The 225,157-nt window shown below is 61.8% G+C and carries 210 protein-coding genes, 3 tRNA genes, 2 pseudogenes and 2 riboswitches (2 of these 217 running past the window's edge); of the genes and pseudogenes, 91 read left to right on the top strand and 124 right to left on the bottom strand.

The window, feature by feature from the left end:
- Positions 1-1,992 carry the 3' portion of an FAD-dependent oxidoreductase gene (locus AC58NV_RS15750; RefSeq protein ID WP_497227960.1) on the top strand. It extends 429 nt beyond the left edge of the window, so the window shows 1,992 of its 2,421 coding nt (coding positions 430-2,421); the start codon falls outside the window, past its left edge; its stop codon occupies positions 1,990-1,992.
- Between the two features lie 311 nt (positions 1,993-2,303).
- Here the strand turns inward: AC58NV_RS15750 and AC58NV_RS15745 are convergent, their stop codons facing one another.
- Both AC58NV_RS15745 and AC58NV_RS15740 read right to left on the bottom strand, forming a co-directional pair.
- On the bottom strand, positions 2,304-3,848 hold the full coding sequence (locus tag AC58NV_RS15745) for a trimethylamine methyltransferase family protein (RefSeq protein WP_497227959.1): 1,545 nt from the start codon (positions 3,846-3,848) through the stop codon (positions 2,304-2,306).
- A gap of 120 nt (positions 3,849-3,968) precedes the next feature.
- Complete coding sequence (locus AC58NV_RS15740) at positions 3,969-4,883, bottom strand: LysR substrate-binding domain-containing protein (protein WP_497227958.1); 915 nt, start codon at positions 4,881-4,883, stop codon at positions 3,969-3,971.
- Between the two features lie 181 nt (positions 4,884-5,064).
- Here AC58NV_RS15740 and AC58NV_RS15735 point away from each other — a divergent pair, with 181 nt between their 5' ends.
- Genes AC58NV_RS15735 through AC58NV_RS15720 form a run of 4 tightly spaced genes read left to right on the top strand, consistent with a single transcriptional unit; the run spans position 5,065 to position 10,135 of the window.
- Positions 5,065-6,318, top strand: a complete 1,254-nt coding sequence (locus tag AC58NV_RS15735) for a sarcosine oxidase subunit beta family protein (protein WP_497227957.1) — start codon at positions 5,065-5,067, stop codon at positions 6,316-6,318.
- Positions 6,319-6,334: 16 nt separating this feature from the next.
- Entirely contained in the window at positions 6,335-6,604 is a 270-nt protein-coding gene (locus tag AC58NV_RS15730; RefSeq protein ID WP_497227956.1) for a sarcosine oxidase subunit delta, read from the top strand.
- Entirely contained in the window at positions 6,601-9,504 is a 2,904-nt protein-coding gene (locus AC58NV_RS15725) for a sarcosine oxidase subunit alpha family protein (RefSeq protein ID WP_497227955.1), read from the top strand. Before AC58NV_RS15730 ends, AC58NV_RS15725 begins: the two co-directional genes overlap by 4 nt.
- Positions 9,491-10,135 carry a sarcosine oxidase subunit gamma gene (locus AC58NV_RS15720; RefSeq protein WP_497227954.1) on the top strand — a complete coding sequence of 215 codons (645 nt, stop codon included), beginning with the start codon at positions 9,491-9,493 and terminating at the stop codon, positions 10,133-10,135. Before AC58NV_RS15725 ends, AC58NV_RS15720 begins: the two co-directional genes overlap by 14 nt.
- 91 nt (positions 10,136-10,226) lie before the next feature.
- On the opposite strand, the gene AC58NV_RS15715 is transcribed toward AC58NV_RS15720, so the two are convergent.
- Together AC58NV_RS15715 and AC58NV_RS15710 are read right to left on the bottom strand one after the other, a co-directional pair.
- A complete protein-coding gene (locus tag AC58NV_RS15715) occupies positions 10,227-11,504 on the bottom strand; it encodes a M24 family metallopeptidase (protein ID WP_497227953.1) in 1,278 nt (425 codons plus the stop codon).
- Between the two features lie 109 nt (positions 11,505-11,613).
- Positions 11,614-12,732, bottom strand: coding sequence for a trimethyllysine dioxygenase (locus AC58NV_RS15710; RefSeq protein ID WP_497227952.1), 1,119 nt, complete (start codon positions 12,730-12,732; stop codon positions 11,614-11,616).
- A 188-nt stretch (positions 12,733-12,920) separates the two neighbouring features.
- On the opposite strand from AC58NV_RS15710, the gene AC58NV_RS15705 reads away from it, so the two are divergent.
- Positions 12,921-13,544, top strand: coding sequence for a TetR/AcrR family transcriptional regulator (locus AC58NV_RS15705; RefSeq protein WP_497227951.1), 624 nt, complete (start codon positions 12,921-12,923; stop codon positions 13,542-13,544).
- A 125-nt stretch (positions 13,545-13,669) separates the two neighbouring features.
- Here the strand turns inward: AC58NV_RS15705 and AC58NV_RS15700 are convergent.
- Positions 13,670-13,963, bottom strand: a pseudogene (locus AC58NV_RS15700) (recombinase family protein); the annotation flags it as partial.
- A 137-nt stretch (positions 13,964-14,100) separates the two neighbouring features.
- Positions 14,101-14,469 (bottom strand): hypothetical protein, encoded by a 369-nt coding sequence (locus tag AC58NV_RS15695; RefSeq protein ID WP_497227950.1) that lies wholly within the window; start codon positions 14,467-14,469, stop codon positions 14,101-14,103.
- Positions 14,470-14,805: 336 nt separating this feature from the next.
- On the opposite strand from AC58NV_RS15695, the gene AC58NV_RS15690 reads away from it, so the two are divergent.
- On the top strand, positions 14,806-16,035 hold the full coding sequence (locus AC58NV_RS15690; protein WP_497227949.1) for a hypothetical protein: 1,230 nt from the start codon (positions 14,806-14,808) through the stop codon (positions 16,033-16,035).
- A gap of 294 nt (positions 16,036-16,329) precedes the next feature.
- Positions 16,330-16,752 carry a hypothetical protein gene (locus tag AC58NV_RS15685; RefSeq protein ID WP_497227948.1) on the top strand — a complete coding sequence of 141 codons (423 nt, stop codon included), beginning with the start codon at positions 16,330-16,332 and terminating at the stop codon, positions 16,750-16,752.
- 136 nt (positions 16,753-16,888) lie between these two features.
- Here the strand turns inward: AC58NV_RS15685 and AC58NV_RS15680 are convergent, their stop codons facing one another.
- From AC58NV_RS15680 to AC58NV_RS15640, 9 genes are all read right to left on the bottom strand, one after another.
- Positions 16,889-18,631, bottom strand: coding sequence for an ATP-binding protein (locus AC58NV_RS15680; protein ID WP_497227947.1), 1,743 nt, complete (start codon positions 18,629-18,631; stop codon positions 16,889-16,891).
- 9 nt (positions 18,632-18,640) lie between these two features.
- On the bottom strand, positions 18,641-19,663 hold the full coding sequence (locus AC58NV_RS15675; protein ID WP_497227946.1) for an SIR2 family protein: 1,023 nt from the start codon (positions 19,661-19,663) through the stop codon (positions 18,641-18,643).
- Positions 19,664-20,278: 615 nt separating this feature from the next.
- Positions 20,279-20,506, bottom strand: coding sequence for a hypothetical protein (locus AC58NV_RS15670; RefSeq protein ID WP_497227945.1), 228 nt, complete (start codon positions 20,504-20,506; stop codon positions 20,279-20,281).
- Positions 20,507-20,621: 115 nt separating this feature from the next.
- Positions 20,622-20,987, bottom strand: coding sequence for a hypothetical protein (locus AC58NV_RS15665; protein WP_497227944.1), 366 nt, complete (start codon positions 20,985-20,987; stop codon positions 20,622-20,624).
- Between the two features lie 394 nt (positions 20,988-21,381).
- Positions 21,382-26,070: a hypothetical protein gene (locus AC58NV_RS15660; RefSeq protein WP_497227943.1), complete on the bottom strand. Its 4,689-nt coding sequence runs from the start codon at positions 26,068-26,070 to the stop codon at positions 21,382-21,384.
- 134 nt (positions 26,071-26,204) lie between these two features.
- Positions 26,205-26,513: a helix-turn-helix transcriptional regulator gene (locus tag AC58NV_RS15655; protein WP_282052135.1), complete on the bottom strand. Its 309-nt coding sequence runs from the start codon at positions 26,511-26,513 to the stop codon at positions 26,205-26,207.
- Positions 26,514-26,796: 283 nt separating this feature from the next.
- Positions 26,797-27,210 carry a hypothetical protein gene (locus tag AC58NV_RS15650; protein ID WP_497227942.1) on the bottom strand — a complete coding sequence of 138 codons (414 nt, stop codon included), beginning with the start codon at positions 27,208-27,210 and terminating at the stop codon, positions 26,797-26,799.
- A 93-nt stretch (positions 27,211-27,303) separates the two neighbouring features.
- The gene (locus AC58NV_RS15645) at positions 27,304-27,675 is read right to left on the bottom strand and encodes a hypothetical protein (protein WP_497227941.1); all 372 of its coding nucleotides are present in this window, start codon (positions 27,673-27,675) and stop codon (positions 27,304-27,306) included.
- A 512-nt stretch (positions 27,676-28,187) separates the two neighbouring features.
- A tRNA-Arg gene (locus AC58NV_RS15640) sits at positions 28,188-28,264 on the bottom strand.
- Positions 28,265-28,547: 283 nt separating this feature from the next.
- On the opposite strand from AC58NV_RS15640, the gene AC58NV_RS15635 reads away from it, so the two are divergent.
- Entirely contained in the window at positions 28,548-29,573 is a 1,026-nt protein-coding gene (locus AC58NV_RS15635; protein WP_497227940.1) for a LacI family DNA-binding transcriptional regulator, read from the top strand.
- Positions 29,573-30,775: a winged helix-turn-helix domain-containing protein gene (locus AC58NV_RS15630; RefSeq protein WP_497227939.1), complete on the top strand. Its 1,203-nt coding sequence runs from the start codon at positions 29,573-29,575 to the stop codon at positions 30,773-30,775. The genes AC58NV_RS15635 and AC58NV_RS15630 overlap by 1 nt, the downstream gene beginning before the upstream one ends.
- A 6-nt stretch (positions 30,776-30,781) precedes the next feature.
- Here the strand turns inward: AC58NV_RS15630 and AC58NV_RS15625 are convergent, their stop codons facing one another.
- From AC58NV_RS15625 to AC58NV_RS15595, 7 genes are all read right to left on the bottom strand, one after another.
- Positions 30,782-31,210, bottom strand: a complete 429-nt coding sequence (locus AC58NV_RS15625; RefSeq protein ID WP_497227938.1) for an acyl-CoA thioesterase — start codon at positions 31,208-31,210, stop codon at positions 30,782-30,784.
- An 87-nt stretch (positions 31,211-31,297) separates the two neighbouring features.
- A complete protein-coding gene (locus AC58NV_RS15620; protein WP_497227937.1) occupies positions 31,298-31,474 on the bottom strand; it encodes a hypothetical protein in 177 nt (58 codons plus the stop codon).
- A 153-nt stretch (positions 31,475-31,627) separates the two neighbouring features.
- Positions 31,628-33,133, bottom strand: a complete 1,506-nt coding sequence (locus tag AC58NV_RS15615) for a TRAP transporter large permease (RefSeq protein ID WP_366660504.1) — start codon at positions 33,131-33,133, stop codon at positions 31,628-31,630.
- Positions 33,130-33,711 (bottom strand): TRAP transporter small permease, encoded by a 582-nt coding sequence (locus tag AC58NV_RS15610; RefSeq protein ID WP_366660503.1) that lies wholly within the window; start codon positions 33,709-33,711, stop codon positions 33,130-33,132. The genes AC58NV_RS15615 and AC58NV_RS15610 overlap by 4 nt, the downstream gene beginning before the upstream one ends.
- A gap of 81 nt (positions 33,712-33,792) precedes the next feature.
- Positions 33,793-34,836, bottom strand: a complete 1,044-nt coding sequence (locus tag AC58NV_RS15605) for a TRAP transporter substrate-binding protein (protein ID WP_497227936.1) — start codon at positions 34,834-34,836, stop codon at positions 33,793-33,795.
- Positions 34,837-35,162: 326 nt separating this feature from the next.
- Positions 35,163-35,861, bottom strand: a complete 699-nt coding sequence (locus tag AC58NV_RS15600) for a fumarylacetoacetate hydrolase family protein (RefSeq protein WP_497227935.1) — start codon at positions 35,859-35,861, stop codon at positions 35,163-35,165.
- A gap of 223 nt (positions 35,862-36,084) precedes the next feature.
- A complete protein-coding gene (locus AC58NV_RS15595; RefSeq protein WP_497227934.1) occupies positions 36,085-37,125 on the bottom strand; it encodes a GDP-mannose 4,6-dehydratase in 1,041 nt (346 codons plus the stop codon).
- Between the two features lie 980 nt (positions 37,126-38,105).
- Between AC58NV_RS15595 and AC58NV_RS15590 the strand changes: the two are divergent.
- Positions 38,106-38,573: pseudogene (locus AC58NV_RS15590) on the top strand (D-lyxose/D-mannose family sugar isomerase); the annotation flags it as partial.
- 37 nt (positions 38,574-38,610) lie between these two features.
- Positions 38,611-39,018, top strand: a complete 408-nt coding sequence (locus AC58NV_RS15585) for a carbohydrate kinase family protein (RefSeq protein ID WP_497227933.1) — start codon at positions 38,611-38,613, stop codon at positions 39,016-39,018.
- A gap of 467 nt (positions 39,019-39,485) precedes the next feature.
- Here the strand turns inward: AC58NV_RS15585 and AC58NV_RS15580 are convergent, their stop codons facing one another.
- Positions 39,486-40,190, bottom strand: a complete 705-nt coding sequence (locus AC58NV_RS15580; RefSeq protein WP_497227932.1) for a CpXC domain-containing protein — start codon at positions 40,188-40,190, stop codon at positions 39,486-39,488.
- Positions 40,191-40,212: 22 nt separating this feature from the next.
- Positions 40,213-45,753 carry a hypothetical protein gene (locus tag AC58NV_RS15575; RefSeq protein ID WP_497227931.1) on the bottom strand — a complete coding sequence of 1,847 codons (5,541 nt, stop codon included), beginning with the start codon at positions 45,751-45,753 and terminating at the stop codon, positions 40,213-40,215.
- 307 nt (positions 45,754-46,060) lie between these two features.
- Between AC58NV_RS15575 and AC58NV_RS15570 the strand changes: the two genes are divergently transcribed.
- Entirely contained in the window at positions 46,061-46,411 is a 351-nt protein-coding gene (locus tag AC58NV_RS15570) for an META domain-containing protein (RefSeq protein WP_497227930.1), read from the top strand.
- Between the two features lie 117 nt (positions 46,412-46,528).
- Here AC58NV_RS15570 and AC58NV_RS15565 read toward each other — a convergent pair whose 3' ends face one another.
- From AC58NV_RS15565 to secA, 3 genes are all read right to left on the bottom strand, one after another.
- Positions 46,529-48,082, bottom strand: a complete 1,554-nt coding sequence (locus tag AC58NV_RS15565; protein ID WP_497227929.1) for a phosphate ABC transporter substrate-binding/OmpA family protein — start codon at positions 48,080-48,082, stop codon at positions 46,529-46,531.
- Between the two features lie 24 nt (positions 48,083-48,106).
- Positions 48,107-49,012: a hypothetical protein gene (locus AC58NV_RS15560; RefSeq protein ID WP_497227928.1), complete on the bottom strand. Its 906-nt coding sequence runs from the start codon at positions 49,010-49,012 to the stop codon at positions 48,107-48,109.
- Positions 49,013-49,301: 289 nt separating this feature from the next.
- On the bottom strand, positions 49,302-52,004 hold the full coding sequence (gene secA, locus AC58NV_RS15555; protein WP_497227927.1) for a preprotein translocase subunit SecA: 2,703 nt from the start codon (positions 52,002-52,004) through the stop codon (positions 49,302-49,304).
- A 177-nt stretch (positions 52,005-52,181) separates the two neighbouring features.
- Here secA and AC58NV_RS15550 point away from each other — a divergent pair, with 177 nt between their 5' ends.
- From AC58NV_RS15550 to mutT, 3 genes are read left to right on the top strand one after another with little or no spacing between them, the layout of a single operon-like run.
- On the top strand, positions 52,182-53,033 hold the full coding sequence (locus AC58NV_RS15550) for a peptidylprolyl isomerase (RefSeq protein WP_497227926.1): 852 nt from the start codon (positions 52,182-52,184) through the stop codon (positions 53,031-53,033).
- A gap of 2 nt (positions 53,034-53,035) precedes the next feature.
- On the top strand, positions 53,036-54,262 hold the full coding sequence (argJ, locus tag AC58NV_RS15545) for a bifunctional glutamate N-acetyltransferase/amino-acid acetyltransferase ArgJ (RefSeq protein ID WP_497227925.1): 1,227 nt from the start codon (positions 53,036-53,038) through the stop codon (positions 54,260-54,262).
- On the top strand, positions 54,259-54,657 hold the full coding sequence (gene mutT / locus AC58NV_RS15540; protein WP_497227924.1) for an 8-oxo-dGTP diphosphatase MutT: 399 nt from the start codon (positions 54,259-54,261) through the stop codon (positions 54,655-54,657). Before argJ ends, mutT begins: the two co-directional genes overlap by 4 nt.
- A gap of 166 nt (positions 54,658-54,823) precedes the next feature.
- On the opposite strand, the gene infB is transcribed toward mutT, so the two are convergent.
- The 6 genes from infB to pip all read right to left on the bottom strand — a co-directional run bounded on the left by infB (position 54,824) and on the right by pip (position 62,167).
- Positions 54,824-57,301, bottom strand: coding sequence for a translation initiation factor IF-2 (gene infB / locus AC58NV_RS15535; RefSeq protein WP_497227923.1), 2,478 nt, complete (start codon positions 57,299-57,301; stop codon positions 54,824-54,826).
- Between the two features lie 8 nt (positions 57,302-57,309).
- The gene (locus AC58NV_RS15530) at positions 57,310-57,930 is read right to left on the bottom strand and encodes an RNA-binding protein (protein WP_497227922.1); all 621 of its coding nucleotides are present in this window, start codon (positions 57,928-57,930) and stop codon (positions 57,310-57,312) included.
- Positions 57,931-57,956: 26 nt separating this feature from the next.
- Positions 57,957-59,573, bottom strand: coding sequence for a transcription termination factor NusA (gene nusA / locus AC58NV_RS15525; protein WP_497227921.1), 1,617 nt, complete (start codon positions 59,571-59,573; stop codon positions 57,957-57,959).
- On the bottom strand, positions 59,573-60,163 hold the full coding sequence (gene rimP, locus AC58NV_RS15520) for a ribosome maturation factor RimP (protein WP_497227920.1): 591 nt from the start codon (positions 60,161-60,163) through the stop codon (positions 59,573-59,575). Before rimP ends, nusA begins: the two co-directional genes overlap by 1 nt.
- A gap of 181 nt (positions 60,164-60,344) precedes the next feature.
- Positions 60,345-61,190 (bottom strand): ABC transporter substrate-binding protein, encoded by an 846-nt coding sequence (locus AC58NV_RS15515; RefSeq protein ID WP_497227919.1) that lies wholly within the window; start codon positions 61,188-61,190, stop codon positions 60,345-60,347.
- The gene (gene pip, locus AC58NV_RS15510) at positions 61,187-62,167 is read right to left on the bottom strand and encodes a prolyl aminopeptidase (RefSeq protein WP_497227918.1); all 981 of its coding nucleotides are present in this window, start codon (positions 62,165-62,167) and stop codon (positions 61,187-61,189) included. Before pip ends, AC58NV_RS15515 begins: the two co-directional genes overlap by 4 nt.
- 50 nt (positions 62,168-62,217) lie before the next feature.
- Here pip and ubiG point away from each other — a divergent pair, with 50 nt between their 5' ends.
- Entirely contained in the window at positions 62,218-62,964 is a 747-nt protein-coding gene (gene ubiG / locus AC58NV_RS15505; RefSeq protein WP_497227917.1) for a bifunctional 2-polyprenyl-6-hydroxyphenol methylase/3-demethylubiquinol 3-O-methyltransferase UbiG, read from the top strand.
- Positions 62,965-63,277: 313 nt separating this feature from the next.
- Here the strand turns inward: ubiG and AC58NV_RS15500 are convergent, their stop codons facing one another.
- The 4 genes from AC58NV_RS15500 to AC58NV_RS15485 form a co-directional block, all read right to left on the bottom strand.
- Positions 63,278-63,718, bottom strand: a complete 441-nt coding sequence (locus AC58NV_RS15500; RefSeq protein WP_024092104.1) for a MarR family winged helix-turn-helix transcriptional regulator — start codon at positions 63,716-63,718, stop codon at positions 63,278-63,280.
- A complete protein-coding gene (locus AC58NV_RS15495) occupies positions 63,718-64,548 on the bottom strand; it encodes a carbon-nitrogen hydrolase family protein (protein ID WP_497227916.1) in 831 nt (276 codons plus the stop codon). The genes AC58NV_RS15500 and AC58NV_RS15495 overlap by 1 nt, the downstream gene beginning before the upstream one ends.
- Positions 64,549-64,563: 15 nt before the next feature.
- Positions 64,564-64,821 carry a glutaredoxin 3 gene (grxC, locus tag AC58NV_RS15490; protein WP_497227915.1) on the bottom strand — a complete coding sequence of 86 codons (258 nt, stop codon included), beginning with the start codon at positions 64,819-64,821 and terminating at the stop codon, positions 64,564-64,566.
- Positions 64,822-64,903: 82 nt separating this feature from the next.
- A complete protein-coding gene (locus AC58NV_RS15485; protein ID WP_497227914.1) occupies positions 64,904-65,632 on the bottom strand; it encodes a double zinc ribbon domain-containing protein in 729 nt (242 codons plus the stop codon).
- 13 nt (positions 65,633-65,645) lie between these two features.
- Here AC58NV_RS15485 and AC58NV_RS15480 point away from each other — a divergent pair, with 13 nt between their 5' ends.
- The 3 genes from AC58NV_RS15480 (at position 65,646) to AC58NV_RS15470 (ending at position 70,713) form a co-directional block, all read left to right on the top strand.
- A complete protein-coding gene (locus tag AC58NV_RS15480) occupies positions 65,646-66,470 on the top strand; it encodes a methyltransferase domain-containing protein (RefSeq protein WP_497227913.1) in 825 nt (274 codons plus the stop codon).
- A 102-nt stretch (positions 66,471-66,572) separates the two neighbouring features.
- Positions 66,573-67,634 (top strand): ferrochelatase, encoded by a 1,062-nt coding sequence (gene hemH / locus AC58NV_RS15475; RefSeq protein ID WP_497227912.1) that lies wholly within the window; start codon positions 66,573-66,575, stop codon positions 67,632-67,634.
- 70 nt (positions 67,635-67,704) lie between these two features.
- Positions 67,705-70,713, top strand: coding sequence for an aminotransferase class III-fold pyridoxal phosphate-dependent enzyme (locus tag AC58NV_RS15470; protein WP_497227911.1), 3,009 nt, complete (start codon positions 67,705-67,707; stop codon positions 70,711-70,713).
- Positions 70,714-70,791: 78 nt separating this feature from the next.
- Here AC58NV_RS15470 and AC58NV_RS15465 read toward each other — a convergent pair whose 3' ends face one another.
- Together AC58NV_RS15465 and AC58NV_RS15460 are read right to left on the bottom strand one after the other, a co-directional pair.
- Positions 70,792-70,974, bottom strand: a complete 183-nt coding sequence (locus AC58NV_RS15465; protein WP_024092111.1) for a hypothetical protein — start codon at positions 70,972-70,974, stop codon at positions 70,792-70,794.
- Between the two features lie 138 nt (positions 70,975-71,112).
- On the bottom strand, positions 71,113-71,730 hold the full coding sequence (locus AC58NV_RS15460; protein WP_366660539.1) for a L,D-transpeptidase: 618 nt from the start codon (positions 71,728-71,730) through the stop codon (positions 71,113-71,115).
- Between the two features lie 170 nt (positions 71,731-71,900).
- On the opposite strand from AC58NV_RS15460, the gene dalA reads away from it, so the two are divergent.
- Positions 71,901-72,383 (top strand): divisome-associated lipoprotein DalA, encoded by a 483-nt coding sequence (dalA, locus tag AC58NV_RS15455; RefSeq protein ID WP_497227910.1) that lies wholly within the window; start codon positions 71,901-71,903, stop codon positions 72,381-72,383.
- Positions 72,384-72,488: 105 nt separating this feature from the next.
- Here the strand turns inward: dalA and AC58NV_RS15450 are convergent, their stop codons facing one another.
- The 8 genes from AC58NV_RS15450 to hslO form a co-directional block, all read right to left on the bottom strand.
- Complete coding sequence (locus AC58NV_RS15450) at positions 72,489-73,016, bottom strand: L,D-transpeptidase family protein (RefSeq protein ID WP_497227909.1); 528 nt, start codon at positions 73,014-73,016, stop codon at positions 72,489-72,491.
- 67 nt (positions 73,017-73,083) lie between these two features.
- The gene (locus AC58NV_RS15445) at positions 73,084-73,893 is read right to left on the bottom strand and encodes an ion transporter (RefSeq protein ID WP_366660472.1); all 810 of its coding nucleotides are present in this window, start codon (positions 73,891-73,893) and stop codon (positions 73,084-73,086) included.
- 1 nt (position 73,894) lies between these two features.
- A complete protein-coding gene (locus AC58NV_RS15440; RefSeq protein WP_497227908.1) occupies positions 73,895-75,142 on the bottom strand; it encodes a class I SAM-dependent RNA methyltransferase in 1,248 nt (415 codons plus the stop codon).
- Positions 75,143-75,196: 54 nt separating this feature from the next.
- The gene (locus AC58NV_RS15435; RefSeq protein WP_497227907.1) at positions 75,197-77,041 is read right to left on the bottom strand and encodes an ABC transporter ATP-binding protein; all 1,845 of its coding nucleotides are present in this window, start codon (positions 77,039-77,041) and stop codon (positions 75,197-75,199) included.
- Positions 77,038-78,876 carry an ABC transporter ATP-binding protein gene (locus tag AC58NV_RS15430; protein WP_497227906.1) on the bottom strand — a complete coding sequence of 613 codons (1,839 nt, stop codon included), beginning with the start codon at positions 78,874-78,876 and terminating at the stop codon, positions 77,038-77,040. The genes AC58NV_RS15435 and AC58NV_RS15430 overlap by 4 nt, the downstream gene beginning before the upstream one ends.
- 214 nt (positions 78,877-79,090) lie before the next feature.
- Positions 79,091-80,242, bottom strand: a complete 1,152-nt coding sequence (locus tag AC58NV_RS15425; RefSeq protein ID WP_497227905.1) for a CCA tRNA nucleotidyltransferase — start codon at positions 80,240-80,242, stop codon at positions 79,091-79,093.
- A complete protein-coding gene (locus AC58NV_RS15420) occupies positions 80,233-80,850 on the bottom strand; it encodes a CoA pyrophosphatase (RefSeq protein WP_497227904.1) in 618 nt (205 codons plus the stop codon). The genes AC58NV_RS15425 and AC58NV_RS15420 overlap by 10 nt, the downstream gene beginning before the upstream one ends.
- Positions 80,843-81,829, bottom strand: coding sequence for an Hsp33 family molecular chaperone HslO (gene hslO, locus AC58NV_RS15415; RefSeq protein ID WP_497227903.1), 987 nt, complete (start codon positions 81,827-81,829; stop codon positions 80,843-80,845). The genes AC58NV_RS15420 and hslO overlap by 8 nt, the downstream gene beginning before the upstream one ends.
- A 77-nt stretch (positions 81,830-81,906) precedes the next feature.
- Between hslO and AC58NV_RS15410 the strand changes: the two genes are divergently transcribed.
- Positions 81,907-82,350: an NUDIX hydrolase gene (locus AC58NV_RS15410; protein ID WP_497227902.1), complete on the top strand. Its 444-nt coding sequence runs from the start codon at positions 81,907-81,909 to the stop codon at positions 82,348-82,350.
- A 57-nt stretch (positions 82,351-82,407) separates the two neighbouring features.
- Here the strand turns inward: AC58NV_RS15410 and AC58NV_RS15405 are convergent, their stop codons facing one another.
- Positions 82,408-83,661: a PP2C family protein-serine/threonine phosphatase gene (locus tag AC58NV_RS15405; protein WP_497228154.1), complete on the bottom strand. Its 1,254-nt coding sequence runs from the start codon at positions 83,659-83,661 to the stop codon at positions 82,408-82,410.
- 186 nt (positions 83,662-83,847) lie between these two features.
- On the opposite strand from AC58NV_RS15405, the gene AC58NV_RS15400 reads away from it, so the two are divergent.
- Positions 83,848-84,171, top strand: a complete 324-nt coding sequence (locus AC58NV_RS15400; RefSeq protein WP_497227901.1) for an Hpt domain-containing protein — start codon at positions 83,848-83,850, stop codon at positions 84,169-84,171.
- Positions 84,172-84,182: 11 nt separating this feature from the next.
- Here AC58NV_RS15400 and ilvA read toward each other — a convergent pair whose 3' ends face one another.
- Positions 84,183-85,409, bottom strand: coding sequence for a threonine ammonia-lyase IlvA (gene ilvA, locus AC58NV_RS15395; RefSeq protein WP_497227900.1), 1,227 nt, complete (start codon positions 85,407-85,409; stop codon positions 84,183-84,185).
- 72 nt (positions 85,410-85,481) lie between these two features.
- Positions 85,482-86,243, bottom strand: a complete 762-nt coding sequence (locus AC58NV_RS15390; protein ID WP_497227899.1) for a hypothetical protein — start codon at positions 86,241-86,243, stop codon at positions 85,482-85,484.
- Between the two features lie 137 nt (positions 86,244-86,380).
- Between AC58NV_RS15390 and AC58NV_RS15385 the strand changes: the two genes are divergently transcribed.
- The 3 genes from AC58NV_RS15385 to AC58NV_RS15375 all read left to right on the top strand — a co-directional run bounded on the left by AC58NV_RS15385 (position 86,381) and on the right by AC58NV_RS15375 (position 88,432).
- Positions 86,381-87,607 carry an argininosuccinate synthase gene (locus tag AC58NV_RS15385; protein ID WP_497227898.1) on the top strand — a complete coding sequence of 409 codons (1,227 nt, stop codon included), beginning with the start codon at positions 86,381-86,383 and terminating at the stop codon, positions 87,605-87,607.
- Complete coding sequence (locus AC58NV_RS15380; RefSeq protein WP_497227897.1) at positions 87,604-88,068, top strand: DUF1810 domain-containing protein; 465 nt, start codon at positions 87,604-87,606, stop codon at positions 88,066-88,068. Before AC58NV_RS15385 ends, AC58NV_RS15380 begins: the two co-directional genes overlap by 4 nt.
- Before the next feature lie 79 nt (positions 88,069-88,147).
- Positions 88,148-88,432 (top strand): SCP2 sterol-binding domain-containing protein, encoded by a 285-nt coding sequence (locus AC58NV_RS15375; protein WP_497227896.1) that lies wholly within the window; start codon positions 88,148-88,150, stop codon positions 88,430-88,432.
- Between the two features lie 55 nt (positions 88,433-88,487).
- Here the strand turns inward: AC58NV_RS15375 and AC58NV_RS15370 are convergent, their stop codons facing one another.
- Positions 88,488-89,201 carry a sulfotransferase-like domain-containing protein gene (locus AC58NV_RS15370; RefSeq protein WP_497227895.1) on the bottom strand — a complete coding sequence of 238 codons (714 nt, stop codon included), beginning with the start codon at positions 89,199-89,201 and terminating at the stop codon, positions 88,488-88,490.
- Entirely contained in the window at positions 89,201-90,109 is a 909-nt protein-coding gene (locus AC58NV_RS15365) for a D-amino acid aminotransferase (RefSeq protein ID WP_497227894.1), read from the bottom strand. The genes AC58NV_RS15370 and AC58NV_RS15365 overlap by 1 nt, the downstream gene beginning before the upstream one ends.
- A gap of 148 nt (positions 90,110-90,257) precedes the next feature.
- Between AC58NV_RS15365 and msrA (AC58NV_RS15360) the strand changes: the two genes are divergently transcribed.
- Entirely contained in the window at positions 90,258-90,923 is a 666-nt protein-coding gene (gene msrA / locus AC58NV_RS15360; RefSeq protein ID WP_497227893.1) for a peptide-methionine (S)-S-oxide reductase MsrA, read from the top strand.
- Positions 90,924-90,939: 16 nt separating this feature from the next.
- Here msrA (AC58NV_RS15360) and AC58NV_RS15355 read toward each other — a convergent pair whose 3' ends face one another.
- Together AC58NV_RS15355 and AC58NV_RS15350 are read right to left on the bottom strand one after the other, a co-directional pair.
- Positions 90,940-91,812, bottom strand: coding sequence for a ribokinase (locus AC58NV_RS15355; protein ID WP_497227892.1), 873 nt, complete (start codon positions 91,810-91,812; stop codon positions 90,940-90,942).
- 6 nt (positions 91,813-91,818) lie between these two features.
- A complete protein-coding gene (locus AC58NV_RS15350) occupies positions 91,819-94,074 on the bottom strand; it encodes an NADP-dependent malic enzyme (RefSeq protein WP_497227891.1) in 2,256 nt (751 codons plus the stop codon).
- 298 nt (positions 94,075-94,372) lie between these two features.
- Between AC58NV_RS15350 and AC58NV_RS15345 the strand changes: the two genes are divergently transcribed.
- Positions 94,373-95,206 (top strand): flagellin, encoded by an 834-nt coding sequence (locus tag AC58NV_RS15345; RefSeq protein WP_497227890.1) that lies wholly within the window; start codon positions 94,373-94,375, stop codon positions 95,204-95,206.
- Positions 95,207-95,307: 101 nt separating this feature from the next.
- On the top strand, positions 95,308-97,938 hold the full coding sequence (mutS, locus tag AC58NV_RS15340) for a DNA mismatch repair protein MutS (RefSeq protein WP_497227889.1): 2,631 nt from the start codon (positions 95,308-95,310) through the stop codon (positions 97,936-97,938).
- Between the two features lie 84 nt (positions 97,939-98,022).
- Here mutS and AC58NV_RS15335 read toward each other — a convergent pair whose 3' ends face one another.
- Positions 98,023-98,583 carry a nucleotide exchange factor GrpE gene (locus tag AC58NV_RS15335; RefSeq protein WP_497227888.1) on the bottom strand — a complete coding sequence of 187 codons (561 nt, stop codon included), beginning with the start codon at positions 98,581-98,583 and terminating at the stop codon, positions 98,023-98,025.
- 9 nt (positions 98,584-98,592) lie between these two features.
- Complete coding sequence (hrcA, locus tag AC58NV_RS15330; protein ID WP_366660429.1) at positions 98,593-99,657, bottom strand: heat-inducible transcriptional repressor HrcA; 1,065 nt, start codon at positions 99,655-99,657, stop codon at positions 98,593-98,595.
- A gap of 142 nt (positions 99,658-99,799) precedes the next feature.
- On the opposite strand from hrcA, the gene rph reads away from it, so the two are divergent.
- From rph to AC58NV_RS15310, 4 genes are read left to right on the top strand one after another with little or no spacing between them, the layout of a single operon-like run.
- Entirely contained in the window at positions 99,800-100,513 is a 714-nt protein-coding gene (rph, locus tag AC58NV_RS15325) for a ribonuclease PH (RefSeq protein ID WP_174145232.1), read from the top strand.
- Complete coding sequence (rdgB, locus tag AC58NV_RS15320) at positions 100,510-101,124, top strand: RdgB/HAM1 family non-canonical purine NTP pyrophosphatase (protein WP_497227887.1); 615 nt, start codon at positions 100,510-100,512, stop codon at positions 101,122-101,124. The genes rph and rdgB overlap by 4 nt, the downstream gene beginning before the upstream one ends.
- Positions 101,117-102,271: a radical SAM family heme chaperone HemW gene (gene hemW, locus AC58NV_RS15315; protein WP_497227886.1), complete on the top strand. Its 1,155-nt coding sequence runs from the start codon at positions 101,117-101,119 to the stop codon at positions 102,269-102,271. Before rdgB ends, hemW begins: the two co-directional genes overlap by 8 nt.
- Before the next feature lie 4 nt (positions 102,272-102,275).
- Positions 102,276-102,629: a YbaN family protein gene (locus AC58NV_RS15310; protein ID WP_366660423.1), complete on the top strand. Its 354-nt coding sequence runs from the start codon at positions 102,276-102,278 to the stop codon at positions 102,627-102,629.
- On the opposite strand, the gene AC58NV_RS15305 is transcribed toward AC58NV_RS15310, so the two are convergent.
- The 7 genes from AC58NV_RS15305 to AC58NV_RS15275 all read right to left on the bottom strand — a co-directional run bounded on the left by AC58NV_RS15305 (position 102,619) and on the right by AC58NV_RS15275 (position 110,060).
- The gene (locus tag AC58NV_RS15305; RefSeq protein WP_497227885.1) at positions 102,619-103,512 is read right to left on the bottom strand and encodes a ParB/RepB/Spo0J family partition protein; all 894 of its coding nucleotides are present in this window, start codon (positions 103,510-103,512) and stop codon (positions 102,619-102,621) included. The two genes, AC58NV_RS15310 and AC58NV_RS15305, sit on opposite strands and share 11 nt — an antisense overlap.
- A 26-nt stretch (positions 103,513-103,538) precedes the next feature.
- Positions 103,539-104,348, bottom strand: coding sequence for a ParA family protein (locus tag AC58NV_RS15300; RefSeq protein WP_366660420.1), 810 nt, complete (start codon positions 104,346-104,348; stop codon positions 103,539-103,541).
- Positions 104,341-104,958, bottom strand: a complete 618-nt coding sequence (gene rsmG / locus AC58NV_RS15295) for a 16S rRNA (guanine(527)-N(7))-methyltransferase RsmG (RefSeq protein ID WP_497227884.1) — start codon at positions 104,956-104,958, stop codon at positions 104,341-104,343. The genes AC58NV_RS15300 and rsmG overlap by 8 nt, the downstream gene beginning before the upstream one ends.
- Positions 104,955-106,829 (bottom strand): tRNA uridine-5-carboxymethylaminomethyl(34) synthesis enzyme MnmG, encoded by a 1,875-nt coding sequence (mnmG, locus tag AC58NV_RS15290; protein ID WP_497227883.1) that lies wholly within the window; start codon positions 106,827-106,829, stop codon positions 104,955-104,957. Before mnmG ends, rsmG begins: the two co-directional genes overlap by 4 nt.
- Positions 106,830-106,842: 13 nt before the next feature.
- Entirely contained in the window at positions 106,843-108,129 is a 1,287-nt protein-coding gene (gene mnmE / locus AC58NV_RS15285; protein ID WP_497227882.1) for a tRNA uridine-5-carboxymethylaminomethyl(34) synthesis GTPase MnmE, read from the bottom strand.
- A gap of 30 nt (positions 108,130-108,159) precedes the next feature.
- Entirely contained in the window at positions 108,160-109,431 is a 1,272-nt protein-coding gene (rho, locus tag AC58NV_RS15280) for a transcription termination factor Rho (protein WP_174145217.1), read from the bottom strand.
- A 173-nt stretch (positions 109,432-109,604) separates the two neighbouring features.
- Positions 109,605-110,060, bottom strand: a complete 456-nt coding sequence (locus AC58NV_RS15275; RefSeq protein ID WP_497227881.1) for a CopD family protein — start codon at positions 110,058-110,060, stop codon at positions 109,605-109,607.
- A 410-nt stretch (positions 110,061-110,470) separates the two neighbouring features.
- On the opposite strand from AC58NV_RS15275, the gene AC58NV_RS15270 reads away from it, so the two are divergent.
- The 4 genes from AC58NV_RS15270 to dnaQ are packed head-to-tail and all read left to right on the top strand — an operon-like array spanning position 110,471 to position 113,211.
- On the top strand, positions 110,471-111,070 hold the full coding sequence (locus AC58NV_RS15270; RefSeq protein WP_497227880.1) for a Maf family protein: 600 nt from the start codon (positions 110,471-110,473) through the stop codon (positions 111,068-111,070).
- Positions 111,067-111,900, top strand: coding sequence for a shikimate dehydrogenase (locus AC58NV_RS15265; protein WP_497227879.1), 834 nt, complete (start codon positions 111,067-111,069; stop codon positions 111,898-111,900). Before AC58NV_RS15270 ends, AC58NV_RS15265 begins: the two co-directional genes overlap by 4 nt.
- The gene (gene coaE, locus AC58NV_RS15260) at positions 111,897-112,490 is read left to right on the top strand and encodes a dephospho-CoA kinase (RefSeq protein WP_497227878.1); all 594 of its coding nucleotides are present in this window, start codon (positions 111,897-111,899) and stop codon (positions 112,488-112,490) included. The genes AC58NV_RS15265 and coaE overlap by 4 nt, the downstream gene beginning before the upstream one ends.
- Complete coding sequence (gene dnaQ / locus AC58NV_RS15255; RefSeq protein WP_497227877.1) at positions 112,483-113,211, top strand: DNA polymerase III subunit epsilon; 729 nt, start codon at positions 112,483-112,485, stop codon at positions 113,209-113,211. The genes coaE and dnaQ overlap by 8 nt, the downstream gene beginning before the upstream one ends.
- A 72-nt stretch (positions 113,212-113,283) precedes the next feature.
- Here the strand turns inward: dnaQ and secB are convergent, their stop codons facing one another.
- Complete coding sequence (gene secB / locus AC58NV_RS15250; RefSeq protein WP_366660406.1) at positions 113,284-113,772, bottom strand: protein-export chaperone SecB; 489 nt, start codon at positions 113,770-113,772, stop codon at positions 113,284-113,286.
- Between the two features lie 56 nt (positions 113,773-113,828).
- Complete coding sequence (locus AC58NV_RS15245; protein WP_497227876.1) at positions 113,829-114,329, bottom strand: FxsA family protein; 501 nt, start codon at positions 114,327-114,329, stop codon at positions 113,829-113,831.
- 116 nt (positions 114,330-114,445) lie between these two features.
- On the opposite strand from AC58NV_RS15245, the gene AC58NV_RS15240 reads away from it, so the two are divergent.
- From AC58NV_RS15240 to AC58NV_RS15230, 3 genes are read left to right on the top strand one after another with little or no spacing between them, the layout of a single operon-like run.
- Entirely contained in the window at positions 114,446-115,102 is a 657-nt protein-coding gene (locus AC58NV_RS15240; protein WP_366660403.1) for a Tim44/TimA family putative adaptor protein, read from the top strand.
- The gene (mltA, locus tag AC58NV_RS15235) at positions 115,099-116,151 is read left to right on the top strand and encodes a murein transglycosylase A (protein ID WP_497227875.1); all 1,053 of its coding nucleotides are present in this window, start codon (positions 115,099-115,101) and stop codon (positions 116,149-116,151) included. Before AC58NV_RS15240 ends, mltA begins: the two co-directional genes overlap by 4 nt.
- Positions 116,152-116,739: a Smr/MutS family protein gene (locus AC58NV_RS15230; RefSeq protein WP_497227874.1), complete on the top strand. Its 588-nt coding sequence runs from the start codon at positions 116,152-116,154 to the stop codon at positions 116,737-116,739.
- Positions 116,740-116,750: 11 nt separating this feature from the next.
- Here the strand turns inward: AC58NV_RS15230 and AC58NV_RS15225 are convergent, their stop codons facing one another.
- The 3 genes from AC58NV_RS15225 to hslV all read right to left on the bottom strand — a co-directional run bounded on the left by AC58NV_RS15225 (position 116,751) and on the right by hslV (position 119,877).
- On the bottom strand, positions 116,751-117,866 hold the full coding sequence (locus AC58NV_RS15225; RefSeq protein WP_497227873.1) for an alpha/beta hydrolase: 1,116 nt from the start codon (positions 117,864-117,866) through the stop codon (positions 116,751-116,753).
- 79 nt (positions 117,867-117,945) lie between these two features.
- Positions 117,946-119,256, bottom strand: a complete 1,311-nt coding sequence (gene hslU / locus AC58NV_RS15220) for an ATP-dependent protease ATPase subunit HslU (RefSeq protein ID WP_497227872.1) — start codon at positions 119,254-119,256, stop codon at positions 117,946-117,948.
- A 63-nt stretch (positions 119,257-119,319) separates the two neighbouring features.
- On the bottom strand, positions 119,320-119,877 hold the full coding sequence (gene hslV, locus AC58NV_RS15215) for an ATP-dependent protease subunit HslV (protein WP_497227871.1): 558 nt from the start codon (positions 119,875-119,877) through the stop codon (positions 119,320-119,322).
- Between the two features lie 221 nt (positions 119,878-120,098).
- Here hslV and AC58NV_RS15210 point away from each other — a divergent pair, with 221 nt between their 5' ends.
- Positions 120,099-120,290, top strand: coding sequence for a DUF1127 domain-containing protein (locus AC58NV_RS15210; RefSeq protein ID WP_497227870.1), 192 nt, complete (start codon positions 120,099-120,101; stop codon positions 120,288-120,290).
- 54 nt (positions 120,291-120,344) lie between these two features.
- Here AC58NV_RS15210 and AC58NV_RS15205 read toward each other — a convergent pair whose 3' ends face one another.
- From AC58NV_RS15205 to regB, 10 genes are all read right to left on the bottom strand, one after another.
- Positions 120,345-120,716 carry a Lin0512 family protein gene (locus AC58NV_RS15205; RefSeq protein ID WP_497227869.1) on the bottom strand — a complete coding sequence of 124 codons (372 nt, stop codon included), beginning with the start codon at positions 120,714-120,716 and terminating at the stop codon, positions 120,345-120,347.
- Positions 120,713-121,060, bottom strand: a complete 348-nt coding sequence (locus AC58NV_RS15200) for a Lin0512 family protein (protein WP_497227868.1) — start codon at positions 121,058-121,060, stop codon at positions 120,713-120,715. Before AC58NV_RS15200 ends, AC58NV_RS15205 begins: the two co-directional genes overlap by 4 nt.
- 150 nt (positions 121,061-121,210) lie before the next feature.
- Positions 121,211-121,531: a thioredoxin gene (gene trxA, locus AC58NV_RS15195; protein ID WP_497227867.1), complete on the bottom strand. Its 321-nt coding sequence runs from the start codon at positions 121,529-121,531 to the stop codon at positions 121,211-121,213.
- 62 nt (positions 121,532-121,593) lie between these two features.
- Positions 121,594-124,947: a double-strand break repair helicase AddA gene (gene addA, locus AC58NV_RS15190; RefSeq protein WP_497227866.1), complete on the bottom strand. Its 3,354-nt coding sequence runs from the start codon at positions 124,945-124,947 to the stop codon at positions 121,594-121,596.
- A complete protein-coding gene (gene addB, locus AC58NV_RS15185; RefSeq protein ID WP_497227865.1) occupies positions 124,944-127,877 on the bottom strand; it encodes a double-strand break repair protein AddB in 2,934 nt (977 codons plus the stop codon). The genes addA and addB overlap by 4 nt, the downstream gene beginning before the upstream one ends.
- Positions 127,867-128,559 (bottom strand): nucleotidyltransferase family protein, encoded by a 693-nt coding sequence (locus AC58NV_RS15180; protein WP_497227864.1) that lies wholly within the window; start codon positions 128,557-128,559, stop codon positions 127,867-127,869. The genes addB and AC58NV_RS15180 overlap by 11 nt, the downstream gene beginning before the upstream one ends.
- Positions 128,559-129,557: an aminoglycoside phosphotransferase family protein gene (locus AC58NV_RS15175; protein ID WP_497228153.1), complete on the bottom strand. Its 999-nt coding sequence runs from the start codon at positions 129,555-129,557 to the stop codon at positions 128,559-128,561. Before AC58NV_RS15175 ends, AC58NV_RS15180 begins: the two co-directional genes overlap by 1 nt.
- A complete protein-coding gene (tsaE, locus tag AC58NV_RS15170) occupies positions 129,554-130,030 on the bottom strand; it encodes a tRNA (adenosine(37)-N6)-threonylcarbamoyltransferase complex ATPase subunit type 1 TsaE (protein ID WP_497227863.1) in 477 nt (158 codons plus the stop codon). The genes AC58NV_RS15175 and tsaE overlap by 4 nt, the downstream gene beginning before the upstream one ends.
- Positions 130,031-130,079: 49 nt before the next feature.
- Positions 130,080-131,627 (bottom strand): PAS-domain containing protein, encoded by a 1,548-nt coding sequence (locus tag AC58NV_RS15165; protein ID WP_497227862.1) that lies wholly within the window; start codon positions 131,625-131,627, stop codon positions 130,080-130,082.
- Between the two features lie 89 nt (positions 131,628-131,716).
- On the bottom strand, positions 131,717-133,111 hold the full coding sequence (regB, locus tag AC58NV_RS15160) for a sensor histidine kinase RegB (protein ID WP_366660380.1): 1,395 nt from the start codon (positions 133,109-133,111) through the stop codon (positions 131,717-131,719).
- Between the two features lie 117 nt (positions 133,112-133,228).
- Here regB and AC58NV_RS15155 point away from each other — a divergent pair, with 117 nt between their 5' ends.
- Together AC58NV_RS15155 and AC58NV_RS15150 are read left to right on the top strand one after the other, a co-directional pair.
- Positions 133,229-133,849, top strand: a complete 621-nt coding sequence (locus AC58NV_RS15155; RefSeq protein WP_497227861.1) for an SCO family protein — start codon at positions 133,229-133,231, stop codon at positions 133,847-133,849.
- 79 nt (positions 133,850-133,928) lie between these two features.
- Entirely contained in the window at positions 133,929-134,483 is a 555-nt protein-coding gene (locus AC58NV_RS15150; protein ID WP_222476806.1) for an ActR/PrrA/RegA family redox response regulator transcription factor, read from the top strand.
- A gap of 351 nt (positions 134,484-134,834) precedes the next feature.
- Here AC58NV_RS15150 and AC58NV_RS15145 read toward each other — a convergent pair whose 3' ends face one another.
- Entirely contained in the window at positions 134,835-135,431 is a 597-nt protein-coding gene (locus AC58NV_RS15145) for an HD domain-containing protein (protein ID WP_366660374.1), read from the bottom strand.
- A 231-nt stretch (positions 135,432-135,662) separates the two neighbouring features.
- Here AC58NV_RS15145 and AC58NV_RS15140 point away from each other — a divergent pair, with 231 nt between their 5' ends.
- Positions 135,663-135,977 (top strand): hypothetical protein, encoded by a 315-nt coding sequence (locus AC58NV_RS15140; protein ID WP_174145191.1) that lies wholly within the window; start codon positions 135,663-135,665, stop codon positions 135,975-135,977.
- Between the two features lie 151 nt (positions 135,978-136,128).
- The gene (gene ahcY, locus AC58NV_RS15135) at positions 136,129-137,517 is read left to right on the top strand and encodes an adenosylhomocysteinase (RefSeq protein ID WP_497227860.1); all 1,389 of its coding nucleotides are present in this window, start codon (positions 136,129-136,131) and stop codon (positions 137,515-137,517) included.
- Between the two features lie 67 nt (positions 137,518-137,584).
- Here ahcY and AC58NV_RS15130 read toward each other — a convergent pair whose 3' ends face one another.
- From AC58NV_RS15130 to tsaD, 6 genes are all read right to left on the bottom strand, one after another.
- The gene (locus tag AC58NV_RS15130; protein WP_497227859.1) at positions 137,585-137,857 is read right to left on the bottom strand and encodes a DUF4242 domain-containing protein; all 273 of its coding nucleotides are present in this window, start codon (positions 137,855-137,857) and stop codon (positions 137,585-137,587) included.
- Between the two features lie 398 nt (positions 137,858-138,255).
- On the bottom strand, positions 138,256-138,651 hold the full coding sequence (locus tag AC58NV_RS15125; RefSeq protein WP_497227858.1) for a DUF1761 domain-containing protein: 396 nt from the start codon (positions 138,649-138,651) through the stop codon (positions 138,256-138,258).
- Between the two features lie 46 nt (positions 138,652-138,697).
- Complete coding sequence (locus AC58NV_RS15120; protein WP_497227857.1) at positions 138,698-139,120, bottom strand: EVE domain-containing protein; 423 nt, start codon at positions 139,118-139,120, stop codon at positions 138,698-138,700.
- The gene (locus AC58NV_RS15115) at positions 139,120-139,392 is read right to left on the bottom strand and encodes a YciI family protein (protein WP_019295350.1); all 273 of its coding nucleotides are present in this window, start codon (positions 139,390-139,392) and stop codon (positions 139,120-139,122) included. The genes AC58NV_RS15120 and AC58NV_RS15115 overlap by 1 nt, the downstream gene beginning before the upstream one ends.
- 1 nt (position 139,393) lies before the next feature.
- Positions 139,394-140,356, bottom strand: a complete 963-nt coding sequence (locus tag AC58NV_RS15110) for an NAD(P)H-dependent glycerol-3-phosphate dehydrogenase (RefSeq protein ID WP_497227856.1) — start codon at positions 140,354-140,356, stop codon at positions 139,394-139,396.
- Positions 140,353-141,450 carry a tRNA (adenosine(37)-N6)-threonylcarbamoyltransferase complex transferase subunit TsaD gene (gene tsaD, locus AC58NV_RS15105; RefSeq protein ID WP_497227855.1) on the bottom strand — a complete coding sequence of 366 codons (1,098 nt, stop codon included), beginning with the start codon at positions 141,448-141,450 and terminating at the stop codon, positions 140,353-140,355. The genes AC58NV_RS15110 and tsaD overlap by 4 nt, the downstream gene beginning before the upstream one ends.
- Before the next feature lie 74 nt (positions 141,451-141,524).
- Here tsaD and AC58NV_RS15100 point away from each other — a divergent pair, with 74 nt between their 5' ends.
- The 3 genes from AC58NV_RS15100 to AC58NV_RS15090 are packed head-to-tail and all read left to right on the top strand — an operon-like array spanning position 141,525 to position 145,099.
- Complete coding sequence (locus AC58NV_RS15100; protein WP_497227854.1) at positions 141,525-142,250, top strand: uroporphyrinogen-III synthase; 726 nt, start codon at positions 141,525-141,527, stop codon at positions 142,248-142,250.
- 52 nt (positions 142,251-142,302) lie between these two features.
- On the top strand, positions 142,303-143,613 hold the full coding sequence (locus AC58NV_RS15095) for a COG4223 family protein (RefSeq protein ID WP_497227853.1): 1,311 nt from the start codon (positions 142,303-142,305) through the stop codon (positions 143,611-143,613).
- A gap of 10 nt (positions 143,614-143,623) precedes the next feature.
- Complete coding sequence (locus tag AC58NV_RS15090; RefSeq protein WP_497227852.1) at positions 143,624-145,099, top strand: heme biosynthesis protein HemY; 1,476 nt, start codon at positions 143,624-143,626, stop codon at positions 145,097-145,099.
- A 139-nt stretch (positions 145,100-145,238) separates the two neighbouring features.
- Here the strand turns inward: AC58NV_RS15090 and AC58NV_RS15085 are convergent.
- Positions 145,239-145,325 (bottom strand) — tRNA-Leu (locus AC58NV_RS15085).
- A gap of 211 nt (positions 145,326-145,536) precedes the next feature.
- Here AC58NV_RS15085 and AC58NV_RS15080 point away from each other — a divergent pair.
- On the top strand, positions 145,537-146,526 hold the full coding sequence (locus tag AC58NV_RS15080; RefSeq protein ID WP_497227851.1) for a complex I NDUFA9 subunit family protein: 990 nt from the start codon (positions 145,537-145,539) through the stop codon (positions 146,524-146,526).
- Between the two features lie 70 nt (positions 146,527-146,596).
- On the opposite strand, the gene AC58NV_RS15075 is transcribed toward AC58NV_RS15080, so the two are convergent.
- On the bottom strand, positions 146,597-147,403 hold the full coding sequence (locus tag AC58NV_RS15075; protein ID WP_497227850.1) for an undecaprenyl-diphosphate phosphatase: 807 nt from the start codon (positions 147,401-147,403) through the stop codon (positions 146,597-146,599).
- A gap of 242 nt (positions 147,404-147,645) precedes the next feature.
- On the opposite strand from AC58NV_RS15075, the gene AC58NV_RS15070 reads away from it, so the two are divergent.
- The 8 genes from AC58NV_RS15070 to AC58NV_RS15035 all read left to right on the top strand — a co-directional run bounded on the left by AC58NV_RS15070 (position 147,646) and on the right by AC58NV_RS15035 (position 159,768).
- Positions 147,646-149,085, top strand: coding sequence for an NAD(P)-dependent oxidoreductase (locus tag AC58NV_RS15070; protein WP_497227849.1), 1,440 nt, complete (start codon positions 147,646-147,648; stop codon positions 149,083-149,085).
- A 97-nt stretch (positions 149,086-149,182) separates the two neighbouring features.
- Entirely contained in the window at positions 149,183-149,617 is a 435-nt protein-coding gene (locus tag AC58NV_RS15065; protein ID WP_497227848.1) for a GFA family protein, read from the top strand.
- A 32-nt stretch (positions 149,618-149,649) separates the two neighbouring features.
- On the top strand, positions 149,650-150,462 hold the full coding sequence (locus AC58NV_RS15060; protein WP_497227847.1) for a hypothetical protein: 813 nt from the start codon (positions 149,650-149,652) through the stop codon (positions 150,460-150,462).
- Between the two features lie 12 nt (positions 150,463-150,474).
- The gene (gene gltB, locus AC58NV_RS15055) at positions 150,475-155,007 is read left to right on the top strand and encodes a glutamate synthase large subunit (RefSeq protein ID WP_497227846.1); all 4,533 of its coding nucleotides are present in this window, start codon (positions 150,475-150,477) and stop codon (positions 155,005-155,007) included.
- A gap of 99 nt (positions 155,008-155,106) precedes the next feature.
- Complete coding sequence (gene mtgA / locus AC58NV_RS15050) at positions 155,107-155,844, top strand: monofunctional biosynthetic peptidoglycan transglycosylase (protein WP_497227845.1); 738 nt, start codon at positions 155,107-155,109, stop codon at positions 155,842-155,844.
- A gap of 66 nt (positions 155,845-155,910) precedes the next feature.
- The gene (fzlA, locus tag AC58NV_RS15045) at positions 155,911-156,576 is read left to right on the top strand and encodes an FtsZ-binding protein FzlA (protein ID WP_366660345.1); all 666 of its coding nucleotides are present in this window, start codon (positions 155,911-155,913) and stop codon (positions 156,574-156,576) included.
- Between the two features lie 69 nt (positions 156,577-156,645).
- A complete protein-coding gene (queG, locus tag AC58NV_RS15040) occupies positions 156,646-157,689 on the top strand; it encodes a tRNA epoxyqueuosine(34) reductase QueG (protein WP_497227844.1) in 1,044 nt (347 codons plus the stop codon).
- 72 nt (positions 157,690-157,761) lie between these two features.
- A complete protein-coding gene (locus tag AC58NV_RS15035) occupies positions 157,762-159,768 on the top strand; it encodes a hydantoinase/oxoprolinase N-terminal domain-containing protein (RefSeq protein ID WP_497227843.1) in 2,007 nt (668 codons plus the stop codon).
- 73 nt (positions 159,769-159,841) lie between these two features.
- Here AC58NV_RS15035 and msrA (AC58NV_RS15030) read toward each other — a convergent pair whose 3' ends face one another.
- Positions 159,842-160,357 (bottom strand): peptide-methionine (S)-S-oxide reductase MsrA, encoded by a 516-nt coding sequence (gene msrA, locus AC58NV_RS15030; protein WP_497227842.1) that lies wholly within the window; start codon positions 160,355-160,357, stop codon positions 159,842-159,844.
- Entirely contained in the window at positions 160,354-160,803 is a 450-nt protein-coding gene (msrB, locus tag AC58NV_RS15025) for a peptide-methionine (R)-S-oxide reductase MsrB (RefSeq protein ID WP_366660339.1), read from the bottom strand. The genes msrA (AC58NV_RS15030) and msrB overlap by 4 nt, the downstream gene beginning before the upstream one ends.
- A 171-nt stretch (positions 160,804-160,974) precedes the next feature.
- Here msrB and AC58NV_RS15020 point away from each other — a divergent pair, with 171 nt between their 5' ends.
- Positions 160,975-161,496 carry a glutathione peroxidase gene (locus AC58NV_RS15020; RefSeq protein WP_497227841.1) on the top strand — a complete coding sequence of 174 codons (522 nt, stop codon included), beginning with the start codon at positions 160,975-160,977 and terminating at the stop codon, positions 161,494-161,496.
- On the opposite strand, the gene AC58NV_RS15015 is transcribed toward AC58NV_RS15020, so the two are convergent.
- The 6 genes from AC58NV_RS15015 to ade all read right to left on the bottom strand — a co-directional run bounded on the left by AC58NV_RS15015 (position 161,493) and on the right by ade (position 167,616).
- Positions 161,493-162,056, bottom strand: coding sequence for a DUF4202 domain-containing protein (locus AC58NV_RS15015; protein WP_497227840.1), 564 nt, complete (start codon positions 162,054-162,056; stop codon positions 161,493-161,495). The two genes, AC58NV_RS15020 and AC58NV_RS15015, sit on opposite strands and share 4 nt — an antisense overlap.
- 112 nt (positions 162,057-162,168) lie before the next feature.
- A complete protein-coding gene (locus AC58NV_RS15010; protein ID WP_497227839.1) occupies positions 162,169-163,074 on the bottom strand; it encodes a DMT family transporter in 906 nt (301 codons plus the stop codon).
- A 61-nt stretch (positions 163,075-163,135) separates the two neighbouring features.
- Complete coding sequence (locus AC58NV_RS15005; RefSeq protein ID WP_497227838.1) at positions 163,136-163,759, bottom strand: LysE family transporter; 624 nt, start codon at positions 163,757-163,759, stop codon at positions 163,136-163,138.
- A gap of 164 nt (positions 163,760-163,923) precedes the next feature.
- The gene (locus AC58NV_RS15000; RefSeq protein WP_019297532.1) at positions 163,924-164,211 is read right to left on the bottom strand and encodes an HU family DNA-binding protein; all 288 of its coding nucleotides are present in this window, start codon (positions 164,209-164,211) and stop codon (positions 163,924-163,926) included.
- Positions 164,212-164,350: 139 nt separating this feature from the next.
- Positions 164,351-165,817 carry an AMP nucleosidase gene (locus tag AC58NV_RS14995; RefSeq protein ID WP_497227837.1) on the bottom strand — a complete coding sequence of 489 codons (1,467 nt, stop codon included), beginning with the start codon at positions 165,815-165,817 and terminating at the stop codon, positions 164,351-164,353.
- A complete protein-coding gene (gene ade / locus AC58NV_RS14990) occupies positions 165,814-167,616 on the bottom strand; it encodes an adenine deaminase (protein ID WP_497227836.1) in 1,803 nt (600 codons plus the stop codon). Before ade ends, AC58NV_RS14995 begins: the two co-directional genes overlap by 4 nt.
- Before the next feature lie 141 nt (positions 167,617-167,757).
- Between ade and AC58NV_RS14985 the strand changes: the two genes are divergently transcribed.
- Complete coding sequence (locus AC58NV_RS14985) at positions 167,758-168,180, top strand: VOC family protein (RefSeq protein ID WP_497227835.1); 423 nt, start codon at positions 167,758-167,760, stop codon at positions 168,178-168,180.
- Positions 168,181-168,263: 83 nt separating this feature from the next.
- Positions 168,264-169,454, top strand: coding sequence for a hypothetical protein (locus AC58NV_RS14980; protein ID WP_497227834.1), 1,191 nt, complete (start codon positions 168,264-168,266; stop codon positions 169,452-169,454).
- Positions 169,455-169,485: 31 nt separating this feature from the next.
- On the opposite strand, the gene AC58NV_RS14975 is transcribed toward AC58NV_RS14980, so the two are convergent.
- Positions 169,486-170,445, bottom strand: coding sequence for a GlxA family transcriptional regulator (locus AC58NV_RS14975; protein ID WP_497227833.1), 960 nt, complete (start codon positions 170,443-170,445; stop codon positions 169,486-169,488).
- A gap of 79 nt (positions 170,446-170,524) precedes the next feature.
- Between AC58NV_RS14975 and AC58NV_RS14970 the strand changes: the two genes are divergently transcribed.
- From AC58NV_RS14970 to AC58NV_RS14955, 4 genes are read left to right on the top strand one after another with little or no spacing between them, the layout of a single operon-like run.
- Complete coding sequence (locus tag AC58NV_RS14970) at positions 170,525-171,688, top strand: acyl-CoA dehydrogenase family protein (RefSeq protein WP_497227832.1); 1,164 nt, start codon at positions 170,525-170,527, stop codon at positions 171,686-171,688.
- 3 nt (positions 171,689-171,691) lie between these two features.
- Positions 171,692-171,994, top strand: coding sequence for an Rdx family protein (locus AC58NV_RS14965; RefSeq protein WP_497227831.1), 303 nt, complete (start codon positions 171,692-171,694; stop codon positions 171,992-171,994).
- Positions 171,995-172,000: 6 nt separating this feature from the next.
- Positions 172,001-174,028, top strand: a complete 2,028-nt coding sequence (locus AC58NV_RS14960) for an acetate--CoA ligase family protein (RefSeq protein WP_497227830.1) — start codon at positions 172,001-172,003, stop codon at positions 174,026-174,028.
- Positions 174,029-174,078: 50 nt separating this feature from the next.
- The gene (locus AC58NV_RS14955; RefSeq protein ID WP_497227829.1) at positions 174,079-174,864 is read left to right on the top strand and encodes a carnitinyl-CoA dehydratase; all 786 of its coding nucleotides are present in this window, start codon (positions 174,079-174,081) and stop codon (positions 174,862-174,864) included.
- A 338-nt stretch (positions 174,865-175,202) separates the two neighbouring features.
- On the opposite strand, the gene AC58NV_RS14950 is transcribed toward AC58NV_RS14955, so the two are convergent.
- Positions 175,203-175,838, bottom strand: coding sequence for a class I SAM-dependent DNA methyltransferase (locus AC58NV_RS14950; RefSeq protein ID WP_497227828.1), 636 nt, complete (start codon positions 175,836-175,838; stop codon positions 175,203-175,205).
- 73 nt (positions 175,839-175,911) lie between these two features.
- On the opposite strand from AC58NV_RS14950, the gene AC58NV_RS14945 reads away from it, so the two are divergent.
- Positions 175,912-176,781: an SDR family oxidoreductase gene (locus AC58NV_RS14945; RefSeq protein ID WP_497227827.1), complete on the top strand. Its 870-nt coding sequence runs from the start codon at positions 175,912-175,914 to the stop codon at positions 176,779-176,781.
- 80 nt (positions 176,782-176,861) lie between these two features.
- Here the strand turns inward: AC58NV_RS14945 and dxs are convergent, their stop codons facing one another.
- The 6 genes from dxs to AC58NV_RS14915 all read right to left on the bottom strand — a co-directional run bounded on the left by dxs (position 176,862) and on the right by AC58NV_RS14915 (position 182,277).
- Positions 176,862-178,790, bottom strand: a complete 1,929-nt coding sequence (dxs, locus tag AC58NV_RS14940) for a 1-deoxy-D-xylulose-5-phosphate synthase (RefSeq protein WP_497227826.1) — start codon at positions 178,788-178,790, stop codon at positions 176,862-176,864.
- A 44-nt stretch (positions 178,791-178,834) separates the two neighbouring features.
- Positions 178,835-179,716 carry a polyprenyl synthetase family protein gene (locus tag AC58NV_RS14935; RefSeq protein WP_497227825.1) on the bottom strand — a complete coding sequence of 294 codons (882 nt, stop codon included), beginning with the start codon at positions 179,714-179,716 and terminating at the stop codon, positions 178,835-178,837.
- 3 nt (positions 179,717-179,719) lie between these two features.
- Positions 179,720-179,962, bottom strand: a complete 243-nt coding sequence (locus AC58NV_RS14930; protein ID WP_019297546.1) for an exodeoxyribonuclease VII small subunit — start codon at positions 179,960-179,962, stop codon at positions 179,720-179,722.
- On the bottom strand, positions 179,959-180,885 hold the full coding sequence (locus AC58NV_RS14925) for a histone deacetylase family protein (protein ID WP_497227824.1): 927 nt from the start codon (positions 180,883-180,885) through the stop codon (positions 179,959-179,961). Before AC58NV_RS14925 ends, AC58NV_RS14930 begins: the two co-directional genes overlap by 4 nt.
- Positions 180,886-181,065: 180 nt before the next feature.
- Entirely contained in the window at positions 181,066-181,767 is a 702-nt protein-coding gene (locus AC58NV_RS14920; RefSeq protein WP_497227823.1) for a response regulator, read from the bottom strand.
- A gap of 6 nt (positions 181,768-181,773) precedes the next feature.
- Complete coding sequence (locus tag AC58NV_RS14915) at positions 181,774-182,277, bottom strand: MarR family winged helix-turn-helix transcriptional regulator (RefSeq protein WP_497227822.1); 504 nt, start codon at positions 182,275-182,277, stop codon at positions 181,774-181,776.
- A 161-nt stretch (positions 182,278-182,438) separates the two neighbouring features.
- On the opposite strand from AC58NV_RS14915, the gene AC58NV_RS14910 reads away from it, so the two are divergent.
- The 4 genes from AC58NV_RS14910 to AC58NV_RS14895 all read left to right on the top strand — a co-directional run bounded on the left by AC58NV_RS14910 (position 182,439) and on the right by AC58NV_RS14895 (position 185,574).
- Entirely contained in the window at positions 182,439-183,305 is an 867-nt protein-coding gene (locus AC58NV_RS14910) for a branched-chain amino acid aminotransferase (protein ID WP_497227821.1), read from the top strand.
- Positions 183,306-183,517: 212 nt separating this feature from the next.
- Positions 183,518-183,988 carry an MgtC/SapB family protein gene (locus tag AC58NV_RS14905; protein WP_497227820.1) on the top strand — a complete coding sequence of 157 codons (471 nt, stop codon included), beginning with the start codon at positions 183,518-183,520 and terminating at the stop codon, positions 183,986-183,988.
- Positions 183,989-184,104: 116 nt separating this feature from the next.
- Positions 184,105-185,064 (top strand): AraC family transcriptional regulator, encoded by a 960-nt coding sequence (locus tag AC58NV_RS14900; protein ID WP_497227819.1) that lies wholly within the window; start codon positions 184,105-184,107, stop codon positions 185,062-185,064.
- Positions 185,065-185,202: 138 nt separating this feature from the next.
- Positions 185,203-185,574 (top strand): hypothetical protein, encoded by a 372-nt coding sequence (locus AC58NV_RS14895; protein ID WP_497227818.1) that lies wholly within the window; start codon positions 185,203-185,205, stop codon positions 185,572-185,574.
- A gap of 3 nt (positions 185,575-185,577) precedes the next feature.
- Here the strand turns inward: AC58NV_RS14895 and AC58NV_RS14890 are convergent, their stop codons facing one another.
- Positions 185,578-186,414, bottom strand: coding sequence for a LysR substrate-binding domain-containing protein (locus tag AC58NV_RS14890; protein ID WP_497227817.1), 837 nt, complete (start codon positions 186,412-186,414; stop codon positions 185,578-185,580).
- Between the two features lie 96 nt (positions 186,415-186,510).
- Here AC58NV_RS14890 and AC58NV_RS14885 point away from each other — a divergent pair, with 96 nt between their 5' ends.
- Positions 186,511-187,215, top strand: a complete 705-nt coding sequence (locus tag AC58NV_RS14885) for an SDR family oxidoreductase (RefSeq protein ID WP_497227816.1) — start codon at positions 186,511-186,513, stop codon at positions 187,213-187,215.
- A gap of 56 nt (positions 187,216-187,271) precedes the next feature.
- Here the strand turns inward: AC58NV_RS14885 and AC58NV_RS14880 are convergent, their stop codons facing one another.
- Complete coding sequence (locus tag AC58NV_RS14880; RefSeq protein WP_497227815.1) at positions 187,272-188,207, bottom strand: DMT family transporter; 936 nt, start codon at positions 188,205-188,207, stop codon at positions 187,272-187,274.
- Positions 188,208-188,301: 94 nt separating this feature from the next.
- On the opposite strand from AC58NV_RS14880, the gene AC58NV_RS14875 reads away from it, so the two are divergent.
- Positions 188,302-189,804, top strand: a complete 1,503-nt coding sequence (locus AC58NV_RS14875; RefSeq protein WP_497227814.1) for a malonate--CoA ligase — start codon at positions 188,302-188,304, stop codon at positions 189,802-189,804.
- A 47-nt stretch (positions 189,805-189,851) separates the two neighbouring features.
- On the opposite strand, the gene AC58NV_RS14870 is transcribed toward AC58NV_RS14875, so the two are convergent.
- The gene (locus AC58NV_RS14870) at positions 189,852-190,484 is read right to left on the bottom strand and encodes a cation efflux transmembrane domain-containing protein (RefSeq protein WP_497227813.1); all 633 of its coding nucleotides are present in this window, start codon (positions 190,482-190,484) and stop codon (positions 189,852-189,854) included.
- 73 nt (positions 190,485-190,557) lie between these two features.
- Between AC58NV_RS14870 and AC58NV_RS14865 the strand changes: the two genes are divergently transcribed.
- The gene (locus tag AC58NV_RS14865) at positions 190,558-190,974 is read left to right on the top strand and encodes a MerR family transcriptional regulator (RefSeq protein WP_366660291.1); all 417 of its coding nucleotides are present in this window, start codon (positions 190,558-190,560) and stop codon (positions 190,972-190,974) included.
- Between the two features lie 65 nt (positions 190,975-191,039).
- Here AC58NV_RS14865 and aroC read toward each other — a convergent pair whose 3' ends face one another.
- Positions 191,040-192,140 carry a chorismate synthase gene (gene aroC / locus AC58NV_RS14860; RefSeq protein WP_497227812.1) on the bottom strand — a complete coding sequence of 367 codons (1,101 nt, stop codon included), beginning with the start codon at positions 192,138-192,140 and terminating at the stop codon, positions 191,040-191,042.
- A 227-nt stretch (positions 192,141-192,367) separates the two neighbouring features.
- Positions 192,368-192,459, top strand: a riboswitch (TPP riboswitch).
- 32 nt (positions 192,460-192,491) lie between these two features.
- Between aroC and thiB the strand changes: the two genes are divergently transcribed.
- From thiB to AC58NV_RS14845, 3 genes are read left to right on the top strand one after another with little or no spacing between them, the layout of a single operon-like run.
- The gene (gene thiB / locus AC58NV_RS14855) at positions 192,492-193,469 is read left to right on the top strand and encodes a thiamine ABC transporter substrate binding subunit (RefSeq protein WP_497227811.1); all 978 of its coding nucleotides are present in this window, start codon (positions 192,492-192,494) and stop codon (positions 193,467-193,469) included.
- Positions 193,445-195,001, top strand: coding sequence for a thiamine/thiamine pyrophosphate ABC transporter permease ThiP (locus tag AC58NV_RS14850; protein WP_497227810.1), 1,557 nt, complete (start codon positions 193,445-193,447; stop codon positions 194,999-195,001). Before thiB ends, AC58NV_RS14850 begins: the two co-directional genes overlap by 25 nt.
- Positions 194,988-195,680, top strand: a complete 693-nt coding sequence (locus AC58NV_RS14845) for a thiamine ABC transporter ATP-binding protein (protein ID WP_497227809.1) — start codon at positions 194,988-194,990, stop codon at positions 195,678-195,680. Before AC58NV_RS14850 ends, AC58NV_RS14845 begins: the two co-directional genes overlap by 14 nt.
- On the opposite strand, the gene AC58NV_RS14840 is transcribed toward AC58NV_RS14845, so the two are convergent.
- Positions 195,677-196,114, bottom strand: a complete 438-nt coding sequence (locus AC58NV_RS14840) for a 6,7-dimethyl-8-ribityllumazine synthase (RefSeq protein WP_497227808.1) — start codon at positions 196,112-196,114, stop codon at positions 195,677-195,679. The two genes, AC58NV_RS14845 and AC58NV_RS14840, sit on opposite strands and share 4 nt — an antisense overlap.
- A gap of 79 nt (positions 196,115-196,193) precedes the next feature.
- Positions 196,194-196,342: riboswitch (FMN riboswitch) on the bottom strand.
- Between the two features lie 55 nt (positions 196,343-196,397).
- On the opposite strand from AC58NV_RS14840, the gene AC58NV_RS14835 reads away from it, so the two are divergent.
- Entirely contained in the window at positions 196,398-197,021 is a 624-nt protein-coding gene (locus AC58NV_RS14835) for an FMN-binding negative transcriptional regulator (RefSeq protein WP_497228152.1), read from the top strand.
- On the opposite strand, the gene AC58NV_RS14830 is transcribed toward AC58NV_RS14835, so the two are convergent.
- Positions 197,000-197,296, bottom strand: coding sequence for an antibiotic biosynthesis monooxygenase family protein (locus tag AC58NV_RS14830; RefSeq protein ID WP_497227807.1), 297 nt, complete (start codon positions 197,294-197,296; stop codon positions 197,000-197,002). The two genes, AC58NV_RS14835 and AC58NV_RS14830, sit on opposite strands and share 22 nt — an antisense overlap.
- Before the next feature lie 112 nt (positions 197,297-197,408).
- On the opposite strand from AC58NV_RS14830, the gene AC58NV_RS14825 reads away from it, so the two are divergent.
- The 4 genes from AC58NV_RS14825 to AC58NV_RS14810 all read left to right on the top strand — a co-directional run bounded on the left by AC58NV_RS14825 (position 197,409) and on the right by AC58NV_RS14810 (position 200,933).
- A complete protein-coding gene (locus AC58NV_RS14825; RefSeq protein ID WP_497227806.1) occupies positions 197,409-198,008 on the top strand; it encodes a glutathione S-transferase in 600 nt (199 codons plus the stop codon).
- A 212-nt stretch (positions 198,009-198,220) separates the two neighbouring features.
- Positions 198,221-198,781 carry a ubiquinol-cytochrome c reductase iron-sulfur subunit gene (gene petA / locus AC58NV_RS14820; RefSeq protein WP_366660279.1) on the top strand — a complete coding sequence of 187 codons (561 nt, stop codon included), beginning with the start codon at positions 198,221-198,223 and terminating at the stop codon, positions 198,779-198,781.
- A gap of 12 nt (positions 198,782-198,793) precedes the next feature.
- Positions 198,794-200,128, top strand: coding sequence for a cytochrome b (gene petB, locus AC58NV_RS14815; protein ID WP_497227805.1), 1,335 nt, complete (start codon positions 198,794-198,796; stop codon positions 200,126-200,128).
- A 19-nt stretch (positions 200,129-200,147) separates the two neighbouring features.
- Positions 200,148-200,933, top strand: coding sequence for a cytochrome c1 (locus AC58NV_RS14810; protein ID WP_174145134.1), 786 nt, complete (start codon positions 200,148-200,150; stop codon positions 200,931-200,933).
- Between the two features lie 90 nt (positions 200,934-201,023).
- Here the strand turns inward: AC58NV_RS14810 and AC58NV_RS14805 are convergent, their stop codons facing one another.
- Positions 201,024-201,461 (bottom strand): glyoxalase superfamily protein, encoded by a 438-nt coding sequence (locus AC58NV_RS14805; RefSeq protein WP_497227804.1) that lies wholly within the window; start codon positions 201,459-201,461, stop codon positions 201,024-201,026.
- A gap of 337 nt (positions 201,462-201,798) precedes the next feature.
- On the opposite strand from AC58NV_RS14805, the gene AC58NV_RS14800 reads away from it, so the two are divergent.
- A complete protein-coding gene (locus tag AC58NV_RS14800) occupies positions 201,799-202,212 on the top strand; it encodes a nuclear transport factor 2 family protein (protein ID WP_222503749.1) in 414 nt (137 codons plus the stop codon).
- A 17-nt stretch (positions 202,213-202,229) separates the two neighbouring features.
- Here AC58NV_RS14800 and mtaB read toward each other — a convergent pair whose 3' ends face one another.
- Together mtaB and dapF are read right to left on the bottom strand one after the other, a co-directional pair.
- Positions 202,230-203,492 carry a tRNA (N(6)-L-threonylcarbamoyladenosine(37)-C(2))-methylthiotransferase MtaB gene (gene mtaB / locus AC58NV_RS14795; protein WP_497227803.1) on the bottom strand — a complete coding sequence of 421 codons (1,263 nt, stop codon included), beginning with the start codon at positions 203,490-203,492 and terminating at the stop codon, positions 202,230-202,232.
- Entirely contained in the window at positions 203,489-204,331 is an 843-nt protein-coding gene (gene dapF / locus AC58NV_RS14790; RefSeq protein ID WP_497227802.1) for a diaminopimelate epimerase, read from the bottom strand. Before dapF ends, mtaB begins: the two co-directional genes overlap by 4 nt.
- Positions 204,332-204,518: 187 nt before the next feature.
- Between dapF and AC58NV_RS14785 the strand changes: the two genes are divergently transcribed.
- Positions 204,519-204,594 (top strand) — tRNA-Lys (locus tag AC58NV_RS14785).
- A 38-nt stretch (positions 204,595-204,632) separates the two neighbouring features.
- On the opposite strand, the gene radC is transcribed toward AC58NV_RS14785, so the two are convergent.
- The 3 genes from radC to dnaK all read right to left on the bottom strand — a co-directional run bounded on the left by radC (position 204,633) and on the right by dnaK (position 208,842).
- Entirely contained in the window at positions 204,633-205,397 is a 765-nt protein-coding gene (radC, locus tag AC58NV_RS14780) for a RadC family protein (protein WP_497227801.1), read from the bottom strand.
- A 284-nt stretch (positions 205,398-205,681) separates the two neighbouring features.
- Positions 205,682-206,842, bottom strand: a complete 1,161-nt coding sequence (gene dnaJ, locus AC58NV_RS14775; protein WP_497227800.1) for a molecular chaperone DnaJ — start codon at positions 206,840-206,842, stop codon at positions 205,682-205,684.
- A gap of 77 nt (positions 206,843-206,919) precedes the next feature.
- Positions 206,920-208,842: a molecular chaperone DnaK gene (dnaK, locus tag AC58NV_RS14770; protein ID WP_497227799.1), complete on the bottom strand. Its 1,923-nt coding sequence runs from the start codon at positions 208,840-208,842 to the stop codon at positions 206,920-206,922.
- 214 nt (positions 208,843-209,056) lie between these two features.
- Between dnaK and AC58NV_RS14765 the strand changes: the two genes are divergently transcribed.
- The gene (locus tag AC58NV_RS14765; protein WP_497227798.1) at positions 209,057-209,659 is read left to right on the top strand and encodes an alpha-ketoglutarate-dependent dioxygenase AlkB family protein; all 603 of its coding nucleotides are present in this window, start codon (positions 209,057-209,059) and stop codon (positions 209,657-209,659) included.
- A gap of 72 nt (positions 209,660-209,731) precedes the next feature.
- Here AC58NV_RS14765 and AC58NV_RS14760 read toward each other — a convergent pair whose 3' ends face one another.
- Both AC58NV_RS14760 and AC58NV_RS14755 read right to left on the bottom strand, forming a co-directional pair.
- Entirely contained in the window at positions 209,732-210,334 is a 603-nt protein-coding gene (locus AC58NV_RS14760; protein WP_497227797.1) for an SH3 domain-containing protein, read from the bottom strand.
- 38 nt (positions 210,335-210,372) lie between these two features.
- A complete protein-coding gene (locus tag AC58NV_RS14755) occupies positions 210,373-211,194 on the bottom strand; it encodes an ABC transporter permease (protein ID WP_497227796.1) in 822 nt (273 codons plus the stop codon).
- Positions 211,195-211,306: 112 nt separating this feature from the next.
- Between AC58NV_RS14755 and cysQ the strand changes: the two genes are divergently transcribed.
- The 8 genes from cysQ (at position 211,307) to AC58NV_RS14715 (ending at position 220,371) form a co-directional block, all read left to right on the top strand.
- Complete coding sequence (cysQ, locus tag AC58NV_RS14750) at positions 211,307-212,104, top strand: 3'(2'),5'-bisphosphate nucleotidase CysQ (protein WP_497227795.1); 798 nt, start codon at positions 211,307-211,309, stop codon at positions 212,102-212,104.
- Positions 212,104-212,904 carry a 3-deoxy-manno-octulosonate cytidylyltransferase gene (locus AC58NV_RS14745; RefSeq protein WP_497227794.1) on the top strand — a complete coding sequence of 267 codons (801 nt, stop codon included), beginning with the start codon at positions 212,104-212,106 and terminating at the stop codon, positions 212,902-212,904. The genes cysQ and AC58NV_RS14745 overlap by 1 nt, the downstream gene beginning before the upstream one ends.
- Before the next feature lie 178 nt (positions 212,905-213,082).
- Entirely contained in the window at positions 213,083-213,976 is an 894-nt protein-coding gene (galU, locus tag AC58NV_RS14740; RefSeq protein ID WP_497227793.1) for a UTP--glucose-1-phosphate uridylyltransferase GalU, read from the top strand.
- Positions 213,977-214,023: 47 nt separating this feature from the next.
- Entirely contained in the window at positions 214,024-215,007 is a 984-nt protein-coding gene (gene galE, locus AC58NV_RS14735) for a UDP-glucose 4-epimerase GalE (protein ID WP_497227792.1), read from the top strand.
- A 2-nt stretch (positions 215,008-215,009) separates the two neighbouring features.
- Complete coding sequence (locus tag AC58NV_RS14730) at positions 215,010-216,050, top strand: glycosyltransferase family 2 protein (protein WP_497227791.1); 1,041 nt, start codon at positions 215,010-215,012, stop codon at positions 216,048-216,050.
- 194 nt (positions 216,051-216,244) lie between these two features.
- Entirely contained in the window at positions 216,245-217,231 is a 987-nt protein-coding gene (locus AC58NV_RS14725; RefSeq protein WP_497228151.1) for a glycosyltransferase family 2 protein, read from the top strand.
- Positions 217,228-218,928 carry a DUF5927 domain-containing protein gene (locus AC58NV_RS14720; protein WP_497227790.1) on the top strand — a complete coding sequence of 567 codons (1,701 nt, stop codon included), beginning with the start codon at positions 217,228-217,230 and terminating at the stop codon, positions 218,926-218,928. Before AC58NV_RS14725 ends, AC58NV_RS14720 begins: the two co-directional genes overlap by 4 nt.
- Before the next feature lie 6 nt (positions 218,929-218,934).
- Positions 218,935-220,371 carry a sulfotransferase family 2 domain-containing protein gene (locus AC58NV_RS14715; protein ID WP_497227789.1) on the top strand — a complete coding sequence of 479 codons (1,437 nt, stop codon included), beginning with the start codon at positions 218,935-218,937 and terminating at the stop codon, positions 220,369-220,371.
- A 198-nt stretch (positions 220,372-220,569) separates the two neighbouring features.
- On the opposite strand, the gene AC58NV_RS14710 is transcribed toward AC58NV_RS14715, so the two are convergent.
- The 7 genes from AC58NV_RS14710 to AC58NV_RS14680 all read right to left on the bottom strand — a co-directional run.
- Positions 220,570-221,034 carry a PTS sugar transporter subunit IIA gene (locus tag AC58NV_RS14710; RefSeq protein ID WP_019297586.1) on the bottom strand — a complete coding sequence of 155 codons (465 nt, stop codon included), beginning with the start codon at positions 221,032-221,034 and terminating at the stop codon, positions 220,570-220,572.
- A 52-nt stretch (positions 221,035-221,086) separates the two neighbouring features.
- Positions 221,087-221,644, bottom strand: a complete 558-nt coding sequence (gene hpf, locus AC58NV_RS14705) for a ribosome hibernation-promoting factor, HPF/YfiA family (protein WP_366660251.1) — start codon at positions 221,642-221,644, stop codon at positions 221,087-221,089.
- 270 nt (positions 221,645-221,914) lie between these two features.
- Entirely contained in the window at positions 221,915-222,673 is a 759-nt protein-coding gene (gene lptB, locus AC58NV_RS14700; protein WP_497227788.1) for an LPS export ABC transporter ATP-binding protein, read from the bottom strand.
- Positions 222,673-223,125, bottom strand: coding sequence for an LptA/OstA family protein (locus tag AC58NV_RS14695; RefSeq protein WP_366660249.1), 453 nt, complete (start codon positions 223,123-223,125; stop codon positions 222,673-222,675). Before AC58NV_RS14695 ends, lptB begins: the two co-directional genes overlap by 1 nt.
- Positions 223,126-223,188: 63 nt before the next feature.
- Positions 223,189-223,788: an LPS export ABC transporter periplasmic protein LptC gene (lptC, locus tag AC58NV_RS14690; RefSeq protein ID WP_366660248.1), complete on the bottom strand. Its 600-nt coding sequence runs from the start codon at positions 223,786-223,788 to the stop codon at positions 223,189-223,191.
- Positions 223,789-223,810: 22 nt separating this feature from the next.
- Positions 223,811-224,779, bottom strand: coding sequence for a KpsF/GutQ family sugar-phosphate isomerase (locus tag AC58NV_RS14685; RefSeq protein WP_497227787.1), 969 nt, complete (start codon positions 224,777-224,779; stop codon positions 223,811-223,813).
- On the bottom strand, positions 224,776-225,157 hold the 3' portion of the coding sequence (locus AC58NV_RS14680; protein WP_497227786.1) for a ribonuclease D. Its footprint extends 233 nt past the window's final position; the window shows 382 of its 615 coding nt (coding positions 234-615); its start codon lies off the right edge, out of view; the stop codon is at positions 224,776-224,778. Before AC58NV_RS14680 ends, AC58NV_RS14685 begins: the two co-directional genes overlap by 4 nt.

Raw genomic sequence — 225,157 nt, 5'->3', positions numbered from 1 at the left:
ACAGCCGGTTACTGTGATCCAGCTAGCGTCACCCATGCCTTCGCCAAGGCCGCGCGCAACTATGGCGCCACCATCCACCGCCACACCCCGGTATTGGAAACCAACCAGCGCCGCGACGGCAAATGGGACGTGGTGACCGAAAACGGCACCATCACCGCCGATTACGTGGTCAATGCCGCCGGCCTCTGGGGCCGTGAAGTGGCGGCGCTGGCGGGCATCAAGCTGCCCCTGATGCCGGTTGAGCACCATTACCTGATCACCGAAGAGATCCTCGAGATGGCGGAAATCGGCAGTGATCATGCCCTGCTGTCCTATGCCGATGCGAACCTTTACATGCGCCCCGAGGGCAAGGGGCTTTTGATCGGCGCCTATGAAAGCAAATGCATCCACTGGTCCGAAGACGGCACCCCATTGGACTTCGGCCACGAGCTGCTGCCCGACGATCTGAGCCGGATGGAGGACGAGTTTCTGCAAGCGGTCGAGCTGATCCCCAGCCTCGCCAATGCCGGCATCAAAAGCGTGATCAACGGCCCCATGATCTTCTCCCCCGACCTCGGCCCGTTGATCGGCCCCTACCCTGGCAAGCCAGGCTACTTCTGCGCCAACGGCGTGATGACCGGCTTCAACCAGGGCGGCGGCATCGGCAAGGTGCTGGCGGAATGGATCATCGACGGCGAGCCCTCGCTGGACGTCAGCTTCTGGGACGTGGCCCGCTACGGCGACTATGCCGGCCCCCGCTATGCCAAGCAGATGACCAAATACTGGTACGAAAACCGCTCCAGCCGCATCTACCCCTACCAGACCTTCCCGGCAGCCCGCCCGATGAAGACCTCGCCGATCTACGACCGGCTGAAAGACGCAGGCGCGGTCTTTGGCGAGACCTGCGGCTGGGAGGACGCCTATTGGTATGCAACCAACGAGGCCGAGCGGCAGGAGAGCTATTCCTACGAGCGCCCCGCCTGGTTCGGAGCCGTGGCCCGGGAGGCGCACGCCGTGCGTGAAACCGCCGGCCTGTTCGAGCTGACCAGCTATGGCAAATACCGCTTCAGCGGCGCCGGTGCGGTGGCCTATCTGGACCGCATAATGGCCAACAAGATCCCGGCCGCGGGCAAAACCGCGCTCTGCCCGATGCTCAGCCATCAAGGCAAGGTGATCGGCGATTTCACCGTCACCCGCCTCAGCGAGGACAGCTGCCTGGTGCTGGGATCCGGGTCGATGGAGAAAATCCACGAGCGCTGGTTCCTGGAGACCCTGCCCGAAACCGGCGTCGCTTATGAAAACCTCACCAACCGCTATGCGGGCCTGCATGTGGCCGGCCCCAACGCCAAGGCCATCATGGCTGCCGTTGCCCCGGGCGTCAGCTTCAACAGTGCCGACTTCCCCTTCCTGTCGGGCCGCGAGATGGAGCTGGGCCCCTGCCCCGGCGCCTTTGTCATTCGGGTCTCCTACACTGGCGAATGCGGTTACGAGATCTACATGCCGATGGAATACCAGCGCACGCTGTTCGAGGAGATCCTGGCAGCGGGCGACCCCCATGGCCTGACCCTCGCAGGCGGCCACGCGCTGATGGCGCTGCGGCTGGAAAAGGGCTTTGCCGGCTGGAACATGGAACTCACCTCCGACTACTACGCCCATGAAACCGCGCTGGCGCGCTTTGTCCGCTACGGCAAGGGGGACTTCATCGGCCGCGAGGCCGCCCTGGCCGCCAAAGAGGCCGGGCCGCGGGAGTGCTTTGTGCAATTCGCTGTCGATGCGGGCGAGGCCGACGCCTATGGCGGCGAGCCAGTGTTCCTCAATGGCAAGCTGGCGGGCTACACCAGCTCCGGCGGCTACGGCTATTGCGCGGGCACCAGCCTGGCGCTCGGCTACCTCTACCCCAACGCCATCGACGCAAACGCCGAATATGAGATCGACATCGTGGGCAAACGGTGCAAGGCGCGACTGCTGACCGCCCCGCCGGTCGACCCCGAGGGCCTGCGGATGCGCAGCTGACACGCCGCCAAAACCAGAACGGGCTGGGGCACTATCCTCACCGCATCCAGCCCCGCGAACCGGAGCAGCGCCCATCGGGCCTGCTCCGGTTCTTTTCGTTTCCGGACTGCGCGCCTGCCGCCATTTGCACCGCAAAGCGGCGCAGCCGCAGCCTGCGGCTGAGGGCCAAGTCCGGAAGGAATGCGGAAAGGGGGTTCCAGGTACAGGCAGCCTGCAGCAGCCCATAATAAGCTGCCCGGCCATGGGGAAGCCGGGCAGTAAGACCTCATGCAGCTCCGCTGCCGCACAAGGCTGGGAGAGGTGTTCGCAGGTCAGGCCGCGCTGCCGTGGATCTCCTGCTTGCGGCGCGCCATGTAGTCCTTCAGCTGGTCCTCGATGGCCGCATCGATCGGCGGCTGCTCATACTGGGCCAGCATCTGCTTCCAGATCCCGTTGGCGCGCTGCGCGCTGTCCTTGCTGCCGCGGTCGCTCCAGTTCTCGTAATTGTCCCAGTCGGACACCAGCGGCGTGTAAAAGGCGCTCTCATAGCGGTCCAGCGTGTGCTGGGTGCCAAAGAAATGACCGCACGGGCCCACTTCGCGGATTGCATCCAGGCCGATTGCGGCATCGGACACCTCGAACGGCTGCTGCGCCGCCGCCATCATCTGCAGCATCTCGGCATCGATGATCAGCTTCTCGAAAGAGGCCACCAGCCCGCCGCCCAGCCAGCCCGCGCCCTGGTTCAGCAGATGCACATGGCCGCTCATCGCGCCCCACAAAGACATCTGGCTTTCATAGGCCGCCTGCGCATCGACCGCGTTGGAGGCGGTCACATTGCTGGAGCGGAATGGGATGCTGTAACGCCGCGCCAGCTGCCCGGTGGCCTGTGCCGCCAGCGTGTATTCCGGGGTGCCAAAGGCCGGTGAGCCGGTCTTCATGTCCACGTTGGACGTGAAGCCGCCATAGACAACCGGAGTGCCCGGGCGCACGCATTGCGCCAGCACGATGCCAGACAGCGCCTCGGCGTTCTGCTGGGTCAGCGCGCCCGCAATGGTCACTGGCGACATCGCCCCCGCCAGCGTGAAGGGTGTGATGATCACCGGCTGGCCGTGCTTGGCCATCTCGATCAGCCCCTCCCCCATCGGCCCGTCGATCTGCAACGGCGAGTTGGTGTTGATCACGGTTGTGAACACCGGCTTGCCGATCAGATCCTCGCGCGAGCACCCCAAGGAGATCGCCGCCATTTCTAGCCCGTCGCGGGCGCGGTCGGCGCCCAGCCCCCAGGGCTGCCAGTTCTTGTCGGTCAGGGTGATCTGCGCGAAATGCAGGTCAAGATGGCGGCTTTCCTGTGGCAGGTCCAGCGCCTCGAACGGGCCGCCGCCTTCTTGATGCAGGATATTCAGGCTCTGCACCAGCTTAATGAAATCGCACATCTCCGCATAGGTGCCCTGCCGCCGCCCCTTGTCGAGATCTGAGACAAAGGCCGGGCCGCCGACCGAGGCAAAGATCGCGCAGTCATCGCCAAGCTGCACATTACGCTCCGGGTTGCGCGCGTGCAGCGTGAACGACGACGGCGGCAGCTTCAGCTTCTCTTCCACCAGCCCGCGGTCGAGCCAGACCATCTCCTCGCCATGATCGACTTTGGCGCCGGCTTCCTGCAGAAAGCGCCGGGCCTCAGGGTCCAGCACCTTGACGCCGATTTCCTCCAGAACCGTCAGCGAGGCCTCGTGGATTGCCTCCACTTGATCAGCGCTCAGGACACTGGTGGGAGCAGTGCGGTAGCGGACCTGGGTCCAGGGTGACTGGGTTACAGCGCCGCTGCTGCGGTCCGGCCGGGCGCCGCCTCGGGCGCGTCTGCGTGCGGAGGTTCGGGTCATGGCTTCCTTCCTGCGGAGAGCTAACTACTGTTCAACTGTACAATAGATAAGCACGGAAATTCGCCCCGCGCAATCTTTATTGCTCAAACGTACAATAAAGTATCCGGCCGCCTGCCCGGATCAGCCAAGTGCCGCCCAGGCATTCCCGGACTCACCGCTCACCGCGATCATCCAATTCCGGAAACGCGGCCCATACGGCAGGCCAGCGCCGCGGGGGGTGGTCACCAGCGCTAGGCACCAGCCGGTGGAAACGACCGTCGGCAATGGCGCCACCAGGCGGCCCGCCGCCAGGTCATGGTCCAGATACGGCCTGCGGCCCATGGTGATTCCCAGTCCCTCCTTGGCCGCCTTCAAGCAACTGGAACACATATCCAGCTCCAGGTAGCGGGCCTTCCTGTGATCCGCGATTCCCTGCACCTCGAACCAGGACTTCCATTCCTCGTCCTCAGACAGGCTGGCGATCAGGGTGTGCTGCAGCAGGTCCCGCGGGCTTTCGACCGGTCCATGCGCCGCCAGATACTCCGGCGCCGCCACTGGCACGATATCATCGGAAAACAGCACCGCGGCATTCTCCGGCACTTCCTCCTTCGGCAGATAGACCAGGGCAAAATCCGCCTCCCGGTTCAAACCATCTCCTGCCAGCTCGGAGGTGCTCAGCCGGACCGCGATATCGGAGTGCTTCTGATGAAAATCCCCCAGCTGCGGAATCAGCCAAACATCGGCCAGCGATGGGAACAGGTTCAGCGTCAGCTGCGACCGCCCGGTTGAACGCGCCAGCACATCTGTCGCCATCTCGATCCCGTCCAGCGCAACACTTAGGCGTTCGAAATAGGCCTGGCCTTCTTCACGCAGGATCAGCCGGTTGTTGCGCCGGATGAACAGTGGCATCGCCACGAAATCCTCCAGCGCCTTGACCTGATGGCTGACGGCTGAGGCCGAGATGCCCAGTTCCTCGGCAGCCAGCTGAAAGTTGCAATGGCGCGCCGCCGCCTCAAAAGCCTTAACTGCAGCGAAAGGGGGAAGCCGTCTCTTCATGGTTCTATCCACCGATATTCCGGGTCCGTCCAATTTGACGGCAAGCGACTGATTTCTCAATTGAAGATTTATTTTGTGCCACCACTGAATTTTTTTACCCTGTCAGCGGCAGCCCCCGCCGCACCATCATCGTCCGGTAATATTCCCAACACAACGAAGCCTGTAACGGGCGCCGGAGACGATGCAGTATTCGATCACATCTTTGGTGAAACAGGCCCTCCGCGGCCACCAGGGCTGGCCCGAGGCCTTCCGCCATCCGGAACCAAAAAAGCAGTATGACGTGGTGATCATCGGCGGCGGCGGCCATGGCCTGGCGACCGCCTATTACCTAGCCAAGAACCATGGCATCACCAATGTGGCGGTGCTGGAGAAAGGCTGGATCGGCAGCGGCAACGTCGGACGTAACACCACCATCGTGCGCTCCAATTACCTCTTGAACAGCGAAATTCCCCTGCTGGAATGGTCGCTGAAGCTGTGGGAAGGCCTCAGCGAGGAGCTGAACTACAACGTGATGTTCTCCCAGCGCGGCGTTCTGGACATCTTCCACACCGACGGCCAGCGCGATGAGGCGGTGCGCCGCGGCAATGCGATGATCATGAACGGCGTCGACGCGGTGATGCTGGACCGCAAGCAGGCGCTGGAAATGATGCCCCTGGTTGACGAAAACAATGGCCGTTTCCCGGTTCTGGGCGGCCTCCTCCAGCCGCGCGCGGGCAACGCCCGCCACGATGCCGTGGTCTGGGGCTATGCCCGTGCTGCCGACCGGCTGGGTGTCGATATCATCCAGAACTGCGAGGTCACCGGGTTTGAGCGTGACGCAAATGGCCGCATGACCGGCCTGGAGACCACCCGCGGCCGCATCGGCGCGGGCAAGGTGGCGGTCGCGGTGGCGGGCCATACAAGCCAGGTGATGCAGATGGCCGGGATCAAGCTGCCAGTCGAAAGCCACAAGCTGCAGGCCTTCGTCTCCGAGGCGGTGAAACCCTGCGTCGACACTGTCGCGACCTTTGGCGTCGGTCACCTCTACATTAGCCAGTCCGACAAGGGCGGCCTGGTCTTCGGCGGTATGCTTGACGGCTACAACAGCTTTGCGCAGCGCGGCAACCTGCCGATTGTCGAGGACGTGGCCGAAGCGATGATGATGTTTCTGCCCTCGCTGGGCCGGGTGCGCCTGCTGCGCCACTGGGCCGGCGTTGTCGACATGACCATGGATGGCTCGCCCTACATCTGCAAGACGCCGGTCGAGGGTCTCTACCTCAACGGCGGCTGGAACTACACCGGCTTCAAGGCGATCCCCGGCGCCGCCTGGTGCTTTGCCCATACCGTCGCGAACGACGCGCCGCATAAATTCAACGCGCCATTCCACCTTGACCGTTTTGCCGAAGGCCGCCCAGTGGATGCCACCGGCGGCGGCCCCTTCCCCAACCACCACTGAGGAGGGCTGACACCCCATGCGCATCCCCTGCCCGCTTTGCGGCGACCGCCCGCTGGAAGAATTCACCTACCGCGGCGACGCCACCCTCACCCGCCCCGCCGCAGACGCCCCAATGGCGGCCTGGGTCGACTACGTCTACCTGCGCGACAACCCCAAGGGGCCCCACCGCGAACACTGGCGCCACGCCCAGGGCTGCGGCAGCTGGCTGGTTGTGGACCGCAACACCGTCACCCACGAGATCACTCAGGCCATTCAGGTCCGCCCCGGTGGGGAGGTGCAGCGATGACCGGCCAGACTCACCGGCTGAACGGCGCTGGAAGCCGCCTGAACCGCAGCAAGCCCATCAGCTTCACCTTCGACGGCAAGCGCTACAGCGGCTTTGAGGGCGACACGCTCGCCTCTGCCCTCTTGGCCAATGGCGTCCGCCTGGTCGCGCGCAGCTTCAAGTACCACCGCCCGCGCGGCATCTTCACCTGCGACCCGCATGAACCCAGCGCCCTGGTGCAGCTGCGCAGCGGCGACCGCCAGGAACCCAACATCCCCGCCACCATGGTGGAGCTCTATGACGGGCTGGAGGCCGCCAGCCAGAACCGCTGGCCCTCGCTGCGCTACGATCTCTTGTCGGTGAACCAGCTGTTTTCGCCGTTCTTTGCCGCAGGGTTCTACTACAAGACTTTCAAATGGCCCGCAAAATTCTGGACCAATCTCTATGAGCCGGTGATCCGCCGCGCCGCAGGCATGGGCCGCCTGTCCGGCAGCATCGACCCCGACACCTATGAGAAGATCCACCACCACTGCGATATCCTGGTGATCGGTGGCGGGGCCGCCGGCCTCAGCGCCGCCCGCGCCGCGGCCCAAAGCGGCGCCCGGGTGACCCTGGTGGAGGAGCACGCCCGCCTTGGCGGCTTTGACAGCTCCGGCCTGGAACAGAACATCGCCGAACTGGAGGCGCTGGACAACATCCGCATCCTGCCCCGCACCATGGTGTTCGGCTGGTATGACAACAACACCTTCGGCGCGGTTGAACAGGTCTCCGACCACCTGCCCGTCCCTGCCGCCCACCAGCCGCGCCAGCGGATGTGGAAAATCGTGGCCTCCCAGGTGATCCTGGCCACCGGCGCCCATGAACGCTCGCTGGTCTTCGGCAACAATGACCGCCCCGGCGTGATGCTCGCCTCCGCCGCCGATCGCTACTTGCGCCACTACGGCGTGCGCCCCGGCAGCCGCGCGGTGATCTTCACCACCAACAACAGCACCGCAGGCCTGGCCAAGGCGCTGGGGGCGGCCGGCGTGACCGTCGCCGCGGTGGCCGACGCCCGAAACGGCGATGAAATCGAAACCGTGCACGGCCGCACCTCGGTCACCGGCGTCACCCTGCGCCAAAAGAACGGCAGCCGCCGCAACGTGGATTGCGATACGGTCTGCGTCTCAGGCGGCTGGAACCCGGCGGTGCAGCTGCTGGCACAGCGCGGCCAAAAACCGCGCTGGAGCGACAATCTGCAAGCCTTCCTGCCGCAGGAGATGGCGGGCGCGGACTTCCTTTGCACCGGCAGCCTCGCCGGACTTGAGGCCCGCGAGGATTGCCAGACCCACGGCCGCTTGGCGGGCGAGGCCGCCGGCAAACGCTTTGCCGCCCCGGACAGCTCCAGCCTGGCGGACTACTACAGCTATCTGGAGGCCAGCGAACAGCGCACCGCCAACTTCGCCCACTTCGAGTCCAGAACAGGAAAGTCAAAGAAATTCATAGACTTGCAGAATGACGTGACTGCGGGCGACGTCTCTCTGGCCACCCGCGAGGGCTACCGCTCGGTCGAGCATGTCAAACGCTACACCACCCTTGGCATGGCCACCGACCAGGGCAAGACCTCCAACATCCACGGCATCGCCGCCATGTCCAAGGCGCTGGACAAGCCGATGGGCCAGGTCGGCACCACCGGCTTCCGCCCGCCTTACCGCCCGGTCGGCCTCGGCGCGCTGGCAGGCCGTTCCCGCGGCAAGCACTGGCGCCCGATCCTGCGCACCCCGCTGCATGGCTGGGTCGAGGACAAGGGCGGGGTGTTCATCGAATCCGGCCTCTGGCACCGCAGCCAGTATTTCCCCAAACCGGGCGAAACCATGCAGCAGGCGGTCAACCGTGAAGTTCAAGCCGTGCGCACCGCCGTCGGCTTCTGCGATGTCTCCACCCTGGGCAAGATCGACCTGCAAGGCCCCGATGCCGCGGCATTTCTCGACCGGGTCTACAGCAACGGCTTTGCCAAGCTGCCGGTGGGCAAGTCCCGCTACGGGCTGATGCTGCGCGAGGACGGTATCGTGATGGACGACGGCACCGTTTCGCGGCTGGCTGAGGATCACTACTTCATCACCACCACTTCGGCAGAATCCGATAGTGTTATCAGCCATCTGGAATACTGCCATCAGGTACTCTGGCCGGAGCTGGACGTTGTTTTTGCCGATGCGGGCGAGGATTGGGCGGGCATCGGCTTGGCAGGCCCCCGCGCCCGCGACGTGCTGGCCCGGATCGCCCCGGAGATGGATGTGAGCAACGCCGCTCTGCCCTTCCTGGCCGCGCGCGAATGCACCGTGTTGGACGGCGTGCCCACCCGGCTGTTCCGGATCTCTTTCTCGGGCGAGCTGGCCTATGAAATATATGTGCCCTCCCCCTATGGCCGCCCCCTAGCCGAGGCGCTGGAGCGCAAAGGCGCCGAGTTCGACATCACGCCTTATGGGGTCGAGGCGCTGGACGTGCTGCGCATCGAAAAGGGGCATGTCAGCTCGGAGCTGAACAAGTTCACCACCGCAGCGGACTTGGGCCTTGGCATGATGATGTCCAAGAAAGACGACTTCATCGGCCGCGCCCTCTGCGGCCGCCCGGGACTGACCGACCCCGACCGCGAGGTTGTGGTGGGGCTGAAACCTCTGGACCCTTCGCGCAGCTTCCGCCAGGGCGCCCATATCACGGCCAGGGGCGCCCCCCTCGCACCAGAGAATGACGACGGCTACATCACCTCCGCCGCCTGGAGCCCGACGCTGGAAAGCCATATCGCCATCGCTCTGGTGCGGCGCGGCCGCGAGCGGCTCGGCGAAGTGGTCGAGATCATCGACCCCCTTCACGGCGAGGATCCGGTTCCCGCCACCATCGTGTCCCACCATTTCTATGACCCGGAGAATGCCCGTGTGCGCAGCTGAAGCCCGCTCTCTTTTCTGCCTAGAAGGCCTGGAGCTGACCGGTATACCCGCCGCAGGCCCTGCCGGGGTGGAGGTCCGGATCGTGACCGGCTCCACTATGCTGCGGATCATGCCCTTCCGGGACCAGGCAGCAGCCGCAGGCGCCGCGCTGGCAGCTTTCGGTTTCACCGCCCTGCCCGCTCCGGGTCGATTTGCTGAAGCCCGCGAAAACCGGCTGGCCTGGGCGGCTGGCAACTGCTGGCATTTGATCAGCCCCCGCACCGCCCCGGCCCTGGAGCAGGAGCTGAAACAATCGCTAGCAGGGCTGGCCGCCGTCAGCAGCGCCGGCAGCGGGCTTCTGCGCCTGCAGATCAGCGGCACTGCCGCCTGCGCATTGATGGTCAAGGGCTGCGTACTGGATCTGAACCGCTTTGCGCCAGGCCACTGTGCCGTCAGCCTGATGGCGCACACGAGGCTTCAACTGCATCGCTGCGCGGACACAGAGTTTGACCTTCTGATCCCCGCCAGCCACGCCGCCAGTTTCTGGGAGTGGCTCACCATGTCCGCCGCCGAATTCGGACTGGCGGTGCAGACGACCGCGGCTGCCGTATTGGAAGACGGGGCCCCGCTGCCGGCAGCCCTCTCCGCCTGACGCGGCAGCAGCTATCCAGCAGTCCTACTGAAAGAAAAGGCCGCCAGGAGTGAACACGGCGGCCTTTTATGGTATCCGCGGCTTCCTTTGGCTATGCCTCGAACTCCTCCCACGGGTAATGGGAAAGCAGCTCCCAGCCGGTCTCGGTCACATGGATCATCTGCTCCAGCTTCACCCCTTCCATCGCGCCTTCCTCACCGATGTAGGATTCAACCGCCAGCACCATGCCCGGCTCCACCACCCCGTCATAGCCGTATTCCTCCAAGTCTTCGCGGTAGGGTATAGACGGGTACTCATCACACAGCCCGACCCCATGCGCCAGGCAACCATAGCGGTTCTTCTTGAACCGGTCCGGGATGGGCCAGGATTTCTCGGCAATCTCCCGGTAGGACATGCCGGGCCTGATCACCTCCATGTTGAACTCCACCTGCTCGCGCGCCAGCTGATACAGTTCCGCCTGCTCCCGCGACCAGACATCGCCGCATACCCAGGCACGGGAAATATCCGCGCAATAGCCGTAGGGCCCGACCAGGTCGGTGTCGAAGGACACCATGTCGCCAGCCTCGATCACCCGCATTGAGCTTTCGTGGAACCAGGGATTGGTGCGCGGACCAGAGGCCAGCAAGCGGGTTTCAATCCACTCGCCGCCTTCGGCAATATTGACCTCATGCAGCTTGGCCCACAGGGCATTTTCGGTTATGCCCGGCCGCAGCGCATCGCGCATCGCATGCATCCCCTTGTCGGCGACCGCAATCGCCGCCTTCATCAGTTCCAGTTCCCCCGGCGACTTGATCGAACGCGCCACCTCGGCCACGCTCTGGCCGTCTACGATCTTGAACCCCAGGCCCTGAATGGCGCTGCCGCCCAGATGCGACAGCCGGTCGATCGCCAGCCGCTTCTCACCTGGACAGTAGCGGGCCATCAGCCCGCCGATCTGGGTGCCAAAGGCCTCGGCCCATTCTTCCATCCGGTTGCCGGCGGCAAAGAAGTAATGCGCTTTCATCACCCCGTATTTGTCCACCGTCGGCAGACCTTCCGCCAGGAAGGGCATATCGGCGTAATCCAGCAAGGTCACCGGCCCGTCGGCGGGCACAAACACACAGCGGGTCTCGAAATGCATGCACCATATCTGCATGTTGGTGCAGTCGGTGGCGTATCGGGTATTGATCGGGTCCAGCAGCAGGAGCGCCGGCACGTCCTGCCGCTGCATTTCCGATTGCAGCCGCCCCAGCCGGTAACGGCGCACATCGTCCAGGTCGGCAGGCGCGTCGGAATGGTCCAGCGCACCGTGCTGCACAGGCCCTTCTTGCCGGTCCATCCGTACCGGCCATCTGCGATCGTGGTTGCTGATCACTTTATTCTTGGGCATCCCAGCCTCCTCACAGTTTGTTCCAGCCTGATTGCAATGGCGCCAGCCGGCCCGTTGGCCCGGCCGGCTGGCAGGTTTCACGGCCCGGCAGAGCCGTCACCGGAGTGGATCAGCCCCGTTTGCGCAAAAGCCGCAACTTGGACAGGAAATCCTCTTTGTTGTGATAAGCCCCGCACAGACGGCGGTGGCCCTCGTAGGCTTCCCGCGCGTGCAGCACCCGCCAGTTGTCGAACAACATCACCGTGCCGGGACGCAGGCCGAAGCGCAGTTGGTAAGCGCGGTCGTTGATGAGGCTGTTGAACAGCGTCAGGCTCCGGTAGAAGGCCGCCTGACGGCTGTCTTCCAGGCGGAACGGCGCACGGTCATAGTTGTTGTAGGTGATCTTGCGCAGGCCGCCGTCGCGGTCCAGTCCGATGACCGGGTTCTCCGCCTTCAGATGCACCCCGTCGCCCTTGTACTGAGCGGGTACCGGCACGCTGGCCAGCACCTCAAAGGCCTCGGGGTCCTGTTCCCGGATGTCCTTTGCCACCTTGAAGGCATCGACAAAGATGCTCTCGCCGCCGGTGCCGTCGAACTCTAGGCAGTGGAACGCCTGGTAACCGGGAGAGTCGATGGCATAGGTGCCATCGGTGTGCGGGCCGATTTCCACTGTCGAATAAGCGGTATCAGCAAAGGCCTTGTTGGCGGTGAAATCCCAGAACCCGCCAAAAATGGTCTGGCGGATATAGCCAACCCGCTTCAGCAGTTCCTCGGTGGCCTCCGGCGTGGCCGGGACGCCGGTCACCAGCGCAAACCCGTGGCGGTCGACGAGATCCAGCCACTCCGCCAAGCCGCTGCTGTCCTCCGCCATCACCGCAGCGTGGGGCACCTCCGGCAGCCCGCCCTGCAGATCTGCCGCCATCCACAGGCTCTTCGGGCGGTCCTCCTGCCACAGGCCCGGCTCTGCCATCGCCTCCAGGAAGGATACTGGGTACTCGCTTTCGTCAGCCTCCTGCGGCCAGGCAACGTAAACCGTCCCGGCCTCCAGCCGCGCGGAAACAGGCGCCAAATCAGCGGGAATTGCAAAGGTGTCAACTGACCGCTGCTGCGATTCCGGATTCATGCTGCGGGCACTATGGCAGTGGTCGCGCAGCCAAACCGCCGGATAGCGGGTGACCCGGCCGGTGCCGGTCCAGAAAATTTCCAGTTGCGTGCCAGACACCTGAAGAGATTCGATTTTGACAGACATCCCGTGCTCCTGTTTGCAATTCCAACTGTGCCGTTCCAAACTATTGTACACATGTACAACTAACGTCAAGACTTACTGTCCAATTGTACAATTGAGTATTTTTTCGGCAGCGGGCAAATGGTTTGCACTTCCCGCCGATTGCTGTACAAGTATTCAATTACCAGGAAGCAGGCAGGGATGTATCAATCTTGGCCAACCAGAAGAGACAGCGCCTCAACCCCGAGGACCGGCGTCGGCTGATGCTGCAAGGAGCCAGGGATTCGCTTGCAAAATACGGCGCCCAAGGCACTGGTGTCCGGGAAATCTGCAAGGACCTGGGGGTTTCCCCGGGCCTGCTTACCCATTACTTCGACGGCAAGGACAGCCTGTTTCTCGAGGCTTACCAGGACATGGCAAGGCAATACCTTGCCGAAGTCCACGCAATCACCGGCAACACAGAACTGAGCGCCGAAGAGCGGCTGAAACAACTGTTTCAGCTGTACTTTTCAAACGAATGGTCAAACGACGGCGTTATTGGAACCTACACAGGTTTCTGGAGTCTTTCACAGACAAACCCGGCTTTAAAATCTGCCTTCGAGGAAACGTTTCAGGAGCAGCGGGCAGCCTTCGAACTCCTCATTCAAGGCCTTATCGAAGAACGCAGTATTTTTGTAGATTCGCATACTTTCTCTACTTTCCTATTGGTATTCCTCGAAGGTGTCTGGTTTGAAAGCTGCTTGAACCCAAAGGCTGTCGACAAGGCAAGAATTCAGGTGTTCTGCTGGGATTGGCTGGAATGTTACTTGGCCGCTAAAAGCACAGCCCCTGCCTGACATGTTCCATCGTCTGGACCTGTGCTGGTGTCACGGTTGAGCAGCCTGCTTAATACTAATTGATGAAGGTTCGACGATCCCAATCGCTGCGACGTAGAGAATTACCAGACTTTACCTGCTTGCAATTAGTCTGGTCTTCCAATTGGCCGCTTGGTCCGCGTCTCGTTTGTCTGACATGGCTGCAGCGAAAGGCGGTTTACGCTCCGCCGATTCCCCTCGGCCGACAGCATCTTTGCCTCATCAGCCAACCGCTGGGCGGTAGGTGCCCTTCCCCGATATTTGCCTTCCTTCTTGGCCTTAGCAATGCCTTCCCTTTGACGTTCCAGCATCGTCTCCCTTTCGAAATGAGCAACTGCCCCAAGGACGTTAAGCATCAGCTTGCCGGCGGCAGTGGATGTGTCCAGGCCAAGGTCCAGGATGAGCTTCAATCCAAGTTGTCTACGGCCTCATGCTTCTTCAGGGTCTGGTAGTTGTCGTCTGCGGTGCTATGCAGACCGACCGTTGGATGCGCCCTTGTTGGTATTCTTGGCTTTCCAAGACGAGGCACCGGATAGGGTTAAGCAAGAGCATTTGCCTCGCAGCTTCTTAACTCCTGAGGAAGGGCGCCGGGTTTCAATCCTCTCAGGCTGTTCTTGCGAATCAGGATATGTGGGACCTGAGCATCCAAAAACACTTCCTCGGTCAGCAAGCCAGCTATCTCTGAAAGGCGAGCACCAGTATCTGACACAATAGCGAGAAGCCATCGGCGCTGATCGTCTACCTCGCGACATCGCTGCTGGATTGCCCAAATCTGTTCGAGAGAGAATGGATCACGACCCTCATCGTCCAAATCCTCCCGGGCCTTTGGCACCTTCAGGTTTGAAAGAGGATTGCGGCGGCGATAATATGCAGTGCCACCTCGCCACAGAACATTTTCGATCTTCATGCGGATCGTTCCGACTTTTTTCCAGTTTCCAGCCATGTGTCACATAATGTGTTACATCCGGCAGGGCAATGTGGCCTCAATCTCTTGAAATTATTTAATTTTTCACGATTGACTGGCGACCCCGGCAGGATTCGAACCTGCAACCTGCCCCTTAGGAGTTAGTAGGCTCCTCTTTGATATCACCCGATATCGCCATGCAACACCCTGAAATTAAACAATTTATTGGTTTCTGATTTCGGGTATTGGCCAATATCGTTTGCAGACCACAAAGTTCGGAAACAGTTCGCGCACTGCTCCTGACAGTTTGGCTGAAACGCAGAGACATGAGGAGGCCTAATGCCAAAGAAAGACACTAAAAAGTCCCTCAACCAAAAAGAGCGGCTTACCGAGACAAGTCTGAAAACAAAAAAATGGGAAGGACAATCCTTCCAAGTGCGCGACAGCACTTTGCCAGGTTTCTTCGCAGAGGTGAACAAACAGAGCATTTCACTGAAAATTCAGGCAGATCTTTGGGTGGGTGAACCAGGGAGGAGACAGAAAGTTCGAACCGTCCGTAGAACCATCGGAAGGGTGGGTATGATGTCTGTTGCTGAGGGACGCATGCTGGCTTCTGAGTATCTCAGCAAAATCAAGATAGGGATCGATCCCTTCGCTCCGAACACCAATCTACCTCATCAATGGTCTTACAAAGAGCTCATCGAAAATTACCTTCAAGACTGTGCAGACCGTGACCTCAGGGAAGCAACAATTTACGGCTATCTTCAAGCACACAGACTCTACCTTGCCGATTGGGATCATCGCCCGGCAAACTCAATAAAAAAATCGGATGCTCGTTCCAAGTTTAGAAGGTTGACCCAAGAAAACGGAAAAATCGCTGCGAACAAAGCTATGCGACTTATGTCAGCAGCGCACAACTGGGCCCGCAGCATCGATGATGACAACGAGCACTTTGCAATTAACCCAATAGGCGGAGTCACCTTGCATACAGAAAGGGGGCAAAAAAGATCAATTTTACCTGAAGAACTTCCCACCTGGAAAGCAAAGGTCGATGCGCTTCAAAATCCTTTGAGACGAGAGCTGCACTATCTTAACTTATTTTCTGCGCTGCGAGCCAAAACTATACTGCAAACACGTCGAGAATGGATTGATCTGCAAAATCGCGCAATTCATTTTCCGAATTGGGCAATGAAAAGCCGCCGTGATTTTGACATGCCACTTTCGGACCAGATGATTGACCATGTAGAAGCTGCTTTGGCGTTTAGCGAGATGCTCTACCCTGGCTCAGAATGGTTATTTCCAACATGGTCACGCAAAAAGAAGCAAGTTGTCCACTCTCAAGTCATCAGGGAAAGATCAATCCCCAGCCAAACTGGACACATCCTTAGGTCTACTCACAGGACTTTCGCGCAGCGGATCAAGATTAACCGAATAAATGGTAGACTGCTACTCGACCATGTTGTTGAAGGGATTGACGGAGTTTACGTTGACGACAAAGCTTTGTTTGATCCGCTGCTGGAAGACCAGCAAGCAATATCTAACGAAATTGAGCGCTTTCTAAACATGTAGGGCAAACGCTTCGCGCGCATAACCCTTCACAGGTAGACAGAGACATAAGTGTCCACTTGCGCTCCTAAGAACCTGGCAAAACACAAAATTAAAAATGGCGAGCTGATAGGCCCCGCTACGGCATGGTCATCAATGCAGTTCGCCATAAACACTGCAACCGACACCTTCCTCCCATGCTGAGCAAAGACGCAGTTTTCTTACCAAGCGTATGAGGCTTGAGATCAAAAAGTGATTTTGGATTTTCTCAGGTGAACACACTTCCTTCGTATCAACGGCAAAATCGTAGGGATAACGATGCATACGCAAGCAAATCTGATCAATCTTCTGATTGATGTCATTACAAATGGAGACTTGGATATTGAGACAAACAAGGGGCGAACCCGCTTTGAACTCACGTCAGAAACTTGTTCCGTAAGCGGACCATTGATTGTTCGACGCGACTGGGCCGATGCTCAGGGAAGGCCAGGGTTGATGTCAATGATCCAACAGGTCGAACTCATAGGTATTGACTCCACTTGCTCGAGAATATGTGAAGTTGTGCAGGAGCAAGAGGAGTTCATCTCATGCCTTCTGCAGGAACGCCTGTCTCCTGAAAGGCTTTACGTGCTCAGTCCTGACAAGGGCTGGTTACTGTCGGCAGTCGACATGCAGTCACTCGACCCACTTATTAAGAGCGAAGACAAAAGCTTTGTAGGAACCCTGCAAAGTTCATCATAAGTATCGTTGCTTCAAGTTAGCAGTAGCAGAAAAGCCTGAGCAAGCTACCAAGGCTTTTCTGCGATATCCGCCTGACTACTCGGACATGCTTGGCTATTGGTGCCGAACAAAAAGAACAGGGCTTTTCCAAGAAAAGTCAGTTCATGCTTTGCCGGCGCCAAGAGCGGATCGCATTGGCAGTATCCGATTTCGGTTCGCCTTCATTCCAACGGTCCCAAAAGGCGACTGTTTGACTGTCAGGCTTCATAGATGGTTCTGCTATGCGGACGCGCGTCGGCAATAGGCTGGCATCTCCGACTACAAGTGCTTCACCAACATCCAGTACTGGCAGCAGATCCCCAAAACTACCAAGACTGTCCGGCAACAGTTTTTTGATGACGCTTTGGTCATCTCCATTGGTCAGCCGCATGGCGACTACGTTGTTACATTGACTGAGTACCGTGCGGTTCACCTCAGATGGGCGCTGACTGATAACTACCAAGCCAATCCCATATTTTCGACCCTCTTTGGCGATCCGTTCGAATATCTCGACGGCCACAGCGTCAGAACTATCAGCATGCATGCGTTCAGGTATGTAGAGATGTGCTTCGTCGCACATAATGGCGACTGGGTGCCGCTTGTCGGTCGCGGTCCAAAGGCTGGTTGAAAATATGATTTGGGCCAGCAAACTGACCATCAACGGAAGAACGTCAGAGGGTACCTCTGAAAAGTCGATAATCTTGATCCCACCAGCGTCGCCCTCTTGGGAACCTCGGCCAGCTGAAACTACATGAACCATCCTCTCCAGCCACGCCATGTCCATGCATTCATCTGGAGGCTGGAACAGGAAGGCAAGGCGCCGGTCATTCCGCTTCGCCTCCAGCCTTCCGATCAGTCGGCTCAGTTTTCCATGATACGGGCCCTGTTTTTCTCCTCGAGCACCGGGGACCATTTGTTCGTCTAACTCTTTCAATTCACGCAAAACGGAATCGAGATTGAATGGAACCGGGCTGTCTATTGTGAAATTTTCCAGGATGTCCTTGTGTATATCTTTGTCCAGAGAGGCCTTTTTGGTCTCCACAATAGTCCTGGTCATAATCATCGACTGGTTCGGAGCGTTTTGATCGCTCCTGTCAACAAACATTGAGACCAAAGCCTCATACCCCAACAACCAATAGGGCAAGTGGAGCACACCATCCTCCAGCCCACTCTTGTTTTCAATGTCCGTCGGGCCGGCGATCTTAAGGTGTTTGAAGGCCTGACTCTTCAGCGGTCGATACTCGCCATGAACATCGAACAGGACTACGTTTGCCTGCGGCAGTTCCGCAATTTGATCCAATAGTCGAGCTGTTGTCCACGATTTACCGGAACCGGTGCTCCCAACAATCACTGCATGCCGCTGGAACAACTTGTTGCCATTCAGATAGGCTACCGCCTCGTCATCGAGGGTGAAATTCCCAAGGGAGAGCTTGGGGCCATCCGTTTTGACGTCTGAAATGACTTGCATGAAGTTCGTGAGGCGCCCCCCCTCCAACGAAAAGCAATTCGCGTCGATTTCCGGAACTGTTTCAAGTGTGCGGCGGAATACATTTTGGTCATCCCCCACACGGTCGAGCAAGGTCCCAATAAGCGTGATCTTGACGAGATTGTTTTCGCTTGGAACCATCATTTCATCTGAAAATTCAGCGTCTTCCAATTCTCGCGTGTCAGGCTTTCGTGTGATCCTCACAACCACCCCGATAAGGTGCTGCCCTGGCTTACTGCTCTGGAGAACAACCAGCCGGTTGACCTGAAGGCGTTTCAATCGATCCAGGTCATCTACGCGAATGGTTGCCGCTGCAGTGTCCACCGCAATTACGCTACCCAGTGCTTCGTCGTCAGAGAAATCGAATATGCTCATTTTTTGTGCCTACAATACCAAACTGTTGAAACCAGGTAGGGACCAAAGATCAGCCGCGGGCACCTCAACACCGTCAGGGGTCGTGGGCGAAAAGACTTTGCTTCCCGCACCGGACATCTCGATCCCCAAGTAGTTGGTTCCGGCCTTGTTCTTCAGGAATTCTTTGGCCTCTTCGGTCAAGGTACGCGCGAGTACGACGGTGGGAACGTTTTTCTCACGGCATCTCTCGATAATCTTCGGGTGGATATGCTGATCTCGAAACCCGAACCCTACGCAAAGGAAGGCGGAAGCACTTGTTAGGGCTCTGTCTGCACCATTGATCGTGGTTCGAAATGGATCTTCGTGCGTTTTTTCATACTTGTTCAGGCCAGGAGTCACGATCAGCGGAGTGTAGCCACTTGATGGTAGGTCAAAGAGCGGTAGCCCAACAGTTCGATCATCCGCGGTCCGAAACCAGTCGAGAGACCCATGAACTTTCCAGATTTTCACGACCCTGGACGCCTTCGCTCCGTGCAAGAACTTAACTCGCCCGCTGCTCTCCCACTTCTGTACATACCCCGGCGCAAAGCCGGTCTGAAACAAAATGCCCTTGGCGTTGCAGGCATATTCTGCGACTCGATCATAGTTCGTCGTAACGATGTGAGCCTCTGTTTGAGTGCTTTTGAACATCCCAACAAGCAAGCTACCAAGTGCAAACTCAGCACCATCGGACGCCGCAGCATCCAAGAGAACCCTGTCCTTCCCATTTACACATTGCCAGGTCAGCCGGACAATTTTCGCAAGGAGCGTTTCTGGCAATGTCTTGCCTTCCAACGCGGCTTCGAGGTGATCACCGTTTGCAAGCGCTGTCCTAACCAATATCCAAGCGTCTTCTTCGGCCGTCCCGTCAGCCTGCAATTCACTCTGGAGGAATTCGCTCAGAGCTCCCATGCTCGGCAGATCATGGGGCATTGATGCACCGCTTCCAAGAACGATCGTTGGTGAACCTTGGAAGCAACTCTGTGCGACTTTAGAAATGTCTTCTGTCTTCAATTTTCAGCTCTGCCCTATTATCCGAACAGTTTTCATGCAGATGCAATATTACTTTAGATTGACTTCGAGCCAACCTACACACCAATAAATGGCTTCGCACATTGAAACAATGCTCTGGATCAAACTTGCTGCCAAAATTCTGTTAAGTAGAGCCCACGTTTCCTCGATGCCCGAAGTGTTCTTGAACGAGCTCAACTCCAAAACCATGTGCATACATGAAGCTTGAATCTTGATTTGTGACCAAACCGCTCAATGCGGAAAAGTTTTGACTCTAACCTACTTCGCGCCATCCCCGCAGTTTCAACTTGGGTCGCCAATCTGGCTGCCCACCACTTTCCCCGGATTCATGGCCGCCTGGGGATCGAAGACGTCCTTAATTGTCCCCAAGAGATGGCGATCAGCACGTTGCGCAGGACCGCAAGGCTAACCAGTGTTACAGCGACCATTGCGACGATGATTGCCAAATCCACGTGGCTCACATTCTGAGAAAAGTGTCACCTTTCACCTCGCTCTCTGAAACCAGGCACCAGCACACCGCTTTGCAGAATTAGCATATCGGGTTTTCAGGGGTGGGCAGACTCTACATCATGGTGAGGGATTTCGCGGTGGGACAGGTCAGGAGAGTTTGACCTGCATTTCGCTGTCCCGTCCATTGTTAGATAGTTTCCAGCGCTGAAATCTGAGGATGCTTCCATCGTCACACATTGTCTTAGTCAATGTCGATTTTGATTCAGGATGCAATACGATCCAGAGGAGGTCAAAGGCTGCCTCTCGCTTGCCGTGATCAATACCGTGCATCTTCAGAATCTTGTTAATTTCGTAAATCCGCGCTCTATCATCCATTACTCATTTCTCCCTTCAAACAACGCAGTGAGAGCCAGTCACACAAAAGGTGAAACGTCATACTCGAAAGGCGGCAAACACAAAAAGTTTCACAAAACGTACTGCATCACGCGCCTTACAAACCTTTCGAGCGTTGCCAAGCAATCGAACCTGGCTTTTTTAGCACAAGGCACTTCGGGTCTTTTATGCGGGTGATTACTATACGCCCGCTGTCAAAAATTCTGGTACGGTGTGTCGCAGATTGTGAGTCATCCCAAAAGCAAGGGTTAGAATGAAGATTCTTCCAACCACAATCTGAATCCAATGGAAACACATTCATACGATCATCATAGTTGCCTTCCGGAAGCCCGAAGCTATCTTCGGCAGCGGTCATCACTTCCCGCATCAATTGAAAGGCGTCGGCGCGGCTATTTGCGGGGCGCGCGGCTTTGAGCATCTCTAAGAATCTCAAAATACGAACTGATTTTTTAGGAACCATCATAACCTTTCGTTAATTTTGTTGATACCTGGTGTGAGAGCCGCTTTAACTTTGGCTTGCTTGGTTGCAGCAAGGCGAGGACTATTCTGCAAAATATCATTAAATCAGTGATGCTTTTGTAAGTTGCGAAAAACCTCTGACTGCTCAAGTGAAACCGCGCGACGGTCACCCAAGTCAATCAGCCCGTCTAACACTTGTAGTAATCTGTGCTTGTCGTTTTGGGCCAAGTGCTCTGCTGCTTCAGCGTAATTTTGAACTCGTGCAGAAATCTGCGCCAAGATACCAGCCCCAGCCCATAGCTCAGGACGTTTGGCGGTAAATTTCCAATTTTCCTCTCGACTGCGAGCAGCTGCCGCCCGCAACACTCCCCTAAAGAGGGTCTAAGGATTGTTCCACATCAAGCTGCTTTCCAAGGTCCAATCCCTCCTACAATCCTTCGTCCAAGGAAGTGTCGATCCAAACCATCTTCCTTTTTCTTGATCGCCGATTGCAGTTGGTCAAAGTTTAACTGAAGATGTGCCACACGCTTTTGAACAGCATTCTCGGAGATCGAGAGTTCTTGAGGTGGCACTTCCATCCAAACGTAGGCGCGACGGTCTACACAGAGCAGAAGAAGCTCCCAGGCGGCATAGGCTTCTTCGTTGCTCTCAACTCGCCAGTATTGCTGCCACCAATAGTGCGCGAATTCCTCGTCCCTGGACTTTGTGAGGGCATCTCGCTTCCTCGATTCCATCAAGCTCGCCACTTTTCCCTCAGGCCATGGAATAGGAGCCGCTGAGCAATCGCGGGTTAAGAGGCCTGTCAAGACACGGGAACGTTGAACCTTCCAAGTAACACCAGAATGCTCGTCCTCAGAAATTATCTTCAGTAACCAATCCCTACGTCCGCTCAGCAAACAACCCAAAACCAAGTCAAACAGCTCTTCATCCGAATTAGCCTTCTCAAGTTCGACCAACTCACGTCTGAGCGATTCAGGTGTGTTTGTTGCCCGGAACGCCATTTGAATGAGTTGCTCCACTCCTGCCTTGCCGAGAATACGGGTTGCAAGTGTTGCTCTCAATGCATGCCAAAGACTCTCTCCCCTTGGATGCGAATGAACGAGCATCGCTTCACAAAGTGCAACAAAGAAGCCTTCAGAAAGCCTCACTTTCCTTTGGAAATCGCTGCACAGTCCGACATGTCCTTCTATCCAGTTTTCAACAGCGCCAGGTGCGTGTGCGAATACAGTACGAAAATCTTCTGATCGGAAGCTGTGTAGAAACAAACTGGCCCCGCCAGACCGAGCTCGATCAATACGTTCTTTTGCAACTTTCACTGCCAGGTTACGTCTCGCCGTGGCCTTTTCAGTATCAAATGCGTCCCGTAACTGCGCCGCTGGATCATCAGGGTTTTCGGGGCGAACAGAGAGCGAGAATGAAAAGGGGCTTCGCTCTCTGATCTCGTCGGAGACAGAGATATCTGAGCCAAGATCAGGGGCATCGATTGACTGGCAATTCACGAGGTTGGTTAAGATTTCAGCTGCAACGGCTACGTCTTCGGTCTTAACATCACGCTCGGCAAGTGTCTTCAACAATAGCCATGGAGCGATTGCATGAGCATACATTTCGAATGGCAGTACCTTACTTGCTGCTGCCAATGAAAGAGATCCATAGTGGTTGCAGATCTTGTTTTCAGAGGGGTCCCAGTGCCAGTCCTGACTGCGTAGGAACTCACCGAAACGCTGGTCGTCAGACCTCCAAAGAACCTCAAAGGCCAACCCGCGGTTCGGGAAAGTCTCGTCTGACGCTTTCTCAATTAGCCAGTCCCAGGAGGTTGCGCCCAACTCGGAATCCGTCAAGGAAAGTAATGAGACCAACTGAGTATGCTGTTCTTCTGACCCGAACCGGTAGCGTTCTACCAGGCTATCAGCTTCCGATCCGGATAAGTTTTCGAGCACGAACTCCAAGTCTTGGAAGATGGCACCAATCCCCGCATCGAGAATTCGAACCATTTTTTCTTCGGCTGGCAATCCCTGCATTTGGATAATAAGCAATTGATTTGACAAAAAGCTCTCGTGATCATCGTCAATGTCGCCCGATGCCAATCGTAGCTCTTCTGCGGATCTTTTCGCTTGCTCATCTACCAAGAGTAAATGGCGAGGAGCTCTAATCGCAGAAGGGTACCTCTGCTCTTTGAGGCGAGCTGAAAGAAGATGAAGTTTGCTGCGCACCTTTTCCGCCATCAAGCCGGGAGCACAGCGTGCCAAAGCTGGAACCATTTGTTCCCAATTGTGATCTTTAACGGTGCGACTGAGGCTCGTATCTATTCCCTTCACATCAAAAGAAGCCATAACATCCTCAACCTCTTTGCAGAAAGAAGATGGCGGTATGTACTTCGGATCAAGAAGGAACGATCGCGCTCTTTCCGCTCGGCGCCACAAGGGTAATTCCCCGTTCGACAAAACCTCGTCTGCGTGTCGCATCTCAAGACTGAAAAAGCTCTTACCAGGATCGGCAAGGTAGTCTTTTTCATAGGTAAAGTGGTTGTCCAGAGGCGGGTTGATGCGAACAGCTTCCGCCTCATTTTCTTCGTCGCCAGACAACCAAAGCAGTAATGCAGCAACTCGTTTAGGCAGATCTGGATGGACACCCGTTTCAGGTGACCTTTTGGAGACTGCTTCCGCTAAGGATCTCAGTTCTGCACTGCTTTCCTCGAAATCCACCACATTCAATAAACATAGCCACTTTAGAGCTTCCCAATAGTTTTCACGCATACAAATTGATGATGAAACCGCTGCGGCTTCAAACACTGGAACTGCCCTCTGCAAGGGGAAGCCCTCGAGAAGTGGTGCGATGTTAGCTTCCAACTCGTGAGATTTACGTTCGACAAAAGTCACCTTTTGCCCCAATATCTGACGTTCGCCGTCGACGTCTGCGCCAACCCGCTCGACAAGCCGCTTTGATCGGCGCGCCTCGGCTTCTTCGTTTTGTCTTGCAGCGGGTTCAACTTCGCGGGAAATCACATTCAGCCAGAAACGACATTTCTCAACGATCTTATCCATCGCCCTTTGATCTTGGCGAGAAATCGAGGAAATCGAATTGACTGCAAGAGCTCGCGCTGCTCTCAACGTAGTACCTTCCGCCTGTTCAACAACTTCAAGCAACGAAGTGCAGATTACCGATGCGATGCCGCATAGCTCAGCCCTATGTGCTTCTGGGAGGTTTTGCGCACTCAACCACTCAAAAACTAAAGCGTTTACTACGAAGTCGTCCGTGATGCTGGAAGTTTCGATCAGGATAGATACTGCTGCTCTTAGAACCTCAGCCTTTTCATCAAGTCCAACAATGGGGTCCAGCCAATTTGTTAGCTTCTTGTTGATCTCGTCTCTGTCGGTGGGCTGTGTGTTAAGGTGATCAATTAAGGCTGCGCCCAAAGCGTGGGCGACCAGTTCAGATGTCAGAGTAATTCTGCTGTTGAAACCATCGCTGACAAAACTGCTGTCTACGATTTCACTAAGACGCAAGTATACGGTGTTGCCATCAAGATCAGGTCGTTCGACCGTTTCTCCAAGTGTCCTCATGTTGTAGCCAGGTATGCCTTTTAGGCGAGTTTTTGCTACATCAGCGAGCCACGCTCGCCAGTCCTGTTCGCTAAAACTTGCACCGGAACGAACTCCGAATGTATCTCTCCCATACTCCCACAGCAATCGATGCAGCGTAATGCTTTCAGCATTTTCCAACCGCTCACGCAGGTTAATCACCAAGTCAAACAGGCGGGGAACGCGCGCCAACTCGAGCAGGTCTTCGTGCAATGAAGACCTCTCAAGGCCTTCTAATTCCAATCTCTGATCAAGCTCACCGCCTTCACTGTTGTCATAGTTTTCAACGGTAATCACTTCGGGAGGGACGATCAGGTCACGCAGTCCCCCAAGTCTATCTTCGAAATGCATATGCCTTGTAATAAGTATTGTTCTTATTCTCCCAGCGAAGGCTGGATCCTGCAGTGCCTTAAGCAGAGCTGACCAAGGTGCCCCTGGTTCTTGATTGAGGCCATCCAAGATCAAAGAAATTACCGGCCCTTCTTCGACCGGTCTCTTGAGTAATCTTTCCAATCGCTGTTGCCAGTGGGACGTATCTCGAACTTCAGTCAACTCGCAGAGCCGCTCACCCAAAAAAGCCTTTACGGATGTTACTGTTGCCCCTGAAAGAGTGGCTACGGCGCTGGAGGGAACGATTAAAACAATAGGTTGTTGCTCGCTGCTCTTTACCAACCATTGGAGGGTAGCCCATGTCTTCCCAACACCTTGCGAACCAACTACTGCAGCCGGCGCGTCATCCTTGGCGCTCCCTTCCCACCATCGGACGAGCTTTTTTTCCACGTGCGGTCTTACAATCGTTGTTGCCTTTGACCCACCGGCCGCGTTCTGCCCTAACGCAACTGCGGACTTCCGAGGATTGCTCCAAATATGGTTCAAGTTGGCTGTGGAAAGGGTTCTCAGTTGTTCAAAACCAAGTTGCCAGGCTTCCAGATCTTTGGTCAGGCGGTTGAGGCTATTCTGAGCCTCTCCTGACAAAGCGCGCACGATTTTTGCTGCCTCACAACCTGCTTGGGCTTCCACGATCTCTGAAGAGGCAGTGCACAAAGCAGCCAAGGTCGGAAACTCTGTCGAATTCCAGTCGATAATGACTATTGGCAACCCAAGCGTATCGCTTTTTCGCATGAGGTCATTTTCTAACTGCTCCGGCACCGATCGAGTCGCTACGAGGAACCAGGCTTCAAGTGCTGGGTCACGTTCGAGGGCGTGATCTATTTCCCCTAACAACTCACGATCGCTAAGACTCGTGCTGTCCGCATACCGTTTAGTTTCAATTCTAAAGCGCCGACCTTGGCGCCCTGCTGGCCCGGCATCTCCACCATGCTGAAATCCGGACTTTGCCACAGCAATTCCGATCCCTAATTGATGGCTCAGTAGGGCGGCGGTTAGTTTCTCGAACGTACTGGGCTTGAGCTCCGTCTGGAGAATAGCTTTCAGGCGATCCAAATCATTGGTAAAACTGCTCATTTCAATTCTATTGTGCTTAGGGCTTTGAACTGTAGAATCCACCATACGGCGATCTCCAGAGCGATAAAAGAACCTAAACGTTGTTTCCGGCTCCGAAAGAGATGACATGCAACGAGCTGCGAAATACTGACGCACTGCGAGAACCTGATGTAGGGTCGCCCCTACACCACACTGCAAAGTTAATGGCTTCGGTCCGCTTCCATCCAGGCTCGGACTTCGTCGGCTCGATACCTGACGTTGTAACCCTGCTTGTAGAATGGCGGACCAGTACGTTTGGAACGAAAAGTCTCGAGCGTTGCTTGGGAAAACCCTGTCATCTCGGCGACCTGACAGGTCTTGAGATATTCGATTTGTTGTTCGCTCTTCGTGCTGACAATACGGTCGCTAAGCTCATCCAGGCATTCCAGGATGACGCCTCGAATTTCTTCGAGATCTCTGTCGCTCAACCGGTCGGACCGGTAGTTCCGGAAAGAAGAAGTGCCTTTCATGGCAGATACTCCTCAAAAACGCCAAAGCGTTGTTTCGCCGCGGACGATTTGCGTCCGGACTGACCGGGAGTGGCCTGTCAAGAAGAGTAGCGAGAAAATGCCTCAGGCCGGACATTACTCAGATAGGACGGCGCAAGACCGTCTGCTGGATCAAACATGAAGTTGCTGCTCAAATATTTCAAGGTTAAGTGAGATTTTTGTTTGAACTGGGTTGTGTTGCCCCCCTTTAGGGGGGCAATTATTTTACATATAGTCTGACTCTGCGATCAGTATTTCGTCTCGACTATGCCCGACGGTGCACCAGCTTAAGCTGCCTGATAGCCGCCTGAAGATCCCGAATGTGACGCCGAAGGCTTTGGAAGGATTTCCAACGTTCAGCCAGGCGCCTTAGCTGCTCTCGTGGCTGATCGAAGATCAGATGCCCAGATGTATCGATGCGCATAGCCAGATCTCCATACTTTGGTTTGAGCTCGTTCAATGCGTCGACAATTTCCTCGGCCATGAGGTCCAGCGCATCTTCGTCATTGACGGCTAACGGCTCGCCATCCTTCAGTCGCTGCAACAACTGCGGCAACAGGGCTTGCAACCGTTTGCCTGGATAAATGCCGATTTCTTCCCACTCTTCCGCCAGCCATCGGCCCTGTTTGATAGACGACAGTACCGCCTGCTCGAGCTGCCCGTTGATATCTTGCGCCATGAGAAATCTCCTTTGCCTTGGCGTATCTGGAATTTGAGGTCGCAATGCCTCTCAAGAAGCCGGGATGGGCAGGAGCACCCCAGCTTTGGGAATTCACACCGGCACAGCTGAGAATGCAACGTGCACCTCTGACGGGGTTGGCTGGAGCAGATCGCCAAGCTGATCCGACAGCAAGCAAATCTCTTCCACGATGGGCGAGGCTGGATCGATCGCGGCAAACAGCGCGGCCTCGACGCCGTTCATTTCATGAACGTTTTGCAGGGTCAGCACAGCCTGCAATCTTGCGAAATTGCTCTTCATTCGGCGCGTGAAACTCGGTTGAATTGCCAGATCATCCATCAGCGCATGAACGCAGCGCAGCGCGGGCTGACCGCCCAGCAGCACCGCAGCATTTTGAAGCGCCTCTGATTGTTCATAGAAGAATTCTCTCAGTTGCTTGAGGGGATCATGACTTAAGTCGAACATGTTCGTTCTCCTATGCAGCACCTTTGCACAATTGCTCGGGTTACAAGAGCCTCGATTTTCTCCTTCGGTTTGCGCGAGTTGACGTTCTGAGAGGCTGCCTTCTCTCGGTTTTTAGGAGCTTTGGAAGAGGTTTTTTCCTTGTTTGGGGCTTCGCTCGAACTGCTCCAAACAAGAAAAAAACAGCGTCAGAGGTTCAACAGACTTTCAACTTGCGGCACGGAAATCTATGCGCGCGTTGCCCATCTCGCTTGGCAAGCAAGCCCGGTACAAATGCGTCTAAACACCCAGCTCAATTCGACCGCGTTTGACTCGAGAATTGAACATCCTGGCAATGAGGTTAGAGGGTAAAGATAGACACCCGCAGAACAGAAAAATCACCTTACTATGCGTGGCCTGCACAGAGCCAATTTTGAACGACTTGGTGGGGATCTGCATCGGTCTACGGTAGTAGTAGAGCACGTGGTTGCCCAAAGGGTTTTCTTCCACAACCAATTGTGATAAAAGGGAAATAATGGTGACCCCGGTAGGATTCGAACCTACAACCTGCCCCTTAGGAGGGGGCTGCTCTATCCAGTTGAGCCACGGGGCCACATTCTCACGAAAACAGTTCGGAAGACTGTTCGCAACCATTCAGTAGTTTAGCGGCCCCTTGATTTCAAAGACAAATTCACCCATTGACCATTCGCTTAGGAGGGGGCTGCTCTATCCAGTTGAGCCACGGGGCCGCGCGTCTTTCTGCGATAGCAAATCCCTCCTGCGATCACAATGGGATGGGCGCAGGCGAAAGCCGTTTTGCCGCGCGCAGTTTCCATTGTGCTGCAAGTGATGTCTGCGCTAACGTTGCAAGCAGAAATAACAAGAGGCTCAGGAACGTGACCACGGACAGCAAGCGCCCGCTTACCCTTCGCGATGTATCCGAAGCAACCGGTGTTTCAGAAATGACGGTGAGCCGGGTTCTGCGCAACCGCGGCGACGTGTCGGAGAAGACCCGATCCAAGGTTCTGACCGCCGCCAAGGAACTGGGTTATGTGCCCAACAAAATTGCGGGCGCGCTGGCCTCGAACCGGGTGAACCTGTTGGCTGTGATCATTCCCTCACTCTCGAACATGGTGTTTCCAGAGGTGCTGACCGGCATCAACAAGGTTCTGGAAAACACGGAACTGCAGCCCGTTGTCGGCGTTACCGATTATCAGCCCGAAAAGGAGGAAAAAGTCCTCTACGAAATGCTGTCGTGGCGCCCTTCCGGAGTTATCATCGCAGGCCTGGAACATACCGATGCCGCCCGCGCCATGCTGAGCAGCGCCGGGATTCCAGTGGTGGAAATCATGGATACCGACGGCAAGCCGGTGGATGCGATGGTCGGTATTTCCCACCGCCGCGCGGGCCGCGAGATGGCCAAGGCGATCCTCAAGGCAGGCTACCGGCACATCGGCTTCATGGGCACAAAAATGCCGCTTGACCACAGGGCCCGTAAACGGTTCGAGGGATTCACCGAGGTTCTGGCCAAAGAAGGCGTAGAGATCGAGGACCGCGAATTCTATTCCGGCGGGTCGGCGCTGGCCAAAGGCAGGGAAATGACCCAAGCCATGCTGGAACGCTCCCCTGAATTGGATTTTCTTTATTACTCCAACGACATGATCGGTGCGGGAGGTTTGCTTTACCTGCAGGAACAGGGGGTAAGCGTTCCCGGCCGAATCGGCTTGGCCGGCTTCAACGGAGTGGAACTGCTGCAGGGTCTGCCCCGGCAACTTGCCACCATGGACGCCTGCCGCCTGGAAATCGGGCGCAAGGCGGCAGAGATCATTGCTGCCCAGTTGGAAGATCCGGACGCCCAGATCGAAAAGCATGTCACGCTGACCCCGACCATATCCTATGGCGACACGCTGAAACGGCGCTGATGGCGCTGCAGCGGCTCGGCAATCAGGGCGCGCGGCGGCTGTTCCTGGATCGCCACGCGCTGCTGGAGCAACCCTCAGGACCGGCCAAAGGCGCGAATTTGTTGGAACTAATCCAGCGGCTTGGATTTGTGCAGCTCGACAGCATAAACACCGTGGCGCGGGCGCATGATGTGATCCTGTTTTCCCGTCGGCCGGGCTACCGATCCAAGCACCTGAAACACCTCTACGAGCGCGAGCGGAGTCTGTTCGAACACTGGACCCATGACGCTGCCGTGATCCCGATGGCGTTTTATCCACACTGGCACCTGCGGTTTCAGCGCGACACTGAACTGCTGCGCAAACGCTGGCGCAACTGGCGGCGGGACGGATTCGAGGCGCAGTTCGAAACTGTCTTGCAACATGTCCGCGATCACGGGCCGGTCAGTTCCTCCGATGTCGGCAAGGACGAGAAAAAGGGCTCCGGCGGCTGGTGGGACTGGCACCCGTCCAAAACCGCGCTGGAATACCTATGGCGCTCCGGCGCGCTTACGGTGGTGGGGCGCGAGGGGTTTCAGAAACGCTATGACCTGACGGAACGAGTGATCGAGGAACATCTGCGCCCCGGTACCGGCTGCGATGAAGCTGCGACAGTCAACTGGCTGTGCTCTGCCGCTTTGGACCGGCTGGGCTTTGCCACATCGGGAGAGATCGCCGCCTTCTGGGACACCGCCTCCGCGGCGGAAGCCAAGGCCTGGTGTGCGGAACAGCTACGCCAGGGTGAGCTTGAAGAGATCGAAGTCGAGCAGGCGGATAGCAATCTGCGCAAGGTATTCACCCGTCCTGACACCGTGGAAAAAGCTGAGGAGCTGCAGCCTCCGCCGGGCCGGATGCGGGTGCTCAGTCCCTTTGACCCGGCCCTGCGCGACCGCAAGCGGGCCGAGCGGCTGTTCGGCTTCCACTACCGGATCGAGGTCTTCACCCCCGCGCCCAAACGCCGGTACGGCTATTATGTGTTCCCGCTGCTGGAAGGCGCCCGGCTTGCGGGCCGCATCGACATGAAGGCGGACCGCGACGCAGACCTCCTGCGCGTAACCGCCGTCTGGCCGGAGAGAGACATTAAATGGAGCGCGGCCCGCACCAGACGGCTGGAGGCAGAGCTGGACCGGGTGGCGCGGTTTACAGGTGTCAGCGAGGTGGCGTTCTCTGATGGCTGGCTGCGCTGACCGGCCTTACTCGGGCCGCAGCTGCGCCTCGATCACCGCCCGGTAGTCTTCGGGTGCCTGTTTGGCGGTGAAGGTCTCAGGTGCAATGAAGACGCAGACAAATTTCCCCTCGAAACACAGCTCCCCGCTTTGCCGCGCATTGACCCGGAAAGTCACCGACTTACTGCCCAGGGCAGCGGGCCAGACCTCGCACATCAGCCGGTGGCGGGGCGTGACAGGAGACCGGAAATCGATGCTCATATGCACAAACGGCGTGCCGGTGCCGCGGTCCAGCTCCATCTGATACCAACCGTCACCGTCCAGATGGTACTCCCACCAGGCGTCGATCGCTTCCAAGGCAAAGGCAGGCAGCCGCCCGGTATAGGCAATCCGTGCCGGGTCGCAATCGCCCCAGCCCACGCGGATTTCATGAACGAATGTGTCTTGCCCTGCCATCTTCTGCCGCCCCGCATATTTCTGCAGGCGCATCCTACCGGCGCGGGTCTGCGGTATCAAACGGCAAAGGCAGCCAGAGCCGCTGCGTCACGAACCGCCGCGTTTGCGGGACAGGATCAGATCCGGCAGCACAAGCGCGTCAATCAGCGCCTCGCACAGCCCAACGCAGTTGCTGCAGCCCACACAAGGCCCCTGCAGCCCGGAAACCTCGGTGGCCAGCGCCTTGACCTTGGATGCGGCGGCTTTGCTGCGGTTGATTTGCATGGCGGGTATCCCCCTGTGCCTAGTGTCAGACAGGACCAGCGGAACCCCGAAAGGTGATTCAGGTCAATCCGGGACGGTGTCACAAAATACTTCCTTATCCTGCAGCGGCGGGCGGCAGACCCTCACCCGCGCGAGGCGGGAGAGGGCAACGCATCACTGCATCAGCATCAGCGGCAGCAGCGTGATGATCGGGAAGGCAACCAGGATGACCACCCGGATCAGGTCGGACGCGACAAAGAACATGACCGCCTTGTAGGTGTCGATCATTTTGGTCTTGCGGTCCATCGCGTTGATGATGAACAGGTTCATGCCCACCGGCGGGGTGATCAGGCCAACCTCTACCACGATCAGCACCAGCACGCCGAACCAGATGGCGACATATTCCGCCTCAATCCGGTTCACACGGCCTTCGGTGACGCGGATGCCCAGTTCCTTCATCTGCTCACGGGTCAGTTCGGCACCGGTGGCAATGGCATCCTGTATCGAGGCTAGCATTTCTGCTCCCATCCCCTCGGGCACGCCTGCCTTCAGCACCTCCATCGCCGCATCCGCCTGCATCGCAGGCAAGGACAGCAGACCAAAGTCCATGGCAGAGATCACCGGAAAGAAGATCGGGATCGTCAGCAGGATCATCGAGAGCGAGTCCATCAGGCAGCCGAACACCAGATAGAACGCAAGGATCAGCGCCAGCACCATCCAGGGGCTCAGGCCCTGGCTCACGACGAAATCGGCCAGTTCCTGCGGCACCTTGGTCAGCGCCAGGAAGCCGTTGTAGAAGCCCGCGCCCAGCACGATGAAGAAAATCATCGCGGTAGACCGCGCCGTCACCAGGAAACTGTCCGCCAGTGTTTCCCGGGTCAATCCGCCATTGGTCCAGGCGATGAAGCCGGTGCCAAAGGCCCCCACGGCCGCGCCCTCGGTCGGGGTGAACCAGCCCAGGTAAATGCCGCCGACAACCAGACCAAACACCAGCAGCACCGGCCAGACATGGAACAGCGCGGCAAAGCGGTCGCGCATCGGAACCGGCGGACGGGTGCCCGCGCTTTCCGGGAACAGGCGGACGTAGATGGAAATCGCGATCACATAGCCCAGTGCCGCCAGCAGGCCGGGAATGAAGGCCGACAGGAACAGCTTGGCGATATTCTGCTCGGTCAGGATCGCATAGATCACCAGCACAACCGAGGGCGGGATCAGGATGCCCAGCGTGCCGCCGGCTGCCAGCGTCGCGGTCGAAAACCCGCCGGCATAGCCGTATTGCTTCAGCTCCGGCAGCGCGACCCGGCCCATGGTGGCCGCGGTTGCCAGCGACGAGCCGCAGATCGCGCCAAAGCCCGCACAGGCGCCAATCGCTGCCATGGCAACGCCGCCCTTGCGGTGGCCCAGAAACCCTTCGGCCGCCTTGAACAGCGCTGTGGACATACCGCCCAGCGTCGCAAAATGCCCCATCAGCAGGAACATCGGCACGATGGTCAGCGAATAGGAGGAAAAGGTGGTATAGGTCTCGCTTTTCAGCCGCCCGAACGCGACCTGCGTGCCATCCGTCACCCAGATCAGCCCGCCAAGGCCGACCAGAAACATCGAAAGCCCAATCGGAACCCGCAAAAAGATCAAGAGCATCAGAACCGGGAAGGAGGCGATGCCAATTTCAAGAGCCGTCACTGTTCACCCTCCACGCCGTCCCAGATCAGGATCCGGCCGGTAAAGAATTCGATGGTGCGGATTGCACCCATGTAGATGCCCACAATGGCGGCCACGACCGCTGCCACCAGGCTGATGGCGTAGGCCCACCAGATCGGAAACTCGAGCAGGAAGGAGGTCTCGCCATTTGAATACTTGCCGGCAAGACCGTCCGCCAGCCGCCAAGCGATCAGCACCAGAACCGCGGCAAAGACAACTTCGGTCACCATCCGCAGAAACCGTTTCACACTGCGCGGAAACGCATTGGCCACCACATCGACCGACGCATGGCCCGCCGTGATCTGGCACAGCGGCAGGAAGGCGAAGATGGCAAAGGCCACACCGGCCTCAACCAGCTCGAAGTCGCCGTTGACCGGCCCGACCCAGCCAGTCATCCATTTCGAAAACCCAGGCGCAATCCGCTCCATCAAATCGCCATGGAAGAAACCGTTGAGCAAGCGCCCAGCGATCGAAACACATGTCAGAATGATCAGAAGAGTGAGGACCGCACCGCCCAGGTAGGCCATTGATTTGGCCAGCCGCATCATGAGCTTGTGCATGGTTCTATTGCCTTGTTCCGGTATGCAAAGGGCCGCAGTGCCAATGCCGCGCGGCCCTTTACCTTTATCAATCCAAACGCCTTACTGGTACTGCGGCGTGTATTTCTCAATCAGCCCGCTGGCTTCTTCGATCAGCGCAGCGCCATCGATGCCCTTTTCCTTCATGTCAGCGATCCACTGGTCATAAATCGGCTGCGAACGCTCACGCCAGATGGCGGTCTGGTCTTCGTCCAGAGTGATGACGTTGTTGCCCAGGTCCAGCGCCATCTCGCGCGAGGGGCCGTCCGAATCCGCCTGAGTGCCGCCGGCAAAGACCGAGAACTCCAGGCCGGAGTTGTCGTCGATGGCCTGTTTCAGGTCATCCGGCAGGCTCTCGTACTTCTCCTTGTTCATCGCCAGAACGAAGGTGAGGGTATAAAGCGCCTTGCCGGTGAACTCGGTGTGGTTTTCCACCAGCTCCGGAACCTTCAGCGCCGCGGTCACTTCCCACGGAATGGTGGTGCCGTCGATCACGCCCTTGGACAGGCCTTCCGGGATCGCCGGAACCGGCATCCCGACCGGGGTCGCACCCAGTTCGGTCAGCAGGGCGTTGACCGAACGGCCGCCGCCGCGGATCTTCATGCCTTCCAGGTCTTCCGGAGTCTCTACCGGATCGGCGGTATGGATCATGCCCGGCCCATGCACCCAGGTGCCCAGGATATGCACATCCTTGAACTCGGTGTCCTTCATGTGCTTGTCGAACATTTCCCAATAGGCATGCGACACGGCGCGTGCATTGGTCATCATAAACGGCAGCTCGAACACTTCGGTTGAGGGGTATCGGCCCGGGGTATAGCCCACCACGGTCCAGACGATGTCAGCCACGCCGTCAATGGCCTGGTCCATCAGCTCCGGCGGCTTGCCGCCCAGCTGCATCGACGGAAAGCGGTCGATCTTGATCCGTCCACCGGACGATTCTTCAACATTGTCCGCCCAGACGTCCAGGATCAGCTTCGGCACATTTGCCTGCGCCGGCAGGAACTGATGCAGTTTCAGGGTCACTTCTTGAGCAAATGCCGGCATTGTGCCGAACATGGCCAGGGCCGCTGCACCAGCTGCCCCCAAAAGCTTTCTGCGAGTGGTCATATGTGTCCTCCCTTTGACCAATTCAATTGCCGGACCTGGCGCCTTCGCAATATTGCTGCGCTGCCCCTGCGAACTTCTTTCCGATTCTGCCGTCAAAGCCCCCAATTGGGTTCGTTTAACGAACCAGTTGCTTCCCTGCTATTAGGTGCATTTGTAACCATCAACAGCAGATTATGCATTTATTACTCATGAAATCTGCCCGCGCGCTCCGGTTTCAGGCGAAACAGCCGCCCGATACGTTACGAGACAGTCAATATTTCCACCTAAGTTGATACATATGAAAACAGCCGCATGGCAACAACTATCACGCTGTGGACCACCGTGCGTCATTCCGCTGCAGCCAATTCCAGGCCAACAATAGATAGCCCGTCGATCCCTCCGCGTATCTTGTCTCCGGCCTTCACGGCCCCCACTCCGGCAGGTGTGCCGGTTAGAATCAGATCCCCCGGCCGCAGGTGGTAGAATCCGGAAAGGTGGCAAATAATGTCGGCTACGGACCAGATCATCTCCGCCAGCGTAGCGTCCTGCCTGATCTCGCCGTTCACTTCCAGCCAGATTCGCTGCCCCGCAGGGCCACCCCACTCGACCGCCCGGGTAAGCGGCGCCAGCACCGTACCGTTCTCCAAGTCTTTGCCCAGATCCCAAGGCCGTTGTTTCTGCCGCTCTCTGATCTGCAGATCGCGACGAGTCATGTCCAGCGCACAGCCATAGCCGAACACAGATGCTGCAGCCTGTTCCCGCCCGGCCCGGAATACCGGTGTCCCGATCGCCACTGCCATTTCCATTTCGTAGTGAAAGTTTTCTGTTCCCGGCGGATAGGGCACAATTGCATCCGTCAGCACCGCGTTGGCAGCAGCTTTGGTGAAATAGAATGGCGCCTCTCTGTCCACTTCATTGCCCATCTCAGCGGCATGCGCCGCAAAGTTGCGTCCCACACAAAAAACCCGCCCCACCGGGTACCCAGCTTCCCCGCCCGTCACCGGAACAACCGGCGTATATGGAAGCGGGAACAGAACATTACCCATCGCAAATTTCCTTATGCATTGCAGCGTGAAGCCGTTCTCTCAAAACAGAGCCACAAAACCACCAGCTGTAAACCCTTGTTTCGAGACAACATGCCCTAGGCATTCCGGAGCAAGGACTGCCTCCCCTGATCATGTACCCAAGCGCAATCGCAAGCTTTGCTCCGGTGAAAGCACCATCCGTCTGCCTGCAGCAGCCGTTTCCCGTGCTGTCCGGCGAAGCGCCTCAGCTGAAAGTTTCTGAAGGCAGCGCGGCGGCGTAGTACTCCCGGTACCAGCTTACAAACTGCGCCACACCCTCGGCCACGGCGGTCTCCGGCTTGTAGCCTGTGAGCGTTTGAAGCAGCGACGCATCGGCCCAGGTCGCGGGAACATCGCCAGCCTGGATCGGCATCAGGTTCTGTTCTGCCTTACGTCCCGTGGCTGACTCAATCGCCTCTATGAAGGCGGTTAGCCTGACGGTTTCAGAATTACCGATGTTGACTACTCTGTGCGGCGCAACGGGTGACAGGCTGTCTCCGTCCGGCACAACCCCGTCTGCCGGGCGTTTTGGGACCGCATCCAGCAACAAACGGATCGCCTGAACCAAATCAGTGACATAGGTAAAGTCCCGCTTCATATCGCCGTAGTTGTAGACGTCAATCGGCTCCCCTGTGAGGATCGCCTTGGTAAATTTGAACAGCGCCATGTCGGGCCGTCCCCAAGGGCCGTAGACAGTGAAAAAGCGAAACATGGTGACCGGCAGATCAAACAGATGCGCATAAGAATGCGCCATGTTCTCGCACGCCTTCTTGGTAGCGGCATAGAATGACATCTGGTGATCGGCCTTTTGAGTTTCCTTGTAAGGCATCTTAGTGTTGGCGCCGTAGGCCGAAGAGGTGGAGGCCAGCAGCATGTGCCGCGGAGAATAGGCACGAGCGGCTTCGAGGATCTCGAATGTACCGGCGATGTTGCTGTCCAGGTAGGAGCGCGGGTTCTCGATCGAATATCGCACCCCGGCCTGCGCAGCCAGATGCACAACATAAGCAGGCCTATGCTCTGCAAACAGCCCCATCATGACCCCAGCTTCTTCAATGCTGCGGTTGATGACAGTGAAATCGGGATGTCTCTCAAGCATCGCCTGCCGGTCCCGCTTGAGTTGAACGCTGTAGTAATCCGACAGATTGTCAATGCCAACAACTCGAAACCCGTCTGCCAGCAAGCGCAGGCACAGATGATAGCCGATAAAGCCGGAACATCCGGTGACAAGGATAGTTTTCTGGGCCATCGATCTGCTCCATGGGATGCATGAACCGCCGGGGTTACGGCACCCGGCCAAAAGAATGTATCTGCGCAGGCGCCGGACCGCCCGGCAGGCATTATGGCAAACCGGGCAGGTGCATACCATCCCTGGCAATTTTCCAAGCTGCGGAAATTGCCGGTAAAACCCGGGAATCTACCCTGCTAACAGATGGCACTGCTTTCGTTAAAATCATATATCAGATGTCAGGTGTTTGCTTTGAACTGAAGATGAGCTGGTGAACAATCCGCTGCTGCAACAACTGCTAACTCCTGACGCGGGCAGCCAAGCGCAGGGCGCGGTGGTGCTAGCGATTGTCCAGTCTAGCCTATTCGCCTTCCTGGATATCGCAACCTTGGAGGATCGTTTTGCCGTTACCATCCAGGAAAACATCTACTCGCACAACGCCAACCCACTTATAAGCGAGCTGGAATACAAGCTGGCGGCACTGACATTGGTCAACCGTATCGCGGCTAGGAAAGACGGCAGGCGTAACGGAACTGCAGCCTTGCTGTACACTGGCACAATGTGGCCTGGACGCCCCGGCAGAGGGCACCGCCGCCGAGATGGGCCTGCGCTCCCGAAAATCTGCAGCCGGGTCTGCAGGGCGGCATTGAGATCGGCGTTATCCTCTTGGAGCGCCTGGACTTCGAACAGCTAGTCTGGGGGATCGCCGACAGACAGCAGGCTGTGATGCGCACTGGGCCGGAGGCAGCGATCCGCAGCGGCAGCCGCATCCGCGCGAGATTGTGCCACGGCGCATTCAGTGTGTTTGATAAGCACTCACGTGTGCGGCTGTGACTGCCCCCCCGTTCAGGAGATTGCAAATGAACAAGAAACTGCGCGGCCCCTTCCTGGGCTTTGTCGAGCGTGACAACCGCGGGATGGCGCCCGAATGATCTTGCCCCAGCTGGTAAAAGCCACGCCATGAAACGCTCTACCGTCAACAACCTTTTCGCGAAGGCGCCACTTTCCTCAGCACTTTTTACATGCGTCCTCCGAATTTTGCCTATTGGGCCCCGGCGGAAATGGCGGCGCAGGCTCACGCGATGATCCCTGTCTGCGGCCTTGCCTGGAATGTGACCGACAACGACCAGAACCGGTTTGATGAACTAGGCTTCTTTCTGTTCACCCAACGCAACGGGAGCAAACAAGACCTCGCTGCAGGCGCGAGCATGCGCTATGCTGAAAAGCTGCTGATCATCCGCAAGAGTCAGCTGTTGCCGATGCATCGGCACATTAAGAAGGCCGAGGACATCGTCAACCGCGGCGGCGCCAAACAGGTGCTGGAGCTGTTCGCCAGCACCTCCGATGGCAGCATCTGCAGCGACAGCAAGTTCTCTATGCCAGGCGCCAAGCAAATCCGCACCGTTCCCGCGGGCAGCAGTCTGACGCTGGCACCGAGCGAAAGCGTACCCCTGCTGCCCGGCGCCTAGCACGCCTTCTGGTGTCCGATTACGGGCTGTGACTCAGATGATCCTCAGTTGCGACGAAGCGCTGATCGACATGCGGCCCATCACCGCGGCGGATGACAGCGCCTGTATTGCCGCCTGCCCCGGCGGCGCGGTATTCTACACCGCCATCGCACTTGGCCGACTTGGTTTGCCCTGCGGGCTGGCCACCGGCCTGCCGTCAAACCTATTCGGGCAGCAGCTAACAAACGCGCTGCAGGAAAGCGGCGTCAGAAAGGCCGCTGCGGCGATCACCAGTCGGCCCACCACACTGGCCTTTGTTTTACTGCAAAACGCCGAAGCCTTCTATGACGAGAGCACCGAGGGCAGGATGCTGGTACCGCAGGATCTCGTTGATCCTAGGCTAGAGGTGACAGCTCTATTTTTCGGTGGCATTTCGGTGGTTTGTAAGCCGGCAGCAGAGGTTTAGGAGGCGCTGGCTCAGCGCGCCGGCCAGTGCCGGTTGACGATGCTGAACATTAATGTCCGCCTCGCAACAACCTAGGATGAGGAACATACCGAAGCCGCAGCGGAGATGCTGACTTACGGCGGTTTTCTGCAGGCGCCGATCGCCCCGTGATCCCCGTGGATACCATCGACGCAGGCAACACGTTCAATGTAGTTTTTTTGCGGCGCACTGTACCAAAGAACGTTTATAGAGAAGCAAATGAGTAATCCGCCGTCTGGAGTTGCCGAACCGGCACTGCACTACGCGGCGGCAGTGCCGACCGTAACCGTATCCCGCTGCGGCGCCAACACTCCTTGGAGGCACGAGCTTAGCCACTGAATTGCCGGAAGGCTAGCTTTTCAACGCACATTCCAGAAACAAGATCTTGTTGATCGCCAGACTTTAATCCAAAGGACTCTTGGGGTGTTTACCGGCCTAAACTGGCAGATTTATTCAGCGTGACGGCCTTCGCCCATATAAAGCTTCTGCATGTCGACGAAACAGCCGTTCTCCAGGCGGCTGCGGACCGCCGCCCAGCCCTCCGGGTTGCCCTGGATGGCGCGGTACAGCTCTGTCGGAACGGTCATGTACTCGATGTATTTCTCCGACGCGGTCTCCAGCCAGGCAAAGACATAGCCGTCGGCCTCCTCACCCGTGTCGACCAGCCGCAATTCGATGCCTTCGGCCATCGGCACCGATTCCACGCTGCGCAGGATGTGCAGCTTCATCATTTCGACGATGGCGTCATCGAGGCCCAGCTGCCTGACCAGGAGTTTCTCCCGCACCGCGGGCCAGCCGAAGGTCAGGCGCACTGCCAGGCCGCTGCCGACGTCGCGGGCCGCTGCCGGGGCCTGCGCCCCGTAGCTGGTATCGAACAGGGCCTTGGCCTCGTCCTCCAGCTCCAGGTGGTCGCGCAGGCAGCTGGCAGGCATTGCCGCGATCCACTGGCCGTGGCCGGCATCAAGGTAGTTGAACTGTGGCTGCAGCCGGAAGCTTTTACCGCAGGCGCTGCATTCGGTGTCCTGGAACCGGTCCTCCAGGATGTCTTCGCGCAGGTCGGGGCGGCGGTCGGCGTTCACGCTGCCCACGGCCATCATGGTCACCGGCGCCTCGCAGTGAGGGCAGATCAGGTTGACGGGGTGAAATAGGGACATCGGTCAGCAGCCTTTCAATGGGTCAGAGTTTCGACAGCCAGCCAACAGCCGGGTGGTTCGGCTTCAGCTTGCCCGAGTGGTAGGCGGCATAAAGCTCCGAGAACCATTCGCCGGGCGCCCGGAACTGGTAACCCGTGATCCCCTTGGGCCGCTCGCTGAGCAGGTAGGAGTACCAGGTCTTCGGGTAGCTTTCCTGGTAGACCACCCCGCCGATCGCCAGCTTCTTGGCGGTGGCCATGCTGGACCAGGGCTGGGCCGGTTCCGAAGCCATGTCGACAAAAGCCTCCATCTGGATGCGGCGGCTTTCCCATTCCTCGTCGGTACAGGTTTCATCCTCCGGCCTGGGCGGCACATGGGCGCTGGTGTTATGCGCCATGTATTCGATGACATACGTCTTGTCGTAGGTGAACTTCTTGGCGATCTTTTCGGCGATGCCGGAAATTTCCATGCCGTGTTCGGTCCAGCCGCCGAATTCCTTCTTCTTGCCGTTGCTGTCCATGAACCTGTGCTTGTCGTCGACCGCATGGCCGACCTCGTGCAGGGTGTTCCAGTTGAAGAACGTGATCGGCTCTTCATTGGCGGGTTTGCATTTCTCCAGCTCGGCGCGTTCTTCCGGGGTAGCGGCATCGTCGAGGCTGCCGACCGCGTCGTCGCTGCCGAAGGCATAGTTGGGGGAGACCCCGGCGTCGCCTTCGTGCATCACGATCCGCTTTTCGTTGCCTTGGTACATCGAGCCGCCCTTGTCGGCCTCGTTGATGGCGAACTTTTGCAGCGAGTCGTTGTTCAGCGTGTGGTCGAGCGGCAGGTCCTGCATCGCCTTGTAGAAGGCGACGATGTTCGGACCCTTCAGGTTGGCGTCCGCAATCTGCGAGGCGGGCGCCAGGTTCTCGTTGTTGAAGTTCTTGATATCGCAGCCGAAACGCGCCTTGAACGCAACCTTGACCACGGCGCGCTGCGCCTCCGGCTCCAGGTTGTCAATCATCGCGTCCAGCTCATCGGTGCCGTTGGGCCGCGACAGGATTTCCTTGATGTCCGCCTCCTTGGGCGGATTGTTGGCGCGCATCTCCGCCATCACAAAGGCGCTGGTGCCGATGGCGCGGGCCTCTTCCAGCAGCTTGATGCCCTCGCCCGGCTTCTTGCCGGCCACGGCGGCTGCGGCATCGGCCAGCTTCTTGCGCATGGTGTCGATGCTGGGCTTGATGGCGTAGCGGTGCTCGTGTTTTTCCAGTACTGCCAGGCGCGGCTCGACCTCCGGCTTGGCGCGCAGCTCCTTGTACTGCTTGTGCTGCTCCGCCATTTCCAGCGCGGTCTTGGTCCGGGCGATGGCGGCCTCGATATCGGCGCTGACCTTGGCGTAGTTCTGGCCGCCCTTGGCAGCGGTTTCGGCACCGTCCAGCAGCTTTGCGGCCGCGTCCGTCTCATCCTTCACATAGGCCGCCTCAGCGTGGCCGGTGGCCGGCGGCAGGGCGGCGCGGGCGCGGGCGATTTCCTGCGCGATGAAGGCATATTGCGAGATCACCTCATTGGCAGTGTTGCAGGCCTCCAGCGCTGCCTTGAGATGGCCCTTGGCGGTCTTGGCGTCCAGCCCGTCCTTCTGGCAGTTCTCAATCTCGGTATTGGCGGTGTCCAGATGGGTATTGGCGACGTCGGAGTTCTCGCGGCTGCTTACTGCCTTGATCGACAGTTTCGCCGCCTGCACCTGCGGCCACCAGGGGGCGCTGTCCTCGTCGCCGCCGATGGCGGAGTTCACCGCTTCGAGGATGCCGTGGGTATTGGCGGAGTTGATCGCCTCCTCGGCGGATTTGGTGACCTCCTCGGCCATGGTCTTGGCGGTGGCGTAGTCGCTGGGGGCCAGCTTGACCAGGTTGTCGTATTTCGCGGTCAGCCGGGTAAGCTGGGCCTGAATCGCATCGGCGTGCTTGTGGCTCCTGGCCTCGGCCAGCTTGGCCTCGGCAGCGGCGCGGGCGGGCTCGTAGTCGGACGAGCCCTTGACCGATTTCAGCAGCGCCTTGGCGTCCTCGGCGATCTCTTTCAGCAGCTTGGTCGCCTGGGTGTAGTCGTTGTCGGCCAGATCGGTCCGCGCGGCGTCGAGCTTGGCGGCAGCCAGCCGGTCGGACAGCGCCTTGATCCGGTCCTTGGTGGCATCGTTGTTTTCCGGCGCCAGCGCGTCCACCGCCGCCTGGGCATCGGCCAGCGCCGGGGTGTAGAGGGCTTCTGCCGCCAGCAGCCGCTGGCAGGCCAGCAGTTTCTGATAGGCCTTCTCGAACATCGGCCGGGCGAGGGGATAGGTGTGGGCGGCCAGAACCGCCTTGTATTTGGCGAAATCCGCATCCGCCCGGGCGATCAGATGCCGGCCGGCTTCCTTGCCCGCCCCGACCAGCGGCGGGCGCAGGTTGTTGAAGAAGGGATCCTCCCAGCCCAGCACTGTCTTGACCATTTTGATGTCCGCATCGGTGGCCTTCTCCCAGCCCGCGGCGGCCTTGGCCTTGGCCGCGGCGGCCTTGAAATCGCGGGCGTTCTGCTTGGCGGTGCTTTCGTCCAGCAGCGCCTGGACTTCGGTCTTGCGGTGGGTCAGCTGGGTTTCGACATCGCCGCCTTCGGTGGTGATCTTGGTGATGATCGCGGTGGCCCTAGTGCGGTCCGCCTTGATGGTCTTGAACAGTTCGCCGTCGGCGCGGGCCTGTTCCGTGATCTTGCGGGCGGCGGCGAGCTTGGCCTCGGCGCCCTTGTAGTCATAGCCTTCCGGCTTGATCAAATCGTCGGCTTCGCCGCTCAGCTTGTTGGCGTCGTCGATATGCGGCTGCAGGCAATTGGCATCGTTCAGCGGCGCCAGCGCGGCAATCTGCGCCGCCAGCGAAGCCTTCATCTCGCCGTAGGCGCGGTGCTGGTGGATCAGCACCATCGCCATCTTCAGGTTCGAGATGGCGCTGTCCAGATGCGCCCTTGCATCGTCGTATTTCTTGGCCGTCTTGGCTTTTTCGGCCTCTGCCGCGGGCAATTGCGCCTTGGCGATCAGCGCAGTGAAATCATTGCCGGTATCGGCCGCGACCACCTTGTCGCGGATATCGGTGAAAACCTTGAAGGCGGGCTCCCACTTCTTTTTCAGATCGTCGAGCGCCTTGGTGTCGGTCATCCCGTCCAGCTCCACCGCGGCCTCTGCCGCGGCCTTGGCGCTGTCCACCCGTTTCTCGGCGTCCGCCAGACAGGTATTGGCGGTGGTGAAGTCCAGTTTCAGCGCGGCCGCCGCCGCCTCGGCCACCAGGGCCTTGGCATCTTCCAGCATGGTTGCAGCTTGCGGCACGTTCTTAAGCGGGTCGATCTTGCCCTGTACCGACACGCGCTTTTCCTTGTAGGCCTTGCAGACGTCCGCCTGGGCGGTGGCGGCGGGCCAATCGCCCTGGGTGGCGTCCAGCAGGGTCAGGGCGGTGGAGTATTTGTGCAGCACTGCTTCCGCCTTGGCGGAGGCAAGGTCGGCCTCCATCTTGAGGATGATCACTTGAATGCCCGAAGCACCATCGTGGTCCTTGAACTCCTTCAGCTTGGCCTCAAAAGCGGTGAGCTTGGGGCCGTACTGCTGAACTACCGGGATTTCCTTTTCGATAAAGGGGCGCACGTTCCAGAACTTGTCCAGCTTCTTGAGCGACTCGGCGTAATCCTTGGTCGTGGCAACATCTGAATCGATGTAATAGCCGTTGGCCTCGTCCAGCTTATCCTTGAGCAGATTCTTGACCGCGGCGGCAAGCCCGGCCCAGCTGTCGACCCAGCTCTTGGCATTCGGGCGTTCAGTTTCATAGCGTTTGCGCAACGCCCGCACCTTGGCGGTCTTTTCATGAACCTTGGCGATTTCGTCCAGTTTCTGGATGCCGTCCTTGAATTTCTTGGCGGCCTTGTCCTGCTGAGCGGCGTCGTAGAGCCGCTCCATCTCGCGCGCGGCGTCGTCCACTGCCGGGTCGCCGACGCTGACGCCGCGGGCGGCATCGGCCAGCGCCTTGCGGTCGGGGTCGAGCACCATGAAATGGGCCAACTCATCGGCCAGGATTTCGGCCTTGGCAATCTCCGCCTCGGCCGCGGTTAAGCCGACGGTGGCGGTTTTCAAGTCGTGCGCCTTGGCCTTGTCCACCGCGGCGGTGCGCAAGCCCTTGATGCGGGTGATCTCCGGTGCGATCTCGGGTGCCATGGCCTTGGGGTGGCTGGTCAGCGGCACCATCCGCAGATCGAAGATCTCCAGCGCCTTCTGGAACGCAGTTTTGGCTTGGGTGTCAGCGGCAACCGCCTTTTCCAGAGCGTCCAGCGCCTTTTCACCAGCATCCAGCTTGGCGCTGCCGACGCCCTCGGGCTTGGCCTTGGCCTGCGCGGCCAGCGCTGCAACCTTGTCGAGCGCGGCCTTCCACTTGTCCGGGGTCTGGCTCACCGCTTCCGGCAACATAGTGTTGTAGGTCTTGACCGGTCCGTCCTTCAGCGCCTTGAGCGCGGCCTCAATCCTGGCGATCTGTTCGTCGACGGTGGCGTCCCCGGTCTCGCTGCCGGTGTCGCCGGAGGGCGGCGCAGCCTGTTCCGGCGCCTTGGCCGGAGCCTCTGGCTTGGCGGTTGTGGCAGTGTCTCCGTCGCCTGCCGCCGCCGTGGCGGCTGCCGGGATCTCCCCACCGCCGCCGGATTCCGCGGCGGTCTGGCGGGCCTTGGAAATCGCCTGCGCCAGCGGGCCGACCGCCTTGAGCGCGCCCTCGTAATCCGGCGGGCTGGCGGCGACGCGGGCTTTAATCTGTGTCCAGACGGTTTCGATCTTCTCCGACTGCGCGGTCTTCAGTGCCAGCACCTCGCCGATCAAAGGCTCCAGTTTGGCCGCTGCCTGCTGCCATTTACCTTCCAGCAAGCTTTGCCGCTTTGCCCGCGCGGCAGCATCCTGGGCGGCGGATTTCATCTCTTCAGAGAGCTTGGCAACATGCTCCAGCGCGGCGGCAAAGCCGCTGCCCTCGGCCTTGGCCTGGATTGCCTTCCACAGCGCCTCTGCCTTGGAGAGGTCGATGCCGGCGACTTCCCGGAGCTTGGCCATGTTGGCCTCAACCTTGGCGGCGGTGGTTTTCCACTTAGACTCTGCCGGATCCGGTTCGGCAGAGGGGGCGGCCGGCGCCTCAGCCGGCGCATCGGAGGCGGTGTCGCCGCTGGCGGCCGAAGCGGCCTGGGGGGCGTCCTCTGCCGCCTCATCGTCGTCATCAGCTTCCGACTCGACGATATTGCCAGAGGGGTCGAGAATGAGAATCTTGTATTTGAGCCCGACCACCATGAACATCTTTTTGGCCTTGCGGGCCATGCCGGGCACGATCTTTCCTTCGACCGACATCGACAGTTCCTTGCCGTCCAGCTTCAGGGTGCCGAAGGAAAACTGCGGGGTTTCGCCATCGGATTTCGCCTGCTTGCCCAGCACTTTGGCAGCCTTGGTCTTGTGGGTGAGGAAAACCGAGTTTTCGATCTTCTTGCCAAAGCACAACCCAAAGGAAAGCTCGCGCTTGCGGGCAATTGCCATCTGTTGCTTGATTTCTTTTGCAGCGGATCCGTCAAGAGGCATGTGGCAGCTCCCGGAACTAAAAACCATTTAAAACCAGTGCTTTAATCTCGCACCCTTCTCAGGGTCGCATGGAAGCCAGAGCCCGGCAAGATTTTTTTCTTGTCAATCGCCGCAGGCTTGTCACACTCAAACGCGATGTGCATCGAGGTGAAACGAAGATGGATTTCCACCCGGCCGCCGCCGCCAAATGAACGGGCCCCGCCTTGCCCAGGCCGCGGTTTTCGCAGCCTTTGCAGGGGGATGCGCCGGGCTGGCCGTGTGGTCTTTTGCCTCTGACAGCGGCACCGGACACAGCGGAGGAAGTCCCATGAGCGCAACCACTGCAGCAGACCTCGACGGCGCCTGGATCGTGCAGAAGGCCAGCGGCGCGGGGCTGGAGAAGGCCGCAGGCCTGCGGTTCGATTTCGACGACGGCACGCTGTACGGCTCCAGCCCGTGCCGCAGCTTCACCACCACCTTCGGGCCGGGTCTGGAGAACCTGATGCTGTCGCCGTTCCAGATCGGCGGCGGGCTGTGCGACGAAGAGACGATGATCGCCGAGCGGGAGTTCCTGGAGCAGATGCAGCTAGTCAACCGCATGGAGGTGACCGGGGACGGCGAGCTGGTGATGTACAATTTCGAGCAGCCACTGGTTTGGGCCAAGCGGGTGGCCAGCTAGCCTGGAAATCTTGCGTCTTCCGCTGCAATCATTCCTGCTCGGCTATCGCATTTGTTGCGACGGCCCAAAAAAACGGCAGCCACATTCTGCTAGGCTGACCGGTGATACTTTTCGGGCCTAACGCACCCAGACCTCCACTCTTCGATTGATCTGGCGGCCCCAATCGCTGTCATCACAAGCCATCGGCAAGGCTTCGCCAAAACCTTCGGTGTGGATTGCGACACGGCTGGCATCTGCTGTCTCCGCGGCTTTGAGCACTGCGTCCCGCACGGCACCTGCCCGTTTCAGCGCGATCTGCCGGTTACCTTCTGCGGGTCCCACACCGTCCGAAAATCCAGCAAACACAATCTCCCTGGCGTCGAACTCCCCGGCCTCGAGCGCCCGGGCCAGCTGTTCGATATTGCTGCGGGACTGGGCGTCCGGGCGCGATGACCCAGGTTCGAACCGGAACGAGACCGTCAGCCGCCGCATCCCGCCCAGTTCGGACACCAAACGCTGAAGTTCCGACAAACCGCCCCTTTCTTCCGCAGCCAGAATGGCATTGGCCAGGCGGTTGCCCTGGCTGCTAACCGGGATCAGTTCCGGAGCCTGATCCACAAATCCGGCTCGGCGTATCACTGCCTGCGCTGCGGGACCTCGCACGTAGGCCAGGAAATCGCGTGCGACCTTGGGCAGGCGCCGGGCCGGCAGGTACAGAAACATCGGAACGGTCAACGGATAATCCTCTGTCTTAACTGCCCGGCGGCTTGCCTGGAGAGAAAATCCGCAAGGACCGGTCAGCGTCAGCACCCGGGCTGCGCCTTTCTCGGCATAGCTGGCGACTCCGATGGCAAAAGGGTCAACAAGCACCCGCCGGACCAGCGTGCTGCTGCGGTCATGACGGTGGATTGCAGATGTAAAGCCAGTCCCGAAAGGGCCCATCAGCTTGTCCTCGACCGCCTGCGACAAACCGGAACCAGATACAGGCATATGAATCGACACGGGAGCGTCAGGGCCGCCAAGTTCCTGCCAATTGGTGATCTGGCCAGACAGGATGCCGGCCAATTGCAGCAAGGAAATCTCGCGCACCGGGTTGCTGGGGGCCACCACTGGCACAAAGGCATCCAGCGCCAGCACACGGCTGCGCCCTGGCCCAGTCAGATCTCCTAAACCTGCCGCACGCGCGGCCTTCCGCTCAAGGGGCCGGATTTCCCGCAGCGCCATGGCAACATCCGCCTCATCCGCAATCAGGGCTGCGAACCCCGCGTCCGTGTTGCTGGCGGCGAAGGAGAACCGCGCTGCAGGCCTTTGGCCACGCAGAAGCACATGACTGAAATTTCCCTGAGGCAGAGGCTCCCTGCGGGTCTGATACCCATTCCGCAGAGCAAAGCCTTCAATCAGGGCCGGCAGCAAGACTTCCGACATGGTTGAAGAGCCCGCCAAAGTGATTTCCGCCACAAACCCGGACAGGCTGGGGCACCCCGGCCCGTCACAGGTTACACCTGAGCCATCAACGGTCAGTTCCCCGAACTGGGTTTGCACCCGATAGAATTCGCCATCAAAGCCCAGCAGCGTGCCAGTGATCTCAACTGCACCGTCCGGAGATGAAAGTGTGACGTCCTGAGCTGCAAGCCCGCGCGCAAGAACCGCCAGAAAAAGTGCGGCGCAAACGGCCGCACGAAAGAAGGTCATGTGGATACCTGAATTTACCGCAAGTCAGTTGGCGGCGATTTTCAGGTCTTCCACCAGATTATTCAACACCAGAAAACTGCCCTGGGCATCGCAATCCGGCATTGCCACCACCAGATCATTGCTGCTGAGCTGTCCGCCGCGCAGCTGCAACGCCTGGGCGGAGATTTCGCGGCCGCAATTTAGGCCCGTCACCTCCGCTTCAGCAGTCAGGGAGACGGTTCCGAACCGGTCGGGCTGGCTGGCTGGCACGCTGTAGATTTCGGCAATCCGCGGCGCCAGCAGGCTAGGGTCGCCGAGGCGGACCACCTGCCCTGCAGCCGCGCCGGGTGCGGCCCCGTGCCAGACGTGCCCGGCGCTGCCGTATTCCGCGCCAAACTCCCGGGCGTGCATTTCTAGGCCGCTGTGGCCGCTCCATTGCAGAACCACACGCTCCATGGCCTCCGCGCCCGCCACTTCGGCAACGGCAACCGCCCCGCCGCCGCTTGCGGTCTCCGCAATATAAACCGCGGTACGTGTCAGGACCGGAATCTGTGCCGCGTAGCGCCCGGTCGGGTCCAGCGAAACCGTGAAGGACATGCCGCTGTGATGCACGGTCAGGCGTTCGCCGCCATGGCACGGCGCGGACACAGTGAGCGAGACCGTCGCCATGGGGGCAGCCTCGGCCGAGGCTGTCATACGGCAGGAGGCCGGTTGCGCCGGAACCGCCGGTTGCGGCTCCGCGGCAGCAGGTGCCGTTTCAGCCGGGGAGGAGGTCAGCGTGATATTCTCGATTTTCAGCTCCGCCGGCTCGGGTTCAGTCGGCAGCTGAGGATCGGAGGCGGCAACCGCATCACCTGCCCAGCGGGGGCTAGATGTCTGCATGTAGAACCCGATGCCCAATGCGCATGCCAGCGTTATTGCACTTGTCAGCATCACCTGGTTGCTCAGCATGGGATCCTCCTGAACCTGTCTGGTTAACAAAGCCTGGCTGAAAATGTCGGCCGGTTTGTGGCCTCAAACAGGTGAGAATCCGGCAAATACGGCAATCTCGTCTTCTTTGTTGCCCAGAGGGAAACAGCGAAAGGGTAGCCCCTGCGCCTGCGGGTGCCCTGGCGGCTCCAGGCACGCCCAACGGGAGCGGTTCTGCAAAAAGACCGGCGACGGGTCGGGAGTTCCCCCTACCAACGCCGCGCGGCAGGGTCCGGACCTCGGCCGGACCCAACTAATTCAGATTATGTTTTCACGCGAGGCTGCCGTGGCAGTGTTTGAACTTCTTGCCTGAACCGCAAGGGCATTTGTCGTTGCGCGAGGGGTTGCCCCAAGTGGATGGATCATCCTCTACAAATCCCGGTGCGGGCTCTTCTGCGGAAGCAGCGGCAGGAGCGGTCTGCTGTGCCGCCATCTGCTGTATGGCTGCCTGCCTGGCTGCCATTTCCATCAGCATTTGCTGTTGCTCTTCCTCGGTCATCGGACGCACGCGGCTGAGCTGTTGTGACACTTCCTCCCGCAGGGAGTCGAGCATGCCTTCGAACAGCTGGAAGCTCTCGTTCTTGTACTCGTTCAGCGGATCACGTTGCGCATAGCCGCGGAAACCCACGACTGACCGCAGGTGCTCCAGCGTCAGCAGATGCTCACGCCATTTCTTGTCGATAGTCTGCAACAGCACCTGTTTTTCGATGTTGCGCATATTTTCCGGACCAAAGGCCTCTGCTTTTTCCGCCATCAGTTTGTCGGAAGCTTCCACCAGGCGTTCGCGGATCTGTTCGTCGTCCACGCCCTCTTCTGCCGCCCATTCCGCCACCGGCGCGTCGACCGAAAGCATTTCACGGACCTGTTCCTGCAAACCCTCGGTGTCCCACTGGTCTGCATAGGTCTTGGGCGGCATATGGGTGTCGAGCAGATCGTCGATCACCTCGTGGCGCATGTCATCGGTGATCTCGGAGAGGTCTTCGGCCGCCATGATCTCGCGGCGCTGCTTGAAGATCACCTTGCGCTGGTCATTCATCACGTCGTCGAACTTCAGCACGTTCTTTCGCATGTCGAAGTTGCGGCCCTCGACCTTCGCCTGGGCGCGTTCCAGCGACTTGTTCACCCAAGGGTGAATGATCGCCTCGCCTTCTTTCATGCCGAGCGAGGACAAGAGTTTGTCCAGCCGCTCGGAGCCGAAGATGCGCATCAGGTCGTCTTCGAGGCTGAGGTAGAAGCGGGTGCGGCCCGGGTCGCCCTGACGGCCGGAGCGGCCGCGCAGCTGATTGTCGATGCGGCGGCTTTCGTGGCGCTCGGAGGCCATGACGAACAAACCGCCTGCATCCAACACCTTCTGCTTCTCCTCAGCGTGCTTGGCTTCCTCAGCGGCGCGCAGTTCTGCCGGATCCGAATCCGGGTTTGCCGCCAGCGCCTCAAGCACCTTCATCTCGACGTTGCCGCCCAACTGAATATCGGTGCCGCGGCCAGCCATGTTGGTGGCGATGGTCACCGCGCCAAATCGGCCGGCATCGGCTACGATCTGGGCTTCCTGCTCGTGGTGGCGGGCGTTCAAAACGTTGTGCGGTATGCCTTCCTGCTGCAGCATTTGGCTCAGCAGCTCGGATTTTTCAATCGAGGTGGTGCCCAAAAGAACCGGCTGGCCCTTTTCATGCGCCTTTTTAGCTTCCTTGATCATCGCCTCGTATTTCTCACGGGCGGTGCGGTAGACCTGATCGTCCTCGTCCGCCCGGGCAATGGGGCGGTTAGTTGGAACCTCAACCACGCCAAGACCGTAGATTTCCGAGAACTCCTCGGCCTCGGTCATCGCGGTGCCCGTCATGCCCGAGAGCTTGTCGTAGAGACGGAAGTAGTTCTGGAAGGTCACGGAGGCCAGAGTCGTGTTCTCCGGCTGAATCTGTACTTCTTCCTTGGCTTCGATGGCCTGGTGCAGGCCTTCCGACAAGCGGCGGCCCGGCATCATCCGGCCGGTGAATTCATCGATCAGCACCACCTGGCCGTCGCGGACGATATAGTCCTTGTCCTTTTGGAACAGCTTGTGGGCACGCAGTGCCTGGTTCACGTGATGGACAACTGTGGTGCTTTCGGGATCATAGAGCGAAGCCTCTGCATCCAGCAGGCCGTGCTCGCGCAGAGTCTGCTCCAGATACTCGTTGCCGTCCTCGGTAAAGGTCACACCTCGGGTCTTCTCGTCGATCTCATAGTGGTCTTCCGCCAGCAGCGGGATCACTTTGTCGATGGTCGAGTACAGCTCTGAACGGTCCTCTGCCGGACCGGAGATGATCAGCGGGGTGCGCGCCTCGTCGATCAGAATCGAGTCAACCTCGTCCACGATGGCAAAGTTATGCTGCTTCTGGAACACTTGATCCAGCGACGGTTTCATGTTGTCGCGCAAGTAGTCAAAACCAAGCTCGTTGTTGGTCGCGTAGGTGACGTCGCTTTGATAGGCGGCCATCTTCTCGGCATCGGGCTGGCCCGACCAGATCACGCCGGTGGTCATGCCGAGCTGAGCAAAAACCTTGCCCATCCATTCACTGTCGCGCTTGGCCAGGTATTCGTTCACCGTGACCACATGCACGCCCTTGCCTGTCAGCGCGTTCAGATAGGCCGGGAAGGTCGCCACAAGGGTTTTACCCTCGCCGGTCTTCATCTCGGAAATGTTACCCTGATGCAGGAACACACCGCCCATAAGCTGGGTGTCAAAGGCGCGCAGGCCCAGGGCGCGTTTGGCCGCTTCCCGCACATTGGCAAAGGCTTCGGGCAGCAGCGCATCCAGGCTTTCACCGCCCAGGGCACGTTTGCGCAGCTCTTCGGTCTTTGCCACCAGCCCGTCGTCGCTGAGATTCGCGAACTCATCTTCCAGCCCGTTGATTTGCGCAATCAGCGGCCGTGTCGCCTTGATTTTACGGTCGTTCGGTGTGCCGAAAACCTTTTTGGCGAGTGTTCCGAAACCCAGCATATCTTCTCCAGCGATCCTATGTCCGGCCTTTGCATCGGGCAGGCTTGCCCGCCGTGTCCGCAACCCATAAACAATGGTGGAAAGACGGTCCTGCTAATGGCCTCAAAGCGATGTAAGCGGCAGGGTATAGAGTGTCAACGCCAGGCCCCTCCGCGGCCAAGGAATAGGAAGGTTTCAATGCGTAAAGGTCTCACATTTCTGCGCAGCATGGCGATTGCTGCCTGTGCTGCGCTGCCGCTGTCCGCAGCAGCAGCACCGCATGCAAACACCGTTGTTGCCTCGGTCAACGGCGAAGAGATCACTATCGGCCATATGGTCATGGCCCGCGAAAACCTGCCGGCCCAGTACAAGCAGCTGCCGGACGAAGTGCTGTACAACGCAATCCTGGACCAGCTGATCCAGCAGACTGCGCTGAAACAGCAGCTGCGCGGCGAGGTCCCGCGCTACGTCGAGCTTTCGGTCGAAAACGAGGAACGCGCGATGCTCGCGGCGGATGTGATCGAAATGGTCATGAATAAGGCCAGCGGCGAGGAAAAGCTGCGCGCCGCTTATGACAAAAAATACTCAACCGGTGAAGGCGGCGACGAATTTCATGCGGCCCATATCCTGGTCGAAAGCGAAGAAGACGCGCAGGACGTCAAGGCGGAGCTGGACGCAGGAGCCGACTTTGCCACTTTGGCCAAGGAACGCTCTACCGGCCCCTCCGGTCCAAACGGCGGCGATCTCGGCTGGTTCACCACCGGCCGCATGGTGCCGGAGTTCGAACAGGCTGTCCTGAAACTGCGCTCCGGCGAAGTCTCCGGTCCGGTTCAGACGCAGTTCGGCTGGCATATCATCCTGCTGAACGAGCGCCGCAAGACGGAAGCGCCCGAATTCGAAGACGTGCGTGCCGAACTGGCCGATGAACTGCGCCAGCACGCGGTTGAGGAACGGGTGAACGAGCTGACTGCCGCTGCCAAAATTGAGCGGCCGGAGATCGAGGACCTGGATCCGGCCATTCTCAAAGACCTCAGCCTGGTAAGGAACTGATTATGGCCAAATCCATGCACGTTTCGCCGCTGGCGCCTGCCAGCTTCCCCGATCTTCCTGCGATCAAGGGCGTACGATTTGCGTCCGCTGCAGCTGGCGTTAAATATCAGGGCCGCACGGATGTGATGCTGGCGCTCATGGAGCCAGGAACTTCGGTTGCAGGCGTCTTCACCCGCTCCAAGACGCGCTCCGCTCCTGTGCTGGATTGCCAGGCCAAGCTGGGCGGTTCGGCTGACGTAGGCTCGGCAATCTTGGTGAATTCAGGAAACTCCAACGCCTTCACCGGCCATTACGGCCAAACTTCGGTTGCGGAGATAACGTCTGCTGTGGCCGCGCAAACCGGCATTCCGGCGGAACGCATCTTTACTGCTTCCACCGGTGTGATTGGCGAACCGCTGCCCCATGACCGTATTGTTGCCAAGCTTGGCGAGCTGAACAGCGCCTTGGATGAAAACGCGATTGAGGCGGCAGCCAAGGCGATCATGACCACGGACACCTTTGCCAAGGGTGCTAGCGCCACTGTTGGGATCGATGGTAAGACGGTCAAGATCGCTGGCATTGCAAAGGGTTCCGGCATGATCGCACCGGACATGGCGACCATGCTGGTTTATATCTTCACCGATGCCAAGATGGAGCAGACGGCGCTGCAGGCGCAACTGGTAGAGATCTGCAACCGGACTTTCAATTGCATCACCGTGGACAGCGATACCTCGACCTCCGACAGCCTGATGCTCTGCGCCACTGGCGCCTCCGGAGTAGATGCGACCGGCAATGCAGAATTTTCTGCGGGCCTGGAGCGTGTCATGCTGGACCTTTCCCACCAGGTGGTGCGTGACGGTGAAGGCGCGACCAAATTCGTGGAGATCCAGGTGACGGGTGCGGCTTCGGACGCGGATGCAAAAGTGCATGGCATGGCAATCGCCAACTCGCCACTGGTGAAAACCGCCATTGCCGGAGAAGATCCAAACTGGGGCCGCGTAGTGATGGCAATCGGCAAGTCCGGCGCGGCTGCAGACCGCGATCTCCTGTCGATTTCCTTTGGCGATGTTCTGGTGGCCGAAAAGGGCTGGGTTTCCCCGGACTATAAGGAAGAGCTAGGCGCTGCCGAGATGAAAAAGCAGGAGATCACTATCAAGGTGGATCTGGGCCTGAGCAGCGGTGCAGCGACAGTCTGGACTTGTGACCTGACGCATCAGTACATCTCGATCAACGCGGATTACCGGTCATGAAAACAGTTCTGGTATCGGCGGTGGCGCTCATTGATGTGGATGGGCGCGTTTTGCTGGCCCAAAGACCTGAAGGAAAGTCCATGGCCGGCCTGTGGGAATTTCCCGGAGGAAAGATCGAATCGGGTGAAACGCCCGAGGCAGCCCTGATACGCGAGCTGCACGAGGAGCTGGGAATCGACACCTGGGCCTCCTGCCTCGCGCCGCTGACCTTCGCCAGCCATTCCTATGATGACTTCCACCTGCTGATGCCTCTTTTTGCCTGCCGCAAGTGGGATGGCATCCCGCAGGCCAAGGAAGGGCAAACGCTGAAATGGGTCCGGCCGCAAGACCTGCGCGACTATCCAATGCCGCCGGCAGATATTCCGCTGATCCCTATCCTGCGTGATTGGCTGTAAAGCGTTTGCGGCCCCGGCGCAGCCGGACCGCTACCCTTCCAAGGAGGTTTTTCGCATTTATTCGGGCACTTAACTTCCACAGCCCAGAAATTACTGGAAAAGTGCGCGGAACAGAAGAAGGCCCCGGTTTTCGAACCGGGGCCTTTTTTCCGCAACTCCACAGACGTTAGTCGAGGGTGCGGGTCACTTCCTCGCGCTCGAAGATTTCGATCACGTCGTTCGGACGGATATCGTCGTAGTTCTCGAACGCCATACCGCATTCCTGGCCGGACTGAACCTCGGACACTTCGTCCTTGAAGCGCTTCAGAGTCTTCAGCGTGCCTTCGTGGATCACCACGTTGTCGCGCAGCAGGCGCACGCCAGCCGAGCGGCGGGCAACGCCTTCGGTGACCAGACAGCCGGCAACCTTGCCAACGCCGGTGACCTTGAAGACTTCCTTGATCTGCGCATAGCCGATGAAGTTCTCGCGGATCTCAGCTGACAGCAGGCCGGAGGCCGCCGCCTTCACGTCATCCACAAGGTCATAGATCACCGAGTAGTAGCGGATCTCCACACCTTTCTGGTTGGCGGTGTTGCGGGCCGATGCATTGGCACGGACGTTGAAGCCCATGATCGGTGCACCTGAGGCTTCCGCCAAGCCGACGTCTGTCTCAGTGATCGCGCCAACACCAGAATGCAGCACGCGCACGCGCACCTCTTCGTTGCCGATTTTTTCCATCGCCTGAACGATGGCTTCAGCAGAACCTTGCACATCCGCCTTAACCAGGATCGGCAACTCAGAGACGTTTTCGTCTTCCTTGGCCTTAGCCATCAGCTGTTCCAGCGTGGTGGCAGCACCGGCAGCAGCGCGTTTGTCCTTGGCAGCCTGCTCACGGTAGGCGGCAATCTCGCGTGCCTGCGCTTCGGTTTCGGTCACGTTCAGAACGTCGCCCGCTTCCGGCGTGCCGTTGAGACCCAGAACCTCGACCGGAACCGAGGGGCCGGCTTCCTGCACGCGCTCACCCTTGTCGTTGATCAGCGCGCGGACCTTGCCGTACTGCTCGCCCACAACAAAGATGTCGCCTTGGCGCAGGGTGCCGTTCTGAACCAGAACGGTGGCAACCGGGCCACGGCCCACATCCAGCTGCGCCTCGATCACGGCACCTTGGGCGGCACGGTCGGGGTTGGCTTTCAGTTCCAGGATTTCCGCTTGCAGCGCAATGGCTTCCAAGAGGTCGTCCAGGCCCTGGCCGGTGACGGCGGAAACTTCCACATCCTGCACTTCGCCGGACATAGCTTCCACGATCACTTCGTGCTGCAGCAGGTCGGTGCGGACCTTGTTCGGGTCTGCAGCCGGCTTGTCGATCTTGTTGATCGCCACGATCATCGGCACTTGCGCGGCCTTGGCGTGGTTGATCGCTTCGACAGTCTGCGGCATCACCGCGTCGTCCGCGGCGACAACCAGAACCACGATATCAGTCACCTGTGCACCGCGCGAGCGCATCGAGGTGAAGGCCGCGTGGCCTGGGGTGTCCAGGAAGCTGAGCACGGTGCCGCCTTCGGTGGTCACCTGATAGGCGCCGATGTGCTGGGTGATTCCGCCGGCTTCGCCTGCCACAACGCGGGCGTCGCGGATTGCGTCCAGCAGCGAGGTCTTGCCGTGGTCAACGTGGCCCATGATGGTGATGACCGGCGGACGCGGCTTCAGATCTTCATCCTTGTCCTCGACTTCCTTGATCACGTCCTCGACGTCAGCATCGGAAACGCGGGTCACCTTGTGGCCGAATTCCTCGATGATCAGTTCCGCGGTATCGGCGTCGATCGACTGGTTCTGAGTGACCATCATGCCCATCTGCATGAGCGATTTCACCACATCAGCAACGCGCTCCGCCATACGGTTCGCCAGCTCGGACACCACGATGGTTTCCGGCAGCTGCACGTCGCGTACAACCTTTTCACGCTCAACTGAGCCGCCCATGGCCTTCTGGCGCGCGCGTTCCTGCTTACGCTTCATGGCAGCCATAGAACGCTGGCGGTTGCCCTCACCGCCAGTTGCCTGGCCCAAAGTCAGCTTGCCGGAGCGGCGGTTGTCATCACGGCCTTTGCCGCGGGACGGACGCTGCTCACGCTCACGCTCGGACTTGCGCGGTGTTGCGGCAGGGGCAGGCTTGTTCGGCGCTGGACGCTCTGCTTTCGCGGCTTCCGGTGCCGGAGCAGCTGCAGCACGCTTCGCAGCTTCTTCAGCTGCAACACGCTGACGCTCTTCTTCTTCAGCTTTAGCACGCGCGCGCTCTTCCGCCTCGCGCTGTTCGCGCTCCTTGGCTTCTTGCTCCGCCCGGCGGCGTTCACGCTCTTCAGCGCGGGCCTTTTCTTCGGCTTCACGCTGCGCGGCTTCCTCAGCCTCGCGGGCCTTGGCAGCCTGCAGAGCCTTCAGGCGGCGCTCCATTTCAGCGTCACTGATGCCGGCAGGCCGGCGCGATCCGGATGTGGAAGGTGCAGCGCCGCTGCCCCCCTTGGCCGCACCCGGCTTGGGAACGACAACGCGTTTGCGCTTGGTTTCCACCACGACATTCTTGGTCCGTCCATGGCTGAAACTCTGTTTCACGTTCCCCGGACGGGAACCCCCACGCAGACCCAGTGTCTTTTTGCCGTCACTATCGCTCATAAAGCTACTTATCCTTCCGTGCGGCCGTTGCCGCCCACCATTTCGCGCAAACCTTGCAGTCGTTGCGCCTCATCTACAACACGTTTGCTGAGTCCGCCAGAGGCGAGGGCGGCATGGATCGCAGATTGGCGCCCAAATGCCATTCCCAGCTCGTCCGCCGTGAGGCAGCCGATGAATTTGCCCTTGTAGGGCGTGCTCAGCTTCGACTTCCCGCGCCCCGACCCGTCAGAGGCTTGGATCAGCACCCGCGCCTCTTCCTTGGCTAGCCAGTCCTTGACCCGCTCAAACCCGGACACCGCGTCACCGGACTTGCGCGCCAGGCTGATCAGTTCGATCAGGCGGCGGACAATCTGGCGCTCAACTTCCTGTTCCAGTTCATCCGGCACCTGTACCTGCGCCTTGAAACCGCGGGCAAACAGCTTCTTCTTGACTGCCGCACCCAGAGCCTCCCGGCTGGAGGCCACATAGACACCGCGGCCGGGCAACTTGCCCATCACGTCGGGCACGACCTGCCCGTCAGGCCCCATCACAAAACGGATGAGGCCCTGTTTGGGCTGGGACTCGCCGGTCGCGATACATTTGCGTTCGCTTTCGCCGGTCCGGTCTTTTGTGGCGCCACCGCGTGTCATGCAGTTCTCCTGTGCGAAGCCCGGGTTCAGGCTTCACCTTCCTCTTCGCCAGCGTTTTCGCCGTCAGCCGCTTCTTCTTCCAACTCTGCCGGATCAACCCAGCCCAGCATGATGCGGGCGGTCATCACCAGGTCTTGAGCTTCCTCCAGAGACACACCGAAAGGCTCCAGGATACCGTCATCTTTGACCCGCTCGCCGCCATCGGTGGTCCAGCCGCCGGCCAGTTCCCAGTCTGCGCAGGTTGCGAAATCTTCCAGCGACTTCACATCGTCCTTGGCCAGCGCCTCGACCATCTGCGGGGTCAGACCTTCGAATTGGATCAGGCTGTCCTCTGCACCCAGTGCACGAGCCGCGTCCAGGGCCGCCTTGGCCTGAGCTTCCAGGTAATCGCGAGCACGGGCCTGCAGCTCCTCGGCGGTGCCTTCGTCGACACCGTCGATGACCAGCAGTTCGTCCAGCTCGACATAGGCGACTTCCTCCAGGTTGGTGAAGCCTTCAGACACCAGCAGCTGGGCAAAGAACTCATCAAGGTCCAGAGTTTCCATGAACAGCTTGGTGCGCGCTTCGAATTCCTTCTGGCGGCGGGCCGATTCCTCTTCCTCGGTCATGATGTCGATGTCGAGGTTGGTCAGCTGGGAAGCCAAGCGCACGTTCTGGCCGCGGCGGCCGATGGCCAGGCTCAGCTGTTCCTCCGGAACCACAACTTCGATCTTGCCGGCTTCTTCGTCCAGAACCACCTTAGAGACTTCAGCAGGCTGCAGCGCATTCACCAGGAAGGTCGGCTGATCTTCGTTCCACGGAATGATGTCGATCTTCTCGCCTTGCAGCTCGTTCACCACGGCTTGCACGCGGGAGCCGCGCATACCAACACAGGCACCCACCGGGTCAATCGAGCCATCGTAGGAGATAACGGCGATTTTGGCGCGCGAGCCCGGGTCACGGGCAACCGCCTTGATCTCAATGATGCCGTCATAGATTTCCGGCACTTCCATTTTGAACAGCTCGGCCATGAACTCCGGCGCGGTACGCGACAGGAAGATCTGCGGGCCACGCGGCTCGCGGCGCACATCCTTGATATAGCAGCGCACGCGATCATTCGGGCGGTAGCTTTCGCGGCCGATCTTCTCATTGCGGCGCAGGATCGCTTCGCCAGCGCCGACATCGACGATGACGTTGCCGTATTCCTCGCGCTTGACCAAGCCGTTGATGATGGTGCCGGCGCGGTCTTTAAACTCTTCATACTGGCGGTCACGCTCAGCTTCGCGAACCTTCTGCAGGATCACCTGCTTGGCCGACTGAGCGGCGATACGGCCCATTTCGACCGGCGGCACTTCCTCGACATAGGTCTGGCCCACTTCAGGGTCCGCCATGTACTGACGCGCCTGCTCGACAGTCATCTCGGCCTGGTAGTTTTCCAGTTCCTCATCCGCGACAACGGTGCGTACACGGGTAAAGGTGGCGCGGCCGGTCTTGCGGTCGATCGACACGCGGATATCCATCTCGGCACCATAGCGGCTCTTTGCCGCCCGCGCGAGGCTCTCTTCCATCGCCTCGATCACCAGACCCGGGTCGATCATCTTTTCGCGTGCCACGGCCTCGGCGGTTTGCAACAGCTCCAGCTGGTTTGCAGAGGTGATAGCCATTACTTGTTCTCCTCTTCGGACTCTTCGGTCTCGATTTCGTCGAATGCGTCTTCGTTCAGCGTGCCGGCCTCTTTTCGCTGCCGCAGCATTTCCTTGATCAGATTATCAGTCAGGACCAGCTTGGCGTCGCTCAGCCAGTCGAATTTCAGACCAATGGTCACTGTCTCACCCTGATCATTGATATTGATCAGAACCTCATCTTCTTCAGTGCCCGCCAGCTCGCCCTTGAAGCGGCGGCGGCCGCCGACCAGCTCTTCGGTTTCAAGCTTGGCCTCGTAGCCTTCGAACATGTCAAAGTCCTTCAGCCGGGTCAGCGGCCGGTCGATACCCGGGCTCGATACTTCCAGTGCATAGGCGTCGATGATCGGGTCTTCGACGTCCAACGTCGCGCTGACCGCGTTCGAGATCGCAGCACAATCGTCCACTTCAATGCCGCCATCAGGCTTATCGGCCATGATTTGCAGCGTCGTCGCCTTACCAGACATCAGCCGGATTCGCACCAGCTCATATCCCAGATCCTCGATCACCGGAGTGACGATCTCGGCCAGGCGCCGGTCGATGGCAGCTTTGGCAATCAGGTCGTTGGTCATCAGACCTCCACTTGAGGCGTGCAGACACAGGCCTGCAAACACAAAAAAACGGGCGCGCGGCCCGTCGAAATTCCCGGTGGAGCCTTGAGCCAGAGGTTCAACGCGCCGCTGTTGTCAAAGGCATATAGGCGGGATTGGGGAAAACTGCAAGGCTTGTGTTGTGACGAGCCTCCGGGCCGCCTTACAGCCGCCACCACCGTTCTGCAATGCGGCCATCGTCCAGTGGCGCACGCTGGCCCACCTTTCGTGGAATTCCGACATCGTGTCTTGCCGCCAAAGCCATGTCTTTGGAGGACGGATGATACAGAAACTCACCGCGCTTCAGCAGGCCACGCGGTTCCGGCAGGGCCGCCACATCGACATAACCGTCGCGCAGCGCCTCAGCCCGGACCAAAGCATCCGGAATCACGATGATTTCCACCGTGTCTGCCCAGCCCGCTGTGCTGGCCTTGTAATGTCCTGCCACTTTGGACGCACGGAAGTGGCGGTCTTCTTGAGCACGTTCAACGCGGTAGCAGCCGGTTCCAACCGCTTCGTCAAGCGCGGCAGGCATTTCTCCGCGCGGGGCAATATAATGATCGGCACTGGCCAGCAAATAAGGCAGATGCGGGTTGGGCTGTGCCAGTTCCAGCAGCAACTGATGACTGCCCAACGCGGTGACGGCCTGTAGATCTGCACCGGTCACGCCCAGCGCATCAAGCGAGGCAGCGGCATCTTCCGCCACCAACTGTGTACCATCGTGGAAAGTGACATCTTCACGCAGATCAAGGGTCCAGGCGCGCGCATCCGGCGCGGATTGCCAGCTGGTTGCGAGTTCGCCGCGCAGCAGCCCGTCAGGCGCGATTTCAGTCAGCGTGTCATACACCGCGCCGCGGGCGGCCTGCTCCAGCATTCCGCCCTCACGCGGAACAGCAAGGCGCAGCACACCGCCAGTCTTGGGTGATGCATGAACCGAACCGCCTGCCGCCGCCAGCAAGGCAGCAGCAGCACCAGAGGTGAACAGCGCGCGACGGTCGATGCGCGTCATGGCACAAGCTCTCCTGCAATCCGGTCCATGGCCCGGACCAGCTCAGCGCTGATTCCCGGCTCCGACAGAGCATGGCCTGCATTGCGCACCATCTTCAACTCCGCATTTGGCCACAGCTCGTTCAGGCGCCAGGCGGAGGACGGCGGGCAGATCATGTCATAGCGGCCCTGCACGATTACACCGGGGATATGGGAGATGCGCCCCATGTTGGCAAGGATCTGGCCGTCGTAGTCAAGGAATCCGCCGTTGCTGAAGTAGTGGTTTTCAAGCCGTGCAAAAGCGCGCGCATAGTCACCGGGGCTTTCGCCGCTCTGGCCATTGGAGTGAACCGAGGCCAGTGCGTTTTCCCAGGCAGACCACGCCCGTCCATAACGCACCTCTTCCTCCAGGTTTCCGGAGAACAGCCGCTTCGTGTAGGCAGCGATCATATCGCCGCGTTCAGAATCCGGAATCAGCGAAACGAATTTGGCCCAGGTTTCCGGCCAAAATTTTCCTGCGCCGCCACCGTAGAACCAGTCCAGCTCAGCGTTGGTCATCAGAAAGACACCGCGCAGGATGATCTGCTGCACCCGGTCTTGATGAGTCTGCGCATAGACCAGAGCGAGGGTTGCCCCCCAGCTGCCGCCGAACAGGATCCAAGAGTCGATGCCGAACTGGCTTCGAATCAGCTCCATGTCGGCCACTAAATGCCAGGTGGTGTTGTTATCGCAGGAGGCATAGGGGCGCGACCGGCCGCATCCACGCTGGTCGAACAGGATGATTCTATAGACATGCGGATCGAAGTAGCGGCGCATCGCCGGGCTGCTGCCACCGCCGGGCCCGCCATGGCAGACGATCACCGGAATACCGTTCGGGTTGCCGCTTTGCTCCGCGTAGATGCGGTGTCCCTGGCCTGCGTCGATCATGCGCTGGTCAAAAGGCTCGACCGGCGGGTAAAGATAATGCACAGCGCGCTTTTGGTCCGGGTATCTATCCATTACTGACCTTAGTGAAACGTCAGACTACAAAAGAGCACACGGAGACAGGAATGCAAGCGCCTCAATCCACGGTCGACCCTGCGGAAATCGCCAAATTCGAAGCGATGGCGGCGGAGTGGTGGGATCCGAACGGCAAGTTCAAGCCGCTTCATATGCTGAACCCGTGCCGGCTCGACTACATCACCAGCCAGATCGCCGGCGAGTTTGGCCGCGACCTCACGTCACGGCGCCCGTTCGAGGGGCTGCGGCTCTTGGATATCGGCTGCGGCGGCGGGCTGCTGAGCGAACCAATGGCGCGGCTGGGCGCCGCGGTTGTGGGCGCCGATGCTGCCGAGGGCAACCTGCCGGTGGCGCGCATCCATGCGGAACAATCCGGGCTGGAGATCGACTACCGCCACACCACCGCCGAGGTGCTGGCTGAGGCCGGCGAGCAATTCGACGTGGTGCTCAACATGGAGGTGGTAGAGCATGTCGCCGATCCGCTCAGCTATCTGACCGCGACACAGCAGCTGCTGAATCCCGGCGGGCTGGAGATCTGCTCGACCATCAACCGCAACCCCAAGAGCTTTGCCATGGCCATCGTCGGTGCCGAGGTGATCATGCGCTGGCTACCGCGCGGCACCCATGAATGGTCCAAGTTCATCACCCCGGATGAGCTGTTCGAGCTGCTGCGCAAGGCCGGGCTGAAGCCGGTGGACCGCAAGGGATTCGTGTTCAATCCGATCACCTGGAACTGGTCGATTTCCGAACGGGACCTGTCGGTCAACTATGTGACTGCGAGCGTGAAACCCGGCTGAGCTGTCCCCCTGCCGCCGCGCCTGACTTGCCGCCTATCCTTAAGGATAGGTGCTAACCCTTATGCACTCCTTAGTTGCAGCACCCCGATTGTTAATCTCAAATATCGGATTCGGAATTTTATCCGGTCCGTCAGGGGTCGTGTCCCCGAACCGAGGGCTTTCTTTCCACTGTTTATGGCGGGTCCGCCCAAAGGTTGCCGATGCCACCACTCACGGATTGATAGGAACTGATGGGGAAGAGGGGCGCCTGCTTGCAGGCGTCCTTCTTTTTTGGGAAATCGTTTCAATCATCAGGCTGCCGGGACCGGCCGGCTCAGCCGCTTTCTTCCAGCTTGCCGCGCAGTTCCCGCAGGATCGGCAAGGTGGCCCGCACCCGGTCGCTGCCCAGCTCGCCAACCACTTCGGAGATCACCGGGATGATCCCGGCCAGCGCCGCATCACGGGCCTGTTTCCCCGCCGGGCTGATCGCCACCATCTTGCGCCGCGCATCATCCCAGTCGGGGCGGACGTGGATGTAACCCGCCACTTCCAGTTTGCTCAGCGTGTTGGTCATCGCCCCGCGTGTCACGTGAAACGCCTTGGCCAGCTGTGCGGGCGAGCGTTCCAGCCCGGCGCGGGCCAGGTGGTTCAGTACCGAGAAATGCGACAGCTCCATCCCTTTTGGCAGCACTTTGCTGAGGCGTGACCGGGCCAGCTGGTCAGCCATGAGTATCTCGCTGAACAGCGATACCGCCAGGGAATGGGTCTCGTCCATCAGGGTCCGTCAAACTCCCGGTCGTGGGTGAGGGAAGGCACGCGCCTGCGTGCTTCTGCCACTTTTTTGAGGTCGAGATCAACGTAAGTCACGCCAGGCTCCTGCCCCGCATCCGCCAGCACCTCGCCCCAGGGGGCAACAGCCAGGGAATGGCCATAGGTTATGCGGCTGGGCCCGCGGGAGGCCGGGTGCTTGCCGGTCTGCGACGGCGCCAGCACGAAACAGCCGGTCTCGATCGCCCGGGCGCGCAACAGCGAATGCCAATGCGCCGCGCCCGTCACATAGGAGAACGCCGCAGGCACAGTCAGGATCTGCGCCCCGCCCTTGGCCAGTGCCCGGTGCAGACGCGGAAAGCGCACGTCGTAGCAGATGGTCATGCCAATGCTGGCAAAGGGCGCTTCCGCCACGACGGCTTTGGTGCCCGGCCGGTAGCCATCGGATTCACGGTAGGTTTCCTCCGGCGTGACCTCCACATCGAACATGTGGATTTTGTCATAGCGCGCGGTGATTTCACCTTGCGGGCTGATCAGAAATTGCCGGTTGGCAAAGCGCCCGTCGCCGTCATGGGTCTTGATCCCCAGCGAGCCCAGCAGCAGCCAAACCCCGTGCCTGGATGCCTCTTCGCGGAGGGCAGCCAGGGTCGGGTCGTCCTCCTCGTGGCACAGGACACCATTCTGATGGGTCCGGCTGCCGGAGAGGCAATTGGTAACCTCGGGTGTCAGCACGAAACCGGCCCCGCCGCGCACAGCCTCCGTCATCATTGCTTTCACCGTTTCCAGGTTTTCAGCCGGAATATCGGTGGATGTCATCTGAAGCAGAGCTGCGCGCATCTTGTCTCTCCGGGATCAGGCCGCCAGCAGCGGGTCGAGCTTGCCCGCCTGCTCCAGCGCGAACAGGTCGTCACAGCCGCCGACATGGGTCTCGCCGATGAAGATCTGCGGCACCGTGCGGCCGCCGTTGGCCCGCTGGATCATCTCCGCCTTGCGATCCGGCTCTTCCAGCACGTTGACTTCCGAAAAAGCCACGCCCTTCTGGTTCAGCAGCCGCTTGGCCGCATGGCAGTAGCCGCACAGAGGCGAGGTGTAGATTTCAACCGTTTTCATTCAGGACCCCATATTCTGGTTTCGAAGGTTGTGGAGGAATTGGGGATTCATTGCAACAATTGCCAGAGGCCGGCGGACGGGCTCACGCTTGCGTGACCCGTGCCAAAACCGCCACCCGCACCTCGGCCGCGCCGGCCTGCAGGCAGGCATCGCTGCAGGCGTTGAGCGTAGCGCCCGACGTCATCACATCATCCACGATCAGTACCACCCGCCCCTTGATCCTGCCTCTTCGTTTTGGCGGCACCGTTATTGCTGACCCCAGGAGACGATAGCGCTGATCGCGGGTTTTCCCTTCCAGCGCAGGTGTCCGCCGGGTGCGCCGCAGCAGGTCAGGGCAGTGGTGCAATTCGCTTTTGCGGGCCAACGCCGCGGCCAGCAAGGAAGATTGATTGTATTTGCGCTTCAGCAGCCGGGTCCAATGAAGCGGCACCGGGCAAATCAGCGGATCACCTTTAAGCAGAGGCTCTGCGGCGCGGTGCAGCCAGTCGGCAGCCGTATCGGCAATTTCCGTGCGGTCGCCATGTTTCAGGGCCAGCACCAGTTTGCGGCCCTGCCCCTCATAAAGCAGTGCAGATCTCCCCTGGCTCCACGGCTTCGGGTGGCGCAGGCAGCTGTCGCACTCCAGGCGGAACCCGTCCGTTTGCCCAGGCAGCGGAACACCGCAGCCTTCGCAAACCGTGCCGCTGATGAAATGCACGTCTGCCCAGCAGGCAGCGCACAAGCCAAAGTCACTGCTTACCAGCCCGCCGCATCCTAGGCACTGAGACGGGTAGATCAGCGAAACAGCAGTTTGAATCCGGGCCGTCAGCATCTAAATAGTCCCCATGACACAAGCACCCATGCAGCTTTTCGACCGCCGCACCCTGGAAGCCCGTCGTGCACGCCGGCGGCCGGATGCCCTGTTCCTGCACCAGATGGCACGGAACGAGGCAGAGGATCGCCTAAGCTTGGTTAACAGAACCTTTACAACTCCTGCGGTGATCTGCCCTTTCCCAGAGGTCTGGGAAGGGTTTCAGCCCGAGGCGAAAATCGTTGCGGACGAGGAAGTGCTCGAACTGGCTGAAGGCGCGCACGATGTGGTGATCCACGCCATGTGCCTTCATTGGGCCAATGATCCGGTCGGACAGCTGATCCAATGCCGCCGCGCCCTGAAGGAAGACGGGCTGCTGCTGGTCATTCTGCTGGGCGCCCAGACCCTGCACGAATTGCGCGCAGCCATGGCCGAGGCGGAAACCGTTGTGCTGGGCGGCCTGTCCCCGCGGATTGCCCCGATGGGAGAAATTCGCGATCTGGGCGGATTGCTGCAACGCGCCGGTTTTGCCCTGCCAGTCGCCGATCTGGTTCCACTCACTGCCGAGTACCGGGATCTGACACACCTGGTCCATGACTTGCGTGGAATGGGAGAAACCAACGCCCTCGCCCAGCGCCTGAAGCGCCCGGCCCCGCGCACCCTGTTCCAGCTGGCCGATCACATTTACCGCGAGCATTTCGCCACCGCAGACGACCGTCTGCCAGCGACATTTGAGCTGGTCTGCCTCACCGGCTGGTCTCCGTCGGACAGCCAGCAGAAGCCCCTGCGCCCCGGCTCTGCCCAAATGCGCCTGGCCGATGCGCTGAAAGTGCCGGAAACCAAGCTCTACACCCGATAAGTTTCCGCTATCGCTGCGCCAATGTGATCCAATTGGCCTTCTGCGCGTAAAGACAGTAATTTCCCGCCAACCATCGAATTCTCAGCCCCACAGGACCTGCCCATGCTGGACGCCGCCCGGACCGCCAAATGCCCTGCCCACGCCCCTGCCGATCACCCTAAGATCCCGGCAGAGAAGGTCGGCATCCTGCTGGCCAACCTCGGCACGCCGGACGATTATTCCTACTGGCCGATGCGCCGGTATCTAAACGAGTTCCTGTCCGACAAACGGGTGATCGACTACCCGTCGTGGAAATGGCAGCCGCTGCTGCAGCTGATCATCCTGACCAAACGCCCGTTCTCCTCAGGTGCGGCCTACAAATCGATCTGGAACCACGACAAGGGCGAAAGCCCTCTAATGACCATCACCAAGGACCAGACCGCCAAGATGGCTGAGGTGATGAGAGCTCGGTACGGCGATCAGGTGATGGTCGATTTCTGCATGCGCTACGGCAACCCCTCAACCAAGTCCAAGGTGCGCCAGATGGTAGCGGCCGGCTGCCAGAAGATCCTGTTTGTGCCGCTTTACCCGCAATATGCCGGCGCGACCTCCGGTACTGCGAATGATCAGTTCTTCCGCGCCCTGATGGAGGAGCCCTGGCAGCCCGCCGTGCGCACAATTGCACCTTATTTCGACCAGCCAGCCTATGTCGATGCATTGGCGCGGTCGGTGGAAGAATCCTATGCCAAGGCAGAAAGGCTCCCGGAAATTCTGGTGGTTTCCTACCACGGAATGCCGAAGCGGTATCTGATGCAGGGTGATCCCTATCATTGCCAGTGCCAGAAAACGACGCGGCTGCTGAAAGAGCGGCTTGGCTGGGATGACACCCAAATAACCAGTACTTTTCAGTCGGTGTTCGGACCAGAGGAATGGCTGAAACCCTACACGGTAGACCACGTCGCCACGCTCGCCAAAGAAGGCAAGAAAAGCATCGCGGTGATCGCGCCTGCCTTCTCTGCGGATTGCATTGAGACGCTGGAAGAAATCAATGAAGAAATCCGTGAAAGCTTTGAGCATGCCGGCGGCGAGGACTTCCTCTATATCCCATGCCTCAATGACGATGACGATCACCTTGCGGCATTGGCAGGCGTGATTGAGGAAAACCTGAAAGGCTGGCTGGACTAACACGCCTTCCCAGTCCAGAAAGTATCCAATATTCAATTTCCGGACCGGCCGGAAAACGGGGAGATATTGGATGACGCTTGCGCATTGGGCGGCTGCCCTCCAGGAACACTGGGGCATTGAAGCAGAATTGAGCCGCCTGGATGGTGAATACGACCTCAATTTCCTTGCCAAAAGGTCTGATGGCCAAGGCTATATCCTCAAGGCCATGCGCCCCGGCTGCGAGGTATGGCTGGTCGATATGCAGGTAAAGGCGTTTAGGCACATCGCAGAGCGCCAGCCAGACCTGCCCTGCCCGCGAGTGATTGCTTCTCTTGCCGGAGAGACACTACTGACCCTTCAGGACGAAGAAGGACATGACAGGCTGGTCTGGCTGCTGAGCCAGTTGCCAGGGTGTTGCTACGCAAAGTCAGAGCCGAAAAGCAACGCGCTGATCTTTGAGATCGGCCAAGTTCTGGGCGGCTCGGCCAAATCTCTCGCGGACTTCCGGCACGAAGGCCTTGAACGCGATTTCAAATGGGACCTGATGCGCGCGGGATGGATCACGGATCAGCTCTCCTGCATCACTGACCCTGCGCGCCGAGAAGTTCTTGACCAGACTTTGGCAGATTTCATCAAGTTAGAGCCTGTTTTGGCCGAGCTGCCAAAACAAGCCATCCACAACGATGCCAATGACTATAACGTTATGGTGGTGGGCGAACTGAACGCACCGCGCCGGGTCTCTGGCCTGATTGACCTGGGTGACATGTGTGCTGCGCCGAGGATTTGCGATCTGGCAATAGCGGCAGCGTACATCGTTTTGGACCACTTGGCACCGGAGGCTGCGCTTGCGGCTTTGGTGGCGGGCTACCACGAAGCCTACCCGCTGACCGCCGCCGAGGTGGACATGATCTGGCCGCTGCTGCGGATGCGGCTGGCGGTTAGCGTGGTGAACTCCACCCTGATGGCCGCGGAAAACCCGGATGATCCCTATGTCACCATCTCCCAGGCGCCGGCCTGGCGGTTCCTGGAAGGTAACGCGCTGCATGGAGGCCTTCTGAATGCCCGGCTGCGCGCAGCCTGCAGTCTGCCTGTGGTCGAGGGCGCCGAGCGTGTCATGGCCTGGCTGGAACAGGAACGCGGAAATTTTGCTCCTCTTATGAGTCAGGATCTCAATGACGCCCCAATGGGTTCGCTGTCAGTTGAGAAATCTACATGGCCGCTGAATCCTTTCCACATGCCCCTGGAAGAAGCAGCCAAGGTCGGAGAAGAGTTTGAGGATAACGGCCGTATCTGGCTTGGCTACTACCACGAGCCGCGGCTGATCTACACGGACACAGCCTTTCGCAACGGGCCGTGGAAAGCCAGCAACCGCCGCACCGTGCATCTGGCCGTGGACGCCTTTGCCCCGGCGGGCACGGCGATGTTCGCACCTCTGCGAGGCGAGGTTTTTGTGGCCGAGAACCGCAGCGGACATCTGGACTATGGCGGGGTGATCATCCTGCGTCATGAAGCGCCCGAGGGTGATTTCTTCTACACTCTTTACGGCCACCTGGATCCTGAGGTCCTGGACCGTTTGAAGCCGGGCGATGCAGTCGAAAAAGGTGAGGAATTCTGCCGCCTTGGCGATCCTAGCCAAAACGGCGGCTGGGCTCCGCATGTACATTTCCAGCTGGCCCTGACCACTGAAGGGATCGAAGCCGACTGGCCAGGGGTCGGCGACCCGGACGAGATGTACCTATGGCGCGCGCTTTGCCCGAACCCGGCTGCGCTGCTTAACCTGCCGGATGACAAGGTCCTCTATCAGCCCACCAGCAAGGATGAAGTCCTCGCCGGGCGCAAGTCGCATTTCGGCGGCAACCTGAGTCTGACCTACACTGATCCCGTGATGTTGGTGCGCGGCTGGAAGCATCATTTGTTCGACGAGTGGGGCCGACCGTATCTGGATGCCTACAACAATGTGCCGCATGTGGGCCACGCCCACCCGCGCATCCAGGCAGTTGCCGCAGACCAGCTGAAGCGGATGAACTCAAACACCCGTTACCTGCACCCGGCGCAGACCGCCTTTGCCGACAAAGTGCTGTCCAAGTTGCCGAGCTCCTTCGAAGTCTGCTTTTTTGTCAATTCGGGGACAGAGGCAAACGAGCTGGCCCTGCGCCTGGCCCGCGCCCATACCGGCGCCAAAGGCATGGTGACACCTGACCATGGCTATCACGGCAATACCACCGGTGCGATCAGCATCTCAGCTTACAAGTTCAATAAGCCCCCAGGGATCGGACAGGCAGACTGGGTAGAGCTCGTCGAAATTGCAGATGATTACCGCGGCTCATTCCGGCGCGATGATCCGGACCGGGCACAAAAATTTGCCGACCTTGTGGAACCGGCAATCCGGTGCCTGCAGGAGAGAGGCCATGGCATAGCCGGCTTCATCGCGGAAACCTTCCCCTCAGTCGGAGGCCAGATCATTCCGCCCAAAGGATATTTGCCTGCGGTTTACGACAAGATTCGCGCTGCGGGAGGTGTCTGTATCGCCGACGAAGTGCAAACCGGGTTGGGGCGGCTTGGCGACTACTATTTCGGATTTGAACATCAGGGAGCAGTGCCTGACATCGTTGTGATGGGCAAACCAATCGGCAACGGCCATCCCTTGGGCGTGCTTGTGACTACAAAGGAAATTGCGGAAAGTTTCGACAACGGAATCGAGTTTTTCTCGACCTTCGGTGGTTCGACACTCTCTTGCCGCACGGGTAAGGAAGTGCTTGATATCGTTGATGACGAAGGTTTGCAGGCCAACGCTCGTATCCAGGGCACGCAGCTGATGGACGGTCTGAAATTGCTGGAACAAAGATATGCGAGTATTGGCGATGTCCGCGGTATGGGTTTGTTTCTGGGGGTGGAACTTATCAATCCGGACGGCTCACAAGCCACAGAAATTTGTTCCTATGTCAAAAACCGGATGCGGGATCATCGGATTCTGATTGGCAGTGAAGGCCCCAAGGACAATATCCTGAAAATCCGGCCGCCGCTCACTATCGACTCAGACGGCACGGACATGATCGTCAAAACCCTGGATAGCATTCTGCGGGAAGTGGAAGCGGCCTGATGGCCGCTCCCGTATCAACTTCAGGCAACAAAAAAGGCGGTGGAAAACCACCGCCCTTTCTGTAACCGTGAATCGAAATTAGTTCGATGCAACAGCTGCGCCAACCAGAACCAGCAGCAGCAGCGGCAGCAGGATGCCGCTGGAAGAGCCCTGAGCTTCTTCCACGATGACCGGCGGTTCAACAACCGGCTCGGACAGGTTGCCAGCGGTGGCGGTCGAAGCAGCAGCGGTCAGCGCAGCAGCGATAACGAGTTTTTTCATGTTAACCTCCAGAATTTGCGCGGATCAAACAACTGAACCGCGCACCCAAGACTTACCTCGTATTTTTTTCTAACCAGCAAAAACGCGGGATTGCAATTGCTTGTTATAGTTAACAGCTTAGCGCCCCGCCCCGTGTCGTCAAATTAGCAACACCTGTGTGCCGACTTTTGCCAGGCTGAACAGTTCGGCGATATGCTCATTGTAAAGCCCGATGCATCCGTTCGAAGATTTACGGCCAATTTTGCGCGTATCGTGGGTTCCGTGTATCCGGTAGTACTTCCAGCCCAAGTACAGAGCATGAGTGCCCAGCGGATTATCCGGGCCCGGCGGAATATAAGCCGGCCATTCCGGATTGCGCTTGCGCATATTGGGTGTCGGCGCCCAGCTTGGCCCCTCCACCTTGCGCACGACTTGGGTGCGGCCGCGGCGTGTGAGGTCGTCCGACAGCGGCACCGATGACGGAAACAGCTTGTAGGTGCCCTCATCTGCCGACCAGTAATGCAGCGCACGGCTGTCGATATCGACCAGAATCGCCCCATTGCGCAGGTTGTCGAAATAGGGCCGCCAAGACTTGGCACGGAAGGCCGAGATATTTCGCTGGACAGGCGGCTCCGGCTCCGGCGGCGGGCGCAAGGGATCATATACCTGCTCGGCGGTATCACCATCCTCCTGCGCAAGGGCGGAAGAGGAAATCAAAGCAACACTACCGGCAAGAAACTGCCGCCGGCTGAAAATTTCAAAAGGTTTTCGGGACATCACATCTTCCAACTTGCGCATACTGGATCCAGGGTTGCGGCATTTTATGGCCGTAAAGCCGCAGTCGCAAATCAATCCGGCGGCCAGGTCTGCATAATTCTGCCGGCCCGTTTGCACAGCTGCCACAGGAAGGATAAATGCATCGGCAACTGATGGAGCGAGAGAGCATTATGAATCGCGTTTTTCTGCTGATGGCTGCTGCAATTCTTACAATAGCGGCGGCTTGTACGCCGTCGTCGGAATCCGGCGGCTCCTACCGCATCAGGAATGCAGACAAGGTGCAGCTGCGGATGCTCGACTCGGTCAATGCGCTGCGCCAGGCTTCCGGCGCGCAAGCCGTGCAGCTGAATGCTGAACTGACCGCAGCCGCAGCCACCCATTCCCGCGATATGTCAGTGCAGAACCGGCCCTGGCATTTCGGATCGGACGGGTCGTCGCCGCTGGACCGGATCGCCCGTGCGGGCTACACCGGCACGCTTTTGGGTGAAAACATTTCTGAAACCTACGAAAACGAGCAGCAAACCCTGACCGCATGGCTGGAAAAACCCGCTACCCGCGCTGTGATCCTTGATCCCAAGGCCGCGAATATGGGCTTTTCCTGGTTCCAGGAGCCGAACGGCAAGATCTGGTGGACGCTGGTAATGGCCAACTAAGCCGCTGCGCCTTTCTTCAGCACGGTGCTTTCCCCACAAGACTGCATTAAGCGGCGGCGCTTCGTTGAGCGCGGGAGGACTTCACCTCTCGCGCTTTTTCTTTGATCAGGGCCGCAGTGCGATGGTGGTGCCGTCCTGCACCATCGCATAGATCTCTTCGATCTCTTCATTGGTTACGGCGATACAACCCGCCGTCCAGTCGTCAACCCGGGCAGCGCGCTTGCGTTCCTTGGGGTTGTTCGGTTGACCATGAATGAAGATTTCTCCCCCCGGCCGCTTGCCATTGGCATGTGCGTGGGCGCGGTCTTGGTTGTTGGGGTAGGAGATACCAACTGACAGGTGATACTGGCTGTTCGGGTTGCGCCGGTTGATCACATAGGTGCCTTCCGGCGTCTTGCCATCGCCCTCAAACTGCTTAGGCCCGAGCGGTGCAAACCCCAGATCGACCCTATATTCCCGCAGGATTTCGTCGTTATGCATCAGGTACAGTTTGCGCGCGCCCTTGTTGATCACAATTGAAGTGACCCGCGGACCGTCATAGGCGCGGAATCTGCTCACCGTTCCGCCTGTGGTGCTGCAGCCAGCCAGCGCAAGGCTCACGGCCGCACCGATGCCAAATGCCCTTCTGTTCATTGTCCCAGCCTGTATTTTGTTTTTTGCCTCTATTCAGGCTTTAGCGCGAAATAGCTATTAAGGAAATTCACAATTTCCTGTCTTGGGCCGCCTGACTTGATAACTTTTGCTCAATCGCTTCCAGACGGCTCAGCACTTCATCCCGGTAGGCATCGGTGCGTTCCCCCTCTTCCTCGCCATGAGCGTCCTGCATCGAGTTAACGATCAGGCCGACCAGAAGGTTCACCACTGCAAAGGTCGTAACCATGATGAAAGGCACAAAGAATGCCCAAGCATGCGGATGCACCTCCATCACAGGGCGCACGATCCCCATTGACCAGCTTTCGAGCGTCATAATCTGGAACAGCGAATAGGCGCTGAGACCCAGGTCCCCGAACCATTCCGGAAAGTCCTGACCGAACAGTTTGGTCGCAATGACTGAACCGATGTAGAAGATGATCGCCATCAGCAGAAACACCGAGCCCATCCCCGGCAACGCGGTGATGAAGCCTTCGACCACCCGGCGCAGACGCGGTGCAACCGAGATAACCCGCAGCACCCGCAGAATACGCAGCGCCCGCAGCACCGACAATCCCTGCGTGCCGGGCAACAGCGCGATTCCGACAATCACGAAATCAAACACGTTCCAGCCGCTGAGGAAAAACCGCAGCCGGCGCACCAGCAGCTTGGCTAGGATCTCGACCACAAAGATCGACAGGCAGACTTTATCAATCAGATGGATCAACCCTCCAACTTTCGCCATGACCGACGGGGCGGTCTCAAGCCCAAGGGTCACGGCATTGACCAGAATCACCGCGGTGATGAAGCGGCCGAAACGGCTGCTATCCAGAATGGCTTCCAGGCGGCGGGTCGGTGTCATCACTTGAATATCCGTCATCTCAGTCTTTCAGGGAAAATCTTGCGGCCAATTCGGTATGGGCTGACCAGCGGAACTGGTCAACAACCTGGACCCAGTCCAGACTGTAACCCGCCGCAACAAGCGCCTTTGCATCGCGGGCAAAACTGACCGGATTGCATGAGACATAGGCAATCACCGGCGTACGCGCCTTGGCCAGCTGCGCCACCTGCGCCTCGGCACCCGCCCGGGGCGGGTCGATCACCGCCGCTTCAAAAGCGGCACCAAAGGGGTTCAGATCTTCGGGCAGCAGCGGGTTTCGGAACAGGTCGCGGGCTTCCGTCGTAACTTTCTTCAGCCCCTTTGCCTTGCGCCAGCCGGCATCCAAAGCCTTCACCATATCCCGCTCGCCCTCAACCGCATGCACCTCCGCGGTTTGCGCTAATGGCAGTGTAAAGGTGCCGCAGCCGGCAAACAGGTCCACGATCCTCTTTGCGCCTCTGGTTATTTCCTGAACGGCAGCCAGCAAGGCGCCTTCCCCTTCGCGCGTTGCCTGAAGGAAGGCACCTGGTGGCGGGCAGACATGTGCAACGCCAAAGGGCTGCTCGGGCGGCTGCTCCATTGCCACCGGTTCATCATCCCAGGTCAGCCGGGCAATCCTATGTTTGTCGGTTAGCTGCGCCAGTTCGATCCGCAAGGGGCCATCCAGCGGCTTACCGTTGCGGACCAGCATATCAAGGCCCGCATCCGAAGTTGTGATTGTCACGGCCAGCGGCGCCTTGCGGCTGGCACCTGCCAATGCCAGCGCCTCAGCCACCGGAATGGCTGCCAGAAGTTCCGGCTCCAGCAAGTGGCATTCCGGAATTTCGGTAATCACATCAGACGCCTGGCCGTGAAACCCGGCCATCGCTCCTTTTTTGGTGCGCCGAGCCGTCAATGTGGCGCGGCGGCGCGACCGGGGCGGTGAAGTTTGGATGGGGCGGAACTCCGTCTCCAGCCCTTGCGCTGCCAGTGCATTGCGCACCACATCCGTTTTCCACCCTGCCACAAAGGGATCGCTGGCGTGCTGAAGCTGGCAGCCGCCGCATGCCTTGTAGTGCCGGCAGGGCGGGTGCACCCTGTGTTCTGATGGCGTTTCGATGCGGATCTGTGTCAAGCGGCTGCCTTCGGCAATGCCGCTGACGACCTCACCCGGAAGCGTCCGCGGGACAAACAAAGGGCCATCGGCCACGCCATCGCCCTGATGGCCCAGTCGGCTGATCGTTGCTGTGGTTCTGGCTGCGTCACTCATGCGCGCTCATTACCCCGGCAATCCAGCCAGCAAAAGCAAAATGCGCTGGGAAGTTTATTCAGCCGCCGCCTGCTCCTCGTCTGTGCAGATGAAACCGCCGGACTGTCGCGCCCAGAACTGGGCGTAGAGGCCGCCTCTGGCCAGCAATTCGTCGTGGCTGCCGCTTTCGGCAACGCGGCCTTTCTCCATCACAATGATCCGGTCCATCTCGCTGAGCGTCGACAACCGGTGAGCGATGGCCAGAACCGTCTTGCCTTCCATCACCCGGTGCAGCGCCACCTGGATCGCGGCCTCAACCTCGGAGTCCAGCGCCGAGGTGGCCTCGTCCAGCACCAGAATGGGTGCGTCCTTGAGAATCGCGCGCGCCAGGGCAATCCGCTGCCGCTGCCCGCCGGACAGTTTCACCCCGCGCTCTCCAAGAAAGGCATCATATCCTTTGCGGCCCTGCCCGTCCTCCAGCTCGGAGATGAACTCATGCGCCTCAGCCTTCTGTGCCGCCGCAATCAGCTCTTCCTCAGTGGCATCCGGCCGCCCGTAGAGAATGTTCTCCTGCGCCGAGCGGTTGAACATTGCGGTTTCCTGGGTGACCATCCCGATCTGGCTGCGCAGGGAGTTCTGAGTGACAGTGGCAATATCCTGACCGTCAATCAGAATCCCGCCATTCTCCCCGTCATAAAGCCTAAGCAGCAGCGACACGAGCGTGGACTTCCCCGCCCCTGAGGCCCCGACGATGCCCAGCTTCTCGCCTGGATGAATGGTCAGGTCGATCCCCTGCACCCCGCCGACATCGCGGCCATAGGCAAACTCCACCTGGTCAAATACGATCTCACCTTCGCTGACCTGCAGCGGTTTGGCATCGGGCTTGTCCTCGACCCTGTCGCGGACCGACAGGGTCTTCATGCCGTTCTCGATCTCACCCACATTGGAATAGATCGCCATCAGCGTGAAGCTGACCCAACCGGTCATCTGCGCGATACGGATCGAAACCGCGCCGGCCGCCACGATGTCGCCTTCGGTCGCCGTGCCCGACTGCCACAGAAACAGCGTCGCACCGATCAGCAGCACCGGCAAGACACCCGCCAGGCACATCAGGCAGAACCGGAAGCTGGCAGAGAGGTAGCCGAAATGCAGTGACTTGTCGCGGAACCGCACCATGGCGTCCTGGGCGGTGCGCTCCTCGTGATCGGCATGTGCAAACAGCTTCACCGTTTTGATGTTAGTGATCGAGTCGACCACCTGTCCGGTCACCATCGCCCGGGCCCCGGCCCGCGCCCCGGAGCGTTTGCGGATGCGCGGCAGGAACCAGCGGATCAGCGCGAAATAGGCGATCAGCCAGACCAGAAACACGCCGGTGATGCGCCAGTCAATAGAGCCTAACAAGGCCAAAGAGCCCGCAAGAGACGCCAGCGCAAAGGCCACCACATTGATCATCTCAGTGGTTACGGAGGTGACGGCGGTTGCCGTTTGCATCTGTTTCTGAGCGATCCGGCCGGCAAAATCATCGTCAAAGAACCGCACCGACTGACCCAATGTCCAGCGGTTCAGCCGCGACAGCACCAGCGGGTTCACATTGGGCTGCACCACGATGGCGTTGGAGGCCGCAGACAAGCCGAACAGGACAGGGCGCACAAGCAGGAAGAAGCCCAGCGCCAATGCGATCACCGCCACATTGCCGGCCGAGAAGAACTGCTCCGGCCCGCTGGCGATGGCGGTGTCGATGACCATCCCCAGGATAAAGGCGGTGCCCGCCTCCATCCCGCCGGCCAGCGCCGAGAAAGCAGCAGCCAGCAGCAGCATCGGCCAGGCCCCGGCCAGGCACCAGCGCAGGAAAGCCCCGAGCCTTTGAGGCGGCGGACCCTTGGCCGGACGGAAAGCGTCAATCAGATTGCCGATGTTCATTCTGCTGCCTCGATGTTCAGGAAGCCGCCGGACTGGCGTGCCCAGAGCTGTGCATAAAGCCCCTGCGCCTGCAATAGCGCCTCATGCGAGCCTTCTTCAACTATACGGCCCTGATCCATCACAAGGATACGGTCCATCTGCGCGATGGTGGACAGCCGGTGTGCAATAGCAATCACCGTTTTACCCTGCATCATGCCGTACAGGGTTTCCTGGATGGCGGCCTCGACCTCGGAATCCAAGGCCGATGTTGCTTCGTCCAGCACCAGAATCGGCGCATCCTTCAGGATCACCCTTGCCAATGTAACCCGCTGGCGTTGACCACCTGACAATTTCACACCGCGCTCCCCCACATGAGCGTCATAACCCTTGCGCCCCTGCGGGTCCTCCAGATCCAGAATGAACTCATGCGCCTGCGCCTGGTTGGCAGCGGCGACCATCTGATCCTCTGCTGCATCCGGACGTCCGTACAGCAGGTTGTCCCGCACCGAGCGGTGCATCAGAGCGCTGTCCTGCTGAACCATGCCGATGTGGCTGCGCAAGCTGTCCTGTGTCACTGCCCGGATGTCTTGGCCGTCAATCAGGATCTGGCCGCTCTCGGCGTCGTAGAAACGCAGGAGCAGCTTCACCAAGGTCGATTTCCCGGCGCCAGAGCGCCCGATCAGGCCGATCTTCTCCCCCGGCTGGATGGTCAGGCTGATCTTGTCGAGCCCGCCCGCCTCGCGCCCGTAGTGGTGCGAGAGGTTGCGCAGCTCGATCTCGCCCTTGGTCAACTTCAGCGGCTCCGCATTGGCGGCATCCACCAGGTCGATGGGCTGGGCGATGGTTTCCATCCCCTCAGCCACAACCCCCAGCTGGCGGAAGAAAGAGGTCAGCGCCCACATGATCCAGCCGGTCATTGCGTTCAGCCGCAAAGTCAGCGCCGTGGCCGCCGCCACTAGCCCGACCGACGCCGTACCTTGAATCCACAACATCACGGCCCAGCCGACCACACCGACAATCAGCAGCCCGTTCAGCGTAACCAGCGTTGCATCCATGATGGTGAAGATGCGCATTTCTGTCTGGAACGTTTTGCGGGTGTTCTCGATCGCATCGCGTGCATAGGTCAGTTCCCGGTCGTGATGGGCAAACATCTTCACCGAGTGGATGTTGGAGTAGCTGTCGACCACCCGGCCTGTCACGGTCGAGCGCGCGTCAGACGACGCCTGGCTGGCCGGCCCGACCCGTTTGACTGTCCACATCACCAGCAGCGCATAGAGGAGAAACCACACCGCAAGAGGCAGCATCAGCCGCACATCGGCAACCCACAGCAGCACCGCCGCACCGGCAAGATAAGCCAGCGAAAAGGTGATCGCGTCAAAGACCTGAAAGATCACCTCCCCCGCGGCAGGCGGCGTTTGCATGATCCGGTTGGCAATCCGGCCGGAAAAATCGTTCTCGAACCAGCCAACCGATTGGCGCAGCACGTGTTTGTGCGCCCGCCAGCGGATCAATGTGCCGTAGTTCGGCAGGATGGCGTTGTTCAGAAGCACCACATCCAGGAACTGGATCAGAGGCCGCAAAAGCAGGATGAACAGGGCGACCAGGATCAGCTCGGTGCCGTGATTTTCCCAAACTTGCGCCGGCGTCCCGGCCATCAGGTCCACAACCCGGCCCATGTAATAGATCAGGCCCACCTCGATCGCGGCGACAAAAACCGACATCAGCGCAGTCAGCACAAAGATCTTTTTGAATGGCTTGGAGTAGTCGCGCAAGAACGGCCACAGCCGCGTCGGCGGCGTGTTGGTTTCCGGGTAGGCGCAATAAGGGTCAATGAGGTTTTCAAAAAAGCGAAACATGCGGGTGCTCCAGGCGTTCGAGCAAATCGGAATACAGATGCAAACTGCGGGCGGCCCAAGGCTCCCACGTCACACGGGGCAAGGTCTCAGGCGTTAAAGAAACCAGATCCCGTAATACATCAGCATTCCTCCGTCATGTGGTGGCTGCCTTATGGGTACGCAAGATTTTCCGTTTTGTCACCCCCCAAGGTTGTGACGCTGCTGACACCCCTTGTCAGCGAAGAGAGTCCAGCAGCTCTTCGCGGCTAAGGGTGAAACCTGACGCAAGCCAGTCGGCTTCCATTTTCTTCAACGCCGCGCCCAGCTCCGGCCCCTTCAAATTTGGCAAAAGATCCCGCGCTTTCACCGGGAACTTGGCATTGGCGCCCAGTTTAATATCAGTCTCTAAACTTAGGGGAAGCGGCTGTTCCAGTAGGGCAGCGCGCAGCAGCAGCGCATCCAGCGCCTTCTCCGCACCCAACCGGTACCCCAGCTCCCCTGCCCCCGCAGTACCAGCGGCCGCCTCCCGGATCGTTGCCAGATGAGAAGCTTGGGCCTTGCTCAAGCGCAACGTTTCCTGAAGGCCCTCCCCGCCCAGCGCGGCGAGGCGGCGGATGCCAGAAGCCGCCCGGCCTGCCTCCAAGTGTATCAGCGGAGCAAGGGAACGGTCATCGGCCCCAGGCAGAATCTGTGCCAGTACACCAGCCTGCCGCATTGCTGCAACCGAGGGCGCCGGATCGGGTGCTGCCAGCAATTTCAACAGCTCCGCCCCCACCCGCTCCTTGGACAGCGAGACGAGCCCGTCCAGGTTGGCTGCTATCGCTCCCAGCGCATCCGCGTCAAAACCCTCTGCGTGATCGCCGTACCAGGCATGAAAGCGGAAATACCGCAAGCTGCGCAGGTAATCTTCGCGGATCCGGTTTTCCGCGGTGCCGATGAACCGCACCCGGCGCTTGGTCAGATCCGCCAGGCCGTCCAGCGGGTCGACCACTTCCCCGTCCGGGCGCGCATAGATCGCGTTCATGGTGAAATCGCGGCGGCGGGCGTCCTCGGCGATATCAGTTGAAAACGCCACCACGGCCCGGCGGCCATCGGTCGCCACATCCTTGCGGAAAGTGGTAATTTCATGCGGGATGCCGTTCTTTACCAGTGTCACGGTGCCATGGTCGATCCCGGTCGGCACCGCCTTGATCCCGGCACGGGCAGCCAGCTCCATCACCTGCTCCGGCCGCGCATCCGTGGCGATGTCCATATCCGAGACCGGTTCACCCAGCAGTGAATTGCGCACGCAGCCTCCGACAAACAACACCTGCGCGCCATCCGCAGTGACAGCCTCACACACCGCCTGAGTTGCCCGGTCTTTCAACCAGGGCTGATTTATCCGCATTTTTGCTCCATCCGTGCCGCAAGCCCGCGCAGCATACGCGCGGTGGCGCCCCAGATATAGTAGGGGCCATAGGGTACGGTATAATAGCGGCGGCGGGTGCCGCGCCAGCGGCGGGATTCGATGATGTAGTTCTCAAGGCCCAGAACATGGTCCAGAGGCACGGAAAATACTTCCGCCACCTCACCGGCTTCCGGCCGCGCGGCAAATCTTTCCTGGATCAGCGCAACAACCGGGGTAACTGCAAACCCGGTGACCGTTTCATGCTCCGGCAGGCAGCCGATAATCCTGGGCAAGTCCGGCGGCAGGCCGATCTCTTCCCAGGCTTCCCGCAGCGCTGCGGCACAGGCGTCCTTGTCGCCCGCATCCACCTTGCCGCCAGGAAAGGCGATCTGCCCTGGATGGTGCTTCAGCGCCGAGGAGCGTTTGGTCAAAATCAGCCGCGGCGCGCCCGAAGCAATGGAGACCGCTACCAGCACACCGGCAGGGCGCAGCTTGCGCCCCTCCGGCAGCACCGTACCCGGGTTCAGATCAAAATCAGACGAGCCGCCGCCCTGACGTTTCAAGGCAGCGTCAATCCGCTCCCTCAGATCCTGGGCAGGGTCACTCACTGGGCGGGTTTTCCGCGTCGAAACCCACGCTCGACGGATCAAGGTCGTAATGCGCTCCGCAGAACTGGCAGTCGGCAGTCACCCGGCCGTCGTCAGTGGTCATCTTCTCGATGTCCTTGGCTGAATAGATCGACAGGCTTTGCCGCACGCGGCCCTCTGAGCAGGTGCAGCCAAACCGCACCGGCTGGGTGTCGTAGACCCGCGGTTGTTCCTCGTGAAACAACCGGATCAGCAGTTCGGTGGGTGTGACCGACGGGCCGATCAGTTCCAGTTCTTCTACCGTACTCAGCAGCGTGGTGGCCCGATTCCAATTTTCTTCTTCATCCCCGGACACCAGATCGCTTGCCTGCAGAACTTCGCCGGACCCTTCGCCCTGTGCCGCAAACGGAGAAGCCTTTGGCATGCTTTGCAGCATTACGCCGCCCGCACGCCAGTGCTCAGCCACTCCAGGCTCCGCCGATTTTCCGAAGCTCAGCTTGAACATGGTCGGTAGCTGTTCGGACTGCGCGAAATAGGCCTCTGCGCACGCGCTCAACGATCCGCCGGACAGCGGCGTGATACCCTGATAAGGTTGTGTGCCGTTACCCTGATCGATCAGAATGGCGAAATACCCCTCGCCTACTTGGTCAATGGGGTTGCTGTCCGTCAGACGGTCACGGTCAAAGCTCGCATAAGCGCGAATCTGGCCGATCTCACCTTCCTTTTGCGGCGCGTAGTAGTCGGTTGCGATCATTCGAACCGCGCCCTTGGACTGCACCTGCAGCGACAGTTTCCAGCGCAGCGCGACCGTCTGGCCGATCAGCGCCGTCAGCAGGGCCATTTCAGCGACCAGAGCCTCGACCACTGGCGGGTAATCATGCTGTTTCAGAATACCATCCAGCACACCGTCCAGCCGCGCCACGCGGCCGCGCATGTCGGATGCATCAAGCTGGAAGGGCAGGACGGTGTCGTCCCACGCGATTTTCGAACCAATGGTCATGGGGTTTCCTTACGCGCCGGGGATTGGCATACCGGGGCTATATAGGAGAAACGACACCAGAGTGAAGGGGCCGGCCCGTGATCAGGCGATTTGGCGAAATTCCCCAGAAAGGGAAGCGCTACCGGATGCGTCCCGGTGCCTATGCCCTGCTGCCGCGTGACGGAAAGCTTTTGATCACCTGCCAGTATGATCCGCACCCTGATCTGCAACTGCCGGGTGGCGGCATTGATCCGGGCGAATCACCGATCCCCGCCCTGCACCGCGAGGTGTATGAGGAAACCGGCTGGAAAATCTCGACCCCGCGAAAACTGGGCGTCTTCAGGCGCTTTGCCTACATGCCGGAGTATGATCTCTGGGCAGAAAAGCTGTGCCACATCTATATGGCCCGGCCGCTGCGCCGGATCGGCCCGCCAGCGGAACAGGGGCATGAGGCGCTTTGGATAGGTCCGCAGGAAGCTGCAGCCCGCCTGGGTAACGCTGGCGACCGTCATTTTGCCGCCCAGCTTGCAGCCCGCATGTAGCAAGAAGCACAAAATCCCGGCCGCAACCAGGACATCAGAGAACGCAGCTGGAACTTGTTATGGGCCCTGGTACTCGAACAAGGTAGCTGAAACGTCATCCTCCAGCCCATGTTCCTTGCTCATCATCTGGGTCAAATGCCAATAGAGATCGTCAAGGAACTCCTTGCCGTTCTGCTCCGGCCCGCACTTCTGGACCAGGTCCAGAAGACCTTCAGGCTCCAGCATCGACCCGTCTTGCAGACGCGCTTCTGTAAAACCGTCTGAAAACAGCAGCAGGCGGTCGCCCCGCTCCATCGTGAACTCTTCCTGGCTGTAGCCGATATCCGGCACTAGGCCGACAGGGACGCCACCCTTGCCGATGAATTCCAACTCGCCGTTCTTGCGCATCAGCAGCGGGTGCGGGTGGCCGGCCTGTACCATCTTGACGACCCCGCTGCGCAGGTCAGCGATGCAGTAAGCCATCGTAAAATATTCTTCGATACCGGTATCCGCAATCAGGCGTGCGTTGAGAAGGCTGGCCACTTCCTCCGGCTGGCGCAGAGCATAGAACCGGTTAAAGCGCTTTTCCATTCCGACATTCTGGTCGAAATAGTTGGACGACAGGTAGCCCCCCAATCGCGCCGTCATCATTGCAGAGGTGATGCCATGGCCGGACACGTCAATCGAATAAAAGCCGATTCGGTTCACACCAGGGGAGAACATCCCGACCAGATCACCGCCGATATGGCCACAGGGTTTCAGCAGCAGGCTGACTGTTGAGGATCCGAAATCCTTGGACAGTTCCGGCACCAGAGATTCCTGGATCTTGCGGGCCTGGATCAAATCCTTGTCAATCGCGTCATAAACCCGCTGCAACTCACCCAGGGTTTCGGACACGATACGGTTCTTCTCGGAGAGTTCCCGCTGCATCCTCAAGATCCGCTCGCCAGCGGAGATCCGCGCCCGCAGTTCATCCGAACTGACCGGTTTGGTCAGGAAGTCATCGGCACCAGCATCAAGTCCCTCGGCCACCTCGTTTTTTTCGCTCTTGGACGTCAGCAGGATGAAGTAGGCATAGTCTTCACTGGCTCGGGCGCGGAACGCGCGGCAGAACTCCAGCCCGTTCATGCCCGGCATCATCCAGTCGCTGAGAATCAGATCAGGGGTTTTCTGCTGGCAGATCTCCATCGCTGCCTCGCCGCTGTCGGCCTCGACAACTTCGAACCCCCACTTCTTGAGCGATGCCACAAGGATACGTCTTTGCAGGCGGCTGTCGTCCACAACCAGCACACGGCGTATTGATCCGGCCACTGTCTGGTCCTCGTCGTCCATCGAACTTTTTGGCAGCACCGAAGGCACCTCACAAATGGCAAAATCAGAAGATCTTGTGATACTATCGGTCCAGAGATTTAACAGGCGGTGAAGCCTAAAATTTGAGCTTCCTCCTTTATTTCACCATATTTTTACTGCAATCAACTTAAGAAGTGCGCACAGCGAAAGATCGTAAGGAAGTATCACATGATTGATTGGCCACGCGTGACCGAGCTGCGCGAAGAAGTGGGTGCCGAGGACTTCGGGGAAGTTGTTGAAATATTTCTGGAAGAGGTCGAAGAAGTCATCGGCAAGTTGGAAGGCGGCGACCGCGGTCAGCTTGAGCAGGACCTGCACTTCCTGAAAGGCAGCGCGCTCAACCTTGGCTTCGACGAATTTTCTTCGATGTGCCTGGATGGCGAGCGGAAGTCTGCACAAGGCGAAGCGGTGGGTGTCGATATCCCTGCCATCGTCGCCAATTTCCAAGCGTCCAAGTCCGCGTTTCTGACCGGCCTGTCCGAGAAGTTCTGACGCCGCCGCCGTCAGATCACGAACTGCGCCAGTGTCTCATCCCGGGTGATGTCCGTGTAGGTCATCCCGGCAGCATCCAGACGCGCAAACAGCTGCTCGAAGTTTTCCGGCCGTTTGGTTTCGATCCCGATCAGAACTGAGCCAAAATTGCGGGCTGACTTCTTCATATATTCAAAGCGGGCGATATCGTCCTCCGGCCCCAGGATGCCGAGGAATTCCTTCAGTGCGCCGGGCCGTTGCGGCAGCCGCAGAATGAAATACTTTTTCACCCCCGAGTAACGCTGCGCACGTTCCTTGACCTCGGGCAGTCGTTCGAAATCGAAATTCCCGCCGGAGGTAACGCAAACGACGGCCTTTCCGCGGATCCATGAGCGAACATCCTGCAGCGCCTCAACTGACAGCGCGCCGGCAGGCTCCAGCACGATGCCCTCGACGTTCAGCATCTCAATTATGGTGGCGCAGATCCGGTCTTCGGAAATCGCCAGAACATCCGGCAGCGGCACGTCTTTCAGGATGTCAAAGGGCAAATCGCCTATCCGCCCCACCGCGGCGCCATCCACAAAGGTATCGACAGTGTCCAACGGCACCGGCTTGCCCGCCGCCAGCGCCGCACGCAGGCAGGCACCGCCGTCGGGTTCGACAAACAGGCTGTGCACCTCCTCGCCAAACCACGATGAAACGCCTGCAGACATGCCACCGCCGCCAACCGGCAGCAGCACGTGATCAGGCGCCTTGCCCAGTTGTTCCTCAATCTCCACCGCGATGGAGGCCTGGCCTTCGATCACATCGGCATCGTCAAAGGGTGACAAGAAGTGCCCGCCCTCCTGGGCGCACCATTCCTGCGCAGCGGCCAGGCATACGTCGAAGTAATCCCCGACCAAATGGATCTCAATATTGTCGCCGCCGAACATCCGGGTCTTCTGAATTTTCTGCTGCGGCGTAGTGACCGGCATAAAAATCACGCCGCGCTTGCCCATGTGGCGGCACATGAAGGCGACGCCCTGGGCGTGATTGCCTGCCGAGGCACAGACAAACAGCTCCTGATCCGGCTGCTTGCGCATCGCGTTCAGCGCACCGCGGATCTTGTAGGAGCGGACCGGGCTCAGGTCCTCGCGCTTAAGGTAGATGTCGGCGCCGAAGCGCTCCGACAGATGCACATTGCGCTGCAGCGGCGTTGCGGGGAACACATCGCGCATCGCCTGCTCGGCGGCGCGGGCCTGGGTCTTGAAATCGCTCATGCATCCTTCAGTGGCGCAACCCCGCCCCCAAGGCAAGGGGCGGGTGCAAAGCATACATAAGAATACCGGTGTTCAGACAGGGCGGCCTTCGACGTAATGGCCGTAGAGCGTGGTCATGATGCTGACGTGCAGAAGGCTCAGCAGGACCGCAAATCCCAATTGCAGTACGAGAGAAACGACCGGGATTCCGGAAACTGCCGACAGCGTAAGCTCCACCGCGAGCTGTGCAAGAAACACGCACACACCAAGCAGGAACAGCGCCGGAACCGCGCCCTTGGTCGCCTCCAATGCGTCACTGAGGCCGAATGACCTGCCAACTGCCGCAGCAGGGAGAGTGACCAGAAGCCGCGACAGAAACAGGGCGATGCCGCTAAATAGCACAATCAGAATGGCAGCCCCGAAATACCCGGCTGCCTCCACAAACGCACTGCCGATGAAGGCAACCACCAGCAGAGAAATCACCGAAACGATGGCCAGCTGAACCGCCCGCAGGAAGTAGATTAGGATATTTGAGGTGTGGAGCCGGGGAATCCAGCCTTCAGGCATCTCTTCCAGAAGCACATACCTGTGCCAGGCGACAACACCCCAGATGCTGATCAGCATGACGACGATCCAGACCGCAGCCATTTGCAGCAGCAAACCGGAAGGCACACTGCCCAGTGCCACATTGACGGCCTGCCCCTGCGGCAGCATCCCCGACTGTATGGCGGCATAGACCACGGAAAACACCACCGAAAACACTAGCAGCATCGGGACCAGGAATATCTGCATTGCAGCCTGGAAATTCCGCAGCACCATGCTCACGGAATGCGAGAAAATCGACCAGCCTTTCATTCGGGCATTCTCCAAAAGATCTTTCTGTTTCGCCGCGCACGTTAAGCGTGCGCCGCAAATTAGAAAACCCCGGAAAACCTTGCTCTTCCGGGCAAAACCCGATACGCCGCAGGCGTTCTGACCTGAGAGGGAATTCCATGTCCGCGCCCAAGAAAGTTGTGCTCGCCTATTCCGGCGGCCTCGACACCTCGATCATCCTGAAATGGCTGCAGACCGAATACGGCTGCGAAGTTGTCACCTTCACCGCCGATCTCGGCCAGGGTGAGGAACTGGAGCCCGCCCGCAAAAAAGCGGAGATGCTGGGCATCAAGCCGGAAAACATCTTCATCGAAGATGTACGCGAGGAATTTGTCCGCGACTTCGTGTTCCCGATGTTCCGCGCCAATGCGGTTTACGAGGGTCTATATCTGCTGGGCACCTCCATCGCCCGCCCGCTGATCTCCAAACGCCTGGTTGAGATCGCCGAAGCCACCGGTGCAGATGCCGTTGCCCACGGCGCCACCGGCAAAGGCAACGACCAGGTCCGTTTCGAACTGGCGGCCTACGCGCTGAACCCCGAAATCAAGGTGATCGCCCCCTGGCGCGAGTGGGACCTGTCCTCGCGCACCAAGCTGCTGGAGTTTGCCGAGACGCACCAGATTCCGATTGCCAAGGACAAGCGCGGCGAAGCCCCCTTCTCGGTCGACGCCAACCTGCTGCACACCTCCTCCGAAGGTAAGGTTCTGGAAGACCCCGCGGAAATGGCGCCCGACTATGTCTACCAGCGCACCGTGCACCCCGAGGAAGCACCCGACACCCCGGAATTCATCGAGATCACCTTTGAAAAGGGTGACCCGGTTGCGATCAACGGCGAAGCCATGTCGCCGGCGACCATCCTGACCGAACTGAACGAATACGGCCGCAAGCACGGCATCGGCCGCCTCGACCTGGTCGAAGGCCGTTTTGTCGGCATGAAGTCCCGAGGCATCTACGAAACCCCGGGCGGCACCATCCTGCTGGAAGCCCACCGCGGCATCGAATCCATCACCATGGACCGCGGCGCGATGCACCTGAAGGACCAGCTGATGCCGCAGTACGCGGAGCTGATCTATAACGGCTTCTGGTACTCGCCGGAGCGCGAAATGCTGCAAGCCGCCATCGACAAGAGCCAGGAGTTCGTCTCCGGCACCGTGCGCGTGAAGCTCTACAAGGGCCTGGCATCCACTGTTGGCCGCTGGTCGGACAACTCGCTCTACTCGGAGGCGCATGTGACCTTCGAGGAAGACGCCGGCGCCTACGACCAGAAGGACGCCGCAGGCTTCATCCAGCTGAACGCTCTGCGCCTGAAGCTGCTGGCCGCCCGCGAGCGCCGGATCAAGAAGTGAGTGATCACGACGGCATAGATGGCGAATTCGAGGACGATTTCGCGGAAGAGCTGGATATGTTCGTCGAAGCTCAGGACACCGTCTGGGCGGCTGTCCTGAGCGAACTCTCTGCAGGAAAAAAGACGAGCCACTGGATGTGGTTCGTCTTTCCCCAACTGGCTGAGCTTGGCCGCTCCCATATGGCGCAGCTTTACGGGATCGAAGACCTGGCCGAGGCCACAGCCTATTTGAACCACGAGATACTGCGCGCCCGACTGGTCGAGGTCAGCCGGCTGATGCTGTCTCATCAGGGCACGGATGCCGCGCAAATCCTTGGTGGCATCGACGCCAAGAAACTGCGCTCTTCCATGACGCTGTTTGCCGCGGTCCCCGGTGCGCCGTCGGAATTTCAGAAAGTTCTGAGTGCTTTCTACGGCGGCCAGCCATGCTCGCTGACGAAGGCAGCGCTTGCCGTCGCGTAATCCAACCGCCTCTCCCGCGGTCAATCTTGTCCGGCTTCATCCCTCTGCCTAACCCTTTCGCAAAACGAGGGAGGACAAGATGGCAGTGGACGATATCGCAGCCGGGATCCGGGATGGCCTGGCCGGGAAAAGTTTCGACGGATCACTGAAGTTCGATTGCGGACCCGACGGTGTAATTGTCCTGTCGGACGGAAGTGCCAGCACAGACGACCGCGAAACGGACTGCACGCTGAGGTTGTCGGCTGAAAGTCTGAAGAAGCTGCTGACCGGAAACCTCAATCCGATGACAGCCGTCATGATGGGCAAGATCAAAGTTTCCGGCGACATGGGCGTTGCCATGAAACTGAGCAAGCTGATCGGCTGACCCGCTTTCTCCGGCTGCAGGTGTCCAGGCCCTAAGGGTAATACCCCTCCGCCGGTCAGATCTTTGCAGCCTTCATCTGCTCGTAGTAGGGCATCGCAGCCTGCAATACCGGCTGCAGTTCTTCCGGCACTTCAGGCAGACGGCCTTCCGGGCCGGCGAAACCGGTTGAAGTCCAGACTGCTCCGTACCAATGGGCGGCCCAGACGCCATCATCCTTGTGCCCGCCCTTGGGCCAGCTCAGCATCTTCGGTGAATACGGCACGCCGATACTCTCGCACAGCTGCTCCAGCTTGACAGCCGGGTTCTCGCGGATGTCATGGCTGTCCACCACAACCGGCACCTGTCCCCAGCCGCGCACCAGGTCAAACAACTCTGCCTGCTGGCGGAATCCTATGTCCTCCAGCACCGGATTCTCCCGTTTCGCGGCGTAAGAGGCGATCACCCGTGCGGGATGCCGGATCAGGAAGACATTGGTGACATCCCGCATCCACTCCCGCGGAACGCCTGGGATCATGTGCTGCGTCATGTGTTTCTGGTAGTAGAACGGCTTGGCGGCCGGCACCGGCCCCAACAGTGTGTGCGCCACGGTCTCAGGATCCTGCGGCTGGCTTTCCAGGATTTCCGCACGCATCGGATGATCGAGGCCTGTCATAGCCAGATAGGCCGCATAAAACGGCTCATCCACAACGGCGCAATCGCCGCGGTTGCCAAAGGCATACATCATCGCTGTCGACAGGTTCCTTGGCCCGGACCACATGGCAATCCGCATCAGGCGCACTCCGTCTCGATCAGCGCCTTGTAAAGGCCGCGGATACGCTCTGTCACGGGACCCATCTGACCGCTGCCGATCTGCCGCCCATCAATGCTGCCCACCGGGGTTTGCGCGCCAAACGTCCCGGTGAGAAATGCCTCATCCGCACCGTAAGTATCAACAAGAGAGTAGTTCCGCTCGTAGACCGGAACGCCGTTATCGCGGCAAAGATCAATTACTTTCTGCCGGGTGATGCCGTTCATGCAGTAGTCACCGGTGGAAGTCCAAACCTCCCCCTTGCGCACGATGAAGAAGTTGCAGGCGTTGGTGGTGTTCACAAAGCCATTCACATCCAGCATCAGCGCCTCATCCGCGCCGGCCTTCTCCGCTGCGATACAGGCGAGAATGCAATTCAGCTTGGAATGGGAGTTGAGCTTGGGATCTTGTGTCATCGGCAGCCCGCGGAGATGCGGCACCGTTGCCAGCGTGATCGGCCGCGGCAGGTTGGGGCGCGAATGCTCCATTATAATGGTCATCGTCGGCCCCTGGCGCGACAGCGAAGGATGCTGGAACGGGCGGGTTTTAACACCGCGCGTGACCATCAGGCGGGCATGAGCGTCCGAAGTCATCCCATTGGCCTTTTGTGTCTCTAACAAAGCGCTTTTGACACCATCCCGGTCCAGACCGATGTCCAGATCAATCGCCTTGGCTGCTTCAAACAGGCGGTCAAGATGTTCATCCATGAAGGCCCAGGTGCCATTATACAGCCGCAGCCCCTCCCAAACGCCGTCGCCCAGCATGAAACCGCTGTCATAAACGCTGACCTTGGCCTCAGCCTTGGGAACGATTTCACCATTCAGATAAATCAGGATCGCTTCGTTGCGCTGATCTTCTTCGGCCTGGTGGGTGCTCATCTTGTCGGTCATGGAATCCTCCTTGGCCGGCACGTTAGTAATACTGGATCCGGAATCCAAACGATAACGTGCTGTCACCAGTCCGTGAAATCCTGACGTGCCGGCTTGAGCAGGGGCGCGGCAGCCGGCAGTCTGGCAGCAAGACAGGATGGAGTCGGGAATGCGAGTTCTGGAAAAATTGAAACCCCTGGTATTGACCGGTGCGATCACCTTCGGAATTGCGGCACACGGCAATCCGTTGCGCGCGCAGTCGACCGAAGTTCTGACCGTTGCCGGCGGCTGTTTCTGGTGTGTGGAAAGCGATTTCGAAGGGGTGCCGGGTGTGGTTGAAGCGGTATCCGGTTACACGGGTGGCACCACGGCGAACCCCACTTACATAGACGTCACCCGCGGTGGCACCGGCCACTATGAGGCGGTGCAGATTATCTTTGATCCAGCCAAAGTCTCTCGCGAGCATCTTCTCACGCTTTTCTTCCGCTCAGTGGACCCCACCGATCCTGGCGGCCAGTTCTGCGACCGTGGCAACAGTTACCGCACCGCAATTTTTGTTTCTAACAAGGAAGAAAGGGCTCTTTCTGAACAAGTAAAGGCAGAAGCGCAGCAGGCCTTGGGGCAGAAAATCGTGACCCCGATCCTGCCATCCAAGACTTTCTACGAGGCGGAAGACTACCACCAGGACTATTACAAGGGCGACAGCCTGGTTTTCACCCGGTTCGGCCCCAAACGGCAGGCGGCAGCTTACAAACGCTACCGTCAGGCCTGCGGGCGCGATGCGAAGGTGTCGCAGCTTTGGGGCGACGCGGCGCCCTTCGCCAAAGGGCACTGAGGCAGGGGAGCCCAGGTCAGAACCGGGCGGCCTGCACTTCCTTCAAATCAGGAATGACGTCAGCCGTGCCCCGGCGCGTGACCATAAGGGCCCCTGCCCGGCTTGCCTGTTCCATCGCCTCCGCAACTGTCAGGCCCAAGTCCAAACCAGACAATACGTAGCCGGTAAAGGTATCGCCTGCACCGGTTGTATCAACCGGCGTGACTGGCAAGGCAGGCACGTCACTGACAGCGCCCGTGTCTCCGTCAATATGCCGTGCGCCCTTGGCGCCCAGGGTGATGATCACATCCTTGATGCCAAGCTCTCCCGGTTGTTTCCCCGTTGCCTGCGCAAGCTGCTGTGCCTCGATCTCATTCAGGATCAGAAAGTCCAAGTAGGGAAGAACCGCCTGCACAGCGTCTGCATCAAACGGGGCGGCAGCGTAGCAGACGCGCAGCCCCTTCTGCCGGCCCAACTGCGCCGCCTCTGCCTGCATGCTGGTTTCGTTCTGCATGACCAGGATGTCACCGGCACTCGCCTGAGACAGAGCCCGATCCACCTGATCCTGGCTCAGTGCGCGATTGGCGCCGGGGAACAGGATGATCTGGTTTTCGCCCTCAGGCTCGACCGCGATGATCGCATGGCCGGTCGGGGTGTCTGCTTGGACAATGTGGCCGGTGCCAACCCCATACGCCTTCAGCCTCTCGACCGCCCATTCTCCGTCAGGACCCACAGCACCTATATGGTTCACAGAGCTGCCGGCCCGGGTCGCAGCAACGGACATATTGGCACCCTTGCCGCCAAGAAAACGGTCAAGGCTGCGGGCGGCAAGGGTTTCCCCCGCCGCTGGCAGATGCGGCATGGCATATACCATGTCCGCATTGATCGAGCCGAGGTTCCAGATCGCCATGTCAGATCACCCGATATTGCAGGCTGCCAGCACTGCCATGTTCAGAATGTCATTGGTGGTGGAGGTGGTCGAGCAGATCTGGATCGGCTTATCGATCCCGGACAGGATCGGACCAATCACCGTGGCACCGCCCATTTCCTGCATCAGCTTGACCGAAATTGAAGCCGAGTGGCGGGCCGGCACGATCAGGACGTTGGCGGGGCCAGTCAACCGCTGAAACGGGTAATACCGCTGCGCGCGCTCGTTCAGAGCCACGTCGACGGTCATCTCACCTTCATACTCGAAGTCGACACCGCGCTTGTCCAGCACAGTAGGAGCGACATGCATCTTCTCGGCCCGTTCCGACACCGGATAGCCGAAGGTGGAGAAGCTGACGAAGGCCACCCGCGGTTCAAGCCCCATGTGGCGGGCAACCACGGCCGCTCGTTCCGCGATGTTGGCCAGGTGGTTTTCGTCCGGCCATTCGTGCACCAGCGTGTCGCCGATCAGCACGATCCGGCCCTTGTGCAACAGCGCGGTCACACCAGCCACGCCGTGATCCGCGTCGGCATCGAACACATGGTTGATCCGATCCAGCACATGCGCCGACTTGCGGGTTGCGCCAGTCACCAGGCCGTCACCATGCCCATGCGCCAGCATCAGGCTGGAGAACACATGCCGGTCGCGACCCACCAAGCGATGGATGTCCTTGCGGTCAAACCCTTTGCGCTGCAGGCGGTTATACAAGAATTCCTTGTACATCTCGAAATGCGGCGTGTTGGCCGCATTCACCACTTCCAGTTCACGCACAGCATCCCCCAGACCGGCTTTCTCCAGCTTGGCGCGCACGTCCTCCGGCCGTCCCACGACCAGCGATTTCCCAAAGCCTGAGCGCTGGTACATCACTGCGGCACGCAGCGCCCGCGGGTCGTCGCCCTCGGCGAAGATCATCCGCGACTGGGCAGAGCGTGCGCGGGCGTTCAGGCCGCGCAGGATCGAGGCCGTCGGGTCCATGCGCGACTTCAAACCCACCTCATAGGCGTCCATGTCCACGATCGGTCGGCGCGCCGCACCGGTGTCCATGCCCGCTTTGGCCACGGCCGGCGGAATCCGGTGGATCAGCCGAGGATCAAACGGGGTTGGAATTATGTAATCACGGCCAAAAGTCAGCGATTTGCCATAAGCCAGCGCCACCTCGTCCGGCACATCCTCGCGCGCCAGCGCCGCCAGCGCATGCGCACAGGCAATCTTCATCTCATCGTTGATGGCACGGGCATGAATGTCCAGCGCACCACGGAACAGATAGGGGAAGCCCAGGACGTTGTTGACCTGGTTCGGGTAATCCGAGCGGCCGGTGGCGACGATGGCGTCGACCCTCACTTCATGCGCCTCTTCCGGGGTGATTTCCGGATCGGGGTTGGCCATTGCAAAAATCACCGGATTGTCGGCCATCGAGGCGACCATCTCCTGAGTCACTGCGCCTTTGACCGAAACGCCGAGGAACACATCAGCCCCGCGCATTGCTTCTTCGAGGGTACGCAGATCGGTCTGGATCGCATGGGCCGATTTCCACTGGTTCATGCCCTCAGTACGGCCCTGGTAGATCACGCCTTTGGTGTCGCAGGCGATGCAGTTTTCATGCCGCGCGCCCATGGCTTTCAGCAGCTCGATACAAGCGATGCCTGCCGCGCCGGCGCCATTGAGGACGATCTTCACATCTTCGATCTTTTTGCCAGACAGATGCAGCGCGTTTATCAGGCCTGCCGCACAGATCACCGCAGTGCCGTGCTGGTCATCATGAAACACCGGAATGTCCATCTCTTCCTTAAGCTTCTGCTCAATGATGAAACATTCGGGCGCCTTGATATCTTCCAGGTTGATGCCGCCAAAGGTCGGCCCCATCAGCTTGACCGCCTCGATGAACTTGTCCGGGTCTTCGGTATCCAGTTCGATGTCGATCGAATTCACATCGGCAAAGCGTTTGAAGAGGACGGATTTGCCTTCCATCACCGGCTTGGAGCCCAGCGCACCCAAATTGCCAAGGCCCAATACAGCCGTGCCGTTGGAGATCACCGCAACGAGGTTGCCCTTGTTGGTGTAATCATAGGCGGTCTCCGGATTCTCAGCGATGGACTCGCAAGGCACCGCAACGCCCGGCGAATACGCCAGCGACAGGTCCCGCTGTGTGGTCATCGGGACCGTGGCATTGATCTCCCATTTGCCCGGAGATGGCTCCAGGTGGAACGCCAGGGCTTCTTCGTCGGTGATCTTGTTCTTGGGCATTTAATCTCGTGTCCTCTCCTCGTCGCGGACCGTCTTAGCCCAGCCCACGGCGCCCCTCAATCCGCGGTTTCAAGAATCTGTATTGCCAGATTTTAGAAAAAAGCGGCTAAAAGACGATAGATATCGTCAGGTTTTCGCCTCAAAGCAGACCGCGGAATGCTGCAATTTCTTAATAGGTATTAACACGCACCTGTTGCACAGGTGGCGCTGAGGCCGGGAAGTCAGAGGCCTGCAAGCAACGGTCAGAACGGCATTTGTCCGCCCGCAAAAGGGCAAAGGATCAAAGGAAAAGTGAGGAATGATAAGCTTCCACAACAATTCCGGTGCAATGGTGGCCTTGCAAACATTGGGCGGAGTCAATTCTCAGCTCAACCAAACGCAGGACAGCATTTCCACCGGTCAGAATATTAGTACCGCGCAAGATAGTGCAGCCCTCTGGGCGATCTCCGAGCTGATGAATTCCGATATTTCCGGTTTGCGCTCAGTCTCGGATTCTTTGTCGCTGGGCGAAGCTACAGTGGCGGTAGCCTCAGCCGGGGCTGAGCAGATCACGGAAACCCTGACCGAAATGCGGTCACTTGCCATCATGGCCAGCAGCGGCATGGGCGACTTCAGCAAGTTTGAGGCCGCCATGGAAAAGAAAACCGAGCAGATCAATTCGATCATTTCATCTTCCGGCTTTAACGGAGTGAACCTCCTGAAGACCGATGTCGACGGTGCCGGCAGCACCGGTCTGACAGTACCGTCTGCGATTTCCGGCGACGGCAGCCTGAGCACCCTCAGCGTTGACGGAGTGGATTTTGAAGGCAGCCCGCAGTTCGACCTCGGCAGCCGGACCGCAATCACAGACAGCGCCAGTGCCCTGACGGCCTTAGGGGAGATCGAAGGATTTCTCGCCTACGCAATCGACGGTTCGGCAGCCCTGGGTGCCAGCGCCAATCAGCTGGCTGGCCAAGGGGCCTATGTCAGCAAGCAGTCCGATGCCCTCACCCGGGGTGTCAGCTCGATGATCGATACCAGCATGGAAGAAGCTGCGACCAAACTGCTGGCCCTGCAGGCGCAGCAGCAGCTGAGCACCCTGTCTCTCTCCATCGTCAACACGATGCCTGACACGCTGCGCAATCTCTATTGACAGCAGGCTGCCGCCGGAGCCCCTGGCGGCAGCCTTATCCGGGTTTTCCTCGGTCCGCCCCCATTGTAGATGTCTTGCAAAGACGACCCGGGGGACCTCCAATGACCGTAACGCCGATGATGGCGCAGTATCTAGAGATCAAGGAAGCGCACGCAGATGCGCTGCTTTTCTACCGGATGGGCGACTTCTACGAGATGTTCTTTGAGGACGCGGTCAATGCGGCCGAGGCGCTGGACATTGCGCTGACCAAGCGCGGCAAGCACAACGGTGAGGACATCCCGATGTGCGGCGTGCCGGTTCATGCAGCCGAAGGCTACCTGCTGACCCTGATCCGCAAGGGTTTCCGCGTGGCAGTGGGCGAACAACTGGAAAGCCCGGCCGAAGCCAAGAAGCGCGGCTCCAAATCGGTGGTGAAACGCGATGTGGTGCGGCTGGTCACCCCCGGCACCCTGACCGAAGATTCCTTGCTGGAAGCCCGCCGCCACAACTTCCTGGTCTCTTACTCCGAGCTGCGGGAAGAGGCGGCGCTGGCGTGGGCCGATATTTCCACCGGCGCGTTCCACGTGATGCCGGTTGCGCGGGTGCGGCTGTCGCCGGAACTGGCCCGCCTGGCGCCATCTGAGCTGATTGTCGCCGATGGTCCCGCCTATGACGCCGCCCGCCCGCTTGCCGATGAATACAAGATCCCGCTGACTCCCCTGGGAAAAGCAAGCTTTGACAGCACCGCCGCCGAAAAACGTATCTGCACTCTGTTCAACGTCGGCGCACTGGACGGCTTTGGAACCTTCACCCGCGCCGAAATCTCGGCGATGGGCGCGCTGATCGATTATCTGGAGATCACCCAGAAGGGCAAACTGCCGCTGCTGCAGCCGCCTCAGCAGGAGGCTCAGGACCGGGTGGTGCAGATCGATGCCGCCACCCGCCGCAATCTGGAACTGACGCGGTCCCTGTCCGGCGGCCGGGCCGGCTCTCTGCTGTCTGTCGTGGACCGGACCGTCACCCCGGGCGGCGCCCGTCTGCTGGAACAGCGGCTGTCCAGCCCCTCGCGCAATCTGGACACCATCCATCAGCGGCTGGCTGCCCTGGACTTCGCGGTTGAGCACACGCGGACCGCCGAGGACCTCCGTGCCGCTTTGCGCAAGACACCGGACCTCGACCGCGCGCTTTCGCGTCTCGCGCTGGAGCGCGGCGGCCCGCGCGACCTGGCCGCCATCCGCAACGGTCTGTCGCAGGCAGAGGTGATTGCAGACCTCTGCACCGGGATGGAGCTTCCTGCGCTGATGGACGGAGCTATCTCGGATCTACAGGGGTTCGATGATCTGCTCTCCCTCCTCGACGCAGCTCTTGTCGCCGAACCGCCGCTGTTGGCCCGTGATGGCGGATTCATCGCGGCCGGATATGACCCGGAACTGGACGAAGCCCGCACCCTGCGCGACGAAGGCCGCTCGGTCATCGCCTCGATGCAGAAGAAGTATGCGGAGCACACCGGCGTTTCTTCCTTGAAGATCAAGCACAACAATGTGCTGGGCTACTTCATCGAAACCACCGCGACCCATGCGGACAAGATGATGTCGCCGCCGCTGAACGAGACCTATATCCACCGCCAGACCACCGCCAACCAGGTGCGTTTCACCACGGTGGAGCTTAGCGAGATCGAGACCCGCATCCTCAACGCCGGTAACTTGGCGCTGGAGATCGAAAAGCGGCTCTACGCAAGACTTTCCGGCGCCATTCTGGACGCCGCGGCCCGCCTCAACACTGCCGCCCGCGGTTTGGCGGAGCTGGACCTTCTGTCAGCTCTGGCTGATCTGGCGCGCGGTGAAAACTGGACCCGCCCCAAGGTCGACAGCAGCCGCACGTTTCACGTCGAAGGCGGGCGCCATCCGGTGGTGGAGCAGGCTCTGCGACAGCAGGGCGGCGAGACCTTTGTGGCCAACGACTGCGACCTTACTGCCCAGGATGGCGCAGCGGTCTGGCTGCTGACCGGTCCCAACATGGCCGGTAAATCGACTTTCCTGCGCCAGAATGCGCTGATTGCCCTGCTCGCCCAGATGGGCAGCTACGTGCCCGCGGAAAGCGCCCATATCGGTATCGTCAGCCAGCTGTTCAGCCGCGTCGGCGCCTCCGATGATCTGGCCCGCGGCCGCTCTACCTTTATGGTGGAAATGGTCGAAACCGCCGCAATCCTGAACCAGGCCGACGATCGCGCGCTGGTGATCCTCGACGAAATCGGCCGCGGCACCGCCACCTATGACGGCCTCTCCATCGCCTGGGCGACACTTGAGCACCTGCATGAAGTGAACCGCTCCCGCGCGCTGTTTGCCACCCACTACCACGAGCTGACTCAGCTCGCTGCCAAGCTGGCGGGCGTCGACAACGCCACAGTAGCCGTCAAAGAATGGGAAGGCGAAGTGATCTTCCTTCACGAAGTGCGAAAAGGAGCTGCCGACCGCTCCTATGGTGTTCAGGTTGCCCAGCTCGCAGGCCTGCCAGCCTCAGTTGTTGCACGTGCACGGGATGTCCTCGACATGCTGGAGCAGGGCAGCCGTGAAGGCAGTTCAAAAATCCAGATTGACGACCTGCCCCTCTTTGCTGCCGCACCGCCACCTCAGCCCAAAACCCAAGCAGGTCCCTCACCAGCAGACCAGCTGCTTGCAGGCATCCACCCGGATGACCTGTCGCCACGTGAAGCGCTGGAAATGCTCTACAAACTGAAAGAGGCAGCCTCCTAAAAAAAAGCGGCCCCGCCTAGGACCGCTCTTTCATCTTGCCTAAAGTACTCCCGCCGGAGGCAGCGCCCGCAAAGGCACATTCTCTTATGCAGGAGTGGAAGACACGCCAACCTGCGCTGCGCGCAGCAGGCGATCGTGCAGCATGAAACCTTCCGCAGACACCTGAATGATGTCGCCCGCCTTGGTGCCCGGCACCGGCGCCTCGAACATCGCTTCATGCACCTGCGGGTCGAACTTGTCGCCAACCTCGGGCGACACAATCCGGATTCCGTGCTTTTCAAACACGCCAAGCAGCGAACGCATGGTCAATTCCACGCCCTCAATCAGGGCGGCGGACACCTCGCGTTGCTCGTCAGTGGCCGCTTCAATCGCGCGCTTCATGTTGTCATAGACCGGCAGCATGTCGCGGGCCAGTTTCGACCCGCCATAGTTCTCTGCCTCACGGCGTGCCTTGTCGCCCCGCTTGCGGGCGTTTTCCGCATCCGCCAGCGCCCGCATAAAGCGGTCTTTCAGCTCATCCCGTTCAGCCCGGAGCGCATCGATTTCCAGCGAGGCATCATCAAATTCCTCGGTCTGCGCAGCCAGCTCTTCAGCCTCGGCCGCGGCGATGTCATCCAGAAAGTCTTCGTCCTTGAGCTCTGCCATGTTTCACCTCTAACTCCGGTCGGACAACAGTTTGCCGACCAGCTGTGCCGTGTAGTCCACGATCGGCACAATCCGTCCGTAATTCAGGCGCGTCGGGCCAATCACCCCAACCGCACCGATGATCTTTCGATCCGCGTTCATATAGGGAGACACCACCAAAGAGGAACCCGAAAGTGAGAAAAGTTTGTTCTCCGACCCGATAAAAATGCGCACGCCCTCGCCTTCCTCAGTCAGTTCAAGGAATTCGGCGATGTCCCGCTTGCGCTCCAGGTCGTCAAACAGCGTGCGGATACGCTCCAGCTCCTCCGCGGCGCCGGTCTCTGCCAGAAGATTCGCCCGTCCCCGCACAATCAGCCGGGCCTGTTCGCTGCCTTCCTCTTCCCAGACCGCCAGCCCGCTTTCAATCATTGCGTGTGCAAGGCTGTCTATTTCTTGCCTGCGCGCTGAAATCTCCCGCTGGATCTGCCGCTGAACCTCGCTCAGTGTCTTGCCTTCAATCAGCGCATTCAGGAAATTCGCGGCCTCCCGCATCGAGCTGGGTGTCTGCCCTGGCGGCGGGGTAAACAGCCGGTTCTCCACATGCCCGTCGGAAAACACCAGAACCACCAGAGCGCGGTCATGGGCCAGAGAGACAAATTCGATGTGGCGGATCTCAGCTTCGTGCTTGGGTGTCAGAACCAGGGAGGCGCCCTGCGTCACGCCCGACAACGCCGCACCAACGCGGTCAAGCATGCCGCCAACGTCGCCTGCGTTCCTGCCAAGCGTCGCGTCAATCTTCTCGCGGTCCTTTGCATTAAGGTCACCAACCTCTAGCAAACCATCAACAAACATCCGCAGGCCCATCTGCGTGGGCACCCGTCCTGCGCTCACATGGGGACTGTCCAGCAGGCCAAGGTATTCCAAGTCCTGCATCACGTTGCGCACCGTGGCCGCACTGACCTTTTCACTCAGCGACCGGGTCAGCGTGCGGCTTCCCACTGGATCGCCACTCTCCAGATAGCTTTCCACCACCGCCCGGAACACGTCCCGGGAGCGGTCATTCAGGTCCTTCAGAATGTTGTTCGGATCGCTCATCAGCCTACCAGCATTTCTTCCGGTCTAAACATAGGAACCCAGCGCCAAAATGTCATTAAAGAGCACTTCGGGAAAAGGTCAATCGGGCTTGCATAGCCCCGCGTCCGGGGGATATCCCAAGCCAACAGCAAAAGGATGTGCCATGCGACCCTCAGGACGAGAATTGAATGAAATGCGCCCTGTCTCGATCGAGACCGGCTTCACCAAACACGCCGAGGGCTCCTGCCTGATCAAGGCGGGCGATACCCACGTCCTTTGCACTGCCACCATCGAAGACCGCGTGCCGCCGTTCATCAAGGGCACCGGCCTGGGCTGGGTCACCGCCGAATACGGCATGCTGCCGCGCGCCACCAACACCCGCATGCGCCGCGAGGCTGCCTCCGGCAAGCAGGGTGGCCGCACCGTTGAAATCCAGCGTCTGATCGGCCGCGCTCTGCGGGCCGGCGTCGACCGTGTCGCCCTGGGCGAACGGCAGATCACCATCGACTGCGACGTGCTGCAGGCCGATGGCGGGACGCGCTGCGCCTCGATCACCGGCGGCTGGGTCGCCCTGCGTCTGGCGGTGAACAAGCTGATGAAGGCCGGCGACGTGCAGATCGACCCGCTGATGGATCCGGTTTCCGCCGTGTCCTGTGGCATCTATGCCGGCCAGCCGGTGCTGGACCTGGATTACCCTGAGGATTCCGAAGCCGGTGTGGACGGCAACTTCATCATGACCGGCTCCGGCAAGCTGATCGAAGTGCAGATGTCTGCGGAAGGTTCCGTCTTCTCCCGCGATCAGATGAACCAGTTGATGGACCTGGCCGCCAAAGGCACCTCCGAGCTGGCAGAGATGCAGAAGGCCGCCAGCAAATGACCCGCAAACTGGAAGGCGGTAAGCTGCTTGTCGCCACCCACAACAAAGGCAAGCTGAAGGAGATCGCCGAGATCCTTGCACCCTTCGGTGTGCTGGTCGTTGGCGCCGGAGAGATGAACTTGCCGGAACCCGAGGAAACCGAAGACACATTTGTCGGCAATGCCCGCATCAAAGCTCATGCCGCCGCCAAGGGTACCGGCCTGCCGGCTCTGTCTGATGATTCCGGCATAACCATCGACGCGCTGAACGGCGCTCCCGGCGTCCACACTGCGGACTGGGCGGAAACGCCGAGTGGCCGCGATTTCAAACTGGCGATGACCCGCGCCAATGACGAGCTGACCGCAGCCGGCGCCGATTCTCCCCGCACCGCCCAGTTCCGCTGCACCCTGGTCATCGCCTGGCCGGACGGCCATGACGAGGTGTTCGAGGGCGTTATGACGGGTCAGCTGGTCTGGCCAATCCGTGGCAAACACGGATTTGGCTACGACCCGATGTTCCAGCCGGACGGCTACGGCATCACCTGCGCCGAGATGGATCCCGCAGAGAAAAACAAGATCAGCCATCGCGGCAAGGCTGTCGCTCAGTTTGTCCAAGGCTGTTTCGGTGGATGACTGGCGCAATGGGGGCTTTGGCCTTTATGTGCATTGGCCTTTTTGCCAGGCCAAATGCCCCTATTGCGATTTCAACAGCCATGTTTCCGCAAAAATTGATCAGAAGATATGGGTTAGGGCCTATCTCAGCGAACTTGACAGACTCTCGGAACAGCTCTCAGGCCGGGTTCTGAACTCCATCTTCTTCGGCGGCGGCACCCCCTCCCTGATGCAGCCTGATACAGTGGCCGCAGTCATCGAAAAGGCACGTGAAATCTGGCCTTTTGCCAACGACATAGAGATCTCTCTTGAGGCTAACCCGGGTTCCGTCGAGGCCGGCCGCTTTGCAGGCTTCCGCGATGCCGGGGTCAACAGGGTCTCCATGGGCATCCAGGCTCTGAATGACGAGGATCTGCGCCGGCTCGGCCGCATTCACAGCGTCACTGAAGCCAAGGCCGCGTTTGACATAGCCCGAATGTGTTTTGACCGGGTAAGCTTTGACCTGATTTACGCGCGCCAGGGACAGACATTGAAGGCTTGGCAAGCAGAGCTGCGCGAAGCGCTCTCAATGGCGATCGACCACCTGTCTCTTTATCAGCTTACCATCGAAGAGGGCACCGCCTTCGGCGACCGGTATGCCCGCGGCAAACTGCGCGGCCTGCCAGAAGATGACACCGCCGCGGACATGTACCACGCCACCCAGGAGATCTGCGCCGGCTTTGGCATGGCCGGCTATGAAATCTCAAACCACGCCAAACCAGGCGCCGAGTCCCGGCACAACCTGATCTACTGGCGCTATGGCGACTATGCCGGCATCGGCCCCGGCGCTCATGGGAGACTGACCTTGAATGGCCACCGTTACGCCACCGAAACCCATCTGGCACCCGGGGCTTGGCTGAATGCGGTGAGCAAAGGCAGCGGTGAATCCCTGCGCGAGCTGCTAAGCAGGGAAGATGCTGCGGCTGAATACCTTATGATGGGTTTGCGCCTGTCCGAAGGTCTGGATATGGTGCGATTTAGTCAGCGCTTGGGTCAAAAACTACCCAAAGACCGGCTGGAAGATCTTGTAGAAATGGGCATGATCACTATCTCTGACCAAAGGCTTCGTGCGACGGATCAAGGCCGCGCGGTATTGAATGCGGTCCTCCGTGAACTCTTGATGGATTGAAGAAATGCGTTTCCTCTATGCCGGCTTGGGACTGTTTTGCGTAGCCTTGGCCGTCATCGGAATTGTCCTCCCACTCTTGCCAACAGTTCCCTTCCTGCTCCTCGCTGCCTTCTTCTTTGCCAACTCTTCTGAGCGCCTGCACAACTGGATTGTCGCTCACAACGTCTTTGGTCCGATGATTATGGACTGGCGCGATCACGGGGCGATCCGTCCAGGCGCAAAAAAGGCGGCAACTGTCTCAATTGCCGCCGTCTTTGGCCTTTCTCTGCTGCTTGGCGCCCCCGGACATGTCCTAGGCATTCAGGCAGTAGTTTTGTCAGCTGTCCTTGTCTTTATTTGGACTCGCCCTAACGGCTGAGAAGATTACACAACTCGTCCAGCTGATCCAGGTTCTCGTAATTGATCGTCACCGCGCCGGCCTCTCCTCCAGGCTTATGATCAATCGAGACCTTCATCTTCAGCATTGCGGACAAATCACCCTCAAGTGCCCGGGTGTCTGCGTCTTTCTCTGGCGCTTTCCTAGACTTCTTCGCCCCGCCCGTCTGAATCCCAGCCGCGTCCTTCTTGACCAAGGCTTCAGTTGCCCGGACGGACAAGCCGCCCTTAACGATTTTCGCCGCCAGTTCGGAAGCATTGTCTGAAGTAATCAGTGCACGCGCGTGGCCGGCCGACAGCTTACGCTCATGGACAAGGATCTGAACATCCTGCGGAAGGTGCAGCAAGCGCACGAGGTTAGCAATGTGGCTGCGGCTCTTGCCAAGCGCCTCCGCCATTTTCTCCTGCGTGTGGCCAAACTTCTCCATAAGCTGCTTGTAGCTCTGCGCCTCTTCCATGGCGTTCAGATCCGAGCGCTGGATGTTTTCAATGATGGCAACTTCCATCATTTCCAAGTCGGAATAATCCCGGATCAGTACCGGAACTTCATGCAGCTGCGCTGCTTGAGACGCCCGCCAGCGGCGTTCGCCGGCAACAATCTCAAATTTGCCACCAGATCTGGGGCGCACGATCAGCGGCTGCAGAACCCCCTTTTCCTTGATGGACGCCGTTAGGTCATCAAGATCTTCCTGCAGAAACTGACGCCGCGGCTGGTTGGGGTTTGCAACGACATTCTCGATAGGCACCAGAACTTCCGCGTTGCGCGGCGCCTCAGCCTGCGTGCTCACCGGCGCAGGGTTCACATCCGCCATCAACGCCGACAATCCCCGGCCAAGCCCGCGTGGTTTTGTTTTCTTGTCTGCCATGGTCGCCTCCGGTCAGTGTTCTGCATTTACGCCGCTATTTTGTGATGCTTATTCAGGATTTCTTCCGCCAAGGCGCGGTATGCCTGTGCGCCCAGGGAGTTTGTGTCGTAGTTCAAGACCGGCTGCGCGTAGGAAGGTGCCTCGCTGACACGCACATTGCGTGGGATTTTCGTCTGGAACACAAGATCTCCCAGATTATCCCGCGCATCCTGCTCCACCTGCTGGGACAAGTTATTACGCCGGTCAAACATGGTCAGAACGATCCCCTCTATCCTCAGACCCGGATTCGCAGACTGCCGCACTTCACGAATCGTCAGCATAAGCTGCGTCACGCCTTCCAAGGCGAAGAATTCGCTCTGCAATGGCACCAGTACAGAATGGGCTGCCACCATTGCATTAACGGTCAGAAGGTTCAGAGACGGCGGGCAATCAATCAGAACATAGTCCCAATCATATTCATCCATTGCCGTCTGACGCAGAGCATCATGCAGCAGGAAGCTACGCTTCTCATTGGTGAACAGCTCGATGTCCGCAGAGCTAAGGTCAACGGTTGCCGGAATGATGCAGAGATCTTCAATTTCCGTCTGCCGGATAACATCTGACAGGGAAGCATCCTCGACGAGGAGATCATAGGTCGTCAGATCCCGGTCTGACGGTTCAATCCCTAGACCTGTCGAGGCATTCCCCTGCGGATCCAGATCAACAACCAGAACCCGCAGCCCGCATTCGACCAGTGCTGCGGCAAGGTTGATGGCTGTTGTTGTCTTCCCTACCCCGCCTTTCTGATTTGCGACCGCGATGATACGAGGCCCCTCCGGGCGGGAATAATCAGACACGTTCAACTCCCCTGATTTTCAGGATTACTGCTTCTGGCTCAGTCAAACTTTTAGCCGTTTCAGCTTCAAACCGCCATCGCTGCCGCGCGTTATCCACTTCTTTTTTCCAGTTCTCCCCTTTCGGGAAAACAGCAACGCCATCGGCAGCAAGATGGCGCTCTGCAAAACCGAGAAGATCATCCAAGCCTGCGAGTGCCCGTGCGGACAACACATCCGCCAGCTGCGATGGAGCCTTTTCAATCCGCTCGCTCAACACCGTAATTGATGCACTGCACTCCCTGGCTGCGCTGCGAAGAAAGGCCGATTTACGCTGATCACTCTCGATCAGCGTTACCCGCATTTCAGGCGCCTCATCGGCGGCAAGTAGCGCGATCACAAGTCCGGGAAACCCCCCGCCGCTTCCGATATCCACCCAGTGCCCCGGCGTCTCGACACAGCGGAAGACCTGTACGGAATCCGCTATGTGGCGAGTCCATAACTGGTCAAGGCTGGACCGGGACACCAGGTTGATCTTCGGGTTCCATTTTCGAATAACGCTATCAAAGATCTCGAGCCGTTGAATTGTTTCACGTGAAACATTGAGCCGATCGAGGAGGGCCTTGCCACTCATGCAGTCTTCTCCTGCCTGGTCCCTTCCTTGCGGAGCCGGGCCAGGATCAGCGCAAGTGCTGCCGGCGTCATGCCGTCGATCCGGGCCGCTTGCGCCAGGGTTTCCGGACAAGCCCGCGAAAGCTTTTGCTGAAGCTCCTTGGAAAGACCGTCAATTTCGCCATAGACAAAACCCTTAGGGATCAAATGGCCTTCATCACGCTTCATCACGGAAATTTCCCGCTCCTGCCGCGCAATGTAATTTGCATACAAGGCATCGCGCTCCATTTGGCGACGAATTTCCGGAGTCACGCTATCCAACTCTGGCATTAGCTCAATCACATCCTCAAAGTTGACATCCGGAAATGCCAGAACATCCAGGCCGGACCGCCTGTTACCATCCTGATTGACGCGGATCCCTGCTTCTGCGACCTGTTTCGGAGTGAATGTTTGAGCTTCCAGCGTCTGCCGGGCTGAGGTCAGCTGTTCGCTTTTCTGCAAAAACGCCGCCCGGCGTTCCTCGCCGGCGCAGCCCAGATCAATCGCAATCGGGGTTAGTCTTTGGTCTGCATTATCGGCCCGCAAGGAAAGTCTGAATTCCGCTCTTGAGGTGAACATCCGGTAAGGTTCCGTGACACCGTTGGTCGTCAGATCATCGATCATCACACCGATGTAGCTGTTTGACCGGCTGAAGGTCACCGGTCCGGCGTCCCTGGCCCGACGCGCCGCGTTCAAGCCGGCGACGAGTCCTTGCGCGGCCGCTTCTTCATAGCCGGTTGTGCCGTTAATTTGCCCTGCAAGGTATAGTCCTGGAACGTCCTTTAGAGACAGATCCAACTGGAGCGCGCGCGGATCCACATAGTCGTACTCAATCGCGTAGCCCGGTTGCAGTATGTCGGCTCTCTCCAGGCCAACGATCGAACGGACATAGTCCTCCTGAACATCCACAGGCAGGCTGGTGGAGATGCCATTGGGGTATACCGTGTGGTCGGACACACCTTCTGGCTCAAGGAAAATCTGGTGGGAGTCCTTTTCCGCAAACCGAACGATCTTGTCTTCAATAGACGGGCAGTACCGAGGCCCTACGCCTTCGATATGACCGCCATACATCGCGGAGCGTTCCAGGTTCTGCCGGATAATCTCATGGGTTTTGGCATTGGTATGCGTAATACCGCATGACACCTGCTTTGCGCTTAAAGACTTAGTCATGAACGAAAAGAAGACTGGATTGTCGTCACCCGGCTGTGCGTCAAGGCCATCCCAGTTGATGGTGCGCCCGTCCAGCCGGGGTGGCGTGCCGGTCTTCAGCCGGCCAAGCGGCAGCTCAAAGCCGTCAAGACGCTCGGCCAGTTTTACTGAAGGCTTGTCCCCCATCCGGCCGCCGGGCCTTGAAACATCACCAATGTGAATGACACCGCGCAAGAAGGTTCCCGAAGTCAGAACAACTGATTTGGCCGCAATTTCGCTGCCGTCTGCCAATGTCACGCCGGCAACAGTGTCCCCGCTCATCAGGAAATCTGTTACTTCTCCTTCAACAATATCCAAGTTCGGCTGACTTTCCGTCAAGCGAAGCATCTCTTGTCGATAAATAGCTCTGTCTGACTGCGCGCGCGGTCCCTGCACAGCAGGCCCCTTCCGGCGGTTCAGCAATCGGAACTGAATGCCCGCGAGGTCAGCAATCCGGCCCATGACGCCATCCATCGCATCAATCTCCCGGACCAAATGGCCTTTGCCCAATCCGCCGATTGCCGGGTTGCAGGACATTACACCGATACCACTGCGTTCCAGGGTCACCAGCGCAGTCGCGGCTCCCATTCTTGCTGATGCATGGGCGGCTTCTGTACCGGCGTGACCGCCGCCGACCACAATCACGTCATAAGATGAATGTTTCACGTGAAACACTCCTTCATTTTCCCAGACAGAAACTAGAGAAAATCTCATCCAGGAGATTTTCAACCCCGATCCGGCCAACCAGCATTTCCAGGGCTCGGATCGCCGATCGCATTTCTTCGGCCGCTATATCATAAAACCCCGGTCCGCGCTGCAGGATGTCCTGTGCCTCCGTCAGACTGGCCAAAGCAGACAGCATCGCATCCCGGTGACGGGCGCGCGTGGCAATACCCGCCTGCGCGGAGCGCGTCTTGAGAACTGAGGAAACATGGTTAACCAATTGGTCGACCCCCTGCCCTGACCGGCCCGAGACTGAATTCACCTGGTCGGAACGCAGATCCGCCTTTGGACGCAGCCGGATGTCGCCCGTGCGCATTTCCACGTCCAGGACTTCATGGTCTTCCGCGAGAAACACGCGCAAGTCAGCGTCTTCAGCCCGCTTTCGCGCAAGGGCAATTCCGATACCCTCTACATGATCTTCAGTGTCCCGCAAGCCGGCCGTATCCAGCAAAGTAACAGGCAAGCCGGCCAAATCCATGCGCACTTCGATAATGTCGCGGGTGGTGCCGGCGTATTCCGATGTGATCGCGGCCTCCCGGCCGGCCAGCGCATTCAATAGAGTGGATTTTCCAACATTAGGAGCTCCGACAATGGCTACCTCGAACCCGCTGCGTATCCGTTCGGCTATTTTGACGCCCGCGGTCTCCCTTTCGAGGCCGGCTTGAACATCCGCCAGAAGCTCCGAAACTTCCGGTGTTACGTCAACCGGTACCTCCTCATCAGCGAAGTCTATGGTTACTTCGATCAAGGATGCTGCCCGGATCAGATTTGCCCGCCAGGTTTCAGCCAGCTGCCCCAAGCCGCCGGCGAGGATGGCTTGAGCTTGCTTGCGCTGTGCCTCGGTTTCCGCATCAATCAGATCGGCAAGGCCCTCAACCTGAGCCAGGTCCAAGTTACCGTTTTCCAACGCACGGCGGGTGAATTCACCCGGTTCAGCCATTCTCAGACCGTCGATTCGCCCCAGCGAATCAAGAACCGCTGAAACGACTGCCGTGCTTCCATGTGTTTGAAATTCAACGGTATTTTCACCGGTGAAACTGTTTGGAGCAGTGAAACTCAGAACCAGGGCTTCATCAAGACGCTCACCTGATTCGTCTTTCAGAACCCGCAGGCTGGAACCCCGCGCCGGCAGATCACCGCCGCACAGCGCCGCGCCGGCGTCAAGCGCAAGCGGACCGGAGACGCGGATCACCGCGACCCCGGCCTTCCCTTGAGCGGAGGCCAGCGCAAAGATCGTGTCCATGGGGTGGCCTTTCTCTCTTGCCGGCCCGGATCAGGTGTTCATCGAGTCGAAGAACTCGGAGTTCGACTTGGTCTGCTTCAGCTTCGAAAGCAGGAACTCGATAGCGTCGGTGGTGCCCATCGGGTTCAGGATCCGGCGCAGCACAAAGGTCTTTGCCAGGTCGCCCTTGTCGACCAGCAGGTCCTCTTTCCGGGTGCCCGATTTGAGAATGTCGATCGCCGGGAACACGCGTTTGTCGGCAATCTTGCGGTCCAGCACGATCTCCGAGTTGCCGGTGCCCTTGAATTCTTCGAAGATCACCTCGTCCATGCGCGAGCCCGTGTCGATCAGCGCGGTGGCGATAATGGTGAGCGAGCCGCCCTCTTCGATGTTCCGGGCCGCACCAAAGAAGCGCTTGGGGCGTTGCAGGGCGTTTGCATCGACGCCACCGGTCAGAACCTTGCCCGAGGACGGGACCACGGTGTTAAAGGCCCTACCAAGTCTTGTGATTGAGTCAAGAAGAATCACGACATCTCGTTTATGTTCCACCAGGCGCTTGGCTTTTTCGATGACCATTTCGGACACTGCAACGTGACGGGTCGCCGGCTCGTCGAAGGTGGAGGACACGACCTCGCCCTTCACCGAGCGCTGCATGTCGGTCACCTCTTCCGGACGTTCGTCAATCAGCAGAACGATCAGGTAGCACTCAGGATGGTTCTTCTCGATCGAATGCGCGATGTTCTGCAGGATCACCGTTTTACCGGTGCGCGGCGGCGCCACGATCAGCGAGCGCTGGCCCTTGCCGATGGGGGCCACCAGGTCGATCACACGGGCGGAACGGTCCTTGATGGTGGGATCCTCGATCTCCATCTTCAGGCGCTCATCCGGATAGAGCGGTGTCAGGTTGTCAAAGGCGATCTTGTGACGGGCCTTTTCAGGCTCCTCGAAATTGATCTTGGTGACATTGGTCAGCGCAAAGTAACGCTCAGTCTCCAGCGGCGCCTTGATCTGGCCTTCGACGGTATCGCCGGTGCGCAGGGAATACTGGCGAATCATGTCAGGGGAAACATAGATGTCATCCGGACCGGGCAGGTAGTTCGCCTCGGGCGAGCGCAGGAAGCCGAATCCGTCCTGCAGCACTTCCAGCACGCCGTCGCCGCCGATATCCCAGCCTTCGTCCGCGCGTTCCCGCAGGATCTGGAACATCATCTCGCCCTTGCGCATGGTCGAGGCGTTTTCGATCTCCAGCTCCTCAGCCATCGCCAGCAGCGCTTTGGGGCTCTTCGCCTTGAGATCGGACAGATTCAGGGATTGAACGGTCATATAGATACGGCCTCTACTCCCCGCTTACCCGGGGGTCGGTCACACGACAGGTTAGGAAAACACGAATGCCCGGACGGGCCCGCTGAGAGCCATACATAGGGACTCGTTTCAGATGAGTCAAACGCCGGCTGCAAGCGTTCCGCCCTTGCAGGCCCCATTGCAGCGCGGCTGCGTCAGAATTTGAAGATGACCGAGACTACAATCACCGCCATCAGTACTGTCGGCACCTCATTCATCATCCGGAACTGCCGACCGGTGAGGGTATTCCGCCCTTCTTTGAAGTCGCGATAGCGGAACAGCAGCCAATGGTGGAACCAGGTCATGGCAATCACCGAGACACCCTTGGTCCAGGGCCAGACATAGCTCCAGTCGACGATTCCGGGCGTCAGAACGATGAACAGCCCGGCGGCCCAGGACACATACATGGCTGGGCGCATGATGATGCGGAGGAGCTTCTCTTCCATAGTCAGGAAAATCGGCACTGCCTCTTGCACATTCTCAGCTTGCTCCACGTGATACACGAACAGACGCGGGAGATAGAAGAGACCGGCCATCCAGCTGAGCACGGCCATGATGTGCAGTGACTTGGCGTATGGGTAGAGCGTGAACATCAGATCGCTCAGGTCCATGGGCTGTTCTCCCGGGTCAGTTCGGACCACCCTAATAAAAAAGGAAATATTAAAAGGATGATGTTTTAGTAGTGTGCGTGGATTCCGGTGGATAAGTGAATCTTCCTCCGCTTATCCCCAGCAGGGATAAGATTCCAGCGCACATGGGGCAAGAGTCATTGAAATCTCCTGAACGCCCTTGAAATAAGACCGGTTAAGGGTCTGTTTACCTTTTTGCATTTGGGGATAACAGCGGGATGATACGGGGAGAGCCGGCATATCCACGGAAACAAAGTTATCCTGACTCACAAAGGACGACTCAGCCGGCTGAATCCTGAGATTTCCGTCAACCCCTGGAGTCTTTACTTGAGCCCGGAAAACCATACAAAACGTTCTGAAACGATCTGCTTCTTTCCCACGGGGTTTTCCACATGACTGCCCACATAGTGCTGGCTTCTGGTTCTGAAATCCGGGCGCATCTGTTGCGTCAGGCGGGCATTGAATTTGAGACCGACGTGCCGCGTCTGGATGAAGATGCGATCAAGATGGCCTTGCTGGCCGAACAGGCGCCTCCCCGCGATATTGCTGATGCGCTGGCAGAGGCGAAAGCGCGCAAGATAAGCGGAAAACACCCGGGCAAGCTGGTGCTTGGGTGCGATCAGGTCCTTGATTTCGAAGGAAACCTTCTGTCCAAACCTGTCAGCGCCGAGGAGGCGCTGCGCCAGCTCAAAAACATGCGCGGCAAACGCCACCTGCTGCTTTCAGCGGCAGTAATATACCGCGATGGAGAACCCGTCTGGCGGCATGTGGGCCAGGTCCGGCTGATGATGCGTGCATGTACTGACAGCTACCTTGAGGAGTATGTCACCCGCAACTGGGACAGCATCCGCCACGCGGTCGGAGCCTATAAGCTGGAGGAAGAAGGCGTGCGGCTGTTTGCCAGCATCGACGGCAGTTACTTTAATGTCTTGGGATTGCCGCTGATGGAGCTTATCAGTTACTTGGGACTGCAAGGGGTAATCGAGCAATGACAGAAGCAAAAATCCCGCTCGCCGGCGTGATAGGCTGTCCGGTTGCGCATTCCAAGTCCCCCCAGCTGCACGGTCACTGGCTGAAAACGCACGGCATCGCCGGGCATTATGTCCCGATGCATGTGGAGCCTGAGGACTTGGCGGAGACCATCCGGGTGATGCCGAAAATGGGGTTCGCCGGCGCCAATGTGACCATCCCGCATAAAGAGGCGGTGATGGAGATTGCCGACAAGGTGACGGACCGGGCCAGGTTGATCGGTGCCGCCAACACGCTGATCTTCCGCGATGACGGCACCATCCTGGCCGACAACACCGACGGCTACGGCTTCATCACCAACTTGCACCAGGGCGCGCCGGACTGGGATCCGCAGTCCGGGCCTGCCGTTGTTCTGGGTGCTGGCGGGGCCTGCCGGGCGGTGGTGGCTTCCCTGATGGAAGCGGGCGTGCCAGAGATTCTGCTGACCAACCGCACCCGCGAGCGGGCGGACCAGCTGCAGAAGGATTTTGGCAGCCGCGTTAAAGTGGTGGAATGGGTCCAGGCCGGCAATATCATTGAGGAAGGTGCGCTGATCGTGAACACGACATCGCTTGGCATGGTGAGCAAGCCGCGCCTGCGGGTGCCGCTGGACGGGTTGCAGCCGAGCGCTGTTGTCACCGATCTTATCTATGCGCCGTTGAAAACCGATCTGCTGCAAACGGCTGAGGAGGCGGGCTGCACCGTGGTCGATGGCCTGGGCATGCTGCTGCACCAGGCGGTACCTGGTTTCGAGCGCTGGTTTGGCCACCGGCCTGAGGTTGATGCCGCCACCCGTGCGGCGGTGCTCGGATGAGTTTCTGCCTCGGCCTCACCGGCTCAATTGGCATGGGCAAAAGCACCACGGCCCAACTGTTCGCAGCCCAGGGCTGCGCAGTTTGGGATGCGGATGCGGCGGTTCACCGGCTCTATGGAAAGGGCGGCTCCGCCGTCCCGCCAATGGAGGCCGCCTTTCCTGATGCAATAGAGAACGGAGAAGTCAGCCGGGCTGCGTTGAAGGAGATCATCGGTAAGGACCCCGAAGCCTTGAAGCGCATCGAAGCCATCGTGCATCCCCTTGTCGCGCAGGACCGTGCGGCATTCCAGACTGCTGCGCAGAGCGATATTTTGGTTTTCGACATCCCCCTGCTGTTTGAAACCGGCGGAGACACAGAGATGGACGCAGTGGCCTGTGTGACCGTGGATGCCGCCACTCAGCAAGAGCGGGTTCTTGCCCGCGGCACGATGACGGTTGAGCAATTCCGGCATATCCTGCAGAAACAAATGCCGATTGAGGAGAAGATGGCTCGTGCCGACTATGTGATCGAGACTGACACGCTCGAACATGCGGAGGCGCAGGTGGCAGAGATCCTCGCAGATATCAGGAGCAAACTGAGCCATGCGTGAAATCGTTCTTGATACCGAAACCACCGGGTTTGACCCGTTCTCCGGCGACCGGATCGTCGAGATCGGTGCGGTGGAGCTCTATAACCACATGCCGACCGGGGAAACGTTCCACGTTTATATCAACCCGGAACGCTCGATGCCGGCAGAGGCGTTCTCGGTCCATGGTATCGGCCCGGACCTGCTGGAACCGCCGCAGAAACCGGAACCAGGTGCAGTAACGCTGCTGGACAAACCGGTATTTGCCAAGGTCGGCCAGAAGTTCCTGGACTTTGTGCAGGACTCCAAGCTGGTCATTCACAATGCCAGCTTCGACATGAAGTTCCTGAACGCGGAACTGGACTGGATGGGGCTGCCAAAACTGCCGATGGATCAAGCGATCGATACACTGGCGATGGCCCGCCAGCGGTTTCCGGGCTCGCCGGCGACGCTAGATGCGTTGTGCCGCCGTTTCAGCATCGACAACTCCAACCGGACCCTGCACGGGGCACTTCTCGACTCCGAGATTCTGGCAGATGTCTACCTGGAACTGATTGGCGGGCGGCAGCCGGATTTTGGCCTGTCAACGCAAAAGGCTTCGTCCGGCAATGAGCAGGTGGAGGATGATTGGCGCCCTGCCCCGCGGCAGACTCCGCTGCCGCCGCGAATGACGGCTGAGGAAATGGCAGCGCATGAGACCTTCATCGAAAAGATGGGGGATAATGCCTTGTGGAAGGCTTCCTGATCCCGAAACAGCCGGAAAACGAAAAACGCCGCTGAGTGTCAGCGGCGTTTCCAGGTTAGATAGCTGAAAAGTTTACTGCGTGGGCGCAGCAGCAGCTGCTTCGGATTGGCGGCGGGCCAATTCGTTGCGGTAGATCCCCACAAAGTCGATGTTGTCCAGGTTCAGCGGCGGGAAGCCGCCGTCGCGGGTCACATCCGACACGATCCGGCGCAGGAACGGGAAGGTCATGCGCGGGCATTCGATCAGCAGGAACGGGTGCAGCTGGTCTTCCGGCACGCCGACGATGTTGAAGACGCCGACATATTCCAGCTCCAGCACGAACAGGACGTTGCCGCTTTCCTTGTTCTTGGATTCGACGGTCAGCTTGGTGACCACCTCATACTGGTTCTCAGCCGAGCGCTTTTTCGCATCCAGGTTCACCTGCACGCTGACGTCTGGCTGAACCTCGCCGCCGGTGCCTTTCTGCGCCATAACGTTCTCGAACGACATGTCGCGGATGAACTGGGCCAAAATGTTCATCTGGACTTGCGGCTGCTGCTGGGCTTCGCCGTTTTCGGCCATCGGGATACTCCTGAAAATATGCTTTGAACCGTGCTTAGCAGCTTGGTCCGGCCAGCTCAACGGGGGCCGTCAACCCAGCCCGAAGGGCCACCAGGCTGCTTCCCCGGCGTCACATCTTCGTAGTCACCATCGATGACGTTATCCGGCCTGCCGGCGGCGCCGGGATAGTGACGGCCCTGCATGCTGCCTGGCCCCATCTGGAATTGCGCTACGGTGATACGGGCGCGCAGATAGCGGTAAACCGCCAGCCGCACAGGGGGCATAAGAAGGGCAAAGCCGGCCGCATCGGTGAAGAAACCGGGGGTCAGCAGCAACGCGCCCGCAAACAGGATCATCGCGCCGTGGGCCAAAGGTTCCGCCGGATCGGACAATTGCTGGAAGGATGAGCGAAGCTGGCCCATGGCCATGCGCCCCTGGGTCCTCACCAGCCAGGTGCCCAGCACCGCGGTCAGGACCACGATGGCCAGGGTCGGCCACAGGCCGATGGCGCCGCCGACTTGAATAAACAAAGCAATTTCAATGATGGGAACCATCAGAAAGGCCAGGAAGAGATACATGGGGGGTTTCCTTGCGATCATACGTCCGGGCGGTAGACTTGCCCCCGCCCGTCACCTACATAAGACGTGACCGCTTTGGTTTCAAACAAAGCACGAACGCCTAGCATGAGGTATCCATGGAGTCGCCTGTGATTCAGCTTTTGGTTCTGGCCGGTATTGCCGTGTTTCTGATCCTGCGCTTGAAAAGCGTTCTGGGAACACGCGAAGGTTTCGAAAAGCCTCCGCTGCCGAAGTCCGAAGCCAAAAGCCGCCGCCCGGATCTGGAAGTGATCGAAGGCGGACCGGACCGCGACATCACCGACTACGTTGCCGAAGGCAGCCCGCAGGCTCAGGCCCTGGCTGCGATGAAACGGGTTGAACCCTCTTTCCAGGTTCAGGAGTTCGTCCAAGGCGCCCGCGGCGCTTACGAGATGATCCTGATGGGGTTCGAGCATGGCAATCTTGATGACATCCAGCCCTTCCTGGCTGAGGATGTGTTCGACAGCTTCGTGGAAGCCGTCGCGCATCGCGAGGACCAGGGCTACAAGATCGAGGCCGAGTTCATCGGTGTCCGCGAGACCACTCTGGCTGACGCGCAATTTGATGCGCAGTCGGGCCGTGCCGAGATCACCATGCGCTTCGTCGGGGAGCTGACCTCGGTCGTGCGTGACCGCGGCGGTGACATTGTGGAAGGTGACCCCAAGGCTGTTAAGCGCCAGAAAGACACTTGGGTCTTTGCCCGCACCATGGGCAGCGACGATCCCAACTGGCAGCTGGTCGCGACGGACGCATGATTGCGGCGCTTCGGGGGGCACTTGGGGCAGCTGCAATTGCAGGTGCCGCGATGACCGCCTCCGGGGCGCAATCCGAAACCGTGTCCAGCATTCTGGACTTTGCCCAGCTGGATGGCTGGGCACAGGATGACCACGCGGCCGCCTTAAAGGTCTTCCTGGGGACCTGCCGAGACCTCAAGGACCCCGACTGGGCGGCCCTGTGCAACGCCGCGCGGTCCCAGCCGACGGAAGGCGCGCGGGCCTTTTTTGAGCTGTTTTTCCGCCCTGTTCTGATCGAGGATGGCAACCCCGCCCTGTTCACCGGTTATTTCGAGCCGGAGCTGAGTGGTTCACGCTATCCCACGGGCCGATTCCGCTATCCGGTTTACAAGATGCCGCCGGAGGCGCGTGGTGCTGATCTTTGGCTGCCGAGGCGGGACATACTTACCACCGATGTGATGCAGGGCCGCGGGCTGGAGATCGCCTGGGTTGATGATCCGGTGGAGCTGTTCTTTCTGCAAATCCAGGGTTCGGGCCGGATCCGGCTGCCGGACGGTTCGACAATCCGCGTTGGCTATGGCGGGGCCAACGGCCATCCCTATAAATCGATCGGCAAGGAACTGGTGCGCCGCGGTGTCTACAATGCCCACCAGGTGAGTGCCCAGGTGATCAAATCCTGGGTGCGGCGTAACCCTGCAGACGGTAAGGAACTGCTGTTTCACAACCCGTCCTATGTGTTCTTCCGCGAGGTGCGCAAAGTGGCGGCCTCCAAAGGGCCGCTTGGGGCGATGAACCGTTCGGTCACACCGATGCGCACCATTGCCGCCGATCCTGCCTACACGCCGCTGGGTGCGCCTGTCTGGGTCGAGAAGGACGGTCATATGCCTCTGCGCCGGCTGATGGTTGCGCAGGACACCGGCTCTGCCATCAAGGGCGCACAGCGGGCTGACATCTTTGTCGGCACTGGCGACGAGGCCGGCGAGACAGCCGGCACGATGAAAGACCCGGGCCGGATGGTGGTTTTGCTGCCGATCCAGCGGGCCTATGCAATGCTGCCGGAAGATCTGTGAATGGCACGGCGGAAACTGACAGGAGAGGAGATCGACCTCTGGCACAAGGTCGTGAAGCATACGGAGCGGCTGCATCCGGGTGCGCATTCCTCGCCGCCTGCCCCGCCGATGCCAAAACCCAAACCGGTCAAGCAGCCTGAGCCGCGTGTTACTGCGTTTGAGGTTGGCAGTCACGCCAAACCCAAGCCGGTGAAACACGATCTGAAACCTTCAATTGCCCGCAGCCTTGCCAACGATCCCCTGCAGATGGACGAAAAGGCTTTCCGCCGCATGAAACGCGGAAAGATCAGGCCGGAAGGCAAGCTGGACCTGCATGGCATGCGGATCGACACCGCGCATCCTGCCCTGACGCGCTTTATCCTGTCGGCGCAGGCATCCGGCAAACGGCTGGTGCTGGTAGTGACGGGCAAGGGCAAGGACCGGGACGAACCAGGACCAATGCCGGTGCCGCGCGGGGTGCTGCGCCACAAGGTGCCGCAATGGCTGGCGCTGCCGCCATTGGCCCAGGCGGTGCTGCAGGTGACGCCGGCCCATATCAGCCACGGCGGCGGCGGCGCCTATTACGTCTACCTGCGGCGCAACCGCTGAGGGCCGGCCCGTTACCGGTTGTCCGCAGGCCTGCCCGACAGCGCGACCTTGATGGCATTCTCCCGAATAACGATCTGACCTGGCAGAATGCTCCGCAAACGCTCCGGATCGTCGGCAAATGTGTCCGCGGTTTGCCGCGCGCCGTTCAGCAGGGCCAGCAGCGCCGGCGAGCTTGCTGCGACAAAGTGTTGTGACTCCGCTTCGTCGGCAAATGCGGTGGTGTCGATGATTTCGATCGGCAGGCTGCTGAGCTCTTCGATATTATCCAGATTGCCGAGCCGCTCGCGCCCTTGAAGCCCGCGCAGGCGTTGCGACAGCGTCAGGACGTTGTCCTTACGCGAAACGAAGATCAGGAAAGGCTGCGGCACCTGTTTGAACCGGTGCATCTGGGTTTTGAACACATCGATGTCCAGATCCGGCGACATCAGCACGACACCGCCCAAGTTCCGGGCTGTCCAACCCGGAGTCTTGATCTCAATCTGGCGCAGCGTCTCCATCGTCAGCAGCCCGCCCATGGAGTGTGCCACCACAACCACCCGGCCTGCATGGGAGATACGTAACTTGCGCAGCAACTGCTCCAGCCCGTCACGTGCAAACAGCACGCTGTCGCCATCATAGGCATAGCCCAGCGGCCGCCCCTTGCTGGGCCAGGAATAAATGACGGTCGCGCCGGGAACGTCAATGTCATGGGTCAGCTGGGCCGCCCGGAATGCGGTCTCGGCCTGGGTGGAGTTGAAGCCATGCACAAAAACCGTGACATCGCGTTCCTTCGGCGGGAACTTGGCCAGCTCCTGACGCAAGCGGGTGCCAAAGGCGGCTTCGCTTTCGAATTTCTTCCGCCCTGCCATGGTGAATTCGGTGACGGGATCCGGGTTCCTGTAGCCGAATTTCAAGGACCCTGGCGTGTGTTGCGGTGGTATCGAAACGGTGAGTTCAAGCAGGCTGAATCCATCCGCTCGCTCGCCGCCAAAGGTGCCATCCGGCAGCTGATCGCGGTTGGTGGCGGCAAACACAGTCTTGGGAGTGCCCACGTTCAGGGCTGCGGGAACAGTGGGGGAATAGGATCTGTCGGTACAGGCCGCCAGAAACATCAGCATCATACCGCAGATCAGGCGCAGCCCTTGCATGTCGTCCCACCTCAATGAACTGGCGGCAGGCTAATGTACCTGCCGCCAATGTCCAGAGGCTGCACCCCGTGATGGCGGATTACAGAACGTAACGGCTGACATCCGCAGAGCGGCCAAGCTCGCCCAGATTCTTTTTCACAAACGCCGCATCCACGGTGACGGCCTCACCCGAGCGGTCAGGCGCAGTGAAAGACAGCTCCTCAAAAACCCGTTCCATCACGGTGTAGAGCCGCCTCGCACCGATGTTTTCCACCGTCTGGTTCACCTCGGCGGCAATCTTGGCCAGCGCCGCGATCCCGTCCTCCGTGAAACTCACTTCAACTTCCTCAGTGCCCATCAGTGCGGTGTACTGCCGCGTCAGCGCGTTGTCGGTCTCGGTCAGGATGCGGACAAAGTCGTTTTCAGTGAGTGCCCGCAGGTTCACCCGGATCGGCAGTCGGCCCTGCAGCTCCGGCAGCAGGTCCGAAGGCTTGGCGATGTGGAAAGCGCCGGAGGCGATGAACAGGACATGGTCGGTCTTGACCGGCCCGTGCTTGGTGCTGACAGTGGTGCCTTCGATCAGCGGCAGCAGGTCGCGCTGCACGCCCTCGCGGCTGACATCGCCGCCTCGCGTTTCCTGGCGCGCGCAGACCTTGTCGATCTCATCCAGGAACACGATGCCGTTCTGTTCGACGGCTTCCAGAGCAGTGCGGGTAACGGTTTCGTCGTCCAGCAGCTTGTCGGCCTCTTCGCCGATCAGCACCTCATAGCTTTCGGCAACGGTCATCTTCTTGCGGGTGGTGCGCCCGCCCATCGCCTTGCCGAACAGATCGCCCAGGTTCAGCATTCCCATGTTGCCGCCACCGGGCTGGCCGGGGATTTCGAACATGCCCATCGGGTTCGAAGTGTCGGCAACATCCAGTTCGATTACAGTGTCGTCGAGCTCCCCCGCCTTCAGCTTCTTGCGGAACATCTCGCGGGTGGCTTCGCGGGCATCACTGCCGGCGATGGCTTCCACAACCCGGTCCTCCGCCGCCTTGTGGGCGTTGGCCTTCACGTCCTCGCGCATGTACTCGCGGGTCTGGGCAATGGCGCTGTCCACCAGATCGCGGATGATTTGCTCAACGTCCCGGCCGACATAGCCGACTTCGGTGAACTTGGTGGCTTCCACCTTGATGAAAGGCGCGCGGGCCAGCTTGGCCAGGCGGCGGGAGATCTCGGTCTTGCCGACGCCGGTGGGGCCGATCATCAGGATGTTCTTGGGGTATACCTCGTCGCGCAGATCGTCGTCCAGCTGCTTGCGCCGCCAGCGGCTGCGCAGGGCCACGGCCACTGCGCGCTTGGCTTCCTTCTGGCCGATGATGAAACGGTCCAGTTCCGAGACGATTTCGCGGGGGGTCAGATCGGTCATGTCAGTCCTTTCCGGGGCAAAACTTTTGACAAAAAGTTTTGCTAAGAATTTTGAGGAAAATTCTTAGCCGCCGATGGTTTCGACGGTCAGGTTTCCGTTGGTGTAGACGCAGATATCGGCGGCGATGGCCATGGCGTCGCGGGCCACGGATTCCGCGGATTTGCCGCTGTCCATCATGCCGCGGGCTGCGGCCAGGGCAAAATTGCCGCCGGAGCCGATGGCAGCCACGTCATGCTCAGGCTCCAGCACATCGCCGGCGCCGGTGATCACGAACATGTCGGTGCCGTCGGTGACGATCAGCATTGCCTCCAGCTTCTGCAGATATTTGTCTGTGCGCCAGTCCTTGGCCAGTTCGACACTGGCGCGGGCCAGCTGGCCGGGGGTGGCCTCCAGCTTGGCTTCCAGCCGTTCCAGTAGGGTGAATGCATCCGCGGTCGAACCGGCAAACCCCGCCACCACGTCAAACCCGCCAGGCGACAGGCGGCGCACCTTGCGGGCGGTGCCCTTGATCACTGTCTGCCCCAGCGACACCTGGCCGTCGCCGGCGATGACCACCTGCCCGCCCTTTTTGACGCCGATGATGGTGGTGCCGTGCCAGCCGGGGAATTGATCGTCTGCCATAAATGCCTCCGTTAAGTTGCCCCCTATATGGAACCATCCCCACGCCGGCACAAGGGACAGGGCCGGATCCCGCGTGCTGCACCGGCTGCAGGGCTTTATGCCGCTATGCAGAAAGCGCAAGGCGGGGCTGTTGAACCGGCAATTGCGGGACTCAGCCGCGCATCCTACATGGGGCTCACAACCGGCACAGGGTCGGCTGTTTCTTAGAAGGATATGCGCAAATGACGACCGCAAACATTCATGCGCCGCTCGGAGCAGTCACCGTTCTCCGCGTGGTCGACGCTATGAACAGCGTGAAAAGCTCCATCGTTGAGTGGTATGAATCCCGCGAGACCCGCAAGTCTCTGTCCCGGCTGACCGACGCACAGCTGGACGATATCGGCCTGAGCCGTGCTGACATCGCCAAGATCTGAGATCTGAAATGATCGAAGACTTTGAATGAGCCGCCCTGAAATGGGCGGCTTTGTTCATTTTGGGGTGGCGATTTCATACTTGCCTGCCTGATCCGGCAGCCAGGCCTCGATTGCAGCGGTTGCCACTACATGGCGGGTGTCGGCTTCTGCATCCTCCACATCCAGCCCGCCCTTGACGGCGCGCACTCTGGCCCTGCCCCGCGGCAAATCCTTTGCCACCAGTTCGCAATCCACTGCCTTTGGCTGCTGAACACCGATGGTCACCTCCACTCGCATTTCGCTGTGATCGATCCCGAGCTTTGCAAACAGGGTGATCGAGGAGTGATGCAGTGCGTCCTGCACCGCGCGGCGGGCTGCCTTGGTGTAATCCTGGCCATAAAGGTCATTGCCGGTGCCCATTTCCAGGATGATGCGTTTTTCGCTCATTTCGCCGCCTCCAGGTCAAATGACACGATCACGGCTGCATTGGCGATCACGGTGCGCCCGCCGTTCGGTTTCCCGACGTCCAGCCCGCCTTCCACAACGCGGATATTGGGCTGGCCGTAGGGGAAGATTTCCAGCAGCGCCTCTGTGTCCACCGCCTCCGGCTTCTGGACCCCGATCTCGGCGTCGATGATCATGTCTTCCTTACGAAAATCGAACAGTTCCGCCATATTGACGGAGTTATGCCACAGCGCGTCTTTGATCGCTCGGCGGGCGGCTTCGGTGTAGTCTTCGCGCCTCAGCGATGTGCCCATGCCGAATTCCACGAGAACCCTTGTCTTGGCCATGCTGCCTCCTGAAATTGTTCCAGCCCGGAACGTTGCAGTCCGCGGCACCAAAGGAAATAGCCAGTTTTAGGCCGCAGGCTGAACCAGTACGCAGGTACAAAAAAGGCTGTCCCGGCAAGGACAGCCCTTGGAAATCCGTTTGGATCCGGCTTAGATCGACTCTTCGATCCAGCTCTGAAGCGCGGCCTTGGGGGCAGCGCCAGCGCGGTTGGAGATGACTTGGCCGTCCTTGAAGATGAACAGCGCCGGGATACCGCGCACACCCATTGCAGCGGCAGAGTTCGGGTTGCTGTCAACGTCAACCTTGGCGATTTTCACTTTATCGCCGAATTCCGCGGCCAGCTCTTCCAGAGCCGGGCCAATCTGTTTACAGGGCCCGCACCACTCAGCCCAGAAATCCACCACAACGGGGATCTCGGAGTTCTTGACTTCGGCGTCGAAAGTGGCGTCGGTGACGGCTACGGTGGACATATGCATGTCTCCATGAGTGTGTGGCAACTGGAGTTGGAACCTATGTACGGCTTAACGGATCGTCAAGGTTCCAGACGCCGCATCAGCGCGGCTGTCACAAGTTCGTGCGGCAGTGGCATCAGCGTGGCCGTTCGGGTCCAAAGAAGCGCGGTTTCGATAGTGTAGCCCGGGTAAATCTGTGCCAGCGCATGGGAATAGGCACCCATCTGGCGCAGCAAACCTTCGGGGCACTGTTCCGGCACTTCCGGCACGGTGGCATTGGATTTGAAATCCACCGCCAGCACCCTGTCCGGAGTGACAATCAGGCGGTCGATGATGCCGTGCAGACGGGTCCCGTTCAGGTCAGCGGTGACTGGAACTTCCGCCAGCGCGTCCGTGGAGAAGATATGGGACAAGCTGGAGTTTTTTAAAACACCAGAGGCCTCGGCGAGCAGATCTGCAATATCCTCTGCCCCCTGCAGCAGGTTGCCGGCCAGCTGCGGCCAGAGGTCCTCGGACCGGCCCGGCAGGTGCTCCAGCAGCAGGTGCAGCCGGCTGCCGCGGGCCTTGGCGGCATCCTCGTCCAGGCCCAGATCACCTGGCAAAGCCTTGGCTCCGCCCAGGTCAGAGGGGCTGAGCGCCGACGCCGGCGCCTCATAGGCTCTGGCCACGCGGGAAAAGACCTCTGGCAAGCAGTGTTTCACGGCTTCCTCGACCGGCTTTTCGATCAAAGGTAGACCGTCCCAGTCCCCGTGCTGCAGGCGCAATCCTGCCCCGCCAGGACAGTTAAGTTCCTCTGCGCCGCCTTCCCGCATGGCGCGCTCTGTCATGCGGTACCAGCTGTCGTCCTGCCCGCCCGCGTCGCCGGCGGCAGCGACAATCAGCCACTTCTCTGCCCGTGTTAGAGCCACATACAGCAGCCGCAGGCGTTCATTCTGCAGCTTCTCCTGGGCAGCTTCACGGGCCGCCAGCATGGCAGCAGGCATCTGCTCCTTCGCCACTTTCCAAACCGGAGTGCCATCCGCCAGCAGGATTTCCGCATCTCTTGGCGCTTGCCGTTTGGCGGTGTCCGGCAGGATCACGATCGGCGCCTCCAATCCCTTGGAGCCATGCACCGACATCACCCGGATCAAATTGCCGGCCGCGCCCATCTGTCGCTTGATCTCCAGATCATCGGTCTGCATCCAGACCAGAAACCCGGTGAGGCTGGGCACTTCCGTCCGCTCATAAGCCAGCGCCTGCGATAGCAGTGCGTTTATGCCATCTTCAGCTTCCGGCCCCAGCCGGCCCAGCAGCTTCTGGCGGCCGCCATGACGGGTCAGGATGCGTTCGATCAGGTCAAAGGGCCGCAGAAAATCGGCATTGGCGCGCAGGTCGTCCAGCACTGCCATTGTCTCCGGAAACTCCGCGGCCCGCTCCCGCAGCGCTGGCCACAGGTACATCGTCTCCCGCCGATGCGCGAGGCCGAACAATGCTTGCTCATCCCAGCCGAACAGCGGCGATTTCAGGGCTTCTGCCAAAGATAAGGAGTCCTCAGGCAGCGCCAGAAACCGCAGCAGCGCGGCGATGTCTTTGACCGCCAGTTCCGCCCCGACCTTCAGCCGGTCAGCGCCGGCAATGGGAAGTTCGGCCTTCTTGCAGGCGCGGATGATTTCCGAAAACAGGTCGGAGCGGCGCTGCACCAAAATCAGGAAGTCGCCGGCCTGCACGGGCCGACGCTGGAAAGTGCCACGCTCCGGTCCGTCCTCGGGGATGGTGACGCCTGTCTCGATCATCTTCTTGATCGACCCGGCAATCCGTTCCGCCAGGATCACCGTGTGATGGCGGCTGCTGGGGCGGTCGACGGGGCTGGTCCAATCGGGATCCTCGTCATCCTCCACTTTCTCGACCACCGGCCACAGGTCCACCCGGCCCGGCAGGTCCGATTTGAAGGCCTGATGCAGCGCGTCCTTGCGGAAGCCGGCCCGCGGGCTGTCCTTGAACACCAGATCGACCAGCTTCAGGATCGCGGCGGAGGAGCGGAAGGAGAAGTCGAGCGAGGCATCCTGCAGCCCTGCCCCGGTTTCCGCCAGCCGGTTGCCGAATTCCAGTTGCATCCTGTCAAACGCATCCGGGTCAGCGCCCTGGAAGGAGTAGATCGACTGCTTCTTGTCTCCGACCACAAAGATGGTGCGCTCCACATCCGACCGCGCGCCCTCGCCGGCGGTAAACTCCTGCGCCAGCTTCTCGATCACGTCCCATTGCACCGGGCTGGTGTCCTGCGCCTCGTCCACCAGGATATGGTCGATACCTCCGTCCAGCCGGTAGAGCACCCAAGCCGCCACGCCCGGATCGTTCAGCAATTGCCGGGCCTTCAGGATCAGGTCGTCAAAGTCGAGCCAGCCCCGCAGCTGTTTGCGCCGTTCATATTCCGGCAGGAAGGCGGCCGCGAAGCGGTGCAAGTCGTGGCTCTTACGGGCGGCAGTCAGCGCCAGACGTTTGGCGCGCGCATCTTCAACCCGCCGCATCAGCGGTTCCAGCTGGTCCATCACGGACAAGCGGGATTCGCGCAGTTTCTTGGTCGGGAACTTGTCTATTTTGGCGGTGAAAGGCTCTTTGGCGCCGGCGCCGGTCAGGAATACGCTTTCGAGCGTGCCAAGATCGGCGATTGCCGGCTTGGTGATCCCGGCCAGTTTCTCTGCGGCCTTCTGGTCGGTTGAACCGCCCTGCCCCAGCATCTCCCGGGTACGCTGCAGCAGCTCTTCCTCGCCGCCCAGAAAAACCAGCGATTCAAGCGCTGTTTCATCGAAACCTTTGGGCAGGCCAAACAGGTCCAGCAGCCCGTCCCAGTCCAGCGTCTCTCCGAAGTCGGCCCGGCGATTGCAAATTGAGGAAGTGAGCGTTTCGAAGTCGCTGTCGCTCACATGGCGAGCCAGCGCATCGACCAGCGGGGCCTCATCGCCTTGCGCAAAATCCTCCATGATTTCGGCCCTGAGCAGCTGGCCCGCCCGGTCGTCCATCTCGGAGAACTGCGGGCTGACGCCGGCCTCCAGCGGGAAGCGGCGCAGCAGCGATGAACAGAAGGAATGGATGGTCTGGATCTTCAGCCCGCCCGGCGTCTCAATCGCGCGGGCAAACAGGGTGCGCGCCTGTGCCAGATCCTCAGCCGCGGTGCTGACCTCCCCCAACTCGGTCAGTGCAGCAATCAGCGCCGGGTCTTCCAGCATCGCCCATTCGCCCAGCCGTTTGAACAGCCGGTTCTGCATCTCGCTGGCGGCGGCCTTGGTGTAGGTGAGGCACAGAACGTGCTGTGGCTGCACGCCCTTCAGCAGCAACCGTGCCACCCGGTCGGTCAGCACCTTGGTCTTGCCGGAACCCGCATTGGCCGCCAGCCAGGTCGAGGCATCGGGCCGGGCGGCGCGGAACTGCGCCTCGGAGGCGGCGTCGCGGATGGTCATGCCAGATCCTCCGGCAGCGGTTCGGCGCTGCGGTCCCATTCGCCGTAGCGCGCGAGGTGGTCATAATCGCCGGCGATGTCGTCCCGATGCACCATGCGCCGACTGGAATAGCCTTGGTTAGGCTCAAAATAGGCTCCGATCAACGTGCGCAGCTCATCCCAGACCTTGGCGGGCGGTTCATCCTCCAGCGGTGCGCGCACTTCGTTTAGTTTACTGCCCAATCCTATGAACAGCGCACGCGCCACTTCTGCCGCGCCGAGATCATCAAAGGCGCCTTCTTCGGCCATGGCGGCCTCGATCAGCAGCTGTTTTTCAAACTTTCTCTGCTGCGCCTCACTGGGCGGTGTGCCGGTCTTGTAGTCGTAGAGATGCAGGAAGCCGCGCTCGTCCATGTCGATCCGGTCGGCGCGGCAGGCGATGGTGAAGTCCAGCGGATCCAGCCGGGCGCTGCCCTTGGCTTCAAACGCGACCGGCTTGGCGCGGGATTGGCGCTCCTGTTCGGCCAGTACAAAGTCGTCGGCAATCCTGCGGATGCGGCTGTGCCACAGGATGCGGGCAACAGGCCAGGGCACATGGGTCTCAAGCAGCTCTCGGGTCTTTTCGATAAGCTGGCCGGCGCTCAGCAGGCTTGGGTCCGTCTGGGCTTCCTTGATGAAATGCTCGAACACCTCATGCACCACGATTCCGCGCAGCAGTGCGTCGGGCTCCTGCACCAGCGGGTTGAGCGGCTTCAAGCGCAGCACATGTTTGGCGTAAATGGCATAGGGGTCGCGGATCAGGCGTGGAATTTCGGTGATCGTCAGCCGCCGCGGGCGGGCTGCCACCGGCGGGCAGGGGGACGGGCGGGGATATTGTGGAATCGGTGTCGGCTCCTCTAGCGCCTCCGCCCAGCCAAGCCATTGGCCACCCCTAGCACGCATAGCGTCCAGCGCGTCCCGGCCACCCTGGTCCGGCAGGCCCGACAGCAGATTGGTCAGCCGGTTCAGCCAGCGCGACGGCACGGTGTCGGCTTCTTCCGAGCGTTCGGCACGGGTCAGCCAGACCTCGGGCGCGGCGATGGCCTGCTGAAAGTCATGCGCCGACAACCCTATGCGGCGTTCAGGCAGCAAGAGCCCCGCCTGATTGCGCAGCTGACGGTTCAGCCAGGGATCGGGGCTGGCGGCCTCCGGCCAGCTTCCTTCGTTCAGGCCGCCAAGGATCACCAGATCGGCGCCCTGCACACGCGCCTCCAGCGTGCCCCAGATCATGATCGAGCCGTAAGGCGCATCGCGGTCGCGGACCTCGCCCTGGCTCAGCAGCGCGCCCAGCAGGTCGGCGAAGTCACGGGCGGTCATGTCGCCGCCATAAGGCGCCTCGGCCTCCAGGTTTTCGATGCAGGCGAGCGCGGCCAGGCCGGCCTTCTTGTCCCAAAGGGTACCTGCGCCATCGGCTTGGCTGCCCGCAGCAATGCGTTCGGCCAGGTCGCGCAGACGCTGGACCCAGCCGGTCAGGGGCAGGGTGCCGGCAATCTCCTGGTCCGCGAAACAGGCCGACAGCCAGCCGGTCCAGCCTGGCGTCAGCACCCGGCCCTTCTCAAACCCGGCAAAGGCCGCGGCATCCGGGAAGGGCGGGCCGTTTCGGCGCAGCGACAATTCCAGCTCGCGGGTCTGGCGCAGGTGGTTGCCGCGGTCCGCGCCGTCATGGGTGAGCGGGTGTTTCAGCAGGGTCAGCAGACTGTCACAGGCCAGCGGTTTGCAGAACAGCCCCGCCACATGGCGCAGGAAGCGGCCCGGCGGCGACAGCTGCAGCGGCTGGCCGGCCGAGTCATCGGGAAGGATGTCCCAGCGGTCCAGCGCGGCAGAGACCTGGCGGGTCAGCATCCGGTCCGGGGTGATCAGCGCTGCGGTCTGCCCGTCCTCTGCCGCCTGCCGCAGGCGCAGCGCGATGGCCAGCGCCTCGGCGCGGGGGCTCGGGGCCTCGACCAGGGTGACGTTTTCGGTGGCTTTGTCCAAACCGGTCAGCAGCGGCCCTTCGCTCATCCAGGCGTCGGTGACCGGGGCAGGGCGCAACGCCAGCGAGACCAGCCGGTTGCGCTCGGGCGAGACTGGCGGGGTCTCTGTCCAGGGCTGCACGTCGCAAGGCGCAAGCTCCAGATCCTTCATCAGCTTGTGGAACCGGTACTGCGGGTGATCCTCCGAGATCAGCGGATCGTCCAGCCCGGCCCAGACGTGCTCCGGCTGGTCTAAGTCGAAGCCGGGCAGCACCACAGCCCCCTGCGGCAGCCGTGCGATGGCCTGCATCAGCAACAGTGTGGTCCCGCGCGAGCCGGTGGAGCCGGCCAGGATCACCGGATGCTGCGGCGGGCTTTCCTGCCATTGGTCAATCAGGTTCAGCACCACCTGGCGCTGCCGCGCCTGCGCATCCATCGCGCCCTCATGCAGGCCAGTGAACTCGTCCGCGATGCCGATGAAGGCCTGCGCCCGGGCCCAGTGGCCGGACATATCGGAGACATCAAGCGTGCGGATCGTATCGGTGCTGACGCCTTCGCCCTGCATCTCGTCGATCAGCGCCGCCAGGCTGTCGGACAGGTCATAGAGCGAGGCGCGGGAGGCGAGATCGGGCTGGGCATCCAGCAGTTTCGCAATCAGCTGCGACAGCTCCAGCCGGCGCCGTAAGGGGGGCAGGGCGGGCGGCAGGCCGTCCAGCGTGGCGCGCTGGGCCAAGTCGGTCAGCAGCAGCATCCGCGGCAGCAGCATGGCAGGGCCGGCATCAAACAGGCTGCGCACCCGGCGGGCCATGCGGGAGCTGTTGACGATCAGCTCCGCCCTGGCCAGCGCCTCCGGCGGCAGGCCCTGGCTGCGGCTGCGCAGGCCCTCGACCAGCGCACGGGGGAAATCGGCGCCGCAGGGAACGGCAAACAGGCGCGGTTTGGCGGATGGTTCAAACATCATCTGCGGCAATCAGGTCCTCGGCCAATGTGATCCCCTCGGGATGGCCCACATCGCACCAGCGGCCGGGATATTCCAGCGCAAACAGCCGGTCCGCTGCGGCCATCTGGTTCCAGAGCACGTTCAGGGAGAAAACCTTGTCCTCAACCTCGTGCAGCCCCTCCGTTTTCAGGATTTGCACCCCGCCATAAACCAGATCGCCGCCGCGGCTGATGCGCCCTTCGGCGTCCATCGAGAAATCTCCGCCGCCGGTGCGGCCAACGGCCCGGTCCAGCGGCACGCAGACCAGCAGCGCATCCATGCGCTTCGGGTTCCAGGCCTCCTGCGCCAGTTGCAGCGGGTTCGGGCCTCTCCAGATGGCGTCGGTGTTCATGGTGAAGACCGGGCCGTCCCCCAGCAGCGGCAGGGCATGGCGCAGCCCGCCGCCGGTGTCGAGAATGTCCGGCGTCTCAAGGCTCAGGAGCACGTTATCAGGCTCTAATAAGGCCTTCAGAGGCTCCGGTTTGTAGTGCAGGTTGGCCGCAATGCGTGCCGGGCCTGCTTCGCGCACGAGCTCCAGCGCGTGTGCGATCAGCGGGCGGCCCGCCACTTCGATCATCGGTTTCGGCTTGTCGCGGGTCAGCTCCCGCATCCGGGTGCCAAAACCGGCGGCAAACAGCATGACGGCATCGGGGGAGCGCTGCATCAGGGCCTCAGCTTGTCCAGATTTTCCGGGGTGGGGGCCGGCAGGCTCTCGCGCAGCAGAGCTGCCACCCGGGCCAGCGCCGGGTGCTCCAACCCGCGGATGAAATGGTCCCAGACCCGCGGGATAAGATCCACGTAGTGGGGTTTGCCGTAATCCATGCTGAGCCGGGCAAAGACGCCAAGAATACGCAGGTTCCGCTGCACACCCAGGACGGTATAGGCGGTGCGGAAGCCGGACTCATCAATGTCGGCTGCTGCGATATAGCGGTCTATCATCTGCATTTCGATGCCGGCGGGCACGTCGCGGCGGGCGTCCTGCAGCAGTGACACCAGGTCATAGGCCGGGTGGCCGGCGCGGGCGTCCTGGAAATCCAGCAGGCCAACCCGGGCGACGCCCTTGCGGCCCGGCAGCCACAGCAGGTTCTCGGCGTGGTAGTCGCGCTGGACCAGGACCGGGTCGCCTTTGACGGTTTCGCGCAGAATGTCTTCGAACTGGTCCTCGAAGCGGGCCTGCAGATTGGAATCCTGACTGCCGAGGACGCCGGCGCGGTATTTCGACAGCGCCAGCCCGGACATCTCCGCCATCATCCGCGGGCCATAGGGCTCCAGATCCGGCATCGGCGCCTGGTGCAACGCCACCAGCGCATCGGTCGCCGCTTCATAGAGCTCTCTTTCCAGCGCAGGTTCGCGCAGGATGACCCGGGCATAGAGGTCGTCGCCCAGATCCTCCAGCAGCAGGAAGCCTTGCTCCACGTCGTGGGCCAGGATTTCCGGGGCGCTAAGGCCCTGATCCCGCAGATAGCCGGCGACTCGGATGAACGGACGGACGTCCTCGCCCTTCTCCGGCGGGGCGTCCATCAGCACCACGGTTTCACCGCTGTCACCGGTCAGCCGCTCATAGCGGCGGTTGGAGGCGTCCCCGGCCAGCGGGCCGCGCTGCCAGCCGGCATAAGGTGTTGCGGACAGGAAAGTGTCGCAAAGGGTCTTGCGGTCGGTCATGCGCAGATGCGCTCCATCAGGGGCTGCCATTTCGGATCGCTCCAGCGGAGCGCCAGAAGGCGGCGGTCTTCATGTTCGGGGTCCAGCGCCAGTGCCAGGTGCAAGGCATGTTCCGGTGTCAGTTCGGCCAGCCGGTCGGGCCACTCGACCAGGCAGATCGCACTGTCAAAGGCCTCTGTCAGGCCCAGTTCCTCCAGCTCATCCAGGGAGGACAGGCGGTAAAGGTCTGTGTGCCACAGTTCACCTGCCGGCACATCATAGGTTTGCACCAATGTGAACGTGGGCGAGGGCACATCTTCGGGCTCGTCCATCAAGGATTGGATCAGATGGCGGGCGAAATGGGTTTTCCCGGCACCAATGACGCCTTCCAGCAACAGGCAATCGCCGGGGCGCAGGGCTCCGGCGATACGGGCGGCCAGCTCGGCCGTTTCCTCAGGTGAATTCAGCGTGAACGCCGCGGAGGTCGTGGTCATGGCGGTACAATGGCGCCGCCGCGGTGCTGCTGCAAGCCGGTTTCCAGCGTCAGCCTTGCGTGTTGGCGGCGAAGCGTTCCTGGCTTGCCGGCAGGGCGGCGGTTTCCGGTTTCCGGAAGCTGACCATTGTGGCGCCGTTCTGGATCGCGGATACCTTGCAGACCATTCCTGTGCCGTCGCGCAGCTTAACGCTGGACCACCAGGCTTCGCGCCCTTCGCAGCCTGCCACGAAGTCGCGGATCTCACCCCAGACCGGGGTCGGAGCGCAAGTGTCCTGCCAGATCCGGCTGGCGTCCATGATCGACACTTTGGCAAAGCTGGAGTCCGGATCCACCCGCCAAAGGCTGTCATACGCGCTGTTGGAAAAGCTCATGCTGCCGTCATTTGCGAAAACCGCAATGGCCTCGTCCATCTGGTCCAGGATCGACTGGCCCATCTCCAGCTCAGAGCGGAACTGGCGGGTAAGGGTGACCTCGGCGGTGATATCCTCGAACAGGAAGGCGATGGCGCCATCCGGATGCGGCCGGCCCGACACCTTGTAGACAGAGCCCGACGGCAGCGACCAGGTTTCCTGGTACCGGCCCTCGGCGGCAGCTTCCAGAAGGTCGGCCATCTGGTGGCGCCAGCTGGAATAGCTCTTGGGTTCCGGCATCATCCGCTGGTCGCGCAGCCGGTCGAAGAAGGTCAGCAGGTTGGGCCGCGAGCTGAGGAAATTCGCAGGCAGTGCGGTCAAGTCGATCAGCACCGGGTTGAACAGCACCAGCTGTCGGTTGCGGTCAAAGATTGCGAGGCCGATCGACAGCTGGGCAAAGGTCTTGGCCAGGGTCTGCACAAAATTGCGCTGGGCGACCTCGGCGTCCACCACCGCATTCACGTCCACGGCATGGCACAGCCAGCCGGCCTCGGTTTCGGTGGTCGAGACGTTGTACCACAGCTTCTTGCCGCTATCCGGCAGCGGAATATGGATCCGCTCCGGTTTGCCGCTGGTCATCGGGTCGTGGAGATCGGTGAACAGGGGGTCAGCAAAATCTGCGCTGCGGCCGCGGATCTTCTGGCTCAAGTTATCATAGGCGAGGTTGGACCATGTGACATTGCCCTCCTCCGACTGCAGCCAGACGGGATAAGGCGCCTGGTGCACGGCAGCGCGCAGGGTGGTCAGCTCCTGGTCCAGGGATTTATTCTGTTCTTCCAAGGTGCTGCGGCGCAGTTGAACGCGGGTCACACCGTCGATCCATTCGCAATGCGCTTCACGGCTTTCGGCAGCGGCGGTGCCGGACAGCACCAGCGGCCCCACATCCTTGAGAAAGCCCGGCGATTGCGGCAGGCCGGGGTAGCTGCGGGCCAGCTGGTCGCGCAGCATGCTCCAGTCGAAGTTCTCCGCCTGGTCGCCGATGAACTTGCGGGCGCCGGAGGACCAGCCGATCAAGCTGCTTTCATCAAACAGAAACACGGCATCGGTGCGGCCGTCGGCGGCCAGCAGGTCATGCTCCATGCCGTTGCGGCGCGGGGAGGGCGACAGCCACCAGACTGCGGCGGCAGCTGTGGCAGCGCATAGTGCGGCCAGTACAAACCATTCAATCGACGCGAAATCCTGCATGTCATCCTGCCTAGTTCAGCTCTCGTTTAGCCGCATGGTTCCCCAAAAATGGTTAAATGAAGTTTAATTGGTTTCCCAAAAGTGAATAGTTAAATTTCTAAAGGTAAATTTTTGCCGGTAACAGGGCCTCCTGCGGCCATGGCGTCAATTTCCCTGCGCGGCCAGGCGACCTCGACAATGGCGCCTTGCCGCTCAATGCCGGGAATCAGGGTCTGGTGGGGGTCTGAGCCATTGGCAAACCTCAGCTGCGCGCCGGTGCGCTGCAGCAGGGTCTTTGCGATGAACAGGCCCAGACCCATGCCTTCATACTCCGGACGCTGCTTCATTTCCTTTTCTCCCCGGCGGCGGCGCACAAACGGGTCGCCGATACGGCCCAGAAGATGCGGCGGAAACCCCTGTCCGTCGTCGCTGATCCGCAGGACGATCCGCTCATTGTCCCAGGCAGCATCGATCCAGACCGTGGATTGGGAAAAATCGACCGCATTCTGGACCAGGTTGCGCAGCCCGTGGATGATCTCCGGCTTGCGCAGCACTGTAGGCTGCTGGTAATCGCCGCCTTCCAACGGTTCCTCGTGATAAAGAACCGCCTTGCCCCGGTGCATATGCGGCTCTGCAGCTTCTGTCACCAGCGTGGAAAACGGCGCCTGGCGCAGGTGCAGATCGTCTTTTCCGGCCCGGCCCATGCTGCGCAGGATGTCCCGGCAGCGGTCGGCCTGTTCGCGGATCAGCGCGGCATCCTCGCGCAGGTCGGGGCGGTCGTCCAGTTCCTCGATCAGCTCGGCGCTGGTCAGCTTGATGGTGGCCAGCGGTGTGCCAAGCTCATGCGCTGCCGCTGCCACCACGCCGCCCAGATCGGTCAGCTTCTGTTCACGGGACAACGCCAGCTGGGTGGCGCTCAGCGCATCGGACATCAGCCGCATTTCGTTGCTGACCCGGAAGGAATAGGCGCCGATGAACAGGATGGCGATAACGATGGCAATCCAGTTGCCGAAGATGAAGACATCCGGGATCCGCAGGATGAATCCCTGCTCGGTCCGCAGCGGCAGGTGGAACTCTGCCATCAGGGTGACCAGGATGATGGCTGTCGCGCCGATGATCAGGGTGGAGCGCAGGCCCATCACCGCAGCGGAAATCGTTACAGGTCCCAATACGAGCAGGGCAAAAGGATTGTTCAACCCGCCGGTCAGATAGACGAGAAAGGCAAGCTGCAGCAGGTCGAACAGCACCATCAGGAAGTTTTCGAACTCGCTGAGGCGCTTGTTTTCCGGAAAGGCGAAGATGGCAATCAGGTTGCCAGCCGCGGAAATACCGATGGCCAGGTAGCAAAGGCCCAATTCCAGCTGCAGGTTAAACCGGTGCTGCGCCACCGCAATGGCCGTGATCTGGCCGGCAATGGCGACCCAGCGCAACAGGATCAGCGTCCGCAACCGGACCCAATGGCTGTGATCGTGGCTGCTCGGCAGCTTGAAAAGGCGATCGCTCATTCGGATCCGGTGCTCCCGCAGATGTGACGCCGTGCACCAGTTGCATCGGCTGCAATTCTTGATAGGTCTGGCGCCGCAAACGATCAACAACCCTTCCTTGACGAAAAGTGTGATCCCATGACCCGCGTCTATGCTCTTTTAGCTGTTGCTTTTGTCGCCGCCCTGGTGGGCGGTGCCTGGTTCCTGACCCGCGGGGGCAACGGGGGTGACAAATTCGCGCAGTGCCGGAGCAGCCAGATCGCAGGCGGGGCGGACACCATCGGCGGGCCGTTCGAACTGGTCAACGCAAATGGTGAGACGGTCACCGACAAGGACGTGATCACCGAACCTTCGATTGTCTATTTCGGCTACACCTTCTGCCCGGATGTCTGCCCGATGGATGCAGCCCGCAATGCGGATGCCATCGACGTTCTGGCAGAACGCGGCATCAGCGTGACGCCGGTGTTCATCTCCATCGACCCGGACCGCGATACCCCTGAAGCCGTTGGTGATTTCGCCGCCAACCTGCACGAGAAGATGATCGGGCTGACCGGCTCGCTGGAGCAGGTGAAGGCCGCCAGCATGGCCTACAAGACCTATTTCAGGAAAAACGACGGGGATGAGGACTACTACCTGGTCGACCACTCCACCTTCTCTTACCTGGTGCTGCCGGAAGAAGGGTTTGTGGAGTTCTTCCGCCGCGATGAATCGGCAGAGCAGATGGCCGAAAAGACCGCCTGTTTTGTCGGGAAAATCTGAAGCAGGATAGCTGTTTGACCTTTTCCCCTGCCCGGACATATTCTTGCGTCAATAGATAAAACTGCGCGGAGGACCGGGCATGGCCGAAACTGCTTTGCAGGATATTGGACCCGACAAGACACTGCTGCTGGTCGATGATGACGAGCCGTTTCTGCGGCGCCTTGCCAAGGCAATGGAGAAACGCGGCTTTGAGGTGGAGACCGCGGGATCCGTCGCCGCTGGCAGCGCCATCGCAACCGCCCGCCCGCCTGCCTATGCAGTGGTTGATCTGCGGCTGGAGGATGGCAACGGCCTGGACGTGGTGGAAGTGCTGCGCGAAAAACGCCCGGACAGCCGGGTTGTGGTGCTGACCGGCTATGGCGCTATCGCCACCGCCGTTGCAGCGGTGAAGATCGGCGCAACCGATTACCTGTCCAAGCCGGCAGATGCCACCGACATCATGAATGCGCTGCTGTCCACCGGAGATGAGCTGCCGCCGCCACCGGAAAACCCGATGAGCGCTGACCGGGTGCGCTGGGAGCATATCCAGCGGATCTATGAGCTTTGCGACCGCAATGTCTCGGAAACCGCCCGCCGGCTGAACATGCACCGCCGCACCCTGCAGCGGATCCTGGCCAAGCGCAGCCCGCGCTGAGCGTTTCAACTCAGGCTCGGGGCAGCGTCCGGCGCCAGCAGGGTGTTGCGCACCCGGCGTACGCAGGTCTCACGGGATCTTAAGCGGCGTGCGGCATAGTCCCAACTGATCGCGGTCACCGCCGGGCCTGACACCCCCGGCATCCAGGAACAGGGCCCATTGGCACGGGCGCGCACAGACGACGTTTCGCGTGCGGGAGGAAACTCCCGTCCCGCCTCCGCCTCCCTGGCGGCGCCGCCATCCTTCACTTGCTAACCCATATTAGCAGGACAGGCAGCAGGATAACGATTGGAAACACCGGCAGGGCAGCGGTCCTGGCCGGGCAGAACCCGTCGTCAGGTCTGACAAGCGTCACATCTGCTGCAAAAGCGCCTGGTGCCGGGCAATGAAATCCTGCCGCACTTCGACCGGCGGGCGCAGGCGGATGTGCAGGCCATCGGCAATCTCTGCATTCGGACGGCCAAAGAACCTGCTTGCCTCTTTCTCTGAAAACCCCGCGATCTGCACCGCTTCCATCCAGGCGCTGACCTTGTCTGCCCGCTTGATCTGCGCCTTGACCGTCTTGGGCAGCGCCGCCGGCAGCCCGAACCGCAAGTGGATGGCCGCTGTCAGCCGCTGATCCAGATCGCCGTAGCCGGGACCCACCGCGGCCTTCACAGGGGAAATCATGTCGCCGATCACATATTCCGGCGCATCGTGCAGCAGCGCCGCCAGCCGCCATTTGACCGGCGCCTTGGGCTGCATCCGGGTGAAAATATCCTCAACCAGCAGCGAATGCTCTGCCACCGAATAGGCAAAATCCCCCATCGTCTGGCCGTTCCAGCGCGCCACAAAGGCCAGTCCGTGGGCAATATCCTCGATCTCGATATCCACGGGAGTCGGATCCAGCAGGTCCAAGCGGCGGCCGGACAGCATTCGCTGCCAGGCGCGGGCGGGTTTGGCGGGCATGGGTATTCCTGTCGCTCTATTCACTCTCTGACTACCTGCTGCGCGCGGGCCGGGCAATGCCTGCAGCCTTTGGCGGTGTTTGCGCGAACACGGATGAAAACGGGCAGTTTATGCCGCGTGAGTTTGAAAAAGGTGCGTCCCGAACCAATATTATAGGTATACAAGGGGCACCGCCCCCTCCCTGCGGCAAACCCCTTTTGCGACGTGACACGCAACAGAAAGGAGTTTGTCATGTTCAAGCGTCTACTTGGTCTTTCCCTGTTGTTCGGCATGGCAGCGACAGCGCCGCCAGCTCTGGCTGCCAGCTGCGGCGACCGCGAGGTGATGACGCAAAAGCTGGAAAGCGGATATTCCGAGCGGCTGACCGCCGGCGGATTGCAGAAAAGCCGCACCGAAGCGACAGTGATAGAGGTCTGGTCGTCGGATGAAACCGGCACTTTTACGGTTCTGGTCACACATGCAAACGGGATCAGCTGCGTTGTCGCAACCGGATCCTCCTTCTTCCACATCGCGGAAAAAGCGCCGGACCCGGGCACGCCAAGCTGAATTTGGCTGCCTGACGGGCTTCCCCTACAGCCTGACACTTGATGAAAAGCCTGAGCCATCCGGCTCCGGTTGCGGGTATCTTCGTTGAATATCAACAAATGCAGTGCTAGGCCCTGCTGCAAGTGTACTCGTAACCGGAATGGAGCAGACTATGGCCGGGGATTATATCGTCAAGGACATCGCGCTGGCAGGCTTTGGCCGCAAAGAGCTGGACATCGCCGAAACCGAAATGCCGGGCCTGATGGCGCTGCGCGAGGAATACGGCGAAAGCAAACCGCTGAAGGGCGCGCGCATCGTCGGCTCGCTGCACATGACCATCCAGACCGCGGTTCTGATCGAAACGCTGGTGGCACTGGGCGCCGACGTGCGCTGGGCGTCGTGCAACATCTTTTCGACCCAGGACCACGCCGCCGCAGCAATTGCCGAAGCCGGGATCCCGGTCTTTGCGATCAAGGGCCAGACCCTGGAAGAGCATTGGGATTACCTCGACAAATCCTTCATGTTCCCCGAGGGCGCGAACCTGATCCTGGATGATGGCGGCGACGCCACCCTTTATGTGCTTCTGGGCGCCCGCGCCGAAGCGGGCGAGGACATCATCCCGGTGCCGCAGTCCGAAGAGGAAGCGGTCATCAAGGCGCAGATCATGAAGCGCATGGAAGCCTCCCCGGGCTGGTTCACCAAGACCCGCGATGCGATCCTGGGCGTATCCGAGGAAACCACCACCGGCGTCCACCGTCTGTATGACCTGCAGAAGAACGGCCAGCTGCCGTTCCCGGCGATCAACGTGAACGACTCGGTCACCAAGTCGAAGTTCGACAACAAATACGGCTGCAAGGAATCGCTGGTCGACGGCATCCGCCGCGCCACCGACACCATGATGGCCGGCAAGGTTGCCGTGGTCTGCGGCTATGGCGACGTGGGCAAGGGCTCTGCCGCGTCGCTGCGCGGTGCCGGCGCGCGGGTGAAAATCACCGAGGCCGACCCGATCTGCGCCCTGCAGGCTGCGATGGACGGTTTTGAAGTGGTGCTGCTGGAGGACGTCGTGTCCTCCGCCGATATCTTCATCACCACCACCGGCAACAAAGATGTGATCCGCATCGAGCACATGCGCGAGATGAAGGACATGGCGATTGTCGGCAACATCGGCCACTTCGACAATGAGATCCAGGTTGCCAGCCTGCGCAACCACAAGTGGACCAACATCAAGGACCAGGTCGACATGATCGAGATGCCCTCGGGCAACCGTATCATCCTGCTCTCCGAAGGCCGCCTGCTGAACCTCGGCAACGCCACCGGCCACCCGTCCTTTGTGATGTCGGCTTCCTTCACCAACCAGGTGCTGGCCCAGATCGAACTGTGGACCCGCGGCGTTCATTACAACAACGACGTCTACATCCTGCCCAAACACCTGGACGAGAAAGTTGCTCGCCTGCACCTGGGCCGTATCGGTGTCAAATTGACCCAGCTGAGCGCCGAACAGGCCGCCTATATCGGCGTCAAGCCGGAAGGCCCGTTCAAGCCGGAACACTACCGCTACTAAGCTGTGGCAGTATCAAACGAAGCGCCGTCAGAGAGATCTGGCGGCGCTTTTTGTTTGGCGGTTCTGGTCAGTTGCCAGTGGTGGGGTCGATGATTGTTTCGATCCTTGTTATCTTGCTGGCCGGAAAGCCGCTCAGTTTCGAATGTTCGTGTATCGCCTCTTCGGAGTCGGCCAGATAAATGCAGAATGTCTTGTCGCCGGCAACGTAGGAATGCTGCCATTGGACACGCGGAGCCAGTTTGGCCAGCGCGTCATTGGAGGTGCGTGCCGCACCGCCAAGTTCTTCACCGCTCATGCTGCCAACCTTCGGGATTTCCCGTTCGATGAGAAACCTTTGCATGGGATAACCTCCTCCTTGTCACTGGTACGCAGGCCTCGATATAGGTCTGTGCCCCGGAAAGGCATGCGTTCCGGCAGCGAGCAGCTGGGGACGGCACAGTCAAAGGGGCTGGAGCTGTTGCCGAGGAGTGCAGTTATGGAGCCACAGTTGCCGCTCTGGTCCTTTGCCTGAAGATGAAGTCTTCCCGCACGATTCACATCTCTTCCGATTTAGCTCGCATTGTCCGGGTTATTGTTTTGCGGAATCGGCGCTGGGCGGCATATACCTAAGTAACCGGCCAGGACGGCCAGGAACCAGATTTTCATACGCGTGTGGTGGATAGTGGAGCACGCGGGGTGGAAGGGAAGGTCCTGATTGTCCTCAGGTCCTTCCCTTTTTCATTTCAGATCCGTGTCAGTTCAAAACAGCGTCAGCACCAGTCCGGCCGCCGCGCAGGCCAGCGTCGCATAGCCGCTATCAATCAGCGTCAGTTTCACCGGCCGCATTCCGTACATGTTGTTGAGCGCAATCCAGGGGCTGATGAAGAACAGGCCGATGCCGGCGCCGCCGACCAGGCCGGCGCCCAGGGTTTCGATGCCTGACAGGCTGAACACATGGCGCATCATGCCAACGACGATCAGCTGCAGCACAAAGGCCATGGCAAAGATCATCGGGCTTTGCCCGCCCTTCGGTTTTCCGGTCTCGTCGCACTCGACGCCAGATGCCTCGACCCAGGGCTTGGCCAGGGCGCCGTAATACGCGGCGCCGAGGGCAAACGCGGCCGCAGCCGCTACAATCACGCTTAAAAATCCCATGATGCTCTCCTCAATGGTTTCAACCACTTGAGAGCAGATTGGCAGATCAGCTGGGATCTGTCTCCCCCAAGGCGCAAATAGCGGCCCATTCTGCCTCGCTCACCGGCTGGACGGACAGGCGGGAATTCTTCACCAGAACCATCTCTTCGAGCCGCGGGTCGGCTTTGATCTTATCCAGGCTCACCGGCTTGGCGAAGGGGCGCACCGCCTTGATGTCGACGCACTCCCAGCGGTCGTCCTCGGTGGTGCTGTCGGGATGCGACTCGGCGCAGACCTCAACGATGCCGACCACGGATTTCTCTTTCTGCGAATGATAGAAAAAGCCGCGGTCGCCAATCTTCATCTCGCGCATGAAGTTGCGCGCCTGGTAGTTGCGCACGCCGTCCCATTCCTCCCCCGCATCCCCTTTGGCAACCTGGCCATCCCAGCTCCAGGTGGAGGGTTCGGATTTGAACAGCCAGTAACGCATCAGCCGATGACCTTTTTCCAGGTGATCAATTCGACAGCTTCAAACAGGCCGGCCTTGTTGTAGGGGTCATTTGCCGCCCAGGCTTCACCCGCTGCCATGTCTTCGACGTCCAGAATAACCAGAGAGCCGGCCATATTGCCATCCTGATCCAGGAGCGGGCCGGCTTGGGCCACGGCGCCGGTGTCGTTGATATAGGCCAGATGGGCGTCACGGTTGTCCAGCCGGGTCTGCAAATGGCCGGGTTTGTCGCGGGCGATCAATGCGATGAGCATTTTATTCCTCTTTTAACGGTCTTTTAAGCAAATGTGCCGCTGCCTCGCCGATCGTCAAGCGCTGATCTACCAAATTGGTTACCGTGAGCGTGACTGGCATATCCAAGGCCATCCGCTGGGCCTGCTCTGCCACGGCCCGCGCGGTGGCTGCCCCTTCCACCGTGATGCTGGGGTCAAATTCCTCTCCGCGGCCGATGGACAGGCCCAGCCGGTAATTGCGGGACAGGTCAGATGTGCAGGTGAGCGCTAGATCGCCGAACCCCGAAAGCCCGCCCAGGGTTTCCGCCTTGGCACCGCAAGCCAGAGCCATGCGCTGCATCTCCGCGTAGCCCCGGGTCATCAGCGCCGCTCGGGCGCTGTCGCCGAGCCCGGCGCCAATCACGGCTCCGCAGGCAATTGCCATCACGTTCTTCAGGGCACCGCCGATTTCCGCGCCGATAGTGTCGGTGGTCCGGTAAAGGCGCAGGTTGGCTGTGGTCAGCTGCTCCTGCAGTTTCTTGCACAGCTCCGCATCGCCGCAGGCCAAAGTCAGCGCAGTTGGCAGGCCTCTTGCAATATCCGCCGCAAAGCTTGGCCCTGTCAGCAGCGCGGCCTGCACTTCCGGCAAAACCTCGCGGATAACGGCCACCGGGCCAAGCCCGCTGTCCAGCTCAATTCCCTTGCAGCAGGCAACAAGCGTTTTTCCTGCCAGATGCGGGCCGTACTCCTCCAGCACACCGCGCAGCGTCTGCATTGGCACCGCCAGCAGCAAGACTTCGGACTGGCAGGCCTCAGCAATATCCGCGGTGACAGTGAGGTTTTCCGGCAGTTCCACACCGGGCAGACGGGTGCCGTTGCGGCGGCTGTCCTGCATCGCCTGGGCCTTCATCGCGTTGCGCGCCCACAGGGTCACCGGCCCGTTGCCGGCCAGCGAAATTGCCAGGGCGGTGCCAAAGGCGCCCGATCCCAGTACCGAAATGCTCATGCTTTGGCTCCCTTGCGGCCGGATCCGATCAATGCCGGGCTGCTCTTGTCCAGCGGCCAGCGGGGGCGGGCGGTCAGATCCAGCCCGTCACGCGCACCCGCCTTGAACCGCTCCAGCCCGGCATAGGCGATCATCGCGGCATTGTCCGTGCACAGCCGCAGCGGCGGAGCGGTAAAGGCAGCGCCTGCTTCTGCGCAGACCGTCTCCAGCGCGGCGCGGATAGCTGTATTTGCCGCCACACCGCCGGCCACGGCAATGGCCGGCTGCTCCGGCCGTTCCTCCAGATACAGGCGGATCGCACGGCGGGTTTTTTCCGCCAGGGTATCAACCACAGCAGCCTGAAACCCCGCACACAGGTCGGCTCGGTCCTGACGGGTCAGGCCGCCTTTCTCTGCTGCGATCTGATCCCGCATCCGCATCAGAGCGGTCTTCAGGCCGGAGAAAGACAGATTACAGTCCGACCGGTCCAGCAAGGGCCGCGGGAAGCGGAACCGCTTGGGATCACCCTGTTCCGCCTCAGCCTGCACCGACGGCCCGCCCGGTTGCGGCAGCCCCAGCAAGCGGGCGGTCTTGTCAAAGGCCTCGCCCGGCGCGTCGTCAATTGTGCCGCCCAGCCGGGTGAAGTCCTCCGGACCGCGCACCAGCAGGTACTGGCAGTGGCCGCCGGAAACCAGCAGCATCAGATAGGGATAGGTGATCCCGTCCGTCAGCCGCGGCGTCAGCGCATGGCCCGCCAGATGGTTCACGCCAATGAGCGGCAGGCCGGTCGCCGCAGCGATCCCCTTGGCGCACATCACGCCGGACATCACGCCGCCGATCAGCCCCGGTCCGGCCGTGACGGCCACCGCATCCATGTCCTTCAGGCTCAGCCCGGCATCTGCCAGCGCATCGCGCACGCAGATGTCCAGCTTTTCGGCATGGGCGCGCGCCGCAATTTCCGGCACCACGCCGCCAAAGGCGCTGTGCAGCTCGGTCTGGCCAAAGACAACCGAGGACAGAACCTCGGGCCGCGCATCCGCAGCCTGCCGCACCACGGCGGCGGCGGTGTCGTCGCAGCTGCTCTCCAGCCCCAGAATTGTCAGGGTCTTCGTCATAGCCTTACCGTTGCATCAAACTGCCGCCGGGGCTACCACCGAAGCGGGTTGCAAACAATCCCGGGAGCCCTGTGATGGTGCCGTTGCTGATCACACGACCGCTGAAAGCGGCAGAGCGTTTCGTTGCTGGGCTGCCTGCGGCGGCGCTGGCCGGAATTCGGGTGATTTATACCCCGCTGATGGAAATTCAGCAGGTGCAGGCACCGATTGAACTGCGCGGCGTCAAGGGAGTGATTTTCACCTCAGCCAACGGCGCCGAAGCCGCTTCACGTGAAACCCTTGTGCGGCTGCCTGCCTATTGCGTCGGGGAACGCACGGCGCAGGCTGCGGCAGAAATGGGCTGGCAGGCGGAGTTTCTGGGGCAATGTGCCGACGAGCTGACGGCTGCACTGCTGCAAAAGCGCCCGGACGCGCCGCTCTTGCATCTGCGCGGTGCCCATGCGCGGGGGGCGATCGCGCAGCGGCTGACAGATGGCGGCCTCCCCTGTGAAGAGCAAATCGTGTATGATCAGGTGCTTCTGCCGCTGACGGAGGAGGCGCAAGCCGTGCTTGCTGCGCGAAATGACGCGATCGTGCCGCTATTTTCACCCAGGACTGCGCGCCATTTTGCCAATCTCTGCGGGGATGCCTCGCATTTGCATCTGATTGCGCTTAGCGAGGCAGTTGCAGAACCGCTGAATGGCTTGAATTGCAAGGAGTTGCGCGTAAGTAAGGCGCCGGATGCACCGGCCATGGCCGCGGCTGTCCTTGATGCCGCAGCGCAGCTGTCCCGGCTTGAGGGCGAGGGGCGCGCGGAGTAGGGTCCAGCAGGTTCGCAGGAATGAATTTTTAGGAATCGAGGGGGAGGCCGGCGTGGCTGACAAGAAAAATCCGGAAGACGTGATTGAGCCCGGCCCCGGTGAAACCAAGCCGGTTGAGGATGCTGCAGAGACCTCTGAACGGGATGCGGCGGATGAAACCAGTGCCGAGACTGTTGACTCCTCTGAGGATGTAGGGTCGCCGGTTTCCGAGACCGAGACCGAGACCGAGACCGAGACCGAGACCGAGACCGAGACCGAGACCGAGACCGAGACCGAGACCGAGATTTCGCCCTTCGGCCAGGACACCGCTGCGGAGCGGGAAGAGGCTTCGGTTGAGCCGCTTGCCGCAGCGGAAGCGCCCCGCGAAATTGAACGCGTGGTCGAAAAGCGCGGCGGTTTCGGCGCTGCGGTTCTGGGCGGTGCCGTGGCTGCGGTGATCGGCTTTGTGGCCGGCCAGGGCGGCTGGCTCGACAGTGTCCTGCCTGCGTCCATGCGCGGCGGCGTTGATCTGACCGCGCTTGAGACCGGCCAGACAGAGTTGCAGGCGGCCCTTGCCGAACTGAAACAGCAGGTTGAGGCCAATCAGGCGCCCGACCTTGCACCGCTGGCCTCGCGCATTGACACCCTGACGGCAGAAATTGAGCCGCTGAAGAACGCACCTGCTCCGGATGCGGCTTTGCGGGCGGATCTGGACGCACTGGCCGCCCGAATCTCCGCGCTGGAAACCCGGCCGCCGGAAGGCGCCTCGCCCGAGGCTGTGGCCGCGTTTGAAACCGGACTGGCCAAGCTGCAGGACAGCCTTGCCGCGCAGCGCGCTGAAGTCGAGCAGATGCTGGCCGAGGCTCAGGCAATGGATGCCGCCAGTGCCGAGGCTGCCCGCATTGCCAGCGCCCAGACCCAGCTGGCGCAGCTGCGGTCGGCCCTGGACAGCGGCAACAGCTATGCCGCCAATGTGCAGGAGCTTTCGAACCTCGGCGTGGACGTGCCCGCGGCCCTGTCCGGCCCGGCAGACAGCGGTGTCGCCACCATCTCCTCCTTGCGCGACAGCTTTGCCCCTGCGGCGCGGGAGGCGCTGGCCGCAGCCCGCGAAGAAACCAAGGGCAGCGGCGGCCTGCTGGACTACGTGAACCGGCATTTGGGTGCCCGCTCTGTGACTCCGCAGGAAGGGGACGGCCCGGATGCGGTTCTGTCCCGTGCCGAGGCCGCAGTGGCCGCAGGCAAGCTGCGGGATGCGCTGAATGAAGTGACCGCATTGCCCGAAACGGCCCGTGCCGCCCTGTCCAATTGGGAAGCCGCGGCAAATGCGCGGGTGGCTGCCGTGACGGCGGCCGCTGAACTGGCCCAAAGCCTGCAAGCCAAATAAGGAAGCCGCCATGCTCTGGTCGTTGTTGAAGATCCTCGTATTTGTCGCAATCGTCGCGCTTCTGGCTTTCGGGGGCCGCCTGCTGATGGAAACCGCCGGCGGGATGCAGATCACCGTCGCCGGCACCGAATACACGCTGAGCGCGCTGCAATCGGTCATTGCCCTGGGCGTGCTGGTTGTTGGCGTCTGGCTGTTCCTCAAGCTGCTGTCGCTGCTGGTTGCCACCCTGCATTTCCTGAATGGCGATGAAACCGCCTTGTCGCGCTATTGGGACAAGGGGCGCGAGCGCAAAGGCTATCAGGCGCTGTCCGACGGACTGATGGCGCTGGCCTCTGGCGAAGGGCGGCTGGCGCTGGCCAAGGCGGCGCGGGCAGAGAAATACCTGCAGAAGCCGGAGCTGACCGATCTGCTGGTGGCCCAGGCGGCAGAAATGAGCGGCGATACCCACAAGGCGGCGGAGGCCTACAAGCGCCTGCTGTCGAACCAGCCGACCCGTTTTGTCGGGGTGCGCGGCATCATGAAACAGAAGCTTTCCGAAGGTGACACCGACACCGCTCGCCAGCTGGCCGAGAAGGCGCTGGCGCTGCGGCCCAAGCATGAGGAAATGCAGGACACCCTGCTGCGCCTGCAGGCCCAGGCCGAGGATTGGGCCGGCGCGCGCAAGACGCTGTCGACCAAGCTCAAGACCGGCACCCTGCCGCGCGATGTGTACAAGCGTCGCGATGCGGTGCTGGCGCTGTCGGCTTCAAAGGGCATTCTGGAGGAAGGCGCGACGGTCGAGCAGCAGGAGCAGGCGATCGAGGCGAACCGCCTGTCGCCGGATCTGGTCCCCGCCGCCGCAATGGCGGCGCGCGCCTATCTCGCCAAGGGCAAGAAGCGTCCGGCGGTTCGGCTGCTGAAAAAGACCTGGGAAAGCCAGCCGCATCCGGATCTGGCCCATGCCTTTGCCGAAATCGAACCGGAGGAAACCGCCGCCGAGCGCGTCAAACGGTTCGACCAGCTGGCGCGTATCAAGCCGCTGAATGACGAAACCCGGCTGGTGATGGCGGAGCTCAACATCGTTGCCGAAGACTTTCCCGAAGCCCGCCGCTGGCTGAATGACCTGGCAAAACGGGCGCCGGATGCTCGGGCGCTGACGCTGATGGCCGCAATCGAGCGCGGTGAAGGCGCCAGCGACAAGGTGGTGCAGGGCTGGCTGGCCAAGGCGCTGACCGCGCCGCGCGGACCGCAATGGGTCTGCGACAGCTGCAACCACATCCACGCGGAATGGGCACCGGTCTGCGAGCATTGCACCAGCTTCGACACCCTGTCCTGGAAGCGCCCGGAAACGCCGGAGGTGGCCAGCCATGCAGCGGCCCACATGCTGCCGCTGATCACCGGAGCGCTTGAGGACAAGACTGCGGAGCCGGTCGAGGATGCGGAGATTGTGGACGCGGCGGAGGGAGCTGACGACGCGGCACAGGATGCTGTCAAAGAGGTGAACTGACACCGGTCCCGGATCAAATGAAGGCTTTTTAAGAACGGCAGGCGCGTCCTGCCGTCTTTCATTTTGCACGGCTGAAACGGCACGCTACCCGCAAGCACAGATGTCTCTCGCTGGCAGTGTTCAGTTGTTTTTCGGGGAATGGTGCCCAGGAGAGGACTCGAACCTCCACGTCCATACGGACACTAGCACCTGAAGCTAGCGCGTCTACCAATTCCGCCACCTGGGCAGGTGTCGTGAGACGGGCGTATAAGCAGCTTGCCGGGGGGCGTCAAACGGATTCTTCAGGATTTTCCGCCCTGGACTTTCAGGTCGTGGCCGCAGGGGCCAAAAAACTGATGCAGGCAGGCCGGTTGAGCCGTTGCAGCGGCCATTTGCGCCTTGTTCGGCGCCTCTTGCGGCGCTAAGGCATAGGGGCAGCTAAGTTCAGGAGCCAAAAGATGTCCAAACTGGTCACGATCTATGGCGGATCCGGTTTCGTGGGCCGCTACATCGCGCGGCGCATGGCCAAGGATGGCTGGCGGGTGCGGGTCGCCGTGCGCCGTCCCAATGAAGCCATGCATGTGAAGCCTTACGGCGTTCCGGGCCAGGTGGAGCCGGTGTTCTGCAACGTCCGTGATGACATGTCGGTCGCATCTGTGATGCAGGGGGCAGATGCAGTGGTGAACTGTGTCGGCGTGCTGAACGAGCTGGGCAAAAACACCTTTGGCGCCATCCATGCAGAGGGCGCGGGCCGGATCGCGCGCATCGCGTCGCAGCAGGGCGTTGCCAATCTTGTGCATATCTCGGCCATTGGCGCCGATGCGGATGCCGCCAGCGAATATTCCCGCACCAAGGCCGCCGGCGAAACTGCCGTGCAGCAGCATTTCCCGGGTGCGGTGATCCTGCGTCCCTCGGTGATCTTCGGGGCTGAAGACGGCTTTTTCAACCGTTTCGCCGGCATGACCCGCCTGTCGCCCTTCCTGCCGATTGCTGCGGGCGGCACCCAGTTCCAGCCGGTGTTCGTGGATGATGTGGCCAAGGCTGCGGTCAAGGGTGCGCAGGGCGAGGCTGAAGGCGGCGTTTACGAGCTGGGCGGCCCGGAGGTGAAAACCTTCCGCGCGCTGATGGAGCAGATGCTGAAGGTGATCCACCGCCGCCGAGTCATCCTTTCGCTGCCGGGATTTGCGGCGAAACTGGTGGCCTTCGGCTTTGACATGCTGCAGTTCGTCAGCTTCCAGCTGATTGACAACAAGATGCTGACCCGCGATCAGCTGAAAAGCCTGCGGTCGGACAACGTGGTTGCGGATGGCGCCAAGGGGTTTGCGGATCTGGGCATCGACCCGGTGACCGTTGGCTCGGTGCTGCCGGACTACCTGTGGAAGTTCCGCCCCTCTGGCCAGTATGACGAGATGACCGGCTCTGCCCGCAATCTGCGCAACGGCACCTGATCTGCGGAACACTTTTCCGGATTTAGGGATTTATGAGCGCGGGGATTGCCCCGCGCTTTTCGTTTGCGGATCAGCTGCCGTAGGCGATGGTCAGCAGCACGATGCCCAGGATCACCCGGTAGATCACATAGGGCGTGAAGCTGACGGAGCGCAGCAGCCGCATCATCAGGCTGAGCGCCGCCAGTGCCGAGACCAAGGCCAGAACGGCGGCAATGCCGGCATCGCGCATCAGCGCTGTGTTGGCTTCCAGCGCCACTTCGGTTCCCAGCAGCACGCCCGAGGCGATAATGGTCGGGATCGACATCAGCATGGCAATGCGGGCCCCGTCCTCGCGGGTATATCCCAACTGCCGCGCGCCGGTGATGGTGATGCCGGAGCGTGAGGTGCCCGGGATCAGGGCCAGCATCTGCCACAGCCCCATGATCAGCGCATCGCGCCGGCCCCAATCGCCGGCCTGTTTCACTTCGGCGCCTTTCTGGTCGGCCCAGTAGAGCACCAAACCAAAGCCCAGCATGGTCCAGCCGATCACGGTGATCGACCGCAGACCATCGCTGAGGCCGGTGAAATGCAGCAGGGCGCCGAACAGGACGGTGGGGATGGTGGCCACGATCAGCCCCATGGCGAGCCGGGATCCCGGCGTGTCCGTGCGGCCGGTCAGGGCGCGGGGCAGGCCGATCAGCCCGTCACGCACGTCGCTCCAGAAATAGATCATCACCGCGGCCAGGGTGCCGACATGCACGGCGACGTCGATCACCTGGCCCTGGTCCTCAAGTCCCGTGAGGCCGGGCAGCAGAATCAGGTGGCCGGAGGAGGAAACAGGCAGGAACTCGGTGATGCCTTGGATCAACGCAACCAGGATAAGCTGGAAAAGCGGCATGCTGAAATCGTCCTTCGCTGGCCGCGGATGGGCCGTAAACTATCGCGACTCTGTATAAATCCCGCCTCTGGTTTGGAAAGCGGATATTAAGGTCCGATATGGACCTAAAAATTCTGTACATTTTCCCGAAACACGGTATCAGGAATAAAGCGCTGGCAAAATAGGTCAGCATAGTTGACATAAAAGCGTATCAGTACCTGCAAGGGTGCCTGCGCAGCCAGACAAACGATGGAGTCCAGCCCGTGGCCAAGCAACCGATGCTGAAATTTGTGCAGATCGAACGCGACATGCCTCAAAAGCGTGACGCGAGTGTACGCAAGGAAGACTTCAATGAGATTTACGCGGAGTACGCTGCTGCCAAGGCAGAGGAGCAGGCCAGCCGCTGCAGCCAGTGCGGTGTGCCGTACTGCCAGAGCCACTGCCCGCTGCACAACAACATCCCCGACTGGCTTCGCCTGACCGCAACCGGCCGCCTGGAAGAGGCCTATGCCACCTCGCAGGCCACCAACACCTTCCCGGAGATCTGCGGCCGCATCTGCCCGCAGGACCGCCTGTGCGAAGGCAACTGCGTGATCGAGCAATCCGGCCATGGCACCGTGACCATCGGCTCGGTGGAGAAATACATCACCGACACCGCCTGGGAAAACGGCTGGGTCAAACCGGCCGCACCGCTGGCCGAACGCAGCGAGAGCGTCGGCATCATCGGCGCCGGCCCCGGCGGCCTGGCGGCGGCGGACATGCTGCGCAAAGCGGGTGTGCAGGTCACCGTCTATGACCGCTATGACCGGGCCGGCGGGCTGCTGATGTACGGCATTCCCAGCTTCAAGCTGGAAAAGGACGTGGTCGAGCGCCGCAATAAGCTGCTGGCCGACGGCGGCGTGACCTTTGTGCTGAATTGCAACGTGGGCGAGGACATCTCGTTTGAGGAAATCCGCGGCAAGCATGACGCGGTGATCATTGCCACTGGCGTCTATAAATCGCGCGATCTGGCGATGCCGGGCAGCGGTGCTGAAGGCATCGTCAAGGCGATCGATTTCCTGTGTGCCTCGAACAAGAAGAGCTTTGGCGACGAAGTTGCGGAGTTCGACAACGGCAGCCTGAATGCTGAGGGCAAGAAGGTTGTGGTGATCGGCGGCGGCGACACCGCGATGGACTGCGTGCGCACCTCGATCCGCCAGGGCGCGACCAGCGTCAAATGCCTGTACCGCCGCGACCGCGCCAACATGCCGGGCTCGCAGCGCGAGACCCAGAACGCCGAGGAAGAAGGCGTGATCTTTGAATGGCTGTCGGCGCCCAAGGGCTTCACCGACGAGGGCGGCAAGGTCGCTGGCGTGATGGTGCAGAAGATGCGCCTGGGCCAGCCGGACTCCTCGGGCCGCCAGGCGCCGGAGGTGATTGAAGGCGCGGATTACGTGGAAGAGGCCGATCTGGTCATTAAAGCCTTGGGCTTTGAGCCGGAGGAGCTGCCCACCCTGTGGAACCAGCCGGAGCTGCCGGTGACCCGCTGGGGCACCGTCAAGGCGGCGTTCAAATCCGGCGCCACCGAGCTGGACGGCGTCTATGCGGTGGGCGACATCGTGCGCGGCGCCTCGCTGGTGGTCTGGGCGATCAAGGACGGCCGCGACTGCGCCGAAGCGATCATCGAGAAACTGAACAGCAAGGCCGCGGTGGCCGCGGAATAACCCGGCACCCCCCGTACACCGCCTGTGCACCGGCGGGAAGAACCAGAGCAGCGCCAAGGTCAGCATTGCTGACCCAGCCAGCAAAAGGACAATGGACATGAGCGAATTGCAGGGACAGTGCATGTGCGGCGCGGTAAGCGTCACCGCGACGCCGGTTCAGGCATCCGTGACTGCCTGCCATTGCGAGATGTGCCAGCGCTGGGCCAGCGGCCCGTTCCTGAGCTTTCAGGCCGACACCGGTTACGCCGCGCTGGGTCCGGTGCGGACCTATCAGTCCTCGCAGTGGGCCGAGCGCGCCTTTTGCGGCGAGTGCGGATCGGTGCTGTGGTACCGGATGACCGCGCCGGGCAAGATGCAAGGCCAGACGCAGATGTCGGCGGGCCTGTTCGAGAACGCAGGCGGCACCGAGCTTAAGCTGGAATTCTTCATCGACGAGAAGCCCGCGGGCTATGCCTTTGCCGGCGCCCACCGGCGGATGACCGGCGACGAGTGCCGCGCCATGTTTGCCGAAACCGCTGAAGGAGAGGCCTGAGGCCCGCCCGGCCCGCTGCTGACTTGACCGCCATGCCGCTGATGATCCGCAAATCCCTCCGCCAGGCGATGTTCCGCCTGAGATCGCGCCGCCTCCACGCGGATGCGGCGGTGGAGATCCGTGCGCTGGAAGGGCGCGGCGACGGCGGCATGATCGTGTTCACCAGCTATCATGCCAACGCCGCCAAGCGCGGGCTGCTGGAATTTGCCGCCAGCGCCTCGGACGGCGGCGCGCGCCATTGCATCTTTGTCACCGACCGCCGCCAGGGCTGGTTCCAGGGCGCTGGCGTTGCGGCTGCAATCCTGCGGGCTGTTTCCGGCTATGTCCGGCAGCACGGCCTGCGCCGCCTGATGACGGTCGGGGTGTCGATGGGCGGCTACGGGGCGCTGTCCTTTGCCGCGGAGCTGGGCGCCGGCCGCGCCCTGGCGCTGGCGCCGCAGTACTGCCCGCGCCCGGAGACTTTCCCGGCCGACCGCCGCTGGATCGGGGCGCGCAGCCGGATCACGGATTTCAGCCGCCCGGCGCTGGAGCAGGCGATGGGCGGGCAGGTGCAGTACACGCTTCTGCACGGCCGCAACAATCCTGAGGATGCGCTGCACTGGCAGGCCTTCCCGCAGGGGCCCGGCATCCATCACTACCTGGCTGACCGCGACAGCCACGATGTCATCGACCCGCTGCGCGAAGCGGGCGTCCTTTACCCGGTGATCGGTGCCGTCTGGCAGGACGATCAGGACCGGGTGAAAACCCTTATGCAACGGATCCGCGCGGTGCCCCGCGCCTGGGGCGAACGCGCCCTGGATCTGCACAGTCAACCGGCCGCAGCTGCACGCTGCGCCATCAGTTAATCGGAGAACGTCATGACCAAATTTGATGCCGCATGGGTCAAGGCCGAGGAAAACAAGCGCAAGTGGATGGCCGAAAATGGTCTCTATTCCGAAGAGGAAGAGCATTCCTCCTGCGGCGTGGGCCTGGTGGTTTCGGTTGACGGCAAGAAAAGCCGCAAGGTGGTTGAGGCCGGCATCGACGCGCTGAAGGCGATCTGGCACCGCGGCGCGGTGGATGCCGACGGCAAGACCGGCGACGGCGCGGGCATCCATGTGCAGATCCCGGTTCCGTTCTTCTATGACCAGATCCGCCGCACCGGCCACGAGCCGCGCCAGGATGAGCTGATGGCGGTGGGCCAGGTGTTCCTGCCGCGCACCGATTTCGGCGCCCAGGAGCGCTGCCGGACCATCGTCGAGACCGAAGTTCTGCGCATGGGCTATTCCATCTACGGCTGGCGCCATGTGCCGGTGGATGTGACCTGCCTGGGCGAGAAGGCCAATGCGACCCGCCCCGAGATCGAGCAGATCCTGATTTCCAACGCCAAGGGCGTGGACGAGGAAACCTTTGAGCGCGAGCTTTATGTGATCCGCCGCCGGATCGAGAAGGCCGCCAATGCGGCTGCGATCTCGGGCCTGTACATCGCGTCGCTGTCCTGCCGTTCGATCATCTACAAGGGGATGATGCTGGCTGAGCAGGTGGCGGTGTTCTACCCTGACCTGATGGATGAGCGCTTTGAGTCCGCCTTTGCGATCTATCACCAGCGCTATTCCACCAACACCTTCCCGCAGTGGTGGCTGGCGCAGCCGTTCCGCATGCTGGCGCACAACGGCGAGATCAACACGCTGAAGGGCAACCTGAACTGGATGAAGAGCCATGAAATCCGCATGGCGTCGGCGACCTTTGGCGACTATGCCGAGGACATCAAGCCGATCGTGCCGGGCGGTGCCTCCGACTCTGCCGCGCTGGACGGGGTGTTCGAGGTTCTGGTGCGCGCGGGCCGTTCGGCGCCGATGGCGAAAACCATGCTGGTGCCGGAAAGCTGGTCCAAGCAGGCGGTGGAGCTGCCGCAGGCCTGGCGCGACATGTATTCCTACTGCAACTCCGTGATGGAACCCTGGGACGGCCCGGCGGCGCTGGCGATGACCGACGGCCGCTGGGTCTGCGCGGGCCTGGACCGCAACGGCCTGCGCCCGATGCGCTATGTGGTGACCGGCGACGGGCTGGTGATTGCAGGCTCCGAAGCGGGCATGGTGCCGATTGACGAGGCATCGGTGGTCGAGAAGGGCGCCCTGGGTCCGGGCCAGATGCTGGCCGTGGACATGGAGAAGGGCAAGCTGTTCCGCGACACCGAGATCAAGGACAAGCTGGCGCGGGCGCTGCCGTTCGGCGACTGGGTCAAGCGGATCAACGATCTGGACGCGACCCTGGCCCAGGTGACCGAGCAGCCGCTGTTCAGCGGCGAAGAACTGCGCCGCCGCCAGGTTGCGGCCGGCTATTCCATCGAGGAGCTGGAGCAGATCCTGGCGCCGATGGCCGAGGACGGCAAGGAATCGCTGGCCTCTATGGGCGATGACACCCCGTCTGCGGTGCTGTCCAAGATGTACCGCCCGCTGAGCCACTTCTTCCGCCAGAACTTCTCCCAGGTGACCAACCCGCCGATCGACAGCTTGCGCGAATTCCGGGTGATGTCGCTGAAGACCCGCTTCGGCAACCTGAAGAACGTGCTGGACGAGGACAGCAGCCAGACCGAGATCATTGTGCTGGAGAGCCCGTTTGTCGGCAACGCTCAGTGGGACAAGCTGGTGGAGCAGTTCAACGCGCCGCTGGCAGAGATCGATTGTACCTTTGAACCGGGCCGCGGCTCGCTCAATGCGGCGCTGGCGCGGATCCGGGCCGAGGCCGAGGAGGCGGTGCGTTCCGGCGCCGGCCATATCGTGCTGACCGACCAGTATTCGAATGCGGACAAGGTGGCGGTGCCGATGATCCTGGCCACCTCTGCCGTGCATTCGCATCTGACCCGCAAGGGGCTGCGCACCTTCTGCTCGCTGAACGTGCGGTCCGCGGAGTGCATCGACCCGCATTATTTTGCGGTGCTGATCGGCTGCGGCGCCACCGTTGTGAACGCCTATCTGGCTGAGGATTCGCTGGCCGACCGTATCGAGCGCGGGCTGCTGGACGGCAGCCTGACCGAGAACGTCGCGCGCTACCGCGAAGCCATCGACCAGGGTCTGTTGAAGATCATGGCCAAGATGGGGATCTCGGTTGTGTCCTCCTACCGCGGCGGGTTGAACTTCGAGGCCGTTGGTCTGTCCCGAGCCATGTGCGCCGAGTTTTTCCCGGGCATGACCTCGCGCATCTCCGGCATCGGTGTGACCGGCATCCAGACCAAAGCAGAGGAAATCCACGCCAAGGCCTGGAAGGCGCCGGAAGGCATCCTGCCGATCGGCGGTTTCTACAAGGCGCGCAAGTCGGGCGAGACCCACGCCTGGGAAGCCACCAGCATGCATATGATGCAAATGGCCTGTAATAGAGCCTCATATGAGCTGTGGAAGCAGTATTCGGCGAAGATGCAAAGCAACCCGCCGATCCACCTGCGCGATCTGTTGCAGATCAAGCCGCTGGGCAAGGCGGTACCGATTGAGGAAGTGGAATCGATCACCTCGATCCGCAAGCGGTTCGTGACTCCGGGCATGTCGCTGGGCGCGCTGTCGCCCGAAGCGCACAAGACGCTGAACGTGGCGATGAACCGGATCGGCGCCAAGTCCGACTCCGGCGAGGGCGGCGAGGATCCGGCACACTTCGTGCCTGAGCCGAACGGCGACAACCCGTCTGCGAAGATCAAGCAGGTGGCGTCGGGCCGCTTTGGAGTGACCGCGGAATACCTGAATCAGTGCGAAGAGCTGGAGATTAAGGTGGCCCAGGGTGCCAAGCCCGGCGAGGGCGGCCAGCTGCCGGGGATGAAGGTCACCGACCTGATTGCCCGCCTGCGCCACTCGACCAAGGGCGTGACCCTGATTTCGCCGCCGCCGCACCACGACATCTACTCGATCGAAGACCTGGCGCAGCTGATCTACGACCTGAAGCAGATCAACCCGCGCTGCAAGGTGACGGTGAAACTGGTGGCGTCCTCCGGCGTTGGCACCATCGCCGCGGGCGTGGCCAAGGCGAAGGCCGACATCATCCTGATCTCCGGCCACAACGGCGGCACCGGGGCGTCGCCTGCGACCTCGATCAAATATGCGGGCCTGCCGTGGGAGATGGGCCTGACCGAGGCGCATCAGGTGCTGGCGATGAACAACTTGCGCGACCGGGTGACGCTGCGCACCGACGGCGGCCTGCGCACCGGGCGTGACATCGTGATGGCGGCCATGCTGGGCGCCGAGGAATACGGCATCGGCACCGCGGCGCTGATCGCCATGGGCTGCATCATGGTGCGCCAGTGCCAGTCCAACACCTGCCCGGTGGGTGTCTGCACCCAGGACGAATCCTTGCGCGCCAAGTTCACCGGCAGTGCGGACAAGGTGGTGAATCTGATCACCTTCTACGCTCAGGAAGTGCGTGAGATCCTCGCCTCCATCGGCGCCCGTTCGCTGGATGAGGTGATCGGCCGGGCCGACCTGCTGGCGCAGGTGTCGCGCGGTTCTGCCCATCTGGATGATCTGGACCTGAACCCGCTGCTGATCACCGTCGATGGCTCCGCCAATATCGTCTACAATCGCGACAAGGACCGCAACGCGGTGCCGGATACGCTGGATGCGGAGATTGTGCGCGACGCCGCCCGCTTCCTGCAGGACGGCGAGAAGATGCAGCTTTCCTATGCGGTGCAGAACACCCACCGCACCGTGGGCACCCGCACCTCCAGCCATATCGTGCGCAACTTCGGCATGCGGAATTCGTTCCAGCCGGACCACCTGACGGTCAAGCTGCAGGGCTCTGCCGGCCAGGCGCTGGGCGCCTTTGCGGCGCCGGGGCTGAAGCTGGAAGTGTCGGGCGATGCCAACGACTATGTCGGCAAGGGCCTGTCGGGCGGCATCATCGTGGTGCGCCCGCCGCAGGTAAGCCCGCTGGTGGCGAGCGAGAACACCATCATCGGCAACACCGTGCTGTACGGCGCCACCGACGGCCACCTGTTTGCGGCCGGCCGCGCGGGCGAGCGTTTCGCGGTCCGCAACTCCGGCGCCAAGGTGGTGATCGAGGGCTGCGGCTCCAACGGCTGCGAATACATGACCGGCGGCGTTGCGGTGATCCTCGGCTCGATCGGTGCCAACTTCGGCGCGGGCATGACCGGCGGCATGGCCTATCTCTATGATCCTGAGGGCAAGGCCGAGAGCCTGATGAACATGGAATCCCTGGTCACCTGCCCGGTCACCGTGGCCCATTGGGAAGCAGAGCTGAAAGGCCTGATTGCCCGCCACCTGGATGAAACAGGAAGCCGCAAGGCCGCGGAGATCCTGCAGCACTGGGAGAGCGAGAAGGCGAACTTCCTGCAGGTCTGCCCGAAGGAGATGCTGGACAAGCTGCCGCATCCGGTGATGCAGGAGCAGGCAGCTGTTCCGGCGGAATAAACCGGGTTAGAGACGGAAAGCTGAACCCCGCAGGCAATAGCTTGCGGGGTTTTCTTTTTGGCGGTTGGTTACCGGGGGCATGCTGGCCTATAGAGAGTCATGGCGAAGGCAGTTGCAAAAAAGAAGAAATCAAAAGGCAGCAAGAAGGCGGCGAGGCTGAAGGTCCAGCCCGTTCGCTGGCTGCGGCGCTGGGCATTGCGGGCGGTGCTGGCTGTTGCGGCAGTGTTCCTGCTGCTTGTCCTGCTCTATTCCGTGGTGAATCCGCCGATCACCCATACCATCTGGGCCGAGCAGCGCCGTCTGGGCGAGGTGGACCGGATGTGGGTGCCGCTGGAAGAGATCTCGCCCGAGCTGGCGCGATCTGTCGTTGCCGCGGAGGATGCGCAGTTCTGCCGCCATTGGGGATTTGACGCCCGCGCCATTCAGGCCGCGATCGAGGCGGGCGGCAGCCGCGGCGGTTCGACCATTTCGCAGCAGGTGGTGAAGAACGTGTTCCTGTGGCAGGGCCGCAGCTGGCCGCGCAAGGTGCTGGAGACGCTGCTGACCCCGGCGGTGGAGATCGTCTGGAGCAAGCGGCGTATCCTGGAAGTCTATCTGAACGTGGCCGAAATGGATGAGGGCGTGTTTGGCGCCGAAGCCGCGGCGCGCAAGTATTTCGGGGTGGGGCCGGATGAGCTGAGCGCCCGGCAGGCGGCGCTGATTGCCGCGGTGCTGCCCAATCCCAAGGAGCGGTCGGCCCGCAAACCGTCAAACTTTGTCCAGCGGCGGGCGCGGCAGATCCAGGACGGGGCGGCCACCATTCGCGCAGACGGGCGGGCGGATTGTTTCGAGGATTGAATCTTTCCCCCGCCCAAGGCATTGCTGAAACAACCGTTGTAAGTTTTCTGGAGACCCCCTGTAGCCATGGCGCGCCTGTACCACGTTCCCCTGTCCCCCTATTGCCGCAAGGTGCGGTTGTCGCTGGCAGAGAAGAAGATCGAGGTTGAGCTGGTCGAGGAGCGCTATTGGGAGCAGGATCCGGATTTCCTGCGCCGCAACCCGGCCGCCAAGGTGCCGGTGATCCGGCTGGACGGCCAGATGATGGCCGAAAGCGCTGCGATCTGCGAGTACCTGGAGGAGACCCGCCCCGAGCCTGCGCTGATGCCCAAGGATGCCGAGGGCCGCTATGAGGTGCGCCGCCTGGTGAGCTGGTTCGACGACAAGTTCCACCACGAGGTGACGTCGAAACTGCTGTATGAGCGGGTGAACAAGAAGATCACCGGCGAGGGCTATCCCGACAGCCGCAACGTCAAGGCCGGCGCCAAGGCGATCAAGTACCATCTGGATTACATGGCCTGGCTGCTGGACCATCGGCGCTGGCTGGCGGGGGACATGATGACGCTGGCGGATTTTGCCGCCGCGGCGCATCTGTCGTCGCTGGATTACATTTCGGATGTGGACTGGAACCGCTCGGCGGTGGTCAAGGACTGGTACGCCAAGATCAAGTCGCGGCCTGCGTTCCGCTCGATCCTGGCCGATCAGGTCCCGGGCTTTAGGCCGCCGCCGCATTACACCGATCTGGATTTCTGATATCTATCGGGTTAAGGGGCGCTGCCCCCGCGGCCCGATGGGCCGCTCCCCCGGAGTATTTTGGGAAAGATGAAAGACGGGTCCGGCATCAAGGAAAAACTGGTGGCGCAGGCGCTGGCGGAGGGGTTTGTGTCCTGCCGGATCTGCCGGCCCTGGGATGTGCCGCAGGTGCCGGGGCGGCTGCAGGCGTTTCTGGACGCCGGCTATCACGGGCAGATGGGCTGGATGGCGGAGCGCACCCATTGGCGCGGCGACCCGGCGCAGCTGTGGCCGGAGGCGCGGTCGGTGATCATGCTGGCCGAAAGCTACACACCTGAGGAGGACCCGATGGCGGTGGTGGGGCAGGCGGACCGCGGCGCGGTGTCGGTCTATGCCCGGAACAAGGATTACCACGACCTGGTCAAGAAGCGGCTGAAGCGGCTGGCGCGCTGGCTGATTGGTGAGGCCGGAAAGGACTGCGAGGTCAAGGTTTTTGTCGACACCGCTCCGGTGCCGGAGAAGGCGCTGGGACAGGCAGCCGGACTGGGCTGGCAAGGCAAGCACAGCAACCTGGTGAGCCGGGATTGGGGCAATTGGGCCTTTTTAGGCTCTGTTTTTACCACGCTGGAGCTGCCGGCGGATCAGGCAGAGCCGGACCGCTGCGGATCCTGCCGGGCCTGCTTGGACAGCTGTCCGACCGATGCCTTTCCGGCGCCCTATCAGGTCGATGCGCGGCGCTGCATTTCCTACCTGACTATTGAGCACAAGGGGCCGGTGGACGAAGAGCTCCGCGGCAAGCTGGGCAACCGGATCTATGGCTGCGACGACTGCCTGGCGGCCTGTCCCTGGAACAAGTTTGCGGTGGCGGCCAGCGATATGCGCTATGCCGCGCGCGAGGAACTGAAGGCGCCGAGGCTGGCAGAGCTCGCGGTGCTGGATGACGCAGCGTTCCGGGAAAAGTTTTCCGGCTCGCCGATCAAGCGCATCGGGCGCAACCGCTTTGTGCGCAATGTGCTGTATGCGATCGGCAATTCCGGGCTGGTGGAGCTGCGGGAGGTGGCGCAGGGGCTGGCGGAGGATCCGGATCCGGCGGTGGCCGATGCGGCGCGGTGGGCGGTTCAACGGCTTTCATGACGCAAACAGGATGGACGGGCCGCAAATAGGCGTTACACCCGGTCCGGCGAACAGAGTTTGAGAGGGCTGGGCATGGCGTTGCTGCTGGGAGTGGACACGGGCGGAACCTATACCGATGCGGTGCTGATCCGCGACGAGAAGGAGGTGATCGCCTCGGCCAAGTCGCTGACCACGCGCCAGGATCTGGCGATTGGCGTTGGCGGCGCGATCCGGGCGGTGCTGGAGCAGTCCGGGGTGAAGCCGCAGGAGGTGTCGCTGGCGGCGCTGTCGACCACGCTGGCGACCAATGCGCTGGTCGAGGGCCAGGGCGGCCGGGTGGCGCTGATCTATATCGGCTTTAAGGAGGATGATCTCGACCGGCACGGGCTGCGGGACGCGCTGAAGGGCGATCCGGCGCTGGTGATCGCCGGCGGCCATACCCACGCTGGCAGCGAGGCGGCGCCCTTGGACACGGAGGCGCTGGAGCTGTTCCTGCGCACCGAAGGCCAGGGGGTGACGGGTTTTGCGGTTGCCAGTGTCTTTGCCACGCGCAACCCGGCGCATGAGATGGAGGCGGCGCGGATCATTCACGAGATGACCGGCGCGCCGGCCACCTGCTCGCACCAGCTGTCGGCCAAGTTGAACGGGCCCAAGCGCGCGGTGACGGCGGTGCTGAATGCCCGCCTCATCGGGATGATCGACCGGCTGATCGGGCGGGCGCAGGACACTTTGCGCGATCTGGGGATTGAGGCGCCGATGATGGTGGTGCGCGGTGACGGCGCGCTGATGAGTGGTGAGCAGGCGCGGGAGCGGCCGATCGAAACCATCCTGTCCGGCCCCGCTGCCTCGATCGTCGGCGCGCGCTGGATGACCGGGGTGGATCATGCGCTGGTCAGCGACATCGGCGGCACCACGACGGATGTGGCGCTGATCAAGGACGGCAAGCCGGCGATTGATCCCGCCGGCGCCCGGGTCGGGGCGTTCCGCACCATGGTGGAGGCGGTGGCGATGCGCACCACAGGCCTGGGCGGCGACAGCCAGGTGCATTTGAACACCAGCGGGCTAGCCGGCGGGCTGACCCTGGGGCCGCGGCGGGTGGTGCCGGTCTCGCTGATTGCCACCGATGCGCCGGAGGTGGTGCATGCAGCGCTGGACGAACAGCTGCGCAATACTACAGTGGGCGAGTTTGACGGGCGCTTTGTGCGGGCGGTGCCGGGGGTGCCGGTGGCGGGGCTCAGCGAGCGTGAGGCCGGGCTGCTGGCGCGGATCGGGATGCAGGTGCACCCGCTGGGCCAGATCCTGCGCACCCGGATGGAGCATGGCTCGCTGGGCCGGCTGGTGGACCGCGGTCTGGTGCAGGTCAGCGGCGTGACGCCCTCGGATGCCAGCCATGTGCTGGGCCGGGTGGAGGCCTGGGACCGGGAGGCGGCGGAAAAGGCGCTGACGCTGTTTGCCCGCCGCCGGGTCGGCACCGGCGACATGGTGGCAAAAGACGCCGGAACCCTGGCGCAGATGATCATCGATCAGCTGACCGAACAGACCGCTTTGACGTTGCTGGAGTCTGCCTTTGCCGAAGAGGCCGAGGATTTCGGTCTGCCTGCGGATCAGCTGGCGCGGCATGTGCTGCTGCAAAAGGGGCTGGCGAAACACCGCGGGCTGCTGGCGCTGGATGCGTCGATGAATGTGGATGTGGTGGGGCTGGGTGCCTCTGCCCCCGGCTATTACCCGGCGGTGGGGGAGCGGCTGCATTGCAACATGATCCTGCCGGAGCACGCCGGCGTGGCGAATGCCATTGGCGCGGTGGTGGGCCGGGTCACCATGCGGCGCAGCGGCACCGTGACCTCTCCGTCCGAGGGCAAATACCGGGTGCATCTGGAGAGCGGGCCGGTGGATTACCAGGCTTCAGACGAGGCGCTGACTGCGCTGGAGGCGGCGCTGGCGGGTGAGGCCCGCGGCGCGGCGGAAGAGGCCGGCGCCGAGGACATCCACGTGCATGTGGAGCGGGATATCCGCACCGCGCAGGTGGAGTCGCGGGAGGTGTTTGTCGAAGGCACGCTGACGGTGGAAGCCAGCGGGCGGCCGCGGGTGGCGCACGCCTAGGCATCAGCGCGAGGGACACCGCAGCAAAAAGCCCCGCCGGAGTGCAGCGGGACTGAAAGCGCTGTGTTAGAGCCTATTCTGCAGCAGCGCCGCGTTTCGGCAGCACCCAGTCGGGGCGTGCGAAATGGCAGGTGTAGCCAGTGGGCAGCCGCTGAAGGTAGTCCTGATGCTCGGGCTCTGCCTCCCAGAAATCGCCCGCGGGTTCGACTTCTGTCACCACCTTGCCGGGCCAGAGGCCGGAAGCGTTGACATCGGCGATGGTGTCCTCGGCTACGGCTTTCTGGGTCTCGTCCGTGTAGTAGATCGCCGAGCGGTAGCTCATGCCCAGATCGTTGCCCTGGCGGTTCAGCGTGGTCGGGTCGTGGATCTGGAAGAAGAACTCCAGCATCTCGCGGTAAGACGTCACTGCCGGGTCGAAAATGATCTCGATCCCTTCGGCATGGGTGCCGTGGTTCCTGTAGGTGGCGTTGGGCACGTCGCCGCCGGTATAGCCGACGCGGGTGCTGATGACGCCGGGGCGCTTGCGGATCAGTTCCTGCATGCCCCAGAAACAGCCGCCTGCCAGGACGGCGCGTTCGGTGGTGCTCATTTCACGACCTCCACTTGGTTGATGTAGGCGCCATAGCCCTCGGCCTCCATGTCGTCCAGATGCACAAACCGCAGCGAGGCGGAGTTGATGCAATAGCGCAGGCCACCGCGGTCCAGCGGCCCGTCCGGGAACACATGGCCCAGGTGGCTGTCGCCATGGGTGGATCGGACCTCGGTGCGGATCATGCCGAGGGAGCGGTCCTCCAGCTCCTGGATGTGCGCGGATTCGATCGGCTTGGTGAAGCTGGGCCAGCCGCAGCCGGACTCGTATTTGTCGGAGGAGGCAAACAGCGGCTCGCCGGAGACGATGTCGACATAGATGCCCGGCTCCTTGTTATAAAGCAGCTTGCCGGTGCCGGGGCGTTCGGTGCCCGCATTCTGGGTCACATAGAACTCTTCCTCGGAGAGGGCGGCAACGGCGTCCGGGTTCTTGAAGTATTTGGTCATGGTGTCCTCCCGCCTGTTCGCGTTGCTGCAGAACATGGGGTCTGGAGGCGCAAATGCAAAGCCCTGTTACAAGCGGCTCGCAAAGCCGTGTGCTGTCCGGCAAAATGGCCTGCGTGATGGCGGTATTCCGGGTATGATTGCGGTGGCGGGAACAGGAATAAGGATTTTGTTATGCGGTTTCTCCTTTCCCTGGCGGCTGTTTTGCTGGCAGGTGCCGCTGCAAGTGCCGCACCGGTGGGCGGCAGCTTTGCGTCCATCGACGGTGGCGAGATCCGGCTGGAGGAATTCCGCGGCCGGCCTGTGCTGGTGGTGAACACGGCGTCAATGTGCGGCTTTACAGGCCAGTATGCGGGGCTGCAGAAGCTCCATGACACATACCAGGCGCGGGGACTGGTGGTGCTGGCGGTGCCCTCGGATGATTTCAATCAGGAGCTGGCAAGTGCGGAAGAGGTGAAGGAATTCTGCGCCGTGAACTACGGGCTGACCCTGCCGATGACGGATATCACCCGGGTCACCGGCCCCGGCGCGCATCCGTTTTACCAGGCGGTGCGGGCGGAAACCGGTTTCGAGCCGGGCTGGAATTTCAACAAGGTGCTGGTTGCGCCGGACGGCTCTGTCGCTGGCACCTGGGGATCGGCGGTGAAACCGGGTTCCGGCCGGATCGTGGACGCTGTCGAGGCTTACCTGCCCTAGGCGGCGAAGGCCCCGGCCAGTTCCGCGGGCAGGGTGAACTCGCTCAGCACCCGGGCGCGGGCCCCGGCCGACATCTTGCGGGCGGTTTTCTCGACGATGCGCTGGACCTTGTCCGCCGGGTGTTTGGCGGCGAAGGGTTCAAAGTACCATTTCAGGAAGACAAAGCAGATGATGTCCTCCAGCGCCTGCACCTGGTCGTCGCGCTTGATGCCCTCCTTGCGCAGCATCTTTGCGGCGGCGTCCGCATCCTCTGCGCCGTAGCCTGCCTCCTGCATCAGGGCGGTGACCACCTCGGCGTGGTGCTCTGCCTCGGCCTTACGCCAGGCGAGGTAGCCGGCACGGCCTTCGGGGAAGGCGCTGCGCTCCAGCTTCCAGCGCTCCACATGCTGGCCGCGGGCGGCGATCTGCAATGGCTCGGCTGCGTCCGGGAACAGGCGTTGCTGCTCCGCGCTCATCCGCTGGCCATAGAGCAGCGCGGCGGGCTGGCCGTTCTCCAGGTTGGGGTCCTTGGCGTTGGCGGCGTCGATGGCGTCCAGCACTTGGGATAGTTGCGCGCTCATGCCGCGTCCTCCTGCTTGTGTCATTGCGGATCAGGTTACGGCGGAAACGCAAGGACTTGCAACGGGCCTGCGCCGCGGCAGCGGCGCCGGGCCCAAGGAGCAGGGACGGGTGTCAGCCCGGCTTTGCCGCGCGGGAGGCCCCGGTGTGCGGATGCGCGGGCTGGCGGGAGAGTTGCACCGCCAGGATGCCGCCGGTGACGATGGCAACGCCCAGCACGTCGAGGGGGCCGAGTTTCTCGCCCAGCAGCACGCTGGCAACGGCGACGCCGAATACCGGGTTCAGGAAGTGGAAGGTGGCGGCGCGCACCGCACCGATGCGGTTCAGCAGCAGCACCCAGATGAAGGTCGCCATCAGGCCCGGCACGATGGTGGTGTAGGTGAAGGCCGCGGCAAGCCGCCAGGTGGGGTTCACAAAGATGTCTTCTGTGATTGACGCGGCCGCAAACAGGATGGCAGAGCCGATCAGCATCTGCAGCCCCACCACCATCATGAAATTGCCGCCGGACGTGGCGCCGCGCAGGGCGAGGGTGGCGGCGGTGAGCGCCAGCACGCCGATCACGCAAAGGAACACGCCGAACAGGTCCACTCCGGCGCTGAGCCGGGTGCCCATGATCAGGGCAACGCCCAGGATGCCTGCCAGCAGCCCGGCATAGCCCAAGGGCCGCTGCCGCTCGCCGAACAGCATCCAGCCGGCCAGGGCGACCAGCAGCGGCATGGTGGAAGCGATGATCGCGGCCAATGAGGCCTCGATCCATTGCATGGCGACGAAGTTAAGGCCGAGATAGAGCGCGTTCTGGCAGAGGCCGAAGATCACTGTGGCGCGCCACTGGCCGTGTGTCAGCCGCCAAGTCTGGCCCATGGCGCGGGCGATGGCGACACCGATCAGGCCGGAGATCAGGAAGCGTACCGCCAGCGAGAACAGCGGCGAGGCGTCCTGCACGATGATCCGCGCCGAGGTGAAGGCCGAGGACCACATCAGGGCAAAGGTCAACCCCATGGCTATTGCGCGTGCGTCCATTGTCCCAACCCTTTCTGCTGCGGCGGACCTTCGGGGAAGCGGGCGGCGGGTTCAACCCCTGTCAGCTGAGGCGGGCTGCAAAGATCTGCCAGCTGGCGGCGCCAAAGGCGGCGGCAAACACCGCCTCGAACCCGCGGCGCAGGCGGATGTAGACGCGGCTGGCGGCGGCGCTGGAGAACAGGATCGCGTAGCCGTGGAAGGCCAGCGTGCTTTGCACCGCGATGGCGGCGATCACCACCAGCAGCGCTGAGGGTTCGGTGCCGGGTGGGATGCCGATGGCGTAGAGAGAGCCGAAGAACAGGATCGCCTTGGGGTTGGTCAGATGCAGCGCCAGCCCCTTGGCGTAAGCCGCGCGCAGGGAGGGTGCTGCAGAGGGGCGCAGTTCCGGGGCGCCGGAGCGCAGGGCAGAGCGGGCGGAGCGGACCGCCAGATACATCAGGTAGGCGGCGCCGAAATAGCGGACAACCTCGAATATCCAGGCATTGGCCAGCATCACCGCGCCCAAGCCAAATGCGGCAGAGACCGACCAGATCAGCGAGCCGCTGCTGACGCCGGCCGCCAGTGCCAGCCCGGCAGCGCGGCCGCGCTGCATGGCGGTTCCGGCGATGGTCAGGGTGGCAGGGCCGGGGCTGGCGCCGGCCAGCAGCGCAGCCCCCAGGATCAGTATCAGGTTCACATCACTCATGCGGCGGCCCTCCTCCCGGCTTGCAGGCAGGGTGCGCCTGATGCGGTGCATTGGCAAGCGGCATCGCTGCGGCGGCGGGCGAACTGTTGATCCGCGTGGCGCCGGCAAATGAAAAGGGCCGCCCGCGTGGGGCAGCCCTGTAACCGTCCGGATCAGGTCCGGTATCAGCCGTTCACGCTGTCTTTCAGCGCTTTGGCGATGGTCATTTTCACCACCTTGTCGGCTTCTTTGGTGAACTTCTCACCGGTGGCCGGGTTGCGCACTTCGCGCTCGGGGCGCTCGCGGCAGTAGATTTTGCCGACGCCCGGCAGGGTCACGGCGCCGCCGCCCGACACTTCGCGGGTGATCAGCGAGCAGACCGCTTCCAGTGCGGAACCTGCGACTTTCTTGTCGCTGCCCATTTCCTCTGCCAGAGCGGCAACAAGCTGGGTTTTGGTCATCGGTTTGGACATTCTTCGTCTCCTTAAACTGCCCGAACTGTGGGGCCTCATCGCGTGACATTATCGTTATGTTGTATGATAACACAACTTCTTGTGTGCTCCGCACAGTCCAAAATGGGCATTTTTTCTAGGAAAACTGCAAAAAACCACCCTACAGGAAGGCAGTTTCGTCGAACGAGCGCAATTTCCGGCTGTGCAGACGCTCCAAAGGCATGCCGCGCAGGCGTTCCATAGCTCTTATGCCGATTTGCAGATGGCGCGCAACCTGGGTCCGGTAAAAGTCCGAGGCCATGCCCGGCAGCTTCAGCTCTCCGTGCAGCGGCTTGTCGGAAACACACAGCAGCGTGCCGTAGGGCACCCGGAAGCGATAGCCGTTGGCGGCGATGGTGGCGCTTTCCATATCCAGCGCAATGGCGCGGGACTGCGACAGGCGCTGCACCGGGCCGGATTGGTCGCGCAGCTCCCAGTTGCGGTTGTCGATGGTGGCGACAGTGCCGGTGCGCATGATCCGCTTGAGGTCGAACCCTTCGTATTCGGTGACCTCGGCGACCGCCTCCTCCAGAGCGACCTGGATTTCCGCCAGCGCGGGGATCGGGGTCCAGATCGGCAGGTCGTCGTCCAGCACATGGTCCTCGCGCAAGTAGCCATGCGCCAGCACAAAATCCCCCAGCGCCTGGGTGTTCCGCAACCCCGCGCAGTGGCCGACCATCAGCCAGGCATGCGGGCGCAGCACCGCGATGTGGTCGGTGGCGGTCTTGGCGTTGGAGGGGCCAACGCCGATGTTGACCAGGGTGACGCCGTTCCCGTCCTCCCGTTTCAGGTGGTAGGTGGGCATCTGCGGCAGCTTGCCGGCCGCCGGGATCACAGCGGCGGGATCGGCGATTTCGTGATCGCCGGTGCTGACAAAGCTGGTGTAGCCGCTGTCCGGGTCTGCCAGCTGGGCGCGGGCGTAGGCCTCGAACTCCGCCACATAGAACTGGTAGTTGGTGAACAGAACATGGTTCTGGAAGTGCTCGGCGCTGGTGGCGGTGTAATGGCTGAGCCGGGCCAGCGAATAGTCGATGCGCTGGGCGGTGAACAGCGACAGCGGGCCGGTTCCATTTGGGGGCTGATAGGTGCCGTTGACGATGTCGTCATTGGTGGTCGACAGATCCGGCACGTCAAACACATCGCGCAGGGTGAAACCCGCGGCGCCGTCCTGCGGCACGGTCAGGTCCGGGCGCGAGGCAACCGCGAAATGCACCGGGATCGGGGTGTCCGAGACGCTGATGGTGACCGGCTGGCCGTGATTGCGGATCAGCAGGGTGATCTGCTGGATCAGGTAGTTGCGGAACAGGTCCGGCCGCGTCACCGTGGTGGCATAGGTGCCGGGTGCGGAAACATGGCCGAAGCTGAGGCGGCTGTCCACCTGGGCAAAGGTCAGGGTGGAAAACCGGATCTCCGGGTAATAGGCGCGGATGCGCTGGTTGTCCGGGGCGCCGTCGGCCATTGCGCGGATGAACTCATCGCACAGGAAACCGGTGGCCTGATTGTACAGCAGCTCCAGCCGGTCCACGGCCTCGGTTGCGTCGTTGAAGCTTTCGTCCGGCGGATGGCCGGGGTGTTTTGTTGTTATCATTGGGCAGGCTCGATCACCGGGATTTTCTGGAAAGTGCGCACATCGACAAGGCCAAGGTCGGAGATCCTGAGTTCCGGGATCACCACAAGCGCCAGGAGCGAGTGCTGCATGTAGGCGTTATTGAGCGCGCAGCCGCAGGCCTGCATCGCCTCCATCATCACCTGCGCCTTGGCGGCAACCTCGGTGGCGGGGCTGTCGGACATCAGGCCGGCAATCGGCAGCTCGACCAGCGCCAGCTCCTGCCCGTCCTTGTAGAGGGTGATGCCGCCGCCCGCCTGCGCAAGCCGGTTGGCTGCCAGCGCCATCTGTTCGCGGTCGGTGCCGACCACGATCATATGGTGGCTGTCGTGCGCCACGGTGGAGGCCATCGCCATCTTGCCCTGGTAGCCGAAGCCCGAGACAAAGGCGTTGGTGACGCCGCCGGTGGCGCGGTGGCGCTCGACCAGGGCGATCTGGCAGACATCGCCGCTGCCCTCGACCAGCCCGTCGACCACCGGCAGCTCCGCGCGCAGCGCCTTGGTCGGGGCCTGGTTTTCGACCACGCCGATCACATTGGCAGTGACCGCATTGGCGCCCTCCGGCGCGGCGAGTTCGAAGTCTTTGGCGGTCAGCTCATGCCCCAGATGCACGGTGCCGCGGGCGCTGGCGGGCCAGTCGTAATGCGGGCAGTCCACCTTGATAGAGCCTGATTCCGCCACGACCTGGCCGCGGGCAACCACCACCTCGATCGGCAGCTCCGTGAGGCTGGAAGTGAGGATCACATCAGCCCGGCGGCCGGGGGTGATGGAGCCGATCTCCCGTTCCAGCCCGAAATGGGTGGCGGTGTTGATCGTCGCCATCTGCAGCGCCACAACGGGATCGCAGCCGCAGGCGATGGCGTGGCGCACTACCCGGTTCATGTGGCCGTCGTTGACCAGCGTGCCGGAGTGGCAGTCATCGGTGCAGAGGATGAAGTTGCGCGGATCCAGGCCCTTCTCCGTCACCGCGGTGATCTGGCTTTCGACGTCATACCAGGCAGAGCCCAGCCGCATCATCGACCGCATCCCCTGGCGCACCCGGGCAATGGCCTCGGCCTCGCAGGTGCCTTCGTGATCATCCGCCGGGCCGCCCGCCACGTAAGCCGCGAAATCCGGGCCGAGGTCGGGAGAGGCATAATGGCCGCCCACGGTCTTGCCCGCGCGCTGGGTCGCGGCGATTTCGGCCAGCATCTTGGGGTCGGCGTTGGCAACCCCGGGGAAGTTCATCATCTCGCCCAGACCAATGATGCCCGGCCAGTTCATCGCCTCTGCCACATCTTCGGCAGAGATTTCATAACCGGTTGTCTCCAGCCCCGGCGCAGAGGGCGCGCAGCTAGGCATTTGGGTGAAAATGTTGACGGGCTGCATCAGCGCCTCGTCATGCATATAGCGCACCCCGTCCAGGCCCAGCACATTGGCGATCTCATGCGGGTCGGTGAACATCGAGGTGGTGCCATGCGGGATCACCGCACGGGCAAATTCCGCGGGCGTCAGCATGCCGGACTCAATATGCATATGCGCGTCGCACAGGCCGGGGATCATGTAGCGGCTGTTTGCCTCGATGATCTGGGTCTCCGGCCCGGTGCAATAGGAGGCATCCGGCCCGACATAGGCGATGCGGCCCGCCTTGATCGCAATATCATGATCCGGCAGCTGTTCGCGGGTGTGGACATTGACCCAAATGCCCTGGCGGATCACTGTGTCGGCGGGCGCGCGGCCTGCGGCTACTTCGATCAATTGCGGGGCGGTGTCGGGCCAGCTCGGGAAAATGTTATCTGACATAATCCAATTGTTCCGATTGCGGGCGGGAAGGCAAGCGGATTGCTTGCAATGCCATCAAAGCTTCACCGTAGCGGTGGAAAGGCGCCGAAGGCTGACGCATTTGGCATTGCCGCGGGGAGGCGTCCGGGGAAGACTGTGGGTATGGATTATGACACAACAGACGCGGACAGTTTCGGCCGCTCCCTGCGCGGGATCGGTCTCAATCTTCTGGTGCGGGATGTTCCGGCAGAGATTGCCTTTTTAGAGACTGTTTTCGCCATGAAGGGCCATCAGGTGACGCAGGATTTTGCCATCGTCACCTATGGCGGTCAGGTGTTTCAGCTGCACAGCGACGGCACCTATGCGGAAAATCCGCTGCTGGGGCTGCTGCCGGAAAACCCGCCGCGCGGGGCCGGGATCGAAATCCGCCTGTATGATACTGACCCGGATTCTGCCGTCGAACGGGCAGAAGCGGCGGGGGTCACCGTTCTGCAAGCGCCGACGGACAAGCCGCATGGCCTGCGCGAGGCCTATATCCTGTGTGAAAACGGCTATGCCTGGGTGCCGAGCCGGCCCAAGGGGTAACCTGCGGGAATTCCTCCCCTTTCCCCCTGACGAAGGCCGGTCCATGCTGGGCGGAACCTTTTGGATGCCGTGAGGGACCGCTGATGCACGCCATTGCCGACACAACCGCCCTGGTCGACGAGGGGGTGCTGACCCCCGATCAGGCCCGGACCATCGAGGCGCGATCCCGCGAGGCGATGGTGTCGCTGGCGGTCAACGCGATCCTGTGTTTCGGGATCATCGCGGCCACCGCCGGCTTCATCTTTTGGCTGGCCGATCCGCTGGCGGTGGCAGTGACCGGCATCCTGATGCTGGGCGGCGGATTGGCGGTTCTGGCCCGCGGCGGCGAGACGCTGCGGATGTTCGGCAATTCCGCCACCCTGATCGGCGCGGGCATGCTGATGGGCGGTGCGGGAATTGAGCTGGTCGACAAATACGAGGACATTGCCGGCTGGGTGATGCTGCCCGCCGGCGCGCTGGTGGCGCTGATCTGCACCTGGCGCTGGCGGCACGGGGCCTGGTCTGCGGGCTTTGTGCTGGGGGCCATCCTGCTGATGGGGCTGGCAATGCATCTGGCGGGAATCGAGCTGCTGCTGCAGCAATACGGCGTCGGCTCACCGCTGCGGAACCTGGCGCTGCTCTATTATGCAGCCGCCCTGGCCCTGGCTGGCTGGCAAGTGGATGTGCGCTTTGTCACCGCGCTGGCGATTGCGCCCTTTGCGCAGATGCTGGAGACCGGCACCAGTTATTTCCATGCGGCCTATGTGTTCTATTCGCCGGAATCGACGCTGACGATCCTGCAAATGGTGCTGCTGATCGTGCTGTGCGTCTGGGGTGCGGCCCGGCTGGCAGAGCGCGACGCCCGGCATCTGCGCATTCTGGCGATCCTCGGATTCGTGGTGGCAAACCTCTGCGCTTTGGTTGGCTCGCTGTGGGGCGATGTTGTCGGCGAGACCGTCTGGGGGCCGGGACGTTACAGCGATGGTTACGAGGACTGGGAGAGCTACTCCGCCGCGCGCGACACCTTCCGCGACGGTGCGCTGTTCATTTCTGAGAACGTCTATTCTGTATTGTGGGCAGCTGTGCTGGCGGCGGTGATCTTCTGGGCGGCGCAGCGGCACCAGCGCGGGCTGTTCAACGCGGCACTGACCTTTGCCGCGATCCATGCCTACACGCAGATGTTCGAGTCTTTTGCGGATGAGCCGCTGGGCTATGTGATTGGCGGTCTGGCGGCGATCCCGCTGGCCTGGGGCCTGTGGCGGCTGAACCAGTGGATGGCGGCCAAGCAGGTCTGAGCTTCAGTGGCGGTGGGCGGAATCGCCCACCCTACGTTGGGTGGGCAATTTGCCCGCCGCTGCGCAAAGTTCTGGGCGTTACACCAAATTCCGCCTTGAAAGCCCGGGTCAGCGCGCTCGGGTCGTCATAGCCGCAGCGCAGGGCAATCTCCGAGACGCTCAAAACAGTCTCCAACACGAGCTTCCTGGCCTGTATCAGCCGCAGCCGCCGGTAAACAGCCTGCGGTGTCGCGCCGAGCTCGTTCTTCATCCGCGCCTCCAGATCCTTTTGACTGCGGCCTGCCTTTCTGGCTACCGCAGCGATCGGCAAGGGCGCCTCCAGATTGGCCTGCATCACCGCCACCGCGCGGGCCACGGATTTACCGCGGACCAGGATCGGGTCCTGGGATTCGGTTGCCTCGGGCGCCATGAACAGCGTGGCCACCTCCAGCCGCAGGGCAGCGCCATGCTGCTCGCCGATCAGCTCCATCATGGTGTCAAAGGCCGCCAGCGCGCCGGTGCAGGTGATGCGGTCGCCGTCCCACACCTGGCGGGCGCGTTCCGCCTGCACATCAGGGAAGGCCTCGGCAAAGCGGCTGAGCTCCTCCCAGTGAATCGTTGCCCGCTGCCCGTGCAGCAGACCGGCCTGCGCCAGCAGCCAGGCACCGGTGTCAAAACCGGCGAGAGTCTTGTAACGGCGGGCGGCGGACTTCAGCGCCCGGGCGGTGGTCACGGTGGCATGGCGCAGGAAGTCGTATGACGGCATCGCAATCAGCAGATCGCCGCTGCATTCATCCAGCTTCCCATGCGCCCGCACTTCCATGCCCGATGACGATACAGCTGGGTCGCCGTCCAAGGTCAGGAACCGCCAGGCATAGACCTGCCGCCCGGCAAAAGTATTGGCAGCGCGCAGCGGCTCCACCGTGTTGGCCAGGCAATGGGCGGAAAACGCATCAAACAGCAGCACATCCAATTGCTGCACTGCAGCGGTATCTTTTGTCCAACTTCGCATGATTATGTCTATCCCTGCATGGTGGGCGCGGGCAAGCGGCGTAATCTGATTGGCAACAGATTTGCAAAGGAAGACCGCCATGCAGTTCGGGATGACCGAAGAACAGTCGATGATTGTCGAAACAACCCGCGCCTTTGTGGAAAAGGAGCTGTATCCGCATGAAGCGGAGATTGAGCGCACCGGCCATCTGGATATGGATGTGATCCGGGATGTGCAAAAAAAGGCGATGGAAGCAGGGCTTTATGCCGCCAACATGCCCGAGGAAGTGGGCGGCGCCGGTCTCGATACCCTGTCCTGGCTGATGTATGAAAAGGAACTGGGCCGCGCCAACTATGCGCTGCACTGGACCGGGGTGGCGCGTCCGTCGAACATCCTGCTGGCGGGTACTGAGGAGCAGAAAGAGAAATACCTGTTCCCCTGCATGAAGGGCGAAAAGTGGGACTGCCTGGCGATGACCGAGCCGGACGCCGGATCCGACCTGCGCGGCATGAAGGCGACCGCGCGCCAGGACGGCGATGACTGGATCCTGAACGGCACCAAGCATTTCATCAGCCACGCCGACATCGCTGACTTCGCCATCTGCTTCATGGCGACCGGGGTCGAGGACACACCGCGCGGGCCGAAGAAGAAGATCACCGCCTTCTTTGTCGACAAGGGCACGCCGGGTTTCGAGGTGCGCGACGGCTACGGCAACGTCAGCCACCGCGGATACACCAACGCGGTGCTGGAGTTCGACGACTGCCGCCTGCCCTCCTCAGCCATTCTGGGTGAGGTCGACAAGGGCTTTGAAGTCGCCAACACTTGGCTGGGCGCCACCCGCCTGCAAGTGGCCGCCACCTGCCTGGGCCGTGCCGAGCGGGCGCTGCAGCATTCGGTGGAATATGCGGCCGAGCGCAAGCAGTTCGGCCAACAGATCGGTAAGTTCCAGGGCATCTCTTTCAAGCTGGCCGACATGGCGCTGGAGCTGAAGGCGGCGAACCTGCTGACCTGGGAAGCCGGCTGGAAATTCGACCAGGGCACTGTCACCGAGAGCGACATGTCGATGGCCAAGCTGAAGGCGACTGAAATGTTGGCCATGGTGGCCGATGAGGCGATCCAGATTCACGGCGGCATGGGCCTGATGGACGAGCTGCCGCTGGAACGCATCTGGCGCGACGCGCGGGTCGAACGTATCTGGGAAGGCACCAGTGAAATCCAGCGGCACATCATCAGCCGCGAGATGCTGCGCGCCGTCGGAGGCTGACCCATGACCCAAGCCGGGAAACCCGTTGTTACCATTACCTACTGCACCGGCTGCAACTGGCTGCTGCGGGCGGGCTGGATGGCGCAGGAGCTGCTGCAGACCTTCCAGGACCAATTGGGCGGGGTGACACTGGTTCCCGGAGATTTGGGCGGGATCTTTGAGATCCATGTTGATAAGGAGCTGGTCTGGGAACGCAAACGGGACGGCGGCTTTCCTGATGTGAAAGAGCTGAAGACCCGCGTGCGCGACCGGATCAACCCTGAACAAGACCTCGGCCATCTGGACCGCGGCAAGACCGGTGAATAAGATCAAATGCAGTCTCTAAACAGGCTTTTCCGCCCGAAAACCATTGCTGTGATCGGCGGCGGCGCATGGTGCCGCCTGGTAATCGAGCAATGCCAGAAGATGGGATTCGAGGGCACCATCTGGCCCGTCCATCCCAAGGCAGACGAGGTCGCGGGCCTGCCTGCCTTCAAGGACGTGGACAGCCTGCCGGAAGCACCCGACGCGGCCTTTATCGGGGTGAACCGTTTCATCACCATCGACGTGGTGCGGGCGCTGTCGGCGCGCGGCGCCGGCGGGGCGGTGTGCTTTGCCTCAGGGTTCCTGGAGGCTGCCGCTGAGGATGCTGAAGGCGCGGACCTGCAGGCGCAGCTTCTGGACGCGGCTGGCGATATGCCCTTCCTCGGCCCCAACTGCTATGGCTTCATCAACTATCTAGACGGCGCACTGCTGTGGCCGGACCAGCATGGCGGGCAGCGGGCAGAGAAGGGCGTGGCGCTGGTCACCCAAAGCTCCAACATCGCGATCAACCTGACCATGCAGAAGCGCGGGTTGCCGGTGGCCTATGTGGTCACCGCGGGCAACCAGGCGCAATCCGGCATTGCCGCCATCGGCGAGGCGCTGCTGGAGGACGACCGCGTCACCGCGCTGGGCCTGCACATCGAGGGCTTTGGCGATTTGCGCGCGTTTGAGGCGCTGGCCGCCCGGGCCCGCGCGCTGGGCAAACCGATCATCGCCTTGAAGGTTGGCAGATCGGCCGAAGCCCAGGCCGCAACTGTTTCTCATACCGCCTCGCTTGCAGGCGGCGACGCGGGGGCCGGGGCTTTGCTCTCACGCCTTGGCATTCCGCGTCTGGATGACTTGCCGTCCTTCCTGGAGACGCTGAAGCTGTTGCATGTGACGGGGCGCCTGCCTTCGAACCGCATCGCAACCATCAGCTGCTCCGGCGGGGAGGCAAGCCTGGCCGCAGACACCGGGCACTTGCGGAACGTGGAGTTCCCGCCCCTGAACGAGCGCCAGAAGACGGATCTGCGCGCGGCGCTGGGCCCGATGGTGGCGCTGGCCAATCCGCTCGACTACCACACCTATATCTGGCGTGATGCCGAGGCGATGACCCAGGCATTTGCGGCGATGATGGACCCGCAGCTGGCGATGACCATGCTGATCGTCGATTTCCCGCGCGACGACCGCTGCGATGCGTCGGACTGGGAATGCGCGATCCAAGCCGCCATCGGCTCGCATGAGCGGACGGGGGCCAACGTCGGTCTGGTGGCGACTTTGCCCGAATTGCTGCCGGAGGATGTGGCGGCCCGGCTGATGCAGGCAGGTGTCGTGCCCTTCTGCGGCCTCAGCGAAGCGATTGCCGCCTGCGAGGCCGCCAGCCTGGCGCTGCCGGATGCGCCGGCACCGCTGTTGCTGCCGACACCAGCCGTGGACCCTGACCTGGTGCCGGAGGCCGAGGCAAAGTGGCAATTGGCAAGTTACGGTCTGCGCGTTCCGCGGTCGAAACGGGCGGCCTCGGCCACCAATGCCCGGGCGGTGGCGGTGGATGTCGGCTTCCCGGTGGTGCTGAAGGGCGAGGGCGTCGCGCACAAGACCGAAGCCGGCGCCGTGGCGCTGAACCTGAACTCCGGGCAGGAGGTGAGCGACGCCGCCTTCAACATGCCGGCCTCGCGCTTTCTGGTTGAGGAAATGGTCACCGGCGCGGTCGCAGAGCTGCTGATCGGCGTGGTCAAAGACCCGGCGCATGGCTTTGTCATGACGCTGGCGGCGGGCGGCACCCTAACCGAACTGATGGAGGACACCGCCTCCTTCCTGCTGCCTGCTTCGGATGTGGAAATCGAAGCCGCACTGAAGTCTCTGCGCATGGCGAAGCTGCTGGATGGCTATCGCGGCGCCCCGGCTGCGGACCGCGAGGCGATCCTGCGCGCGATCCGCGCGGTGGAAGCCTATGTGATGGAAAACGCGCTGGGGCTGGAAGAGATCGAGATCAACCCACTGCTCTGCTCGCCTTCGGATGCGGTGGCGGCAGACGCGCTGATGCGGCGGAAATACTAAGGCTTCGGCCTGGACAAGGAACGGCATGCCAGATGCCAGGAGGAGATGAGATGAGCGACAGCCCCGTGAAAACCCGCCGTGACGGCGCCATTCTGGAAGTGACGCTGGACCGGCCCAAGGCAAATGCCATCGATCTGGCCACCAGCCGGGTGATGGGCGAAGTGTTCCGCGAGTTCCGCGACGATCCGGAGCTGCGGGTGGCGATCCTGACCGGCGGCGGCGAGAAGTTCTTTTGCCCCGGCTGGGACCTGAAGGCCGCGGCTGACGGCGATGCGGTGGACGGCGATTATGGCGTTGGCGGTTTCGGCGGTCTGCAGGAGCTGCGCGATATGAACAAGCCGGTGATCGCCGCGGTGAACGGCATCGCCTGCGGCGGCGGTCTGGAGCTGGCGCTGTCGGCGGACATGATCATTGCTGCGGACCATGCCTCCTTTGCGCTGCCGGAGATCCGCTCCGGCACCGTGGCGGACGCGGCCAGCGTGAAGCTGCCCAAACGCATCCCCTATCACATCGCCATGGAGCTGCTGCTGACCGGGCGCTGGTTTGATGCCGAGGAAGCCAACCGCTGGGGCCTGGTCAATGAGATCGTTCCTGCGGACCAGCTGATGGACCGCGCCTGGGAGCTGGCAAGGCTGCTCGCCTCCGGCCCGCCGCTGGTTTATGCGGCGATCAAGGAGATCGTGCGCGATGCCGAGGACAGCAAGTTCCAGGATGCGATGAACCGCATCACCCAGCGCCAGCTCAAGACGGTGGATGTGCTCTACGGCTCCGAGGACAATCTGGAAGGCGCCCGCGCCTTTGCCGAGAAACGCGATCCGGTCTGGAAAGGCCGCTGACGCAAAGCTCCCGCCTGCTGCGGGGCATCTGAAGATGCCCCTGCACAGTTGGGCCCGGCGCCGCGCTTTGCACGGCGTTTTGGGCTCCGCCCTTCGAACCTCGAATGATCCCCCGGATCATTCTGTTTCCGGTCTCATCGCTGAGAAGCTCTTGAGGAGCAGGTCTGCTCCTCAAGCAGCCTGTCCGAGTGTGTTTCCCGTTCTTGCCGCCTCAACGAGCTGCGCCCATGCTGGCGCATGGCGGCCTGCAGGGCTCCGCCCGTTCACAAGCGAAACGCTCCCCCGGAGCGTTTCCAGGCAGCTTGCTCACTCCTTGACCCGGAAAGAACAAAAGGGGCCTAGACCTTCTGGAACAGAGCAACCAGTGCGGTGTCGTCCTTGTGCGCCCCTGTGGCGCGCGGACCGTAGATCCGCACCTCGGGCAGGGTCAGGCTCCTGATCCATTGCCCGCGCAGCAGCCGGTCGAAGGCCCCGGCAAAGCCTGCTTTTTCATAAAATCTGGCATTCACCGACAGGGCAAACCAGGCGCCGGGCGCCGCCACCCTCAGCAGGGCGGGCAGGACTTCGGGGCCAAGGTGGCCGTGGGTGAAAGTGCCCGAAGACACCACCCCGCGGTAAGAGTTGCGCGGCACCGGAATGCCCTCCAGCAGGTCGGCCTCGATCACGTCGCGGTAGGCGTCCTTGCGCAGTGCCTCGGCGAGCATGGCGGCACTGATGTCGGTGGCGTCCACAGGCTCAATCCCAAGCGCCCGCAGGGCCTGGCCGCACAGCCCGGTTCCTGCGCCTGCATCCAGCACTGGGCCTGATCCTCCGGCAGCTGCAAAAGCCCTGGCCGTCGATCCGGGCAGCAGGTAATCCTGCCCGGCGGCGAAATCCTGATCGTATGTGCCGGCCCAGTCCGCATAAAGCTGCCGTGATTCCTCAGGCGTGCTCAGCGCATAGGCAGCGGACAATCCGGGTGCATGCATTTTCATCGGGCCATCAAAGCCGCGCGGGGGATTCGAATCAACCCTTGCGCCCCGGCTGCCGCCAACGCATCTAGGTGCCATGAGAAAAACGCTGCTTTGTCTTGGATTTGGCTATACCGCCCGGGCGCTTGCACCGTGCCTGCTGGCGCAGGGCTGGCGGGTCATCGGCACCTCGCGGGAACCGGTTGAAGCCGACGGTGTGGAGATGTTCACCTGGCCCGGGCAGGAGGTGCCGCTGGACGGGGTGACGCATGTGCTGAACTCGATCGGGCCTGATGAAGAGGGCGATCCGGTGCTGGCAGCCATGGGGGACCGGATTGCCGCCGCGCCGGATCTGGAGTGGGTGGGCTACCTGTCGACCACAGCCGTCTACGGCCACCACGACGGCGCCTGGGTGGATGAGGACACGCCGGTTACCCCTTCCAGCCAGCGCGGCGACTGGCGCGCCCTGGCCGAGGCGCAATGGCAGGCCGTCCCCGGCCTGCCGCTGCACATCTTCCGCCTGGCCGGCATTTACGGGCCCGGCCGCGGCCCCTTTGCCAAGCTGATGGCGGGCAAGGCGCGGCGGATCATCAAGCCGGGGCAGGTGTTTTCCCGAATCCATGTGGACGACATCGCCCAGGTGCTGGCCGCCTCCATCGCGCAGCCGCGCCCGGGCGCCATCTATAACGTCTGCGATAATGACCCGGCGCCGCCGCAGGATGTGCTGGGCCATGCCGCGGAACTGCTGGGCCTGCCGATGCCTGCCGAGGTGCCGTTTGACGAGGCCGGCATGACCCCGATGGCGCGCAGTTTCTACGGCGAGAACAAGCGCGTCCGCAACCGCCGGATCAAGGAAGAGCTGGGTGTGGAGCTGCTCTACCCGACCTACCGCGAAGGGCTGCGGGCGGTGCTGGAAGCCGAGGATATGGAGAGCTTTGTGCCGCCGGCGGAACCGCCGGGGGTGTGAAAATCTGGCAGCCAGGGTGCTTGCGCCCTGGCCCGCGCCCGCCACCCCCCGGACAGGCTCCGGCCTGATGTTGGATTAGCTTAAGCCCGCTTCTCGCCAATCGTCGCCACGCCCAGAACCTCCAGCACCTTGGCTTCGATCTGCGGCGCGTTCATGGCTGCGATCTCGTACATATCCGCCGGGCTGGCCTGGTCAATGAAAGTGTCGGGCAGCACCATCGAGCGGTACTTGAGGCCGCTGTCGAACACACCTTCCTCTGCCAGCAGCTGCGCCACGTGGGAGCCGAAACCGCCCACCGCGCCTTCCTCGATGGTGATCAGTGCCTCGTGGTCCGCGGCCAGCCGCAGGATCAGGTCGCGGTCCAGCGGCTTGGCGAAACGGGCGTCGGCAATGGTCGGGGTGATGCCCTTGGCAGTCAGCGCCTCGGCAGCTTTGCGGACCTCGCCCAAACGGGTGCCTAAGGACAAGAGCGCGACGCGCTTGCCGGCTTGGATCATCCGGCCCTTGCCGATTTCCAGAACTTCCGGAGTTTCCGGCATCTCGACGCCTTCGCCCTCGCCGCGCGGGTAGCGGAAGGCGATGGGGCCGTCGTCATGGGCGGCAGCGGTGGCGACCATGTGAACCAGCTCAGCCTCGTCCGCCGCGGCCATTACCACCATGCCGGGCAGGTTGGCCATGAAGCCGATGTCGAAAGAGCCGGCGTGGGTTGCACCATCGGCACCCACAAGGCCGGCGCGGTCGATGGCAAAGCGCACCGGCAGGCGCTGGATCGCCACGTCGTGCACCACCTGGTCATAGCCGCGCTGCAGGAAGGTTGAATACATCGCGCAAAACGGCTTCATGCCGCCGGCCGCCAGCGCGGCGGCAAAGGTCACGCCATGCTGTTCGGCAATCCCGACGTCGTAGCAGCGCGAGGGGTAGCGTTCGGCCATCAGGCTGAGGCCGGTGCCATCGGGCATCGCCGCAGTGACGGCACAGATCTTGTCGTCCTTGGCGGCGTGCTTCACCAGCTCGTTGCCGAAGACCGAGGTGTAGGAGGGCGCGTTGGAGGGCGCCTTTTTCTGCTCGCCGGTCACCATGTCGAACTTGGCGGTGGCGTGGCCCTTGTCGCGGGCGCGCTCGGCGGGGCCGTAGCCCTTGCCCTTCTTGGTCAGCACGTGAATCAGGATCGGGCCGGTGGCGCGGGCCTTGACCGTGCGCAGGACGGGCAGCAGCTGGTCCATGTCGTGGCCGTCGATGGGGCCGAGGTAGGAGAAACCAAGCGCCTCGAACATGGTGCCGCCGACCGCCATGCCCTTGAGCATGTCCTTAGCGCGTTTGGCGCCTTCGCGGAAGGGTTCGGGCAGCAGCGAGACGGCGCCCTTGGCGGCGGCCTTCAGTTCCTGGAACGGCTCGCCTGCGTAAAGCCGGGAGAGGTAGGAGGACAGTGCACCCACCGGCGGGGCGATCGACATTTCATTGTCGTTCAGGATCACGAACAGCCGCTTGCCCAGGTGGCCTGCGTTGTTCATCGCCTCAAAGGCCATGCCGGCCGACATCGAGCCGTCGCCGATCACCGCGATGGCGTCGCCGTTGCCTTCGGGGATCACACCGCCTAGGTCGCGCGCCACCGCAAAGCCAAGCGCGGCGCTGATCGAGGTGGAGCTGTGGGCGGCGCCGAAGGGGTCAAAGGGCGACTCGGAGCGTTTGGTGAAGCCGCTGAGCCCGTCCTTCATCCGCAGGGTGCGGATGCGGTCGCGGCGCCCGGTCAGGATCTTGTGCGGGTAACACTGGTGGGAGACGTCCCAGATCACCTTGTCCCGCGGGGTGTCAAAGACTGCGTGCAGGGCGGTGGTCAGCTCCACCACGCCGAGGCCGGCGCCCAGATGGCCGCCAGTGACAGAGACGGCAGAGATGGTTTCCTGCCGCAGCTCGTGGGCCACCTGCACCAGCTGGGCATCCGTCAGCCCCTTCAGATCCGCAGGGCGCGTGATCTGGTCCAGAAGCGGGGTCTTGGGCCGGTCGGACATGGTGTCTCCTTGGGCTGCGCCTTTTAGCGGCGTGGCGCGCGGGGTTAGCTGTCGCGCGCAATAACGAAACGCGCGGCTTCCTTCAAGGTTGCGGCGTCGTCACCATAAGGTGACAGCGCAGCGCAGGCGTCATCGCAAAGCGATTGTGCGCGGGCTTTTGCCTCTGCCAGCCCCAAGAGCGAGACAAAGGTCGCCTTGCCGGCATCGGCGTCCTTGCGCACCGCTTTGCCGACCTTGGCGGCATCGCCTTCCACATCCAAGATGTCGTCGGCGATCTGGAAGGCAAGGCCGAGGGCCCGTGCGTATTGCCGCAGCGGTGCCGGGTCGCCGCCTGCTAGCACGGCGCCTGCGGTGGCGGACCATTCGATCAGGCAGCCGGTCTTGCGGCCTTGCAGTTTGGTGATCTGCTCCAGCGTCAACGGCGCGTCTGCGGTTTCTGCAGCAATGTCCAGCATCTGGCCCGACACCATACCGTCCTTGCCGGAGGACTGCGCCAGACCGCGGATCAGCGCCAGCGCGTGGGGTCCAACCTTGGGGTCCGCCAGCAATTCAAAGGCGAATGTCTGCAGGCTGTCGCCTGCCAGCACCGCCATCGCCTCGTCCCATTTCCGGTGCACGGTGGGCTGGCCGCGGCGCAGGTCGTCGTCGTCCATGCAGGGCAGGTCGTCGTGCACCAGGGAGTAGGCGTGGATGCATTCAATCGCCAGCGCCGCCTCGATTGCGGCGTCTTGCGGGACGCCGTGCAGGCGGGCGCTCTCCAGCACCAGGAAGCCGCGCAGCATCTTGCCGCCGGTGATGGCATACCGCATCGCGGCGTGCAGTGCGTCGCTACCCGCCAGCCGCATCTCCATATGCGCGGTGATTTGGCCTTGCGCGTCTTTCAGCGCCTCCGCAAAGGGGCGTGTCCGGGTGTCTGCGGCGGTCATGGTTCAGCCGGCGTCCAGCGGCTGGGTGCCCTTGGGGGTGCCGTTGGCGTCCAGGGTGATCGCGGCGACCTTTTCCTCGGCGCGTTTCAGCTCATCCTCGCAGCGTTTCTTCAGCGCGGCGCCGCGTTCATAGAGCGCGATCGAGGCGTCCAGCGCCACGTCGCCGCGCTCCAGCTGGTCCACCACGCCTTCCAGCTCGCGCATCGCCTGTTCAAAGCTCATCTGGTCTACGGGGGTCTCAGTCATGCCGGTGCCTTCATCAATTCTTCCACATGCGCGCGGGTAGCCGCGGCCAGCGCGTTCAGATCATATCCGCCTTCCAAAGTCGAGACGATACGGCCCTGGCACAGTTCACTAGCGAGTTTGCAGAGTTCGGCGGTGAGCCAGGCAAAATCCGCGGTCGCCCAGTTGAGGCTGGCGAGCGGGTCGTCCTGATGGGCATCAAAGCCTGCCGAGATGATGATCAGCTCCGGTTTGAAGTTGCGCAGGCGCGGGAAGGCCTGGTCCTCATAAGCTGCCTGCATCTCTGCCCGGCCTGATCCCGGCGGCAGCGGCATGTTGAGGATCTGGCCATGGGCGCCGTCCTCATCCGGGCGGCCGGAGCCGGGCCAGAGCGGCATTTGCTGGCTGGTGATCACCAGCGCGCGCGGTTCGTCCCACAAGAGATCCTGGGTGCCGTTGCCGTGGTGCACGTCGAAATCCACCACCGCGACGCGGCTGAGCCCGTGGTGGTCCAGCGCATGTTTTGCCGCGAGCGCGGCATTGCCGAACAGGCAGAAACCCATGGAGGTATCCGTTTCCGCGTGATGCCCCGGCGGGCGCACCGCCGCAAAGGCGTTCTGCACTTCGCCGCCCAGCACCATGTCGACACCGCGCACCACCGCACCGGCCGCCCGGAAGGCGGCGTCCAGCGAGCCGGGGGACATGAAGGTGTCGCCGTCGATCTGCGCCCAGCCCTCTGCCGGGGAGGCCTTGCGCAGGTCCGAGAGATAGGAAGCCGGGTGGATGCGCAGGATGTCATCATCGGCGGCCATCGGGGCGGTGACCCGCTTCAAGTCCAAGGGCTCCAGCGCGTGCAGGATGTGCTCCAGCCGGGCAACCCGTTCGGGGTGGCCTTCGGGAGTGACGTGGTTCAGGCAATCCGCGTGGGTGATCAGGGCGGTGGTCATGGGCGCGTTCCTCCGGCTGCGGGGCTTGGCGCGACACTAGGAGCGGGCGGTGTCTGGCTGCAAGGGAAAACCGGGGGGTGACACGCGTGCACCGGGCGTGCACCCCCTGTGCACCGGCGCGGCCGGAACAGATGAGGGCACTGCCGCGGATACTTCAGGCAGGAAGATAGCGGGACGAACTTAGTCCGGCGCCAGCATATAGCCCGCGCCGCGCACCGTTTGCAGGTATTGCGGCTGTTTCGGGTTCGGCTCGATCTTGCGGCGCAACCGGGTGATCTGCACGTCCACCGCGCGCTCCTGCGCCTGGCCGCGGTCGCGGCCCAGATCCTCGACCAGCTTGGTCCGGCTCACCGGCTCGCCGGGCTGGGCCGAGAAGATCTTCATCAGCTGGCTCTCGGTGCCGGTCAGGCGGATCAGCTCATCGCCCTGCCACATCTCGCCGCGCTCGATGTCATAGCGGATGGCGCCCAGATGCAGCACCTTGGGCGCCGCCTCCTGCGCCACGGTGTCCGGCATCCGCCGCAGGATCGCGTTGACCCGCAGCAGCAGTTCCTTGGGCTCAAAAGGTTTGGGCAGGTAATCATCCGCCCCGGCCTCAAACCCGGCGATCCGGTCCTCGGTCTCGCCCTTGGCGGTCAGCAGCAGGATCGGGGTGGCCATGGTTTCGCGCAGCGCGCGGGTCAGCGAAATGCCGTCCTCGCCCGGCATCATCACATCCATGACGATCAGGTCGAAATCGAGGCCCGCCAGCACCCTGCGCGCATGGGCGGCGTCACGTGCAGCGGTCACCAGAAAACCGGAGCGCATCAGGAATTTCTTCAAGAGGCCGCGGATGCGCTCGTCGTCATCGACGATCAGCAGATGGGCGTCGTGCATGCTCATGCCTTATCAGTCCCGCAGTTTGGCGTAGGCGCGGCGCATGTCCGCGTCCATCATCGCCTCAAGCACCGTCTTGAAGCCCTGCACGGCCTCCGGGCCGGCGTCCTTGTAGGCGGCGCGCATCCGGGCGCGCTGGGCATCGGACAGCGTTGCCTCCAGCGCTGCGCCCTGATCGGTCAGGTACAGGTGCCGCTCGCGCTTATCCAGCTCCCCCACCTTGCTGATCACCAGCCCGTCGCTGATCAGCGTGCGCAGCACCCGGTTCAGCGACTGTTTGGTGACGCCGAGGATGCTGAGCAGATTGTTCACCGTGGTGCCCGGCGAGCGGTTGATGAAATGGATCGCCCGGTGATGCGCCCGGCCATAGGACATCTCGGCCAGGATCCGGTCCGGATCGGCGGTAAAGCCGCGGTAGGCAAAGAACATTGCCTCGATCCCCTGGCGCAGCTGCTCATCTGTCAGAAACAGCAGGCTTTCGCTGCCATATCCCTGCCCTGTCCGGCCCTCAGGCATGTGGTGCCCCCTCGTCTGTCTTGCGGTCAGTTTATGTCAGTGTTGTTGACATTCCAAGGGTGAAGATGTATCGAATCGCAGCTTTGGCGCAAGATTATGTCCGCTCCGGCCTTAACTTGCGCAACAAATGAAAATCACCGCAGAATTCAGGAGGGTGCGGCATGGCTGGTTACGACGACCGCGACGGTGTGATCTGGATGGATGGGGAGCTGGTCGACTGGCGGGATGCCAAGGTGCATATCCTGACCCATGCGATGCACTATGCCTCCTCCGTGTTCGAGGGCGAGCGCGCCTATAACGGCAAGATCTTCAAGAGCCGCGAGCATTCCGAGCGGCTGATCGCCTCGGCCGAGGCGCTGGACATGCCGATGCCCTACACCGTCGACCAGATCGAGGCGGCCAAGGAAGAGGCGTTGAAAGCCTCCGGCCTGCAGGACGCCTATGTGCGGGCGCTGGTGTGGCGCGGCGCAGGCGAGGACATGGGCGTTGCCTCGGCCCGCAACCCGGTGCGGATGGCCGTCGCCGTCTGGGGCTGGGGCGCCTATTACGGCGACGCCAAGATGAAGGGCGCCAAGCTCGACATCGCCGAATGGAAGCGTCCGAGCCCGGAAACCATTCCGGTCCACGCCAAGGCGGCGGGCCTCTACATGATCTGCACCATTTCCAAGCACAAGGCGGAAGCCAAGGGCTGCTCGGATGCGCTGTTCATGGATTACCGCGGCTATGTGGCCGAGGCGACCGGCGCCAACGTCTTTTTCGTGAAGGACGGCGAAGTGCACACGCCGCTGCCGGACTGCTTCCTCAACGGGCTGACCCGGCAGACCGTGATCCAGATGCTGAAGGACAAGGGCATCACCGTGCACGAGCGCCACATCAAGCCGGAAGAGATGGAAGGCTTCGAGCAGTGCTGGCTGACCGGCACCGCTGCCGAGGTCACCCCGGTGGGCGAGATCGGCCCCTACAAGTTCCAAGTCGGCGCCCTGACCCGCGAGATCGCCGAAGACTACGAGAAGCTGGTCCGCGCATAAGCGCCCGGCCGACGCCAGATGAAAACCCCCGCCATCGTGCGGGGGTTTTGCTTTGCGGCTGTATTATTGGCGGCCTGATTGCGGCGGTATCTGGCCGCCAATGCCGATTTCCTGCAATTTTTTCAGCACTGTGCCATAGTCGGGCTTATTGCTGAAAAGCCATTCCGGGGCAGGCTGCGTGCTGCTGCCCGCCAAGGAGGAGCAGGAACACGATGGACCTGAGCATTGCCTATGTGAGCTATCTTGAGCTGGGGCTGCGGCTGATCTGCGCCGTGGCCGCCGGGGGGCTGCTGGGTCTGGATAGGGAGCTGCGGCACCGCAAGGTGGGCATGCGGACCTACATGATTGTCTCGCTTGGGGCGGCGGGCTTTACGCTGATCACCATGGAGATGTCGATGGAGGCGCTGAGCCTTGAAATGGGGGCCGACCCGACCCGCATCATGCAGGGGCTTGTCGGCGCGATCGGATTTCTGGGCGCCGGTGCGATCATTCACGGCGACGAGCGGGTCGGCGGCATGGCAACCGCGGCCAGCCTGTGGGTGGCCGGCGGAGTCGGCATGGCGTCCGGGCTGGGCTATTATGTTCATGCGGTACTGCTGGCCGCGGTGGCTGCGGCAATCCTCTCGATGAGCCGCCTGATGAGCAGCCGCGGCAGCAAGGACCGGCCGGATATCAGCGATTGACGCCACCCGGTCAGGGTGTCCTGAGGTCTCCGGGTCCACCTGCCTGAGCGTTCACATTTCCTTGCAGATCGTCCGGCACCATGGACGCGGGATGCCTGCCGCCTAACATGCAAGGCATGTTGGATCTGCTCAGCGATATTCTCACCCGGCTGTCTCTGAAGGGGACGCTCTATTTCCGCACCTCCTTTACCCCGCCGTTCGGGATCCAGGTGCCGCCGTATGAGAATGTGGCGCGGTTCCACTTCGTGCAGCGCGGCGAACTGAAGGTGCATGTGCCTGCAAGTGGCGAAACCCTGCGGCTGAAGCAGGGCGACCTGGTGCTGATCCCGCATGGTGCGGCGCATATGCTGCTATGCAACGAGGTGCAGCCGCTGGAGGCGCTGCCGCTGGAGCAGGTGCTGCAGGATGCGGGGTATGACGGCGGCGGGGTGCTGGTTTACGGCGGCGCCGTAGAGGACCGGGACACCCAGCTGATCTGCGGCCATTTCTCCTTTGCCGCCATGCCGGGGCGGCGCGGCGCCGGGCATATGCTGATCGACCGGTTGCCGCCCTATATCGTGATCGAGAACTACGGCGAGGAAGCCGGCGCCTGGATCGAGGCCACGCTGCGGATGATCGGCTCCGAGGTGCAGGGCGCCCGTATCGGCGGCGACCTGATTGCGCTGAAACTCTCCGAGGTGCTGTTTGCCCAGGCCATCCGCGCCTATCTGGAGCATCAGAGCCCCAGCGGGTCGGCGCTGGCGGGGTTTGCCGACCCGCGTCTTTCCCGCGCGCTGAGCGCGTTTCATCAGGCGCCGGCGCAGGAGTGGAGTGTGGAGGGCCTGGCGCGGGAGGCCGGCATGTCGCGCACCGCCTTTGCGCAGGAGTTCACCGCCAAGATGGCCGTGACGCCGATGCAGTACCTGACCGGCTGGCGGATGCAGATCGCCTGCCAGGGGCTGGCGGAGCAGGGCCTGAACGTCGCGGATGCGGCCGAGATTGCAGGTTATGCCTCCGAGGCGGCGTTCTCCCGCGTGTTCCGCAAGCAGGTCGGCATGTCCCCGGCGGCCTACCGGCAGCAGCACAGCGCTGCCTGACCTGCTATGTGCCGGGTATCCTGAACGATCTGCAATGATTCTAGGCGTTCCGGAAATTCATCGTCCAGTCCTGTTGAGGCAATCTGGGGCCGGGGCCGCAATTGCGGCTTAGAGACCTCAGTAACAAGGACCTGACCCATGCCCCTCCGCTTTGTGACCCGTACCATCCACGCCTATCTCGACTACCCGGTGGCCATCGCCCTGATGGGGCTGCCGTTCCTGCTGGGCCTCGGCGAAAGCACCCCGCTGGCGCTGTGGCTGTCGGTGGCCACCGGCATCGCCGCCTTTGCGCTGACGGTGCTGACCGACCACCACCTCGGCCTGATCCGGGTGCTGCCCTACAAGCTGCATCTGGCCGTCGATCTGATTGTCGGCCTCGCCTTTCTGGCGGCACCTTTCCTCTTCGGTTTTGCCGGGCTGGATGCGGCCTTCTACTGGCTGAACGGGGCCGCGGTGGTTGCGGTGATCTCTCTCAGCGCGCCGGAAGAGACTGAGGCCGCCTCTGCCTGATCCCTACTGGCGCAGCAGCCAGTCCACCACCGTCTTGGCCCGGCCCTGAGCGCTGGGCCACAGCACGTAGAAGCCCTGATCCCCCAGCCGCGGGGCCTGCCACAGCACTTTTAGTGGCTGGCTGCCCAGGAAAATGCGCGGCACCAGGGCAATGCCCTGGCCGTTCACTGCCGCATCCATCGCCAGCGCGGTCTGGTTGAATTGCAGGACCCGGCCCTCCGCGCTGATCCCTTCCTGGCGCAGCAGCAGGTCCCAGTGCCGGTGCCCGTCCTGGATCAGTGTGTGCAGGGCAAGATCTGCCAATCCGGGAGATTCTTCATCGGTTAGAGCCGAATCCTGACGTGCCACCGCCACCAGATCCACCAGCGACAGGAGCGCGGAGTTCAGGCTGCTTTCCTGCGGTTTGCCGCCCTGGCGGATGGCGATGTCGATGCCGTCGCGCTTGAAATCCGTCAGGCTTTCCTCCGCCACCACCCGCAGGTCGATACCGGGGTGCCGCGCCTCGAATTCCGGCAGCCGCGGCACCAGCCATTTTGAGGCAAAGGAGGGCGGCACTGACAGGGTCACCCGCTGAACCGCAGGGGCCAGTTTATCCGTTGCCTCCCGGATCAGCGCCAGCGCCTGTTGCACCGGCGCGTGATAACTGCGCCCGGTGTCGGTCAGCGACAGCCCGCGGGCGTGGCGGTGGAACAGCTTGTGGCCCAGATCCGCCTCCAGCCGCCGCACCTGCTGCGCCACGGCTCCTTGAGTCAGGTGCAGCTCCTCCGCCGCGCGGCCGAAGTTCAGGTGGCGGGCGGCGGCATCGAACATCCGCAGGGCGTTGAGGTTGGGAAGGCGCATCGGATCTCAGCCAGTAGATTTCCTACAGTCTGGCGCGATGAGACATGATTGGTCAAGCGCGGCCCGGTCAGCCATCCTGTGGGCAAGCAAAGGAGTATGGATATGACCAAAGTTGCTCTCTTCACCGCCGCGGGTAGCGGCATGGGCGCGGATGCCGCCCGCCACCTTCATGAGCAGGGGTATGAGGTCGCGATCCTCTCCTCCTCCGGCAAGGGCGAGGCCCTGGCGCAGGAGCTGGGCGGGGTGGGCCACACGGGTTCCAACCTGGAGCAAAGCGATCTGCAGGCTTTGGTGGACAAGGCGATGGACCGCTGGGGCCGCATCGATGTGCTGGTCAATTCCGCGGGCCACGGGCCCAAGGGCGATATCCTGGAGATCAGCGACGACGACTGGCATCTGGGGATGGAATATTACCTGATGAACGTGATCCGCCCTTCGCGGCTGGTGGCGCCGATCATGGCAGCACAGGGCAAGGGCTCGATCATAAACATCTCCACTTTCGCGGTGTTTGAGCCGGATCCGCTGTTCCCGACCTCCGGCGTGTTCCGGGCCGGGCTGGCGAGTTTCACCAAGCTGTTTGCCGACAAGTTTGCGGCCCAAGGCGTGCGGATGAACAATGTGCTGCCGGGTTTCATCGACAGCCTGCCGGAGACTGAAGACCGCAAGGCGCGGATCCCGATGGGCCGCTATGGCACAGCGCGCGAGATCTCAGCGCTGGTGGCCTATCTGGCCTCGGATGATGCGGCCTATACCACCGGGCAGAACATCCGTGTCGACGGGGGGCTGACCCGCGCGATCTGAACCGGCCGGTGCGGGGTGCAGGCTCAATTCTTGCTATTTGCCTTTATTAGAGCCTGCTACCCGCCCTTCGGGTCGATCAGTGGCTTGGCCTTGCCGCGCCGAAGGCCCAGCCGGTGCTCGCGCCAGATCACCAGCACATTGCCGGCAATCACCAGCGCCGCGCCTGCCAGCATCACCAGCGTCGGCCATTCATCGAACCAGACATAGCCGATCACGATGGCAAAGATCATCGAGGCGTAGTCATAGGGCGCCAGCATTGAGGCCGGCGCAAACCGGTAGGAGGAGGTGACCAGGATCTGCGCCACCCCGCCGACCAGCCCGGCGCTGACCAGCAGCGCCGCGGTTTGCGCGTCCGGCATCACCCAGCCGAAAGGCGCGGTCAGCAATGCGAGTCCCGAGGCAGTCAGCGAGAAATAGAACACGATGGCCGCGGTATGCTCCGATTGCACCATGCGGCGGATGTGGATCTGCACAAATCCGCGGGCGACAGTGGCGCCAACCACCAGCAGCACCCCCAGCATGGCACCATCGCCGAGGTCGCCGCCGAGGCGCGGCCAGATCATGATCAGCACGCCCAAGAGGCCGATGGCGACGGCGCTGATGCGTACCAGCCGGATGGTCTCGCCCAGAAACAGTGCCGCCAGGCTCAGAGTGAAGATCGGGGTGGCATAGCCGATGGCGGTGACCTCCGGCAGCGGCAGCAGCGCCAGCCCCATGAAGGTCATCCCCATCGCTGAGGTGCCGACCAGGCCGCGCCACACGTGAAACATCGGTTTCCTGGTGATCAGCCCCTGGCGCAGCTGGCCACGCGCCGCCAGCCAGGCGACGATCACCGGAATCGCAAAGAAGGAGCGGAAGAACACCGCCTCGCCTGCCGGCACGGTTTCCGAGGTGGCCTTGATGATCCCGGACAGCGCGGTGAACAGCGCAATCGCGGTCACTTTCAGCAGGACCGCCAGCACAGGCCGATGCGATGTTAAGGATTTTGCCATGGCGCGACCCTGCGCCCAAGCGCCGCAAAGATCAATGGCTTGATTTCGGCGGGTCAAGGCGCGCAAATGGCGCCGCCAGATGAAGGAGCCGCCGATGTATGACGCCAACCACCTGATCCGCCAGCTGCGTGAGTCCTCGCTGGGGCGCGAGGAGGATGTTTTTGCCCGGCTTCCGGGCGGCAGCAGCATCACATTCGGCGCGCTTTTTGCCGGAGCGGAGCGGATGGCAGCGGCGTTGACCTCCCAGGGCGTGCAGCCCGGGGACCGGGTGGCGGTGCAGGTCCAGAAAACCATTCAGGCGATCGAGCTGTACCTTGGCACCGTCATGGCGGGCGGCATTTTCCTGCCCTTGAACACTGCCTACACCGGGCCGGAGGTCGCCTATTTCGTGGGCGACGCCTCTCCGCACGTGGTGGTCTGCGATCCGGCGCGGCTGGAAGAGATCACCGCGATTGCGGGCGCGGCGCGGGTGCTGACGCTGGATGCGGCGGGGCAGGGGAGTTTGCGCGATCTGGCGGAGGCTCAGGACGGGTTCGAACCCGTGTCGCGGCAGGCGGATGATCTGGCTGCGATCCTTTACACCTCCGGCACCACCGGCCGCTCCAAGGGCGCGATGCTGAGCCATGACAATCTGGCGTCCAATTCGCTGACACTGCGGGACACCTGGCGGTTCACCAAGGACGACGTGCTGATCCACGCGCTGCCGATCTTTCACACCCACGGGCTGTTTGTGGCAACCAATGTGGCGTTGTTTGCAGGCGCCCAGGTGGTGTTCCTGCCGGGGTTTGATGCGGATGCGATCCTGGAGGCGATGCCGTCGGCCACAGCGCTGATGGGGGTGCCGACGTTCTACACCCGCCTGCTGGCGGATGCGCGGCTGACGCCGGAGCGTGCTGCGAACATGCGCCTGTTCATTTCCGGCTCCGCGCCCCTGCTGGTGGATACGCACGAGCAGTGGGAGGCCCGCACCGGCCACCGCATCCTGGAACGCTACGGGATGACCGAAACCAATATGAGCACGTCGAACCCCTATGACGGCGAGCGCCGGGCCGGCACCGTCGGCTTCCCGCTGCCGGGTGTGGAGGCGCGGGTCATCAAGGACGGGGCGGAGGTGCCGGGTGGAGAGATCGGCGTGCTGGAGGTGCGCGGGCCGAATGTGTTCCAGGGCTACTGGCAGATGCCGGAGAAAACGGCGGAGGAACTGAAGCCGGACGGCTGGTTCATCACCGGCGACATGGCGAAGATCGACGCCGATGGCTATGTCACCATTGTCGGGCGCGAGAAGGATCTGATCATCACCGGCGGCTTCAATGTCTACCCCAAGGAGGTCGAGAGCCTGATCGACGACCTGCCCGGCGTGCTGGAAAGCGCGGTGATCGGTGTGCCGCACCCGGATTTTGGCGAGGGCGTGGTGGCCGTGGTGGTGCCGGAGGGCGATGGCACCAGTGCTGAGGCGATCAAGACGGCGCTCTCCGGCCAGCTTGCCAAGTTCAAGCAGCCCAAGGAGATCATCCTGCTGGAGGCCTTGCCGCGCAACACCATGGGCAAGGTGCAGAAAAAAGCCCTGCGCGAGGAATACGCAGAGCTGTTTTCGTAAGAGATAAAGGGCGCTGCCTGTGCTGCAAGCGGCACAGGCGATTAGGATCAATGCACCGCCGCGTGCGACTCTTCCTCGCGCCATTCCCGCACGGCCTGCACCAGGATCTGGAAGGCGGAGTTCAGGAACAGACCGCCCATGATGCCGGCCACGATCAGGTCGGGCCAGCCGGTCGCCGTGCCCCAGACGCCAAGCGCGGCAATCATCACCGCCACATTGCCGATCGCGTCGTTGCGCGAGCACAGCCAGACCGAGCGGACATTGGCGTCGCCGTCCTTGTAGCGCGCCAGCAGCAGCACCGAAATCAGGTTGGCCGCCAGCGCCATGAAACCGATCACCCCCATGATATGGGCCTGCGGCACGCCGACGTAGAAAACCTGGTAGACAGTGGAGCCGAACACCCAGAGCCCCATGAGCAACAGGCTGATGCCCTTGCCGAGCGCCGCCAGCGCCCGGGTGCGCAGGCTGGCGCCGATCACCGCCAGCGAGATGCCATAGGTCAGCGCGTCGCCCAGAAAGTCCAAGGCGTCGGCCTTCAGCGCCTGGCTGCCGGACAGTTGGCCCGCACCCATTTCCACCGCGAACATGCCGGCGTTGATGGCGATCACCAGCCAAAGCCTGCGTTTGTAGTCCGCCGATACCCCGTCAAACCGGGCCTCATGATTGCAGCAGCCTGCCATTGCTCTTGTCCTCATTCCTGATTCGGGATCAATGTAGGGCCTCTAGTCACTAGAGCATCAAGAGGGTTTGCGCATGTTTTCCATCGGCCAGCTGTCCAAGGCCACCGGCGTGAAGGTGCCGACCATCCGCTATTACGAGGAAATCGGCCTGCTGCCGCAGCCGGGCCGCAATGCCGGCAACCAGCGCCGTTACGGGCAGGACGGCATGGACGCGCTGGGCTTCATCAAACACGCCCGGGACCTCGGCTTTCCGCTGGAGGATATCAAATCACTGATGGGCCTCGATGGCCACCTGGGAGATGACTGCGCCGAAGCCGACCGGATTGCCCGCAGCCAGCTGCAAAACGTGCGCGCGCGGATCGCCCGGCTGGAACGCCTGGCCGACGAGCTGGAGCGGATCAGCCACTTGTGTGACGGCGGCAACGGCGGCTGCTGCAAGGTGCTGACCGCGCTGGGCGACCACAGCCAATGCGCCAGTGAGCATGATTGAGGGTGCAGGCTGAGAGGATCTGCCCGAACCATTTCCGGGCAAACCCCTTTGTTAGAGCCTGATCCTCAGCCGATGCGGCCCTGGTTTTCGCCAATCTGGCCGCGGTGCAGCAGCAGGTGGTCCAGGATCACGCAGGCCATCATCGCTTCGGCCACCGGCACCGCGCGGATGCCGACGCAAGGGTCGTGGCGGCCTTTGGTGATCACCTCGGTGGCGGAGCCGTCCTTGCGGATCGACTTCCGCGGGGTGAGGATTGAGGAGGTCGGCTTGACCGCGAAACGCACCACCACATCCTGCCCGGTGGAGATGCCGCCGAGGATGCCGCCGGCGTGGTTCGACGAATACTCAGGCCCGTTTTCGCCCATGAAAATCTCGTCGGCATTTTCCGAGCCCTTCAGCCGCGCGGCATTCATGCCTTCGCCGATCTCGACGCCTTTCACGGCGTTGATCGACATCATCGCAGCGGCCAGATCAGTGTCGAGCTTGCAATAAACCGGTGCGCCGATGCCTGCGGGGACACCCCGGGCGACAACCTCAACCACGGCGCCAACCGAGTCATGCGCCTTGCGCAGGCCTTGCAGGTAGTCTTCCCACTCCTGCACCGCGCCTGCATCGGGGATCCAGAAATCGTTCTGCTCGATCGCGTCCCAGTCAAAGCGGCTGCGGTCGATCTCCAGCTCGCCCATTTGGGTCATGTAGCCCTTGATCTCCAGCCCCGGCACCAGCGCCTTGATTGCTTCACGTGCAACACCGCCGGCCGCAACCCGCGCGGCAGTCTCGCGCGCCGAGGACCGGCCGCCGCCGCGGTAGTCACGGTTGCCGTATTTCTGGAAATAGGTGATGTCGGCGTGACCCGGACGGAAGGTCTGGGAGATCTCGCCGTAATCCTTTGACCGCTGGTCGGTGTTCTCGATCATCAGCTGGATCGGGGTCCCGGTTGACATGCCGTCGAACACGCCGGACAGGATTTTCACCGCGTCCGGTTCATTGCGCTGGGTGGTATTCTTGTTCTGGCCGGGACGGCGCTTGTCGAGCCATTGCTGCAGCATTTCCGGCTCCAGCGGCACATTCGGCGGGCAGCCGTCGACGGTGGCGCCAAGCGCAGGCCCGTGGCTCTCGCCCCAGGTGGTGACGCGGAAGAGGTGTCCAAAGCTGTTCATCGACATGCGCGGTCTCCTTTGCGCTGTGCTTAGCGGGCAGGGGCCTGTGCCTCAAGCGGATTCCTCTGCGGCAAAGGGCACGGGGGGCGCTGCCCCCGCCGCCTTCGGCGGCTCCCCCGGGATATTTTCAGCCAGATGAGCTAGGGACGGGCACTGGCAGCGGTCCAGTTTGCCTGAACCGTAGGTCCTGGCGGGGCTTTGGCTTGTCATTGCTGCGCCCCGGGCCTAATGTCCGCGCCACCTCGGGGTGCGCGGCAGCGCTGAGATGACACCCGTTGAACCTGAACCGGATCACACCGGCGGAGGGAAGGTACTGGACAGCCTCCACCCTTGCCCAAAGCCGCAAAGGAGGATGGCATGAAACATCTTGCATTTGCAGCGGGACTGCTCGGCGCTTCGGCAGCCTTTGCCGATACGCCCGAACTCACTGTTTACACCTATGACAGCTTTGTTTCCGACTGGGGCCCCGGCCCGGCGGTGGAAAAGGCGTTTGAGGAGGTCTGCGGCTGCGACCTGAAACTGGTCGGCGCGGGCGACGGCGCGGCGCTGCTGGCGCGGGTCAAGCTGGAGGGCGAACGCTCGGACGCGGACGTGGTGCTGGGTCTCGACACCAACCTGACCGCAGCGGCCAAGGAAACCGGCCTGTTTGCAGAGCATTCCGTGAGCGCCGAGTTTGCGCTGCCGGTGGAATGGAACGACGCGACATTTGTGCCGTATGACTGGGGCTACTTTGCCTTTGTCCACAACGCCGACGCCGCGGCGCCTGCGGATTTCAAGGCGCTGGCTGCCAGCGACAAGAAGATCGTCATTCAGGACCCGCGCTCCTCGACCCCGGGTCTGGGGCTGCTGCTGTGGGTCAAGGCCGCCTATGGCGACGAGGCGCCGGAGATTTGGAAGGGCCTGTCTGACAACGTCGTGACCGTGACCAAGGGCTGGTCCGAGGCCTATGGCATGTTCCTGGAAGGCGAGGCCGATATGGTGCTCTCCTACACCACCTCCCCCGCCTACCATTTGATTGCAGAGGAAGACGGCTCCAAGGCAGCGGCATCTTTTGATGAGGGGCATTACATGCAGGTGGAGGTTGCCGGCAAACTGGCGAACACCGACCAGCCGGAGCTGGCCGACCAGTTCCTGGCCTTCATGGTGTCGGATGCGTTCCAGTCGATCATCCCGACCACCAACTGGATGTATCCGGCGGTGACCCCGGCGGCGGGCCTGCCGGAAGGGTTCGATACCCTGATCGCGCCTGAAAAATCGCTGCTGCTGAGCGAAACGGAAGCGGCAGAGGTGCGCGATGCGGCGCTGGGCGAATGGCTGGACGCGCTCAGCCAGTAAGCGCCTTTCCCGGCATCAGCGCAGCCCTGTTGGTGGCTGCGCTGATCCTGGGAACGCTGGGGGCGGTTGCCTTCAGGGCCGAGGCCGGCACCGGGATTGCCGCCAGCGACTGGGCCGCGCTGCGGTTCACGCTGACCCAGGCGAGCCTGTCGGCGCTCTTGAGCGTTGGCCTTGCCATTCCGGTCGCCCGCGCGCTGGCGCGGCGCCGGTTTCCGGGGCGGAGCCTGCTGATTGCCCTTTTGGGCGCGCCCTTCATCCTGCCTGTCATTGTTGCCATTCTTGGTTTGCTGGCCGTCTTCGGCCGGGTGGGATGGCTGAGCCAGGGGCTGATTTTCCTCGGGTTAGAGCCTGTTCAGATCTACGGGCTGCACGGGGTTGTGCTGGCGCATGTCTTCTTCAACCTGCCGCTGGCGACGCGGCTGATCCTGCAGGGCTGGCAGGAGATCCCCGCCGAACGCTTCCGCCTGGCGGCGCAGCTGGATGCCGGGCCGCTGGCGATGTGGCGGCTGCTGGAAGGGCCGATGCTGCGGCGGGTGGCGCCCGGCGCGCTGGCGGTTGTTTTTGCCATTTGCCTGTCGAGTTTCGCGGTGGCACTGACCCTGGGCGGCGGTCCCCGGGCGACGACCATAGAACTCGCGATCTATCAGGCGTTCCGGTTCGATTTCGACCTGGGCCGCGCGGCGCTGCTGTCGGGTATGCAGCTGCTGCTGACCGGCGCCGCCGCGCTGGTGGCGCTGCGGGTGTCGGCAGGGGAGGGCTTTGGCGCCGGCCTTGACCGTGCGGTGCGGCGCTGGGACGGGCAAAGCGCCTTGGCGCGCGGCCTGGACGGGTTCTGGATTATCCTGTCCGCTGCCTTTCTGCTGCTGCCGCTGACGGCGATTGTGCTGGCTGGTCTGCCGGGACTGGCTGCCTTGAAAGGCAGTGTCTGGCAGGCCGCTGGCAATTCCATTCTGGTGGCGGCGCTCAGCACCGTGATCCTGCTGCTGCTGGCCTTGCCGATGGCCGCCGCCGTCGCGGCGGGGCGGAACGGCTTGACCGAACTGTCGGGAATTCTGGGGCTTGCGGCCTCGCCGCTGGTGATTGGCACCGGATTGTTCATTCTGATCTATCCCATTGCGGACCCTTTTGCGCTGGCGCTGCCGGTGACGGCGCTGGTCAATGCGGTGATGGCGCTGCCCTTTGCCATGCGGATTCTGGTGCCGCGTGCGCGCGAGGTGCTGGCGCGCTATGGCCGCCTGTCGCTGTCGCTGGACATGCAGGGCTGGGCTTTTGTCCGCCGGGTTTACCTGCCGCGGATGCGGGCGCAGACGGGATTTGCTGCCGGGCTGGCGGCGGCGCTGTCGATGGGGGATTTGGGCGTGGTGGCGCTGTTTGCCGATCCGGATTTTGCAACGCTGCCGTTGCAGATCTACCGGCTGATGGGGGCCTACCGGATGGAGGCTGCGGCGGCTGCGGCGCTGTTGCTGCTGATGCTCTCGATGGGGGCATTCTGGATATTGGACCGCGGAGGGCGCTGGCATGCTGAAGCTTGAGACCTGCCGGATCATGAACGGCGATTATGCGGTGGAGGCGGATCTGGAGATCAGCCCCGGCGCCTGCGTGGCGGTGATCGGCCCGTCCGGCGCCGGGAAATCCACGCTGGTGGAGGCGGTTGCCGGTTTTCTGCCGGTCACCCGCGGGCGGATTTCGTGGAACGGGTCGGACCTGACGCGCAGTCCGCCGGGCAAGCGGCCGGTGGCAATGCTGTTTCAGGACGGCAACCTGTTTCCGCATCTGACGGTGGCGCAGAATGTCGGCTTGGGGCTGCACGCAAACCTGCGGTTGAGCCAGGCGGAGTGGCGCCAGGTAGAGGCGGCGCTGGAGCGGGTCGGTCTTGGCGGCATGGGCGGGCGCAAGCCCGCGGCGCTGTCGGGAGGCCAGCAGAGCCGGGTGGCGCTGGCGCGGGTGCTGGTGCAGGGGCGCGATATCCTGCTGCTGGATGAACCCTTTGCCGCGCTTGGCCCGGCGCTGAAGGCTGAGATGCTGGACCTGGTGGCGGAGCTTGCCCGTGAAAACGGGGCAACGGTTCTGATGGTCAGCCATGACCCGAATGATGCCCGCCGGATTGCGGACCAAGTGGTGCTGGTGGCGGAGGGCATGGCGCACCCGCCGCAACAGACGGCGGAGCTGCTGGACAACCCGCCGCCTGCCTTGAAAGCGTATTTAGGTTAGGCGGCCAGTGCCGTTTCCCGCGTTTTTGTAATCATCAGGGCCGCGCTGGCGGCTTCGTTGCCCTTTTGAACGAAATGCTCGCGGTAGATGGCAACGTGATGATCGGTTTCCTGAAAATGGTGCGGGGTCAGCGAGACCGACAGTACCGGCACTCCGGTGTCCATGCCGGCGCGCATCAGACCGTCGACCACCGCCTGGGCCACGAAATCATGCCGGTAGATACCGCCATCCACGACCAGCGCGGCGCAGGCCACGGCGGCGTATTTTCCGGTCTTGGCCAGCTCCTGTGCCAGCAGGGGCATTTCAAAGGCGCCGGGCACGTCGAACACGTCGACCTGCTCTGCCGGGATCAGCTGCAGAAAGCCTTCCAGCGCGCGGTCGACAATATCTGCATGCCATTGCGCCTTGATGAAGGCATAGCGGGTGTGTGTCATTTCGTAATCTCCTTGTGCTTCTGACACGTCACCCAAGGCGATCACGAGCAGACGGGCGTACGCCTGGCGCCGCCCTTCTGCACGTTCTCTTCCATCCGGACTGTGACCGTCGGCTCTGGAGTCGCACCAGATCTGCTGACACTTCCGAAATCCGGAAGCCGCTCGCGGGCTTACGGGATGGGCCCGCTTACCGCCGGTGGGGAATTCCGCCCCGCCCTGAGAACGAAACGGACCTTGCCAACAGGCGGGCAGATTTTCAAGAGTGACGATGAAGGAGACTGCCATGCATCCCAATCCGGTTTTTCACGACGCCGATACCGCGCAGAACCTCGCGTTTGCCCGGGAACGCGCCTTTGGCGTGCTGGCTGTGTCCGCGGAGGAGGCACCGCTGATCAGCCATGTGCCGTTCCTGATATCGCAGGACGGGAAATGGGCGGACCTGCATCTGGTGCGCTCCAATCCCATCGTGCGGGGGCTGAAGGAGATGCGGCAGGCCAAGCTCGCGGTGACCGGCCCCGACGGCTATGTCTCGCCGGACTGGTACGGGGTGCCGGACCAGGTGCCGACCTGGAATTATGTCGCGGTGCATCTGACCGGGGAACTGGAGCTGCGCCCGGCTGAGGAATTGCGCGATCTGCTGGACCGGCAGGCAGCCTTTTATGAGGCGCGGCTGGCACCGAAGCCGCCCTGGACGACGGCCAAGATGGATGCAGCGGCGCTGGACCGGATGATGCGGATGATTGTACCCGCCCGGATGCGGATCACGGGCGTCGATGGCACCTGGAAGCTGAGCCAGAACAAACCGGACGCCGGGCGCACCGCAGCAGCAGAGATGATTGCCGGCGGGATCGGTGCGGAGCTGGAGGAACTGGCGGCGCTGATGCGTCAGGTCTCAACCAGGTCGTAGTGCTTGATGGTGCGCGACTCGACCAGTTCGGCCTCGGCCGGGTCGATATGCGGGCTTGTGTAATCCTCGCCCACAAACGCCTTGAGCGAGGCCAGATCCTTCCACACCATCACAAAGCTGAACTCCCGCGGGGTTTCGGCCCGCGGTGCGCCGGGCAGCACCGAAACGATGCCGTCTGTGCCCTTCATCAGCGGAATCGCGGTTTCATGAAAGAATCTGCTGAACTCGGCTTCCTTGCCGGGCCGGATCACAACCTGGAATATCCGCATGATCATTGGCGTCCCTCCTGACAATGTTTACAGGTGGCCAGCATACCACATGTGATGATTGCCCCTTCCCCTCAGCCCGGCTTGCAGTAGGCTGCGGCCAAACAGGAGAGGATTTCCCATGAGGCTCACTTATTCCCAAGCGTCCCCCTTTGCCCGCAAGGTTGTGGTGCTGCTGCATGAAACCGGGCAGGTGGACGATGTCGAGATTCTGGACGTCACCACCACACCCCTGAACCCCAGCCCGGATGTGAAATCCAGCAACCCGCTGGCCAAAATTCCGGCGCTGGAGCGCAATGACGGGCCGGCGCTGTATGACAGCCGGGTGATCTGCGCTTACCTGGATGAGCGCGCGGGCGGCAGGCTCTATGGCGGCTGGGACAGCAAGGTGCTGGAGGCCACCGCCGACGGGATCATGGATGCGGCGGTGCTGATGTCCTATGAAAAACGGCTGCGTCCCGAGGAAAAACAGTGGGAAAGCTGGCTGGATGCACAGCGCAGCAAGGTGCTGGGCGGCTGCGCGGCGCTGAATGCCCGCTGGATGAGCCATCTGCAGGGGCCGCTGGACATCGGCCAGATCGCGGTGGCCTGTGCGCTGGCCTATGTGGACTTCCGCCACCCGGAAACCAACTGGCGCCAGGGCAACGAGGCGCTGGCAGACTGGTTCGCCGAATTCGAATCGCGCCCCGCGATGCAGGCGACAAAACCGCCCGCGGCCTGAGCGCGGCCCCTTGAAACATGCATGTGCCGCGCCGATATGGGTGCGGCACTGTCACACAGGCGTGACAGAATTGCCGTCTGCGGCTTTCTGCGCGCCCATGACCGCTGGACGAACGGCTCTCTCCCCGCTAGACACGCGCCTGAGTCACTGCGAGCAATCGCGGTGCATGCGCATGTTTGCCCTAAACGGGCGCTGGAATTGGAGAAAACCTCGTGTCCCACGCAGAAGACCACGAAGGAACCCGGAGAGATTTCCTCTACTACGCCACTGCCGGCGCCGGGGCAGTGACCGCGGGTGCCGCCGTATGGCCCCTGGTCAACCAGATGAACCCCTCCGCCGACGTGAAAGCGCTGTCCTCGATCCTGGTCGATGTCAGCGGCGTGGAAGTTGGCACGCAGATCTCGGTCATGTTCCTGGGCAAGCCGGTGTTCATCCGCCGCCGCACCCAGGAAGAGATCGACGAGGCCCGTGCCGTGGAGCTGTCCGAGCTGATCGACCCGCGGTCGGAAAACCCGAACAAGCCGGGCACCGACGCTGCGGACGCCAACCGCACCATGGACGACGCCGGCGAATGGCTGGTGATGATGGGTGTCTGCACCCACCTGGGCTGTGTGCCGCTGGGCGACGGCGCCGGCGAATTCAACGGCTGGTTCTGCCCGTGCCACGGGTCGCACTACGACACCGCAGGCCGCATCCGCAAAGGCCCGGCGCCGGAGAACCTGCACGTGCCGGTGGCTGAGTTCACCGACGCCAACACCATCAAGCTGGGATAAGGAAACGCGCTCATGTCCGGTATTCCGCACGACCATTACGAGCCGAAGACAGGCGCAGAGAAGTGGCTGCACAGCCGCCTGCCCATCGTCGGCCTGATCTATGACACCATCATGATCCCCACCCCCAAGAACCTGAACTGGTGGTGGATCTGGGGCATCGTCCTGGCCTTCTGCCTGGCGCTGCAAATCGTCACCGGCATCGTCCTGGTGATGCACTACACCCCGCATGTCGACATGGCCTTTGCATCCGTTGAGCATATCATGCGCAACGTGAACGGCGGCCACATGCTGCGCTACCTGCACATGAACGGCGCCTCGCTGTTCTTTGTTGCCGTCTACATCCACATCTTCCGCGGCCTGTACTACGGCTCCTACAAGGCGCCCCGCGAGATCACCTGGATCGTCGGCATGCTGATCTACCTGCTGATGATGGGCACCGCCTTCATGGGCTACGTGCTGCCCTGGGGCCAGATGTCCTTTTGGGGTGCAACCGTGATCACCGGCCTGTTCGGCGCGATCCCGTTCATCGGCGAAGCGATCCAGACCTGGCTGCTGGGCGGACCGGCGGTGGACAACGCCACCCTGAACCGCTTCTTCTCGCTGCACTACCTGCTGCCCTTCGTGATCGCAGCGCTGGTGATCGTGCACATCTGGGCCTTCCACACCACCGGCAACAACAACCCCACTGGTGTTGACGTGCGCCGCGGCTCCAAGGAAGAAGCCAAGAAAGACACACTGCCGTTCTGGCCGTACTTCGTGATCAAGGACTTCCTGGGCCTGGCCATTGTGCTGGTGATCTTCTGGGCCATCGTCGGCTTCATGCCGAACTACCTGGGCCACCCGGACAACTACATCGAAGCCAACCCGCTGGTGACGCCTGCGCACATCGTTCCGGAATGGTACTTCCTGCCGTTCTACGCGATCCTGCGCGCCTTCACCTCCGAGGTCTGGGTGGTGCAGTTCGCCTCCTTCATCACCGGCGGCATCATCGACGCGAAGTTCTTCGGCGTGATCGCCATGTTCGGCGCGATCCTGGCCATGGCGCTGGCGCCCTGGCTGGACACCTCCAACGTGCGCTCGGGCCGTTACCGTCCGATGTTCAAATGGTGGTTCGCGCTGCTGATCGTCGACTTCTTTGCCCTGATGTGGCTGGGCGCGATGCCGGCGGAAGAGCCCTATGCATCGTTCTCGCTGATCGCATCGGCCTACTGGTTCGGCTACTTCTTCGTGATCCTGCCGCTGCTGGGCGTGATCGAGAAGCCGCTGGCTCAGCCTGCCACCATCGAAGAGGATTTCGACGCCCACTACGGCAAGAAGTCTTCTGCAGACGCCACTCCTGCCGAGTAAGAAGAAGGAACACCTAGCAATGTTCAAGAAACTGGCAACCGGTGCCGCCTTCGCTCTGGCCATGATCCCTGCTGCGTCCTACGCAGCAGGCGGGGCGGGCCATGTCGAAGATTACGACTTCTCCTTTGAGGGTCCCTTCGGCACCTACGACCGCAACCAGCTGCAGCGCGGCCTGCAAATCTACACCGAAGTCTGCGCAGCCTGCCACGGGCTGAAGCTGGTGCCGATCCGCACCCTGTCCGACGAGGGCGGCCCGCAGATGCCGGAAGATCAGGTACGGGCCTACGCGGCTGACAACTTCAGCGTCTACGATCCGGAACTGGATGAGGACCGCCCGGCCAAGCCGGTCGACCACTTCCCGGAGAACAACAACGCCGGCGCCCCGGACCTCAGCATGATGGCCAAGGCGCGCGCGGGCTTCCATGGCCCCTACGGCCTGGGTCTGAACCAGCTGTTCAAGGGCATGGGCGGTGCCGAATACATCGCCTCGCTGCTGGCCGGCTACACCGGTGAGACCAAGGAAGAAGCAGGCACCACCTTCTATGAAAACACCGCCTTCCCGGGCGGCTGGATTTCGATGGCGCCGCCGCTGTCGGATGAGCAGGTGGAATTTGCCGACGGCCACGCCAACGACGTGGACGCCATGTCGCAGGACGTCGCGGCCTTCCTGATGTGGACCGCCGAGCCCAAGATGATGGCCCGCAAGCAGGCCGGTTTTGTCGGCGTGCTGTTCCTGACCCTGCTGTCGGTGATGCTGTACCTGACCAACAAGCGCCTGTGGGCGCCGCACAAGGGCAAGCACTGATCCCTGGCGGCTGGCACAGCGCTGAATAAAGAAACCCCCGCAAGAGCTTCTTGCGGGGGTTTTTCGTTGCTGAGGGCGCGGCGCGGCAACCTACGCCAGCGGGCTGACCGTCAGATGCGGCAGGCCGTTGGAGGTCTTCTGCGGCGAGCGGTCCTCGGCATTGATGACCGCGGACACCCGGTGGCGCCAGGACGAGAAGCTGTCGAACTGGACCACGTCCACCGGGGTGTCGAACTGCAGCGTGATCCGCCGGTGGCCGCTGCTGCCGCAGGCGGCCAGCCCGTGCACATAGCCGGTGAAGGGCTGGCCCAGATAGCGGCCCTCGACCCGCATCCCCACTTGCAGCTCCAGTGCGTTGGAGGCGCGGGCGTGCAGCGTGTTCCAGTCGCGGAAACCGTAATACTGGGCGACACGCTCCAGGGCGGTGCTGTGGGGAATGGGCTGGCCCTGGGCCTCGGAATGCTTGCGCAGCAGCCGCGCTTCGGCCTTGAGCTGCGCAACAGAAGGAAGGGCAGAGTTCGTCTGCATGGATGTACCTTTCGCAAAAGGGTGCAAAAGTCGTTGCAGACAGGGCTCGCGTTGCTGTCCGGGCGTGCACCCAGGCGTCAGGATATACCTTGTCCGGATTTCACCATGGCCAGAGGCCGCGAGCGGCAGGTACCCGGGACCCTGGTATGGTGATAACGCAGCAAGAGCTAGGGCGCAAATCCTTCAAGCCCGGGGCTGGCACGGCAGTGGCGCCTGTGCCACTCCGTTTCAGTGTGCTGTTTGGCACCCCGCGCGACACGCCATTGACACGCTTGACGGACCCGGCAACAGCATCGCAACATTTATGAGTTGTATTTAACGAGTGGGGAGAGTTGCAATGCCCGGACAATCGAATGCGGATATCTTGCGCGAAGCGATGGCGCGCTGGAACGACTGCAAGGCCGGAGATCTGGCTATGTGGGACGAGTACACCAGCGAGGATATGTGCCTACGGTCCATGGGGGAGGGGCAGCATGGCATCAATTTCAGTTCGGCGCGGAACGGCCGGGAGCAGATGCACAGCTACCTGGCCGAATTGACCAACGCCTTTGAAATGGAGCATTGGACCCTAGAGGAGACAGTCTCTGAAGGCGACCGGGTTGTCGGCCTGGGCACGACGGCCTGGACCTGCAAGGCCACTGGCAAGCGCGTGGAAACTCCCATTGTCCTTGTCTGCCGGTTCCGCGGCGGGCGCATCTGCGAACTGCATGAATTCTACGATTCTGCGTCGGTCGCCGCGTCAACCTGCTAGCTGGCCTGGGGAGCAGGTCAGGCTGTCAGCTGGCCGCCCTCCACGCCGGAAATGGCGGCGGTGACGATCCGGCCTTCCTCCTGCGGTGCCGCAAACGCCACCTCGGTGAACTGCTCGGTGCGGCCCATATGCGGATTTTCCATCAGGATGCGGTGGGTCTTGCCGATCTGCGCCGCCAGGTGGCGTTCAACCTGGGCATCGCCAGCCGCGCGCAGGCGGGCGGCGCGCTCCTTGATCACATTGCCGTTCACCTGGTTCGGGATCTTTGCAGCCGGGGTGCCCTCGCGCTTGGAATATGGGAAGACGTGCAGCCAGGTCAGATCGCAGTCGGTGACCAGCTTCAGCGAGTTCTCGAAATGCGCGTCAGACTCGGTCGGGAAACCGGCGATGATGTCGGCGCCGAATGTCATCTCCGGGCGCAGGCGGCGGGCCTCCTCGCAAAACGCGATGGCGTCGTCGCGCAGGTGGCGCCGGGCCATGCGTTTCAAGATCAGGTCGTCGCCGTGCTGCAGAGACAAATGCAGATGCGGCATCAGCCGCGGCTCGGTGGCAATCGCCTGCATCAGGTTTTCATCCGCCTCAATCGAATCGATTGAGGAGATGCGCAGCCGCGGCAGGTCCGGCACCAGTTTCAGGATCCGCATCACCAGGTCGCCGAGGCGGGGCTGTGCGGGCAGATCAGCGCCCCAGGAGGTGAGGTCTACGCCCGTGAGAACCACCTCGTTATAGCCCCTGTCCACCAGCCGCTTGATCTGGTCGATCACCACGCCTGCCGGGACCGAGCGGGAGTTGCCGCGGCCATAGGGGATGATGCAAAAGGTGCAGCGGTGGTCGCAGCCGTTCTGGACCTGCACATAGGCGCGGCTGCGGGTGCCGAAGCCGTCGATCAGATGGCCTGCGGTTTCCGTCACCGACATGATGTCGTCGACTTGGACCTTTTCCGTGGTGCCAATGAAATCCGGCCCCTTGGCGATCTGCTGCCAGGTCGCCGGCTGCATCTTTTCAGTGTTGCCGATGACGCGGGTGACCTCTTCCATTGCGGCAAAGGTTTCCGGCTCCGTCTGGGCGGCGCAGCCGGTCACGATGATCGGTGCCTCCGGGTTTTCCCGGCGCAGCTTGCGGATCTCCTGGCGCGCCTTGCGCACGGCCTCGGCGGTCACCGCGCAGGTGTTGACCACCACGGCGTTCTCCAGACCCGCCTGCTGGCTCAGCTCCTTCATCGCCTCGGTCTCATAGGCGTTCAGGCGGCAGCCGAGGGTGGTGAACTTGGGCACGCTCATACCAGCGACTCCAGGAACTCGCGGGTGAAGGTGCCGTCGAACACATGCATGGTCGGCCCGGTCATCCAGACGCCGTCCTCGGCCCAGTCGATCCACAGGGTGCCGCCGTCCAGGTCGATCTGCACCTTGCGGCCCGTCAGCCCGCGCCGGGCGGCTGCAACGGCGGTTGCGCAGGAGGAGGAGCCGGACGCCAGTGTCACCCCCACACCGCGCTCCCACACGCGCATGCGGATGCGGTCGGGGCCGGTCACCTGGGCGACCTGCACGTTGGTGCGCTGCGGGTAGAGCGGGTGGTGCTCATAACGCTGGCCGAATTCTTCCAGCGGAATGACCTCAGCGTCCTCAACAAAGAAGGTGCAGTGAGGGTTGCCCATTCCGGTGGCAGTGGGGCCGCCCTCGATCGGCAGCTCCAGCGTGTCCGTTTCCTCGGCCAGGGGAATGTCCTGCCAGTCCAGCTGCGGCGCGCCCATGTTGACGGAAGTGAGCCCGTTGCCGGCGTCGCGGGCATAGAGATCACCGCGGTCGGTGGTCAGGTGCAGTTCGGATTTTCCGGTTTCCACGATCAGGTGGCGGGCAATGCAGCGGGTGGCATTGCCGCAAGCTGCAGAGGTGGAACCGTCGGCATTGTAGAAGGTCAGATGCGCGTCGCCCTTGCCGTTCGAAATCACCGTCAGCTGGTCGAAGCCGACGCCGAACTGGCGGTGGGCGATTCCCTTGGCCATCGCCGGGGTGATGGCAATGTCCTGCTCGCGCGCGTCGACAACAACGAAGTCGTTGCCCAGCCCGTGCATCTTCATGAAGGGGATTTTTATGTTTGCCGAGGTGCTCATGGCGGGCATATAGACCCGGCGTGGAGATGAATCCAGCCTTCGGTGAGAAAAGTTGAAAAAAGGGGTTGACCCCCTGCGCTACTCCCCCTAGATACGCCGCCTATCGGGACAGCGTGACACACACCGCCGCGCCGGACCAAAGCGAAATAAGTGCTTGAACCTTCTGGGAAAAACACTTAGACCGCGACGAAGAAGTGGGCCGTTAGCTCAGTTGGTAGAGCAACTGACTTTTAATCAGTGGGTCGCAGGTTCGAATCCTGCACGGCTCACCACTTCCTCCAAAAACCGCTGATGATGAGACGCGAAACCGCTACAAGTAGCCCTGGGCGCGGAAGCTGAGTTCCGCGGATTTTCCGATAATCAGATGGTCGTGCAGGGTGATTCCCAGTGCGGTCAATGCGGCCCGGATCTGGTCCGTCATGCCGATATCGCTGTCGGACGGGGTGGGGTCTCCGGACGGGTGATTATGCACCAGAATCAAGGCGCTGGCGTTGAGTTCTAGGGCGCGTTTGGCGACCTCTCGGGGGTATACGGGCACGTGGTCGACGGTGCCGCGGGCCTGTTCCTCGTCGGCGATCAGGGCGTTCTTGCGGTCCAGGAACAGGATGCGGAACTGTTCGGTTTCGCGGTGGGCCATGGTGGTGTGGCAATAGTCCAAGAGCGCGTCCCAGCCGGAGATCACCTGGCGCCGCATCACCCGGGCGCGGGCCATGCGGTGGGCGGCGGCCTCCAGCACCTTGAGGTCGGTGATCACCGCGTCGCCGATGCCCTTGACCTGCGCCAGCCGTTCCGGCGGGGCGGTCACCACGCGGTTGAAATCCCCAAAGGTATCAAGCAGTTGGCGCGCCAGCGGTTTCACGTCGCGGCGAGGGATGGAGCGGAACAGGACCAGTTCCAGCAGCTCGTAATCGGGCATCGCGGCGGCGCCGCCAGCCATGAAACGCTCGCGCAGGCGGGCGCGGTGGTCCTTGATGTAGGAGGGCAGGCGGCCAGGGGAGAGCGGGGCCGCAGAGGCCTCCTCGCTGCCGGGGAACAGCGGCAGGGAGACGTCCTCGAAGGCGGGGTCCTGTGCCATGGCGCCATGGTGCCGCCATCTTGGTTGAGGAAGTGTTAATGGCTGCCGTGCGAGAGCGGCGGAGGAGCGGCAGCAGGGGGGTGACAGGCGTACACCCCCTGTACACCCTCTGTGCACCGCCGTGGTGCAGCGTGGGGCGTCTGGGCTGGGGATTGCGTAAAGGATGCGCAAAGGAAAAGCGCCCCGGGTTGGGGGCGCTTTTGACCGAGTCGTTTGAAGCAATGTGCCGGGGCTCTGCCCGTTCGCGCCTGAAACCGTCCCCCGGACGGTTTCCTAGACGGCGCTCACCCCTTCATCCCATCCCAGAAGCTTTTCACCGAGGAGAAGAAGCTGCGGGATTCGGGGTTGGTGTTTTCCTCGGAGATGTCCTCAAACTCGCGCAGAAGCTCCTTCTGGCGGGTGGTGAGGTTCATCGGGGTTTCCACCGCCAGTTCGATGAACATGTCGCCGGTGCCGCCGCCGCGCAGCGCCGGCATGCCCTTGCCGCGCAGGCGCATCTGGCGGCCGGACTGGCTGCCCTCGGGGATCTGCACCCGGCCGCGGCCGCCGTCGATGGTCGGCACCTCAATGGAGCCGCCAAGCGCCGCCTTGGCCATGCTGACCGGCACCCGGCAGTAGAGGTTGTTGCCGTCGCGCTCAAACAGCTTGTGCGGGCCAACCTCGACAAAGATGTAGAGATCGCCCGGCGGGCCGCCGCGCAGGCCGGCTTCGCCTTCGCCAGCCAGGCGGATGCGGGTGCCGGTTTCCACGCCTGCCGGGATGTTCACCGACAGCGAGCGGTCTTTTTCCACGCGGCCGTGGCCGTGGCAGGATTTGCACGGGTTCTTGATGATCTGGCCCAGGCCCGAGCAGGTCGGGCAGGTGCGTTCAACGGTGAAGAAGCCCTGCTGCGCGCGGACCTTGCCCATGCCGGAGCAGGTCGGGCAGGTGGTGGGCTCGACGCCGCCTTCGGCGCCGGTGCCCTCGCAGGCGGTGCAGGAGACCGAGGCCGGGACCTTGATGGTCTTGTGCAGCCCGCCAAAGGCGTCCTCGAGCGAGACGCGCAGGTTGTAGCGCAGGTCGGCGCCGCGCGACGCCCGCTGGCGTCCGCCGGCACCGCCGCGCTGGCCGCCCATGAAGTCGCCGAACAGGTCGTCGAACACGTCGGAGAAGGCGGAGGAGAAATCGCCGCCGCCAAAGCCCTGGCCGCCGCCGCGCGGGCCGCCGCCGCCCATGCCGTTTTCAAAGGCGGCATGCCCGAAGCGGTCATAGGCCGCCTTCTTGTCGGCGTCCTTCAGGACGTCGTAAGCCTCGTTGGCTTCCTTGAACTGCGCCTCGGCGTCCGGATTGTCCTTGTTCCGGTCGGGGTGCAGTTCCTTGGCTTTCTTGCGGAAGCCTTTTTTGATTTCGTCTGCGCTGGCGCCTTTGGCCACGCCCAGAACGTCGTAATAGTCACGTTTTGACATCGGTTACCCCATCTGCCTCAACGAAAATGGGCCGGTCCGGGGTCGGACCGGCCCGCCTTGGCCTGAGTGGTCAGGCGTTAGCGCTTGTCGTCGTCCAGGTCTTCGAATTCAGCGTCAACTATGTCGTCGTCGCCGGGGCCTGCGGATTCGTCAGCGGCTGCCGGTTCGTCGTTGCCGCCTTCTTCAGCTTGCGCCTTGTAGATCGCCTCGCCCAGCTTCATGGCGGCTTCGGTCACGTTCTGGATGCCGGATTTGATCTTCTCGGCGGTCGATTTCTCGTTTTCCAGATCGTCCTTCAGCGCGGCCACGGCCAGCTCGATCACCTCGATGGTGGACGGGTCGACCTTGTCGCCATGCTCTTCCACCGATTTCTCGGTCGAGTGGATCAGCGATTCTGCCTGGTTCTTGGCTTCCACCAGTTCGCGGCGTTCCTTGTCCGCCTCGGCGTTGGCTTCGGCGTCCTTGACCATCTTTTCGATGTCGTCGTCGGACAGGCCGCCGGAGGCCTGGATGGTGATCTGCTGTTCCTTGCCGGTCGCCTTGTCCTTGGCGCCGACCGACACGATGCCGTTGGCGTCGATGTCGAAGGTCACTTCGATCTGCGGCATGCCGCGCGGTGCCGGCGGGATTTCTTCGAGGTTGAACTGGCCGAGCATCTTGTTGTCGGCCGCCATTTCACGCTCGCCCTGGAACACGCGGATGGTCACGGCGTTCTGGTTGTCTTCCGCGGTCGAGAACACCTGGCTCTTCTTGGTCGGGATGGTGGTGTTGCGGTCGATCAGGCGGGTGAACACGCCGCCCAGGGTCTCGATGCCCAGGGACAGCGGGGTCACGTCGAGCAGCACCACGTCCTTGACGTCGCCCTGCAGAACGCCGGCCTGGATGGCGGCGCCCATGGCAACCACTTCATCCGGGTTCACGCCCTTGTGCGGCTCCTTGCCGAAGAACTTGGAGACTTCCTCGATGACTTTCGGCATCCGGGTCATACCGCCGACCAGAACCACCTCGTCAATGTCGCCAGCCGACAGGCCCGCGTCCTTGAGGGCCGCCTTGCAGGGGTCCATCGAACGCTTGATCAGGTCGGAGACCAGGCTTTCCAGCTTGGCGCGGGTCAGCTTCATCACCATGTGCAGCGGCTGGCCCGAGGACGGGTCCATCGAGATGAACGGCTGGTTGATCTCGGTCTGCGAGGTGGAGGACAGCTCGATCTTGGCTTTTTCAGCGGCCTCTTTCAGGCGCTGCAGGGCCATCTTGTCCTTGGACAGGTCGACGCCGTTTTCCTTTTTGAACTCATCCGCCAGGTAGTTGACGATGCGCATGTCGAAGTCTTCGCCGCCCAGGAAGGTGTCGCCGTTGGTCGACTTCACTTCGAACAGGCCGTCGTCGATTTCCAGGATGGTGACGTCGAAGGTGCCGCCGCCGAGGTCATAGACGGCGATGGTCTGGGTGTCTTCCTTGTCGAGGCCGTAGGCCAGCGCAGCCGCGGTCGGCTCGTTGATGATGCGCAGCACTTCGAGGCCGGCGATCTTGCCGGCGTCCTTGGTGGCCTGACGCTGGGCGTCGTTGAAGTAGGCAGGCACGGTGATCACCGCCTGGGTGACTTCCTCGCCCAGGTAGGATTCCGCGGTTTCCTTCATCTTGCCCAGGGTGAAGGCGGAGATTTGCGACGGGGAGTATTTCTCACCCTTGGCTTCGACCCATGCGTCGCCGTTGCCGCCGTTGACGATGGAGAACGGCACCATCTTCTTGTCTTTGGCGACGGCCGGGTCGTCGAACCGGCGGCCGATCAGGCGCTTGACGCCGAACACGGTGTTGTCGGGGTTGGTGACGGCCTGGCGTTTGGCCGGCTGGCCGACTAGGCGCTCGTCGTCGGTGAAGGCAACGATCGACGGGGTGGTGCGCGCGCCCTCGGCGTTTTCAATCACGCGGGGCTGGGAGCCATCCATGATGGCCACGCAGGAGTTGGTGGTACCCAGGTCGATGCCGATAACTTTGCTCATTTTTCGATCCCTTATTACTACTCAAGGCGATTACCCGAGGCCTGAACCCGTTGCGGCATCCCGGCCCCGATTGTTTTGCGGTTTGGTCTGCACCTTGCCGCGTCCCGGCGTATATAGGGACGTGAAAACGGCCCTGCAAGCGCTCAGGCACGCCCGGAGGCGTGAATCAATGCGCTTTTTTGCAAGGGGCTTGGTTAAGGATGGATGAACGGCAATGACCCTGCTGCGGGTGCGCGGATTCGAGGTTCACAAGGGGTATCTGGATGCGGCCCGGCAGGCGGCGCTGATCGAGGCGTTGCGGCCGGTGCTGAAGGCGGCGCCGCTGTTTTCGCCCACGGTGCCCGGCGGCGGGCAGATGTCGGTGCGGATGACCTCGGCCGGGCGGTTCGGCTGGTATTCGGATGCCAAGGGCTACCGCTATGCGGAGGCGCACCCCGCGGGGCGCGCGTGGCCTGCGATCCCGGCGGAGGTGCTGGCGGTCTGGGCGGAGCTGACCGGTCTGGCGCGGCAGCCGGAGTGCTGCCTGCTGAACTACTACGGCGAGGGTGCGCGGATGGGGCTGCATCAGGACAAGGACGAAGCGGATTTCTCCTATCCCGTGGTGTCGATCTCCCTTGGGGATGACGGGTTGTTCCGGATCGGCAACCGGACCCGCGGCGGCAGGACGGAATCGGTCTGGCTGAGCTCGGGTGATGCGGTGGTGATGGGCGGCGAGGCGCGGCTGACGTATCACGGGGTGGACCGGATCCGGTTCAAATCCTCGCGGCTGCTGCCCAAGGGCGGGCGGATCAACCTGACGCTCAGAGTGGTGACGTGACGCTGGCGGGGCGCAAAAGTTCTACGAAAAACTTTTGCCAAGACTTTTGAGTAAAAGTCCTGGGCCGGACGCTTAAGGACGAAGCGAGCAGCAGCCGGTCAGGACGTCCAGCCCGCCAGCGCCGCGTAGCCGCAGCAGGTCGATCGATATGCCATAGGTTCTGTCCGACATGCCGTCCGAGCATTGCTGCGCGGTGAGGGTTCCGGAGAGGCTCATCGGCTCGGGGCTGGACAATGTGCTGTCAGCCCAGCTGACAGCGTGAAAACCGGATTTTCCGCTGTGGCCGGTTGCCGGCTTGCGCGCCAGCAGCGTGAAGGGGGTATCCGGCCCGTCCAGCGTTTTCAGGTTTGGCGCCTGATCCAGGGTGAGGGCCCAGAAGGGTTCGGTGCCGAAGCACTCCAAAGCCTGACTCTGCGCCTTGCGCCAGTTGTCCCGGGGTTCGCGGGCCAGAAACCGCAGGGCGGCCCAGCCTGAGCGCTCGCCGGTGTTCACCAGGCCCCATTTGCCGCTGGCGTCGGCCCGCACCACCTCCACTCCGGTCTGATCCGGCGCCAGAGCGGCGATTATTTCAGAGCTGGCGGCAGGGGCGCTGCGGATATTGAGCACGTCATCCGCCGCAACACCGGTGACGCTGTGAAGCGCAGGAAACTCCTGTGCAGCTGCCGAGAGGGCCAAAGAGGCCAGCCAAAGCAGAGCGGCTGCAAGGCACGTTCTCACCGCCGCGCATTCCAGCTGAGGGAGACATGGCGGCGGGTGTAAAACTCGCCCATCAGGCCGACCACGATCAGCACCAGAGCAATCCAGGCGGCGTATTGCCAGGAGCTGAAATGCGGGTTGTAGTTGATGAACACGAAGCCCCGGGCCTGGTCGATGCAGTGAAACAGCGGGTTCCAGTCGAACATCGCCAGCATGAAGCTGGGCAGCGTGTTGGCCAGGAACATCTTGCCCGAGGCAATCATGTTGGCCCGCTGGTAGATCATCATCAGGATGCTGACCAAGCTCGGCGCCCAGGGCTTCAGCACCAGGAAGACAAGCCCCACACCGAACCCGGTGATCCAGGCCAGCAGCACCATGCCGAAGGCGGGGATGGGTTCTTCGATATGCACGGGCGTGTAGGCGACGTGATAGGCAAACAGGATGATGATCAGCGACAGAACCTGTATATAGAGCGCGCCGATGGCGGCAGACAGCAGGGCAACCATCGTGTTCATCGGGGCGTGCTGCATCATCGGGCTGCTGGGGCCTTCCGCGCCGGCAACGGCGCTGACGGTCTTGGTGTGCACCATGAACAGGTAAACGCCGGACATCACATAGAGAAGGAAATCGCCGCGGATGGCCGAACCGCGCAGCCCCAGAACCGCAAACATCACATAGAAGGCAGCCACGAACAGAATTGTCTGCATCAGGTTCAGGCCGAGAGCGATGAAGGCGTTGTTGTGCTTGGAGCGGACGCTGCGCACGGCGGAATGGAACACCACTTCGCTCAGGGAGAGAAATCCGGACAACCAGGATTGCTGCGTGCGCTGCTGAAACATGAGACCTGCGTTCTCTGCCCTTATCTGATGCGGCTGCTTGCCGTTCTGCTGTCCGCGCATCATAAGGGGCGGGAGGCAAATTTTCAATTAAACCCGTGTTGGGGAGATCCAAGTGACCTATGACGACCTGGTGCCCGTGATCCGCCGCCTGGCCATCGAAGCCGGTGCGAAGATCATGGAGATCTACAATTCCGACGATTTCGACGTGAAGGTGAAATCCGATGACAGCCCGGTGACCGCAGCGGATGAAGCCGCGGATGCGCTGATCTCTGCCGGCCTGCGGGCGGCCTTCCCGGATATGATGCTGGTCACCGAGGAGCAGGCTGCCTCGCACAAGGAGCGCGGCGACACCTTCCTGATCGTCGACCCGCTGGACGGCACCAAGGAATTCATCCACCGCCGCGGCGATTTCACGGTGAACATCGCGCTGGTGGAAAAGGGCGTGCCGACCCGCGGCGTGGTTTATGCGCCGGCGCGGCAGCGGATGTTCTTCACCCTGGCCGATGGCAGCGCGGTGGAGGAAACCGGCGCCTTCGATCCGGAAACCATCGGCGAGACCCGCCCGATCCGGGTGGCCGACAGCGACAATTCCGCGCTGATGGTGGTGGCATCGAAATCGCACCGCGATCAGGCCACTGATGACTACATCAACAAATACAGCGTTAAAGACAGCAAGAGCGCGGGTTCCTCGCTGAAGTTCTGCCTGGTGGCCACTGGCGAGGCGGATATCTACCCGCGTGTCGGCCGCACCATGGAGTGGGACACCGCCGCGGGTCATGCGGTGCTCGCGGGCGCTGGCGGCAAAGTGGTGCGTTTTGACGATCATTCCCCGCTGAAATACGGTAAGGAAGGCTACGCGAACCCGTTCTTTATCGCCTATGCTCCGGCTGTGGAGCTGAAGGAAGCCTGATGTCCGTCCTGATCGTCATTCCCGCCCGCTATGCCTCGACCCGCTATCCCGGCAAGCCGCTGGTGCCGCTGACCGGCGCCACCGGTGAAAAACGCTCGCTGGTGGAGCGCTCCTGGCGGGCGGCCTGCTCGGTTCAGGGTGTGGACCGGGTGGTTGTGGCCACGGATGACGATCGCATCAAACAGGCCGCGGAGGGTTTTGGCGCCGAGGTGGTGATGACCTCGGAATCCTGCGCCAACGGCACCGAGCGCTGCGCAGAGGCCCATGCAGCACTGGGCGGCGGCTATGAGATCGTGGTGAACCTGCAGGGCGATGCGCCGCTGACCCCGCACTGGTTTGTCGAAGATCTGGTGGCCGGGCTTAAGGCGGCCCCTGGCATGGGGCTGGCAACGCCGGTGCTGCGCTGCAACGGCGAAACGCTGAACAGCCTGCTGGCGGACCGGAAAGAAGGCCGGGTCGGCGGCACCACGGCAGTATTTGCCGCGGACCACAGTGCGCTCTATTTCTCCAAGGAGTTGGTGCCCTATTGCGGGCATGCCTACGGGGATGGCGAAAACACGCCGGTCTTTCACCATGTTGGTGTCTATGCCTACCGCCCGGATGCCTTGGCAGCGTATCCTGATTGGGATACAGGCCCGCTGGAACAGCTCGAAGGGCTGGAGCAGCTGCGGTTTCTGGAAAACGGGCGCAAGGTGCTGTGTGTTGAGGTCGAGGCGCGCGGCCGCGAATTCTGGGAGCTGAACAACCCGGAAGATGTGCCGCGGCTGGAAGCCATGATGAAGAAGATGGGGCACGAATGAGTGCAGTATGGTAACGAGAAACGGAACAATCGGGCTGCCGCCAAAGTGCGGCGGCAGGGGGCAGCGAGCAGTTGCTTTACAATTTATTGGAGACCGCCGGGTATGATGCGCGTCAGCTTCGCTGCGTCTCATGCAGGTGCAGGCGTCCAGGCCGGAATTTGAGTACAGAGAGAACAGCATGCGTAAAAAAGTAACCAAGGCGATTTTTCCCGTCGCTGGCCTGGGAACCCGGTTCCTGCCGGCAACCAAATCCGTACCGAAAGAAATCATGACCCTGGTCGACCGGCCGCTTGTGCAATACGCCATCGACGAGGCGCGCGCCGCCGGGATCAAGGAGTTCATCTTTGTCACCTCGCGCGGCAAGGGCGCGCTGGAAGATTATTTCGACCATTCGCCGGTTCTGGAACAGGAGCTGCGCAAGAAGGGCAAGGACGAGCTTCTGGAGATCCTCAAGAGCACCGACATGGAATCCGGTGCTATTGCCTATCTGCGGCAGCATAAGGCGCTGGGCCTGGGCCACGCGGTCTGGTGCGCCCGGCGCCTGATCGCTAACGAACCCTTTGCGGTGATCCTGCCGGATGATGTGATCGCGGCTGAAAAGCCCTGTCTGCAGCAGATGGTCGAAGCCTATGAGGAAACCGGCGGCAACATGGTTGCGGCGATGGAAGTGCCGCCGGAGAAGACCTCGTCTTACGGTGTGCTCGACGTGAAGGACGACATGGGCCGGGTGGTTTCCGCCAACGGCATGGTGGAAAAGCCGAAAGCCGAAGAGGCGCCGTCGAACCTGGCGGTGATCGGCCGTTATATCTTGGCGCCGTCGGTTCTGAAGAACCTCAACAAAATGAAGCAGGGCGCAGGCGGCGAGATCCAGCTGACCGATGCGATTGCCGAGGATATTGCCCAGGACGTGCCGGTTTACGGCTACCGTTTCAACGGGCAGCGATTCGATTGCGGCTCCAAGGCGGGTTTCCTGCAGGCCACCGTGGCCTTTGCGCTGGCGCGGGATGAGCTGCGCGATGACCTGATGAGCTACATCACCGAGATCACGCAGGTCGGCAAGGCCGCGCAGTGACCAACTGGCCGCCCTTCCCGGGGGCGGCCCAGCATGGGGCAGAGACAGTGACCAATATCCTTGTGACCGGCGGTGCCGGATACATCGGCTCGCACGCCTGCAAAGCGCTGAAGGCGGCGGGCTATACGCCCGTGACCTATGACAACCTGGTGACCGGCTGGCAGGACGCGGTGAAATTCGGCCCCTTCGAGCAGGGCGACCTGAACGACCGCGCGCGGCTGGATGAGGTGTTTGCCAAGTACCAGCCGGCCGCGGTGATGCACTTCGCTGCCCTCAGCCAGGTGGGCGAAGCGATGAGCGAGCCGGGCCGCTACTGGGCCAACAACACCGGCGGGTCGCTGAACCTGATCGAGGCCGCGGTGGCGGCGGGATGCCTGGATTTCGTGTTCTCCTCGACCTGCGCCACCTATGGCGAGCACGACAATGTGGTGCTGGACGAAAACACCCCGCAGCTGCCGCTGAATGCCTATGGCGCGTCCAAGCGGGCGGTGGAGGATATCCTCAAGGATTTCGGCGCCGCGCACGGTCTGCGGTCGGTGATCTTCCGCTATTTCAACGTGGCGGGTGCCGACCCCGAGGCGGAAGTCGGTGAGTTCCACCGCCCTGAGACCCATCTGGTGCCGCTGGTACTGGATGCGGTTGCGGGAAAGCGTGACGCGCTGACCATTTTTGGCACCGACTACGACACCCCGGACGGCACCTGCATCCGCGACTATGTGCATGTCTGCGACCTGGTGGACGCGCATGTGCTGGGCCTGAAATGGCTGGAGGACGGCAACGGCAGCCAGGTGTTCAACCTGGGCACCGGCTCGGGCTTCTCGGTGCGCGAGGTGATGGACAAGGCGGAAACCGTGACCGGGCAGAAAGTACCCTGCACCACGGGCCCGCGCCGGGCCGGCGACTGCACCAAGCTGGTGTCTGGCTCCACCCGCGCGGTCACCGATCTGGGCTGGGAGCCGCGCCGGTCCAGCCTGGAAACGATGATCGCTGACGCCTGGAAATGGCACAAGACAGGCCACTACGAGCGCTGACAATGACCAGGCCCGCCGCCCCAGATCTGCCGCCTTTGGGCCTGACCGGGGCCTACCGGATGCGGTGGAAGCGGCGGCGGATGCTGTGGCGGGCCCTGCGCGCGCGCCGCCAGATGCAGAAACTGGCGGACCGGACCCGGCAGATCCCCGGGGACGGTGTTCTAGTCTTTGCCGTACTGCGCAACGAGATCACCCGGCTGCCCTATTTCCTGGAGCATTACCGGCGGCTGGGGGCCGCGCATTTCCTGTTGGTGGACAACACCAGCGATGACGGCAGTGCAGAGCTGCTGGCGGAGCAGCCGGATGTCTCGCTGTGGCGCACTGAAGGCAGTTACCGGGACACGCGGTTTGGCCTCGATTGGCTGGGCTGGCTGCTTATCCGGTACGGCCACGGGCGCTGGTGCCTGACCGTGGATGCGGATGAGCTTCTGGTTTATTCCGGCATGGAGGATCACGGGCTCGGCGCGCTGACGCAGCGGCTGGAGCAGGAGGGGCGCGACGGCTTTGGTGCGCTGATGCTGGATCTGTATCCCAAGGGACCGCTGGGGGCGCAGAGCTATGCGCCGGGACAGGATCCGTGCGAAGTGCTGGAGTGGTTCGATGCCGGACCATACCGCTCGGTGCGGCAGCAGCCGATGGGCAATCTTTGGGTGCAGGGCGGCGTGCGGGAGCGCGTGTTTTTCCCGCAGGAACCGGAGCGGTCACCGACGCTGAACAAGCTGCCGCTGGTCCGCTGGAGCCGGCGCTATGCCTATGTCAATTCAACCCATTCACTGCTGCCGCGGCGGCTGAACGGGCTGTATGACGGGCCGGGCGGTGCCGCACCTTCCGGCGTGCTGCTGCACACGAAGTTTTTGCCAGAGATTGTTGCCAAATCGGCAGCCGAAAAGCAGCGGCAGCAGCATTTTCACACACCGCAGCTGTTCGGGGGGTACTATGACCGGATCATCGAAGCGCCGGATATGTGGCATGCCGGGTCTGTGCGGTACCGCGGCCCGGAGCAGCTGGCGGCACTGGGGTTGATGACACCGCTGGAATGGTGACGCAGGGGCGGGATCCTGCTGACTGTTGCAGGGGCGCCGTACGCCCGCGTAACTGTTTCTAAATCCGTTGTTAATAGACTGTGCGCGTGACATATTGCGCGGAAGCCCGGAACAGGTCCTTGGCGGACTGGCCGGGCGGGGCGCTCCTGGGACAGTGGTTTGGAGTAATCGTGGGGCTTTGGGATTCTTACCGGATGCGGTTGCGGCGCAAGCGGCGGCTTGTGCGCGCGGTGCGCAAATCCGGTGAGCTGTCGCCCGTTCAGGACAACACCCGCACCATCCGCCCCGGGGATATCCTGCTGGTCTGCACCATGCGCAACGAGCAGATCCGGCTGCCGTATTTCCTGCAGTACTACCGCGGCATGGGCATCAACCATTTCCTGTTCGTGGACAATGGCTCCACCGACGGCACAGCCGACTACCTGCGCGGGATGGAAGATGTGTCGCTGTGGCACACCATCGCCAGCTACAAACGCGCCGGATACGGCATCGACTGGATGAACTACCTCAAGCGCAAATACGCGCATGGGCACTGGGTGCTGGTGGTCGATCCGGATGAGTTCTTTATCTACCCGTTCTGCGACACAAGGCCGATCCGGGCGCTGACCGACTGGCTGGACAATTCGGCGATCCGCAGCTTTTCGGCGATGCTGCTGGATGTCTATCCCAAGGGCCGGATCAGCGAAGTGCCGTATCAGGCCGGGCAGAACCCGCTGGAGATCGCCCATTGGTTCGACAGCGGCAATTACACCATCAGCCGCAACCCCGAGTACGGCAACCTGTGGATTCAGGGCGGCCCGCGGGCGCGGGTGTTCTTTGCCGATCAGCCCAAGAAAGCGCCGGCGCTGAACAAGATCCCGCTGGTCAAATGGCACCGACGCTATGCCTATGCCAGCTCCACCCACGCGCTGCTGCCGCGCGGGCTGAACCAGGTTTATGAAAGTGATGGCGGCGAAAAGGCCAGCGGCGCGCTGCTGCACACCAAGTTCCTGGATACCTTCACCGCCAAGGCCGCGGAGGAGCTGGTGCGCGGCCAGCATTACGGCGGGTCTGCGGAGTACAAGGCCTATGCCGCGAAGCTGGCGGAGCAGCCGGAGCTGTGGTGCAAGTGGAGCGAGAAATACATCAACTGGCGCCAGCTTGAGATCCTGGGGCTGATGTCCAAGGGGAACTGGGCATGAGCGCGGTCGGGGTTGTCATGCTGGTGCATACGGCGCTGGAGCGGGCGGCCCAGGTGGTGCGCCACTGGACCGCCAGCGGCTGCCCGGTGGTGCTGCATGTGGACCGCAATGTCAGCCGCGAGAGGTTCACCCGCTTCCGCCAGTCGCTGGAGGGCAACCCGCTGGTGCGCTTTTCCGCCCGCCACCGCTGCGAATGGGGCACCTGGGGCATCGTCGCCGCCTCGCAATCGGCGTCGGAGGTGATGCTGGCGGAGTTTCCGGACGTGCGCCATGTCTATCTGGCCTCGGGCTCCTGCCTGCCGCTGAGGCCGGTGCAGGAACTGGCCGGCTATCTGGCCGCGCGCCCGAATACCGATTTCATCGAAAGCGCCACCACCGCGGATGTGCCCTGGATTGTCGGCGGCCTCAGCCATGAGCGTTTCACGCTGCGCTTTCCGTTTTCGTGGAAGCGGCACCGCTACCTGTTCGACCGCTACGTGGACCTGCAGCGCAAGCTGCGCATCAAGCGGCGGATCCCTGTCGGGCTGGTGCCGCATATGGGCAGCCAGTGGTGGTGCCTGACCCGCAAGACACTGTCGGCGATCCTGCAGGACCCGGAGCGTCCGGTTTACGATGCCTATTTCCGCAAGGTGTGGATCCCGGACGAAAGCTACTTCCAAACCTTGGTGCGGCAGTATTCCAGCAATATCGAGAGCCGCTCCCTGACGCTGAGCAAGTTCGATTTTCAGGGCAAGCCGCATATTTTCTACGACGACCATCTGCAGCTCCTGCGCCGGTCCGACTGCTTTGTCGCCCGCAAGATCTGGCCGCATGCGGAGCGGCTCTATCAGGCCTTCCTGGCTGATCCGGCCGGCGCGATGAAGCGGACCGAGCCGACCCCTGGCAAGATCGACAGGATTTTTGCCAAGGCGGTGGAGCGGCGCACCCGCGGGCGGCCGGGCCTCTACATGCAGAGCCGGTTTCCCGGCCATGGGGCCGGGAACGGGGTCACTGCCAGCCCCTATTCTGTGCTGCAGGGATTCACCGAGCTGTTTGAGGATTTCGAACCCTGGCTGGCCCGCACAACCGGCGCTCGGGTGCACGGCCATATCTTTGCGCCGGAGGGGGCTGAGTTCTGCGAAAATCAGAGCCAGGTGAACGGCTGCCTGAATGGCAGCGCCAAGGTGCGCGACTATAACCCGGAGAGCTTTCTGACCAGCCTGATCTGGAACACCCGCGGCGAGCGCCAGTGTTTTCAGTTCGGGCCGCGGGACAATCAGGCCGTGAACTGGCTGGTGGCGCGGGACAACAATGCCCAGGTTTCAGTGATCAGCGGCGCCTGGGCGATCCCGCTGTTCAAGTCCAGCCGCGGTTTCGCGGAGCTGCGCCAGGAGGCTGCCAGGCTGCAGCAGCGCGAGGCCGAGCAGCTGCAGATCCTGCGCTCGCAATGGACCAAGGCACGGGTGCGGATCTGGACCATGGCGGAATTTGTGGAAGCGCCGATGGAGCCGTTGCAGACCATCGTGGACGAAATCGGCCCACTGGCTGCGCGGCACCTGGGCGAAGCACCGAGAATGACGGATCTTGAAGGCTTCGGGCAGTTCCTGCAGAATCTGAAGAACCAGGGCATGCATCCCTATCTGATGGGGGACTTCCCGGCCGGGCAAAGCCCTGCCAGCCCGTCCAAGCCGCAGCGTAAACCCTATCTGGTGCGATAATCCCTGATGTCTTCCTCTTCCTTTGATTACTTTGCCGTCTTTGCAGAAATGCGGACCGGCTCCAATTTCCTGGAGACCAACCTGAATGCCTTTGACGGGCTGACCTGTCATGGCGAGGCCTTCAACCCGCATTTCATCGGCTATCCGAACAGCACGGATATCCTGGGTGTGACCAGGTCGATGCGGGAAGCGGATCCTGAGCGGCTGATTCAGAAGATCAAGGCGGAACCGAACGTGCTTGGCGGCTTCCGCTATTTCCACGACCATGACCCGCGGGTGCTGGACCTGATGCTGGAGGATCCGCGCTGCGCCAAGATCATCCTGACCCGCAATCCGCTCGATAGCTATGTGTCCTGGAAAATCGCCAAGGAAACCGGCCAGTGGAAACTGACCAATGTGAAGCGGCGCAAGGATGCCAAGGCGCGGTTTGATGCGGCGGAGTTCGCCGCCCATGTCGGGGCTTTGCAGGACTTCCAGATCACCCTGCTGAACCGGCTGCAGGCGCTGGGGCAGACGGCGTTTTATGTGGCCTACGAGGATCTGCAGAGCGTTGAGGTGATGAACGGGCTGGCCCGCTGGCTGGGCGTCTCCCAGCAGCTGGAGGCGCTGGACGGAAGCCTCAAGCGGCAGAACCCGGCGCCGATGCTGGCCAAGGTGGCCAACCCGGACGAGATGCAGGAGGCGCTGGCGGGCCTGGACCGGTTCAACCTGACCCGGACGCCGAACTTCGAGCCGCGGCGCGGCCCGGCGGTACCGGGTTATGTGGCCGGGGTGGCAACGCCGCTGCTGTATCTGCCGCTGAAGGGCGGGCCGGAGGCGGAGGTGGTGCAATGGATGGCCGGACTGGACCGTGTGGCGCCGGAAGGGCTGATCCAGGGGATGAACCAGAAGCAGCTGCGCCAGTGGAAACGCGGCAACAAGGGGTTCCGCAGCTTTAGCGTCCTGCGCCACCCGGCGGCGCGGGCGCACGCAGTGTTCTGCCGCCGGATCCTGAATGCGGGCGAGGGCAGCTACCGTCAGATCCGCAACACGTTGCGGCGGCAGTTCGGCCTGCCGTTGCCGGAGGAGGGACCGGATGCGGGCTATTCCCGGGCGCAGCACCGGGAGGCGTTTGCGGGGTTTCTGGAGTTTGTCCGGGCCAGCCTGGCGGGGCAGACCTCGGTCCGGCTGGATGCGGAATGGGCCACGCAGAGTCAGGCGCTTGCCGGGTTTGCCGAGCTTGGCCCGCCGGATCTGCTGATCCGCGAGGATGAAATGGGCGAGGACTTGCCCGCGCTGGCCCGCAAGCTGGGCCGGATGGAGCCTGGGGCGGTGCCGGAAGCAGAACCGGAGATGCCGTTTGCGCTGGCGGATATCTATGATGCGGAGCTGGAGGCGCTGACCGCCTCGGTCTATCAGCGCGATTACCTGGCCTTTGGTTTCGGGCCCTGGCGGCAGGGCTGACCCTTCCGTTCCCGCTGCAAACTCAGCGCTCCCGCGCCCGCCGGATGTTCAGCGGTCTGAACAGCCGGAAGGGCCTTGGGCCTGGCGCCGCACGGCGTGCGGCGCGGGCTTGTTGCGGCGGCGGTGCCGGTTTTCAAGAACACATACCCTGCGGCCGCTGTTGCGCGCCGGGGCCGTGGCATCGTCGATGCCCGTGCCTCAGGCCGCCTGGACGGACTGGCCTTCTGTCAGGATGGTGTAGAGCGTGGCCGGGTCGTGATTGGCACGCAGCTTGGTGCAGAAGCTCTGCTCCCGCAGGGTGCGCGACACCAGCGCCAGCGCCTTCAGGTGTTCGACACCGGCGTCTTCGGGGGCAAACAGGGCAAATGCGATGTCCACCGGCTGACGGTCAACCGCGCCAAAATCCAGCGGTTTTTCCAAGATCAGGAATGTGCCGCAGACCTCGCTGATGGTGTCGAGCCGGGCATGCGGAAGAGCCACGCCGTGGCCGACACCAGTGGGACCGAGGCTTTCACGGTCCAGCAGCGCTTCGAGTGTGGGCTGGGCATCCAGGCCGTAGGCGGATTGAGCGACCTCTGCGATTTCTTGAAACAAGCGCTTCTTGCTTGAGACCGCTCCGATTACCCGGACGGCCTCTGGCTTGAGGATGCTGGAAATCTGCATGTGTCTGCTCCGTTCCGGCGCCCCTTGGGGGGCGCCGATGCCTTAGGTGTGTTTACGGATCGATCCAGCCGATGTTGCCGTCGTCGCGGCGGTAGACCACATTCAATCCGTCTTTGCCTTCATTGCGGAAAACCAGCACCGGGGCGCCCGCCAGCTCCATCTGCATCACCGCTTCCCCGACAGACAGGGAGGGGATACGGGTCTCCATTTCGGCGACGATGATCGGCTGCAGCGAGTCCGGCTCGGAATCCGCTTCCTCAGAGGCGAGGATATACGAGTTGGCGCCAAGATGTTCAACCGGCTCGCTGCGGTCCTTATGGTGATCCTTCAGGCGGCGCTTGTAGCGGCGCAGCTGCTTTTCCATCTTCTCGCAGCAGGCGTCGAAGGCCGCATAGATTTCGGTTTCGTGGGCTTTTGCCTGAGCACTCAGCCCGGTCGACAGATGGACGGTGGCTTCACACACATATTCATGCGCCGAACGGGAAAAGACCACAGTCGCGTCGGTGGGCCGTTCGGCGTATTTCTGAACGGCCGAACCGAGCTCGTTCTGCACATGAACCTGCAGAGCTTCGCCGATGTCGATCTGTTTGCCGCTGATTTTGTAACGCATGTGATCTCCTTCACAAATTATTGCGGCCGGGCCCGCCGCCAAGGCAAATCCTTGGCAGTGTCACGTCAGGTCCGGAACCGGGGGGCAGGCCAGCGGTCCGGTTGCATCCGTTCGGGCCTTGTCGCCAAGGCTGTTGTTCGGACTGCATCGGACTGCGCGTATGCCATAGGTCAATTCGACGGCAAGACAGCGGGAGAGTCAATGGATAACCGGAAAAAGAAACTGGGGTCTCCGGCGGTTTTCTGCAGCCGGCGGAAGGCGTGCAAGGGGTCAGGAAATGCGGAAGTTATCACCCAGGTAGACACGGCGGACGTTCTCGTTTTCCACCACTTCACAGGGGCTGCCGGACATCAGAACCTGGCCGTCATGCAGGATATAGGCACGGTCGACGATCTCCAGTGTTTCGCGCACGTTGTGGTCGGTGATCAGCACCCCGATGCCGCGTTTCTTGAGGTCGGCAACCAGATGGCGGATGTCGCCGACTGAGATCGGGTCAACCCCGGCAAAGGGTTCGTCGAGCAGCAGGTATTTGGGGTCGGCAGCCAGGCAGCGGGCGATTTCCACCCGCCGGCGTTCACCGCCCGAGAGCGCCAGCGCAGGGGCGCGGCGCAGGTGCTCGATCGAGAAATCTGACAGCAGTTCCTCCAGCCGTTCGCGGCGCTTGTGCTCGTGCTTTTGCGAGATATCCAGAACGGCGGAGATGTTGTCTTCCACCGACAGCCCGCGGAAGATCGACATCTCCTGCGGCAGATAGCCGATGCCGAGCCGCGCGCGGCGGTACATCGGCAGGCCGGTGACGTTCTGGCCGTCAATGCTGACGGTGCCCGCTTCGGGGAACACCAGCCCGGCAATGGCATAGAAACTGGTAGTCTTGCCGGAGCCGTTGGGGCCGAGCAGCGCCACCACCTCGCCGCGGTTCAGGGACATGGAAACGTCCCGGATCACCACCTTCTTGCGGTAGGATTTGCGCAGCCGTTCGATGCGCAGCCCGGAGGAGCCCTCGGTGACAGTCAGATCCGGTTTCGCCATCAGTTGCTGCCGCCGTTCGCATTGAGGATGGTTTTCACCCGGCCGGCCATGCGGGCGGTGCCCGAGGTGAGATTCACCTCCAGCCGGTTCGAAGCCAAGGTGCCGTTCTCCTGATTCAGCAGCACATTGCCGGTCATCACGATGGTGCCGCGGTCGATGGTGTATTCAGCGCGTTGAGCCTCGGCGGCATCCGGGCCGCTGACCAGCAGCACGTTGCCAGTCGCTTCCAGCCGTTCGATGCCGGCCTTGCCGCCGCTTTCGCCTGCCGTCTTGTAGATCACCAGAACCTTGTCGGCAGAGAGCCGCATGATGCCTTGCACGATCAGGACATTGCCGGTGAATTCAGCGGAGCCATCGGTCTGGTTGACGGCCAGATTGTCGGCAGTCACCTCAACCGGCTGGCTGGGGTCGGCCTTGACCGCGCCAAAGGCAACGGAGGCCGTTTGTGCCATTGCGAGGCCAGGAAACACCGCGAGCGGCAGGCAGAAAATCAATGCGCGCAAATAGGACACAGGTTATCTTTCCGGTTGCTGAGGTTCATATAGCAGCTTCACCCCGTTTTTGAACAGCATATGGACCGGACCGCCTTCGGTTTTTGCACTGATCTGCATGTTACCTGCGGTCAGCTTGCCGATTGCGCCTGTTGCGCGCACCGGACCGGGGCTGCTGGCCTCAAGCCCGCTGAGGGCGGTGTTCAGCTCTTCGGTCTCGACAACCAGGCCATCCGCGGAGGTGATGGTCACATGGCCGGTAAAGCGCGCCATGTCCTGGCCGGGGTGGATGGCACCGGTTTCGGAGGCAAGGGTGATCCTGCCGCCCTCAGCCAGCCGGAACTCTGCCGAGAGGTCGCTGGCAACCGCCGGGGCGCCTTCGCCGCCGGGGCGGGCCAGAGCGGCGGTGACCATGATTTCGTCGCCCTGTGCGGTGGTGCCGGAAAAGAACGGCGCGGTGACCTGCTGGCCTTTCATCCGGTCCTCGATATCCCTTTGCGCAAAGGGGATCACCGCATCGGTGTTCACGCCGCGGGAGATCAGGAACAGGGTCGACAGCAAGACCAGGGCTGCCAGCGGCAGCAGCACCTTGAGGTAGGCGACGGCTCTGGAATGGCTGTCCATGCTATGCTCCCAGGTCCCCGTGTCAGCCCAGTCCTGCGCGCAGGCAGTCGTGGATGTGGAGAAGGCCTTCGGCCTTTTGGCCGTTGTCCGGATCGACCACGAACAGGCAGGTGATCTTGCGCTGGTTCATCACCGCGACGGCCTCTTGCGCCATGGCGCCGGGGGCGATGGTGGCGGGGCCGGTGGTCATCACCTCGGCCGCGGTCTTGTCCAGCAGCCCGTCCATGTGGCGCCGCAGGTCGCCGTCGGTGATGATGCCTGCCAGCGAACCATCGGCGGCAGCAACGCCGGCCACGCCAAATCCTTTCTGGCTGATTTCGATCAGGGCGTCTGCCATCGGGGTGGTCTCGGACACCAGCGGCAGCGCGTCATCCGCGTGCATCAGGTCGCGCACCTTGCTGAGCTGGGCGCCGAGCTTGCCGCCCGGGTGAAAGTCGCGGAAGTTTTCCGGGCGGAAATCGCGGTGCTTCATCAGCGCAATGGCCATCGCGTCGCCCATCGCCAGGGTCAGCGTGGTGGAAATGGAAGGCACCATACCAAAGCCGCAGGCCTCGCCCATCGAAGGGATCTGCAGATGGACGTCCGCTTGCTTCATCAGCGTGCTGTCCATCTTGCTGGACAGCCCGATCAGCGGAATCCCGAACCGTCGTGTGAAGGCCAGCAGGTTGGCCAGTTCCGGCGCCTCGCCAGAGTTGGAGATCGCCAGCACCACATCGCCGTCCGACAGCATCCCCAGATCGCCGTGGCTGGCCTCAGCCGGGTGCACGAAATAAGCTGGGGTGCCGGTGGAGGCGAGAGTCGCCGCAATCTTGTGGCCGATGTGGCCGGATTTGCCGATGCCGCTGACGATGATGCGGCCCGTGGCCTCAAGGATCAGCTGCACCGCTTCGGAAAAGCGCTCGTCCAGGCTCTCGGCCAGGGTGTTCAGCGCCTTGGCCTCATCGGTGATCACCTGCCGCGCGGTGACGAGGAATTTTTCTGTATCGGTCATGAGTGGGCAAAGATGTCCGTTTCGGGCCAGCCGGCAAGGTCCAGCTTGGCGCGCGTGGGGAGGAATTCGAAACAGGCCTGGGCCATTTCAGTGCGGCCTTCGCGGGCCAGGCGCTTGTCCAGTGCCGCGCGCAGCTTGTGCAGGTGCAGAACGTCCGAGGCCGCGTAATCTAGCTGCGCCTCGGTCAGTTCTTCGGCGCCCCAGTCGCTCATCTGCTGCTGTTTGGAGATGTCAATGCCAATCAGTTCCTGGGTCAGGTTCTTGAGGCCGTGGCGGTCGGTATAGGTGCGCACCAGGCGGCTGGCGATCTTGGTGCAGTAAACCGGCGCGGCCAGGGCGCCGAAGGCGTGGTGCATCGCCGCGATGTCGAAGCGGCCG

The organism is Leisingera sp. ANG49 (assembly GCF_059694505.1).
The sequence above is the reverse complement of the archived record's forward strand: the minus strand, read 5'-3'. Positions and strand labels throughout refer to the sequence as shown.

Bases quoted from the DNA above. Each gene is read 5' to 3' on its own strand.
- AC58NV_RS14905 (WP_497227820.1), top strand. From the start codon at position 183,518: ATGGACCTGAGCATTGCCTATGTGAGCTATCTTGAGCTGGGGCTGCGG.
- AC58NV_RS15665 (WP_497227944.1), bottom strand. From the start codon at position 20,987: ATGATGGTTCCTAAAAAATCAGTTCGTATTTTGAGATTCTTAGAGATG.
- AC58NV_RS15560 (WP_497227928.1), bottom strand. From the start codon at position 49,012: ATGCTGAGCAACCAGGTGATGCTGACAAGTGCAATAACGCTGGCATGC.
- AC58NV_RS15010 (WP_497227839.1), bottom strand. From the start codon at position 163,074: ATGGACGCACGCGCAATAGCCATGGGGTTGACCTTTGCCCTGATGTGG.
- AC58NV_RS15605 (WP_497227936.1), bottom strand. From the start codon at position 34,836: ATGACCACTCGCAGAAAGCTTTTGGGGGCAGCTGGTGCAGCGGCCCTG.
- rdgB (WP_497227887.1), top strand. From the start codon at position 100,510: ATGACCCGCAAACTGGAAGGCGGTAAGCTGCTTGTCGCCACCCACAAC.
- AC58NV_RS15695 (WP_497227950.1), bottom strand. From the start codon at position 14,469: ATGAAGATCGAAAATGTTCTGTGGCGAGGTGGCACTGCATATTATCGC.
- AC58NV_RS15365 (WP_497227894.1), bottom strand. From the start codon at position 90,109: ATGACCGACAAGATGAGCACCCACCAGGCCGAAGAAGATCAGCGCAAC.
- AC58NV_RS14715 (WP_497227789.1), top strand. From the start codon at position 218,935: ATGTCTTCCTCTTCCTTTGATTACTTTGCCGTCTTTGCAGAAATGCGG.
- AC58NV_RS14835 (WP_497228152.1), top strand. From the start codon at position 196,398: ATGCATCCCAATCCGGTTTTTCACGACGCCGATACCGCGCAGAACCTC.
- AC58NV_RS15035 (WP_497227843.1), top strand. From the start codon at position 157,762: ATGGCGTTGCTGCTGGGAGTGGACACGGGCGGAACCTATACCGATGCG.
- AC58NV_RS15155 (WP_497227861.1), top strand. From the start codon at position 133,229: ATGACCCGCGTCTATGCTCTTTTAGCTGTTGCTTTTGTCGCCGCCCTG.
- grxC (WP_497227915.1), bottom strand. From the start codon at position 64,821: ATGAAAACGGTTGAAATCTACACCTCGCCTCTGTGCGGCTACTGCCAT.
- mutT (WP_497227924.1), top strand. From the start codon at position 54,259: ATGAAAACAGTTCTGGTATCGGCGGTGGCGCTCATTGATGTGGATGGG.
- AC58NV_RS15200 (WP_497227868.1), bottom strand. From the start codon at position 121,060: ATGGCCAAGACAAGGGTTCTCGTGGAATTCGGCATGGGCACATCGCTG.
- AC58NV_RS15445 (WP_366660472.1), bottom strand. From the start codon at position 73,893: ATGACGGATATTCAAGTGATGACACCGACCCGCCGCCTGGAAGCCATT.
- AC58NV_RS14685 (WP_497227787.1), bottom strand. From the start codon at position 224,779: ATGACCGATACAGAAAAATTCCTCGTCACCGCGCGGCAGGTGATCACC.
- AC58NV_RS14825 (WP_497227806.1), top strand. From the start codon at position 197,409: ATGAGGCTCACTTATTCCCAAGCGTCCCCCTTTGCCCGCAAGGTTGTG.
- AC58NV_RS14895 (WP_497227818.1), top strand. From the start codon at position 185,203: ATGCCCCTCCGCTTTGTGACCCGTACCATCCACGCCTATCTCGACTAC.
- radC (WP_497227801.1), bottom strand. From the start codon at position 205,397: ATGGCACAGGACCCCGCCTTCGAGGACGTCTCCCTGCCGCTGTTCCCC.
- AC58NV_RS14830 (WP_497227807.1), bottom strand. From the start codon at position 197,296: ATGATCATGCGGATATTCCAGGTTGTGATCCGGCCCGGCAAGGAAGCC.
- AC58NV_RS15310 (WP_366660423.1), top strand. From the start codon at position 102,276: ATGCGTTTCCTCTATGCCGGCTTGGGACTGTTTTGCGTAGCCTTGGCC.
- AC58NV_RS15205 (WP_497227869.1), bottom strand. From the start codon at position 120,716: ATGAGCGAAAAACGCATCATCCTGGAAATGGGCACCGGCAATGACCTT.
- AC58NV_RS15130 (WP_497227859.1), bottom strand. From the start codon at position 137,857: ATGCAAAGGTTTCTCATCGAACGGGAAATCCCGAAGGTTGGCAGCATG.
- AC58NV_RS14925 (WP_497227824.1), bottom strand. From the start codon at position 180,885: ATGACCACCGCCCTGATCACCCACGCGGATTGCCTGAACCACGTCACT.
- galU (WP_497227793.1), top strand. From the start codon at position 213,083: ATGCGTAAAAAAGTAACCAAGGCGATTTTTCCCGTCGCTGGCCTGGGA.
- AC58NV_RS15565 (WP_497227929.1), bottom strand. From the start codon at position 48,082: ATGACCTTCTTTCGTGCGGCCGTTTGCGCCGCACTTTTTCTGGCGGTT.
- thiB (WP_497227811.1), top strand. From the start codon at position 192,492: ATGAAACATCTTGCATTTGCAGCGGGACTGCTCGGCGCTTCGGCAGCC.
- AC58NV_RS15140 (WP_174145191.1), top strand. From the start codon at position 135,663: ATGTTCAAGCGTCTACTTGGTCTTTCCCTGTTGTTCGGCATGGCAGCG.
- AC58NV_RS15745 (WP_497227959.1), bottom strand. From the start codon at position 3,848: ATGACCCGAACCTCCGCACGCAGACGCGCCCGAGGCGGCGCCCGGCCG.
- AC58NV_RS15225 (WP_497227873.1), bottom strand. From the start codon at position 117,866: ATGCAAGGGCTGCGCCTGATCTGCGGTATGATGCTGATGTTTCTGGCG.
- AC58NV_RS14985 (WP_497227835.1), top strand. From the start codon at position 167,758: ATGGATTATGACACAACAGACGCGGACAGTTTCGGCCGCTCCCTGCGC.
- petB (WP_497227805.1), top strand. From the start codon at position 198,794: ATGTCCGGTATTCCGCACGACCATTACGAGCCGAAGACAGGCGCAGAG.
- AC58NV_RS15515 (WP_497227919.1), bottom strand. From the start codon at position 61,190: ATGACGCGCATCGACCGTCGCGCGCTGTTCACCTCTGGTGCTGCTGCT.
- AC58NV_RS15350 (WP_497227891.1), bottom strand. From the start codon at position 94,074: ATGCCCAAGAACAAGATCACCGACGAAGAAGCCCTGGCGTTCCACCTG.
- AC58NV_RS15240 (WP_366660403.1), top strand. From the start codon at position 114,446: ATGGAGTCGCCTGTGATTCAGCTTTTGGTTCTGGCCGGTATTGCCGTG.
- AC58NV_RS14765 (WP_497227798.1), top strand. From the start codon at position 209,057: ATGACCCTGCTGCGGGTGCGCGGATTCGAGGTTCACAAGGGGTATCTG.
- hslO (WP_497227903.1), bottom strand. From the start codon at position 81,829: ATGACCATTGGTTCGAAAATCGCGTGGGACGACACCGTCCTGCCCTTC.
- AC58NV_RS15120 (WP_497227857.1), bottom strand. From the start codon at position 139,120: ATGCGTTACTGGCTGTTCAAATCCGAACCCTCCACCTGGAGCTGGGAT.
- AC58NV_RS15015 (WP_497227840.1), bottom strand. From the start codon at position 162,056: ATGAGCGCGCAACTATCCCAAGTGCTGGACGCCATCGACGCCGCCAAC.
- infB (WP_497227923.1), bottom strand. From the start codon at position 57,301: ATGAGCGATAGTGACGGCAAAAAGACACTGGGTCTGCGTGGGGGTTCC.
- hrcA (WP_366660429.1), bottom strand. From the start codon at position 99,657: ATGAGCGATCCGAACAACATTCTGAAGGACCTGAATGACCGCTCCCGG.
- AC58NV_RS15060 (WP_497227847.1), top strand. From the start codon at position 149,650: ATGCCGCTGATGATCCGCAAATCCCTCCGCCAGGCGATGTTCCGCCTG.
- AC58NV_RS15180 (WP_497227864.1), bottom strand. From the start codon at position 128,559: ATGCAGCGCTCCCCCGATGCCGTCATGCTGTTTGCCGCCGGTTTTGGC.
- AC58NV_RS14805 (WP_497227804.1), bottom strand. From the start codon at position 201,461: ATGCAGACGAACTCTGCCCTTCCTTCTGTTGCGCAGCTCAAGGCCGAA.
- AC58NV_RS15460 (WP_366660539.1), bottom strand. From the start codon at position 71,730: ATGTCCCGAAAACCTTTTGAAATTTTCAGCCGGCGGCAGTTTCTTGCC.
- AC58NV_RS15345 (WP_497227890.1), top strand. From the start codon at position 94,373: ATGATAAGCTTCCACAACAATTCCGGTGCAATGGTGGCCTTGCAAACA.
- AC58NV_RS14850 (WP_497227810.1), top strand. From the start codon at position 193,445: ATGGCTGGACGCGCTCAGCCAGTAAGCGCCTTTCCCGGCATCAGCGCA.
- ade (WP_497227836.1), bottom strand. From the start codon at position 167,616: ATGTCAGATAACATTTTCCCGAGCTGGCCCGACACCGCCCCGCAATTG.
- AC58NV_RS15650 (WP_497227942.1), bottom strand. From the start codon at position 27,210: ATGGCGCAAGATATCAACGGGCAGCTCGAGCAGGCGGTACTGTCGTCT.
- AC58NV_RS15110 (WP_497227856.1), bottom strand. From the start codon at position 140,356: ATGAGCATTTCGGTACTGGGATCGGGCGCCTTTGGCACCGCCCTGGCA.
- dnaK (WP_497227799.1), bottom strand. From the start codon at position 208,842: ATGAGCAAAGTTATCGGCATCGACCTGGGTACCACCAACTCCTGCGTG.
- AC58NV_RS14980 (WP_497227834.1), top strand. From the start codon at position 168,264: ATGCACGCCATTGCCGACACAACCGCCCTGGTCGACGAGGGGGTGCTG.
- AC58NV_RS14970 (WP_497227832.1), top strand. From the start codon at position 170,525: ATGCAGTTCGGGATGACCGAAGAACAGTCGATGATTGTCGAAACAACC.
- AC58NV_RS14935 (WP_497227825.1), bottom strand. From the start codon at position 179,716: ATGACCGCCGCAGACACCCGGACACGCCCCTTTGCGGAGGCGCTGAAA.
- pip (WP_497227918.1), bottom strand. From the start codon at position 62,167: ATGGATAGATACCCGGACCAAAAGCGCGCTGTGCATTATCTTTACCCG.
- AC58NV_RS14945 (WP_497227827.1), top strand. From the start codon at position 175,912: ATGAGAAAAACGCTGCTTTGTCTTGGATTTGGCTATACCGCCCGGGCG.
- AC58NV_RS14910 (WP_497227821.1), top strand. From the start codon at position 182,439: ATGGCTGGTTACGACGACCGCGACGGTGTGATCTGGATGGATGGGGAG.
- AC58NV_RS14885 (WP_497227816.1), top strand. From the start codon at position 186,511: ATGGATATGACCAAAGTTGCTCTCTTCACCGCCGCGGGTAGCGGCATG.
- AC58NV_RS15425 (WP_497227905.1), bottom strand. From the start codon at position 80,242: ATGCGGATAAATCAGCCCTGGTTGAAAGACCGGGCAACTCAGGCGGTG.
- AC58NV_RS14920 (WP_497227823.1), bottom strand. From the start codon at position 181,767: ATGAGCATGCACGACGCCCATCTGCTGATCGTCGATGACGACGAGCGC.
- AC58NV_RS15480 (WP_497227913.1), top strand. From the start codon at position 65,646: ATGACACAAGCACCCATGCAGCTTTTCGACCGCCGCACCCTGGAAGCC.
- AC58NV_RS15465 (WP_024092111.1), bottom strand. From the start codon at position 70,974: ATGAAAAAACTCGTTATCGCTGCTGCGCTGACCGCTGCTGCTTCGACC.
- hemH (WP_497227912.1), top strand. From the start codon at position 66,573: ATGCTGGACGCCGCCCGGACCGCCAAATGCCCTGCCCACGCCCCTGCC.
- AC58NV_RS15600 (WP_497227935.1), bottom strand. From the start codon at position 35,861: ATGGGTAATGTTCTGTTCCCGCTTCCATATACGCCGGTTGTTCCGGTG.
- fzlA (WP_366660345.1), top strand. From the start codon at position 155,911: ATGGCGCGCCTGTACCACGTTCCCCTGTCCCCCTATTGCCGCAAGGTG.
- hpf (WP_366660251.1), bottom strand. From the start codon at position 221,644: ATGCGTTACAAAATCAGCGGCAAACAGATCGACATCGGCGAAGCTCTG.
- AC58NV_RS15210 (WP_497227870.1), top strand. From the start codon at position 120,099: ATGACGACCGCAAACATTCATGCGCCGCTCGGAGCAGTCACCGTTCTC.
- AC58NV_RS15005 (WP_497227838.1), bottom strand. From the start codon at position 163,759: ATGAGTGATGTGAACCTGATACTGATCCTGGGGGCTGCGCTGCTGGCC.
- AC58NV_RS15125 (WP_497227858.1), bottom strand. From the start codon at position 138,651: ATGGGATTTTTAAGCGTGATTGTAGCGGCTGCGGCCGCGTTTGCCCTC.
- dalA (WP_497227910.1), top strand. From the start codon at position 71,901: ATGAATCGCGTTTTTCTGCTGATGGCTGCTGCAATTCTTACAATAGCG.
- AC58NV_RS15450 (WP_497227909.1), bottom strand. From the start codon at position 73,016: ATGAACAGAAGGGCATTTGGCATCGGTGCGGCCGTGAGCCTTGCGCTG.
- trxA (WP_497227867.1), bottom strand. From the start codon at position 121,531: ATGTCCACCGTAGCCGTCACCGACGCCACTTTCGACGCCGAAGTCAAG.
- hslU (WP_497227872.1), bottom strand. From the start codon at position 119,256: ATGACCGATCTGACCCCCCGCGAAATCGTCTCGGAACTGGACCGTTTC.
- AC58NV_RS15145 (WP_366660374.1), bottom strand. From the start codon at position 135,431: ATGCCCGCCAAACCCGCCCGCGCCTGGCAGCGAATGCTGTCCGGCCGC.
- AC58NV_RS15435 (WP_497227907.1), bottom strand. From the start codon at position 77,041: ATGAACATCGGCAATCTGATTGACGCTTTCCGTCCGGCCAAGGGTCCG.
- AC58NV_RS15660 (WP_497227943.1), bottom strand. From the start codon at position 26,070: ATGGTGGATTCTACAGTTCAAAGCCCTAAGCACAATAGAATTGAAATG.
- ahcY (WP_497227860.1), top strand. From the start codon at position 136,129: ATGGCCGGGGATTATATCGTCAAGGACATCGCGCTGGCAGGCTTTGGC.
- AC58NV_RS15580 (WP_497227932.1), bottom strand. From the start codon at position 40,190: ATGTCCCTATTTCACCCCGTCAACCTGATCTGCCCTCACTGCGAGGCG.
- AC58NV_RS14745 (WP_497227794.1), top strand. From the start codon at position 212,104: ATGTCCGTCCTGATCGTCATTCCCGCCCGCTATGCCTCGACCCGCTAT.
- ubiG (WP_497227917.1), top strand. From the start codon at position 62,218: ATGCAAGCGCCTCAATCCACGGTCGACCCTGCGGAAATCGCCAAATTC.
- AC58NV_RS14915 (WP_497227822.1), bottom strand. From the start codon at position 182,277: ATGCCTGAGGGCCGGACAGGGCAGGGATATGGCAGCGAAAGCCTGCTG.
- AC58NV_RS15620 (WP_497227937.1), bottom strand. From the start codon at position 31,474: ATGCAAATCAACCGCAGCAAAGCCGCCGCATCCAAGGTCAAGGCGCTG.
- AC58NV_RS15595 (WP_497227934.1), bottom strand. From the start codon at position 37,125: ATGGCCCAGAAAACTATCCTTGTCACCGGATGTTCCGGCTTTATCGGC.
- AC58NV_RS14730 (WP_497227791.1), top strand. From the start codon at position 215,010: ATGACCAGGCCCGCCGCCCCAGATCTGCCGCCTTTGGGCCTGACCGGG.
- coaE (WP_497227878.1), top strand. From the start codon at position 111,897: ATGAGTTTCTGCCTCGGCCTCACCGGCTCAATTGGCATGGGCAAAAGC.
- hslV (WP_497227871.1), bottom strand. From the start codon at position 119,877: ATGGCAGACGATCAATTCCCCGGCTGGCACGGCACCACCATCATCGGC.
- AC58NV_RS15610 (WP_366660503.1), bottom strand. From the start codon at position 33,711: ATGCACAAGCTCATGATGCGGCTGGCCAAATCAATGGCCTACCTGGGC.
- AC58NV_RS15685 (WP_497227948.1), top strand. From the start codon at position 16,330: ATGCATACGCAAGCAAATCTGATCAATCTTCTGATTGATGTCATTACA.
- AC58NV_RS15080 (WP_497227851.1), top strand. From the start codon at position 145,537: ATGTCCAAACTGGTCACGATCTATGGCGGATCCGGTTTCGTGGGCCGC.
- AC58NV_RS14845 (WP_497227809.1), top strand. From the start codon at position 194,988: ATGCTGAAGCTTGAGACCTGCCGGATCATGAACGGCGATTATGCGGTG.
- rho (WP_174145217.1), bottom strand. From the start codon at position 109,431: ATGACCGTTCAATCCCTGAATCTGTCCGATCTCAAGGCGAAGAGCCCC.
- argJ (WP_497227925.1), top strand. From the start codon at position 53,036: ATGGCCAAATCCATGCACGTTTCGCCGCTGGCGCCTGCCAGCTTCCCC.
- AC58NV_RS15645 (WP_497227941.1), bottom strand. From the start codon at position 27,675: ATGTTCGACTTAAGTCATGATCCCCTCAAGCAACTGAGAGAATTCTTC.
- AC58NV_RS14800 (WP_222503749.1), top strand. From the start codon at position 201,799: ATGCCCGGACAATCGAATGCGGATATCTTGCGCGAAGCGATGGCGCGC.
- AC58NV_RS14900 (WP_497227819.1), top strand. From the start codon at position 184,105: ATGTTGGATCTGCTCAGCGATATTCTCACCCGGCTGTCTCTGAAGGGG.
- rimP (WP_497227920.1), bottom strand. From the start codon at position 60,163: ATGACCAACGACCTGATTGCCAAAGCTGCCATCGACCGGCGCCTGGCC.
- addB (WP_497227865.1), bottom strand. From the start codon at position 127,877: ATGATGTTTGAACCATCCGCCAAACCGCGCCTGTTTGCCGTTCCCTGC.
- AC58NV_RS15275 (WP_497227881.1), bottom strand. From the start codon at position 110,060: ATGGACCTGAGCGATCTGATGTTCACGCTCTACCCATACGCCAAGTCA.
- AC58NV_RS14950 (WP_497227828.1), bottom strand. From the start codon at position 175,838: ATGAAAATGCATGCACCCGGATTGTCCGCTGCCTATGCGCTGAGCACG.
- AC58NV_RS14720 (WP_497227790.1), top strand. From the start codon at position 217,228: ATGAGCGCGGTCGGGGTTGTCATGCTGGTGCATACGGCGCTGGAGCGG.
- AC58NV_RS15100 (WP_497227854.1), top strand. From the start codon at position 141,525: ATGGTGCCGTTGCTGATCACACGACCGCTGAAAGCGGCAGAGCGTTTC.
- AC58NV_RS15730 (WP_497227956.1), top strand. From the start codon at position 6,335: ATGCGCATCCCCTGCCCGCTTTGCGGCGACCGCCCGCTGGAAGAATTC.
- mltA (WP_497227875.1), top strand. From the start codon at position 115,099: ATGATTGCGGCGCTTCGGGGGGCACTTGGGGCAGCTGCAATTGCAGGT.
- dnaQ (WP_497227877.1), top strand. From the start codon at position 112,483: ATGCGTGAAATCGTTCTTGATACCGAAACCACCGGGTTTGACCCGTTC.
- AC58NV_RS15400 (WP_497227901.1), top strand. From the start codon at position 83,848: ATGATTGATTGGCCACGCGTGACCGAGCTGCGCGAAGAAGTGGGTGCC.
- AC58NV_RS14975 (WP_497227833.1), bottom strand. From the start codon at position 170,445: ATGCGAAGTTGGACAAAAGATACCGCTGCAGTGCAGCAATTGGATGTG.
- AC58NV_RS14880 (WP_497227815.1), bottom strand. From the start codon at position 188,207: ATGGCAAAATCCTTAACATCGCATCGGCCTGTGCTGGCGGTCCTGCTG.
- AC58NV_RS14960 (WP_497227830.1), top strand. From the start codon at position 172,001: ATGCAGTCTCTAAACAGGCTTTTCCGCCCGAAAACCATTGCTGTGATC.
- lptC (WP_366660248.1), bottom strand. From the start codon at position 223,788: ATGGACAGCCATTCCAGAGCCGTCGCCTACCTCAAGGTGCTGCTGCCG.
- regB (WP_366660380.1), bottom strand. From the start codon at position 133,111: ATGAGCGATCGCCTTTTCAAGCTGCCGAGCAGCCACGATCACAGCCAT.
- AC58NV_RS15430 (WP_497227906.1), bottom strand. From the start codon at position 78,876: ATGTTTCGCTTTTTTGAAAACCTCATTGACCCTTATTGCGCCTACCCG.
- addA (WP_497227866.1), bottom strand. From the start codon at position 124,947: ATGACCATCCGCGACGCCGCCTCCGAGGCGCAGTTCCGCGCCGCCCGG.
- AC58NV_RS14840 (WP_497227808.1), bottom strand. From the start codon at position 196,114: ATGACACACACCCGCTATGCCTTCATCAAGGCGCAATGGCATGCAGAT.
- AC58NV_RS15585 (WP_497227933.1), top strand. From the start codon at position 38,611: ATGATCCTCAGTTGCGACGAAGCGCTGATCGACATGCGGCCCATCACC.
- AC58NV_RS15625 (WP_497227938.1), bottom strand. From the start codon at position 31,210: ATGGCAGGGCAAGACACATTCGTTCATGAAATCCGCGTGGGCTGGGGC.
- AC58NV_RS14965 (WP_497227831.1), top strand. From the start codon at position 171,692: ATGACCCAAGCCGGGAAACCCGTTGTTACCATTACCTACTGCACCGGC.
- AC58NV_RS15305 (WP_497227885.1), bottom strand. From the start codon at position 103,512: ATGGCAGACAAGAAAACAAAACCACGCGGGCTTGGCCGGGGATTGTCG.
- AC58NV_RS15165 (WP_497227862.1), bottom strand. From the start codon at position 131,627: ATGCAGGATTTCGCGTCGATTGAATGGTTTGTACTGGCCGCACTATGC.
- AC58NV_RS15375 (WP_497227896.1), top strand. From the start codon at position 88,148: ATGGCAGTGGACGATATCGCAGCCGGGATCCGGGATGGCCTGGCCGGG.
- AC58NV_RS15630 (WP_497227939.1), top strand. From the start codon at position 29,573: ATGGCGCTGCAGCGGCTCGGCAATCAGGGCGCGCGGCGGCTGTTCCTG.
- AC58NV_RS15725 (WP_497227955.1), top strand. From the start codon at position 6,601: ATGACCGGCCAGACTCACCGGCTGAACGGCGCTGGAAGCCGCCTGAAC.
- AC58NV_RS15075 (WP_497227850.1), bottom strand. From the start codon at position 147,403: ATGCCGCTTTTCCAGCTTATCCTGGTTGCGTTGATCCAAGGCATCACC.
- AC58NV_RS15485 (WP_497227914.1), bottom strand. From the start codon at position 65,632: ATGCTGACGGCCCGGATTCAAACTGCTGTTTCGCTGATCTACCCGTCT.
- AC58NV_RS15335 (WP_497227888.1), bottom strand. From the start codon at position 98,583: ATGGCAGAGCTCAAGGACGAAGACTTTCTGGATGACATCGCCGCGGCC.
- AC58NV_RS15570 (WP_497227930.1), top strand. From the start codon at position 46,061: ATGAGCGCAACCACTGCAGCAGACCTCGACGGCGCCTGGATCGTGCAG.
- AC58NV_RS15000 (WP_019297532.1), bottom strand. From the start codon at position 164,211: ATGTCCAAACCGATGACCAAAACCCAGCTTGTTGCCGCTCTGGCAGAG.
- AC58NV_RS15175 (WP_497228153.1), bottom strand. From the start codon at position 129,557: ATGACCGACCGCAAGACCCTTTGCGACACTTTCCTGTCCGCAACACCT.
- secA (WP_497227927.1), bottom strand. From the start codon at position 52,004: ATGCTGGGTTTCGGAACACTCGCCAAAAAGGTTTTCGGCACACCGAAC.
- AC58NV_RS15355 (WP_497227892.1), bottom strand. From the start codon at position 91,812: ATGGCGATCTGGAACCTCGGCTCGATCAATGCGGACATGGTATATGCC.
- dnaJ (WP_497227800.1), bottom strand. From the start codon at position 206,842: ATGTCAAAACGTGACTATTACGACGTTCTGGGCGTGGCCAAAGGCGCC.
- AC58NV_RS14725 (WP_497228151.1), top strand. From the start codon at position 216,245: ATGCGGTTGCGGCGCAAGCGGCGGCTTGTGCGCGCGGTGCGCAAATCC.
- queG (WP_497227844.1), top strand. From the start codon at position 156,646: ATGAAAGACGGGTCCGGCATCAAGGAAAAACTGGTGGCGCAGGCGCTG.
- secB (WP_366660406.1), bottom strand. From the start codon at position 113,772: ATGGCCGAAAACGGCGAAGCCCAGCAGCAGCCGCAAGTCCAGATGAAC.
- AC58NV_RS14870 (WP_497227813.1), bottom strand. From the start codon at position 190,484: ATGGCAGGCTGCTGCAATCATGAGGCCCGGTTTGACGGGGTATCGGCG.
- AC58NV_RS14865 (WP_366660291.1), top strand. From the start codon at position 190,558: ATGTTTTCCATCGGCCAGCTGTCCAAGGCCACCGGCGTGAAGGTGCCG.
- tsaD (WP_497227855.1), bottom strand. From the start codon at position 141,450: ATGACGAAGACCCTGACAATTCTGGGGCTGGAGAGCAGCTGCGACGAC.
- AC58NV_RS15690 (WP_497227949.1), top strand. From the start codon at position 14,806: ATGCCAAAGAAAGACACTAAAAAGTCCCTCAACCAAAAAGAGCGGCTT.
- AC58NV_RS15715 (WP_497227953.1), bottom strand. From the start codon at position 11,504: ATGCCCAAGAATAAAGTGATCAGCAACCACGATCGCAGATGGCCGGTA.
- AC58NV_RS14695 (WP_366660249.1), bottom strand. From the start codon at position 223,125: ATGGCACAAACGGCCTCCGTTGCCTTTGGCGCGGTCAAGGCCGACCCC.
- dxs (WP_497227826.1), bottom strand. From the start codon at position 178,790: ATGTCCGACCGGCCCAAGACCCCGCTTCTGGACCAGATCACGCGCCCT.
- AC58NV_RS15230 (WP_497227874.1), top strand. From the start codon at position 116,152: ATGGCACGGCGGAAACTGACAGGAGAGGAGATCGACCTCTGGCACAAG.
- AC58NV_RS14875 (WP_497227814.1), top strand. From the start codon at position 188,302: ATGTATGACGCCAACCACCTGATCCGCCAGCTGCGTGAGTCCTCGCTG.
- tsaE (WP_497227863.1), bottom strand. From the start codon at position 130,030: ATGACCACGACCTCCGCGGCGTTCACGCTGAATTCACCTGAGGAAACG.
- AC58NV_RS15530 (WP_497227922.1), bottom strand. From the start codon at position 57,930: ATGACACGCGGTGGCGCCACAAAAGACCGGACCGGCGAAAGCGAACGC.
- lptB (WP_497227788.1), bottom strand. From the start codon at position 222,673: ATGGCGAAACCGGATCTGACTGTCACCGAGGGCTCCTCCGGGCTGCGC.
- AC58NV_RS14810 (WP_174145134.1), top strand. From the start codon at position 200,148: ATGTTCAAGAAACTGGCAACCGGTGCCGCCTTCGCTCTGGCCATGATC.
- AC58NV_RS15440 (WP_497227908.1), bottom strand. From the start codon at position 75,142: ATGAGTGACGCAGCCAGAACCACAGCAACGATCAGCCGACTGGGCCAT.
- AC58NV_RS15405 (WP_497228154.1), bottom strand. From the start codon at position 83,661: ATGGACGACGAGGACCAGACAGTGGCCGGATCAATACGCCGTGTGCTG.
- AC58NV_RS15575 (WP_497227931.1), bottom strand. From the start codon at position 45,753: ATGCCTCTTGACGGATCCGCTGCAAAAGAAATCAAGCAACAGATGGCA.
- AC58NV_RS15115 (WP_019295350.1), bottom strand. From the start codon at position 139,392: ATGCTCATCGCATTGATCGCCCGCGACAAACCCGGCCATTTGCAGACC.
- aroC (WP_497227812.1), bottom strand. From the start codon at position 192,140: ATGTCGATGAACAGCTTTGGACACCTCTTCCGCGTCACCACCTGGGGC.
- AC58NV_RS15470 (WP_497227911.1), top strand. From the start codon at position 67,705: ATGACGCTTGCGCATTGGGCGGCTGCCCTCCAGGAACACTGGGGCATT.
- nusA (WP_497227921.1), bottom strand. From the start codon at position 59,573: ATGGCTATCACCTCTGCAAACCAGCTGGAGCTGTTGCAAACCGCCGAG.
- AC58NV_RS15655 (WP_282052135.1), bottom strand. From the start codon at position 26,513: ATGAAAGGCACTTCTTCTTTCCGGAACTACCGGTCCGACCGGTTGAGC.
- rph (WP_174145232.1), top strand. From the start codon at position 99,800: ATGCGACCCTCAGGACGAGAATTGAATGAAATGCGCCCTGTCTCGATC.
- AC58NV_RS15735 (WP_497227957.1), top strand. From the start codon at position 5,065: ATGCAGTATTCGATCACATCTTTGGTGAAACAGGCCCTCCGCGGCCAC.
- AC58NV_RS15150 (WP_222476806.1), top strand. From the start codon at position 133,929: ATGGCCGAAACTGCTTTGCAGGATATTGGACCCGACAAGACACTGCTG.
- AC58NV_RS15740 (WP_497227958.1), bottom strand. From the start codon at position 4,883: ATGAAGAGACGGCTTCCCCCTTTCGCTGCAGTTAAGGCTTTTGAGGCG.
- AC58NV_RS15495 (WP_497227916.1), bottom strand. From the start codon at position 64,548: ATGCGCGCAGCTCTGCTTCAGATGACATCCACCGATATTCCGGCTGAA.
- AC58NV_RS15390 (WP_497227899.1), bottom strand. From the start codon at position 86,243: ATGAAAGGCTGGTCGATTTTCTCGCATTCCGTGAGCATGGTGCTGCGG.
- mtaB (WP_497227803.1), bottom strand. From the start codon at position 203,492: ATGAGCGTGCCCAAGTTCACCACCCTCGGCTGCCGCCTGAACGCCTAT.
- AC58NV_RS15680 (WP_497227947.1), bottom strand. From the start codon at position 18,631: ATGAGCATATTCGATTTCTCTGACGACGAAGCACTGGGTAGCGTAATT.
- mnmE (WP_497227882.1), bottom strand. From the start codon at position 108,129: ATGGACACGATCTTTGCGCTGGCCTCCGCTCAAGGGAAGGCCGGGGTC.
- AC58NV_RS14955 (WP_497227829.1), top strand. From the start codon at position 174,079: ATGAGCGACAGCCCCGTGAAAACCCGCCGTGACGGCGCCATTCTGGAA.
- AC58NV_RS15500 (WP_024092104.1), bottom strand. From the start codon at position 63,718: ATGGACGAGACCCATTCCCTGGCGGTATCGCTGTTCAGCGAGATACTC.
- mtgA (WP_497227845.1), top strand. From the start codon at position 155,107: ATGGCGAAGGCAGTTGCAAAAAAGAAGAAATCAAAAGGCAGCAAGAAG.
- ilvA (WP_497227900.1), bottom strand. From the start codon at position 85,409: ATGAGCGATTTCAAGACCCAGGCCCGCGCCGCCGAGCAGGCGATGCGC.
- AC58NV_RS15090 (WP_497227852.1), top strand. From the start codon at position 143,624: ATGCTCTGGTCGTTGTTGAAGATCCTCGTATTTGTCGCAATCGTCGCG.
- AC58NV_RS14995 (WP_497227837.1), bottom strand. From the start codon at position 165,817: ATGATAACAACAAAACACCCCGGCCATCCGCCGGACGAAAGCTTCAAC.
- AC58NV_RS15065 (WP_497227848.1), top strand. From the start codon at position 149,183: ATGAGCGAATTGCAGGGACAGTGCATGTGCGGCGCGGTAAGCGTCACC.
- AC58NV_RS14710 (WP_019297586.1), bottom strand. From the start codon at position 221,034: ATGCAGATTTCCAGCATCCTCAAGCCAGAGGCCGTCCGGGTAATCGGA.
- AC58NV_RS15670 (WP_497227945.1), bottom strand. From the start codon at position 20,506: ATGGATGATAGAGCGCGGATTTACGAAATTAACAAGATTCTGAAGATG.
- dapF (WP_497227802.1), bottom strand. From the start codon at position 204,331: ATGCCCGCCATGAGCACCTCGGCAAACATAAAAATCCCCTTCATGAAG.
- msrA (WP_497227842.1), bottom strand. From the start codon at position 160,357: ATGAGCACCACCGAACGCGCCGTCCTGGCAGGCGGCTGTTTCTGGGGC.
- rsmG (WP_497227884.1), bottom strand. From the start codon at position 104,958: ATGAGTGGCAAGGCCCTCCTCGATCGGCTCAATGTTTCACGTGAAACA.
- mutS (WP_497227889.1), top strand. From the start codon at position 95,308: ATGACCGTAACGCCGATGATGGCGCAGTATCTAGAGATCAAGGAAGCG.
- AC58NV_RS15710 (WP_497227952.1), bottom strand. From the start codon at position 12,732: ATGTCTGTCAAAATCGAATCTCTTCAGGTGTCTGGCACGCAACTGGAA.
- AC58NV_RS15020 (WP_497227841.1), top strand. From the start codon at position 160,975: ATGCGGTTTCTCCTTTCCCTGGCGGCTGTTTTGCTGGCAGGTGCCGCT.
- AC58NV_RS14890 (WP_497227817.1), bottom strand. From the start codon at position 186,414: ATGCGCCTTCCCAACCTCAACGCCCTGCGGATGTTCGATGCCGCCGCC.
- AC58NV_RS14755 (WP_497227796.1), bottom strand. From the start codon at position 211,194: ATGTTTCAGCAGCGCACGCAGCAATCCTGGTTGTCCGGATTTCTCTCC.
- AC58NV_RS14930 (WP_019297546.1), bottom strand. From the start codon at position 179,962: ATGACTGAGACCCCCGTAGACCAGATGAGCTTTGAACAGGCGATGCGC.
- AC58NV_RS15245 (WP_497227876.1), bottom strand. From the start codon at position 114,329: ATGTATCTCTTCCTGGCCTTTCTGATGGTTCCCATCATTGAAATTGCT.
- AC58NV_RS15270 (WP_497227880.1), top strand. From the start codon at position 110,471: ATGACTGCCCACATAGTGCTGGCTTCTGGTTCTGAAATCCGGGCGCAT.
- AC58NV_RS15385 (WP_497227898.1), top strand. From the start codon at position 86,381: ATGTCCGCGCCCAAGAAAGTTGTGCTCGCCTATTCCGGCGGCCTCGAC.
- msrB (WP_366660339.1), bottom strand. From the start codon at position 160,803: ATGACCAAATACTTCAAGAACCCGGACGCCGTTGCCGCCCTCTCCGAG.
- AC58NV_RS15370 (WP_497227895.1), bottom strand. From the start codon at position 89,201: ATGCGGATTGCCATGTGGTCCGGGCCAAGGAACCTGTCGACAGCGATG.
- msrA (WP_497227893.1), top strand. From the start codon at position 90,258: ATGCGAGTTCTGGAAAAATTGAAACCCCTGGTATTGACCGGTGCGATC.
- AC58NV_RS15265 (WP_497227879.1), top strand. From the start codon at position 111,067: ATGACAGAAGCAAAAATCCCGCTCGCCGGCGTGATAGGCTGTCCGGTT.
- AC58NV_RS15550 (WP_497227926.1), top strand. From the start codon at position 52,182: ATGCGTAAAGGTCTCACATTTCTGCGCAGCATGGCGATTGCTGCCTGT.
- gltB (WP_497227846.1), top strand. From the start codon at position 150,475: ATGACCAAATTTGATGCCGCATGGGTCAAGGCCGAGGAAAACAAGCGC.